This window comes from Spirosoma sp. KCTC 42546 (assembly GCF_006965485.1).
Taxonomy (GTDB): Bacteria; Bacteroidota; Bacteroidia; order Cytophagales; family Spirosomataceae; genus Spirosoma.
Window position 1 is genome coordinate 5,665,658 of record NZ_CP041360.1, and the last position, 230,686, is coordinate 5,896,343.

At 47.7% G+C, this 230,686-nt stretch carries 205 protein-coding genes (2 of these 205 cut by a window edge); 118 read left to right on the forward strand and 87 right to left on the reverse strand.

Annotation, left to right across the window (positions count from 1 at the left end):
* From EXU85_RS23350 to dnaE, 6 genes are all read left to right on the forward strand, one after another.
* Positions 1 to 241 carry the 3' portion of an FAD-binding oxidoreductase gene (locus tag EXU85_RS23350; protein WP_142774397.1) on the forward strand. The gene continues 1,052 nt to the left of window position 1, outside the view, so only the last 241 of its 1,293 coding nucleotides appear in the window; its start codon lies off the left edge, out of view; it ends in the stop codon at positions 239 to 241.
* Positions 242 to 335: 94 nt separating this feature from the next.
* Positions 336 to 773, forward strand: a complete 438-nt coding sequence (locus EXU85_RS23355; RefSeq protein WP_142774398.1) for a hypothetical protein — start codon at positions 336 to 338, stop codon at positions 771 to 773.
* 14 nt (positions 774 to 787) lie between these two features.
* Positions 788 to 1,636, forward strand: coding sequence for a uracil-DNA glycosylase family protein (locus EXU85_RS23360; RefSeq protein WP_142774399.1), 849 nt, complete (start codon positions 788 to 790; stop codon positions 1,634 to 1,636).
* Complete coding sequence (locus tag EXU85_RS35470) at positions 1,633 to 1,776, forward strand: hypothetical protein (protein ID WP_168207713.1); 144 nt, start codon at positions 1,633 to 1,635, stop codon at positions 1,774 to 1,776. Before EXU85_RS23360 ends, EXU85_RS35470 begins: the two co-directional genes overlap by 4 nt.
* Before the next feature lie 67 nt (positions 1,777 to 1,843).
* Positions 1,844 to 2,014 carry a hypothetical protein gene (locus EXU85_RS23365; protein WP_210422401.1) on the forward strand — a complete coding sequence of 57 codons (171 nt, stop codon included), beginning with the start codon at positions 1,844 to 1,846 and terminating at the stop codon, positions 2,012 to 2,014.
* A gap of 152 nt (positions 2,015 to 2,166) precedes the next feature.
* Positions 2,167 to 5,802, forward strand: coding sequence for a DNA polymerase III subunit alpha (gene dnaE, locus EXU85_RS23370; RefSeq protein ID WP_142774400.1), 3,636 nt, complete (start codon positions 2,167 to 2,169; stop codon positions 5,800 to 5,802).
* Between the two features lie 455 nt (positions 5,803 to 6,257).
* On the opposite strand, the gene EXU85_RS23375 is transcribed toward dnaE, so the two are convergent.
* Positions 6,258 to 7,985 (reverse strand): GMC oxidoreductase, encoded by a 1,728-nt coding sequence (locus EXU85_RS23375; protein ID WP_142774401.1) that lies wholly within the window; start codon positions 7,983 to 7,985, stop codon positions 6,258 to 6,260.
* A 162-nt stretch (positions 7,986 to 8,147) separates the two neighbouring features.
* Here EXU85_RS23375 and EXU85_RS36235 point away from each other — a divergent pair, with 162 nt between their 5' ends.
* Positions 8,148 to 8,387 carry an alkaline phosphatase family protein gene (locus EXU85_RS36235; protein WP_210422402.1) on the forward strand — a complete coding sequence of 80 codons (240 nt, stop codon included), beginning with the start codon at positions 8,148 to 8,150 and terminating at the stop codon, positions 8,385 to 8,387.
* 110 nt (positions 8,388 to 8,497) lie between these two features.
* Here the strand turns inward: EXU85_RS36235 and EXU85_RS23385 are convergent, their stop codons facing one another.
* From EXU85_RS23385 to EXU85_RS23405, 5 genes are all read right to left on the reverse strand, one after another.
* On the reverse strand, positions 8,498 to 9,421 hold the full coding sequence (locus EXU85_RS23385; RefSeq protein WP_142774402.1) for a DUF808 domain-containing protein: 924 nt from the start codon (positions 9,419 to 9,421) through the stop codon (positions 8,498 to 8,500).
* A 401-nt stretch (positions 9,422 to 9,822) separates the two neighbouring features.
* Positions 9,823 to 10,248 (reverse strand): response regulator, encoded by a 426-nt coding sequence (locus EXU85_RS23390; protein ID WP_142774403.1) that lies wholly within the window; start codon positions 10,246 to 10,248, stop codon positions 9,823 to 9,825.
* Between the two features lie 625 nt (positions 10,249 to 10,873).
* On the reverse strand, positions 10,874 to 11,722 hold the full coding sequence (locus EXU85_RS23395) for a hypothetical protein (RefSeq protein WP_142774404.1): 849 nt from the start codon (positions 11,720 to 11,722) through the stop codon (positions 10,874 to 10,876).
* A gap of 266 nt (positions 11,723 to 11,988) precedes the next feature.
* A complete protein-coding gene (locus EXU85_RS23400) occupies positions 11,989 to 12,525 on the reverse strand; it encodes a hypothetical protein (RefSeq protein WP_142774405.1) in 537 nt (178 codons plus the stop codon).
* A gap of 242 nt (positions 12,526 to 12,767) precedes the next feature.
* On the reverse strand, positions 12,768 to 13,325 hold the full coding sequence (locus tag EXU85_RS23405; RefSeq protein WP_142774406.1) for a hypothetical protein: 558 nt from the start codon (positions 13,323 to 13,325) through the stop codon (positions 12,768 to 12,770).
* A 402-nt stretch (positions 13,326 to 13,727) separates the two neighbouring features.
* Here EXU85_RS23405 and EXU85_RS23410 point away from each other — a divergent pair, with 402 nt between their 5' ends.
* Together EXU85_RS23410 and EXU85_RS23415 are read left to right on the forward strand one after the other, a co-directional pair.
* On the forward strand, positions 13,728 to 14,864 hold the full coding sequence (locus tag EXU85_RS23410; protein ID WP_142774407.1) for an alpha-amylase family glycosyl hydrolase: 1,137 nt from the start codon (positions 13,728 to 13,730) through the stop codon (positions 14,862 to 14,864).
* 77 nt (positions 14,865 to 14,941) lie between these two features.
* Positions 14,942 to 17,158, forward strand: a complete 2,217-nt coding sequence (locus EXU85_RS23415; protein ID WP_142774408.1) for a bifunctional alpha,alpha-trehalose-phosphate synthase (UDP-forming)/trehalose-phosphatase — start codon at positions 14,942 to 14,944, stop codon at positions 17,156 to 17,158.
* A gap of 9 nt (positions 17,159 to 17,167) precedes the next feature.
* Here EXU85_RS23415 and EXU85_RS23420 read toward each other — a convergent pair whose 3' ends face one another.
* A complete protein-coding gene (locus EXU85_RS23420) occupies positions 17,168 to 17,374 on the reverse strand; it encodes a hypothetical protein (protein WP_142774409.1) in 207 nt (68 codons plus the stop codon).
* A gap of 291 nt (positions 17,375 to 17,665) precedes the next feature.
* Between EXU85_RS23420 and EXU85_RS23425 the strand changes: the two genes are divergently transcribed.
* The 3 genes from EXU85_RS23425 (at position 17,666) to EXU85_RS23435 (ending at position 20,113) form a co-directional block, all read left to right on the forward strand.
* Complete coding sequence (locus tag EXU85_RS23425) at positions 17,666 to 18,343, forward strand: response regulator transcription factor (protein WP_111349117.1); 678 nt, start codon at positions 17,666 to 17,668, stop codon at positions 18,341 to 18,343.
* Positions 18,344 to 18,442: 99 nt separating this feature from the next.
* Positions 18,443 to 19,822 (forward strand): sensor histidine kinase KdpD, encoded by a 1,380-nt coding sequence (locus EXU85_RS23430; RefSeq protein WP_142774410.1) that lies wholly within the window; start codon positions 18,443 to 18,445, stop codon positions 19,820 to 19,822.
* Between the two features lie 81 nt (positions 19,823 to 19,903).
* Entirely contained in the window at positions 19,904 to 20,113 is a 210-nt protein-coding gene (locus tag EXU85_RS23435; protein WP_142774411.1) for a hypothetical protein, read from the forward strand.
* On the opposite strand, the gene EXU85_RS23440 is transcribed toward EXU85_RS23435, so the two are convergent.
* A complete protein-coding gene (locus EXU85_RS23440; RefSeq protein ID WP_142774412.1) occupies positions 20,099 to 21,493 on the reverse strand; it encodes a DUF389 domain-containing protein in 1,395 nt (464 codons plus the stop codon). The two genes, EXU85_RS23435 and EXU85_RS23440, sit on opposite strands and share 15 nt — an antisense overlap.
* Positions 21,494 to 21,587: 94 nt before the next feature.
* Between EXU85_RS23440 and EXU85_RS23445 the strand changes: the two genes are divergently transcribed.
* Positions 21,588 to 22,844, forward strand: a complete 1,257-nt coding sequence (locus EXU85_RS23445) for a sodium:proton antiporter (RefSeq protein ID WP_142774413.1) — start codon at positions 21,588 to 21,590, stop codon at positions 22,842 to 22,844.
* Positions 22,845 to 22,863: 19 nt separating this feature from the next.
* On the opposite strand, the gene EXU85_RS23450 is transcribed toward EXU85_RS23445, so the two are convergent.
* The gene (locus EXU85_RS23450; protein WP_142774414.1) at positions 22,864 to 24,264 is read right to left on the reverse strand and encodes a chloride channel protein; all 1,401 of its coding nucleotides are present in this window, start codon (positions 24,262 to 24,264) and stop codon (positions 22,864 to 22,866) included.
* Positions 24,265 to 24,428: 164 nt separating this feature from the next.
* Here EXU85_RS23450 and EXU85_RS23455 point away from each other — a divergent pair, with 164 nt between their 5' ends.
* The 6 genes from EXU85_RS23455 (at position 24,429) to EXU85_RS23480 (ending at position 33,889) form a co-directional block, all read left to right on the forward strand.
* Entirely contained in the window at positions 24,429 to 25,346 is a 918-nt protein-coding gene (locus tag EXU85_RS23455; RefSeq protein WP_142774415.1) for a hypothetical protein, read from the forward strand.
* Positions 25,347 to 25,368: 22 nt separating this feature from the next.
* Positions 25,369 to 27,078: a tetratricopeptide repeat protein gene (locus EXU85_RS23460; protein WP_142774416.1), complete on the forward strand. Its 1,710-nt coding sequence runs from the start codon at positions 25,369 to 25,371 to the stop codon at positions 27,076 to 27,078.
* A 201-nt stretch (positions 27,079 to 27,279) separates the two neighbouring features.
* Complete coding sequence (locus EXU85_RS23465) at positions 27,280 to 28,413, forward strand: efflux RND transporter periplasmic adaptor subunit (protein ID WP_142774417.1); 1,134 nt, start codon at positions 27,280 to 27,282, stop codon at positions 28,411 to 28,413.
* 135 nt (positions 28,414 to 28,548) lie between these two features.
* On the forward strand, positions 28,549 to 31,764 hold the full coding sequence (locus EXU85_RS23470) for an efflux RND transporter permease subunit (RefSeq protein ID WP_142774418.1): 3,216 nt from the start codon (positions 28,549 to 28,551) through the stop codon (positions 31,762 to 31,764).
* Positions 31,765 to 32,059: 295 nt separating this feature from the next.
* The gene (locus EXU85_RS23475; RefSeq protein WP_142774419.1) at positions 32,060 to 33,397 is read left to right on the forward strand and encodes a TolC family protein; all 1,338 of its coding nucleotides are present in this window, start codon (positions 32,060 to 32,062) and stop codon (positions 33,395 to 33,397) included.
* A gap of 60 nt (positions 33,398 to 33,457) precedes the next feature.
* Entirely contained in the window at positions 33,458 to 33,889 is a 432-nt protein-coding gene (locus EXU85_RS23480) for a DUF2147 domain-containing protein (RefSeq protein WP_246859211.1), read from the forward strand.
* A gap of 63 nt (positions 33,890 to 33,952) precedes the next feature.
* Here EXU85_RS23480 and EXU85_RS23485 read toward each other — a convergent pair whose 3' ends face one another.
* Positions 33,953 to 34,534: a TIGR04282 family arsenosugar biosynthesis glycosyltransferase gene (locus EXU85_RS23485; protein ID WP_142774420.1), complete on the reverse strand. Its 582-nt coding sequence runs from the start codon at positions 34,532 to 34,534 to the stop codon at positions 33,953 to 33,955.
* Between the two features lie 91 nt (positions 34,535 to 34,625).
* On the opposite strand from EXU85_RS23485, the gene EXU85_RS23490 reads away from it, so the two are divergent.
* The 3 genes from EXU85_RS23490 to EXU85_RS23500 all read left to right on the forward strand — a co-directional run bounded on the left by EXU85_RS23490 (position 34,626) and on the right by EXU85_RS23500 (position 37,679).
* On the forward strand, positions 34,626 to 35,447 hold the full coding sequence (locus EXU85_RS23490; RefSeq protein ID WP_142774421.1) for a purine-nucleoside phosphorylase: 822 nt from the start codon (positions 34,626 to 34,628) through the stop codon (positions 35,445 to 35,447).
* A 151-nt stretch (positions 35,448 to 35,598) separates the two neighbouring features.
* Entirely contained in the window at positions 35,599 to 36,936 is a 1,338-nt protein-coding gene (locus tag EXU85_RS23495; RefSeq protein ID WP_246859213.1) for a family 1 glycosylhydrolase, read from the forward strand.
* Between the two features lie 5 nt (positions 36,937 to 36,941).
* Positions 36,942 to 37,679, forward strand: coding sequence for an SDR family NAD(P)-dependent oxidoreductase (locus EXU85_RS23500; protein ID WP_142774422.1), 738 nt, complete (start codon positions 36,942 to 36,944; stop codon positions 37,677 to 37,679).
* Positions 37,680 to 37,726: 47 nt separating this feature from the next.
* On the opposite strand, the gene EXU85_RS23505 is transcribed toward EXU85_RS23500, so the two are convergent.
* A complete protein-coding gene (locus tag EXU85_RS23505) occupies positions 37,727 to 39,295 on the reverse strand; it encodes a hydroxymethylglutaryl-CoA reductase (RefSeq protein ID WP_142774423.1) in 1,569 nt (522 codons plus the stop codon).
* A gap of 79 nt (positions 39,296 to 39,374) precedes the next feature.
* Here EXU85_RS23505 and EXU85_RS23510 point away from each other — a divergent pair, with 79 nt between their 5' ends.
* Together EXU85_RS23510 and EXU85_RS23515 are read left to right on the forward strand one after the other, a co-directional pair.
* The gene (locus tag EXU85_RS23510; protein ID WP_142774424.1) at positions 39,375 to 40,142 is read left to right on the forward strand and encodes a TIGR04283 family arsenosugar biosynthesis glycosyltransferase; all 768 of its coding nucleotides are present in this window, start codon (positions 39,375 to 39,377) and stop codon (positions 40,140 to 40,142) included.
* Positions 40,143 to 40,214: 72 nt separating this feature from the next.
* Positions 40,215 to 41,105, forward strand: coding sequence for a sterol desaturase family protein (locus EXU85_RS23515; RefSeq protein ID WP_142774425.1), 891 nt, complete (start codon positions 40,215 to 40,217; stop codon positions 41,103 to 41,105).
* Here the strand turns inward: EXU85_RS23515 and EXU85_RS23520 are convergent.
* The 8 genes from EXU85_RS23520 to EXU85_RS23555 form a co-directional block, all read right to left on the reverse strand.
* The gene (locus tag EXU85_RS23520; protein ID WP_142774426.1) at positions 41,083 to 42,504 is read right to left on the reverse strand and encodes an NAD(P)/FAD-dependent oxidoreductase; all 1,422 of its coding nucleotides are present in this window, start codon (positions 42,502 to 42,504) and stop codon (positions 41,083 to 41,085) included. The two genes, EXU85_RS23515 and EXU85_RS23520, sit on opposite strands and share 23 nt — an antisense overlap.
* Before the next feature lie 7 nt (positions 42,505 to 42,511).
* Entirely contained in the window at positions 42,512 to 43,558 is a 1,047-nt protein-coding gene (gene arsS, locus EXU85_RS23525) for an arsenosugar biosynthesis radical SAM (seleno)protein ArsS (protein WP_142774427.1), read from the reverse strand.
* 104 nt (positions 43,559 to 43,662) lie between these two features.
* The gene (locus EXU85_RS23530; RefSeq protein ID WP_142774428.1) at positions 43,663 to 43,995 is read right to left on the reverse strand and encodes an arsenosugar biosynthesis-associated peroxidase-like protein; all 333 of its coding nucleotides are present in this window, start codon (positions 43,993 to 43,995) and stop codon (positions 43,663 to 43,665) included.
* Between the two features lie 411 nt (positions 43,996 to 44,406).
* Positions 44,407 to 46,155 carry a RagB/SusD family nutrient uptake outer membrane protein gene (locus tag EXU85_RS23535; protein ID WP_142774429.1) on the reverse strand — a complete coding sequence of 583 codons (1,749 nt, stop codon included), beginning with the start codon at positions 46,153 to 46,155 and terminating at the stop codon, positions 44,407 to 44,409.
* An 86-nt stretch (positions 46,156 to 46,241) separates the two neighbouring features.
* A complete protein-coding gene (locus tag EXU85_RS23540) occupies positions 46,242 to 49,532 on the reverse strand; it encodes a TonB-dependent receptor (protein WP_142774430.1) in 3,291 nt (1,096 codons plus the stop codon).
* A gap of 566 nt (positions 49,533 to 50,098) precedes the next feature.
* On the reverse strand, positions 50,099 to 50,350 hold the full coding sequence (locus EXU85_RS23545; protein ID WP_142774431.1) for a hypothetical protein: 252 nt from the start codon (positions 50,348 to 50,350) through the stop codon (positions 50,099 to 50,101).
* A 350-nt stretch (positions 50,351 to 50,700) separates the two neighbouring features.
* Complete coding sequence (locus EXU85_RS23550) at positions 50,701 to 51,471, reverse strand: LytTR family DNA-binding domain-containing protein (protein ID WP_142774432.1); 771 nt, start codon at positions 51,469 to 51,471, stop codon at positions 50,701 to 50,703.
* Complete coding sequence (locus EXU85_RS23555; protein WP_142774433.1) at positions 51,468 to 52,580, reverse strand: sensor histidine kinase; 1,113 nt, start codon at positions 52,578 to 52,580, stop codon at positions 51,468 to 51,470. Before EXU85_RS23555 ends, EXU85_RS23550 begins: the two co-directional genes overlap by 4 nt.
* 590 nt (positions 52,581 to 53,170) lie before the next feature.
* On the opposite strand from EXU85_RS23555, the gene EXU85_RS23560 reads away from it, so the two are divergent.
* Together EXU85_RS23560 and trxA are read left to right on the forward strand one after the other, a co-directional pair.
* Positions 53,171 to 54,685: a PKD domain-containing protein gene (locus tag EXU85_RS23560; protein WP_246859214.1), complete on the forward strand. Its 1,515-nt coding sequence runs from the start codon at positions 53,171 to 53,173 to the stop codon at positions 54,683 to 54,685.
* A 95-nt stretch (positions 54,686 to 54,780) separates the two neighbouring features.
* Positions 54,781 to 55,125 carry a thioredoxin gene (trxA, locus tag EXU85_RS23565; protein ID WP_142774434.1) on the forward strand — a complete coding sequence of 115 codons (345 nt, stop codon included), beginning with the start codon at positions 54,781 to 54,783 and terminating at the stop codon, positions 55,123 to 55,125.
* A gap of 94 nt (positions 55,126 to 55,219) precedes the next feature.
* On the opposite strand, the gene EXU85_RS23570 is transcribed toward trxA, so the two are convergent.
* The gene (locus EXU85_RS23570; RefSeq protein ID WP_142774435.1) at positions 55,220 to 56,938 is read right to left on the reverse strand and encodes a pyruvate dehydrogenase complex dihydrolipoamide acetyltransferase; all 1,719 of its coding nucleotides are present in this window, start codon (positions 56,936 to 56,938) and stop codon (positions 55,220 to 55,222) included.
* 282 nt (positions 56,939 to 57,220) lie between these two features.
* Positions 57,221 to 58,417 (reverse strand): class I SAM-dependent rRNA methyltransferase, encoded by a 1,197-nt coding sequence (locus tag EXU85_RS23575; RefSeq protein ID WP_142774436.1) that lies wholly within the window; start codon positions 58,415 to 58,417, stop codon positions 57,221 to 57,223.
* Positions 58,418 to 58,628: 211 nt separating this feature from the next.
* Here EXU85_RS23575 and EXU85_RS23580 point away from each other — a divergent pair, with 211 nt between their 5' ends.
* Positions 58,629 to 59,498, forward strand: a complete 870-nt coding sequence (locus EXU85_RS23580; RefSeq protein WP_142774437.1) for a sugar phosphate isomerase/epimerase — start codon at positions 58,629 to 58,631, stop codon at positions 59,496 to 59,498.
* Between the two features lie 100 nt (positions 59,499 to 59,598).
* On the opposite strand, the gene EXU85_RS23585 is transcribed toward EXU85_RS23580, so the two are convergent.
* Positions 59,599 to 60,657, reverse strand: a complete 1,059-nt coding sequence (locus EXU85_RS23585; RefSeq protein ID WP_371731936.1) for a zinc dependent phospholipase C family protein — start codon at positions 60,655 to 60,657, stop codon at positions 59,599 to 59,601.
* Between the two features lie 103 nt (positions 60,658 to 60,760).
* On the opposite strand from EXU85_RS23585, the gene EXU85_RS23590 reads away from it, so the two are divergent.
* From EXU85_RS23590 to radC, 3 genes are all read left to right on the forward strand, one after another.
* The gene (locus EXU85_RS23590; RefSeq protein WP_142774439.1) at positions 60,761 to 61,159 is read left to right on the forward strand and encodes a Dabb family protein; all 399 of its coding nucleotides are present in this window, start codon (positions 60,761 to 60,763) and stop codon (positions 61,157 to 61,159) included.
* Positions 61,160 to 61,262: 103 nt separating this feature from the next.
* Positions 61,263 to 61,529, forward strand: a complete 267-nt coding sequence (rpsT, locus tag EXU85_RS23595; protein ID WP_142774440.1) for a 30S ribosomal protein S20 — start codon at positions 61,263 to 61,265, stop codon at positions 61,527 to 61,529.
* A 174-nt stretch (positions 61,530 to 61,703) separates the two neighbouring features.
* Positions 61,704 to 62,399, forward strand: coding sequence for a DNA repair protein RadC (gene radC, locus EXU85_RS23600; RefSeq protein WP_142774441.1), 696 nt, complete (start codon positions 61,704 to 61,706; stop codon positions 62,397 to 62,399).
* A 16-nt stretch (positions 62,400 to 62,415) separates the two neighbouring features.
* Here the strand turns inward: radC and EXU85_RS23605 are convergent, their stop codons facing one another.
* From EXU85_RS23605 to EXU85_RS23615, 3 genes are all read right to left on the reverse strand, one after another.
* A complete protein-coding gene (locus EXU85_RS23605; RefSeq protein WP_142774442.1) occupies positions 62,416 to 63,012 on the reverse strand; it encodes a pseudouridine synthase in 597 nt (198 codons plus the stop codon).
* Between the two features lie 68 nt (positions 63,013 to 63,080).
* Positions 63,081 to 63,845: an exodeoxyribonuclease III gene (locus EXU85_RS23610; protein WP_142774443.1), complete on the reverse strand. Its 765-nt coding sequence runs from the start codon at positions 63,843 to 63,845 to the stop codon at positions 63,081 to 63,083.
* Between the two features lie 96 nt (positions 63,846 to 63,941).
* A complete protein-coding gene (locus EXU85_RS23615; protein ID WP_142774444.1) occupies positions 63,942 to 65,162 on the reverse strand; it encodes a nucleoside permease in 1,221 nt (406 codons plus the stop codon).
* A 201-nt stretch (positions 65,163 to 65,363) separates the two neighbouring features.
* Between EXU85_RS23615 and EXU85_RS23620 the strand changes: the two genes are divergently transcribed.
* The 3 genes from EXU85_RS23620 (at position 65,364) to EXU85_RS23630 (ending at position 69,986) form a co-directional block, all read left to right on the forward strand.
* On the forward strand, positions 65,364 to 66,083 hold the full coding sequence (locus tag EXU85_RS23620; RefSeq protein WP_142774445.1) for a DUF4292 domain-containing protein: 720 nt from the start codon (positions 65,364 to 65,366) through the stop codon (positions 66,081 to 66,083).
* Positions 66,084 to 66,214: 131 nt separating this feature from the next.
* On the forward strand, positions 66,215 to 68,404 hold the full coding sequence (locus EXU85_RS23625) for a M28 family peptidase (RefSeq protein WP_142774446.1): 2,190 nt from the start codon (positions 66,215 to 66,217) through the stop codon (positions 68,402 to 68,404).
* Positions 68,405 to 68,558: 154 nt separating this feature from the next.
* Entirely contained in the window at positions 68,559 to 69,986 is a 1,428-nt protein-coding gene (locus EXU85_RS23630) for a vanadium-dependent haloperoxidase (RefSeq protein ID WP_142774447.1), read from the forward strand.
* Between the two features lie 22 nt (positions 69,987 to 70,008).
* Here EXU85_RS23630 and EXU85_RS23635 read toward each other — a convergent pair whose 3' ends face one another.
* Entirely contained in the window at positions 70,009 to 70,512 is a 504-nt protein-coding gene (locus tag EXU85_RS23635) for a Rad52/Rad22 family DNA repair protein (RefSeq protein WP_142774448.1), read from the reverse strand.
* Positions 70,513 to 70,535: 23 nt separating this feature from the next.
* Positions 70,536 to 73,181, reverse strand: coding sequence for a DNA mismatch repair protein MutS (mutS, locus tag EXU85_RS23640; protein WP_142774449.1), 2,646 nt, complete (start codon positions 73,179 to 73,181; stop codon positions 70,536 to 70,538).
* Positions 73,182 to 73,286: 105 nt separating this feature from the next.
* Between mutS and EXU85_RS23645 the strand changes: the two genes are divergently transcribed.
* Positions 73,287 to 73,841 (forward strand): PH domain-containing protein, encoded by a 555-nt coding sequence (locus EXU85_RS23645; RefSeq protein WP_142774450.1) that lies wholly within the window; start codon positions 73,287 to 73,289, stop codon positions 73,839 to 73,841.
* Positions 73,842 to 73,899: 58 nt separating this feature from the next.
* Here the strand turns inward: EXU85_RS23645 and EXU85_RS23650 are convergent, their stop codons facing one another.
* The gene (locus EXU85_RS23650) at positions 73,900 to 74,313 is read right to left on the reverse strand and encodes a putative toxin-antitoxin system toxin component, PIN family (protein ID WP_142774451.1); all 414 of its coding nucleotides are present in this window, start codon (positions 74,311 to 74,313) and stop codon (positions 73,900 to 73,902) included.
* 4 nt (positions 74,314 to 74,317) lie between these two features.
* The gene (locus EXU85_RS23655) at positions 74,318 to 74,554 is read right to left on the reverse strand and encodes a hypothetical protein (protein WP_142774452.1); all 237 of its coding nucleotides are present in this window, start codon (positions 74,552 to 74,554) and stop codon (positions 74,318 to 74,320) included.
* Between the two features lie 92 nt (positions 74,555 to 74,646).
* Here EXU85_RS23655 and EXU85_RS23660 point away from each other — a divergent pair, with 92 nt between their 5' ends.
* The 3 genes from EXU85_RS23660 (at position 74,647) to EXU85_RS23670 (ending at position 76,803) form a co-directional block, all read left to right on the forward strand.
* Positions 74,647 to 75,177, forward strand: coding sequence for an RNA methyltransferase (locus tag EXU85_RS23660; protein ID WP_142774453.1), 531 nt, complete (start codon positions 74,647 to 74,649; stop codon positions 75,175 to 75,177).
* Positions 75,178 to 75,252: 75 nt separating this feature from the next.
* Positions 75,253 to 75,723, forward strand: a complete 471-nt coding sequence (locus EXU85_RS23665; RefSeq protein ID WP_142774454.1) for a hypothetical protein — start codon at positions 75,253 to 75,255, stop codon at positions 75,721 to 75,723.
* Between the two features lie 282 nt (positions 75,724 to 76,005).
* A complete protein-coding gene (locus EXU85_RS23670) occupies positions 76,006 to 76,803 on the forward strand; it encodes a sensor histidine kinase (protein ID WP_371731938.1) in 798 nt (265 codons plus the stop codon).
* Positions 76,804 to 76,930: 127 nt separating this feature from the next.
* Here the strand turns inward: EXU85_RS23670 and EXU85_RS23675 are convergent, their stop codons facing one another.
* From EXU85_RS23675 to EXU85_RS23685, 3 genes are all read right to left on the reverse strand, one after another.
* Entirely contained in the window at positions 76,931 to 80,725 is a 3,795-nt protein-coding gene (locus EXU85_RS23675; protein ID WP_142774456.1) for a PVC-type heme-binding CxxCH protein, read from the reverse strand.
* 107 nt (positions 80,726 to 80,832) lie between these two features.
* Complete coding sequence (locus tag EXU85_RS23680; protein WP_142774457.1) at positions 80,833 to 81,948, reverse strand: Gfo/Idh/MocA family protein; 1,116 nt, start codon at positions 81,946 to 81,948, stop codon at positions 80,833 to 80,835.
* Positions 81,949 to 81,988: 40 nt separating this feature from the next.
* Positions 81,989 to 82,888 carry a sugar phosphate isomerase/epimerase gene (locus EXU85_RS23685; protein WP_142774458.1) on the reverse strand — a complete coding sequence of 300 codons (900 nt, stop codon included), beginning with the start codon at positions 82,886 to 82,888 and terminating at the stop codon, positions 81,989 to 81,991.
* Between the two features lie 135 nt (positions 82,889 to 83,023).
* Between EXU85_RS23685 and EXU85_RS23690 the strand changes: the two genes are divergently transcribed.
* Positions 83,024 to 83,899, forward strand: a complete 876-nt coding sequence (locus EXU85_RS23690; RefSeq protein ID WP_142774459.1) for an AraC family transcriptional regulator — start codon at positions 83,024 to 83,026, stop codon at positions 83,897 to 83,899.
* Positions 83,900 to 84,027: 128 nt separating this feature from the next.
* On the opposite strand, the gene EXU85_RS23695 is transcribed toward EXU85_RS23690, so the two are convergent.
* Positions 84,028 to 84,906, reverse strand: coding sequence for an alpha/beta fold hydrolase (locus EXU85_RS23695; RefSeq protein WP_142774460.1), 879 nt, complete (start codon positions 84,904 to 84,906; stop codon positions 84,028 to 84,030).
* A 120-nt stretch (positions 84,907 to 85,026) separates the two neighbouring features.
* On the opposite strand from EXU85_RS23695, the gene EXU85_RS23700 reads away from it, so the two are divergent.
* Positions 85,027 to 85,512, forward strand: a complete 486-nt coding sequence (locus tag EXU85_RS23700; RefSeq protein WP_142774461.1) for a DinB family protein — start codon at positions 85,027 to 85,029, stop codon at positions 85,510 to 85,512.
* Between the two features lie 20 nt (positions 85,513 to 85,532).
* On the opposite strand, the gene EXU85_RS23705 is transcribed toward EXU85_RS23700, so the two are convergent.
* The 3 genes from EXU85_RS23705 to radA form a co-directional block, all read right to left on the reverse strand.
* Positions 85,533 to 85,823 carry a type II toxin-antitoxin system RelE/ParE family toxin gene (locus EXU85_RS23705; RefSeq protein WP_142774462.1) on the reverse strand — a complete coding sequence of 97 codons (291 nt, stop codon included), beginning with the start codon at positions 85,821 to 85,823 and terminating at the stop codon, positions 85,533 to 85,535.
* A gap of 116 nt (positions 85,824 to 85,939) precedes the next feature.
* Positions 85,940 to 86,107 carry a hypothetical protein gene (locus EXU85_RS23710; RefSeq protein ID WP_168207855.1) on the reverse strand — a complete coding sequence of 56 codons (168 nt, stop codon included), beginning with the start codon at positions 86,105 to 86,107 and terminating at the stop codon, positions 85,940 to 85,942.
* Positions 86,108 to 86,188: 81 nt separating this feature from the next.
* Positions 86,189 to 87,574, reverse strand: coding sequence for a DNA repair protein RadA (gene radA, locus EXU85_RS23715; RefSeq protein WP_142774464.1), 1,386 nt, complete (start codon positions 87,572 to 87,574; stop codon positions 86,189 to 86,191).
* A 239-nt stretch (positions 87,575 to 87,813) separates the two neighbouring features.
* On the opposite strand from radA, the gene EXU85_RS23720 reads away from it, so the two are divergent.
* Positions 87,814 to 88,485: a porin family protein gene (locus tag EXU85_RS23720; protein WP_142774465.1), complete on the forward strand. Its 672-nt coding sequence runs from the start codon at positions 87,814 to 87,816 to the stop codon at positions 88,483 to 88,485.
* 132 nt (positions 88,486 to 88,617) lie between these two features.
* Here the strand turns inward: EXU85_RS23720 and EXU85_RS23725 are convergent, their stop codons facing one another.
* On the reverse strand, positions 88,618 to 89,037 hold the full coding sequence (locus EXU85_RS23725) for a LytTR family DNA-binding domain-containing protein (protein WP_142774466.1): 420 nt from the start codon (positions 89,035 to 89,037) through the stop codon (positions 88,618 to 88,620).
* A gap of 253 nt (positions 89,038 to 89,290) precedes the next feature.
* On the reverse strand, positions 89,291 to 89,722 hold the full coding sequence (locus tag EXU85_RS23730) for a LytTR family DNA-binding domain-containing protein (protein WP_142774467.1): 432 nt from the start codon (positions 89,720 to 89,722) through the stop codon (positions 89,291 to 89,293).
* Positions 89,723 to 90,090: 368 nt separating this feature from the next.
* Between EXU85_RS23730 and pheS the strand changes: the two genes are divergently transcribed.
* The 7 genes from pheS to EXU85_RS23765 all read left to right on the forward strand — a co-directional run bounded on the left by pheS (position 90,091) and on the right by EXU85_RS23765 (position 96,914).
* Positions 90,091 to 91,134, forward strand: a complete 1,044-nt coding sequence (pheS, locus tag EXU85_RS23735) for a phenylalanine--tRNA ligase subunit alpha (RefSeq protein WP_142774468.1) — start codon at positions 90,091 to 90,093, stop codon at positions 91,132 to 91,134.
* Between the two features lie 100 nt (positions 91,135 to 91,234).
* Positions 91,235 to 92,434 carry an exodeoxyribonuclease VII large subunit gene (locus EXU85_RS23740; protein WP_142774469.1) on the forward strand — a complete coding sequence of 400 codons (1,200 nt, stop codon included), beginning with the start codon at positions 91,235 to 91,237 and terminating at the stop codon, positions 92,432 to 92,434.
* Positions 92,435 to 92,478: 44 nt separating this feature from the next.
* The gene (gene xseB / locus EXU85_RS23745; RefSeq protein WP_142774470.1) at positions 92,479 to 92,667 is read left to right on the forward strand and encodes an exodeoxyribonuclease VII small subunit; all 189 of its coding nucleotides are present in this window, start codon (positions 92,479 to 92,481) and stop codon (positions 92,665 to 92,667) included.
* 152 nt (positions 92,668 to 92,819) lie between these two features.
* Positions 92,820 to 94,151 (forward strand): OmpA family protein, encoded by a 1,332-nt coding sequence (locus EXU85_RS23750; RefSeq protein WP_142774471.1) that lies wholly within the window; start codon positions 92,820 to 92,822, stop codon positions 94,149 to 94,151.
* A gap of 181 nt (positions 94,152 to 94,332) precedes the next feature.
* Positions 94,333 to 95,415, forward strand: a complete 1,083-nt coding sequence (locus tag EXU85_RS23755; protein ID WP_142774472.1) for an SDR family oxidoreductase — start codon at positions 94,333 to 94,335, stop codon at positions 95,413 to 95,415.
* A gap of 93 nt (positions 95,416 to 95,508) precedes the next feature.
* Positions 95,509 to 96,459 (forward strand): tryptophan-rich sensory protein, encoded by a 951-nt coding sequence (locus EXU85_RS23760; protein WP_142774473.1) that lies wholly within the window; start codon positions 95,509 to 95,511, stop codon positions 96,457 to 96,459.
* A 122-nt stretch (positions 96,460 to 96,581) separates the two neighbouring features.
* On the forward strand, positions 96,582 to 96,914 hold the full coding sequence (locus EXU85_RS23765) for a transposase (RefSeq protein WP_371731939.1): 333 nt from the start codon (positions 96,582 to 96,584) through the stop codon (positions 96,912 to 96,914).
* 394 nt (positions 96,915 to 97,308) lie between these two features.
* Here EXU85_RS23765 and EXU85_RS23770 read toward each other — a convergent pair whose 3' ends face one another.
* Complete coding sequence (locus EXU85_RS23770) at positions 97,309 to 97,656, reverse strand: hypothetical protein (protein WP_142774474.1); 348 nt, start codon at positions 97,654 to 97,656, stop codon at positions 97,309 to 97,311.
* 192 nt (positions 97,657 to 97,848) lie between these two features.
* On the opposite strand from EXU85_RS23770, the gene clpB reads away from it, so the two are divergent.
* Positions 97,849 to 100,473, forward strand: coding sequence for an ATP-dependent chaperone ClpB (gene clpB, locus EXU85_RS23775; RefSeq protein WP_142774475.1), 2,625 nt, complete (start codon positions 97,849 to 97,851; stop codon positions 100,471 to 100,473).
* Between the two features lie 62 nt (positions 100,474 to 100,535).
* Positions 100,536 to 101,516: a DUF4238 domain-containing protein gene (locus EXU85_RS23780; RefSeq protein WP_142774476.1), complete on the forward strand. Its 981-nt coding sequence runs from the start codon at positions 100,536 to 100,538 to the stop codon at positions 101,514 to 101,516.
* A gap of 153 nt (positions 101,517 to 101,669) precedes the next feature.
* Here the strand turns inward: EXU85_RS23780 and EXU85_RS23785 are convergent, their stop codons facing one another.
* Positions 101,670 to 102,062 carry a hypothetical protein gene (locus tag EXU85_RS23785; RefSeq protein ID WP_168207856.1) on the reverse strand — a complete coding sequence of 131 codons (393 nt, stop codon included), beginning with the start codon at positions 102,060 to 102,062 and terminating at the stop codon, positions 101,670 to 101,672.
* Between the two features lie 133 nt (positions 102,063 to 102,195).
* Here EXU85_RS23785 and EXU85_RS35475 point away from each other — a divergent pair, with 133 nt between their 5' ends.
* The 3 genes from EXU85_RS35475 (at position 102,196) to EXU85_RS23795 (ending at position 103,339) form a co-directional block, all read left to right on the forward strand.
* On the forward strand, positions 102,196 to 102,354 hold the full coding sequence (locus EXU85_RS35475) for a hypothetical protein (RefSeq protein ID WP_168207857.1): 159 nt from the start codon (positions 102,196 to 102,198) through the stop codon (positions 102,352 to 102,354).
* Positions 102,355 to 102,454: 100 nt separating this feature from the next.
* Positions 102,455 to 102,898 carry a hypothetical protein gene (locus tag EXU85_RS23790; RefSeq protein WP_142774478.1) on the forward strand — a complete coding sequence of 148 codons (444 nt, stop codon included), beginning with the start codon at positions 102,455 to 102,457 and terminating at the stop codon, positions 102,896 to 102,898.
* Positions 102,899 to 103,114: 216 nt separating this feature from the next.
* A complete protein-coding gene (locus EXU85_RS23795; RefSeq protein ID WP_142774479.1) occupies positions 103,115 to 103,339 on the forward strand; it encodes a hypothetical protein in 225 nt (74 codons plus the stop codon).
* Between the two features lie 89 nt (positions 103,340 to 103,428).
* On the opposite strand, the gene EXU85_RS23800 is transcribed toward EXU85_RS23795, so the two are convergent.
* The 3 genes from EXU85_RS23800 to EXU85_RS23810 all read right to left on the reverse strand — a co-directional run bounded on the left by EXU85_RS23800 (position 103,429) and on the right by EXU85_RS23810 (position 107,073).
* The gene (locus tag EXU85_RS23800; RefSeq protein ID WP_142774480.1) at positions 103,429 to 104,148 is read right to left on the reverse strand and encodes a Bax inhibitor-1/YccA family protein; all 720 of its coding nucleotides are present in this window, start codon (positions 104,146 to 104,148) and stop codon (positions 103,429 to 103,431) included.
* A gap of 76 nt (positions 104,149 to 104,224) precedes the next feature.
* On the reverse strand, positions 104,225 to 106,204 hold the full coding sequence (locus EXU85_RS23805) for a hypothetical protein (protein WP_142774481.1): 1,980 nt from the start codon (positions 106,202 to 106,204) through the stop codon (positions 104,225 to 104,227).
* Positions 106,205 to 106,308: 104 nt separating this feature from the next.
* Positions 106,309 to 107,073: a M48 family metallopeptidase gene (locus EXU85_RS23810; RefSeq protein ID WP_142774482.1), complete on the reverse strand. Its 765-nt coding sequence runs from the start codon at positions 107,071 to 107,073 to the stop codon at positions 106,309 to 106,311.
* Positions 107,074 to 107,324: 251 nt separating this feature from the next.
* On the opposite strand from EXU85_RS23810, the gene EXU85_RS23815 reads away from it, so the two are divergent.
* Positions 107,325 to 107,726 carry a Dabb family protein gene (locus EXU85_RS23815; protein WP_142774483.1) on the forward strand — a complete coding sequence of 134 codons (402 nt, stop codon included), beginning with the start codon at positions 107,325 to 107,327 and terminating at the stop codon, positions 107,724 to 107,726.
* Positions 107,727 to 107,812: 86 nt separating this feature from the next.
* On the opposite strand, the gene EXU85_RS23820 is transcribed toward EXU85_RS23815, so the two are convergent.
* Positions 107,813 to 109,267 carry an MFS transporter gene (locus EXU85_RS23820; RefSeq protein WP_246859216.1) on the reverse strand — a complete coding sequence of 485 codons (1,455 nt, stop codon included), beginning with the start codon at positions 109,265 to 109,267 and terminating at the stop codon, positions 107,813 to 107,815.
* Positions 109,268 to 109,429: 162 nt separating this feature from the next.
* Between EXU85_RS23820 and EXU85_RS23825 the strand changes: the two genes are divergently transcribed.
* The 3 genes from EXU85_RS23825 (at position 109,430) to EXU85_RS23835 (ending at position 112,428) form a co-directional block, all read left to right on the forward strand.
* On the forward strand, positions 109,430 to 110,578 hold the full coding sequence (locus EXU85_RS23825) for an acetamidase/formamidase family protein (protein ID WP_142774484.1): 1,149 nt from the start codon (positions 109,430 to 109,432) through the stop codon (positions 110,576 to 110,578).
* Positions 110,579 to 110,640: 62 nt separating this feature from the next.
* Positions 110,641 to 110,979 (forward strand): YrdB family protein, encoded by a 339-nt coding sequence (locus EXU85_RS23830; RefSeq protein ID WP_142774485.1) that lies wholly within the window; start codon positions 110,641 to 110,643, stop codon positions 110,977 to 110,979.
* A gap of 18 nt (positions 110,980 to 110,997) precedes the next feature.
* On the forward strand, positions 110,998 to 112,428 hold the full coding sequence (locus tag EXU85_RS23835; protein WP_142774486.1) for an adenosine deaminase: 1,431 nt from the start codon (positions 110,998 to 111,000) through the stop codon (positions 112,426 to 112,428).
* Positions 112,429 to 112,440: 12 nt separating this feature from the next.
* On the opposite strand, the gene EXU85_RS23840 is transcribed toward EXU85_RS23835, so the two are convergent.
* From EXU85_RS23840 to EXU85_RS23855, 4 genes are all read right to left on the reverse strand, one after another.
* The gene (locus EXU85_RS23840; protein WP_246859219.1) at positions 112,441 to 112,881 is read right to left on the reverse strand and encodes a hypothetical protein; all 441 of its coding nucleotides are present in this window, start codon (positions 112,879 to 112,881) and stop codon (positions 112,441 to 112,443) included.
* 54 nt (positions 112,882 to 112,935) lie between these two features.
* Positions 112,936 to 113,385 (reverse strand): DUF1569 domain-containing protein, encoded by a 450-nt coding sequence (locus EXU85_RS23845; protein WP_142774487.1) that lies wholly within the window; start codon positions 113,383 to 113,385, stop codon positions 112,936 to 112,938.
* Positions 113,386 to 113,416: 31 nt separating this feature from the next.
* On the reverse strand, positions 113,417 to 113,710 hold the full coding sequence (locus EXU85_RS23850; protein ID WP_142774488.1) for a hypothetical protein: 294 nt from the start codon (positions 113,708 to 113,710) through the stop codon (positions 113,417 to 113,419).
* A gap of 181 nt (positions 113,711 to 113,891) precedes the next feature.
* On the reverse strand, positions 113,892 to 115,556 hold the full coding sequence (locus EXU85_RS23855) for a glycosyltransferase family 39 protein (protein WP_142774489.1): 1,665 nt from the start codon (positions 115,554 to 115,556) through the stop codon (positions 113,892 to 113,894).
* Between the two features lie 263 nt (positions 115,557 to 115,819).
* On the opposite strand from EXU85_RS23855, the gene pgi reads away from it, so the two are divergent.
* The 5 genes from pgi (at position 115,820) to EXU85_RS23880 (ending at position 120,776) form a co-directional block, all read left to right on the forward strand.
* Entirely contained in the window at positions 115,820 to 117,478 is a 1,659-nt protein-coding gene (gene pgi / locus EXU85_RS23860; RefSeq protein WP_142774490.1) for a glucose-6-phosphate isomerase, read from the forward strand.
* A gap of 183 nt (positions 117,479 to 117,661) precedes the next feature.
* Positions 117,662 to 118,525 (forward strand): outer membrane beta-barrel protein, encoded by an 864-nt coding sequence (locus EXU85_RS23865; protein WP_142774491.1) that lies wholly within the window; start codon positions 117,662 to 117,664, stop codon positions 118,523 to 118,525.
* A gap of 167 nt (positions 118,526 to 118,692) precedes the next feature.
* Complete coding sequence (locus EXU85_RS23870) at positions 118,693 to 119,583, forward strand: hypothetical protein (RefSeq protein WP_142774492.1); 891 nt, start codon at positions 118,693 to 118,695, stop codon at positions 119,581 to 119,583.
* Between the two features lie 59 nt (positions 119,584 to 119,642).
* The gene (locus tag EXU85_RS23875) at positions 119,643 to 120,209 is read left to right on the forward strand and encodes a bifunctional precorrin-2 dehydrogenase/sirohydrochlorin ferrochelatase (protein WP_142774493.1); all 567 of its coding nucleotides are present in this window, start codon (positions 119,643 to 119,645) and stop codon (positions 120,207 to 120,209) included.
* 18 nt (positions 120,210 to 120,227) lie between these two features.
* Positions 120,228 to 120,776: an NADPH-dependent FMN reductase gene (locus EXU85_RS23880; protein ID WP_142774494.1), complete on the forward strand. Its 549-nt coding sequence runs from the start codon at positions 120,228 to 120,230 to the stop codon at positions 120,774 to 120,776.
* 8 nt (positions 120,777 to 120,784) lie between these two features.
* Here the strand turns inward: EXU85_RS23880 and EXU85_RS23885 are convergent, their stop codons facing one another.
* From EXU85_RS23885 to dtd, 5 genes are all read right to left on the reverse strand, one after another.
* On the reverse strand, positions 120,785 to 121,120 hold the full coding sequence (locus EXU85_RS23885) for an MGMT family protein (RefSeq protein WP_142774495.1): 336 nt from the start codon (positions 121,118 to 121,120) through the stop codon (positions 120,785 to 120,787).
* A gap of 30 nt (positions 121,121 to 121,150) precedes the next feature.
* Positions 121,151 to 121,726, reverse strand: coding sequence for a DUF3109 family protein (locus EXU85_RS23890; RefSeq protein WP_142774496.1), 576 nt, complete (start codon positions 121,724 to 121,726; stop codon positions 121,151 to 121,153).
* Positions 121,727 to 121,817: 91 nt separating this feature from the next.
* Positions 121,818 to 124,175, reverse strand: coding sequence for a LysM peptidoglycan-binding domain-containing protein (locus EXU85_RS23895; RefSeq protein ID WP_371731940.1), 2,358 nt, complete (start codon positions 124,173 to 124,175; stop codon positions 121,818 to 121,820).
* 51 nt (positions 124,176 to 124,226) lie between these two features.
* Positions 124,227 to 124,868, reverse strand: a complete 642-nt coding sequence (locus tag EXU85_RS23900; RefSeq protein ID WP_142774498.1) for an O-methyltransferase — start codon at positions 124,866 to 124,868, stop codon at positions 124,227 to 124,229.
* A gap of 95 nt (positions 124,869 to 124,963) precedes the next feature.
* Positions 124,964 to 125,416 carry a D-aminoacyl-tRNA deacylase gene (gene dtd / locus EXU85_RS23905; protein WP_142774499.1) on the reverse strand — a complete coding sequence of 151 codons (453 nt, stop codon included), beginning with the start codon at positions 125,414 to 125,416 and terminating at the stop codon, positions 124,964 to 124,966.
* A gap of 994 nt (positions 125,417 to 126,410) precedes the next feature.
* Here dtd and EXU85_RS23910 point away from each other — a divergent pair.
* Positions 126,411 to 127,778 (forward strand): glycoside hydrolase family 105 protein, encoded by a 1,368-nt coding sequence (locus EXU85_RS23910; protein ID WP_142774500.1) that lies wholly within the window; start codon positions 126,411 to 126,413, stop codon positions 127,776 to 127,778.
* 235 nt (positions 127,779 to 128,013) lie between these two features.
* Here EXU85_RS23910 and EXU85_RS23915 read toward each other — a convergent pair whose 3' ends face one another.
* The 4 genes from EXU85_RS23915 to EXU85_RS23935 all read right to left on the reverse strand — a co-directional run bounded on the left by EXU85_RS23915 (position 128,014) and on the right by EXU85_RS23935 (position 134,217).
* Positions 128,014 to 128,451, reverse strand: a complete 438-nt coding sequence (locus tag EXU85_RS23915) for a nuclear transport factor 2 family protein (protein WP_142774501.1) — start codon at positions 128,449 to 128,451, stop codon at positions 128,014 to 128,016.
* Positions 128,452 to 128,607: 156 nt separating this feature from the next.
* Positions 128,608 to 131,058, reverse strand: a complete 2,451-nt coding sequence (locus EXU85_RS23920) for a TonB-dependent receptor domain-containing protein (protein ID WP_371731941.1) — start codon at positions 131,056 to 131,058, stop codon at positions 128,608 to 128,610.
* A gap of 116 nt (positions 131,059 to 131,174) precedes the next feature.
* Positions 131,175 to 132,395 carry an amidohydrolase gene (locus tag EXU85_RS23925; protein ID WP_246859220.1) on the reverse strand — a complete coding sequence of 407 codons (1,221 nt, stop codon included), beginning with the start codon at positions 132,393 to 132,395 and terminating at the stop codon, positions 131,175 to 131,177.
* 274 nt (positions 132,396 to 132,669) lie between these two features.
* Positions 132,670 to 134,217, reverse strand: coding sequence for a S10 family peptidase (locus tag EXU85_RS23935; RefSeq protein WP_142774503.1), 1,548 nt, complete (start codon positions 134,215 to 134,217; stop codon positions 132,670 to 132,672).
* 199 nt (positions 134,218 to 134,416) lie between these two features.
* On the opposite strand from EXU85_RS23935, the gene EXU85_RS23940 reads away from it, so the two are divergent.
* From EXU85_RS23940 to bla (EXU85_RS23955), 4 genes are all read left to right on the forward strand, one after another.
* On the forward strand, positions 134,417 to 135,691 hold the full coding sequence (locus EXU85_RS23940; RefSeq protein WP_142774504.1) for a M20/M25/M40 family metallo-hydrolase: 1,275 nt from the start codon (positions 134,417 to 134,419) through the stop codon (positions 135,689 to 135,691).
* A 66-nt stretch (positions 135,692 to 135,757) separates the two neighbouring features.
* Positions 135,758 to 136,243 carry a hypothetical protein gene (locus EXU85_RS23945; protein ID WP_246859221.1) on the forward strand — a complete coding sequence of 162 codons (486 nt, stop codon included), beginning with the start codon at positions 135,758 to 135,760 and terminating at the stop codon, positions 136,241 to 136,243.
* Positions 136,244 to 136,313: 70 nt separating this feature from the next.
* A complete protein-coding gene (locus EXU85_RS23950; RefSeq protein ID WP_142774505.1) occupies positions 136,314 to 136,769 on the forward strand; it encodes a RidA family protein in 456 nt (151 codons plus the stop codon).
* Positions 136,770 to 136,917: 148 nt separating this feature from the next.
* A complete protein-coding gene (gene bla, locus EXU85_RS23955; RefSeq protein WP_142774506.1) occupies positions 136,918 to 137,964 on the forward strand; it encodes a class A beta-lactamase in 1,047 nt (348 codons plus the stop codon).
* Between the two features lie 44 nt (positions 137,965 to 138,008).
* On the opposite strand, the gene EXU85_RS23960 is transcribed toward bla (EXU85_RS23955), so the two are convergent.
* From EXU85_RS23960 to EXU85_RS23970, 3 genes are all read right to left on the reverse strand, one after another.
* On the reverse strand, positions 138,009 to 138,419 hold the full coding sequence (locus EXU85_RS23960; RefSeq protein WP_142774507.1) for a type II toxin-antitoxin system VapC family toxin: 411 nt from the start codon (positions 138,417 to 138,419) through the stop codon (positions 138,009 to 138,011).
* Positions 138,416 to 138,655, reverse strand: a complete 240-nt coding sequence (locus tag EXU85_RS23965) for a hypothetical protein (protein ID WP_142774508.1) — start codon at positions 138,653 to 138,655, stop codon at positions 138,416 to 138,418. Before EXU85_RS23965 ends, EXU85_RS23960 begins: the two co-directional genes overlap by 4 nt.
* 373 nt (positions 138,656 to 139,028) lie before the next feature.
* On the reverse strand, positions 139,029 to 140,123 hold the full coding sequence (locus EXU85_RS23970; protein ID WP_142774509.1) for a GntR family transcriptional regulator: 1,095 nt from the start codon (positions 140,121 to 140,123) through the stop codon (positions 139,029 to 139,031).
* A 610-nt stretch (positions 140,124 to 140,733) separates the two neighbouring features.
* On the opposite strand from EXU85_RS23970, the gene EXU85_RS23975 reads away from it, so the two are divergent.
* The 7 genes from EXU85_RS23975 (at position 140,734) to EXU85_RS24005 (ending at position 146,884) form a co-directional block, all read left to right on the forward strand.
* The gene (locus tag EXU85_RS23975) at positions 140,734 to 141,468 is read left to right on the forward strand and encodes a (Fe-S)-binding protein (RefSeq protein ID WP_142774510.1); all 735 of its coding nucleotides are present in this window, start codon (positions 140,734 to 140,736) and stop codon (positions 141,466 to 141,468) included.
* A gap of 14 nt (positions 141,469 to 141,482) precedes the next feature.
* On the forward strand, positions 141,483 to 142,859 hold the full coding sequence (locus tag EXU85_RS23980; protein ID WP_142774511.1) for a lactate utilization protein B: 1,377 nt from the start codon (positions 141,483 to 141,485) through the stop codon (positions 142,857 to 142,859).
* The gene (locus EXU85_RS23985; RefSeq protein WP_142774512.1) at positions 142,856 to 143,440 is read left to right on the forward strand and encodes an LUD domain-containing protein; all 585 of its coding nucleotides are present in this window, start codon (positions 142,856 to 142,858) and stop codon (positions 143,438 to 143,440) included. The genes EXU85_RS23980 and EXU85_RS23985 overlap by 4 nt, the downstream gene beginning before the upstream one ends.
* 31 nt (positions 143,441 to 143,471) lie before the next feature.
* On the forward strand, positions 143,472 to 144,323 hold the full coding sequence (locus EXU85_RS23990; RefSeq protein WP_246859222.1) for a sigma factor-like helix-turn-helix DNA-binding protein: 852 nt from the start codon (positions 143,472 to 143,474) through the stop codon (positions 144,321 to 144,323).
* A 72-nt stretch (positions 144,324 to 144,395) separates the two neighbouring features.
* On the forward strand, positions 144,396 to 144,842 hold the full coding sequence (locus EXU85_RS23995; protein WP_142774513.1) for a hypothetical protein: 447 nt from the start codon (positions 144,396 to 144,398) through the stop codon (positions 144,840 to 144,842).
* Positions 144,835 to 145,635, forward strand: coding sequence for an SDR family oxidoreductase (locus EXU85_RS24000; protein WP_142774514.1), 801 nt, complete (start codon positions 144,835 to 144,837; stop codon positions 145,633 to 145,635). The genes EXU85_RS23995 and EXU85_RS24000 overlap by 8 nt, the downstream gene beginning before the upstream one ends.
* A 139-nt stretch (positions 145,636 to 145,774) precedes the next feature.
* Positions 145,775 to 146,884 (forward strand): serine hydrolase, encoded by a 1,110-nt coding sequence (locus EXU85_RS24005; protein ID WP_168207858.1) that lies wholly within the window; start codon positions 145,775 to 145,777, stop codon positions 146,882 to 146,884.
* A gap of 217 nt (positions 146,885 to 147,101) precedes the next feature.
* Here the strand turns inward: EXU85_RS24005 and EXU85_RS24010 are convergent, their stop codons facing one another.
* Positions 147,102 to 150,107 carry a DPP IV N-terminal domain-containing protein gene (locus EXU85_RS24010; RefSeq protein ID WP_142774516.1) on the reverse strand — a complete coding sequence of 1,002 codons (3,006 nt, stop codon included), beginning with the start codon at positions 150,105 to 150,107 and terminating at the stop codon, positions 147,102 to 147,104.
* 468 nt (positions 150,108 to 150,575) lie between these two features.
* Between EXU85_RS24010 and EXU85_RS24015 the strand changes: the two genes are divergently transcribed.
* The gene (locus tag EXU85_RS24015; RefSeq protein ID WP_168207859.1) at positions 150,576 to 153,092 is read left to right on the forward strand and encodes a carbohydrate-binding domain-containing protein; all 2,517 of its coding nucleotides are present in this window, start codon (positions 150,576 to 150,578) and stop codon (positions 153,090 to 153,092) included.
* 51 nt (positions 153,093 to 153,143) lie between these two features.
* Here the strand turns inward: EXU85_RS24015 and EXU85_RS24020 are convergent, their stop codons facing one another.
* A complete protein-coding gene (locus EXU85_RS24020) occupies positions 153,144 to 156,260 on the reverse strand; it encodes an AsmA family protein (protein WP_142774518.1) in 3,117 nt (1,038 codons plus the stop codon).
* 283 nt (positions 156,261 to 156,543) lie between these two features.
* Here EXU85_RS24020 and EXU85_RS24025 point away from each other — a divergent pair, with 283 nt between their 5' ends.
* The 3 genes from EXU85_RS24025 (at position 156,544) to bla (EXU85_RS24035) (ending at position 160,381) form a co-directional block, all read left to right on the forward strand.
* Positions 156,544 to 158,433, forward strand: a complete 1,890-nt coding sequence (locus EXU85_RS24025) for a CocE/NonD family hydrolase (RefSeq protein WP_246859223.1) — start codon at positions 156,544 to 156,546, stop codon at positions 158,431 to 158,433.
* A 94-nt stretch (positions 158,434 to 158,527) separates the two neighbouring features.
* Entirely contained in the window at positions 158,528 to 159,580 is a 1,053-nt protein-coding gene (locus EXU85_RS24030; RefSeq protein ID WP_142774520.1) for a purine nucleoside permease, read from the forward strand.
* Positions 159,581 to 159,631: 51 nt separating this feature from the next.
* On the forward strand, positions 159,632 to 160,381 hold the full coding sequence (bla, locus tag EXU85_RS24035) for a subclass B1 metallo-beta-lactamase (protein WP_142774521.1): 750 nt from the start codon (positions 159,632 to 159,634) through the stop codon (positions 160,379 to 160,381).
* 107 nt (positions 160,382 to 160,488) lie between these two features.
* Here bla (EXU85_RS24035) and EXU85_RS24040 read toward each other — a convergent pair whose 3' ends face one another.
* A complete protein-coding gene (locus EXU85_RS24040) occupies positions 160,489 to 161,316 on the reverse strand; it encodes an AraC family transcriptional regulator (RefSeq protein WP_142774522.1) in 828 nt (275 codons plus the stop codon).
* A gap of 68 nt (positions 161,317 to 161,384) precedes the next feature.
* On the opposite strand from EXU85_RS24040, the gene EXU85_RS24045 reads away from it, so the two are divergent.
* The 3 genes from EXU85_RS24045 to EXU85_RS24055 all read left to right on the forward strand — a co-directional run bounded on the left by EXU85_RS24045 (position 161,385) and on the right by EXU85_RS24055 (position 163,600).
* The gene (locus EXU85_RS24045; protein WP_142774523.1) at positions 161,385 to 161,963 is read left to right on the forward strand and encodes an O-methyltransferase; all 579 of its coding nucleotides are present in this window, start codon (positions 161,385 to 161,387) and stop codon (positions 161,961 to 161,963) included.
* Positions 161,964 to 162,109: 146 nt separating this feature from the next.
* Entirely contained in the window at positions 162,110 to 163,039 is a 930-nt protein-coding gene (locus EXU85_RS24050) for a nucleoside hydrolase (protein WP_142774524.1), read from the forward strand.
* 27 nt (positions 163,040 to 163,066) lie between these two features.
* Positions 163,067 to 163,600, forward strand: coding sequence for an RNA 2'-phosphotransferase (locus EXU85_RS24055; protein WP_142774525.1), 534 nt, complete (start codon positions 163,067 to 163,069; stop codon positions 163,598 to 163,600).
* Between the two features lie 82 nt (positions 163,601 to 163,682).
* On the opposite strand, the gene EXU85_RS24060 is transcribed toward EXU85_RS24055, so the two are convergent.
* Positions 163,683 to 163,916: a hypothetical protein gene (locus tag EXU85_RS24060; RefSeq protein WP_142774526.1), complete on the reverse strand. Its 234-nt coding sequence runs from the start codon at positions 163,914 to 163,916 to the stop codon at positions 163,683 to 163,685.
* Positions 163,917 to 164,151: 235 nt separating this feature from the next.
* Between EXU85_RS24060 and EXU85_RS24065 the strand changes: the two genes are divergently transcribed.
* Positions 164,152 to 165,957, forward strand: a complete 1,806-nt coding sequence (locus EXU85_RS24065; RefSeq protein WP_142774527.1) for a histidine kinase dimerization/phosphoacceptor domain -containing protein — start codon at positions 164,152 to 164,154, stop codon at positions 165,955 to 165,957.
* Positions 165,958 to 166,019: 62 nt separating this feature from the next.
* Positions 166,020 to 166,799 carry a response regulator gene (locus EXU85_RS24070; protein WP_142774528.1) on the forward strand — a complete coding sequence of 260 codons (780 nt, stop codon included), beginning with the start codon at positions 166,020 to 166,022 and terminating at the stop codon, positions 166,797 to 166,799.
* 122 nt (positions 166,800 to 166,921) lie between these two features.
* On the opposite strand, the gene EXU85_RS24075 is transcribed toward EXU85_RS24070, so the two are convergent.
* Positions 166,922 to 167,899 (reverse strand): GlxA family transcriptional regulator, encoded by a 978-nt coding sequence (locus EXU85_RS24075; RefSeq protein ID WP_142774529.1) that lies wholly within the window; start codon positions 167,897 to 167,899, stop codon positions 166,922 to 166,924.
* Between the two features lie 128 nt (positions 167,900 to 168,027).
* Here EXU85_RS24075 and EXU85_RS24080 point away from each other — a divergent pair, with 128 nt between their 5' ends.
* From EXU85_RS24080 to EXU85_RS24090, 4 genes are all read left to right on the forward strand, one after another.
* Positions 168,028 to 168,606 (forward strand): dihydrofolate reductase family protein, encoded by a 579-nt coding sequence (locus EXU85_RS24080; RefSeq protein WP_142774530.1) that lies wholly within the window; start codon positions 168,028 to 168,030, stop codon positions 168,604 to 168,606.
* A gap of 62 nt (positions 168,607 to 168,668) precedes the next feature.
* The gene (locus tag EXU85_RS35480) at positions 168,669 to 168,806 is read left to right on the forward strand and encodes a hypothetical protein (RefSeq protein WP_168207860.1); all 138 of its coding nucleotides are present in this window, start codon (positions 168,669 to 168,671) and stop codon (positions 168,804 to 168,806) included.
* A 34-nt stretch (positions 168,807 to 168,840) separates the two neighbouring features.
* Entirely contained in the window at positions 168,841 to 169,416 is a 576-nt protein-coding gene (locus EXU85_RS24085) for a dihydrofolate reductase family protein (RefSeq protein WP_142774531.1), read from the forward strand.
* Between the two features lie 6 nt (positions 169,417 to 169,422).
* Positions 169,423 to 169,821, forward strand: a complete 399-nt coding sequence (locus EXU85_RS24090; RefSeq protein ID WP_142774532.1) for an OsmC family protein — start codon at positions 169,423 to 169,425, stop codon at positions 169,819 to 169,821.
* A gap of 71 nt (positions 169,822 to 169,892) precedes the next feature.
* Here EXU85_RS24090 and EXU85_RS24095 read toward each other — a convergent pair whose 3' ends face one another.
* From EXU85_RS24095 to EXU85_RS24115, 5 genes are all read right to left on the reverse strand, one after another.
* A complete protein-coding gene (locus EXU85_RS24095; protein ID WP_142774533.1) occupies positions 169,893 to 170,972 on the reverse strand; it encodes a hypothetical protein in 1,080 nt (359 codons plus the stop codon).
* A gap of 132 nt (positions 170,973 to 171,104) precedes the next feature.
* Positions 171,105 to 174,008, reverse strand: coding sequence for a M14 family zinc carboxypeptidase (locus EXU85_RS24100; protein ID WP_142774534.1), 2,904 nt, complete (start codon positions 174,006 to 174,008; stop codon positions 171,105 to 171,107).
* 148 nt (positions 174,009 to 174,156) lie between these two features.
* The gene (locus tag EXU85_RS24105) at positions 174,157 to 176,286 is read right to left on the reverse strand and encodes a prolyl oligopeptidase family serine peptidase (RefSeq protein ID WP_142774535.1); all 2,130 of its coding nucleotides are present in this window, start codon (positions 176,284 to 176,286) and stop codon (positions 174,157 to 174,159) included.
* Between the two features lie 230 nt (positions 176,287 to 176,516).
* A complete protein-coding gene (locus EXU85_RS24110) occupies positions 176,517 to 176,840 on the reverse strand; it encodes a 2Fe-2S iron-sulfur cluster-binding protein (protein WP_142774536.1) in 324 nt (107 codons plus the stop codon).
* Positions 176,841 to 176,913: 73 nt separating this feature from the next.
* Positions 176,914 to 177,918 (reverse strand): NAD(P)/FAD-dependent oxidoreductase, encoded by a 1,005-nt coding sequence (locus EXU85_RS24115; RefSeq protein WP_142774537.1) that lies wholly within the window; start codon positions 177,916 to 177,918, stop codon positions 176,914 to 176,916.
* Between the two features lie 121 nt (positions 177,919 to 178,039).
* Between EXU85_RS24115 and EXU85_RS36020 the strand changes: the two genes are divergently transcribed.
* The 6 genes from EXU85_RS36020 to EXU85_RS24140 all read left to right on the forward strand — a co-directional run bounded on the left by EXU85_RS36020 (position 178,040) and on the right by EXU85_RS24140 (position 182,939).
* The gene (locus tag EXU85_RS36020) at positions 178,040 to 178,174 is read left to right on the forward strand and encodes a hypothetical protein (protein WP_256366000.1); all 135 of its coding nucleotides are present in this window, start codon (positions 178,040 to 178,042) and stop codon (positions 178,172 to 178,174) included.
* Positions 178,171 to 178,995, forward strand: a complete 825-nt coding sequence (locus tag EXU85_RS24120; protein ID WP_142774538.1) for a hypothetical protein — start codon at positions 178,171 to 178,173, stop codon at positions 178,993 to 178,995. The genes EXU85_RS36020 and EXU85_RS24120 overlap by 4 nt, the downstream gene beginning before the upstream one ends.
* 23 nt (positions 178,996 to 179,018) lie before the next feature.
* On the forward strand, positions 179,019 to 180,035 hold the full coding sequence (locus tag EXU85_RS24125; RefSeq protein ID WP_142774539.1) for a S41 family peptidase: 1,017 nt from the start codon (positions 179,019 to 179,021) through the stop codon (positions 180,033 to 180,035).
* Positions 180,032 to 181,108 (forward strand): sensor histidine kinase, encoded by a 1,077-nt coding sequence (locus EXU85_RS24130; RefSeq protein WP_246859224.1) that lies wholly within the window; start codon positions 180,032 to 180,034, stop codon positions 181,106 to 181,108. Before EXU85_RS24125 ends, EXU85_RS24130 begins: the two co-directional genes overlap by 4 nt.
* Positions 181,105 to 181,914, forward strand: a complete 810-nt coding sequence (locus tag EXU85_RS24135; protein ID WP_142774540.1) for a LytTR family DNA-binding domain-containing protein — start codon at positions 181,105 to 181,107, stop codon at positions 181,912 to 181,914. The genes EXU85_RS24130 and EXU85_RS24135 overlap by 4 nt, the downstream gene beginning before the upstream one ends.
* Positions 181,915 to 182,015: 101 nt before the next feature.
* Complete coding sequence (locus EXU85_RS24140) at positions 182,016 to 182,939, forward strand: PD40 domain-containing protein (protein ID WP_142774541.1); 924 nt, start codon at positions 182,016 to 182,018, stop codon at positions 182,937 to 182,939.
* 96 nt (positions 182,940 to 183,035) lie between these two features.
* On the opposite strand, the gene EXU85_RS24145 is transcribed toward EXU85_RS24140, so the two are convergent.
* Positions 183,036 to 183,512: a nuclear transport factor 2 family protein gene (locus tag EXU85_RS24145; RefSeq protein WP_210422403.1), complete on the reverse strand. Its 477-nt coding sequence runs from the start codon at positions 183,510 to 183,512 to the stop codon at positions 183,036 to 183,038.
* Positions 183,513 to 183,572: 60 nt separating this feature from the next.
* Between EXU85_RS24145 and EXU85_RS24150 the strand changes: the two genes are divergently transcribed.
* The 3 genes from EXU85_RS24150 to EXU85_RS24160 all read left to right on the forward strand — a co-directional run bounded on the left by EXU85_RS24150 (position 183,573) and on the right by EXU85_RS24160 (position 186,433).
* Complete coding sequence (locus EXU85_RS24150; RefSeq protein ID WP_246859226.1) at positions 183,573 to 184,538, forward strand: hypothetical protein; 966 nt, start codon at positions 183,573 to 183,575, stop codon at positions 184,536 to 184,538.
* 352 nt (positions 184,539 to 184,890) lie between these two features.
* Positions 184,891 to 185,886, forward strand: a complete 996-nt coding sequence (locus EXU85_RS24155) for a hypothetical protein (RefSeq protein ID WP_142774542.1) — start codon at positions 184,891 to 184,893, stop codon at positions 185,884 to 185,886.
* Positions 185,887 to 185,929: 43 nt separating this feature from the next.
* Positions 185,930 to 186,433 (forward strand): hypothetical protein, encoded by a 504-nt coding sequence (locus tag EXU85_RS24160; RefSeq protein ID WP_142774543.1) that lies wholly within the window; start codon positions 185,930 to 185,932, stop codon positions 186,431 to 186,433.
* A 183-nt stretch (positions 186,434 to 186,616) separates the two neighbouring features.
* Here the strand turns inward: EXU85_RS24160 and EXU85_RS24165 are convergent, their stop codons facing one another.
* Positions 186,617 to 187,237, reverse strand: coding sequence for a hypothetical protein (locus EXU85_RS24165; protein WP_168207861.1), 621 nt, complete (start codon positions 187,235 to 187,237; stop codon positions 186,617 to 186,619).
* A gap of 120 nt (positions 187,238 to 187,357) precedes the next feature.
* Here EXU85_RS24165 and EXU85_RS24170 point away from each other — a divergent pair, with 120 nt between their 5' ends.
* The gene (locus EXU85_RS24170) at positions 187,358 to 187,840 is read left to right on the forward strand and encodes a hypothetical protein (RefSeq protein WP_142774545.1); all 483 of its coding nucleotides are present in this window, start codon (positions 187,358 to 187,360) and stop codon (positions 187,838 to 187,840) included.
* 85 nt (positions 187,841 to 187,925) lie between these two features.
* On the opposite strand, the gene EXU85_RS24175 is transcribed toward EXU85_RS24170, so the two are convergent.
* Positions 187,926 to 188,567, reverse strand: coding sequence for an outer membrane beta-barrel protein (locus EXU85_RS24175; protein WP_142774546.1), 642 nt, complete (start codon positions 188,565 to 188,567; stop codon positions 187,926 to 187,928).
* A 233-nt stretch (positions 188,568 to 188,800) separates the two neighbouring features.
* Between EXU85_RS24175 and EXU85_RS24180 the strand changes: the two genes are divergently transcribed.
* Together EXU85_RS24180 and EXU85_RS24185 are read left to right on the forward strand one after the other, a co-directional pair.
* Entirely contained in the window at positions 188,801 to 189,232 is a 432-nt protein-coding gene (locus tag EXU85_RS24180) for an SRPBCC domain-containing protein (protein ID WP_142774547.1), read from the forward strand.
* A gap of 139 nt (positions 189,233 to 189,371) precedes the next feature.
* Positions 189,372 to 189,932 carry a cupin domain-containing protein gene (locus EXU85_RS24185; protein WP_142774548.1) on the forward strand — a complete coding sequence of 187 codons (561 nt, stop codon included), beginning with the start codon at positions 189,372 to 189,374 and terminating at the stop codon, positions 189,930 to 189,932.
* Positions 189,933 to 190,021: 89 nt separating this feature from the next.
* Here the strand turns inward: EXU85_RS24185 and EXU85_RS24190 are convergent, their stop codons facing one another.
* On the reverse strand, positions 190,022 to 191,941 hold the full coding sequence (locus EXU85_RS24190; protein WP_142774549.1) for a M14 family metallopeptidase: 1,920 nt from the start codon (positions 191,939 to 191,941) through the stop codon (positions 190,022 to 190,024).
* A 408-nt stretch (positions 191,942 to 192,349) separates the two neighbouring features.
* Here EXU85_RS24190 and EXU85_RS24195 point away from each other — a divergent pair, with 408 nt between their 5' ends.
* From EXU85_RS24195 to EXU85_RS24230, 8 genes are all read left to right on the forward strand, one after another.
* A complete protein-coding gene (locus EXU85_RS24195; RefSeq protein WP_142774550.1) occupies positions 192,350 to 193,264 on the forward strand; it encodes a hypothetical protein in 915 nt (304 codons plus the stop codon).
* Between the two features lie 63 nt (positions 193,265 to 193,327).
* Positions 193,328 to 194,536: a parallel beta-helix domain-containing protein gene (locus EXU85_RS24200; protein ID WP_142774551.1), complete on the forward strand. Its 1,209-nt coding sequence runs from the start codon at positions 193,328 to 193,330 to the stop codon at positions 194,534 to 194,536.
* Positions 194,537 to 194,541: 5 nt separating this feature from the next.
* Entirely contained in the window at positions 194,542 to 195,576 is a 1,035-nt protein-coding gene (locus EXU85_RS24205) for an SO2930 family diheme c-type cytochrome (protein ID WP_142774552.1), read from the forward strand.
* Between the two features lie 190 nt (positions 195,577 to 195,766).
* A complete protein-coding gene (locus tag EXU85_RS24210; RefSeq protein WP_142774553.1) occupies positions 195,767 to 197,590 on the forward strand; it encodes an alpha-amylase family glycosyl hydrolase in 1,824 nt (607 codons plus the stop codon).
* A gap of 156 nt (positions 197,591 to 197,746) precedes the next feature.
* Positions 197,747 to 199,318, forward strand: coding sequence for a serine hydrolase (locus EXU85_RS24215; RefSeq protein ID WP_142774554.1), 1,572 nt, complete (start codon positions 197,747 to 197,749; stop codon positions 199,316 to 199,318).
* An 81-nt stretch (positions 199,319 to 199,399) separates the two neighbouring features.
* Positions 199,400 to 199,915: a GNAT family N-acetyltransferase gene (locus tag EXU85_RS24220; RefSeq protein WP_142774555.1), complete on the forward strand. Its 516-nt coding sequence runs from the start codon at positions 199,400 to 199,402 to the stop codon at positions 199,913 to 199,915.
* Positions 199,916 to 200,104: 189 nt separating this feature from the next.
* Positions 200,105 to 200,485, forward strand: a complete 381-nt coding sequence (locus EXU85_RS24225) for a response regulator (RefSeq protein WP_046575488.1) — start codon at positions 200,105 to 200,107, stop codon at positions 200,483 to 200,485.
* A 92-nt stretch (positions 200,486 to 200,577) separates the two neighbouring features.
* Complete coding sequence (locus EXU85_RS24230; RefSeq protein WP_142774556.1) at positions 200,578 to 201,339, forward strand: MBL fold metallo-hydrolase; 762 nt, start codon at positions 200,578 to 200,580, stop codon at positions 201,337 to 201,339.
* Positions 201,340 to 201,449: 110 nt separating this feature from the next.
* Here the strand turns inward: EXU85_RS24230 and EXU85_RS24235 are convergent, their stop codons facing one another.
* From EXU85_RS24235 to EXU85_RS24280, 10 genes are all read right to left on the reverse strand, one after another.
* On the reverse strand, positions 201,450 to 202,550 hold the full coding sequence (locus EXU85_RS24235; RefSeq protein WP_142774557.1) for an ABC transporter ATP-binding protein: 1,101 nt from the start codon (positions 202,548 to 202,550) through the stop codon (positions 201,450 to 201,452).
* Between the two features lie 2 nt (positions 202,551 to 202,552).
* Positions 202,553 to 203,854, reverse strand: coding sequence for a hypothetical protein (locus tag EXU85_RS35675; protein ID WP_142774558.1), 1,302 nt, complete (start codon positions 203,852 to 203,854; stop codon positions 202,553 to 202,555).
* A gap of 120 nt (positions 203,855 to 203,974) precedes the next feature.
* Positions 203,975 to 204,781, reverse strand: a complete 807-nt coding sequence (locus tag EXU85_RS24245) for a carbohydrate ABC transporter permease (protein WP_142774559.1) — start codon at positions 204,779 to 204,781, stop codon at positions 203,975 to 203,977.
* A gap of 92 nt (positions 204,782 to 204,873) precedes the next feature.
* Complete coding sequence (locus EXU85_RS24250) at positions 204,874 to 205,725, reverse strand: carbohydrate ABC transporter permease (protein ID WP_142774560.1); 852 nt, start codon at positions 205,723 to 205,725, stop codon at positions 204,874 to 204,876.
* A gap of 63 nt (positions 205,726 to 205,788) precedes the next feature.
* Positions 205,789 to 207,084 (reverse strand): extracellular solute-binding protein, encoded by a 1,296-nt coding sequence (locus tag EXU85_RS24255; protein ID WP_142774561.1) that lies wholly within the window; start codon positions 207,082 to 207,084, stop codon positions 205,789 to 205,791.
* A 164-nt stretch (positions 207,085 to 207,248) separates the two neighbouring features.
* A complete protein-coding gene (locus EXU85_RS24260; protein ID WP_168207862.1) occupies positions 207,249 to 208,316 on the reverse strand; it encodes a LamG domain-containing protein in 1,068 nt (355 codons plus the stop codon).
* 43 nt (positions 208,317 to 208,359) lie between these two features.
* Positions 208,360 to 209,868, reverse strand: a complete 1,509-nt coding sequence (locus tag EXU85_RS24265) for a RagB/SusD family nutrient uptake outer membrane protein (protein ID WP_142774563.1) — start codon at positions 209,866 to 209,868, stop codon at positions 208,360 to 208,362.
* Positions 209,869 to 209,879: 11 nt separating this feature from the next.
* A complete protein-coding gene (locus tag EXU85_RS24270; protein ID WP_142774564.1) occupies positions 209,880 to 213,344 on the reverse strand; it encodes a TonB-dependent receptor in 3,465 nt (1,154 codons plus the stop codon).
* Positions 213,345 to 213,384: 40 nt separating this feature from the next.
* On the reverse strand, positions 213,385 to 214,518 hold the full coding sequence (locus EXU85_RS24275) for a FecR domain-containing protein (protein WP_142774565.1): 1,134 nt from the start codon (positions 214,516 to 214,518) through the stop codon (positions 213,385 to 213,387).
* Between the two features lie 444 nt (positions 214,519 to 214,962).
* Positions 214,963 to 215,562: an RNA polymerase sigma factor gene (locus tag EXU85_RS24280; protein WP_142774566.1), complete on the reverse strand. Its 600-nt coding sequence runs from the start codon at positions 215,560 to 215,562 to the stop codon at positions 214,963 to 214,965.
* Positions 215,563 to 215,730: 168 nt separating this feature from the next.
* On the opposite strand from EXU85_RS24280, the gene EXU85_RS24285 reads away from it, so the two are divergent.
* The 9 genes from EXU85_RS24285 to EXU85_RS24325 all read left to right on the forward strand — a co-directional run bounded on the left by EXU85_RS24285 (position 215,731) and on the right by EXU85_RS24325 (position 225,612).
* Positions 215,731 to 216,792 (forward strand): oxygenase MpaB family protein, encoded by a 1,062-nt coding sequence (locus EXU85_RS24285; protein ID WP_142774567.1) that lies wholly within the window; start codon positions 215,731 to 215,733, stop codon positions 216,790 to 216,792.
* Between the two features lie 158 nt (positions 216,793 to 216,950).
* On the forward strand, positions 216,951 to 218,342 hold the full coding sequence (gene mnmE / locus EXU85_RS24290) for a tRNA uridine-5-carboxymethylaminomethyl(34) synthesis GTPase MnmE (protein ID WP_142774568.1): 1,392 nt from the start codon (positions 216,951 to 216,953) through the stop codon (positions 218,340 to 218,342).
* A 243-nt stretch (positions 218,343 to 218,585) separates the two neighbouring features.
* A complete protein-coding gene (locus EXU85_RS24295; protein ID WP_142774569.1) occupies positions 218,586 to 219,152 on the forward strand; it encodes a helix-turn-helix domain-containing protein in 567 nt (188 codons plus the stop codon).
* Positions 219,149 to 220,261 (forward strand): site-specific integrase, encoded by a 1,113-nt coding sequence (locus EXU85_RS24300; protein ID WP_142774570.1) that lies wholly within the window; start codon positions 219,149 to 219,151, stop codon positions 220,259 to 220,261. Before EXU85_RS24295 ends, EXU85_RS24300 begins: the two co-directional genes overlap by 4 nt.
* Positions 220,258 to 221,430: a hypothetical protein gene (locus EXU85_RS24305; RefSeq protein ID WP_142774571.1), complete on the forward strand. Its 1,173-nt coding sequence runs from the start codon at positions 220,258 to 220,260 to the stop codon at positions 221,428 to 221,430. The genes EXU85_RS24300 and EXU85_RS24305 overlap by 4 nt, the downstream gene beginning before the upstream one ends.
* 123 nt (positions 221,431 to 221,553) lie before the next feature.
* Positions 221,554 to 221,946 (forward strand): helix-turn-helix domain-containing protein, encoded by a 393-nt coding sequence (locus EXU85_RS24310; RefSeq protein ID WP_142774572.1) that lies wholly within the window; start codon positions 221,554 to 221,556, stop codon positions 221,944 to 221,946.
* Entirely contained in the window at positions 221,943 to 222,194 is a 252-nt protein-coding gene (locus EXU85_RS24315) for a hypothetical protein (RefSeq protein ID WP_142774573.1), read from the forward strand. Before EXU85_RS24310 ends, EXU85_RS24315 begins: the two co-directional genes overlap by 4 nt.
* 36 nt (positions 222,195 to 222,230) lie before the next feature.
* The gene (locus tag EXU85_RS24320) at positions 222,231 to 224,237 is read left to right on the forward strand and encodes a DUF3987 domain-containing protein (protein WP_142774574.1); all 2,007 of its coding nucleotides are present in this window, start codon (positions 222,231 to 222,233) and stop codon (positions 224,235 to 224,237) included.
* A gap of 211 nt (positions 224,238 to 224,448) precedes the next feature.
* Positions 224,449 to 225,612, forward strand: coding sequence for a DUF6371 domain-containing protein (locus EXU85_RS24325; RefSeq protein ID WP_142774575.1), 1,164 nt, complete (start codon positions 224,449 to 224,451; stop codon positions 225,610 to 225,612).
* Between the two features lie 1,007 nt (positions 225,613 to 226,619).
* On the opposite strand, the gene EXU85_RS24330 is transcribed toward EXU85_RS24325, so the two are convergent.
* The 3 genes from EXU85_RS24330 to EXU85_RS24340 form a co-directional block, all read right to left on the reverse strand.
* Positions 226,620 to 226,952 (reverse strand): hypothetical protein, encoded by a 333-nt coding sequence (locus tag EXU85_RS24330; RefSeq protein ID WP_142774576.1) that lies wholly within the window; start codon positions 226,950 to 226,952, stop codon positions 226,620 to 226,622.
* A 294-nt stretch (positions 226,953 to 227,246) separates the two neighbouring features.
* Complete coding sequence (locus tag EXU85_RS24335) at positions 227,247 to 228,842, reverse strand: hypothetical protein (protein WP_142774577.1); 1,596 nt, start codon at positions 228,840 to 228,842, stop codon at positions 227,247 to 227,249.
* Between the two features lie 156 nt (positions 228,843 to 228,998).
* Complete coding sequence (locus EXU85_RS24340; protein WP_142774578.1) at positions 228,999 to 229,397, reverse strand: hypothetical protein; 399 nt, start codon at positions 229,395 to 229,397, stop codon at positions 228,999 to 229,001.
* Between the two features lie 89 nt (positions 229,398 to 229,486).
* Between EXU85_RS24340 and EXU85_RS24345 the strand changes: the two genes are divergently transcribed.
* The 3 genes from EXU85_RS24345 to EXU85_RS24355 all read left to right on the forward strand — a co-directional run.
* Entirely contained in the window at positions 229,487 to 229,711 is a 225-nt protein-coding gene (locus EXU85_RS24345; RefSeq protein ID WP_142774579.1) for a helix-turn-helix domain-containing protein, read from the forward strand.
* Between the two features lie 144 nt (positions 229,712 to 229,855).
* Positions 229,856 to 230,224 (forward strand): hypothetical protein, encoded by a 369-nt coding sequence (locus EXU85_RS24350; RefSeq protein ID WP_142774580.1) that lies wholly within the window; start codon positions 229,856 to 229,858, stop codon positions 230,222 to 230,224.
* 169 nt (positions 230,225 to 230,393) lie between these two features.
* Positions 230,394 to 230,686, forward strand: partial view of a phage integrase SAM-like domain-containing protein gene (locus tag EXU85_RS24355; RefSeq protein ID WP_142774581.1) — the 5' end (the start) only. Its footprint extends 1,045 nt past the window's final position; the window shows 293 of its 1,338 coding nt (coding positions 1-293); the start codon lies at positions 230,394 to 230,396; its stop codon lies off the right edge, out of view.

The following is a 230,686-nucleotide window of genomic DNA, read 5'->3' on the forward strand; positions in this document are numbered from 1 at the left end:
TCGGTTCCCTAAAATGGTGGGTCAGCCACTGATCGAACAGCGTGTTTGTCAGGTTACGATGACACCCGATTCTGATTTTATTCTGGACACCCATCCCGAAGCCGATAATCTTTGGGTCATGGGGGGCGATTCGGGTCATGGCTATAAACAAGGAGCCTCCTTTGGCGAGATAGCGGCCAACACAATAGCGGGTGAGCAGGATAAGATCAAACAGTTTGCACTCACACGCTTGCTTGGTTAATTTTAGTATTTTTTAGTGAAAAAATTTAACCATTTTAAACACATTTATACCTCCCCATAAGTTACTAAGAGAACGATCAATCCTCAACGCAACTATGGAAACGACCCGATTCACAGTCATTGTTCTCATCCTTCTTGTTCTGTTCGTTAGCTGCCAATCGAAAAACGACCCTCAACAAATCGGCTGTCAGCCACCGGCTACACTAATTGCCAAAGGTCCCTGCGAAAGCGGTTATCCGGGAGCGCAGCTTGTTGCGTCAAATTATTCAGGAGGTTCCGCTACGCAGTTCATTTACAGTATTTTTGTTCAGAAAGATACCCTTTCAAGCGACCTTGCCAAAAGCTCCTATGCCAATGCCTCGAACGAGCAAATCATCATCTCCGAAGCTATTCTGAAAGACGCTCCTAAGTTTGTGGTTCTGGTATCAATCAACTGTGGAACGGGTAAAGACTACTTCTCCAGGTATTTTTCATTTGTGAAACGGCCAACTGCCAATCCGGGTTGTTACGTGTGGGCCTTACAGAACCAATAGATTTAAAACTTCAGATGAATCAGGATTCATTGGTAAGGTTACGCAAACTAAATTTTGACGAGTTGATTCATATAGACACCGATGATGTCGCGAACTATACGTATGAGACCTATGCATCTAATCAGGAGCATAAGATTAAAGCCGATGGAATCGGTGGCTGCAACAAATGTGAAACCAGCAACTGTGTAACGAGTCAATCTCACTCGTTGAGGTTTATGTCACATGGGGCACATACTATCGATTATTTTAGTGGTAGCCAAACTGATTTTACTGGCTGGTCTGATGCGCCAATCCTTTTTATTTTAGAAAGCCCAGGGAGTGACGGTAAGATTTATGCTGATGCGAATAAGTTTTCTAAAATGCCAACAAAACAGTGGTACTGGGTGCACGATAATAAGCGCTTTATTGATGTAAGCTTGGAAATGAATACTAAACGTAAAAAATATGGTGAGTTCTTCGTCAGTATCATGAATCACTTCAAGCTAAGTAACGTCTACGTGACAAACCTTGTAAAATGTGGTTTGGCTGTTGGCAAAAAAAACGAATATAATATTTACAAGTATGATGAGTCTGTTGTTGCAAATTGTTTTAAAGAGTACCTAGACAAAGAATTAGAGATCATCAAGCCTCAAGCCGTCTTCGCTTTTGGAGGGCGAGTTTATAATGCTTTCAGAAATAAATATGGCAAAGACTACCCAGCAGACGAAAAGTTGTTTTGTATGCCCCATCCAAGCCCTCGTTTTATGTCTCAGGTGGGCTATCGAAAGCAAGCGCTGACGCATCTGCTCATTGGTCTATCCAAATCAGAAATTATTACTGATGTTGAAAAAGAAAATCATTTTCGACTATTGAATTTACAATGACCACCTCCCCAAACCTCTCCCCCACTGCCTTCTGGGACATAGACATGCAGTCGCTGGACTATGAAACCAACGCCCGATTCGTCATTGAAAAAGTAATGAACTATGGTTTGTGGGCTGATATACTGGAAATTTTGCGTTAGCGGTTGAGGAGCGAAGAAAGATTTTTGGGACATAGCTGAGTTACTAAACCATTTTTCACTTCGACAAATGCTCCGGTTCTTTACTACTAAATACAGCAATAGTGATCCCAGCTATGTAGGGCGCTCATTAACCTATTTTGACGATGCCGAATTACAAACGGACCCTGTAACGTTGAATTGTATTACCTGGCCCGACGTGAAACAGCGCGTTATAGAAGCTGTCAAGGAATTGGTATAACTAATCTGGCAGCCCTTTCATCCTCAGACAATTACCCAAAAGCTTTCAAAAAACCCCAGTTCTCCCCTATCAGTATCCCCCCTAATTTCCCTATTTTTACAGAGAATGAAATCCTGTAACTCAGTGAAATCATAAAAATCCCGGTTCAGACAATGCAATTCTCACACCTCCACTGCCACACACAATACTCGCTGCTCGATGGTCAGGCCGATATTAAGAAGCTGATTAAGAAGGCTAAAGCCGATAATATGCCCGCCGTTGCCATTACGGATCACGGCAATATGTTCGGCGTGTTTGAATTCGTGGCCGAAGCCAGCAAGCAAGGCATCAAACCCATTGTTGGTTGCGAGTTCTATGTAGTGGAAGATCATACCAAGAAACAATTCACCAAGGAGCAAAAGGACATTCGGTATCACCAGCTTTTATTAGCCAAGAATGCACAGGGCTACAAAAACCTGGCGAAACTGTGCTCACTGGGCTACATGGAGGGATTATACGGCAAGTACCCCCGTGTTACTAAAGAACTCATTGATAAATATAAAGAGGGCCTGATAGCCTCTACCTGCTGCATTGGCGCATCGGTTCCAAAAACCATTCTCAAAAAAGGCGAAGAAGCGGGTGAAATTGAATTCAAGTGGTGGCTCGACCGCTTCGGCGAGGATTACTACGTTGAGCTACAGCGCCATGAAATTCCCGATCAGATCAAAGCCAATGAGGTTTTAATCAAGTTTGCCCGAAAATATAACGTCAAGATCATTGCGTCCAACGATTCGCACTATGTCGATCAGGACGACTGGGTAGCGCACGATATCCTGCTGTGCGTGAACACCAACGAAAAGCAAAGTACGCCGTCGATGAAGGACTTTAGCGACGACGATGTGATGCCGAAAAACACCCGCTTTGCCTTCTTCAGCGACCAGTTCTATTTCAAGAACACGCAGGAGATGACGACGCTGTTCCACGACCTTCCTGAAGCCATCGACAATACCAATGAGATTGTGGGCAAGGTCGAGACCCTAAAGCTGAAGCGCGATATCATGCTGCCGAACTTCCCCATTCCTCAGGAATTCCAGCAGCATACCGATGACGTTCTGAATCAGTGGGAATACCTGCGTCACCTCACGTATACGGGGGCCAAAGAACGTTACGTAGATATTCTGCCGCACATTCAGGAGCGCCTTGATTTTGAACTGTTTACCATCAAAACGATGGGTTTTGCCGGGTACTTCCTGATCGTGGCCGACTTCATTAAAGCTGGGCGCGATCTGGGTGTGATGATCGGCCCCGGCCGTGGATCGGCAGCGGGTAGTGCAGTGGCCTATTGTACGGGCATCACCAATATTGATCCCATTAAGTACGACCTTCTGTTCGAGCGGTTCCTGAACCCCGACCGGAAGTCGATGCCCGATATCGATACGGACTTCGACGATGAAGGCCGTCAGAAGGTGATCGATTATGTGGTGCAGAAGTACGGGAAATCGCAGGTAGCGCAGATCGTGACCTACGGTACGATGGCCTCCAAATCGTCGATCAAAGATGTAGCGCGGGTGATGGATTTACCCCTTCAGGATGCCAACGCTGTTGTGAAACTCGTGCCCGACAAGCCGACGTACAATATGACGCTCAAGCGTATCTTCGAAGATCCACTCGACGGGCCAGGCGGTTTAGCGAGCGTTATCCAGCCCGAAGAACTGGATAATGTGAAGCGAATGCGGGCGCTTGAATCGGGCGATCGGAGTGCCGCGCAGGCCATGCGAATTGTCGATTACGAAAAGGTATCGGCCGTTCTTAAACAAGCGCGTAAACTGGAAGGTACGGTTCGTAATACAGGTTTGCACGCAGCGGGAATTATCATTGCTCCCAGCGATTTGTCGGACATTGTTCCGGTATCGACCTCAAAAGATACGAACCTGATTATCACCCAGTATGAAGGGAAAGTCATTGAGGATGCGGGTGTAATCAAAATGGACTTTTTGGGGTTGCGCAACCTGACCATCATCAAGGAATGTTTGCGGCTCATCCGGCAGAATCACGGCGGGTTTTTAATTGATGGCAAGGAAACTGACATTGATGATATTCCACTAGACGACGAGGAAACCTATAAACTCTTTCAACGGGGCGAAACCAATGCCGTGTTCCAGTTTGAATCGGACGGCATGAAAAAGCACATGAAAGATCTGAAGCCTGACCGCTTTGGTGACCTCATTGCCATGAACGCCCTCTATCGTCCGGGCCCAATTGCCTACATCCCAAACTACATCAACCGGAAACACGGCCGCGAAGAGGTTAAGTACGACATGCCAGAAATGGAAGAGTACTTGGCTGATACCTACGGCATTACGGTGTACCAGGAGCAGTTGATGCTGCTGTCGCAAAAGCTGGGTAACTTCACCAAAGGCGACGCCGACGTATTGCGGAAGGCGATGGGTAAGAAGGACAAAGCCACGCTGGATAAAATGAAGGGCAAATTTATGGATGGTTGTGCCTCTAATAATTTGCCCCTGAAAGTCTGCGAGAAAGTCTGGACCGACTGGGAAGCGTTTGCTTCCTACGCGTTTAACAAATCGCACTCCACCTGCTATGCGTTCGTAGCTTACCAAACAGCTTACCTCAAAGCCCATTATCGCTCTGAGTATATGGCGGCCGTTTTAACCAGCTGCCTCGGTACAATTGATAAGATTACGTTCTTCATGGAAGAATGTAAGAATATAAATATTCCGGTATTAGGCCCGGATGTAAACGAATCGGAACGCTTTTTCGGCGTTAACCAAAAAGGTGAAATCCGCTTTGGTCTGGGTGGTATCAAAGGTGCGGGCGATGCGGCCGTGGAAGCTATCATTGAAGAACGCAAAGCAGGCGGCCCTTTCAAAGACATATTTGATTTTGCCATTCGGGTCAACCTCCGGACGGTGAACAAGAAAACCTGGGAATCGCTGGCCTATGCTGGTGCGTTCGACAGCATCGACGAATACCATCGGGCGCAGTATTTTGAGATGGCCGAGGGCGATACATCGCCGTTTCTGGATAAGATTATCCGCTACGCCAACAACTACCACGCCGAGAAAGCAGCCGCCCAACAGTCATTGTTTGGGGGCATGATGAATGGGGAACCCATGATTGCCCGCCCCAAAGCGCCAACCGTGACAGAGTGGAACCAGATCGAAAAACTGAAATTCGAGAAAGATGTGGTTGGTTTTTACATTACCGGCCACCCGCTCGATGAATTCAAACTCGAAATGGACGGATTTTGTAACTGCACACTGGCCAATATCTTCGAGACAAAACAACCCGAAATTAAGGTTGGAGGCATCGTATCTGCCGTTCAAATGCGGGTAACAAAGAGTGGAAATCCGTTCTGCATCTTCAAAATCGAAGATTACAATAGCTCATTGGAAATGGCCCTTTTTGGGGATGACTATGTCCGGCTGGTGCAATATATTGAGGTGGGTCGTTTCCTACATATCACCGGAAAAACCCAGAACAAATGGGGCTCTGAGCAACTGGAGTTCAAACCAGTAAGTATTCGACTACTGAACGATATGCGCGAAAAATTCTGCAAAGAATTACGCGTATCCTTAACCATCGATATAGTAAATGCCCAACTTATTGCCAAACTAAACGAGCTGGCAACTGCACATCCAGGCACCTGTGCGCTTTCGTTCAACGTCGTCGATCCCATCGAGCGTATTGAGATAAGTTTGCAGGCCCGAACGTTAAAAGTATCGCCCGCGAACTCATTTTTGAAAGCACTGGAAGCGATGGACGGCGTGACGTGTAAGGTGGCGTAACGTCATTTGGGAATTCTAATTCCTTCTGCTAGAGAATTAACTCCATCTGCGGTATAGTATTCGGTATAGCGGATTGACTTCTCCGAAAAAATTACATTTTCCCAAGTGATTACTCGTGGTGGGCCATAGTTAAGTGTATAGCGAATTGACGTTTTATCTGAATTAATAAAATTCCAGGTCAATGCCACAGTAATAGCGCTATGGTCACGGTACTTCCCTGTATTGTCACTATAGAATTCGATGTATTCATCGGACAAGCTAGAGGCAGACACTCCTCTTTTATAATAGTATGCTATGTTATTCTGTAGATAACGCAATTCATCTATCTTCCAGGGATTACCAGTTAGTATCTGTTCAGGAGTTTTAGGGTCCACATTTTTTTGGCAGGCGAGCAGCGTTGAAATAAATAAAATGAATGTTATCCCAAGTGATACTTTACAAAATCTCATACGTGCTTATAAGTTCTTTCTTTTTAGCTCACTAACGGCAAAATCAGCAGCTCGGGCCGTTAGGGCCATAAACGTGAGCGAAGGGTTCTGACAGGCAACCGACGCAAAAGAAGCACCATCTGTAACGAATACGTTCTTTGCCGCCCAGAGTTGGTTATTGGCGTTGAGCATCGAGGTTTTCGGATCGCGCCCCATGCGCGCCCCACCCGTTTCGTGAACGGCCCCGCCCGGTATCGAGTGATTGTTATACGTACTGATGTTCTTCAGACCGGCGGCTTCAAGCATTTCGGCGGCATCGTTCATCATATCCTTTTGCATGAGATGCTCGTTTTCGCGAAACCGTACGTCGAAATTCAACGTCGGTAATCCCCATTTGTCGAGTCGATCCCGGTTGAGGGTAACCTGGTTATCTTCGTAGGGTAAACACTCCGCGAACCCCATAATGCCCATGTTCCATGGACCGGGCTGAGTGGCTTGTTCCTTTAAATCGGCGCCAAAGTTGGACGCGCCCCCGGCCGCTTCAGCAATGAGCCGTTGCCAGCCCGACCGGGATGCACCACCCTGATAACCAAAGCCACGCAGATACTCCCGCTTATCGGTGCCGATATTTCGATAACGGGGAATGTAAATGCCATTAGCCCGGCGACCATAGTAATATTTGTCGTCGAATCCCAGCCCATCGGCCTGTGCATTAGCCCCCGCCTGAAAATGGTGGTCCATGATGTATTTGCCCAATGTACCGCTATCGTTGCCAAATCCGTTTGGGAAACGACTGGACACGGAATTGAGCAAAATAAAATTCGTGGCCATCGCCGACGCATTCAGGAAGATAATCCGGGCGTAATACTCCGTCGTTTGATGCGTCCTGGCATCAATCACCCGAACGCCCAGGGCTCGTTGGCTCTTCTCATCGTACAAAACCTCCGAGACAATACTATCGGGCCGGACGGTGAGTCGGTTGGTTTGGCGCGCGGCTGGCAACGTAGCGGATAACGTACTGAAATAGCCGCCGTACGGACAGCCCTGGGCGCATTTATTTCGGTATTGACACGGGGCTCTCCCCACGGATGTATGCACCGGGTTAGCCTTCGACAGATTTGCCGTTCGGCCTATGGTGAGTACGCGGTTCATCTTGGTTTTCAATCGCTCGCGAACATGTTGCTCCACACAATTCAACTCCATGGGCGGTAGAAATTCACCGTCGGGTAACTGCGAAAGCCCTTCTTTATTGCCCGAAATTCCCGCAAAACGCTCCACGTAACTGTACCAGGGAGCCAGGTCTTTATAGCGTATCGGCCAGTCTGTGCCGAAGCCATCACGGGCGTTGGATTCAAAATCCATCTCGCTGAACCGGTAGCTCTGCCGCCCCCACATAATTGATTTACCGCCCAGAATGTCAGGGCGATACCAGGCAAACGGGTGAATTTCCTTGTAAGGCGCGTTCCGATCGTCGAATGAAAAATCGCCGTTTTGTTCGTTGTACGGGCGGACACGAAAATCAGGTTCCTGTTTGTCCGTAGGCAAAAGGTTACGTCCCCGATGAGCAAACTCCCAGGGGTCTTTCAAAGCAGTCGTGTAACCCGTTACGTGCTGAAGATCACGGCCCCGTTCGAGCATCAGCACGCGGAGCCCTTTTTGGGTGAGTTCTTTAGCCGCCCAGCCACCACTAACGCCCGACCCCACGACAATGGCATCGAATGTATTAGTCGCCTGTGCTTTTACATTTAGGTTCATAAGGGTAAGGGGCAGGGATTGCCGGTTTCAATCCGTCGAATGAGTAGTCAGTGAAGGCCGGTTCTTCAAGCCGACTCCACAAAAAAGGCTTAATAAAGTCGATTATACCTATCTGGAAAAGCAAGGAAAATTTGAACGTAGCACACGGGCGGAATCAGACGATTGGCCTACTCTCCAGAGCAGATTCCTGTACTCAACGGCCTTGCAAAAAACTATGCCATCTCTGATGACTGGTTTAGCTCCATGCCAAGTGGTACTACAGTGAACAGAGCTTTGGTCATGTCATCTTGGGGTTTCTTTTTTCACATGGTCGTATCTACGTCCCCCGTCATCGTTACGGACGGATCCGATTGCGGTCCCCTCGCTTTGGCAGATAGATACCCCCATAGACTAAATCCCTAGTAGTGGTAGCAAGGAGTCGGAGTAGCGACAAACTAAGAAGGTTTGTTGATCCACTGTTTAAAGATGAAAAAATAGGTACGTAAGGCGAAAAACGGGATGAGCTATTTACGCTACTTCTTGGCCGAGAAAAAGATTTTTTTCACCACAACCACAAGTTTCTCAATGATAAACCCTATTACAAGTCCGGCAGCTCCACAAGCCAGGGCCTTGGCAAACCAGGCTACTACCGGCATTGGAGACAAGCCCTGTTCTAAATCGTGCAGTACATGAGCGGTAAACGGTATGCCATGTGCAATGATTTCGGCCCCTACCCAAAGCATGGCTGCCGTACCGACATAACCCAGCCAACTCAAGAAATGAGGCATAAATTTTACAATACCTCGACCTATTTTTTGAGTAGCAGGAGGATATTTATTACCAGCCAAGTGTAGCCCCATATCATCGGCTTTAACGAGCAAGCCAACAAACCCATAGACGGCCACCGTAATAAAAACAGCCACCGCCAGCATTACTATAATCTGGTTTAGGATCGCCTGGTCGGTTACTTGGCTATAAGCAATGGCCATAATTTCGGCCGACAATATAATATCCGTGCGAACTGCACTACCAACTCGTTCCTTCTCTAATTCCTCAGGGGTAATCTTTTCTACCAGTTCTCGTTCAGTGTCCTTTTCGTGGTGGCTAAATAGAGAATGAACCTTTTCGTAGCCTTCATAACATAAATAAGCACCACCTACCATTAAAATAGGCGTAATAGCCCAAGGAGCAAAGTAGCCAAGCAACAAGGCTGCCGGACTTAATATCAGGAGTTTATTGATCAGCGATTTTTTGGCAATCTGGTAAATAATAGCCAGCTCCCGGGATGGATCGAGCCCTACCACATACTTGGGCGTAACGGCCGTATCATCAATGACAATGCCCGACACTTTTCCGGTCGTTTTAGCTACTTGAGCAGGCACATCATCTAAACTGGCGGCACTTGCTTTTACTAAGGCCGAGATATCATCTAATAAAGCAAAGAGTCCTGAAGGCATCGTCAAAAAGTTGGCTACTACTACGGGAGAGGGTACATTTATAAAAACCTACATTTTTCAGGGTCTCGCCCCTTAGATGATGCCGTTAGAGCAAGATCGGTTTGCCCTCCGATTGCTGGAGCGGTGCGATTATTTACATGAAAATTGCTGTGTCTACCCTTTATAGCAGTCTTTGAGATAGTTTAACTGACTTACTGGGTGAAAGTTGTGAACAAGCAGATAATTCAGGTCTGTTTCCTTGCAATTGTAAACTAGCCGCCTTAAGTAGAACCTTTTCGTGAATGATTACTGACTTACAAAATAAAGGACAGAGGCACCTGAATAACTGCAATAATAGTTTACTTGTCAACTCATTTAAGTGAACAATTTGTCAAGCTATTTCAGTGTAATACAGGTGCTCATTACCGGCTCAAGCGTTTGGGATGATGGCACTCTGTCCAGTAGGCAATAATGGACCCTAACTGAGCTTTCCAGTCAGCGTAGGAGGACTTCTTTTCAAATAATCCCTGAATGGTTAATTCATAGGCTTCTTCCACCAGTTGTTCTTCGACGGGATGGGTCATAAACACGAACGGAATACATTTTTTGCGCAGCCCCAGGTCCTGATCTATTTGTTGCCGAAGTTCCAGACCGCTCATCCCCGGCATACTAATTTCGGAAATAATCAAAAAGGGAATCTCCGGTGTCGTCTTCAGGTAGTCCAGGGCAGTTTGGCCATTGGAAAAAACGATGACAGGATGCGGAAGGGCCAATTCCGATAAGGCCTGTTTAAACATATCATGATCATCGTCATCGGCGTCAATAAAGATGATGGGGTGCTCGTTCATGGTTACCTAAGATACGTAGTAAGGGTAAAATGAAAGCTCGGTTCCATACCGAGCTTTCCAAGTTTTTCTGTTTTTTTCTAACGTTGAGTGAAACGATATCGATCTATGGTAGAGCTGCTCTAAGGGCAGCGAACAACTGAAGATAAAAACCCGTCCAACTTGTAGATATCTCAAATCATGCCAACTAAATGACAGAAATTCAACCAGTTGATAATCATTGACTTAACCAACAATATATGCACCCGTATTGATAAAAAGTGGTGATTTTCTTACCCAAATTTGTAGTTATAAACTCCCAACTTAGGCTTAGTTTATGACCCAGTTGTTCCATTGCCTCCCTTACCATGCTGGTCACCTTAACCTGAAATCAGTGGTTTGCTCACAGTGTGGACACATAGGTAGCCGTCTATCAATCAATTTGATCAAGCCACAACTACTACTGGCGTATTGTTCCTCCTGACTTAGCCAAATTAATTTGGGGAGTAGCGTTTACATAGAATGGCCCTGCCTGGGGTAATCTAGTTGGCCAAAAAGACACTACGTCCCTGATCGGGTTGACCGTTGAGGAGACAATCAGGTAGTGACTCCGTCTTGATAGCTTTAAGCTAGAGCAGAGCTTTTCTTGTCAGTTTGCGTACACAAAATCGACCACCGTTGTCCCTGATCGTTTACGAATGGGATACCCATCAGCCCGGTAATCGTAACTGTATTCAATCTCACTTAGTAGTTTACCGGCTTGATCTCGCTTCGTTTCCTTGATCACATTATTGGGAGAGGTAAAAGCAGGCAGGCCACCAAGTAAATAAAATGGGTTTGGCTTGTCATCATATTCATACTCCGTCGTATAGGCCTTTTCCAATGTGCTTCTTATTAGCCGTACATTATGATAGCTATCCCGGACTGCCCGGCTATAGCCCTTCACCTGGGTCGAAGAGTTCTGCTCTTTAAGTGCACCTGACCAGATTAAATATCCACTCTGGTCAAAACGGAGCAGGTAGGCAAACGTACCATCAAAATAACGATCAATTCGCCCCCCCTGGTTGGAGAAAAAAGTAGTCTGACGTGTGAGCCATAGCGGTGTTCCTGGATAAGACCCCCAATAAAATGAGACTTGCTGTAAGCCCTGTTTATCATATTGATAGACCTGCCGAGTACTGGCAATGTCAGTACCGGTATAATTAGCGTACCCTTCCACTAAACGCCCAAGCGAATCATAACGATAGGTAAGACCGTCTGCCTTAAGTAGACGAGGTCTTGTGGGTAGAGCTACTGGCGAGTAAGGGAGCTGCCGATCTATAGCTGAATCGTCGAACGTAGGGAGATCAAGTAGCCAGTTATCTTCAAGCTTTTTAGTTAAAGCAGCCTGTTCCTGCTCTTGCGTGGTTTGTGGATTAACCAGTTGAATGGCCGACTCCTTGGAATGGCAGGCTAAAACCAGGCAACTGATTGTTATAAGTTTAAGAAAAGTCCGCATGATTAGAATAGGCTACAATTCTTTATTCAATTTATGAAATTATCTATTAGCTAGAAGCGATATCAGAATTTTTCAAGTAATAGCATCCGTATCTTACTGACATAATGTTTTTCAGGTATAAGTCCCCCTGTAGAATGGCTGCTTCGCTGATACCATTTTTTAATTTAGGCTTACATAATGCCAGTTGTAGACCATAGCGTAGCAAAATACAAAGCGGCCTATCTACATAAACAGTTCCGTTTTGTATGTTACCATGATAGCTTGTCTTACTTCATTTTACCCACGTATAGCGATAGGTTCAACCCAACAAAAGATCGCTTGGCGTTCAGATTGCCAAAAGCCGTTAGACCAATTCCCACATCTTTTGTCGAAGTAATAAACCGAATCTCTGCGGGCAGACCTACGGTCGAGTATCGAACTGATTCGTACAAATGTTCGCCATAAAGGATTGGGTCACCGATTGCCGAGAGATATTTACCCCGGTTTATGCCCCAAACGTTGCTTATACCCGTTGAGAAGCGGAATTTACCCGTTTTAAGGCCATACATTAGCGCGATTTCTTGCGCCATAATGCCGGGAGCATTATTAGAAAACAGTTCCCGATTATCCGTATACCGGGTAATCAGTATAGTAGGCCTATTAATAAATTCGTACCCTAAGGCTATCATGCCACTATAGTACTGGCTTTTTCCTAAACCCACCCCGAGCCAGTAGTTGTTTTGGTTAGCCTTCTGTGAGTAACCAATTGTCGTTGTTAAGAAAAGGAGGGCCAAAGCCCAAAAGAAAGCGAAAGTTTTTGTCATAACGTGTTACCAAATGAATGCACCTGTAAAACTACAGATATAAGAAAAGAAATGATAAACCGTGAATGCAGGAGAGCGACTCCAATTTATTCGACTAATATTGTTAAAATACCAACTAGATATAATTTGTCAACTTACTGATATTGAAGTATTTTGAGACTCATTCTATAACTACGATTATGTTATGTGAATGAATTAATAATTGGCTTGATCTCTTCAAATTCTTCACTACTGAAACAATACTATTTTTTGATCAGATCGATCTGGTCAACCCCCCGGTTTAAACCATGCCAGGTCATGCTTCCAGAAGCCGTTTCCAAGGCAAAAGTTTCTAATAGTATGCCAATCTGTTCTAGAAAATAGGCTTCCCTTTCCGTAGTACCTGAATATCCAATTGGAAAGTTGTAATCAAGCAAGAAGTAAGCTTTGGGACCCTTTCTATTTAGGGAGCCAGCTAGCAAATCGAAACGTATCGGATAGGTCTTAGTACTATACTGAATAATACCCTCATATCGGTCACGGATAGGGTTATTTTGTATGGAAGCCCTTGCCAGCGTTAATGTAGCAAAATTGATTAGGGTAGTATCTTTTTTAATCTTAAGCCCAATTTGCTGGGGGCTATTTTGGTATTTGATCTGAAGCTGTTTCATTGCCCATGTACCTGTGAGCTGAGGCACTAGTTCCTTCATGAGCTGAATGCTAGCTTGTTCGTTATCAATTACAGGTTTCACCGATTTATCGGGTGAACATTGGATAAAAATAGAAAGAGTTACGAGAGTTAATAAGGGAGAGTTTTTCATATTCATTCCGTTGAAAAAGGTGCTATATAAGTGCGTATATGTTACCTAAAGTCTACAACGAACAAAATATAACCGAAGTGCGATTTCGCTCTTCGGGAAGTAAAGCAGGAAACGGCTCCCATTAAATGGGTTTAGCAAACAAAGCCGTTTCAGATGCCCCATCGAAGTAGCTCGGCAAAAACAGCCATTGGCCCAACGGCGTCTGATTACTACAGATTAAATTGGCTCCCTTCGGTAGCTGATAGCTTCATGCTCTAAGGACTTTCTAATAACTGCTTAAGCCCATTCTAAGCAGGTCCGGCGTACTTTGGTTTAGATCAGGTTAACCTGACTGACCAGTGTAGGCAGATAAATCGCCTTACAGAATTGCTCGGTAGCAGCATTTGTTTATCGCATCAACGTATGAAAAATCAACCCGATATAAAAAAACGAACGCTTGGCGTTACCTTTTCCACTGACCACCAGGCAGACGTCACGCTATGGAATCCGCTTGCCAAAAAGGTAGAACTCTCCATCAGAGGCCGATCTATATCCATCCCGTTAGTGAACGATCGTTCAGGATACTGGCATCTGGAAACCGATCAGCTTAAACCCGGTGACCTATACACCTTCACACTCGACGATGAGAAGATATGCGCTGATCCGGCATCGCTGGTCCAACCGCAGGGTGCGTATGGCCCTTCTCAGGCAGTAGATACAAACAAATTCTACTGGGAAGATTCCTGTTGGGTCAACCCGCCCCTGGATGAATACGTTATCTATGAACTCGATATGAGTACATTTAGCCCTGAAGGAACTTTTGACGCCGTTGTTAAAAAGCTGGGAGAACTGAAAAGTCTGGGCATCAATGCGTTACTTATAAAGTCCGTTTCATCCTTTCCAGGGTCGCCTAACGAGCTGTTTATCTATGCCGTACAAGCCAGTTACGGTAGTCCTTATCAATTACAACGGCTAATCAATGCCTGTCACTTTGAAGGAATGGCCGTTATTCTGGATGTAAACTATGCGAAGATCGGCAGACAGAATGACCAGCTAAAGGCTTTCCGCTCCGGCAAACAAAAGGCGGAACGAAATGGGTCAAACGGGACCAATGATGAGCATGGAGAAGCCGGGCGTCGATACCTTATCGAAAACGCGCTGATGTGGTTCCGGGATTTCCATATCGATGCACTCCGGCTAGAGGCAATTTATGCCCTACCCGATGCTGAAGAAATTTTAACGGATATCCGGACATATACGAATCAGTTAACAGCCCTGACCGGCAATCACCACTGCCTATTGGTCGAGCACGAACCGCAGAACGAGTCGGTTACCGAAAAAACGGCTACCCCAAATGCTGAGCGGGAAGGCCCATTCGAACCGGTATCAACTACCGAGCGATACGACAGTTACTGTTCTGATTACCAGCCTAGTAAACTGTCCATTAAAACGTATCGAGAGGATTATTTATACGACGATCACTTCTCGTCCGTATTGCGTGAGTTATTTGGACGACAGGCCGAACCCGACGAATCGCGGGGGCTTCTAAGGAGTTTCTAAGTATTGCTTAAGTCCCTTCTAAGTCGCTGGTACGTCCTTTGTTAACTACACTGGGCGTTCAGTAGCGCATCAACTCTATGAAGACTTCTAAAGCCTCATTTAAACGATTATTGATTGTTTCTTACCGGCTTCCGTTCACTATTCAGCAAACTAATAATGGTTCCGAACTCCAACAGAATTCAGGCGGGCTGGTTTCGGCAGTGCTGTCGATGGCGGAGCAGATGGGCCAGAATCAGGGGAGTTTACCCACAAAAATTCACTGGGTTGGGCATGGTGATCAGTCACTTCAACAACTCGACTCATCCGCCCTGGAAAATGATACATTTGTGGCCCATCCGGTTTTTATGGATGAGGCTGTTCATAAAGGGTTTTACGAAGGATTTAGCAATGATTTAATCTGGCCTTTATTTCACTACTTTCCGTCCTACGCATCGTTTAAAGAGCACGATTTCGACTGTTACAAGCAGGCCAATACCCGTTTTCTGGAGGAACTAACGGCTTTAATCGAACCTGGCGATTTAGTCTGGATTCACGATTTCCAGTTGATGCTGCTGCCCGATATGCTGCGCCAGGTCATGCCTGAGGCAACGATTGGCTACTTCTTTCATATTCCTTTCCCAACCTATGAGATCATAAAACTATTGCCCCGCACCTGGCGGCAAAGCCTCATCAATGGAATTCTAGGAGCCGATGTCGTAGGGTTTCACACGACCGATTACGTGCAGCATTTTATGCAGAGCGTTTCAGAGGTTCTGGATCTGCCGATTATTAATCAACGTATAATCCTGCCCGACCGGGCGGTGATTGTCAACGCCTTCCCGATTAGCATCGATTTTAATAAGTTCAACTCAAGTGGACAAGAGGCTGACGTTTTTGCCACCCAGCAATATTTCATGAATTTGCTACGGCACAACAAGATCATTTTTTCGGTTGATCGGCTCGATTACACCAAAGGAATTACCTCTCGATTGCTAGGGTATGAACGTTTTCTGATTCAGCATCCTGACTGGCATGATAAAGTAACCTTTGTGATGACGGTAGTGCCATCACGCGATAAAATCGCTCAATATCAGGAGTTAAAACGGGAGATCGAAGAAACCGTTGGCCGTATCAATGGCCTGTTTGGTACCATTGGCTGGCGGCCTATCGTGTATTCGTACCGATCGCTAACCTTTACCGAGCTAATGGCCTTGTATACGGCCTGCAATATTGCCCTCATTACACCTGTTCGCGATGGGATGAACTTGGTTTGCAAGGAGTTTGTGGCAAGCCGCCATGATCTCAAGGGCGTGCTGATTTTGAGTGAGTTAGCCGGAGCCGCTCAGGAGTTACGGGATGCCATCATTATTAATCCTACCGACACACAGGAAGTAGCTGATGCCATTGATCAGGCATTAGTCATGCCATTGGCCGAACAGGAACGACGCTTGCAGCACATGCGAAAGCATCTACAAAACCATAATGTTTTCCGATGGAGTCACGATTTTCTTTCCGCATTCAACGATATGATTATCAACCAGCCCAGTTTAGAAACCGACCTGCCGATTCAACCATTTATCAGCGCGTTTAGTGACGCCCATAAACGGCTGCTTTTAGTTGACTTCGACGGCACACTAGCCCCCCTAGTCAATGACCCGGCCGATGCCCGACCCTCTGAAACATTACAGACTATATTACGGAATCTGGCCGAGAGTAGCGATGTTGTGGTTATCAGTGGCCGAAACCGATCGTTTCTGGAGAAGACGTTTATGGGTATTCCCGTTTTCCTGGTCGCCGAGCATGGAGCTTTCCTGAAAAAACCGGAACAGCCCTGGCAGCAACTTGATCTATCGGCCGATGATTGGGTCGACCCGGTGCGCTCAACGATGAATTATTATGTTGATCGTTTTCCAGGTTCATTTATTGAAGGAAAAGAAACGGCCATTGCCTGGCACTATCGGAAAGTGGAAACTGATGATGTTGAAGGACAGGCTATTGACCTGGCGACCCAGTTACGGCGCGTTTCTTCCTCTATTCCACTCACGGTTATTCAGGGCAATAAAGTGGTGGAAGTAAAACCCGCCCAACACAGTAAGGGAACTGTAGCACTCGCTATTGCCGAACAAAAACCCTATGACTTTATTATTAGTATCGGCGACGATACGACCGATGAAGATATGTTCCGGCAGCTTCCGAACTGGGCGTACACCATGAAAGTGGGGTCAGGGATGTCATTTGCCCGGTATCGGCTGGCTCGTCAGCAGGACGTAGAAACGCTGCTGCAACGCATGAATGATGAATTGATCGAGGTCTGATTCTTCGGCTTATCGTTTCGTGACCACCTCATCTTTTAACACATTTTCTGGGCCTTCGCCCCGTTTTTCTTTTTCCTTTAAACGGCGGAGTAAGTGTTCGTAATGCGGGGGCAATTTGTCGGTATCAGAGACTTTAACGCCAAACCTGGCGCTGGTAAAATAACTGAGTACACCGAGTATACTAATTATGATTGCGATAATAAGAAACGTCATCATGCTCGTTCGGTTTTAGTAGAGCGCGAGAAATCGCTTATTCATGAGGGTTGACCCAACCCGATCAGTGAGAACGTAGGCGCACGGGTCAACCTCATGAATAAGCGCCTATGCACGCTTAATTCCCGAAAAGTATAGTTGAGTGATAAGGAGGAACTTAACGAAACCTTAGAATTTGATTAGAGCCCAAAACAATAGGCTCGCTAAGCGCTTAATTACCTGTGTACCCAGTTTACTCATCACCATAAGACGGGCAACTGGTTGCCGAACAAACTACCCGTTGCACCACCAACTATGAAACTCCTAATCGTTGAAGACGAACCCAAAACGTTGCAGGCAATCCAGCAGGGGCTGGAAGAAAGCCAGTTTGAGGTCGATATTGCCTACGATGGGCTCATTGCCAAACGACTGGCTCTGAAAAATAACTATGCCGCCATTATTACCGACCTGATCCTGCCGGGTTTGAATGGCTATGAACTCTGTCGGCAACTACGGGCCGAAGGGTTAACTACACCCATTCTGATGCTGACCGCCCTTGGCGAAACCGAGGATAAAATTTCGGGCTTCGATGCCGGTGCTGACCAATACCTGACCAAACCGTTTCAATTTTCTGAACTGCTGGCGCGCGTACGATCACTGACAAAGCGCGGCACGCAGGTCTCGCTAACGGCTCAAACCTTACGCTACGGCGGCATTGAGATGAATCTGGATGCCAAAACCGTTACCCGCGACGAACAACCGATTGAACTGACAGCCCGCGAGTTTGCGCTCCTGGAGTTTCTCATGCGCAACCAGGGACGGGTTCTGTCGAAACCATCCATTGCCGAACACGTCTGGGATTTGAATTTCGATACAGGCACCAACGTCGTAGAAGTGTACATCAATTACCTGCGCAAAAAGATCGACCGCGATTTCCCCAAAAAGCTGATTCACACCCACTTCGGCATGGGGTATATGTTTAAAGAAGAATAAAAAAGAGGAGGAAAGGGAAGAGAGGGAGGAAGGAGAAAAGGAGGAAATTACCGAACCCTTCCTCCCTCTCCTCCTTCCTCCCTTTCCTCCCTCCTTTCCATGACCATTCGCAAACGGCTAACGTTACGCTTCACGAGCCTGGTATCCAGTATTATCCTGCTGGCGTTTGTGAGTATCTATGCCTTTTGCTGGTTTTTCATTTCATCCGACTTTTACCGACGGCTCGACCGGAAAGCCAATACCACGGGCGATATGCTCATTCGGCATCGCCTGGATGCGCAACTGATTCGGCAATTGGGGCGAATCCGGAAAGATCAGTTACCCAATCAGAATATCATGGTGTTCGATAGCCGGGACTCGATCATTTTTATTACCAATGAACGGCTGCCGATCACCATACCCAAATCGGTGCTGGCCGATATCCGGCAGGATAAACAAAAGGATTTTCAACAGAAAGGGTACTATCTGTCGGGCACCCGGTTCATGACGGCTTCGGGCCAGTATGTGGTCATTGCCAGTGCGGTGAACGTTTATGGCGATGAGTTTCTACGGCGGCTTTTATGGGCCTTAGCGGTATTATTTTTCCTGATTGTGGGCATTACTGCCTTTTCGGGCTGGTTTTTCGCAGGAGATGCCCTGCGACCCATGCAGCAGATTGACCAGATTGTCAGTGATATATTTCCACGTAACCGGGATGAGCGCCTGCTCATCAATCAAGACGACGATGAGATCAGTCGACTATCATCAACTATCAATCGATTACTGGACCGGGTCACGGAGTCGTTTCGATTACAACGGATGTTTGTGGCCAACGTATCGCATGAGTTGAAAAATCCGCTCACACAAATCAGTTCGCAATTGGAAGTAAGCTTGTTAAAACACCGTGAACCAGAGGCTTATCAAAAAACGATTCGTTCGGTACTGGATGATGTGGGTGATCTGGCAACGCTTACCCATGAGTTATTGAAACTCTCTCAGGTGAATCAGGAAGATGCCATCGGGCTCTTAACCGATACCGTTCGACTGGACGAAATCGTTTGGGATATTCGGGATGAGGTAACAGCCATCAATCCTCGTTACCAAGTAACCATCGAATTCGGTGCGCTTCCCGATGACCCCGACCAGCTAGCGGTGCAGGGCAATAAAACCTTACTGGCAACGGCTTTAAAAAATCTGACGGAAAATGCCTGCAAATTTTCTGATGATGGGCAGGCGCTGATTCACGTTAGTTTTGATCCCAACTGGTTAACGATTAGCATTCAGAATAGGGGCCAATCCATCCCATCAGCCGACCTACCCTATATTTTCGAGCCCTTTTACCGCAGCCGCCAAACCGCCGATGTGCGCGGTTACGGCGTAGGTCTTTCGCTTGTGGAGCGTATCATTCGGCTGCATCAGGGCAAAATCCAGGTTACCTCAACGGCGGGCAAACCAACCATATTTAGCATCGAGTTATCCCGGCAGACGCGCCAATTCTAAGCAGTTTCTAAGCAGTTTATCAGTGAATCCTAAGTCGTGCTTAGCAACTTTGGCTATCCCTACGTATCTAACTATAACGCGATGATGACTGAAAAAACCGCAATTCAACCCTACTCCCCGTTCTTTCCCCCAGGTCCGGCAACCCCGTCGAAGACGCGCCCTAAATCAAAATACATGTACGAAGAAGACCCAAAAAAGCCAGACTGGTTACTCTTATTAATCAGTGCTTTGGTGCTCTTGACCCTGCTCATTGCCTGGTTTGTCGATATTCCTGCCTTATTCCACTACTAGTTTGATTCGCTTACTTTTTGTACGGCTCTGAAGCCACTTTTCAATGCGTTGCTTTTCAGCGTTCGTATGCTTTCGGGAGAACCGGGCATATACGAGCATGACGGTATCGGGCCGGGTGCTGTTTCCGCTCATTACCAGCGATTGGGCAGCGGTAAAGGTTTGTACATCGGGCATGAGCGTCTTAAGCTCATTTCGCAGATCGGCTACCGACAAATTCGCGGAATGAGTCAGATCGATATACCGGCGAAGGGAGTCAATGATATGGTCTTTGCGGGCAATAGACGACTGGCTGTATTTTATTACCTGATCGGTTACTGTATTCTTGAGCGCATCCACATCCACTTCCGTATCTTTAAAACTTCCCTGTTTCACCACAAGATTCACGTTACCCAGGCCATAGGCTGGCATCTTGGTACGTAGTAGGTTAATTGAGTCCTTTGGTAGCGGCTCTCCCACCAGCGAGAGTTCCAATGTACTCTGCCGACGATTAAAACGAGCTGCGTATTGGATGACTTGCCGGTACTGAAAATTACATTCAGTTGTTACAAATCGCTTTGCTGATTCCTCAAATATGGTTTTACGAACAATTTGATAGCCAAGATAGCTACTGGGTACCACCACAATGACTACAGCAAACCAGATCGTATGCCGAACCCGCTGTTCAACCTCAGGTGTAGGATATTGTCTCTGGTGGTAACCCAGAAATCGGACGATCAGAAAGGTGGCAATACTAATACATATAGCATTGATAAGAAACAGGTAAAATGCCCCGGCAAAGTAGTATAGATTACCGGTAGCTAATCCGTAACCGGCGGTACATAAGGGCGGCATCAGCGCGGTGGCTATTGCCACACCCGGAATCACATTGCTCACTTTCTCCCGGCGCGAACCGGCAACAATCCCAGCCAGACCTCCCAGAAAGGCCACCAACGCATCCCAGACCGTGGGGGATGTTCGAGCTACTAATTCAGATTGAGCCAAATGCAGCGGACTTACGAAAAAATAGAGCGTGGAGGTCAATAAACTAATGAATACAGCCAGGCCTAAGTTCTTCAACGCTCGCTGGATCATCGTCAGGTCGTTGATACCCACGCCTAGCCCAATACCCATAATAGGGCCCATTAATGGAGAGATAAGAAAAGCCCCGGTAATAACAGCCGGGGAGTTGATATTCAGACCAATAGAGGCAATAAATATGGCAAAAATCAGCGTCCACAAGTTAATGCCCCGAAACTCGATTCCCCGGCTAATGGCTTGTATCACATCCGTTTCGTCGTCTTTATCTTCTTCTAGACTAAACCGTTCGCGCAGAAACGCGCTGAATTGGGCTAAGGGTTCCGACTTTTTGATTTTGGGTTCATTTTGATCGTCTACAGTCATTTTTAAGGAATACGGTTACTAGTTATTAAGGCAAAACAAGATGCGGTTTTAATCGAAAGTTAATGTAAACTTGCTCAATTACGCCATTCACTTCATGGATCTATTCACGCTGATTACTCTACTTATTGTTATCTCGGCTCTCTTCGCTTATCTGAATACGCGCTGGCTTAAGCTACCGGATGCCATTGGCATTATGGTTTGCTCATTGAGCTTCTCTGTCCTCTTAATTGCCCTGAACTCAATCTATCCGGATCAGTTGGCCTCTGTTCGCCAGACTGTTGCCCAAATTGACTTTGGAAAAACGCTTTTCGATGTGATGTTAAGCTTCCTGCTTTTTGCGGGGGCCTTACATACCGATTCAGCCAAACTTAAGGTCGAACGGCGATCGGTTATGCTATTTGCGTTTGTCGGTGTCTTACTGAGCACGTTTTTGGTAGGTTCAGGTCTTTATTTACTAACCAGGCATCTCGACCTGAATTTATCGTTCCCGCTTTGCCTGCTCTTTGGCGCTTTAATTTCACCAACCGATCCGATTGCCGTGTTGGGAATCTTATCCAAGTTCAAACTACCCGACAACGTTAAACTCAACATTGTGGGCGAATCGCTCTTTAACGATGGCGTAGGGGTTGTTGTGTTTGCCTCTATTTACCGAATTGTCATCAATGGGGCCGACAGTGTTAGTACTGGAGAAATCGGCTTGTTATTTCTCGAAGAAGCCGGTGGCGGTATTTTATTTGGCATTGCTTTAGGGTATGGAATGTTCTGGGTGTTACGGTCGATCAACCACTATCAGACCGAAGTGATTATAACGGTAGCCGGTGTTATGGGTGGGTACTTATTAGCCCAAAAACTGCACATTTCCGGGCCACTGGCTATGGTGGTCACCGGCCTGTTGGTGGGTGGTCATCATAGCCGTCAGGATGCCATGAGCCAGCTCACCGAAGAGTATGTCGATAAATTCTGGGAGCTGGTTGATGGGATTCTGAATGCTTTACTTTTTGTCTTGATTGGCGTTGAGCTGCTCCTGATTGATTTTCAACTTACACAATGGTCAATTTATTTATTGGTTGTACTCCTGGTCCTGATAGCCCGATATGTAGCCATTCTGATCCCCTTTACCCTGGCTCGTCGCTGGCTTGATCTCGACCGGAATGCACCTATTATGCTGACCTGGGGCGGGCTACGGGGTGGCCTTTCCATTGCCATGGCGTTGTCCATTGATGGTTCGTTACCACAAAAAGAGTTTATTGTGACCATTACGTACGCAGTCGTTTTGTTTTCCGTCATTGTACAGGGCTTGACGATGGAACGGCTCATTCGGCGGCTATATCCACCTGATAAAGCGAGTTAACAACCCTCTTGGCGAGCCTTTAATCGGCCTCCGCTACGTTTCCCTTTGGCCCATAAACAGCGGGCTGCGCCATTGTTTCCTTGACAAACCCAGCTTTCAGGTGCTCATAAAACGAAACCGGATCAACCAGCGACGCGGCCCCCTGTGCCATTAGACCACCCAACAGTAATTGAAAAATTGCGGAGTGCCTGTCGGTCATTTCCAGCACCAGAATGGCCGCCGTAAATGGGGAGCGAACAACACCGGTCAGGAAACTCACCATACTCACCAGAATGACTAGATTCGTATCACTGGGCGTTACCCGGATCAGTCGCGCCAGTGCATCGCCCAGAATGGCTCCCGCACTCAGGGAAGTAGCGAACACACCGCCCGCAGCGCCACTGCTGTAACTGAGGGCCATACCCGAAAAACGAACCGGAAACAGATACCAGGGCGTCAGGTGATCGTTTTGAAACAGGAGCCGGTTAATGATGGGCTTTCCCGTACCAACCGCATCGGTACCAACCAGGTAAGCCAGCCCCGCCAGCACCAGCCCGCAGGCAGCTACCCATACAGCCTGCTCCCGACTGGTGCGGAAACGTCGTCGGTAGCCGTTGATCCACAATAACGCCTTGGCAAACACGGCCCCTGCGAAACCAGCAATCATGGCCACCAGCACAACAACACCCAAAAACCAACCAGTTGAGACCGTAACTTTGGGAAAACCCAGGTACAAATAAGGCCCCTGAATGGCCTGAGCGGTCATACCAGCAATGATTACGGCGGTAAACACAGCGGTACGAAAGCGGGTAATATGTGTTTGGGTCAGTTCTTCCACCACGAAGACAATGCCACCCAATGGCGTGTTAAAGGCAGCCGCCAAACCAGCCGCTCCACCCGTGACGAGCGCTATTTGCCGGGATAGTTGCGGCCAGCCAGCCGGTTGCAGCCGATTAATGGCCCGAAAAATGGCCGCTGAAATCTGAATGGTCGGTCCTTCTCGCCCAATAACGCCCCCCCCAATCAGCAGGACTACACTACTAAGAACTTTGACAATGGCCACCCGCATACTGAGCAAGTAAGCCGTACGTCCGTGGGTAGTTGGATTCGAGAGTTCAATACCGGCCATGACTTGGGGAATACCGCTACCCCGTGCCGCCGGAGCCAGTTTTGCTACGACCAGCCACGCTAGTAAAAAAGCAAGCGGAGTGGTAATAAATGTGAGCAGTGCATGGTCCTGAATCCAGGTAAAACTGGTTTTCTCCGCCCAGACAAACAGTTCTTCGTAGCCAACAGCCACCAGTCCGGTCAATAGGGAGGCTACCCAAAACGGCAGACTTTGAAGAATAACTCGGCGCACCCGCTCGGTGTATAACCGCTTGATAACGTGCTGATCGAGCCAGGCCAGCACCTGCGCATATCGGGAAGGTCTTTTCGCCATGCCGTAATGATGTGTATCCAGTTTGTAGTGATAACGCCATCGGGAAGCAGATGATTAGGCGAAACCCAAAGTCTAAGCAAATTCTAAGTAGTCTTTAATTCCTTTATAACCCGTGGAGGTCACCTTTGTCTCAGTCTCTCATACACCAACAACGCACGATCCGTATGAAAACAACTCCACGAACATCAACACCGCTGACCGCTATGCTGGCTATGCTACTCACCCTTGGCGTGGTTGGTGGCCTGTATCTGGATAAAACCCGAACCCTGGTTGACCGCTTTGATCAGGAAGAACGGCGGGCCGATTCGCTGCTGTCAGTCAAACTTCAGCTCGAAGGCGATGTCCGCAGCCTAACGAGTCAACTCGAAACGGCCACCGGTGAGAACGAATCGCTGGGCAAACGCATCAGTGACTTACATGGCCAATTGTACCAACGGGATGCGTCGGAGAAGCAGCTTCGTCAGCAAAATAGGTTGCGTACTGGTACCATTCGAGGTCTTACTCGAAATCTGGATTCTATGACAACCATTCGCGATAGTCTGGAAAACCAGCTAGCTGCCATGAACGATAAAATCAGCTGGCTGAGCGACTCGAATGGACTACTGCTCAAAGAGACGAAAGATCTGCAACAAAAAATAAATGAACTGAATACATCTTTACAAACAAAGGTGCCTCGCTCAGCCGTTACAGGCGATGAGTTTATGGTCGAAACGCGGAAGTCGAATCGAAAAGAAACCGCCAAAGCCAAAAAGGTGCATACATTGACTATTTCGCTCGATGTACCGCCGGAATTAGAGTTGGAGAACATTCAGGACGTATTAGTAAGCCTGACAGACCCTCAGCACAATCCAGCAATGCCACCCTTGAGAACCACAACGGTTGTCTTGTCAGATATCAATGAAGTCGTACCGGTTCATGCAATTCAACGGGTGATTTTTACCGGAAAGCCAAAACGAATTTCGATCAGCTTGACGCCTGACAAACCCCTGAAGCCGGGTACCTATCGCGCTTCGGTCTATACCAAAACCGCCTATCTAGGCTCCGTTGAGTTTCAACTCCGGGATAGTTTCTGGTTCTTTTAGTCAATGTAAAACCCTATGCAACATGAACACGCAACTAACCATTTTATTACTGTCGGGACTGGCTGGAACTGCCCTCGCGCAAACCCCTACACCCGATCCAAATACACTCATGAATCTGGGCCGCTTCGAGGAAGCCACTCAGCTTCTGAGTCGAAATGCGCAACAAAGTCCATCCGCCCAAACCATTTTCGATGCGGGCTACGGCTATCTCCGTGCTGGTAAGCCCGATTCGGCCCGGATCTGGTTCGAGAAAGGCATTGCGATGGATGAAAAACGGACACCGCTCAATGAAATGGGCGATGCCATCACCTATCTGGTCAAAAATGACCCGGCCAATGCCGAGCCCAAACTGGCCGAAGTCGTTAAAAAGAGTAAGGGTAAAAACGCCGACATCCTGTACCGAATTGGTGAGGCCTATACGGGCTATCTGACACCTGGAAATGGCTCCATCAAACCACTCTACGCAAAAGTGGTCAACGCTGCTACCGCCATTGATTATTTAAACCGGGCTACCGAACGCGATAAGAAGAACCCCGCCATTCAACTGGCGCTGGGCGATGCCTATTACCTGAATAAAGATGCGGGTACAGCCGTTACCCGCTACGAAAGTGCCCTCGAACTGGGCATGGACCCATCACGGGTGTATCAGCGAATCGGGGATATTTACTGGCAGGGCCGTAACCTGAATCTGGCTGTGGAGAACTACAAAAAAGCCATTGAGGCCAATGCGAGCTATGCTGCGGCCTACAACCAGTTAGCCGAGTTGTATTTCCTGGTTAATCGGTATAAAGAAGCCGCCACGTATATTGACCAGTACGTAAACGTATCGAAGGATAAACGGCAGGAGACCCTGTTGCGACAGGCTCAGTTTCATTTCCTGGCCAAAGACTACCAGCGAACGGTCAATCTGATCGACAGCAACCGCACAGCCTTAGCCCAGAACCCAATCGTGTATCGGATAGAAGGCTGGGCATACTCGTCTCTGAAAGAGCCCCAGAAAGCCATTCAGAACATCAGCACGTTCCTGGAAAAAGCGCCGGAAAAGGTGATGCCCGATGATTACAAATACCTCGGCCTGGCCTATATGGGTATCGAAAACCCCGGCAGTGATTCTCTAAAAGCAGTCAATGACTCCATTGGCGTGACTTACCTGGCCAAAGCTGCTCCCTTCGATACAACCGAGAATCTGTATAGCGACATGGCCAAGTATTATTACCGGGCCAAGAAACACCCCGAAGCAGTAGCCGCTCTGGATTCGGCCGCCAAGCACAACTTCAAAGCCGATGTGCAGGATTTATTCCGCTATGGCATGAGTAACTACACGCTGGGTTTCCAACGCGACAGTCTGGGGAAATTAGTACGGGATACGGTTCGGTTTGCGCAGGCTGATTCGGCGCTGGCTTTGGCTCAAAAAGCCTCGCCTGATTATGCTCCGACAGTCCTCTACCGGGCTAAGGCGAACTACTATGCCTATACCCCCGAAGAAGCCGTTCGGAATGGCAAAGCGAAGCCCTATTTCGAGCAGTTTATTGCGATGGTTTCGGATAAGGAAGACGAACGAAATCGCTACAAAAAAGATCTGTTGCTCGCCTTTAAGTACCTGATTTCGTATAATGAACTGGTAACCAAAGACGATACTGCCCGAACTGAATGGTTGACCAAAGCGAAGGCATTATTCCCGGACAATCAGGAGTTAGCCAAAATTGGGGCTCCAGTCGCTGGTGAACAATAACGGTTTCTTTTTTCATAGTTGAACATGCGAGTCCGACCGCTACGGGAGCCTGATCTCCGGTAGCGGTTTTGTGTTTTTACGGGGCACATCCTGCCGATTAGCGTATCTCTAAGGAAATTCTAATAATTTTCTAAGCTGGCCTTTACTTGCCGTATTGTATTTGCACAGGTAGCAAACAGGGCAATCAGCCCCAACTTCCTTATGCGATCTTATTCAGGCATACTTGCCCTACTTAGTACGATTATACTAGCCTCCTGCTCGGCTCACAACGAGAAAAAACAGGAGTCGGTGCCAACGCTTCCGGTGATTCAGTTGACTCCCCAGGATGCAACACTTGACCATGACTACGCCAGCAACCTGGAGGCCGTACAGAATGTGGAAGTCAGGGCCAGGGTAGCGGGGTATCTGGATAAAATTTTGGTGGACGAAGGCAAGCCGGTTCACAAAGGCCAGCTGCTGTTTCAGCTCAACCCAACTGAATATCAGGTTGAAGTAGACCGGGCGCAGTCCAGCCTGGAAAGTGCTGTGGCTGAGGAACAATCCACTGAAGTGGAACTGGGACGAGTGAAATTATTGGTCGATAAGAATGTCATCTCACCTTCGGAATTAAAATTGGCCAAATCGAAAATGGCTACGGCCCGCTCGGCTATCAACGGTGCCAAAGCGGCTTTGAACAAGGCCCGTTTTCATGTCTCGCTGACCAGCATCCGGGCTCCCTTCGATGGGGTTATCAACCGATTGCCGTTCAAACGGGGCAGCCTGATCGAAGAAGGCGCGCTGCTCACCACCATCTCCGACCTGCGGGAGATGTATGCCTATTTTAACGTATCGGAGAAAGAGTATCTGTCCTTCATCAAAAAACGGCTCGACCCCGAAAAAACGACCGTTCGGGAAGTAGACCTGTTGCTGGCCGATGATTCGCCTTACCCCTACAAAGGCAAAATCGAAACCACCGAAACGGTATTCGAAGGCAATTCCGGTACGATTGCGTTCCGGGCTACCTTCCCCAATCCCAAACGCCTGCTCCGACACGGGGCTACGGGCAAGATTCGCCTGACCACCGATGTAGACGATGCCGTTCTGGTTCCTCAGCGAGCCGTCTTTGAGGTACAGGACAAAAACTTCGTCTATGTCGTTGACGCCACGAATAAAGTTCGATCCCGAAGTTTTGTGCCCAGCAGCCGGGTCGATCAGTTCTACATCGTTCAATCGGGCCTTAAACCCGGCGATCGCATTGTCTATGAGGGGATTCAGAGCCTGAAAGATGGGATGCACATTACCCCGAAAGCACTTCCCGCCAAAAGCCTACAGGCGTTGTATGCCGCAGCGCGATAATAATTTTAGTCATTTGGTTGTCATTCGCTTCACGTCATTGGTGGTCATTATAGTACACTATTCATGGCAGCAGAATGACTATCAATGACGTGGAGCAAATGACAACCCAATGACTACCAATGACCTTTCATAACTATGTTTACAATCTTCGTTAAAAGACCCTTACTCTCCACCGCCATTTCGGTACTCATTGTACTGATGGGTGTGCTGGCCCTGACGGGTCTGCCCGTTACGCAGTTCCCCGACATTGTGCCCCCATCGGTCACCGTAACGACTAAATACACCGGAGCCAGCGCCGATGTCTGCGTCAAAGCCGTGGCTACCCCGCTCGAACGAGCCATCAATGGGGTGCCCAACATGACGTATATGACCTCGATTTCGGGCAATGATGGCACTACCCTGATTACCGTTTTCTTTAAAGTCGGTACGGACCCCGACCTGGCGGCCGTCAACGTGCAAAACCGCGTGACAACCGTCATGGACGAACTGCCCGAAGAAGTGATCAAGGCGGGGGTCGTCACCGAAAAAGAGGTGAACAGTATGTTGTTGTACCTCAATATTGTCAGCGACGATCCGAAAGTGGATGAAAAATTCATCTACAATTTCGCCGATATCAACGTACTAGCCGAACTGAAACGCATCGACGGGGTGGGTTTTGCCGCCATTATGGGTAGCCGGGATTACTCCATGCGGGTGTGGCTCAAACCCGACCGCATGACGGCCTATGATGTATCGCCCGACGAAGTGGTGGCCGGCATTCGCAAGCAGAATGTTGAAGCCGCACCCGGAAAAGCGGGCGAAAGTGCCGACCGAGACCCGCAGACGCTTCAGTACGTCCTCCGCTACACGGGTAAGTTTTTTGAACCGGCCCAGTACGAAAACCTCATCCTGCGTACCAACGCCGACGGCTCTCCCCTACGCCTGAAAGATGTGGCCGACGTTGAATTCGGCTCGCTGGATTATGGCGTACTTTCCAAAAACGACGGGCGGCCATCGGCGGCTATCATGCTCAAACAGCGGCCCGGTTCCAACGCCAGCGATGTGATTGCCAATGTAAAAACGCGAATGGCCGAACTGAAAGAAAGCTCGTTTCCATCGGGCATGACCTATAATTACGCTTATGATGTATCCCGATTCCTGGATGCTTCCATTCACGAGGTGGTTCGTACGCTGATCGAAGCGTTTGTGCTGGTATTCATCATCGTGTTCCTCTTTTTGCAGGACTGGCGGTCTACCCTGATTTGCGCCCTGGCCGTCCCGGTGGCTCTGATTGGTACCTTTGCATTTATGAGCCTGATTGGTTTCTCCATCAATCTGCTCACCCTGTTTGCGCTGGTACTAGCCATCGGGATTGTGGTCGATAACGCTATTGTGGTGGTCGAAGCGGTTCACGCCAAAATGGAAGAACTCCACTTGACGCCCCGAGCCGCTACGTTTTCGGCCATGAGCGATATTGCCGGGGCCATTGTGGCCATTACGCTGGTGATGTCGGCGGTGTTTGTACCAGTGGCCTTTATGACTGGACCGGTGGGCATTTTCTACCGGCAGTTCTCGCTCACCCTGGCCATTGCCATTGTCATTTCCGGCGTCAATGCCCTAACGCTGACCCCGGCCCTGTGTGCGATTCTGCTCCGGCCCGTTCATGGCCAACAGACCGGGTTTCTGGGCCGCTTCTTTACCCGATTCAACCGGGGTTACGAATCACTGGCGGGCAAGTATCAGGGCCTATTAAGCCGAATAGCGAATCGTAGCGTCGTAACCTGGGGGCTCCTGCTGCTGTTTATCGTGGCCACCTGGGGGATCAGCACCGTTCTGCCCGGTGGTTTTATCCCGACCGAAGATCAGGGCATGATTTACGTCAACGTAACTACCCCCGCCGGGGCTACCGTCGACCGAACCGAGAAAGTCATGGACGCCATCGAAGCGATTGCTGCGGAGCAGGAATCGGTCGAAAATGTCTCGACTCTGGCGGGCTATAGTCTGCTGACCGACGGCGCAGGCGCTTCTTATGGCATGGGCATGATTAACCTGAAGCCTTGGGAGGAGCGCCACGTATCGATGCAGGAACTGATTGCCACGCTGGAAGAAAAAACCAAAGGCATCACCGATGCGACGATTCAGTTTTTTCCGCCCCCAACTGTACCGGGATTCGGCAATTCAAGTGGTTTTGAGTTGCGGATGCTGGACCGGGGGCGTAGTGGCGATCTGACCCAAACGGCAAAAGTAGCACAGGACTTTATTGCGGCTTTGAAAAAACGGCCCGAGATCAGCGATGCCTTTACCAGCTTCGACCCCAATTTTCCTCAGTATTTATTGCATGTCGACCAGGAAAAAGCGTCGCAGAAAGGTGTCTCCATCGACAATGCCATGAGTACGCTGCAAACGATGATGGGCAGTTTTTACGCATCCAACTTCATTCGCTTCGGACAGATGTATAAGGTGATGGTGCAGGCCGCTCCCAGCTACCGAACCAAGCCCGAAGATGTACTAAACATGCGTGTTAAGAACGACCAGGGCGAAATGGTGCCCTATTCCAACTTCGTTACCCTGGAACGCGTCTATGGCCCCGAGCAGCTGACCCGCTATAACATGTACACCTCGGCCATGATCAATGGCGATGCCGCGCCGGGCTATAGTAGTGGCGACGCAATCCGGGCTGTTCAGGAAGTAGCGGCCCAGGTATTGCCCAAAGGCTATGCCTACGAATGGTCGGGCATGTCGCGGGAGGAGGTCGAGTCGGGGAATCAGGCCATCTACATTTTCGCGATCTGTTTAGTCTTTGTGTACATCCTGCTGATGGCGCAATATGAGAGTGTGTTCTTACCCCTCTCCGTTCTGTTGTCGCTACCCACGGGTATATTCGGTTCCTTTTTCTTTCTGTACCTGCTGGGTTTACAGAACAACATCTACGCGCAGGTAGCCCTGGTGATGCTCATTGGCTTGCTGGGTAAAAATGCGATTCTGATTGTCGAGTTTGCCAGTCAGCGGCAGAAGGAGGGCCTACCCATTCTGAAAGCAGCGGTGGAAGGGGCCGTTTCTCGTTTACGACCTATTCTGATGACCTCCTTTGCCTTTATCGCGGGGCTGATTCCGCTCTGCATGGCCTCGGGTGCTGGCGCGTTGGGCAACCGATCCATTGGAACGGCAGCGGCTGGTGGTATGCTCACCGGAACACTGTTCGGGCTGGTTATCGTACCCGGTCTGTATGTCTTCTTCGCCAAACTCGCCGAACGGTTTCAATCCAAACCGCCCGTCGATGACGAATCGCATGACCACTACACCCAGGAGACCGAAATCGACATCATGCATATATCCACCCAAACGCACGTAAATGGAAAAGTCATTCAATAAATCGGCTAAAAATAGCCTCAACATCTTGAATAGGAGAACTATTCCACGTTCTAATAAACCTTTTAGCCAGACAATACGTGCTATGAGCCTTGTCCGCTTATATACCCCTAAATCCCCTAAAGGGGACTTTGTCCAAAGACGAGTCAAGTCCCCTTTAGGGGATTTAGGGGTTGATCCTCGCAGAACGTTCATTAAGCCTTTGCTCCGGTTGTTAGTCTTGTGTAGTGTGGCCTGTTTACTCTTGCTGAGTAGTTGTCAGTTGCCCAATACCATACTTCAATCCGCAAACCGGCCTATGCCTGTTTCCTTTGCGGGCCATTCGGATTCGGTTGGGATTGCCAGCCAGAACTGGCGGACATTCTTTGCCGACCCGCAACTGACGCAACTGATCGACACTGCGCTATCCAGCAATCTGGATTTGCGAATTGCAACCCAACGGATCGAAATGGCCAGAGCTTCCTTTACCTACAGCCAGGGTTTTCTGGCTCCTCAGGTTAACGCCGTGGCCTCGGCGGGGGTGGATCGGTACGGTCAGTACACCATGAATGGGGTGGGTAATTACGACACGAACTTATCGGACAATATTCGGGGGAGTCAGCTGACGCCCAATCCCACGCCCGACTATTTTCTCGGCGCCCGCAGCACGTGGGAAATCGATATCTGGGGAAAACTGCACAACCGAAAAAAAGCGGCTTACCTGCGATTGCTGGCTTCCGAAAAGGGCCGCCATGCCGTGATAACCGCCTTAGTCGCTGAAATTGCCCGGCACTATTACGCGCTATTAGCCCTGGATGGCGAACTGGAAATCCTGCAAAAGAACATCGATTACCAACAAAACGCGCTGGCATTAGTTCGTATTCAGAAAGAAGCGGGCCGGGTAACCGAGCTAGCCGTTCAGCAATTCACGGCCCAACTGCTGAATACCCGAAGTCGGCAGGGGCAGGTTCAACAGCAGATTGTGGAGAACGAGAATCAGATGAATCGACTACTGGGTCGGTATCCCCAACCCATTGCCCGGGGCAAATCCCTTCAGGAGCGAGAGTTGCCCGGTCAGGTGCTGACGGGCATTCCGGCGCAAATGCTGGTTCGTCGGCCTGATATTCGTCAGGCGGAACTTGATCTTCAGGCGGCCAATATTGACATTGACGTAGCCCGCGCCGAATTTCTGCCCAGTCTGAACCTGACGGCTTATCTGGGACTGAACGCTTTCCGAACGGCAGTACTCTTCAACCCGGCGTCCATCGCTGCGGGTTTGCTGGGTGGTTTATCGGCCCCCATCTTGAACCGGCGTTCGGTGAAAGCCAACTACCAGCAGACGGTGGCCCAGAGTCGGGAGTCCCTGTATCGGTATCAGCAGGCTATTCTGACCGGTTTCAGCGAAGTGTCGACCCAATTGCGGGGCGTCGAGAATTTTCGTTCGGTCGCTGAGTTACAGGCGCAGGAGGTAGCCGTTTTAGAACAGGCCGTTTCGACCTCGAACGATCTGTTTCGGGGTGGGTATGCGTCGTATCTGGAAGTAATCACGGCTCAACGGAGCGTGCTGGAAGCCGAACTGGCCCTCATCACCACCAAACAGTCGCAGTTTCTGGCAATAACGGATCTGTATCGGGCGTTGGGGGGTGGTTGGGAATAGATCGAAAAACTCTCGAAAAAAAACTATAGTTTTACTTAGTATCAACAAATCTGGTTTATTGTGAACAATCCAAATGAGTCTAACGCTATATTCATCCATCAGCGTCTCCAATGGTTTATAGTACTGCTTTTCCTCCTGCTTGGCGCAAAAGCAGACCAATCTGCAGACCGAATCATAGGCCGGTGGCAATTTCCTTCCAAGGGATCTAGCGTTGATATTTACCGAAAAGGTAATCTCTATTTTGCCCGTGTAGCCGAGGTTGATCAGGCAGGCGAGCAAAACTTTGGCTTAATGAAAGATAGTCTTCTCATCCGTGATCTCCGTTTCGATGGAGAGGTTTGGTCTGGGGGACGCTTAATTCACCCAAAGACTGGGATGTCCTTAAACGCTGAAGTACAAATGTTCAGGCCGCAGGTCATAAACGTAACCATCTATAAAGGCATCAAACTACTTCACCGGAAATTCATAATGACTCGTCAGGAAAAGCAATAGCTTTTAGCCGCGTTCCTGATAATTCGCGTTTCAAATCTGTCAACTATTGCCCTTCGCAACGGATTATAGATACCGTTCATAGTCGGCCCATTCGTCAATATCAGTCAGTTCATCGAGTCGGGCGAAGGTCCGATTATGTTGTAGAATAGCCAGTTCCGTGAGTTGGCAAAGTTCCGGCTGGCTCCAGGGCATGTCCTGAAATAGAAAGGGCTGTAGCTGATTCATCCCCAGTAAATAATATCCTCCATCGGTAGCCGGACCAATCACTACTTCCGTCGTATCAAGTACATTAAGCGCCCGGCGAATATGGTCGGGGGTGATGGTCAGGCAATCGCTGCCAATGATCACGGCTTTATTGGCACCGGCGGCAAACTGTTCCCAAAAGGCATTCAACATGCGCTCACCCAGATCGACGCCGGTTTGCTGATGCTTTGGGTAACGGTTCCAGCCGTCATCCGGGTTGATAAAATCACCATAGTACACGACACACTCGTCGGCGAAATCTTTTACAAGTTGTTGGGTATAACCCAGCAGGTGCCGATACACGTCAACCGCTCTGGCATCCCCTACGGTACGGGCGATCCGGGTTTTTACCTGACCCGGAATTGGGTTTTTAACAAAAACAATCAGACGGTCGACGGTCATGGATACACGGGACAAATGCGTACAGAATAACTGGCAGCTATCCGCCAAACGGCTAACTTGCAGAAAAAGTTAGACAAACGATCCAGTTTATATGCTTGAACAGATTCAGCAGGCAACTCAGTATATTCAGTCAAAAACGCAGGTAACACCACGTATCGGGATTATTCTGGGCACCGGCCTGGGTGCGCTGGCCCAGGAACTGACCATTGAGACTACCTTACCCTACGAAACGATTCCACACTTCCCGCTATCGACCGTTGAGTTTCATTCGGGCAAGTTGCTATTGGGTACGCTGGAAGGCAAACCAGTCGTGGTGATGCAGGGGCGCTTCCATTTTTACGAAGGCTACACCATGCAGCAGGTCACCTTTCCGGTTCGGGTGATGCACGCACTGGGCGTTCGTACGTTGCTCGTGTCTAATGCCGCCGGGGGCCTGAATCCGGCTTTCCAAACGACTGATTTGATGGTCATCGAAGACCATATCAGCCTGTTACTCCCGCAAAATCCACTGGTAGGCCCCAATCCCCCTGCGTTCGGCGACCGCTTCCCGGACATGAGCGAACCCTACAGCAAATCCCTGATCGATCAGGCGTTTGCCCGAGCCGCAGATTTAGGCATTCCCCTCAAGCGGGGTGTGTATGTAAGTGTTACGGGACCTCAACTCGAAACGCGGGCCGAATACCGAATGCTGCGCCAATGGGGAGCCGACGCCGTAGGTATGTCGACCGTGCCCGAAGTGATTGTGGCCAGCCAAATGGGAATGGCTGTTTTTGGTGTGTCGGTCATTACGGACATGTGTTTACCCGACACGCTGGAAAAAGCCGACATCACGAAGATCATAGCAGCCGCCGGAACTGCCGAACCCAACCTGACCCGACTCATGAAAGCACTGGTTGGTCAGCTAAGTGACTGACCGTTCATCCTGGCTCTGGCTGACTGTTTGAGGAAGGTAGCTTTTCAGCCCTAATAGGAAATAGGCTTAATCTCCTCTTAATCCTCCTTGGTAAACACTCCCGGTACGTACAGGTTAATGGATTAAGCAGCGGCAATCAACATCATTGACTGTGCCCCTGTTTCTCCAGCGTATGGTCACACACTTTATGTTTGCCACGGGCATCGAAAATAGCAATCCAACAATTCAGGGTGGTACCTATCGTCAGGATGAATTAGCGAAATGCGGTCATTATCAGCACTGGCAAACGGATTTTGATTTGGTCGAGCAACTGGGCATTCACTTTCTGCGCTACGGCCCGCCCATCCATACTACCTTTCTGGGGGCCGGAAAATACGACTGGTCGTTTGTCGACCTGACGTTTGGCGAACTGCGCAAACGCGATATTGTGCCCATTGTAGACCTGTGTCATTTTGGCGTGCCCGATTGGATCGGCAATTTCCAGAATCCCGATTTTCCGGCGCTTTTTGCCGACTATGCCCACGCATTTGCCAGGCGGTTTCCCTGGGTTCAGCTTTATACCCCTGTCAATGAAATGTACGTCTGCGCCGAGTTTTCAGCGCTGTATGGCTGGTGGAATGAGCAACTTCGGACCGATACTGCTTTTGTGAACGCCTTGAAGCATATCGTCAAAGCGAACGTACTGGCCATGAGCGCCATTCTGGAAGTAAGACCCAATGCCCTGTTTATCCAGAGTGAATCGTCGGAGTATTTTCATGCCGAAAATCCGGCGGCTATCAAACCCGCCGAGATTCTGAATGCCAAACGCTTTCTGTCGCTCGATCTCAACTATGGTCGCCGGGTCGATTCGGAGATGTATGAGTACCTGATGGACAACGGCATGACCCGAGACGAGTATCACTTCTTTATGGGTCATAACCTGAAGCAGTATTGCATTATGGGAAATGACTATTACCAGACCAATGAGCATCGGGTATCGGCCGACGGAAGCACGCGGGCATCGGGCGAAGTATTTGGCTACCATGTCATTACCACACAGTACCACGATCGGTATCGACTACCGGTTATGCACACCGAAACCAATCTATGGCAGGGCCCAAACGGCGACGAAGCCGTAAACTGGCTCTGGAAAGAATGGGCTAACGTATTGCGGGTCCGGAATGACGGCGTGCCGATGGTGGGCTTTACCTGGTATTCGCTCATCGACCAGGTTGACTGGGATTCAGCTTTACGGGAAAACAACGGCACCGTCAACCCGCTCGGCTTGTGTGACCTCAATCGACAGATTCGTCCCGTTGGTCAGGCCTACAAACAGCTCATTGATGATTGGCGGCAAGTACTGCCGGCCCAGAGTGTTTGTCTGGAAGTGCCAATTGTCAGGCCCAGTGAGAGTGAGCAACCCTGGGCTTACCAGAAGCAGAAGGAGGCTAAAGTGGCTCGACAGAATGTAACCAATACCGTTTCCAAAACCAATCAGCCCGACGCGTAAAAACGATGCGATTTCAGGATAAAGTAGCGATTGTTACCGGTGGCGCCAGCGGCATTGGCCTGGCAGTAGCCAAACGGCTGGCTTCGGAGGGAGCTCGACTGGTGCTGGCCGATCTGCATGAAGACGCCCTCAATAAAGCGTTGCCCGACGTGAAAGCCGCCGGTGCGCCTGATGTGTGGGGTAGTGTTTGTGATGTCTCTGTTGAAGCCCAGGTAGAAGCCACCGTCCAAGGCGCGTTAACACGGTTTGGCAGGCTGGATGTGGTTGTCAATAATGCCGGGCTTATGCAATTCAAGGCGCTGGAAGAATTGACCGGTGATGACTGGCTTCGTATCCTGACTGTCGATTTGCTGGGTGCGTTTTACTTCACCAAACAGGCCTTTCTGCATATGAAACCCGGCGGCAGCGTAGTGAATGTGGCCAGTATCCACGCGATTGAAACCGAACCCCTGGTGGCTCCTTACGCAGCGGCCAAGGCTGCGGTACTATCGCTGACACGTTCGGCTGCCCTGGAGGGAAAACCCAAAAGCCTTCGAATCAATGCCGTTTTGCCCGGTGCCATCGACACGCCCATGTTGTGGAACAACCCAAATGTAAAATCTGGCGTAGAGAAAATTGATCGGTCCACTATTGGCAAACCGGAAGATGTAGCAGCTACCATTGCGTATCTGGCATCAGACGATGCAGCTTTTGTACAGGGAACTGAGGTCCGCGTAGACGGTGGTCGACTTGATCGGCTGTAGGGAACCGCTCTAGCGCAAAAGTTATAAGTAATTCAATCCAGAAGTAGCTAGCTTTTGGCCTGTCTGGCCGACTCATGGCTGGATACCCAGTCCAGCGAGGAGATGGCTGCGGCCAGCGACAGTTCACCAGCCGCTACGACACCCGCCACAATCTCGGCGAATTTATAGACCTGCCCAGTACCGGAACAACCCAATATGTTCAGGCATTCCTGCTGGGTGGGCAGGCCCGTGCCCCCACCCACGGTGCCGACAATGAGGGAAGGCAACGTAATGGAGCCGTATAAATCGCCGTTGGGCAACAGTTCAGAGGTGGTAATAGCGGCCGACGATTCCGCCAGACAGGCCACATCCTGCCCCGTAGCGATGAATAAAGCGGCAAGTCCATTGACCGAATGCAGGCCATTGTTGTTCGTTCCGGCCATAAACGCACCTACATTCCCGATGCGGGCGTGTCGGTCGAGTTGCTCCGGTTCGACCTGCAATTCGCGTAGGAGTAACTCTTTAGGGATAGTCACCTCGGCGGTTACGCGTTTGCCCCGTGTTTGCAGCGTGTTGACAAACGACGGCTTCTTATCGGTCGCCAGATTGGATTCCAGGTAAAAATGCTCCACATCCGCCACCTGTTGAAGCATGAAATTGCAGGCCGCCAGTGTGGCCTTACTAACCATATTCTGGCCCGCAGCATCGCCTGTTGTATAGCCAAACCGCAGAAAAAGCAGACGTCCCGCCTGATAGGGTGTTATATACTTGAGCTTAGCATACCGCGACGTTGCCTCCGCTTCCGAACGCAGTTCCGGTTCATGATCGGCCACCCAGCGAGCCAGATCACGGGCAGATCGGGCATCCTGCATGACAAAGACCGGTGCCCGCTGCATACCCTCGTCGATGACCGTGCAGGTCACACCACCGCATTGGTTAAGCAACTTAATACCCCGATTATAGGATGCCACCAATGTACCCTCGGTTGTGGCTAACGGAATCAGAAACTCCCCTTTGGCATGTTCGCCATTGATTAGCAGGGGGCCAACCAGTCCAACAGGCACTTGGGCAACCCCCACAAATTGCTCACAATTACCACGCACAAGCGCCGGATCAAACGCGACATTGGTGAGGTAATCGGGTGATGTTTGTGTATACTGACGAAGAAAATCCTGCCGCTCCCGGATGATTTCCGGCGACATATCATCAACCGGATGGCGCGGAATCGTAACATTACGTTGAGGTTCACCTCCCTGATGCTGGTCTGGTTGTAAGTCGTCCTCGATGGTAATCGTTAACGTACCAAACGGTTTAGACTGAAGAATCACCTCAATGGTGTGCCGACCGGGAGCCAGCGGTGCGGCAGTTGCCTGAACCACAACCTTCCGGCGCAGGGGGAACGCCAGTGGATTTGAATTAGATATGGCACTGACTCTGACGGCTTCGTTGCCATCCAGTTCAAGGGTAAAGGCTTCGGGTGGGTAGATTTGGCCATCAATACGAACCTGCGTCAGTCCCGTAAACTGGGCGTCGGCCAGGCGGTTCTTCAGCGAAAAGGTAAATCCAGTGGGTGTATTGTGTAAACTGCTGCGGGTATAGAGCTGCTTTAACAGCACATTGGGTATAAATCGAAACATAGTTGTTTTCTTCTACAGCAAAGGGTCCAGCACAAGGTAAACTCTCCGAACAAGAAAACAGTTATTTGGCAAACAGCTTGTGACAAGTATCTCCATCATTATCCCAACGGTCAATGAAGAACGGACACTGGCCCGAATGTTTCGGCAGCTTCGCCAATTATATCCCGCTCCCGACGAACTGATTGTGGTTGATGGGGGCAGTACCGACCAAACGCTTTCAATCATTCAGCAGCAGATTCAACTGCAAAAAGGCCTGACTGATCATCCCCCAATCCGGCTGATCCAAAGTCCGGTTGCCCGTCGTTCCTATCAAATGAATCTGGGGGTTCAGGCAGCTACGGGCGAGTATCTCTGTTTTTTGCACGCCGATACGGCCCTGCCCGATGATGCACTGCTGGTGATCCGTGACACGCTGGCCCAATCTACGGTAGCGGCAGGCGGGTTTATATCGCTGATGCGTGGCCCACTCAAAACCCGCTGGGTTACCTCGTTTCATAACTTCATCAAAACGTATTACGCTCCGCTTTTTTTTCGACCGTATTTGTTCTTCTTCAAGGGCGCGCGATTACTTTTCGGCGATCAGGTTATTTTTTGCCGACGGCAACAGTTTCTCGATTGCGGGGGGTACTCCGACGATTTACCCATCATGGAGGAAGCCGATATGCTGCTCCGTATAGTGCGTTTCGGACGAATCCGACAAGTCAACCGGGTGGTCGAATCATCGGACAGGCGATTAGTCAAGTGGGGATTCTGGCGGGCAAACGCCCTGTTTCTGTACGTAGGCGTTTTGTGGGGGGTAGGCTACTCTGCCGAGAAGCTGAAACAGTTATACGAGGATATACGGTAAGATAAAATACACCTTAACCACTATAGCTTTCCTGCTTAACTGCCCGGCCAATCATTGTAAAAACTGAACAGTATGTCCACCATCCCTTTCTTCGATTCTGTCGGCTCACCGCTACTGGTTCTGTTTTTTGCTCTGATGCTATTTCTGCAATGGCGTCGTCCGTTACGGTTGCTGCATTTTAAGCCGTTGCGCCGGGTGGTTCGAAACATTGGTTTTGCCTTACCGGCCTTTGTTATGCTCCGGCTGGCCTTATTGCCGATTCCGCTCCTGGCTGCCCGGTGGGCGCACGACCATCAGGTGGGATTTCTGAACTGGCTGCTCCCTTCAACTAGCATTGGTGTATGGGTAGGTGGCATACTGGGGTTTCTGGCCTTCGACTATGCCTATTACTGGTGGCATTACGCAACCCATAAAGTGCCGCTGCTCTGGCGTTTTCATACCGTACACCATACCGATCTGGACATGGATGTCTCAACGGCCGTTCGTTTTCATGTTGGCGAGTTACTGCTCAGTGTTGGCTTTCGGGTACTACTAATTCTGGTATTGGGAATTAGCTTCTGGTCGGCCATCCTCTACGAAATGTTTTTTGACACAGCCGCCCAGTTTCACCATGCCAACTGGCGGTTACCCAGAAAAGTAGAACAGCTAATCAATTTTCTCTTCGTAACCCCGCGTATGCACGGCATTCACCACTCAATTGTCCGCGATGAATTCAACTCCAATTGGGGAACACTTTTTTCGGTTTGGGACCGGCTCCACGGTACCCACCGCATGGACATTCCTCAGGAAGATGTTACGCTGGGAGTTCCGGCCTTTCGGGAGGAGAGCGAACTGACAATAGGCCACTTATTTCGTATGCCATTTGAGAAACAACGGGACTGGAAACTGCCCAACGGCGTCGAACCCGTTTCGCGGAGGCAATCTCCTACAGCTACGAGTGTCAATACAGCCACCGAAGAATAGTCTTCGCCCAAGCTGGAATATTTCCCTTCAATTGCTCCAAAAGAGCCGATTTGCTAACCCTCGACGCGACCGGATACGGATAGATTTTCTTCTGAATAGCGCCTGCTCCCAACCCAACCGTATTGGCCAGAATCAGATCCTGAATCATTTCGCCCGCCTGGGGGGCTACAATAGCCCCGCCCAGTACTTTACGTTTCCCGAACAGTTTATTTCCTTTAGCCAGATAGAGCCACTGTTTGCCATAGGTATAATTGTCGATAACCGCCCGGTCGTCCTCCGCAAACCCATACACGATCTTCTCAAAAGCAATCCCCTGCTGGCTAAGCTGTTTTTCCGAAAGGCCGAAAGTGGCCACTTCGGGGTCGGTGAAGGTTACCCACGAAAAATGGCTATAGGAAACTTTCTGCTTGAACGGCGACAGAAAATTATTGATGAGCAGGGGGGCCTGCATTTCGGGGGTGTGCGAGAAATAAAGCTGCCCCGTTACGTCGCCAATGGCATAAACGCATGGATTGGTGGTTCGCAGATACGCATCCAGTTTGAGCTTACCGGCCTCCGTTTCAATGCCCGAGGCTTCGGGCTGTAAGGCATCCACGTTGACCTGACGGCCAATGGCGACTAGCACCGCATCGAAGGTAAGTTGACGTTTTGTGCCCGTTTTATCTTCCAGGGTGGCGCTGGAAGCCGAGTCAAACGCCACAATCTTTGTTTGTAGCAGCACCTCAATACCCTCACGGGTTAGCCGATCCAGTAATAGTGCAGACACCTCCGGCAACTCTTTTTCCAGAATACGCTCACCCGACTGAACAACGGTCACCTGTGAACCAAGCCGATGCAGCGCCTGACCGAGTTCAATGGCAACCGGTCCACCCCCAACGACCAGCAGCCGATTCGGCAACGTATCAGCCGTAAAAATTGTCTGATTATCGTACTGGACAACCTGTTCTATTCCCGGAACCTGAAGTGGAACAGGTTGCGAGCCGGTGGCAATCACAATTCGCTTGGCGGTGAAGGTTTCCCCCCCAGCTTCCACCCTGTCTTTTCTGATAAAGCGAGCCGTACCAATCACTACATCAATACCCTGCTTCCGAAAGAAATCGGCATTTTCATGTTTACGAATCAGCTCTATTCGCTCCTGAATGTAGTGCTTGACCCGCTCAAAATCCGGTTTGCCGGTGCTTGTTAACCCAAATTCCTGGGCCGCTTTTGCCTGATGAATAAGCCGGGAAACGTGGATGAGTGCCTTGCTGGGCACGCAGCCCGTATTCAGGCATTCGCCCCCGATGTTCCGGGCATCTTTCTCGATGAACAGGACTTTAAAACCCAGTTCATGCATGGTCAGGCCAATGCTGAGACCGCCCGAGCCGGTGCCAATGACCAGCAGATCATATCGTTTCATAGACTTCTCAGGCGGTTGTGCCCCCGCAACTTGAACCCGCTCCGGCTGTGCAACCGTAGCAGTGCTGATTAACGACCACAGCCCGCTGACTCAACACATCGCCATCGAAATCCCGAACGTGCTGCACCGGGCTGGCAACTTTCAAATCCAGCATCTGGTTAAAATCACAATCGTAGATAAAGCCGTCCCAGCCAATGGAAAGCGTATTTCGACACATCACGCCCGAAGCCGCAACTGGATTAAAACTGTTGACCAGCTTCTCCATGTAGTTGTCGTAGTTACCCGACGAGATCAGGTAATCGAGATACCGGCTGATGGGAACATTGGTGATGGCATAGAGGTCGTTGAAAATCACCCCGAACTCATCCAGCAACGCTCGCTTGAACTGGCGTTTCAAACTTTCCTGCGAACCGGGCAAAAAAGCCCCGTTGGGATTATACACCAGGTTCAGCAACAGGCCCGAATCTGGTTGCCCATATCCAACAGCATTGAGCATTCGTAACGCCCGAATCGAACTATCAAAAACACCTTTACCCCGCTGCCGATCGGTTTTGTCGGCATTGTAAAAAGGCAGTGAGCTAACCACTTCAACCTGATGCTCCCGGAAAAACTCAGGCAAATCATTGTACTTCGGATTAGCGACGATGATGGTCAGATTACAACGCACCATCACCTTCCGACCCAGTTTGCGTATTTCTTCCACGAACCAGCGAAAGTCAGGATTCATTTCGGGCGCGCCACCCGTCAGATCGACCGTCGGGATGGTTGTCTTTGCCAGCGCATCGAGACACAGTTGCATCGTTTCGCGGGTCATGATTTCCTGACGATCAGGCCCGGCATCGACGTGGCAATGTTTACAGACCTGATTGCACATCTTGCCCACGTTGATCTGAAAAACCGCCGGTTCGAGTGGCTGTAACGGAAACAGCCCGGCACTAGCCAGTTTCTGATGAAAGGGCGGCAGTTGTAACGTATCGGCCAGTTCGCTCTGCAACGACTGCAACTGAACGGCTGAGTTTGCGAGAGGATGTCCGCTGGCTTTTAGGGATTTCATAAACAAAGGGAAGAAAGGGAGGAGAGGGAAGAAAGGAAGGAAAGGGACGAAGGGGACAACTCCTTCCTCCCCCTCGTCCCGCTCCTCCCTTTTCTCCCCTATTCTTACATGGATATTTCCTTGGCTTTGTTCATCATTTGAACGCCATGCACGAGGGATGCCCCGCCCCGAATAGCAGCCGCTACGTGAACCGCTTCCATCATTTCGGCTTCAGAGCAGCCTTTCTCCAGCGTATCGGTCGTGTAGGCATCAATACAGTAGGGACACTGGACCGTATGCGACACCGCGAGTGCGATGAGCGATTTTTCGCGGGCAGTCAACGCACCTTCGGCAAATACAGCACCGTAATACGAGAAAAACTTGTCGGCCAGTTCTTTTTGAAACTCACCGATTTGTCCAAATTTTTTGAGGTCTTCGGGATTATAATAGGTTTCCATGTGATTCGGTTAGTATTGATTAATATACGGGAAATAGCCTTACGACGATTTTTAACTAGACAGATAGAAACTTCATTGATTTTCAGGCGACAGTTGTTTAGACTACGCTACCGGTTTACAATGGTTAAAATTAGGGCAACTAGCTATTCGTTGAACCCATAAGTACCCTGTTAGTTTCCTGATGGGGCAAATTGGACGTTGCAATAGCATTGAGTAGCACCGTCTCATTTACATATTTATCAGGAATTTCAGTCAACAGTAACTTGAGTAGTTCTTAACTTACCAGCCAGCGCCACGTAAAAAAAGACTGAGTAAAGAAGAATATCTACTTATAAAAAAGCCCGTTCTAGTAAAAAAGCCCGTTCTAGATCTAGAACGGGCTTTTTTATATTGACTTGAAAAACTATTTAGTTAGTATCCAGGGTTTTGCTTAAATATACCCTGCTGAAGGTCCATTTGAACTTGAGGAATTGGAAGGTATTCGTCTTTCCCAGCGGTAAATTTAGCTCCTCCATACCCTAGCGTTAGCTTTTGGCTTTCATAGGCCAAATAAGCATTTAATACAGTAGAAGCCACGCCCCAACGAACAAGATCATAAAAGCGATGTCCCTCACCTGATAGCTCTAATTTGCGCTCAAACTGAACAGCAGTCCGAGCAGCGGCTTTATCGGCAAATGGAGTCGTGTAGTTGCTGATTACGTAGTTAGCGGCATTACTTCCGTTCGTGCCTTTAACCCAGAATGATGCGTTGGCAGCCCGAGTTCTAACTTGATTTATATACGTTCGAGCCGTTTCCAGACTACCAACCTCAATTTCCGCTTCAGCTGCCATTAATAAGACATCGGCAAAACGAATGATGTTATAATTGATAGCAGAGTAACCATCGGTCCAGGAACTACCATCGGTCAGTGTTTTATCCTGAGACCGATAATATACGAACTTCTTAGGCGAAAACGGACCTGCATAACTCTGGTCACGAATCCAGTCAAGACCTGGGTGCACCTGCCAATCAAGGTAGGGAATACCCCGGCGGCCTATCGACCAATCCAGACGTGGATCAACGGGACCAGCATCAGGCGTAAACGGAGCGCTTGAGGCAATACCCTGGTCATTTTTCAATTGATTGGCACCTGTATTATAAGAGCCATCTAATAAAGGAAGTCCAGTTGCACTAACGCGGAATGAGTTTGCTAATTCAAAACTTGGGGCGAAGAAGCCGCAGCAACCAGCAGGTCCATTTGAACCAGTATTATACGGAAAGTTCAAATCCAGTTCTTGTGCTGAATTGGCTACATCACCCGTGTTAACCGCAGCCTGGATAGCGAAAATAGATTCTTCGTTATTATCCTTCGTTGCATTGAAAACATCCGTATAGTTGGCTACAAGTGCGTACTTTTTACCATTTGTAGTCGTTCCATTGGCAATAACCAGATCGAATAGGGTTTTAGCTTCTGTATACTTCTTCTGGTACAAATACGTCTTGGCTAAATAAGTTGCAGCAGCCCATTTATTCGCCCGACCAGCCGATGACTGGGTTTCGGGCAGATTGTCTTGCGCAAATTTGAAATCAGCTTCAATCTTTGGCCAGATATCAGTGTCGTTTTTAACCAACTCAATACCGGAGCCATAATCGACTGTTTCATCTACATAAGGCACCATATTGAATGAGCGCTTTAACTCAAAATAATAATGAGCCCGTAAAAAGCGTGCTTCAGCACTTAATCGTTGTTTATCGGCGGCAGAAACGTCGCTACTGGCGGCAGGAAGCGCACGTAATACAGCATTAGCCCGGCTAATACCTTCGTACATACCTCTCCATTTGTCATTGACATCCCCGTTACTTGGGAGAATCTCAAAACGCTGGAAGGTATTGAAGTTTGTGTTACCGCCACCATCTCCCGAGTTAGACCCTTTGTTAGCGTCTCCCCCCGAAATACTACCACGTACCCAGTTGAACGAGCTAGTAGCTCTCGAGTAGCCCCGTCCATTTAACTGAGCATAGGAAGCCAGCAGCAAGCCTTCAAACCCAGCCTTACTCGTTATTTGGTTAAGGGCCAATTGGCCGGTAGCCGGTACATCCAGGAATTTATCCTTACAGGCGAATGTAACCAGCGAAATCATCGCCGTTACCAGTGCACCTTTTATAATGGTATTTTTCATAATATGATTTACCTGAAAAATTAGATAGTTAGTGTTTGACGTATCGAGTTCATGTCAGCATAAACTCGATACTAATTCGCCATCAGTTAGAAGCCGAAGCTCAAGCCAACGTTATACCCACGAGTAACTGGGTAGTTACCAATATCGATACCAAAATTCTGGTCAGCTGATCCACCAACGGCTGGGTCTAAGCCACTGTATTTTGTGATTGTGAACAAATTGGTAGCCGACAGAGACAACCGTAACCGGCTTAGATTCGCTTTGTCCAGAAGCTTAGCGGGGAAGGTGTATCCCAACGTCAGGTATTGCATCCGTCCATAAGAGCCATTTTCTACATAGTAGGAATTGGACTGTGTGTTCGTGCTAAAATTCGACGTGTTTTCGAAAATGGGGACAGAAGTATCCGTGTGTGTTGGTAACCAGGAGTCTTTCACACGGGCGCTGACAGCCGCTCCAGGGAAAGAGGGGTAGAAGTCAGTGTACCATTTCGAGTTATTAAAGATTTTATTGCCTAACGACGCATACAACTGGGTATTCAAATCAAAGCCCTTGTACTTCAGGGTTAGGGTTAAACTACCTGTAAATTTGGGAATTGGGCTTCCCAGAAAGGTTCGATCGTTATCATCGATCTTATTATCGCCATTGATATCCTGAAAGCGGAATCGGCCTGGAGCAGCTCCTGGCTGTGCTGGAGCGGCTGCCACTTCTTCTTTCGTGTTAAACAAGCCTAACACTTGATAGCCATAAAAAGACGACAGATCATGACCAGGTTGGTTACGAATAACAGGCGTACTTAACCGCTGGCCATTTGCCTGGAAATACGGCACGGATGGAGCAATGGCCGTGATTTTGTTATCCAGGATACTTCCCACAGCGGTAACTTCATACCCTAAGTCACTAACAATGTTGCCACGTGTCGTGATTAACAGGTCAATTCCCTTGTTACGCATACTGGCTACGTTAATATAGGGTGGGCTGGCACGATCACCAACCACGCCTGGTAGCGCCAGCGGATAAAGCAGATCCTTGGTGTCTTTCTGCCAGAAATCAAGTACCACTTCTACTTTATTATTAAAGAAGGCCCCATCAATACCGATGTTCGATGTGATACTAGTTTCCCATTTGGCAGTTGGGTTACCAAGTTGGCCGCGGAAGTAACCTGACTGTACCGATGTATTGGCACCCGTAATGTCATAGCTGTTAGCAGCGCCAGATGCATAAAGGGTAAACTGATTGGTGGCCGTTAAGTAGTTCGAATTACCCATTAGCCCATAACCACCCCGAAGTTTCAGGTCTGATACCCAGGGCAGGTTTTTCATAAACTCTTCTCCAGAAAGACGCCATGCTGCTGAAACAGCAGGGAATACACCATACCGATTTTCGGCACCAAACTGCGATGAGCCATCGCGACGAACAACACCGGTTAAAATATATTTGTCGTTATAGATGTACCGAGCCTGGCCAAACAAGGAATAGAAATTATTGCCTTTGCCATAATAGCTGTTTACACTACGCGTAGCACCTGGTGTTGTTGTGCCAATTGTGACATAATCAGGATCGGTTGTAAATGGATTCTGACCCGAACCACTGATACCACGACCGCTACCGGTATTAAGTGCTTCAATACCTGCTAAAACACTAATATCATGAAGGCCAAACTTTTGTTTGTACTGAGCCGTGTTGGTAAATGTCCACGCTAAACCAACGTTTGACCCTTCGTTATAAACATAGTTCGTATTGTTCTCCGAGTTTTCATACTGCGCCCGGTTATACGAATTATTGTAGTTGCTGAAATAGGTTCCGCCAAGACTGCTACGAAGTGTTAACGCTGGAATAACATCATACTCTAAGTAGGCATTACCAAACGCAATAAGATTATAGTTGAGATTATCTTTTGCCCCAATACGGTTAGCTACTGGATTCCGGGCATTATTGAAACCAGATGCCGCTGTACCTGCATAGCCACCGAATACATTGTATACTGGGATAATGGGTGCCTGCCGAAACGCCAGAAGAATGTCGTTCTCATCGGCAGCTACACTGGAGTTGTTGTTGGTACCATTACCGAGTGCGCTACCTGTACTTCCCTGAAGACCAGTGGTTGATACATAGGCCAATTGGATATTCTCACCGAATCGCAGTTTTTTCGTGATATCAAACTCTGTATTGACACGCAATGTGTAGCGCGAGAAATCATTGTAAGTGATGATACCAGCCTGTTTTTGCATGCCTAAACTGAGGTAGAATCGGCTTGATTCAGTACCACCCGAAAAGCCCAGTGTGTGGCGCATCAGCGGAGCAACGCGGGTAATGGCTTTGTACCAATCAGTACCTTGTTTATTGGCGGCAATAACGTTATAAATAGCACCATTGGCTGGATTAACGTTATACTTCGCGGCTTCGGCCGTTAAATCTACCTGTGATGCCGCTAAGCCAGTTTGACTACCGACCAACAGGTAGTCTGGTAAAACAGGAGTTTGTCCTGAACCATATTGACCATTCGCGATACCTGTAAAACTGTCGGGGCCTACCGTGCCGCCAGCCTGGTAAATATCATTTTTCCGGGCCTGCCAGGTCCAGTCGGCCTGCTCTTGTGGGTTTAGAATTTTCTGGCCATGGCCTGGATCTGTTACGCCATACAAACCATCGTAACTAATGCTCAATTTCTGAGCCCGACGCTGCCCCTTCTTTGTCGTTATGACGATGACACCAGAAGCCGCCCGCGCTCCATAAACCGATGCCGAAGCTGCATCTTTCAGGACAGTCGTGGTTTCAATGTCATCTGGAGCGATGTATTGAATCGATTGTGTAGGCACGCCGTCGACTACGTATAAAGGCTGGTTACCACCAAACGACCCAAAACCCCGTACCCGAACCTGACTGGTTGTTCCAGGCTGGCCATTTGTAATAACAGTTACCCCGGCAACCCGCCCCTGCAACTGCTGTTCTACGTTGGTAGAAGGGACTACTTTTAACTGGGCTGGCTTCACCGTAGAGACGGCCCCGGTCACATCCCGGCGATTTTCGGTCGAATACCCGGTTACAACGACTTCGCTTAAGGCTGTAGCATCATCCTGGAGCCGTATATCAATTGTAGATTGATTGCCGATCGAAACCTCCTGCGTTTTAAAGCCAATGGCTGATATAACCAGTACTGGGTTCTCTCCCCGGATACTCAGCGAGAAACTACCGTTTGCATCGGAGCTGGTACCGGTTTGAGTACCTTTCAGTACGACATTGGCACCAGGTACGGCACCTTCGGCACTCGTAATTTTACCCGTCAAACGACGGTCTTGGGCCATGGCAGTTAAGCCACAAAGCAGTAGAACTGCGCCCAGAAAAGCGGTCTGCAGAAACCTGTAGAGCGGTGCTTTCATGAAGATTAGGTTGGTTTTATATTGAGTTAAACGGCTCAATATTATATCACATAAATTATATTTCAAAAAGATATAAAAATAGTGCTAATGAATATTTTTTACCAAAAAAGTCAATCATTAGAATAGTTAAAAAAGAATATATAATATATACTGATTACTAGATAGTTAACCTACAAATTAGGTTATATAAATTATCTTTTTTCTGATAAATTAAATTTTAATCAACAAAAATACTTTTGTCCTATTTTTTCAATAAAATAGCCTGTTAAAATCAATATTTCCTCTAAAGAAATAATTGATTTTAACAGGCTATTTTATTGAAAAACTAAGATTCTTAAGTAGTAACTACGTGTTAATACTTAGGTAAATTACTCAGTACGTACTACAAAATAAGTACTATCTTACAGTAAAAAACGGGGTTTATGAATAAGTAATTTTAATACATTATTTTGACAATAATTTATTGCACAAAAGGAGTCTCTTTAGGGATAATGTCCCTATTATTTACTTAGTGATTTTTTACGAAAAATACTTACTTAATTGGGAAGAGTAATAGGAGCAAATTGCTATGCCTGAATCGACTCTTTTTCCACCGGCATGCAGCGCTGGCAATACACGGGTTCAACACCTAAGCCCTGCCCCATTCCCTGAGCAGCTTCCAGAGCCAGCTCAAAACTTGAATATCCACCTCGCCAACGGCCAGTCAGATAACCAAGTTTACTGGGTTGCATGCCCTTACCGTTGTTACAGAACCGGCAGCTTCCTACATGAAGCGTTACTTTTGGATTGCGGAAATAAGCATAAAAATAGTAATTCATAGCGCCTGTAATTCTACATCGTTGAGTAATACTGATGACAGATGCTATTCGTAATCCATCAACAGTCTTTTTTACTTTTTATCTGTTCTCCAGACAAATCAGCTGATAAGCGTTACAAATCTTATCAACCATTTATCGAAGACGAAAAAAAAAATGACTGATGACAGTTTTTTAGGGTTGAATTCGGGATTTAGAAGGTTGAAGCCGATACTACACGAGTGGAATTAGATTTGTATCGAAGCTCTATAATTTTATTAATCCTATATAAATAATTAAGGTAATCAAAAAAAGATAGCTCCGTTGCAACTTATAGAAACGTATTTTCCCGGAGTCGTTAAAAAATAATTAATTTATCGACCAAGCCAATCTTTAAATTCAGTAACTCGTTCAACGCTGACAAATACGTCCTGACGGGCTATTGGATGCAGCTCAACCTTGAGCTTACTACCTGAATAAGTATGTACTGACTGAATAGCAGAAATGGCCACCAAAAATGAGCGATTCACGCGAAAAAATTGACCCGGATCTACTAATTGCCCCAGCTTATCCAGACTATAATCAATCGACATTGGTGAACCTACCAGGGGCATCAGATAAGTTGCCTTGTTTTCAAAAAAGAAATAGGCTATTGCGTCGGTTCGAATGCTACGCAGTTTGGGTCCAATGCTGATCATAAAGCGGTCGCGGTAGGCAGGTGGTGTCCATTGCCGAATGAAGTGATCCGAAACCTGTTGTATTGGTGGCGATTCCGCAGGAAGTTGACGAACCAGTTTGAATTTATTCAACGCCATTGTCAGCTCATCAAGGTCAATGGGCTTGAGCAAATAATCAATACTATTTGCTTTAAAGGCCTGTAATGCATGGTTTTCATGAGCTGTAGTAAAAATGATCGGGATTGTTAGGTTCATCTGTTCAATCAGACTAAACCCTAGATCATCTTCCAGAAAAATATCCAGAAAAATCAAATCCGGCTGAATCGGCGGTGAGGATTTGAACCAGTTGATCGCCTTTGCTACCGATGGTAACTGGGCCAACACTCGAATAGTAGGGTCATATTCACGCAGTAAAGTTACCAGTCGTTGAGCAGTCCATGATTCGTCCTCAATGATTAGCACATTCATAAGAGCAATGGAATTTTAACCATAAACACACCATCCTGGTAACCAAACCAAACAGGACGTTTCGTAAGTAATCTGTAACGATCTGTAATATTTTTTAATCCTACCCCTGTCGAAACCTCTTTCTGGGGCCGAAGTCGTATCGGGTTCGTAACCAGCAGATAATCGCCTTCAGTTTGTATCCTCACCTGCAATGGCGCTTCGCTTGACATCTGATTGTGTTTTACCACATTCTCAATTAACAACTGTAAGGTTAGTGGAGCAATGCTGTATCTATTCGCCACTTTCGTAGACACATCGGTGACAATCTTCAGCTTTTCGCCAAACCGAATATGAAGTAGAAACGTATAAGCATTCGTAAATGTTAACTCATCCTGAATTTTAATGTAATTCGTGTCGCGTTGTTCCAATATGTAACGAAAGGCTTTGGCAAGTTGCCCAACAAATTGAATAGAAAGTTTAGGGTTAGGTTCAATCAATGAAGACAGGATACTCAGGCTATTGAAGAGGAAATGTGGGTTAACCTGATTTTTGAGCGCCATAAACTGAGCCTGCGTAGCTTCCTGTTTAAGCTGCTCGGCCTTGACGCGTATGTCTTCCAACCGTTTATAGCCTCGTCGGTTAGCCGCCAGATAAAAAGCCGACAACATGGCCATTACCGTCAGCCCATTATCAATTTTTCGACGTCTGTTACGCTCCTCAGGCCTAATAGAAAGGGATTGGACACGAACGGGTTGTGAAAACTGGAAGCGCTCCACGCCAGCCATTGTTACCCACAATCGATGAAAAGCCATATTGAATAAGATGGCTAATGCACCAGCCAATACCAGCGTGACCAGTTGAGCGGGTAGGTCGAACTCAATTAGAAACTCTTTATTCATTTGGCTAAAGAATCGCTCCTGAATCCAATCCGTTACCACAAGCCAAAGCCCAAAGAACAGAATCGTAATGATAATCTCCATGATCCAGAAGGGCCACACATGCTGAACCAGGGCAAGCGAGAGGTTATCAATATGAACATACAGTCGGATAGGCCAGTAAATAGCAAAAATAGTAGTAGCGAGCTGCCACTTTTGCTGATAGGTCAGCTGGCTCTCTGTCTTGGTTTTCATTATTGAGGAAGCTAAATCAGTATCTTCTTTCTGTAATTGAGTAGCAGTCTGGTATCACACTATGCTGAAACGGGAGTAACTACTAAATCGCCAACGGGAATAAGTACATAAACGATTGGTAGATCAATCGTCTTTCTTTACGCTTATACTAGTGTATGGTAGTCCTCAAAGGGTATATAGGATTGGAGATAGCTTAAGATCCTACTGATGGTAGTGAATGCTACTTCACTACGCTTGGTTTACTAGCCTATTACGCTGACAGTTATAACCGCGCAACTGTACAGGCAAGCTTCTAGGTTAAGCCTGGCCATCCTGAGAAGCCCTCAAATATATGGATTCATGCGTAACTGTTGGCCATACTTGCTCGATAAAGATAGATAGCCCCTTTTCCGCTCAGGACGCCGTGTTCTGAATTAACTCAGTTTACAATCAATTCTTCTGCTCAATTGATTCTCCCCCCGTGACAGTTCACACGGGGCTTTTTCCGTTTCAAGGCATTTGTGCCGGGGTTCGGCAAAGGCGACGCCTACTTTTGAACAGTTAAACAACATCTATCTAAAAACAGTCCGCTACAACGGATTCCTCTTTTTATGAAAACTATCATACTCTCTTACCCGAACCCTTCTGGTCAATCAGGCTTCGCTTTGAAAAAAGGGCTATTCGTACTCCTTGCTTTGATGGCTCTTTTGATGACCAGCTGTAAAAAAGAAACTGAAGTGAATCCAACAGGTACCTTAACGGCCAATGCCGGGGCCGATCAACAGGTCCAGGTTGGTCAGGTCGTTACCCTGGATGGTGGTGCCTCTCAGGATAGCCAGGGTAAACCCTTTACAATCCAATGGGCTTTGGTTCGCAAGCCAGCTAAAAGTACGATTACCCTGGTTAATGCTACCGCTGTCAAGCCAACGTTCACACCCGATGAAGTTGGTGAGTATGAACTACAACTGACCGTTTCGAATGAAAATGGTAAGAGTACCGACAACGTGGTAATTGCCGCTTCGGTAGCGCAGCCCGTCACTATCAACCAGAACATAACCGTTAAAACCGTACTGACCGACCGAATTGCCAATCCCGATCTGCCCGACTATATCGTGGCCAAATCAGTTAGTGTTCAATCTGAACTAACCATCAATCCAGGCGTCGTGATCGCTTTTGAACGCGATACCCGAATGGACATCAACGACAACGGTGGACTGATTATCGCGAAGGGTACGGCAAGCCAGAAGATTCGATTCGTGGGCGTTGAAAAAACGAAAGGGTTCTGGACTGGCCTGATGCTCTATTCAGGCAGCAACGCAAACGTATTTGAGTATGTAGAGTTACTTCATGCCGGTAGCCGCCCGCTTTATTCCCTGATAAAAGCAGGTATGTATGTTTCTGGAACGAAGGCGCAGATTGCCGTAAAAAACAGCCTGTTTGCCGAAACGACGGGGTACGGTTTATACATACAGGATGGCGGGATTATTCGCGAATTTGCTCAGAATACATTTGCGAACAACACGGAGTCAGGCCTGATGCTCAGTGCTGACAATGTGCCTCAGTTAGATGCAGCATCTATTTTTACAAGCGGAAACGGGCGGAATGTTGTAGAGGTAATGGCTTCCAGTGTTAAAGGGGCTGATGAAGTAGAGTGGACCCCATTTACGGATAAAACTCCCTACCGTATCAATGGCGAATTAACTGTAACCACGGGCTGGTGGCTGAACCCTGGGCTTACCCTCGAAATGGCTCGTGATGCCGTAATTCGGGTTAATACAGGCGGCTATATGAGCGCCAGAGGAACGGCTACAGCTAAAATCACCATTACAGGAGCTGAGCGCACCGCTGCCTTCTGGCGAGGAATTATCTGTTACTCAACTAGTGCTCAGAATATCCTCGAAAACGCGATTATCAGCAATGCCGGAAGTGTTGCCATTGTGTCGGGCAAAAAGACGAACATCGCTATTTACGGAACAGGTGCTACAATGGCCATCAAAAATACGCGCATCAGTGGTAGTGGTGGTTACGGGCTCTTTGTCAGCTACGGCTCATCGGTCAATGCTGACGTGATGACGGCCAATACGTTTGAATCAAACGCGCAAACAAACGTGCTGATTGAAAAGTAAACCGATGAGAGAGGTAGTATAAAAGTCGGAACTAATCGCTCTGAAAACGGTTTATGTCCATGAAACAAGTTCAACTTAATAAACTCATTTCAATCATGGCAGCAGGATCAAATGCCGTAGAAGCAACCGACGCAAATTTCAACGAACTTATAAATTCTGACAAACCCGTTTTAGTAGATTTCTGGGCAGAATGGTGTGGCCCCTGTCGGATGGTTGGCCCAATCGTCGAGCAACTTGCTGGCGAATACGAAGGTAAAGCCATTATCGCTAAAATGGACGTTGACCAGAACTCACAAACGCCCGCTAAATTTGGTATCCGCAGTATTCCTACGCTGATGGTGTTCAAAAATGGTCAGCTAGTCGATAAAGTGATTGGTGCTACGTCGAAAGGCGTATTAGAGCAAAAGCTGGTAGCCGCAATGGAGCCCGCTACGATCTAATCTTTAGAAGGAGGAAAAGGAGGAGGGGGAGAAAAGGGACGAAAGGGAAATATACAACATCCCTTTCGTCCCTTTTCTCCCCCTCCTCCTTTTTTTACACCAACATCCGCATTGGATCTTCGAGCAGTTGCTTAACCGTTTGCAGGAACGCCGAACCCGTAGCGCCATCCACCACGCGGTGGTCACAGGAGAGGGTCACTTTCATGACATTGGTCGGCTTCGCTACCTCATCTTCAAACTTAACCGTCTGCTTAATAGCACCAACGGCCAGAATGCATGAATCGGGTGGGTTGATGATGGCCGTGAATTCGTCAATGCCAAACATACCCAGATTCGAGATGGAGAACGTGCTTCCCTCCCAGTCTTTTGGCTGGAGTTTTTTGTCTTTCGCTTTACCGGCCAAATCCTTCACTTCGCCCGAAATGGTCGACAGTGTTTTCTGATCGGCATTCCGAACAACGGGTACCAGCAAGCCTTCATCAACGGCTACCGCCACACCGATGTTCACATACTTGTACTTACGAATTTTATCGCCAAGCCAGGATGAGTTAACATTCGGATGCTGTTTCAGCGCTAATGCTGCCGCTTTGATCACGAAATCGTTAAACGAAATTTTTACTGGGCTAAGGCCATTGACCGTACCACGCAGCGCCATAGCCTTGTCCATGTTGATTTCCATGGTCAGGTAGAAGTGCGGAGCCGTGAACAGGCTCTCGCTCAGTCGGCGGGCAATTGTTTTCCGCATCTGGCTAACCGGAACATCCTCATAGTCGCCAGTTGGCGTTGGTACTGGAGCCGGAGCAGCTGGTTGCGCAGCAGGTGTTGGCGCAGCGGCTGATTGAGCAACGGGGGCAGCAGGTTGAGCCGCTGGCGTTGCTTTACCCGGCACAAACGACTCAACGTCGCTTTTCACAATACGTCCTTCCGGACCGCTACCATGAACCTGAGCAAGGTTAATTCCTTTTTCTTCGGCAATCCGCTTTGCTAAGGGAGAGGCTTTTACTCGGCCATTCGATTCCGATACATCACCAGCGCCACCCGCATAGGATAAATCCGTATCGGCACTGGCAGGAACATCCGCCTGTGGGTTTTGTTCGGCAGTTGCGCTACCGCCTTCACTAGTGGCAGCCTGTTGGCCATTACCACCGTCGAGCAGAACTTTGAAGTTAGCCCCTTTTTCACCGACAACAGCAATGATGTCGTCAACGGCAACAGATGCGCCTTCTTTTACACCAACATAAAGCAGCGTACCTTCTTCATAGGCTTCGAGATCCATCGTGGCTTTGTCGGTTTCGACTTCGGCCAGTACATCCCCCGATTTTACAGTATCCCCTTCTTTTTTATGCCAGGCTACAATGGTGCCTTCGGTCATAGTGTCGCTCATTTTCGGCATCCGAATAACCGATGCGTTGACCTTCTCAGCCGGAGCCGCCGAAACAGCTTTCGGTTCGGGCAACTTTGTTGCGACTTGAGTACTTTCGCTCGCTGCTGGAGCCGGGGCTGGTTCTGGTTTGGGGGCAGGAGCTTCCTGGCTACCGCCACTCGATCCATTCAGCAACGCTTTGTAGTCTTCTCCATCAGCACCGATAATAGCCAGAACGCCATCTACCGGAACCGAAGCGCCTTTTTCAACACCGATATACAGGAGTGTACCTTCTTCGTAGGACTCCAGGTCCATCGTTGCTTTATCGGTTTCAACTTCGGCCAGTACGTCGCCGGATTTTACTTTATCGCCCACCTTTTTGTGCCACTCCGCAATGACGCCTTCGGTCATTGTGTCGCTCATCTTGGGCATTCGGATTAATTCAGCCATAATTAGCTATGTATGTAATCGGGTTATACAAAAAGATCGGCCGGGCCTACAACGGTGGACGACACCAGAACGTTGGGCCAACATGCCGCTGGACTGGCATTCCACTGGGCTGGCATTCCAGTTAAGAGTCAAAATTAGTGTAAAGCAAGTAAGATTGTATCTTTCTGAATAGGAAAAAGGAGGTGGTGGTGGAAGGAGAGGAAAGGGAAGCGGCAGAAAGTCTAAATTCTTACACTATTCAACCCATCCTCCCTCTCATCCCCTTCCTGGTTTCCTCCCTTTTTACTCCACCCAAAGCACCAATCCTTTCAGATAGCCGCCTTCGGGGTGAAACAAACTTACGGGGTGATCGGCAGGTTGGCTCAGGTGATGCAACACACGTACCTGACGACCGGCTTCAATGGCCGCAGCTACAATCGTATTATAAAACAACTCCCGATCTACTACCTGCGAACACGAAAACGTAAACAAAAGTCCCCCCTTGGCTACCCGACGGAACCCTTCTGCATTCAGGCGTTTATATCCCTGCACTGCCCGGTGTCGTGCCGACAGGCTTTTGGCAAAGGCAGGTGGGTCCAGCACAACCACATCGTATTTGTGGTCGTGAGCCTTTAAATAATGCATCACATCTTCGGCATACGCTTCATGCCGGGTATCATTCTCTCCAAAATTGGCCGTTACGTTCTGATTGGTCAGCTCAATCGCTTTCTGCGAAACATCGACCGAGTGCACCAACTTAGCGCCAGCCTTAAGCGCATACACCGAAAACCCACCTGAATAGCAAAATGCATTCAGGACATTCTTACCCTCAGCATATTGTGCCAGCAATGCCCGATTATCACGCTGATCGAGGAAAAAACCCGTTTTCTGCCCCGTAATCCAGTCAACCAGAAATGTATTGCCATTTTCCTGAACCGGGTGTGGCACGGGCGTTCGACCAAACAGGTACCCATTTGTAACGGTTGCGCCGTATTCTTCAGGCAGTGTGCCAGCACTTTTATCGTATACAGCCGTCAATTCATCACCAAAAACGGTTCTGAGCGCTTCGGCAATGATATCTCGTTCGCGGTGCATACCAATGGAGTGGGCCTGTACAACAGCCACACCATTGTACATATCTATAATCAATCCTGTACAACCATCGCCTTCGCCGTGTACCAGTCGATAGCAGTTTGTATCGCCTGTAACAATTACTTCCCGGATGCTGCGGATATGGGCCAGTTTCTTTGTCCAATAAGGCAGATCGGGCGTAACGGGGCCATCTGCCGTTGCGCCAAACGAGAAAATACGTACGGCAATGCTCCCATCGTGATAATGTCCTGTGGCTAGATACCGATTTTTATTATCAAAGACTTCGACAACATCGCCGTCGTTCAGGTTACCTTCATAGCGGCTAATGGCCCGCGAAAACACCCAGGGGTGGAAACGTCGAACCGCTTCGTCGCGTCCTGCCTGTAGATATAATTTGGAAAATGTCATTCGTATTGAGGAAAGACCGCAAAGATAGGGAGAAAAGGGAGGAGGGGGAGGAAAGGGAGGAAGCAGGAAAGGAAAAATCACAAACTGAGCACTATATTATTGTTCTTCCTTCTTCCCTTTTCTCCCCTTCCTCCTTTTCTCCTCTTTATTAACTTTTTTCCGCATATCCGAGCCATATTTGCGTTTTAAAGCCGCAAACTTTTTTCTACCTATGCAACGACGTAGTTTTCTTAAACAATCCGGGCTGCTTACAGCCGGAGCCTTCGCCCTAAGCCAGTCCGATTTACTAGCCAACGCTTTTGCAAAGCCCATCAACCCATTTGGTGCACAGCTATATAGCGTTCGCGATGCGATGCCCAAAGACCCGAAAGGCGTTATGACACAATTGGCTCAAATGGGCTATAAACAATTTGAGAGTTACGGTGGGCCACAGGGATTTTTGTGGGGCATGGAGCCGAAAGAAATCAAATCGTTTCTCGACGGACTAGGTGTAAAGATGGTGAGTACGCACTTCAATTATCGGGGCGAGGTTGATAAGCCAGACCAGCTCAAGAAAAGTATTGAAATGGCGCATGATGCCGGATTAACCTATCTGCTCTGCCCTTTCTACGGTCCACAGAAAACCTGGGATGAGTGGAAGAAAGTGGCCGACCAATTCAATACGGTTGGTGAAGAAGTTAAAAAAGCAGGACTGAAATTTGGTTATCACAACCACGATTACTCATTCCGGCCCCTCGACGGAAAGCTTCCACAGGAATTCCTGCTCGACAACACCGATCCTAAGAACGTTATGTTTGAGCTGGATCTGTGCTGGATTGATGTGGCAGGTGTGAATACCGAAGAACACCTCAAAAAGTACGGCAAACGCTACGAACTCTGCCATGTAAAAGACTATACCGTTAAGGATGGCAAACCCGTTCAGAACGACCTCGGCAAAGGCAATGTGGACTTCAAAAAGACCCTGCGTATAGCCAAAGACAGTGGCATCAAATACTTTTTGGTGGAGCAGGAACAATATCCTGAGTCGTCATTGATCAGCATGAAAAACGACGCTGAGTATATGAAGACGTTGTCGATCTAAACCAGGATTTTTATGATTTTATTGACTGACTATGATTTTTATAAAAGATTTCTTTGAAAGAAAAATCATAGTCAGTCAATAAAATCATAAAAATCCTGGTTCAATTTTCCTCCCTCGCCGAAAACAGCCTCTTCAACCAGCCCTTCTTTTCTTCGGCTTCCTCTTTTTGTTCGACTTCTGTAAGCTGATACTTTGCCAGTATCCGCAAATCGGGCTGGCCTGCGTCTACCCAGCAGGTGTACCAAAAATCGCCAACCATTTTGATCGACGTCCGCATCTGGCGCTCGACTTGTCCTTTCAATTGTTCGTGGTAGCGTTGTGAGAAATCTGCCGAATAAACTTTGGTGGTAATGCCATTTCGCTCTTCGAACCCGAATTTGCGCGCTTCACCCACCTCTACGGTCAGTTTCTGCTCAAAACGTAGTACTGAATCCAAGGCCGCATTCGCATTGAATACCGCCCGCCAGGCTGCTTTCTGGGGCGAATAAATATACTCGGCCTGCCCCGTCAGAAAATCATAATCTGTACTAAACAACTCCGGTAGCCGCGACTCCCAGAATCCGTGAATGCCTTGCTGGTTGGTTAACTGACCATTGTAGTTACGCGTGGTATGCAGTGGCACGTTGGCATCAGCAATATAATGCCCCAGATCGGCGGCTACACGTAGAATTCGCCGAACATCCTTCTGTTTGAAGGCTTCGGTCAGTTGATACTTTGTCAATTGAATTTGCCAGGGAACCAGCCCGTGTAATGCCAGCGTGTCGGTTCCATACTGATCTGTTGCTTCTTTATAATAGCGTGGAAGTGTAGCAGTTGATGTATCTGGGTATGCATCGAGGTCGATGAAATGACGGGGAGCTTCACCAACTACGGCATATCGGCGTTTGTCGGGATTTACGGCATTATCAGCTAAAAAATTAATGTGCTTTTTAAAAAATGGCATCATTTCGAGTGGCAGCGTAAAGACAGCCAGCCGGTTAATTTGCTGATGCGCATAAAACCCCCACAGTGGATGCTGCCAATTGGGTCGGTGTTTGACCGAATGACCCAAAACTGACCAGTTTCCGATTGGATTTTCGGCCCTAACGGCGTTGCCGCTTACTAAACTTCCAAAAAAAATAGTAGCCGAAACAGACAACCAAATAAAACAATTGTACATTTGACAAAACATGGTACTTTAAGTGGAAAATAATTAACTATTCAATTAAACGACCATGCAATTCAGAATAATATTTCGAAAAACAAATAAAACTCGAACAAACATGAATGCCAAGTCAAGAGGATATACCCTCATTATTGTGTTACTCTGCGCTTTTGCTTTAACAATCTACGGTGCCTATTCACCTGCCAGAAAAGCGCAGAAACAGCAAGTTGTGTGTGTTAAATTCAAAAAAGGGGTCGAAAGTGCAGCAGTTGAGCAGCATATGAACGGTTTTGCGTCCCTAAAGCATGAAATTCCACAGGTCGTTAATTACACGTCGGGCAAGACAATTTTGCCAAATCAGGCTGTTTCTGATTATGACGTAGTCCATTACCTGACGTTTCAGAGTGAAGCCGATATAAAAACTTTTGAGAACAGCGCAGCTTACAAACAATTCGTTGCGCAGAACCAGGGTATCTGGGAAAAAACCCTGATTGTCAATGCTGACATTCGCCCATAAGCGTGGGTATTAGAAAGAATTTCGGGTGGAACTATTGCTTGTTCCATCCGAAATTCTTATTTTTGCGCCCTCATATCGCGACAACGATCTCATTTATATACCAATGGCAAACCATAAGTCATCAAAAAAAGCAATCCGGTCGAGTGCCAAAAAGCGGCTGTTGAACCGTTACCAGCATGTTACGACTCGGAACATGGTGAAAAAACTACGTCTTACTACCGATCACGCAATGGCAGTTGAACTGTTCAAGTCGGTTTCGTCGGCGTTGGACAAACTCGCTAAGCGTAACATCATTCACAAGAATAAAGCATCCAATAACAAGTCGAAACTGGCTCGTTTGGTCAATGGCCTGAAAGTTGCCACTGCTTAAGTACTAGTTATTTGTTATTGGCTTATAAGTTATTGATGGTTATGCCGCGACGAATAACTTACTGATCAATAGCCGACTTTCGCTGATACTTCATCACAGAACCTTACCTTTTTGTAGGTAAGGTTTTTTTGTGCATTTTGTCATCGAAAATCATCCCGTAACTTACTTAATCCTATGTCGTATCAGACCTCTGGCACCATTCAGAGTTGGGCCGAAGAAGACCGCCCACGCGAGAAACTCATGCTAAAGGGCAAAGCGGCCCTGTCGGAAGCGGAACTGATTGCCATTCTGATTAACTCCGGTACGGTTGATCTGACCGCGGTTGATGTAGCCAAGATCATTCTCAAAAGTGTCAACAACAACCTCAACGACTTAGCGAAACTAAGTATCAAAGACCTCTCAAAATTCCGGGGTATTGGCGAAGCAAAAGCGATTAGCGTTATAGCGGCCCTTGAACTGGGTCGCCGACGGAAAGAGCAGGATCGTCCGCAACGCGCCAAAGTAACATGCTCGCGCGATGCCTACAACGAAATGATTCCGCACCTGATCGACAAGCCGCACGAAGAGTTCTGGATTTTACTGATGAATCGCGCCAACGAAATTTTGCGACCGGTTCAAATCAGTACGGGAGGGGTTTCGGGAACGGTAGCCGACCCCAAACTGATTTTCAAACAGGCCATCGAACATCTGGCCTCTTCGATGATCTTGTTCCATAATCATCCGTCAGGCAACCTCTTACCGTCGCAGGCCGATAAAGACCTTACAAAAAAACTCAGAGATGCCGGGCGGCTGCTGGATATCCCGGTGCTCGATCACCTGATTTTTACGGACAAATCCTACTATAGCTTTGCTGATGAGGGGATTTTGTAAACGTAGCCTGGCCGGGTTACTTTAATCTTAACCCACGCATTACTTCTGCCCGGCTTAGTTCACGAACCTGACCAGGTATCATGCCTTCGGCAGTGAGGTCTTCGATGGCCCAGCGTACCAACCGAAGTGTTGGAAAACCCACGGCGGCTGTCATTTTACGTACCTGCCGGTTTTTACCTTCATGTAATGAAATGGACAACCAGGATGTTGGTATAGTAGCCCGATACCGGATAGGTGGATTCCGCTCCGGCAAGCCGGGCTCAAGCATGATACGGGCATCGGCAGGTAATGTGTGGTAGGATTTTCCATCTACCGAAATGGTAACGCCCTGAGCAAGCTGCTGGCAAGCTGCTTCTGTTAACGCCCCATCGACCTGCACGTAATACGTTCGATTATGTCGAAACTTCGGGTTTAACAGCCTATGATTTAACTGCTTATCATTCGTTAGTAACAGCAATCCCTCGCTATCTGCATCAAGCCGCCCAACAGGATATACATCCGTCGGAAACTCAAAATCCAGGTCAGCGAGTGTTTGCTTATCGCCCTCCCGCGAAAACTGGGAGAGCATGAGGTAGGGCTTGTAGATGAGGAAGTATTCTGAACCGGGATTCATGTGATTTAAATGATTTCCTTGATTTTAAGATAACACACTCAACAAAATCATAGTCAGTCAGGCAAATCTCATAAATCCAGGTTCAGATATACCGGGCAGTGATCCGCATGAACGGCATCGGGAAGCATCTGGCAGTCGATGATTTGGTCGCGAAGGTTATCCGTAACGGAAGCGTAGTCGATACGCCAGCCTTTGTTATTGTTTCGCGCTCCGGCCCGGTAACTCCACCAGCTGTAGGCTACTTCATCAGGATGTTTGTACCGAAATGAATCGGTCATGCCGGAGCCGAACCACTGATCCATCCAGGCCCGTTCTTCGGGTAGGAAACCCGTTGAATTTTTGTTCCGTATGGGGTCGTGAATGTCAATAGCCGTATGAGCAATGTTATAATCGCCAACAACAATTAGTTTTGGACGGGTCTTCTTCAGGTTTTCAATGTAATCGTAGAAATCGTTTAGAAACTCCATCTTCACCCCTTGGCGCAACTCTCCGGATGTACCGGAAGGAAAGTAGCAGTTTAGTAATGTCAGGTCGTCGAAGTCGGTGCGAAGAATACGGCCTTCGCAATCATAAACTGGCAAACCACAGCCCAGCACGACGTTGGTAGGGGCGATTTTGGAGAACGTAGCCACACCCGAATACCCTTTCTTTTCAGCCGCGTGCCAGTGGTATTGATACCCCAGTTGTTCAAACAAAGTCAGATCTACCACATCGGTGGTTGCTTTGACCTCCTGAAAGCAAATAATATCGAAGCTATTTTGGGCAAGCCAGTCGATCAGGCCGTTACGGATAGCCGCTCGGATGCCGTTAATGTTGTAGGAAATGAGTTGCATAGTAGATTAACACAGAGAAAACAGAGGAACTACAGAGACCACAGAGATTTATTTTCAGTGACCTCCGTGATTCCTCTGTTTTCTCTGTGTTAAATTTTAAAGTGATCCCGGTACTAATTCATCGGTCTTTGCTGAAACCCGCTTATTATCAGTAAAGAGCAGTACAAACACCACCAATACCACGGCTGCAATACCTGCTGGAACGAGCCAGAAGCTAGTCCAGTTAACGGTGTCTCCCACTTTAAACATAGCTTTTACTACACCCGAGAGGTAAGAACCAATTCCCATACCGATACCGTAGGTAGCTAGCGAAATTAGTCCCTGAGCCGATGATTTAATCTTTTCGCCCGCTTTATTGTCCGTATAAATCTGGCCCGTTACAAAGAAGAAATCGTAGCAAACGCCGTGCAGAAGAATGGCAAGATATAACATCCACTCGCCTGACCCTCCATCACCATAACCAAAGCAAACAAATCGAACAATCCAGGCAATCAGGCCCACAATTAGCATTTTCTTAACACCCAACCGTGTGTATGCTAGTGGTATTAACAACATGAAAATTACTTCTGATGCCTGACCCAAGGACATTTTATTCTCAACATTCTGCATGCCTCCATCTGTGAGAGAGGAGTTGGCCATTGCGTAATAGAACGAAAGGGGTATGCAGATCAGCACCGACGACAGAAAGAAAATAGCGAACGAGCGATCTTTAAACAATTTAAAGGCGTCGAGCCCCAAAACCTGCGAGAACGATGTAGATGTAGTCGCCTTGGGCGGTGTATTAGGTAGAAAAAATGAGAAAACACCAAGCGCGATTGCCGAGTACATTGACAATTGAAAAATAGTCACTTTATCACCAAAACCATAATAGCCAACTATATTGTTGACGACAATCCATGAAACGGTGCCCAACACACGAATACCTGGAAATTCTTTTTCAGGGCTCGCCATCTGCTGCATTGCAATAGATGACGAGAGCGCCAGCGTCGGAGCAAACGTTAGGCAGTAAACCAAGAGTATCCAGAAGAATTGGTCTGGATCATTAATTTGGATGAGAAAATAGAGAATTACTGCACCTAGCAAATTCAGTATACCCAAAACTTTCTGAGCAGCAAAATAACGGTCGGCAATCATACCCACGAAAAAAGGAGCGACAAGCATTGCAATCGAAAACGTTGAAAAAGCAGCTCCCTGCTGTATAGGAGTAGCATGAAGTTCTGTTTCAAGATATTTTGTCACTTGGCCATACCAGGCCCCCCAAACAAAAAACTGGAGAAACATCATGACCGAGAGTTTAACGCGGGTTGTTGACAGCATTGTAGATTTAGCAGTTAAAGTTTAAGCCGATGAAGGTAGAAAACACTCGTCAGGCTTGCAAGCCGATTGCCCGCGAAAGTTGCCGATTATGCAGTAACCCATGTAAATCCGTCCGCTTATTCAGAATATTGTCTCGCCAGTTAGGCAGCAATAACCTATCCTATTTCTTATCTTTGACTTAGTTTCTTACTAAACTAGTACATGAAAAAACAACTGATTACCCTCGTTGCCCTTGTGGCAATTCCGGCTATCTCCTTTGCCCAAACAGCCGACGAAATCATTGACAAGAACATCGCAGCAATGGGCGGAGCCGATAAAATTGCGGCTGTTAAAACGCTGCAATTTGACCAGAGTATGAGTATTATGGGCATGGATATGACCGGCAAAACAACCGTTGTTGTGGGTCAGTCCCTTCGTAACGATATTTCGGTAATGGGCCAGCAGATCACGCAGGTTGTTGATGGCGACAAGGGTTGGGCCATCAATCCGATGCAGGGCGGGTCGGCTCCACAGGCGCTACCTGAAGATCAGGTAAAAATCCAGAAAGGGAATGCCTATATCGTTGGTGCAGACTTGGTGACTGCAAAAGCTCAAAAGTATCCGGTTGAGCTGGTTGGCAAGGAAAAACTGAACGAAAAAGACGTTTATAACATCAAAGTGACACGGCCAGAAGGCGTTGCCAACTATTATGTAGACGCAACAACTTACCAATTGAACGGCATGAAGGCAATCGTTAGCATGCAGGGCCAGTCGGGTGAGGTTAAATCACAGTACAGCAATTACAAAACGGTTGATGGACTAACCGTTCCTTCTACTATTGAGCTCAATAGCCCAGCCATGCCTGGTGCGATTACAATGACTATATCGAACATGGTATTTAACCCTAAAGTTGATCCATCCATCTTTGCCATGCCGAAATAATTAATTCTTAAGTCTAGTAGTAAAAGAGACGCACAAACCGCGTCTCTTTTTTTATGCCAAATATTCATCGGCGATGCACCTTCTTTACCACAGCAAATACCGATATTTGAGAATTATACAATCTGATTCTCATGAAACTTTCCTCTCTACTTAGCATTTCTGGTCGAACGCTGGCACTCGTCGTTGGTATTGCCACCGTACAAGCCCAGACACTCTCAGGCTTTGTTCCAGCCCGACAGGCCGCCCAGGTCAAACTCGAAACCGAGTTCAAAACCAAACAATCACCAGCAGCATTTAAAAATCACCTCGAAAAACTGAGCAGCGTTCCGCATATCACTGGCTCGAAAGAAAATGAACAGGTGCGCGATTACATTGCCGAAACCATGCGAAAAGCGGGTTGGCAGGTAGACATCTACCCGCACGACGTGCTGCTCCCTAAAGGTCCCGGCGACATTGCCGTTGAACTGGTCGAGCCCGTTCGTCAGCCACTGAATATCAAGGAGTTTTTGTTCAAAGAAGATAAATACAGCGGTGACCCGCGGCTAACGCCCGGTTATAATGTCTGGTCGGGCTCGGGCGATGTAACGGCCGAAGTCGTGTACGCTAATTACGGGCGCAAAGAAGACTTCGAGCAATTAAAGGCGATGGGTATATCCGTAAAAGGCAAAATCGTACTGGCTCGTTACGGTGGTAACTTCCGAGGCTACAAAGCCCAGTGGGCACAGGCGGCTGGAGCGGCTGGGGTTATTATTTTCACCGACCCCGCCGACTCTGGCTACATGGTTGGCTTAACCTTTCCCGCCGGTCCCTATTATAGCGAAAGTGTCATTCAGCGGGGTTCGTTACTAACAACGCCTTATACCGGTGACCCATTAACTCCTGGTGAAGCGGCTCTACCAATGGACGCCAAAAATACGCCCAAACGGCTCGCTATGGACGCTGTTGGATTACATAAAATTCCAGTGACACCCCTCCCGTATGGTTCGGCAACCGAGATTCTAAAACGTATGACGGGTGCCAAGGCGGTTCCGGCGGGCTGGCAGGGTGGCTTACCCTATACCTATCGGTTGGAAGGTGGCCAGGATCTAAAAGTCCGCCTGATGGTGAAACAGGAAAATACGATTCAACGCATTTATCAAGTGGTCGGCACACTGACCGGTGCCGAGTTTCCCGACGAATGGGTCATTGCGGGTTGCCACTACGATGCCTGGTCCTATGGCGCAACTGATCCCAACTCAGGTACAGCTATGCTGTTAAGTATGACTGAATCGATGGGTAAGCTGGCGAAAGCCGGACAACGGCCCCGACGTACGATTAAAGTATGCCATTGGGATGCCGAAGAACCGGGTGTAATTGGATCGGCGGAGTGGAGCGAGCAGTTTCGTGATGAGTTGACTCAGAAAGCTGTTGCCTATATGAACTATGATGCTGCGGTGTCGGGTCGAACGTTTGGTGCCAGTGCGTCGCCGTCGATGAAAAAGCTGATTATTGAAGCCACGCAAACGGTGCAGTATCCAGACTCCAACAAAACCGTTTACCAACACTGGATGGGGCATAAAGTTGGTGGTGGTACGAATCGTGTAACGGGTTCATCGGCCCCAGCAATGGTCGTAGGCGAACCAACGATTGGTAATCTTGGCGGAGGCTCCGATCATATTGCACCCTATATGCACATTGGCATTCCAGCCTTGAGCGCGGGCGTATCAGGGCCAACCCTCTATCACTCCCAGTATGACGACCTATATTTCTACGACAAATTTGCTGACCCTACCTATAAAATGGGGCCAATGATGGAACAGGTTGTAGGCACCATGACCCTCCGGCTCGCCAACGCGGATCTTGTCCCCTACGACATAGCCCGTTATCCAGCCGATCTGGAAGTCCATTTGAAAGCGGCCGAAAAAGCTATTCAGGCGTATGCGCCAACCTATTCAATTTCTCCCCTGCTCAGCGCCGTTGCCGACATGAAAAAGAACGCTGATGCCTGCGAACTGGCCCGGCAGAACTATTTAAAAACGGGCCGGACAGATAAACTGGTGGAGCTAAACAAAGAGCTGCGCTTGCTGGAACGGTCGTTCATTGATCCGAAAGGAAACGCTTTTGGCGCCTGGTACAAATCACTGTATGCCTCATCTGACCCGAACAGTGGCTACGCATCCTGGATGTTACCCGGCTTGCTTTACGAAGCCTCCCTGAAATCGACAGCGAATCTGCCTGACCTGGAAGTTCGCTACAAAAAAGCGATTCAGACATTGAGCGATAAATTGTTGGTACTCTCCCAGGGAATGGGTAGTCCATCTGCTGTGGGCGGAGGAAAATAAACTATAGTCGATTTAATGAGTAGCCCTATATCACAGTCTGGAACTGCGGTATGGGGCTACTTATTTTTTAGCTTTCTATACGCTTTATCATCTACGGCTATCCATTGGCAAACTTTTTGTTAATCAATGCCTGTATTCGATACCGTAGCGCAACATGGTAAAGCAGTTAGTCAAAATCAGTATATGTCAACTCTGGCTAGTCTGGGTTTGTGGATATACAGCACAGGCCCAACTAACAGCAACTCAATCACTCGTTGACCCGATTGCTACTTCCTGGGCCGATATAACTGTTCGGGTTATGACTAAAGCGCCTAAGAATACCCCTACCTACGGTTCCCGAGCCATTGGATACCTGGGCCTAACCATGTACGAAACCGTTGTGTATGCCTCCCCTAGACACCGGTCGGTTATTCGAAAATTGTCGGATACCCTTTCGTTACCCAAACCCGATCTCAGGAAAACTTATTGCTGGGAGCTAGCCTTAAATGCTGGCCAGGCCTATATGCACAGGGCCCTCTATGGATATACGCAAAAAATGCAGCCAATTGATTCGCTGGAGCAGGCTATCCATCAAGTGTATGCATCCCAGCTTAATCCTGAAGTTGTTGAGCGTTCTGAGCAATTTGGTAAAGCTATTGCCGCAAAAATCTACGAATGGTCGAAGAGTGATGGTGGACATGAAGGCTATGAGCGCAACTTCCCTAAAGAGTATAAAAGACCCGTAGGTGCTGGTTTGTGGGTACCTCCTGTGATCGGGCAATCGAATACAAAAATTCCAATGCATCCAACCTGGGGCCAGAATCGGACATTTTCTCATCGGAATAGTCAGTTGCCTTTACCCAAACCCCTGGCCTATTCAACTGATACAACCAGTCAATATTACCGATATTACAAAGAAGTATATGACCGAAAAATCTCGTTAACCGAAGCCGACCGGGCTATTGTTATGTGGTGGGGAGATGACCCAACGGAAACCTGCTCTCCCCCTGGCCACTCGTATAATCTGGCTACCATTGCCATCCGGAATAGTCATGTTGATTTGGTCAAAGCAGCCGAAACCTACGCTCGTGTAGGTATGGCAGTAGCTGATGCATTTACCTGCTGCTGGAAAGTAAAATTTACTTATATGGTAGAACGGCCTTCGTCGTTCATCAAGAAAAGCATCCTCCCGAATACCACTTGGTTTCCATGGCTTCCTTTCTTCCTAGAACCGCCTTTCCCTTCGTTTTATTCAGGCCACGCTGTGCAATCGGCAGCTACGGCTACCGTATTGACCGAACTGTATGGCACTAGTTTTTCATTTACAGATAATACCCACGCCAAACGGCCGAAAACAATCTATCAGGCGCAAAATCCATTACCCGTCAACCCAAATCCGTCTACTTATTCCGATTATTATCCGACTTATACAGACTACACGTTAACGTATGAAGCCCGGCATTATGCTTCGTTTTGGGATGCGGCTCAGGAATGCGCTAACTCACGCCTGATGGGTGGTATTCATACCCGCTATGATAATGAAGTGGGCTTGGCTGAAGGCACGAAGATTGGAAAGAATATAAACTCGCTTCGATGGCATTGAACAAACCATCGAAGCGAGTTCTTTAGACAGCTTTCGCTGTTGGTTTGGCATGTTCTGGCTTTAGAACAACCACATCCCGAACAATTCCGCCCGCATTGAGCTTTTCCACCATTTTATCCAACAAGGGAGTAGCCCAATTGGGAATGTACTTGTCGGTGGTTTCAATGAGCACTTTGGGAAAATCATATAAAGCACGGCCTAATCCGAATTGTACCGCACAGCGTTTCATAGCGTCACTGATTCCTCCTTTTACCGGCTCAACGCTGGTACGGCTGGCTCCGTCGGTTTTCCGAATCATTTCGCCACCGGGCAGAATAGCGGTGATTGTACACAGGAATCCGCCTTCGATTTCCTTGATTTCGTTCTGCCAGCCTGCCCAGCCAAACTGATCATCGAACCGCTGCATCACGCACCGATTGGTGATATAGGGCACCACAATGATTTTCTGACCATCCTTTGTCTGGCTTTGCACCCGCCACTCAATTTCTTGTACGGTGAGCGGGGCGGTTAATACGTTTAGATCCATTTTTTTTGTTGTTTACTTGTTAATTACTCCATCATTTTCAGCAGCTCATTCAGTTTCAGCAAGGCTTCAATGGGTGTTAGCCGGTTCACGTCGATGGTTCGTAACTTCTCCTTGATGGCTTCTGTTTTTGGGTCACTGGATTCGATGATCCGTAGGGCCAACTCACGCTCCTGTGGCACAGCCTGCCGAATGTTTTCTTTATTCCGCTCCCGATCGTGCGACGACTCCAGTTGTTTCAGTATCTCATTGGCTCGGTTCACGATCTGAGCGGGCATACCAGCCATTTGTGCTACGTGAATGCCGAAACTGTGCTCCGAGCCGCCCTCTTTCAGCTTCCGCAGAAAAATCACTTTGTTGCCCAGTTCCTTTACCGCTACGTTGTAATTTTTGATACGCGAGTTATCCGTAGCCAGATCATTCAGTTCATGGTAATGCGTAGCAAACAAAGTTTTGGGTCGACAGTCGGTTTTGTTGTGCAGGTATTCGGCAATGGCCCAAGCAATCGACACACCATCGTACGTACTGGTGCCGCGCCCGATTTCATCCATCAGTACCAGACTTCGTTCGCTGAGGTTATTCAGGATGCTGGCCGTTTCAGTCATTTCGACCATAAACGTGCTTTCGCCCCGCGAGAGGTTATCACTGGCCCCTACGCGTGTAAAAATCTTGTCCACAATTCCGATTTCGGCCGACGATGCGGGCACAAAACTCCCTGACTGTGCCATGAGCACAATCAGCGCTGTTTGTCGCAACAAAGCCGATTTACCTGCCATATTCGGGCCGGTAATGATAATGATTTGCTGTGTTTCGTCGTCCAGGTAAATATCATTGGGAATGTAATGTTCACCAGGAGGCAACTGTTGCTCAATCACCGCATGCCGACCATCCTTGATATTCAGAACTTTGCTTTCGTTGATCTGCGGACGAACGTATTTGTTCTTCACCGCGATACGCGCAAACGACGACAATACATCAAGCACCGATAACACGCGGGCATTCTGCTGAATGGCCCCTACGTATTCGCCAGCCGCCAGAACCAGGTCGTTGAACATCCGGGCTTCGATCTGAAAAATCTGCTCCTCGGCGTTCAGGATTTTGTCTTCGTATTCCTTCAGTTCAGGTGTGATATAGCGTTCGGCATTCACCAGGGTTTGCTTCCGAATCCAATCTTCGGGAACCCGGTTTTTATGAGCATGCGTAACTTCCAGATAATAGCCGAATACCTTGTTATAGGCTACTTTGAGCGAGGTGATGCCCGTCCGTTGTACTTCCCGCTCCTGTAGCTGCAACAGATAATCTTTACCCGTATAAGCAATGGTTGTCAGTTCATCTAACTCAGCGTTAATCCCCGGCTTAATCATACCACCCTGATTCGAAAGAGCCGGAGGATCTTCACGCAGTTCAGTTTCGATACGATCCAGCAAGAATGCGACCGAATTAAGCTGGTCAGCGTATTTTTTCAAGGACGGTGACTCATTCTGACTTAAGGCCGTAATTAGTAACTCCTTGATGGGCAAAACATGTTGTAATGACCGCTTCAGTTGTAGTAACTCTCGGGGTCCAATACGCCGAACCGCCACCTTCGAGACCAACCGTTCGAGATCGCCAATTTGACGCAGATGACCAAGCATGGCATCGGCCAGATCAATATCGCCAACCAGCAATTCTACCATGTTGAGCCGCTCATCGATCAGGACTTTCTCCTTAAGAGGCAGGCTCAGCCATTTGCGGAGTAGTCGTGCGCCCATCGGCGTAACGGTCTGATCCAGAATCTGTATCAGCGGCACGCCCCCCTCCTGCTGGGCGGCAGTTAATTCCAGGTTACGAATCGTGAACCGATCAAGCCAAACGTAGCGATCTTCTTCAAGCCGCGTAACACGGGTAATATGCTGAAGGTCTTTGTGTTCAGTTTCGTTGAGGTAATGCAGGATAACACCTGCGGCAATAATGCCGTCGGGCAATCCTTCAATACCAAATCCTTTCAGTGAGGTTGTCTGAAAATGCTGTTTCAGGAAGTTATAGCCAAAGTCGTAGGTAAAGGCCCAGTCTTCGAGCGTATACGTATGAAACTTATCGCCGAACAAAATCCCAAACTCCTGCCGATTGCGCTTGCAGTACAGTACCTCGGATGGATTGAAGCTTTGCAGCAGTTTATCGACATAAGCCGAATTGCCCTGCGAGGCCAGGAACTCGCCGGTCGAAATATCCAGAAATGATATACCAAAGGTGTCGTCTGTCTTACCGAAATGCACCGCTGCCAGGTAATTATTCCGCCGGGTATCGAGAACGTTATCATTGAATGAAACACCAGGCGTGACCAGCTCTGTAACACCCCGCCGGACAATCCCTTTAGCTAGTGCGGGGTCTTCCAACTGGTCGCAAATAGCGACGCGCTCACCCGCCCGAACCAGTTTGGGCAGGTGTGTATCGAGGGAATGGTGCGGGAAACCGGCCAGTTCTTCGTTGGCTCCGCCGTTGTTCCGTTTGGTCAGCGTAATACCCAGAATCTTGCTGGCCCGAACAGCATCTTCTCCGAAGGTTTCGTAGAAATCACCAACGCGGAAGAGCAGCAATGCACCGGGATATTTGGCTTTAATCTGGTTATATTGGCGATTGAGAGGAGTTTCGTTCTTCTTCGGTTGTGGCTTCGCTGCGGTGGCTGGTTTCACTGATTTTCGTTGGATTGTCGTAAACAAAAATAGTGATTTCCGGCGAGAAAATGGCTATTTTCCACCCTGCTTACAGATACCTCACCCCAAACAAATCAGCCTTATATGATAACTTCTGCTGAACCAACTCTCCCCCTGAAGGTTAGCTTCAACCCAATCATTCGAACCTATCTCTTATTGTATATAGCTTTCTTTCTGTGCATTTCAATCATTGGGATTGTACTGCTGCCAATCTGGTTTCTGGGCGTGGGCCAATGGTGGAGCCGTCACTATTTTCATAACCTGGAATGTGAGTTATCAGAGCGGTCACTACGCTTTAAAAAGGGCATTTTGGTACAGGTCGAAAAAACGATTCCGCTCGAAAACATTCAGGACGTTACGTTTGTAGCGGGTCCGCTACTCCGGTATTTTGATCTTTGTATTTTAAAATTTGAAACCGCCGGTCAAAGCCAGAACCAGGCGAATGACATGGAGCTGATCGGGATCATTGATGCCCAGAACTTCCGGACACACATTATTGAGCAACGGCAAAAACTGATCGCCACCCGAAGCGCTCAAGCTCCAGTAGATACAGACCAGTTACTACTCACCGAAATACGCGATACTCTGCGCGATATTCGGCAATTATTACAGGCTAATTTGAAACAAACTAATATGTAAACTCATGTTTGGATAGATTTACTTTCAATCCTTTACTCGCTTCTAAGCGCACTTATGCCTACAGGCGATCCCGTAACTCCTTCAAAAAATCCTCTAGACCAATAACCCTTAAAGAAGGAAAGTCAATTTCCTTAAAAATAGCGTAATCGGTATCATTAGTGACCAGATAATCGGCATTTACACTAATAGCCAAGTCGGCAAACTTATTATCATCTGGGTCATTTGGAATTAACTCCCATCGAAAGGCGGGTTCAGCAAAAACAGTGTTGTGTGCTATAGCCAATACGTGTAAAACAAGATGAGCGGTATGTTCTGAATAAGTCAGTCCAAGTATCTCCTCATACTCCAACAGGATTTCCGTGCTTACATACCAGGCGAATAGGCCTGCTTCAAAATAGCGATAGAGGTCGTAAAAGGGGCTTTTCGGAGGAATAGACGCCCGCAAACAATTAGTATCAATGACAACTCGCATCAATTTACTTGCGGATGGCTGGAAAATTGTCATCAACCAGCATCCGACGAAAGTCTTCCTCAGTATATCCTTTTTCTTCAACAACTCGGCTCACTTCATCTTTGAGTTGAGCTGAAAAATAATTCAGCAGCAGCCGTCGAACCTCCAGTGTCTGTTGCGAATCTAATCCTTGATCTAGTAAGCGCAGAAGGCTAATCTGTAAATCTGTCAACTTACCTGTATATTCATTTCCAGATACCATATTTCTGTTGATTATACGTCTAACATTATCAAAACTAACTATTTCAGACCTTATTCCGTTCTTTATGCCTTAAGCCCAATTTATTTTTACCTATGCCTCCTCGTAAACTCTCCCTTGACGAACTCAATCGACTCTCTGTCGACGAATTCAAAGACACGGAGAAATTCCCTTACTGCCTGATTTTAGATGATATACGAAGCTTAAACAATGTTGGCTCCGTATTCCGAACAGCCGATGCCTTTCGTGCATCCAAACTATACCTATGTGGCATTACAGGTCAGCCGCCACACCGCGATATTACCAAAACCGCCCTGGGTGCTACAGAGTCGGTTAGCTGGGAATACACTGCCGATGTAGCGGCTTTAGTAAAGCAACTACAGGCCGACGGCTGGGTAGTAGCCGCAGTTGAACAGGCTGAAGGTAGTACCTCGCTAAGTGATTTTTTACCAGAACCAAACAAACGCTACGCTTTTGTGTTGGGTAACGAAGTGACGGGTGTTCAAGATGAGATTGTACAACTGGCGGATCTGGTTCTGGAGGTTCCACAGTTTGGCACAAAGCACTCACTCAATATCGCGGTCACAACCGGAATTATATGCTGGGATTTCCTTCAAAAAAGATAGTTGAAAGCTTAACATTGGATTTTTGATTGTCCCACTTATTACGTATTTATTTGTAAATTTTTCCCATCGAATCACATGGCCAACAAAACCCTTAAAACCAAACAAAAGTCGCTGACATCCGAAATCGTCAGTTCTATTGAAACCAAACTTAGCGAAGCAGGCGCGGCTACAAAAAAAATGAAGAAATCCATCGAGAAATCGGCGGAGAATCTGGCTAAGAAATTGGCTAAACTGATGCATAAAGCGGAAAAGAAAGCTGCCAAACCAGCTAAAGCTTCCGAAAAGAAGGTGAAGAAAGAGGTTGCGAAAGCAAAGAAGAACGCAGATAAGGCTGCTAAAAATGCCAAACGGACAGCAAAAAAAGCAACAGCAGTTGTAGCAGAGGCAGTAGCTGCTCCGGCACCAGCCCCTAAAGCTACGCCTACCCAACGCAAACCCACCCCTGCTCCTAAACCGGCAGCCCCTAAGACTAGCCGTGCACCTCGAGCAAAAACCACAGCTTCACCCACACCAACTCCGGCCGAACCAACCTCTGAAAATGCCTAGGTTAGTGGGTTAATATCACCAATTTTGCAATAGCCCGTTTTTTAACGGGCTATTTTTTGTTGTCAGTTATTGCATTTTAGACTATTTTCTTGTGACATTTACGAATTCTGTTCGTGTATTCTATATGTAAGCTTTCAGTACCTTAACTAACTCATAAAAGACAGCGTTATGCTGGGGCGTTCTATCCTCTACCCGTTAGCTGCTTTTGCTCTTGTGTTACTTATTATCATAGGCGCAATATTTAATGGAAACATTACATCCTTTTCGGATACAGGATTTGCTATGTCGTCTTCGCTACGGTGGATGGGCCTAATTGGGCTCGTGTTGATAGCGCAGGCATTAATGGGTTATCTGATCTGGTGGTTATTACGCCGTCAACAGCGAACGGTGGTTCAAACAGAGGTACTCCATTCCATTGTGCATGAGTTCCAATCACCGATTACCGCCATACGAATGGCGGCCGATATTCTCGACTCGCCGATTGCCCGTAATCAGCCCGAACGGACAGAGAAATATGTACGTATCATTCGGGAAGAAACCGAGCGTCTTCAGCACCAGGTAGAAACTATGCTAACCCTGGCTCGGGCCGATCGAAACACGCTCATTTTAAATCCGGAACCCATCCAGATCCATCAACTCCTTCGTTCGGTAGCTGAGCGGCATGGCGATTACCTGACCTTAAATTTACCCAGCCATGATACGCATATCCTGGCCGACCGACTTCATTTGACTAACGTATTGTATAATTTATTAGATAATGCCGTAAAGTATAGCTCAGACGAGCCGCAGATCACGCTCCTTACAAAGACCAATACGGATGGCCTTACGATTACAATACGCGATCGGGGTGTAGGTATTCCCCCGAAATTAGTTGCCCAGATCTTTCAGCCTTTTTTCCGGGTGCATGATCGTAACCAGCCCAGCGTAAAGGGATTCGGCTTAGGGCTGAGCTATGTACAACGCATTATTCAATCCCACAACTGGACAATCTGGGTAAAAAGTGAAGTGGGACAAGGTAGTGAATTCATGATTCAGGTCCCCCCTTCTTCACTCCTATCGCCGAATGAAACGGCTAGTTAGGGGATAAATCAAATCAGAGGTGTTAGAAAGTTAAACGGTCATTGTCTGTTCATCTACTGATGATTGACAATGACCGTTTAACTTTCTAACCTATACGGTTTTAAAACCCTATAGGTTTACGAAATTCTTATTTGGCATTCATACTCTGCGCTGCCTTCGTTACCCGCATCACACCATTCATCATACGCCAGTGACCTGGGAATGTGCACACAAAAGGATAATCACCGGGCGTACTTGGAGCCGTGAATTTGAGCCGATACGTTTGGTCTGGATTGACTAAAGGTGTAGCGGCAATAACCTGAGCAATAGCAGGTACATAGTTTTTCTCAGCTCCGTCTTTTGCAGTGATCAGTTTGTCGGCAGCCGCCCCAATGATCTCCATGCTTTTGGGTTTACCAATAACCAGATTGTGCTGCATAGCGTCAGGGTTTTCCAGTACAATCTCAACCTGCTTACCGGCCGTTACGGTAAATTCTTTTTTGTCGTAGCGCATTTCTTCACGTACCGTTTTCATACGCACTACTTCCACATTAGGATCAACAGGAGCCTCTTTCGTTAGTCCCCAGGCATCGTAAAGGCGGCTTAAGCGTTCGCGATTTTCGGTTGAAACGGAGCTGGTTAAACTAGCTAAGAACGACTTGTCGACGTCCTGAACAGTCGCTTTTTGTTTCATATTCCATCCTTCCGATACACCTTTTACAATAGCTTCGCCCTGCGCTGCCGCTACCTTCTGGCTTTGCCGAAGTAACGCAATCACGGAATCTACAGGCGCAACCGATGCATAACTACGCGTGGCACGTTCGAGGGTGTAAGCGCTCAGGCTTTGCGGAGCCCGGTACGTCAGCGTTTGGGTAGCGTTGTTGTTTTGCTCGTTACCTTCAGCAATTTTATTCTCTCGGTCGAGCATGGCTGTAAGCGTATATTGCCCGGCACGCTCAAAGGTTACGCCCATATCGCCCACCCAGGGACCATTGTTCGATTTACTGATGGTAACAGTTTCTCCGGGTTTGATACCCTTGTCGTGTGTTACACTCACAAAATCAATCTTTGCCCCTTCAGCCGCCCCTTTCGGTCCTTCTACTCGTACCGACAGCGGAATGGGTGTTCCTTCGGGAATAGCCACGCCACCCACATTTGTCACATCAACAAACAGACGAACACCCTCACGAACAAAAGGTGACTCCGGCGTTGTACGAATGGCGGCAATAACAAGGTCAGGCAAGTTCGATGATGAATTAGCCTGTGTAGACGCAGCTGCCGTTACAGTAGCCGACGTTTTTTCCATGTCCGCATGATTATGAGCCGCCATGTCATGCGTTGCTTTTGCGGGCGCGTTCGTAGCGAGTTGCTTCAGGTAGGTTTTCAGCAATTGCCCATTCTGGCTTGTCAGAACAGCCGCAAACGCTTCGGGTAACCAGCGATCATTCACCTCAGTTCCCTTTTCAAGTCGGGCCAGGATGGCCTGTTGCGTGGCCTGACTCTGGGGAAGTTCAGATAACTTCAACAGAGCATTCAGTACCACTAATGGCTCCGTATCAGTCAGTGCCCCCAATAGCGCATCCGCTGCTTCTGGTTTAGGCGGCATCACCTGTATAGCCGTTTTACGAACCGCAGGTGCGGGGTGTTTTAGGGCATCTGCTAACGCAATAGAAACAATAGTCGAACCGTCCAGCATGTTCAATCCTTGCAAGGTCCACAACGCGTGAATAGCGGCCGGATTATTACCAATTTCATCCACCGACCGGTCATTTACCAAAGCGATCAGTTGTGGAAACACATCTTTATTATTCCGTTCGATGAGCAACCGTTGGGCCGTCATACGCCAGAACATATTCGTGTTTTTCAGGGCTGCCACCAACTCATCAGGGCGGTCTTTACTCAACGTCATCGGTCTATAGGCTGGCGCATTTTTGTAGCCAACGCGGTAAATCCGACCGTGGGTGAAATCACGGAGTGGTGTTTCGTAGGCGTTACCAGATCCATTGGTGGCTCCTTTGGGCGTAGGATTATGCTGAATGATGTAGCTATACCAATCAACTACCCAAACAGCCCCATCAGGTCCTACTTCAGCAAATACTGGCGCAAACCACTCATCGGCTCCCGCTATCAGGTTAAAGCCATCGGCATCTTCAAAATTGGTGCCGCTTTTCTGCATCATGTTCTGGTGCAGAATATGGCCCGTTGGTTCTGCCACAAAGGCAACCGTATTCCAATATTTTTTCGGGAAAGCGCGGGCAGTGTAAAAATTATGCCCGGCTGCTGCTGTAAACCCACCAAACACATCCACCTGCCGTACTTTTTCGGTGATGGGCTTCATGTCTTTGTGCGTATCGGTACTACGGCTGCCATTTTCGCGCAGATGTGGAGCACCGTGAAAATATTGATTTGGAATGGCCATGTACCAACCATGCGAGTTGTTTGCCGTAGACCCAAAAATATCGCCGGTTTCCTGAAAGCCTAATCCCCAGGTATTGTTCGAGGTGCTGGTCATGTATTCAAGCTTCGAACCATCCGGCTTAAACCGAAAGAATCCCTGACTAAACTTCACACTATCAGCACCAATTTTACCTTTAAAACCAGAGTATCCAACACTTCCCCAAATCCAGTTGTCGAACCCGTAATGCAGGTTGCTTGGCCCAGCGTGCGTATCGAACGTACCAAAACCGGTGAAAACAATTTTCTTCACATCGGCCTTGTCATCGCCGTTGGTATCCTGTAAAAACAGCATGTGCGGAGCCTGCGATACATACAACCCTCCATTACCAAACGCCATACCAGTTGGGATACTGAGTCCTTCAGCAAAGTTGGTAAACTTATCGGCCTTGCCATCTTTGTCAGTGTCTTCGCAGATAACGATGTAATCAGATCCACCTTCGGGCTTGCGTTCGTTGGGGTAATCTTTCGTAATGAGCGCATAGAGCCGTCCACGTTCATCCCAGGCCATTGCAATGGGGTGCATAACGTTGGGCTCATGAGCAAACAGATCGAGCGTAAAATCGACTGGTACCTGAATGTGCTTCATCGATTCTTCCGGCGAAAGGGGGTTCTGCTCTAATTGAGGTCCAGGGCGCTTTTCGTAGTTAGGGAGGTTGGCATCATGGTACGTAAATGCCTGTGGTTTTAAATCGTCGTGTAGTTTTTTAACGTCATCGCCTACAGCCCACAGAATACCCCGTTCGAGCAATTGCTGAAAACCAGGCTGGAGCCAGGTGCGCTCGTCATGACCATAGGCCGTATAGAAAACGCGTCCTTTACCATATTGCCTAGTCCAGGTGTACGGTTCTTCCGATACGCCTGGCCGGTTGGCCGCTGCCATGTCTTTTGCCTGATCAGCTTTAATTTCCCGAACAGCCAATACGTTGTTATCGGCTTGCAGATGGCTGTGTAAGTACGTTTCGTCGTACGCCTTAAAGGAAGGCAGACCAGCTACAATCGGGTTGCTTGGCTGGGTGAATCGCGTTTGAATGGTATCCATTCGATGCCGCCAGAATTGTCCACCTACCACTTTGTCAACGTACTCGGTTGAGTTGCGAAAACACCAGGACGCGCAATGCACTGGAATGATCCCTTTCCCGGATGCGACATAATCCAGCATTGCTTTTTCCTGCGGCTTTGGAATACTGTCCCAGTTGGCATAAATCAGCAAGCCATCATATTTATTCAGGTTTTCGGTATTCAGATCTTCCAGCTTATCGGTGTAGGTAAAGTTGATACCTTTATCGCCTAGAGCGGCCATAATTTCAGGCACCCGTTCGATTGGCTTGTGATGACCATTATCGCCCAGAAACAGAATTTCTATCCGGCGTGGTTTTGCCCCGCGTGAATTTGCAGACTCCTGACGAACACTTGTTTTGGGAGCCGACTGGCGGGCGCATTGGGCAAAGACGGTTGCGAGCCCAATAAGTATGAGTAGCTTTTTCATGGTTTTTTAAACGCAAAGGGCGCAAAGGATTCGCAGAGAGCGCAAAGGACTTGCTATATATTCTTCGCGTTCTCTGCGAATCCTTTGCGCCCTTTGCGTTTAAAAATTTATTCGTTAAAATCTGGTAATTGAATCAACTTCCCACCCTGCAACGCTGATTCATGCGCCAGGATACCCACGCTCGTCCAGTTAGCCGACTGAGCCGCATTCGGGAAGGGCTCACGGTCTTCGACAATAGCCGATAAAAACTCATTCACCATGTGCGGGTGCGAACCACCGTGGCCACCACCCTGCGTAAACGACAGGTGTTGCTGCTCATCAGCATCGTATACGCCTTTGGTTGTGAAGCGCTGAATGGGCTCCGGTAACAAATGCGCGTAGTCGGGTACGGTTACTTTCTCGGGGATTTCCGGCTCTGGCTTTTTAGCGGTATGAATCACCGGTTGCTCATCTTCAATGAGTTGCCACTCGAATGATTTTTTATCACCGTACACCTCAAAACTCTCGCGATACTGACGCGCTACGTCGAACAGTGACCGATAGACATAGGCCGACAAGTCGCTGTTCTTAAACTTAATATGGGCCGATTCAACCGCAAATGGCGAATTGTGAATCTTAGCCAGTTCCTCCCGAATTGTTCCCGAACCAAAGCAGGACACATAATCGGCTTCGAGCTTGAGTAATCCGGCCACCGGGCCAACGCAGTGCGTGGCATAGTGCATGGGCGGTAATCCAGGCCAATAGTCAGGCCATCCGTCCATGTCCTGTTGGTGACTGGCCTTCAGGAACTGTACTTTGCCTAACTGCCCTGTTTCGTATAACTCCTTGACAAACAGAAACTCGCGACTATACACCACGGTTTCCATCATCATGTATTTCTTACCGCTTTCCTTAGTCGCTTTCACGATTTCCAGACATTCCTCAACCGTAGTGGCCATCGGAACCGTACAGGCCACATGCTTACCAGCCCGCAGCGCTTTTAGGCTTTGCTCGGCATGATTCGGAATCGGTGAGTTAATATGAACCGCATCGACGTTCGGATCGGCGAGCAGTTCGTCGTAGTTACTGTAGCGCTTTTCAATGCCATACGCATCGCCGATTTCGTTTAGTTTTTCGACGTTACGCTGGCAAATGGCGTACATGTTTGCGTTTGGATGACGCTGATAAATCGGAATAAATTCGGCCCCAAAGCCCAGGCCAACAATAGCGATATTTAGTTTCATTGTAGTACCGACCGTCCCAGTCGGCTGGAAGGTTTATGATTTATAGTCTGTTACCCACTAAATGGTCTACGGCATCGGTAGTTGGCGTTAGTTGGCTTTTTATAAATGCCAGCCCATCTACCGCCAACTGCTCCGGCGACTCGAACATGGGCCTGAAAATATGCGTAGCGGCTGCAAGTTCAGGTGGATTTGGGCCAAAGGCTTCAATGGCAATCGGCCCATCGTAATCAACTTCCTGTAAAACACCAAATACCTCATCGAAATTGATATGACCCTTTCCAGGTGTGGAACGGTCATTTTCCGAAATCTGGACGTGAACCAGGTAAGGCGCTACTTTCCGTAAGGCATCACCGATGTTTTTCTCCTCCATATTTGCATGGAACGTGTCAAATGCAGCCTGGCAATTCGGGTGGGCAACGGCCTCAACGTAACGAACAAGATCATCTACGCAAGTGAGCAGGTAGGTTTCAAACCGATTGAGATACTCTATAGCCAATGTAACACCTTGCGCTTGGGCGTGTTCGGCTACCTCACGCATTCCGGTTACCGACCAGTTCCATTCCTCTTCCGTAGCTGGCTTACCCGTAAATGTTTTGAATCCTGCGTATAAAGGCCCCATCAGGATGGTAGACCCAACCGCTTTTGAGCAATCGACAATTTGTTTAAGGTAATCAACCGCGGCCCGACGTACAGATGCGTCTGGACTAATAAGGCTATGCTCGTGGCTGCATATTGTACAGGACTGAACGCCTAAGTCCAGCGCTTTTAATTGCTGACCTAAACGCTGCCACTTTTCCAGATTAGCAGGCGTACCGCCCGGCTCATTGATGGGGACTTCAACAAAATCAAAACCGCTCGTTTTCAGGAACGACAACGTATCGGACAAATTTTCGTCCATTGTCATCGTCCATACGAACATATTCATTCCTATCTTATTCATATTGCTTCTGTGGAAAATTACACAAATCTAATCAGTAGTAAAATTCAAGGTGTAGCTTTTATTGGCCAATACCGACTATATTTTTACACGAATCAGTGGGTTTAATCGTTATTTACGTTAAAAAGAAGTAATTGAATGAAACAGCCCCTTCGTAAAGATCTTGAACCTGTTGCGGCTTCATTCACAGTGAAAGAATTGGTGGAGCCTCACTTTGACCCAAACTGGCATTTTCACCCACATTATCAGTTATTTCTGGTGGAGGAAGGAACCGGTACGCGTTTTATTGGCGATTCTATAAAACCCTTTGGTCCAGGCGATCTGGTTTTTCTGGGCCCCAACCTGCCCCATCTCTGGCGAAGCGATCAGGCGTATTTCGACAGGCAGTCGAACCTCAAGACCAAAGGAATTGTGGTGTATTTCACGGGAGATTTCCTCGGAACTACTTTTTTTGAACAGCAGGAGATGGCTCCGTTGCGGCAGTTGCTTGGCCATGCCCGGCAGGGGTTAGAGTGGAATGGCCCCACCCGCAACCGGGCTGCGGCTGCTCTGCGCCATCTAACCCTACAGCCGATTACCTTTGGCCGTATTCTGAGTTTGCTAACGCTGCTGAATGATCTTTCGTACGCTACCGATTATCAGTATCTGACCAGTGCGGGCTACACAAATACGGTTAAGCCCACCGAAACCGACCGTATGCAGTTGGTCCATGATTATGTACTAGGGCACTTCCCTGACGATCTCAGTCTGGATCGGGTTGCGGATCTGGCCGGTATGACATCCCCTGCTTTTTGCCGCTACTTTAAAGCTCGTGCCAACAAAACCTTCTCCGAATTTGTCTCCGAAGTCCGAATTGGTCATGCCTGTAAGCTCTTGATGAGTGGTAAATTATCAATCACTCAAATCAGTTTTGAGAGCGGCTTTCGAACCTTATCGAACTTTAACCGGCAGTTCAAGGACATTACGGGTCAGACGCCGTCAACCTATGTAAAAACGTACCGGCAGTTCCAGTAGTTAATCAGAAAGGTGATATTCAAGTCAAGAATTGCCAACCTTGCTTATAGCCCTGGTTTTCTTATAATAAAGCGCCCCACTTTACTGAAAAGTGGGGCGCTTTATTATAAGAAAACCTCTAGATGAGGCTAGTATATGGTCGTTGTTCCAACTGGCTGCCGTACGGATACTCCTTCCAGAATAAATGAAAGTAAATCGTCATTCAGGCGGTCTTTCTGCGTTACAAACAGACCGTGCGGTTCCCCTTCATACACAATATATTGGGCAGTTGGCAATGCATTGGCTGTCCGTTCGCCCGATGCTTCAATGGGTACCGTCTTGTCTGAATCCCCGTGAATAATCAAAGCCGGAACCTGAATTTCTGCCAGATCATCACGAAAATCCGTAGTTGAGAATGAAGTAGCACAGTCGAGAGTAGCTTTATGCGATGCTACGTAGGCGCGGGCAAAATCACCATCTAGATGCGCCTGACTAACAGGTTGGCTCAAGAGGCTTACGCCATAAAACTGTTTGCCGAATGTTTGAAGGAAATCGGCGCGATCTTTCTTGATGTTGGTGGCGATTTCATCAAAAACCTCCTGATCAACGCCATCGGGGTTATCATCTGTTTTAAGCAGATAAGGTGTTACGGCACTGATGAACGCTACTTTCGAAACCCTAGCCCCGCCGTGGCGACTCATGTATCGAGCGACTTCGCCCCCGCCCATCGAAAATCCGACTAATGTCACATTTTGCAGGTCTAATTCATCGAGTACCGCTTTCAGATCGTCGGCCAGTGTATCATAATCATAGCCATCCCAGGGCTGAGACGATTTACCGAACCCCCGACGGTCGTAGGCAACCACACGAAGACCATGAGCAGGTAATTCGGCCAATTGATAATCCCACATTTCGTGGCTTAATGGCCAACCATGAATTAATACAACGGGTGTACCGGTACCCAGATCCTGATAGAAAAGCTTAATGTCGTTGCCGGATGCATCCGTGCCTGCTTTAATGTAGCTCATAACGCGTTAAATTTGTTTTGTTGAGTTATTCGATTCACTTAGTAGAACTATAGCTACGAAGAATGGTTTGTAATGGATTTCCCGTTTGCTAGTTTTTCATGATTAGTCTATCATTAAAGCATGAACCAATCGCTACTCTCCCGCTTAATCAATCAGCCGGATGCACTTAACCACCTGTTAGCTGGCCTTACTGAAAGTGAAATCCGTCAGCGGCCAGAACCTACTAAATGGTCTATTTATGAAAATTTGGCCCATTTGGGCCGTTATCAGGAAGTTTTTATCGAAAGAATAGAGATGATTATCACAGAAGAAGTCCCTTCTTTTAGTCGATACGTAGCCGATAGTGATCCTGGATTTGCCAGTTGGACACAGTTTTCGTTTCAGGAATTGCGGGGGCAAATGAAGGCGAAACGTACAGTGTTACGGGACTTTCTGGATAATTTGCGAGAAGATCAACTTACTCGTATTAGCCTACATCCGGCTTACGGGCCAATGACAATTGAAGGCTGGATAGAGTTTTTCGTGCTCCACGAAGCACACCACCTTTTTACGATTTTGAAGCTTGGTGGTGCGCTTCGGTCAAGTGAGCAGCCAATGGGGTTGTAGTGGAGACGAGTGAACTAGAGTTATTTCTTGGGAGGAAATTTCTTATAAATATCTTTTCGATTCAGAATTCTGGATAGGACAATCGTGTCGCCTTCTAAATAAAACCCAATCCGATAATCGCTATTTTCACTCAGGCGTAACCGAAATGCTTTCACTTTTCGGCTCCCTTCCATTTTCTTAATTGAGTAGACTACGTCATCCAGGGATTGAGCTTCTCCAAGTATCTGGTTGACTATTTTCAACTCATCAAGTACTGGCTCAGAGAGCTTCTTGGCATCACGAACGAACGAAGTATCGATTTCGATTTTCATGACACAAAGTAAAATCGAAATCGTCAGAAATATGACTTAATAACTAATTTTGGTCACTAGATATAAGTCTTCTTAGTTATAGTTTGTATTGGTTCGATTCAAAGCAATTGCCGTTTTCATCTATTATTTAACCAATTCAAAAAATCATCATGCTCTTTTTCATTCACTCGCCCTTGCTTTTTCCCTTCCTCAATTAGTTTCATTAGTGCCTTATCTTCCTCCGCTTCAGTCAGGTAATGCTCATCAACCTGCAATTTGGCTTTCGCAGCTTTTGCAGCTTCCATAAAAAGTTTCTTATACTGCTTATCTACGTCTATGACTAATCGCATATCCAGTTTCTATTTTCGTCAAATGTACTAAAAACCTCAAATCAAAACCCCCTGAAATACCTCATCTAGTCTCGATACAGGCCTGATATGAATTTTGTATCCCTTGGTATCCAGGCCCTTCATGTTGTATTTGGAAATAAACATCTGTTTAAAGCCCAGTTTTTCGGCTTCAGCAATGCGGGATTCTATCCTGCTCACTGCTCGCACTTCGCCCCCAAGACCAACTTCAGCCGCAAAGGCCACCGATGGCGGAATGGCAATGTCTTCGTAACTCGATACAATAGCCGCGCAAACGGCCAGATCAATGGCCGGGTCTTCCACACGTAAACCACCTGCTATGTTCAGGAAAACGTCCTGCTGACCAAGCCGAAACCCACCTCGTTTTTCCAGGACAGCCAGCAGCATATTCAAGCGTTTAGCATCAAAGCCTGTACTACTACGTTGCGGTGTGCCATAGTTGGCCACGCTTACAAGGGCCTGGGTTTCAATCATGAGAGGGCGATTCCCTTCCAGCATTGAGCCAATCGTGACGCCACTTAGTGCTTCATCACGTTGCGAAATCAGAATTTCGGATGGGTTAGTAACTTGGCGTAGGCCACTACCCAGCATTTCATAAATACCTAATTCGTCGGTGCTTCCAAAACGGTTTTTAGTGGTTCGTAGAATTCGGTATGTGGTGTGTCGGTCGCCCTCGAAAGTCAGTACAGTATCGACCATGTGTTCCAGCACTTTCGGGCCGGCCAGGGACCCCTCTTTGGTAATATGGCCAATCATGAACACCGGCACACCTGATTCTTTGGCATATTTCATAAACTCAGCCGTGCATTCACGAACCTGCGAGACACTGCCTGCCCCCGATTCCACCAATGACGATTGCATGGTCTGAATCGAGTCAATAATCAGGACTTCGGGCTCAAAATGCTCTACCACCCGAAAGATATTTTGGGTAGAGGTTTCCGTCATCACATGGCAATCGCTGGTAGGTGCATCCAGGCGTTCGGCCCGCATTTTTATCTGCTGCTCACTCTCCTCACCCGACACGTAAAGTACACGCATGCCCGCTAAGCTGAGCGCAATTTGAAGTAACAGTGTAGATTTCCCGATACCAGGTTCTCCACCAATGAGCACCAGTGAGCCTGCCACAATACCTCCACCGAGTACACGGTTCAGTTCAAGATCAGTCGTCCGAACACGCGGCTGTTCTTCATAATTAATGGCATGGATTGCTTTCGGCTTAGCTGCAATTTTAAGTCCGCCTGGGCCAGATGAGGGACTTCGCCAGCCGCCTTTCTCGGGTTCATCTTTCTGAACGAGCTCCTCCACAATTGTATTCCACTCACCACAGACTGGGCAGCGACCCATCCATTTAGCAGACTGATGCCCGCAACTCTGACAGAAATAAGTAGTCTTTAATTTAGCCATTTTATCAGTTAACAGAAAGCAAGAGAGCGCATTTCAGCAAACCGCATCAGCAATTCTACTTGTGACCGGTTAAACCTTTTTGCTAACCTTTTATCCAACCCGCATTAGGAAAAATACGGACACTTTTTTGCGGATAACTGCTCACTTTATCAACGCCGTTTGCTCGAAAATAGTTGGCTTTCTGTACCGTATTGGCCCAATTTCCGTTTAACAATCAATACTATAATTTACAACCATCTATGAAAAAAATCCTGCTTTTCGCTGCATTAACGTTTCTGCCTGCTTTGGTATTTGCCCAGGGCTTCCAGATTGGCATCAAAGGAGGGGTCAACCTCTCCAAGCTTACTTTTGGCGATTTCGTTTCAACAGGCACAAATACCAATGGATCACCCAATGTTAGCGTTGATGGTCAAACGTTTCGAAATAATTTACAGGCCAGTCTAGACAGCAAAATGGGTACATCTTTCGGGATATACATGCGTTTTGGCCGTAATTTATTCATACAACCCGAGCTTTTATACTCTACCCGGTCGGGTTCATTTAGTGTCATTCGAAATGGACAAACCGAAATATCGACGGTGAAAACAACCAGTTTCGATGTGCCTTTACTGCTGGGCATTAAAGGTGGTCCCATCCGAATTGTTGCTGGTCCGGTAGCTTCGTTTCGAATTAACGATAATCAGAAGTTAGGCGATGCGCTGAGTCAGTATACGAAGGGGTCATTGAATGACGCCTGGGCACAGGCTTATTATGGATATCAGGTAGGTGGTGGGCTGGACATCGGCTCGTTTGGGCTCGATGTTCGCTATCAGGGGAATATCTCAGATATTGCCGAAATTAAAGACAGTGGTGCCAAATTCAGTCAGGGTATGAAGTCGTGGCAAATTACACTTGCCTATCGGCTCTTTTAAAGTTAGTTCAGTAAGTAAAGAAGGTGTAGTAAGTGAAATAAGTCGATAAGCTAATGCGTAATCTCGCGTTATACTTACCAACTTATTTCACTTACTACACCTTCTTTACTTACTGAACTAATCGACTAACTCTTAATTATATAGCCGCTGCCAGTATTGGGCAAGTTGTACAGAAATATCTTTCATACGTCGACGCGAAATAGCCACCTCACGCCCATCAGCTAAGCGTACCTGACGATCCCGGTTGAAGATGCTCCGTTGTACATAAGCCAGATTGACGATATATGATTTGTGAATACGCAGGAACATGGCTCCGTCCAGCGTTTTTTCAAATTCTTTAAGCGTTTTCGATACTAAAAATCGTTTCCGATCACGGGTATGCAAAAATGTGTAGTTGCCCTCTCCCTGAAGACATAAAATATCGTCTACAGAAATAAAGATTGTCCGATTCAGGTAAGGCAATGCAATGCGCTGAGCACTACGTTGATAAGAAGATGGAAAATGAGGAACAACCGAAAGTGGCTGAGCGGGTGAGAAAATTTTGGCTTCCATGGTAAAGAGTAGTTTTGGTTCGGCTTTTTAGCTCCTGATTGATGAAACAAAACTACTTTACGCCCACTGGTTCAAAAAAAATAGCCTGATCAACAAGGGCCAACAAAAGCTGTCAACCAGTTGCTAATCAGACCATTACGAAGATAATTCGTATACTCTTTGAGTGAATTTACCCACCCTATTGCGTAAAACTACGTACTTGGCACGTGTGTGATTTTGCGCGACAATTTTCGGAAAAACCCCACCACTTCAATTAAACCAACGCTACGGGCTGAAAACTCCGGATTCGATCGATGAACATCTGTGCCCGCCGACGAGAAATTTTCACTTGCTGACCATCAGTCAATTCAAGTTCCCCTTCTTTCTTCACAAAAAACTTACGGACAAAACCAAGGTTTACAATGCATGATTTATGTACCCGAACAAATGCCTGACCATCTAATAAGGTTTCATATTCTTTAAGCGTGCGCGAGACCAGCATTTTTGTACCATCTTTCAGAAAAAATTTGGTATAGTTACCACACCCTTCCAATCGCACAATTTCATCAACAGATACTGTGCGTTTACGATCATAAAATGGGATGAGCAATTTCTGTAAACAGGCTGAATCGGCAATTTTTTCCACACTATTGTGGAAAGGCATAGACAGTGTATCAAAAATGGAGTCGTTAGCGAATGCGTTCATAATCGTTTGGTTATGTGATTGATTAGTAGTAGTTATGGGTTGATATTCAGTTATTTACTCTACCGATCCACATACCGGATTTACTGATTATCATGTATTCCCCATGGAATCAATCTACAAGAATCAGTCCTACTTAGTTAACTGTATCCATATAAATCGCTCCAGTATTATAACTGATTAATATTCAGTATAATTTTACCGTTTACTCAACAAATATAAAATAAATTCGTTACTCTATTTCCAAATTATAACCAGTCAGGGTTTGAGGTATCCGCTGGCTATACAAATCAGAGTCTTACCCAACAGATTCGTATGCTCTTCTCAGTTTTGCCTACCTTTGTGCCAGCGAATAGGGAAACGAGTTGCGTATGCTGGATAAAGTAAAAGATCTCCACCTCGAGATTGACCAATACAACATTACGTCGCCGGAACAATTAGAACAGTTCCGAATGCGATTTATCAGCCGTAAGGGTGTTATTACGGAGTTGTTTGAACAACTCAAAAGTGTTCCACAAGCAGACCGGCGAACTGTTGGTCAGGAATTGAATGGCCTGAAAAACCTGGCTCAGGAGCGATTTGACGCTTTTAGCCAGCTAATTGATGAGCAGCGAACAGCCGCCAACAGTGCTCCACCTGTTGATCTGACGCTACCAACCATTCCTAATCTGACCGGTACACAGCATCCACTCAGCCTGGTTCGGCAGCGGATAATTCAGATTTTTGAACGGATTGGTTTCAACGTTGCCGACGGCCCCGAGATCGAATCGGACTGGTACAACTTTGGCGCACTTAACTTCCCTGACAATCACCCGGCCCGCGATATGCAGGATACGTTCTTTGTCGAGAAAGCAACTTCTGGCGAAACCTCGGCCGATATGCTCCTACGAACGCATACCTCCAACGTACAGATTCGGCTGATGGAGCGACAGAAACCTCCCATCCGATCTATTATGCCGGGGCGCGTTTATCGGAACGAAACCATTTCGGCACGGGCCCACTGCATGTTCCATCAGGTGGAAGGTATCTACATTGATCGCAACGTCGGTTTTAAAGACTTGAAAGATACCCTCTATCATTTTGTAAAGGAGCTATTCGAGCCCGGAACGCAGATTCGTTTCCGTCCGTCGTACTTCCCATTTACGGAGCCCAGTGCAGAAATTGACATTTCGTGTCAGATTTGCGGGGGCAAAGGGTGTAACATCTGTAAGCACTCGGGCTGGGTCGAAATTGCCGGATCGGGTATGGTTGATCCACAGGTAATTGCCAATTGTGGAATTGACCCCGAAGAATATACCGGCTTCGCTTTCGGAATGGGTATCGAGCGTATTACGCAATTGAAATACGTTGTGAATGACCTACGACTTTATACCGAAAACGACGTACGGTTCCTGCGCCAGTTTGAAGGACTTTAACTGAAGGAGGAAAGGGAGGTGGGGGAAGAAGGGGAGAAAAGGAATATAACATTCACCCATTCCTCCCTTTCTTCCCCTTCCTCCCTTTCCTCCCCCTTTTATGTCTCCCATCCGCCTTTCTGATTTAGCGTTTACACTCGAAGCCGTTATAGACGAAGCGTTCGGGCAGAAAGCCGTTTGGGTGGTAGCCGAAACGAGTGACATCAAGAATTACCCCGACCGGGGCTACTGTTTTCTGACACTGGTAGAGCGGGAATCGGCCGGACGCGAGACGCTGGCTAAACTCGATGCCTGTATCTGGCGTAGAAACTACCACACCATCGGTGCTTTTGAGCAGGCAACGGGCGTGGCTTTCGCCCGTAATATTCAGCTCTTATTGCTGGTATCGGTGAGTTTTAGTCCGGTGTATGGGTTGCGGCTGGAGATTCTAAAAATTGATCCATCTTATACGCTCGGGAATCTTGAACGTGAACGACAGGCTGTTCTTGACTCGCTGGTACAGAATCATCCCGAACTTATCTGGATCGAAGCCGGTCACTATATAACCGCTAATCAGTTGGTAGCGCGGCCGATTGTCATGCAACGACTCGCCTTGATTACCGCTCCCAATTCGGATGGATGGCGTGATTTTAGGCACGAGTTGGCGCAGAACCCATTTGGCTATGATTTTGTCGTTGATGAGTTTCTGACGCAAGTGCAGGGGCAAGGAGCCGAACGTGCTATTTGCGGACAATTGGAGCGCATTCGCAGCAGTGGTATCGCCTACGATGCGGTTGTGATTGTGCGAGGTGGCGGTTCTCAATTGGATTTCGGTTCCTTCGATACATACCTGATGGGCGAAACAGTAGCTGGTTTCCCCATTCCCATTCTAGCCGGGATTGGCCATGAACGCAACGTCAGCATTACGGATTTGCTTTGCCATCAAAGTGTAAAAACGCCTACGAAAGCAGCCGCGTTTCTTATTGAACATAACCGACAATTTGAAGCAACCTGCCTGCAACTGCACGAACGATTAAGGGTAGTTGCCCGCGAAGCCATGCAAACGGCTCGGGAAAATTTAGATCGTGAAACGGAACGACTTCGCTTTGCCGGTCATACATATTTCCGGGAACGCCACACAGATTTGACTGAGAAAGCCGTTACCCTACGACACCTCGACCCGTCTAATGTTCTTCGTCGTGGCTATGCGCTTTTGCTCCGGAACGGTCGGATACTGACACAAACCTCTGGTATTCAATCCAACGAAACCCTGCAGGTGCAACTACATGACGGAAGTATTCAGGTAGTAGTGAGCGGATAGTAGCCACTTTCATCTAACTACTCTTGATTAACGACTGACTACTTATGACTTACCAGGAAGCTTACGACCAACTAACTACGCTGGTTGATGAAATAGAAAATGATGAAGTGCCACTCGATGAGCTACCAGGTAAAATCAGACTGGCCGCCGAGTTGATTGCGTTCTGTCAGGAGCGGTTGCGTGCCGTCGAGACGGAGTATCAGGAAGTTATAGAACGGTTACCCAAGCGATAAATCGGGATTTTATTATTCGGCCATGTGCGAGCTTTGCTAATCCTTGCCTAATTTTATCCCCTGTGTGAATCCCACTGGTACTACTATGCCCGGGTAAGGTTGTGATGTAAGAATTAGTACCCATTTACTGCCTGATTGAGTCTGTTGATTATATGAATTTATTTGCCAATCTAACGAATGTATTAAACTCGGACGTTCTGTCGCGTATTGCTACGTATATTGACGAACCCGCCGAAAAAACCAGTAAAGCCATTAATGGGCTCGTCTACACCATTGTGGGTGGACTGATGAAACGCACAACCAGCGAAATTGGCGTTAATCAGCTCTATAATCATATCCAAAAAGGACGATACGACGGTACTCTGACAGAGAATTTAACAACTGTATTACGCGATCCGGCCCTGACCAATACGCTTATTACGCAAGGTAACGACGTGATCAGCCACTTACTGCCTGCCATGAAAAGCTCAATTGGCAGTATGATCTCAGGCTATGCTGGTATTCGTAACTCGTCGGCCATTGCCCTATTGGGCTTAACGACTACCATTGTGCTCCATGTGCTGGGCAAGCAGGTAAAAGACCAAAAATTAGATGCCGATGGGCTAGCTACTTCGCTGTTTAGCGAACGGGATGCATTTGTCAATGCAGTGCCCGACGATTTTATGCCCCAGTTGGTTGAGAAAGTAGGGCTCCATCAGGTTGTTGCTGGGCTGGCTATGCCTGCACGACGATCAACCACTGAATCATCAGGCCGCTCAACCACTACTGCGACCCGTCCAGTCATTAGTTACGAAGCACCCGATGATTCTGACTCTGAAAATGAAACACTAACGAAATGGGGTGTAGGTGCATTAATAGCCGTAGCACTGGCTGTTGGTGGTTATTATCTGTATCAGAATACCCAAAAATATTCGGACGGACAGGAGGAAGCCCGTGATGTTACCACCGTTACGACCGATACCATTCAGGCAGATACTGTTGCACGATCACTGGCAGTTCCTAAAGAACCAACCGTCAAAACGGCCCCCAAGTCAACTTCTGCCACCGCTACAACCAGCCTGGCAGGTGTTACACCCGTTATGTCTACCAGCGCTTTAACGCAACAAATGGCACCTTATCTGGGCAATGCGGCACTACCTAAAGGTCGTGTATTTCCACTCACAGGCATAACATTCCAGCCCGGTTCGTTATCAATGACGGCCAGTGGGCAGGCAACGGTTGGGGAATTAGCCACTATTCTGAAAACATACCCCCGTTTGCAGGTACAACTTGTAGGCTATGCCAATGATGCGAAAGGTGATTTAACTAATAAGAGCCTGTCGTTCAAGCGAGTCAATCAGATCAAGCAGCAATTAATGTCGTCGGGCATTGATTTTGTTCGCATTGATGCCATTGGCCGCGGAACGGGCGTAGCTAAAAACGATACATCAGGTATTGCGAAGCCAACGCTACGAAAAATTGACCTGAAAGTGGTGGTTAAATAATACTGCATTCCAATCGTCGACATAAACATAAAAAAGCCTTTCCAGTAGTCCTGGAAAGGCTTTTTTATGCCCTGTAATTTTTCAGCTTATGACCCAGATCGTTCAGAAATCTGCACATTTTCTCTAAACAACTTCTGATAGTGACAGTTCATACCCTTTAGTAACGAACCAACTACGTGTTATGAACACAGGAACAGGAAAAACCGCTCTGATTACAGGTGCCTCTAGTGGTATCGGTCAGGAACTCGCCAAACTGTTTGCACAGGACGGCTATAATTTAGTACTCGTATCTCGCAGCGACGACAAGCTGGATCGCCTTGCCGAAGTCTTCAAAAGTAATTACGGTACGCAGCAGATCACGGTCATCGGTAAAGACCTGGCTACGGAAGATGCCGCTCAGGATGTTTACAATCAGGTTAAGGCAAAAGACATTACGGTCGATGTGTTGGTCAACGATGCCGGGGTTGGGCTGTATGGTCTCTTTGCCACCGACACCGACTGGGAACGAGAGAAGGCAATGATTCACCTCAACGTGCTGACATTGACTCAGATGACGAAGCTGTTTTTATACGATATGCTCGCGCGAAACGAAGGTAAGATTCTGAATCTGGCCTCCTTACTCTCCATTACGCCTACCCCACTCATGGCCGTTTATGCGGGAACCAAAGCCTACGTCTACAACTTTACGCAGTCACTTATTAATGAGGTGAAAGACACTAACGTGACGATTACGGCCTTATTGCCTAACGCTACGGACACCGACTTCTTCCATAAGGCTGGCGCTGAAAATACCAAAGTAACGGATGAAGTTCAGGACCCCGTTATGGTAGCTAAAGCAGGCTATGATGCACTCATGGCGGGTAAATCTAAAGCCATTCCAGGGGGCCTGAAGAATAAGTCGTATGAAGTAATGTCTTACGTTGCTCCACAAGAAGCTCTGGCGGCTGTTATGCGTGGTAAGATGGCGCAAAAGCCTGAACCAGAAGAAAAAGAACCCACCATTTCCCTGGCCTGGGGCATTGGATTTGGTATAGCCGTAGTGGCAGGCATTGCCCTGACCATCGGTTATAAAAACACCAGCGATTTTCAGAAAGCCCGTTATCGGTACAAAGCTAAATCGGCAGGGAACGCAATATCCGATACGCTGTCGTCTGTTTTGGATACAGTTGTTGAAACTGTTGCTGATGCGTACCAGAACACGAAGGCTAAGGCGGAAAAGATTGTTGCAAAAACGGAGGATGTTGAAGAGGAAGTAGCTGCCTAATTTTTTTGACAGGGTTTAGGGGATGAGCAGGATTGAATTCTAGAGAAAAATTCTGTTTTATCCCCTAAATCCTGTCGTGAAAACAATTCTGTCATGAAAAACTCATCATTTTGGCGAATTGCCACTGCTGCCCTTGCCGTTGGCAGTATCATCTACACGACCGTATCGAGCAATCGGTCACGGCAGGAAAGTAAAGAACGCAAAGAATCTGAACAGGGTGGTCTAGCCTATGAGTATGATGTTCCGGAAGAATACGAACGCGTTTTCGAGAAAAACATGATCGTTCCGGACGGCTGGACTTTTGGTGTTGTCTGGTCAACGATCTATTCTGGCCTGACCGCAATGATGGTTCACCAAGCCCTTCCTTCGCAGGAGCACAACCCACGTTACCAGAAAGCTTTGCCCTGGTGGTGGACCAGTTGGGCGCTCAACGCTATTTTTGGCCGGTTCTTTTCTCAGAATGACCCACGAAGCATTGTTATTTCCGACCTCACAACGAAGTTTAACTTACCAGCGGCTTTAGCCTTACACCAAAGCCTGGAAATCGGTAAAACGGACGTTCCCTCGCCCGAAAAATACCTTCGTATTCCGGTAAGTCTATATGCGGGCTGGCTCACAGCCGCCACAGTAGTTGGTACGCCTAATACCATATTAACGTTGAACGCCTGGAAGCCTGACGAAGAACGCGACGAACCGGTAGCAGCGGGTATCCTGGCCGCTACCGCGGGGGCGGGTTACCTCATTGCCCGGCGACTTAACGATCCCTGGTATATGGTACCGTTCGTAGCTGGTTTTACTGGTATTGCCACCCGCGATTGGCAGAAACAACCTGTTGTAGGCTGGACAGCCGCTATTTTGGCCGCAGCCTATGCTGGTTTGCTGACCTACTGGCTTCCACAAGGCAAGTTTCATGAGTATGACAACGGTGTCATCTACGATGCAGAAGCCGAAGTACTGGCAGGGCCCGTTGAAACGAAAGAACCTTATCAAGCCCAAATTGCCCGAGAGCGCATGAAGCCAATCGAAGCTGAAGGGCTGGATTAAGTAGAAAAGCCGCCTTGTAATCACAGGGCGGCTTTTTTGTTAAACGTTGCTAATGGAGCCATGCCATATGATGCTTTTTTCTAGCAGACTCGCCTAATCAATCCAACATAACAGATTGATAAATGGCAAATACGTACACACAATTATACGCTCAACTTATCTTCGCAATAAAAGGCCGCCAAAACCTGATTGCTTGCGCACACAAAGCGGAACTACATCAATACATAACCGGCATCGTACAAAAACGAGAGCAAAAACTACTGGCTATTAATGCGATGCCGGATCACATTCATTGCTTCATTGGTTTTGCACCTTCACTTACGCTTTCAGATTTGGTTCGCGATATAAAATCGTCATCATCAGGTTTTATCAAAGAGAAAGGGTGGTGTAAGCAATCGCTTGGCAAGAAGGTTATGGTGCATTTACCTATGGACAATCACAGGTTCACGATGTGATTCAATATGGGTTAAATCAGGAAGAACACCACCGAAAACGTACCTTTCAAGATGAATATCTGGCATTTTGAAAGCGTTTCGAGGTGCAGTATGATCTGAAATATGTATTCGACTTTTACGCTCAGTCGGATAATATCAAGCCCAAAGAGTGATTCAACTGATCACACTAGAGCCCTACGATGGTTACCTATCAATAATAGAATTCTTATTATAAAGCCCTGTTAGGGGCGACCTATCAATAGCAACGCCCTTAACCATACATTTTCAAAGCCCTGTAGGGGCGGCCTAACTAGTTTCGCATTTTTAGGTCGCCCCTACAGGGCTTTACTGGATTTAACGTCTTGGTGTGCTATTGACAGGCCGCCCCTAACAGGGCTTTGCTTTGATCAACATTTTACTCGAGGTATCTATATAAACCATATCCAACCAAAGCCAATCCTAATAAAACGGTAAGAATTGCATTAAAACCAGTACTAGTTCTATCATTAAAAACAATAGTTACTGGGTCTTCGGGATCATACCAGATTGAAATTTTATCTCCTTTCTTTAAGTTAGTTAGCCCTCCTTTCAATTTCCCTGCGACCCATTGATCTTTCTCGTTTTGATAACAAACTGTCGTTACTGTCTGAGAATGAATAGAAATTGGCCCAATCCAAAATCGAAAATCAGGTTTCTCAACAGAAAAGACATCAGCTTCTACTACTTTGCCAAATCTCTTTAAACGAGTTATTGCTTGATACATCCGACCACCAGTGTATAATGCAATTAGGCCGATAATGGTACACCAAAACATATTCAGTACTATTTACGACATTCTGACACAATGAAAAGCAGAAATCACGCAATTTCCGCCAAAATGTCCGAAAAACCACCTCGGCCCGTGATTTGTTATTAAGTAGTCATCCAGTAAAACACCCTAATCCTCTCAACAGTCATGGACTTTAAAAATTACACCATAAAAGCACAGGAGGTCGTACAGAAGGCGTCGGAGATTGCCCTCGGTAACGGCCAGCAAGGTATCGAAACGGGACATCTGCTTCAGGCTATTCTGTCGGAAGACGAAAACGTAGTTGGTTTCATTGCGAAAAAGACTGGGATCAATCTACAAAATACAAATGCGGCTCTACAAGCTATTCTGACCACCTATCCCAAAGTTTCGGGAGGCAACGGCAGCGTGTACCTGAGCAACGATACGGCCGCGGCCCTGGCCAAAGCCAGCAGCTATACCAAAGAATTTGGCGACGAGTTTGTGAGCGTCGAACTGATGCTGTTAGGACTAATGGGCGGCAAAGATCAAATTGCAACCTTATTAAAAGATGCCGGTTTCAACGAAAAACAAACGAAAGCGGCTATCAACGAACTTAGAAAAGGAAACTCGGTGAAAGACCAAAACGCAGAAGCGAAGTATCAATCTCTGGAACGTTTCAGTATCAACCTGAACGAACGTGCCCGCACGGGTAAAATTGACCCGGTGATTGGCCGTGACGAAGAAATCCGGCGGGTGCTGCAAATCCTGAGCCGCCGAACCAAGAATAACCCAATTCTGCTCGGCGAACCGGGCGTTGGTAAAACCGCCATTGTGGAAGGACTTGCCCAACGGATCGTATCGGGCGACGTTCCTGAAAACCTGAAAACTAAAACCATCGTCTCGCTCGACATGGGCTTGCTAATTGCGGGTGCCAAGTATAAAGGCGAGTTTGAAGAACGTTTGAAAGCCGTTATCAAAGAAGTAACGGATTCGGATGGACAAATTATTCTGTTCATCGATGAAATTCACACACTCATTGGCGCGGGTGCCGGTGGCGAAGGAGCCATGGATGCGGCAAACCTGCTCAAACCTGCTCTGTCTCGCGGGGAACTGCATACGATTGGTGCGACTACGCTGAAAGAGTATCAGAAATACATTGAGAAAGATAAAGCGCTGGAACGTCGGTTTCAGGCTGTTATGGTCGATGAGCCCGACATGCCTGATGCTATTTCGATCCTGCGAGGTATCAAAGAGAAATACGAATTGCACCACGGGGTCCGAATCAAAGACGATGCCGTAATTGCCGCTGTTGAACTTTCGACGCGCTACATCACGGACCGTTTTCTACCGGACAAAGCTATTGACCTGATGGACGAGGCAGCTGCCAAACTCCGCCTGGAGATGGACTCCGTACCCGAAGAACTCGATGAACTGAACCGACGCATCATGCAGTTGGAAATTGAGCGGGAAGCTATCCGTCGCGAGAACGACAAGGAAAAGGAAACCGTACTCAACAAACAGATCGAAGATCTTAGTGAACAACGAAATAGTCTGAAAGCCAAATGGGAAACCGAAAAAGCATCGGTCAACGAAGGAAGAACGCTGAAAGAAGAGCTTGACAAACTGAAGCTGGAAGCTGACCAGGCCGAACGCTCGGGCGATTATGGCAAAGTAGCCGAAATTCGCTACGGCCGTATTCCCGAAATTGAGAATAAGCTAAATTCCCTGGCTAAAGAAGGTTCTGATAAAGACTCATCGGATCGGATGATGCAGGAAGAAGTGACTGCCGATGATATCGCCGAAGTAGTGGCAAAATGGACCGGCATTCCGGTTTCTAAAATGCTGCAAAGCGACCGGGAGAAGTTGCTCAACCTGGAAAAAGAACTTGGCAAACGCGTAGCCGGACAAGCTGAAGCGATTGAAGTCGTGGCCGATGCGGTTCGTCGGAGCCGGGCTGGCATGCAGGACCCGAAACGACCTATTGGTTCGTTTATCTTCCTCGGTACTACAGGCGTTGGTAAAACCGAAGTGGCCCGGACGCTGGCCGAGTACTTGTTCAACGATGAGAACGCCCTTGTGCGGATTGATATGTCGGAATACCAGGAACGCCACGCCGTTAGCCGACTGATTGGTGCTCCTCCGGGATACGTGGGCTACGACGAAGGGGGGCAGTTGACTGAAGCTGTTCGTCGGAAACCCTACTCGGTAGTGTTGCTTGACGAAATTGAAAAAGCCCACCCCGACGTTTGGAACATCCTGTTGCAAGTGCTCGACGAAGGCCGCCTGACCGACAACAAAGGCCGTGTAGCGAACTTCAAGAACACGATCATCATCATGACCTCCAATATCGGTAGTCACCTGATTCAGGAGAAGTTTGCCGAGGACGAAGGCTGGAACCACTCGCTGGTGTTGGAAGAAGCGAAATCGGCCGTGCTGGAGTTGCTTCGGCAGACCATTCGCCCCGAGTTCCTGAACCGGATTGATGAAATCGTAATGTTTGAGCCGCTGACGAAAGCCAACATCCGCAAGATTGTGGACATTCAGTTCCGGGGCATTAAGCAACGACTCGCCGAAAACGGCATCCAGCTCGACGCTACCGACGAAGCGCTGACCAAGATTGGCGAAGAAGGTTTCGACCCACAATTTGGTGCCCGTCCGCTGAAACGCGTGTTACAACGCCGGGTGCTCAACGAACTCTCGAAGAGCATACTGTCGGGCGAAGTCAAGAAAGATTCCGTTGTATTGATGGAGTTGAACAACGACGGCGAGATTGCCTTTACGAACCTTGACGCGCACATTGAGAATTTATAATTGATTGATTTTCAGAAGCCCGGTTACTGCGAAGTGGCCGGGCTTTTTTTGTATATTTGAGTATGGCAAAGAAAAAAGGGCAGAGTCAGCATATTGTCCCAAAAGTATATTTAGAAGGCTTCACAAAACAAAATGGCAAATTTTTCAAATTGAGGATTGATTTAGATAAACGACCTAACCCAAGAGAATTCCACCCTTCTCAAGTTTGCTACCGGCCAGACTATTATAAATTTGAGAACAATTCTTTTCTTACCAAATACAAGATTAACGATTTGAATATTCTCGAAAATTACGGATTTCTCTACGAAAATACACTGGGGAATATCATAGAAAAAATTAGCAGTGCTCCTTGCTTGTCATTTGAAGATGTCTCTATTTTATCCGAAGCTTTATTAGACATTAAGTTAAGGAATGATTATTTCAGAAAATCAATTTATAATACTGAGCATGTTGGACAAGTATTTGATAAAGTAGTTGAAGAGCTTATAATTGCAGAAGATAAAATAAATCCATTACTTCAAGCAGGCAATATTACTTTTGATCGCTTTATTGAAATCAAGGAAAAAATCAAAGAAAATATAGTACCAAATGCGTCTTATCAAAAAGACCTACATAACAGTTCTATATTACAAAACAAAATAGCCCATAACTCTGTAAGACAAGACATTATAAATAAAATAACCAGAGCAAACTGGATTGTATTAGAAACAACTATGAACCATCAATTCATAACATCTGATAATCCAGGTTTTTGTATGGATAGCTCTAGTCATATTCATAACACAAAATTTGGAGAAGATTTCGCCTTCTTTTTCCCATTAAATCCATATAAAACTTTACTAATATCATCATTCGTAAAAGAAGAAAATTCATCCCACACATCTAGCGTAAAAAATTTAAAATACATTTTAGTCAACCAAGATTGGGTAAAGGGTATAAACCAAGGTATTATGCATATGGCTGTTAGAGAAATTTACGCAGCTCACGAACAATCACTATTAACAACATGGTACTCGATAAATAAACCTTTTTTATCAATATAGCATTTTCTAATTTTATATGTAAAGTATTATGGTTGTAGAGATAAGGGCAAAGGGAGGCATTTTTAAGCTATTCATAGCCAACTTGATAAAATGACACTAAGTTATCAACAAGCAACTAAATCGTATGATGGTTTTTACAACAATATCACTCATCTAGCCTGTGGAATCTAAACGTTTCCTTTCTGTCCAGAAACAGGTTTGAATTCGTTCAGTTCTCACGTTGTTACCTAAATGACGGATGCTCTGCAATTGCCCATTAAGGAATAAAGCCTCAAACTCGAAATACGCATAGGTCTCGTCACGAACAGAAGTATAAAAGTTAATAGTACCATTCGCGTCGGAAATACGGAAGCGCTCGTCAAGGGGATTTATGATCCAATCTTCGTCTGAGAAATCAGGGCCCGGTGTCATTTCTAGATAACCATCTTCGGTTATGTAATAATCGGTCAAATCACGGTTTAGTGATTTAGTCTGAAAGCCTTCATTACCAATCAGCCGATTTCGCTCCTCTTCTGCCAAAGGGAGCAGCGTCAAATTGACGTGCATATAATCGAACATGCCCATACTTTGTCACCTTTTTTCGTAATTTAGAAAAAATAGCAAGATGAGTCGCTCTAAACGCAAAGCCTCTATTCTAGGGATCACTATCGACAGGACAAACAATCTACAAACCGACGTTATGAAACAGATAGTAGCCGATCAAGAAAAATACGAAATCGAGAAGTCGACCAAGGCAAGATTACTTACTGAATTAAAAGAAGCTGTTCAAGAACTAAAAGCCGTTGAGCAAGGAACTAAACAAGCTCGGCCTTTAGCTGATCTGCTCAATGAGTTATAAAATCCTAATATAGAAAAAAGAACAAGAGAGATACAATAATCTGAAATATATTGACTTAACATCCCATTTGAGGTATATTGCGGGACTTACAACACCGTATATGAATCTGCCGCGTTATGAAGTCAGGGCCTCAACTGACCGTTTAAATTACATGTTTGTAAGTGAAGGGCCTAAAGGTCGCATTCTGAAAGTTATTTCTTATTCATATTTGGAAGACCTTGAGGTTTGGAATTTGGGCTTTGGCGACTACAACATATTAACCGACGAGATTGATGATCAAATTGTTTCTAACAATGGAGACGGGCGTAAAATACTAACTACTGTTGCCTTCACATTGAATGAGTTTTTTGCTACTCAACCAAGCGCAGTTGTCTTTTTTACAGGTAGCACAAGTAGACGAACGAAAGTTTATGGGCGAGCTATTAGTAGCTATTGGAAAGACATTTCGGATCAGTTTCTTGTTGAAGGAGTAAATTCATACGGAGTATCCGAGCCATTTCAACAAGATAAATTGTACGCCGGTTTTCAAATACGTCAGCGATAGTGTATTTTTATTAAAAAGCAAAATAGATCATGCGAAACTCACCTAAGCCGCTTGAAGTCAAACCAAGTACAGTCTTACTAATAGACGAAACATTAGATGTCCGCTTTGGCAATCGTATTCTATTCCCCAAAAAGATAAAAAAAGCACGCCAAATTCTCGGCCAGAAAAAACAAGTACCCAGAGATGAATAGCTCTTACTAATCAACTTGTTCTCACATGAGTCGTTCACTTCGCAAAACACCTATTCTGGGAATCACTACCGCGAGCACTGAAAAGCAAGACAAACGGTGGGCAAACCGACGGTTACGACGCATAAACCGTGTTCGTATTCGGAAAGCTGATGAACCTGCCCGGCTACGTGAAGTCAGTAATGTTTGGGATTTCAAAAAAGACGGAAAAATGTATTATTTGAGTCCATTAGCGGCTTGGTTACGCAATTGAAGAAGATTTTTTTCTCAGATCTCCCAAACCCCATCAAACAAAAAAGCACTCCTCCCGAAGTGCTTTTTTCATTTACCAAAAACTCCACTCTACCGTCGGCGCCCGAACAGGCGTAGCATGTAGAGAAACATATTGATGAAATCCAGGTAGAGCCGTAGCGCCCCCATGATGGCTCCTTTACGCTCTTCGTCGGTACCAGCATTGCCGATAACATTCATTTCCTTGATCTTCTGGGTGTCGTAGGCGGTCAAGCCAACAAAGATCAGTACACCGGCATAGGTCGCGATCCAATACAGCGTTTCGTTCTGCCAGAAAATATTTACGACCGAGGCAATGATCAGTCCAATGAGGGCCATCATTAGAAAACCACCCATTGAGGTCAGATCACGTTTGGTGAAATAACCAAAGGCACTCATGGATCCAAATGTCCCGGCTGTGACAAAGAACGTCGAGGCTATTGACCCACCGGTATAGAGCATAAAAATCGACGCCAGCGTCAGTCCATTCATAACGGCGTAACCCAGAAACATGGCCGTTGCGGTTCGTGCCGATACCCGTTGCACTGCCGCCGATAGCGAGATAACCAATAACACTTCGCCAATGAGCAAGGCATAAAAAACCAGCCGATTGCCAAAAATGAGCTCCAGTACGGCGGGGGTGCTGGCTACCCAAACAGAGACTGAAGCTGTAACAAGCAGGGCAACGGTCATCCAACCGTAAACTTGTGTCATGAAAGCAGCCTGCTCTCGTTTCACTTGATCGGCTGTCAGAAAAGGGTGCTGGCGTTCAGGGTAGGATTGTGATTCCATTAGAGTAAATAGTTTTGACGTCCGAAAGAAAGCTAATGAACAGATCAGATGCAACTAAGTGACTAAGAGGGCCTATTTACAACCCGTTAATAATCCGGGCATACACATTATTGGCAGTATTACCATCATATCCTTTTGTTGCATCATCACTGATGTTCACCGTAATAGTGGATGTACTACCCGAGTTCGCACTCGTACGGGTGACGCTAAAGCCCAATGCAACCTTGCCCCCTGCTCCAATAAACTGATTGGCCTTCATGACTAAAGAGAGTTGCCGGTTTGCCAGCGAACTCGTCACTGACCAGTTTGAATTATCGATCGCTACCGGATTCTCTGTCCCACCCAACACATTGATACGGGTACTGGACGGGTCAAAGGAGATCGTATAGCCAGCGGGAGCGGTGATGGTTATGGCTACATTGCTCATGGTTGTTGGCAATCCGGCTACCTCAAAGAGGTTGACGACCAGATTGGCTACACTACCTGTTGCCGCAAAATTAGCCTGCGGCAAAACCAGTGTAGGCGTTAAATCTGTACCGGCCAGGGCTAAACTAGCTGTATTGGAACAACCAGTACTGCTCGTAACCGTTACCGAATAAATACCCGATGCGTTGACAATAGCCGTACCAGACGTAGGATTCTGGCTCACCAAACCAGGGCCTCCAAACGCATAGGACGTGCCGCCCCCTGCCGTCAGTGTAACACTCGTTAAGGTACCACTCAGCGGGCCATTGTCTTTCAAGGTGGCTGTAGGTAACGCGTTGAGCGCAATCACGATCCCATCGCTTTTAACCGATGGTTTATTACTCACCACCCGGACTAAATACCCAAATTTTGTTGAATAATATCCGGTCGGTATTTTTCCGGTTATGGTAGTTCCATTGGTGCCATTACCGCTTGCCAGCGTTGTGGCCATGCCGAAGCTATCGACAAGTTGTAGGCTGAACGTATTATCTGGCTCAAAGTTGCCACTTACGGTAAACGACGCATCAATTGTATTTCCAGGACAAACACTAGTAGTACTCACACTATTTAACGTGATAACAGGGGTACTTGCTGGAAACTGAATCTCCGCATTATACACCGAATTTGCCCCGTTGCGAAAATACGCATTCTGAACATCATACAGTGGCATCCACTTATAGACGACAACCGAGTTGTACGTAGCTTTAACCAGAAAATTGCAATATTCTATATTCCAGGGGAATCCACTGGATAGTGGATAATAGGGATTTCTTGAGAATGAATAAATCCCGTTTGGGTTAGTTATGACTGTATAAATTGCGTTCCCAGTAACGGCATTAGAATACCAATTGACAGTATATATATCCAGTTGTACATTTCTTAGCGGTTTTCCCTGCGAGTCAATAGCCTTTATACCAATTGAGTTAGGGAATGCATCTGTTATCCAGGTATCTCCAACAATAGGATCTCCTCCCGTAGCGTTCAATAAATTTGTCGTATGCTCATCCCAGACAACATTGCCATAGGGATAATTCATGATCGAGTTTACGGCCGCAAATGAAGTGCCATTCACCGGATTCTTTTGAGCGTCTACCTGTAACGCATAGATATCAATTGCCCCGCGGGCGTGCCCAAATTCATGCGTTAAACCATCAGTAGCTGTCTGCGCAAAAGGCCCATCGAAATAATCCCATTTCCAGTTGTGGTAGATAGTCTGACTACTACCATACCACCCTCCTCCTGAGGTAATATCCGAAAACCCATTAATCACAATGCCGTACATATATCTGGGGTGCGGCCTGGCAATTTCGTCACCTACTGCACCGTCAAACACATATACAGAATCGACCCGAAAGTTATAGATACCGTTGAAGTTAGGCGAGCTGTTAAAATTGGCGTTGATGGTAGCCAACTGCTCGTTTACAATCTGGGTGATCGTCTTCGAATACGCAAGTTGATATAAATCGGCAGTACGTTTCTCTACAGCTACTACCACACTAAACGTCCAGGTTGGTTTGGCAAAGAGCGGGTTGCCACCCTGTATGGCAACCCCAAACATAGTTAAGAGCAGGTAACGTAGAAAAAGAGCCATAAGTGGAGTATGTATATAAACGAGCTGTTAAAATAGCTCCGTAAACTACCCTCCATTTATAGGATTTACGTATGACTTACCTCAACGAAGTGGCTGATCTTTCTCTACCGGGCCAGTCCATCCCGACGGGCCCGGTCACGCACGCGTTGCGCTCTGGCCTGACTGTCGGGGTGTGATGACAGGAATGTTGGCCCTCCCTGCCCGCCACTCAGTTTGGCTAATTTCTCAAAGGATGTCGCCAGGGCCAAAACGTTATAGCCATAGCGTTTCAGAAACCCATAGCTGTAATCATCGGCTTCGGTTTCCTGCTGGCGACTAAACTTGGCACCCAGCAGACCGTCAGCAATATCGCCTAATTGTGATCGGGATAGCTCCCCTAATTTACCCGATGTTGAACCCACGGCATCCCGTACGGCGGAGCGCCGGAGGGCACTTTTCATACCATCGCGCGTATCATGGTTGACAACATGGCCGATTTCATGTCCCATGACAGCCAGTAACTCATTATCGGTCATGATGTCCATCAGGCCCTTAAAAACACGCACACTGCCGTCGGCTGTTGCAAACGCATTAACATCAGCCACTTTATAGACTTTATAATTGACGGGAATTCCACTAATCGTATGATGGCGGCTAACAATTTTATTTAGTCGTACTGTATAGGGATCATTGGCAGCGGCTACTGGATTTTTAGCATCCATTTCGACAATCGCCTGCCGCGAAAGTTCAGCAACCTGGGCATCAGACAGGGTAGCCGAACCAATAGCTTCCATAAGTGCCTGCATCAATCCCTGATTGGCATTCGTTTGAGCCTGGCTTACTCCAGCAAGCCCAACTACCAAAAATAGTGTGATGATAATACGTTTCATAAGTTGAGTTATTTAGTGAATGCATGTAAATAGTATGCAAAAGGATTTAACTATTGACTCTTTTCTAGACAAAAAGTTTATCAAATGATTAATTTCACCTATCCGATTCGCTCAATTGACTGAAAATAGACAGGCATCCAGCTTCTGAACACCCTGATTTTTCTTCAGATTTGTCTAAAGACAATTCGTTTGGCAATTTTACTTCCCAAAGGAGCCTCGTTCCTTATCCATCCAATAGTCAGGCATACAACATGAAAGAGCAATCACGAAGAAGTTTTGTTAAAAATAGCGTTGCAGCCGGACTAGGTGCCGGATTGCCAGTCATCGACTCAGCCCCTAAAGAAATGTTTGTTCACCACGTATTTTTCTACCTTAAAAACGCTGGCAGTGAAGCGGATAAAGCCAAATTGCTGGAAGGTTTAAACAAACTGGCCAAATGCCCCACCATCAAAATGGTGCATATTGGTACACCCGCTGGCACAACCCGAGCTGTTATTGAGCGGACATACACCTACTCCTGGCTATGCTTTTTCGATAGTCCTGAAGATGAAGAAGCCTATCAGAAACACCCTATCCACGACGACTTCCGGAACAACTATTCCACACTATGGGAGAAAGTAGTCATCTTCGATTCGGTTGGACCAAAGCGGTAAATTGTAGCGTGGACGTCTCGTCCGTATAGCCGAAGGCTATAGTTAGCCACAACTTAGCCTTCGGCTACGCGGACGAGACGTCCACGCTACATTTCCGGTACAGCAACCGGCGATGAAGGTTGTGGCGTTTTCCCTCGGGTGAACGAAATAAGGGCTCCGGTTAGCACCAAACCAGCCATGATCAGGTAAGCGTAGTGCATGCCAAGTAGCTGAGCAACGGTTGTTTCTGGCATTACATCATGCGCCAACGCGTAGCGGTTGCGGGTACTGTACCACACGGCGGCTGCTAAGGCAATGCCAACCACGAAGCCCAGATTGCGCATGAAGGCAATCATACTGCTCGCAATTCCCCGTTGCTCAAGGGGTGCCGCATTAAGGGCACTACTACTATTGGGTGACTGAAACAAGCCAAAACCCAGACTAACCATCGAGCTCCGCCAGATTACGTCTTTCCAATCCCAACTGACATCCAGGAACGAAAAGGCGAAATACCCACAGGCAGCAATCAACAAACCTGCGCTGGATAACCAGCGGGTGCTAACCCGACTAGACAAATAACCACCCAAGGGGGCCACAACACTGAGGGTTAAAGGTCCTGCCAACAAGACCAATCCCGCTTGCCCCGGATTCAGGCCTAACAACTGTTGCAAAAAGAACGGAATAACAAACAGATTACCACCAGAGGCCACAAACCCAAAAAAGGCAGCCAGAATAGCGGATGTATAGGGCCGGATACGGAACAGGCTTAGTCGTAACATCGGTTCGCTAACGCGCATTTCCCAAAAAAGAAAAAGCATCAACAGAACCGCCCCAACGGAAAGCAATCCAACAACAAGTGAGTGATTCCATCCGTATTGGGGTTCAGGGCCAAAATCCAGACCCGTCAGCAAAGTGGTTACACCGATCAGGAATAACCCCGCTCCTACCAGATCGAAACGTTGATTGACTACCTTCGGACTTTCCGGGAGGATGGTCCAGGCCCGCCAGATCGCGATCAACCCAATGGGTACGTTCACAAAAAAGATGCTCGACCAGCCGAATTTACCCAGTAAAAGTCCGCCAATCACCGGCCCTGCACTGGAACCCGCAGCTACTACCGAGCCCATAAGACCCAAGGCCTGTCCTCGCTCCTTCGGCGAAAATGCATCGCCGATGATGGCTGGACCGATAGCGTAAATCATAGAAGCACCCAGTCCCTGTAACACCCGAAACCCCACCAGCGACCAAAGATTCCAGGCCAGACCGCAAAGTAACGAGCCTAGTACAAAGACGCAGAAACCAGTAATGTATAGTTGTCGGCGACCCACCCAGTCAGATAATTTACCCATAATGAGCAACGTACTGGTGGTTGTCAGGAGGTAGCATAACACGATCCATTCCACACTGTCTCCCGCATGCAATTCCCGGCGGATGGTCGGTAACGCAATATTGACAATACTACTATCGAGCGTTGACATGAACGTGCCGAACATAATCGTACCCAGAATAATCCATTTATTGGGTGAAGATGTAGTGGCCGCTGAGACTGGCGATACTGACACGGGCAAATCAAGTTAATTCGGAAACCTAACAGGCAGAACAGGCCGGTTGTTCACACGAATCTCAGCTATAGTTAGCCATTAGGACGGTATAACGTGATCAAATAACTCCTGATTTAGTATCTTACTACGCTTATTCTCTGAGCAACTCAATCATACAACCTGATGAAAACTTCACGACGAACTTTTTTACACAAAACCACCCGAAACGGGCTGGCCCTTCTCTCAACAGGTGGCTTAACTGCCAACACACTTACCAAACTAACTTCCGGCACGGACCATACCGAAAAGCCTGCGAGTACGTCATCCGCTATCAAACCCGATCATGTAGTTCGCTCATTACCCGAAAATATGGTCTGGGGATATTTTGGAGCCGATGTGCCGCCCGTCTATAAAGTGAAAGATGGAGATGTGGTTGAAATTCAGACGGTCAACCCATCGGGTGTGAGCCGGACTAATCCCGAAGAATTTTATACCAAAAATAACCTGCCGCTCGACCAACACGCCCAGGAGGTCATTGCGATTCTGAAGAACGTAAAACCCGAGCCGTCGGGCATTCGGGGACACATGCTCACTGGTCCCGTTTACATCGATGGTGCACAACCCGGCGACAGCCTTGAAATTCGTATCCTCGACCTGACGTTTCCGGCTGGCTTCGGCGTAAATAGTGTGTGGCCTGGAGGGGGCGGCATTCCCGATGACGTTAAGACCCGCGAAACGTTTGTGTATCGCTACGATGCAAAGCGAAAAATGGCCCTGCTTAAAGAAGGCGTCGAAATTCCGCTCAAGCCGTTTATGGGTGTTATGGCCTTATCACCCCCTGCCGACTTGGGCCGACAAAGCTCTATTCCCCCTAATTTTTTCGGTGGCAATCTGGATATTAAGCACTTAATAAAAGGCACAACGCTACACCTTCCGGTTTCTGTACCGGGTGGGCTATTCACGACGGGCGATGGCCATGGTGCACAGGGTAATGGTGAAGTGAGTGGTGTAGCTATCGAAACGGCCATTAACCTTACGGTTAAATTCATTGTCCATAAAGGCAAAACGCTGAAACAACCCCGTGCCGAAACGCCAACCCATTTCATTGCTGTTGGCCTGGATAAAGACCTGAACAAGGCTATGAAAAACGCTCTTTCCGAAGCCTGTGCGTTCATTAAAGATGAACTTGGCTTTACCTTCAACGAAGCGTTATCCATCGCCAGCACGGGTGTCGATTTTGAAGTGAGTCAGGTAGTGGACCAGACACTGGGCGTTCACGCCATGATCCCCAAGTCGATTTTCACGAAGAAGAAATTCGATTATTGGTCGTAATTTTTCTCAAGTGAGCTTCTGCAGGGGTGGTTCGGCCAATGCGGAAGCTCAACATCAATCCTATGCAACTACTCAAAGGACTTAACCAGATCGTCTACTTTTTGATTGAACTCAGCATGTTAGGGGCCTTTGGCTATGTTGGTTTTCATAGTAGCCAGCATCCTTATGGAAAGTACGTATTGGCTATTGGACTTCCGATAGCCGCGGCTACCTTGTGGGGAATTTTTGCAGCCCCTCGCTCTGCTTACCGGCTGGAGTTTCCGTATCGCACGCTATTTGCGTTAACACTTTTTGGCCTTGCTTTTCTTTTGTTATACCGAACGGGGTATCCACGTCTGGCAATCACATTAGCAGTTGTTGCGCTAACCAGTGAATTAATTGCTCTTTCATTAAAACAGTAAGCAGAAAATTTATCCTTTATGGTTTCAAGAATTCTTATTTGTTTGGGGTTATTTTTTTACAATACAGCCGCTTTTTCACAGCCTGTAAATGACTATTTTGAGAAGATACGCAACAACCATGCTTTATTAACAGCTTTCTTTTCGCAAATGCCCAAAGGTGGCGATTTACATCACCATTATAATGGATCAATCTATGCCGAAACATTTATTGACTATGCCATAAAAAACGATTTATTTATCAACAAGAAAACACTTAAAGTTTCTGACAAACAACCAGTAGATGGTGATTGGGTTAATTTTTCTACCCTAAAGAAAGAAGGCACCTTACCTGACTATAAACAGAAACTATTTCAGAAATGGTCAGTAAAGGATTATAACTATGTGGATTACCCGTCTGACAAATTATTTTTCGAAACATTTTCAAACTTCGGACTTATCAGCCGAGCCGAAGTCGATAAAGGGCTGCTGGAACTTAAAAATCGGGCAAAGAAAGAAAACGTTAGCTACATAGAAACCATTTTTGTTGGTGTTCCCTGTGCGCTATCAGTAAATGATCTGGTGGGCTCAGTAAGAATATTACGGGATCAGCAGGCAAGGCAGGATACAACTGCCTGTTTGAAGTTATTAGATTCTCTTTATACAACAATTAAGGGAAGAGGTGTGCGTGAGTGCGCCCTAACCTTTAACAATGAAGTACTTAAGCCCTTACACACGAGCTTAAGGATCGATGACGCAAAATTTACGATGCGCTATCAAAGCTACGTTATACGCACCATCGAACCTGTCGACTTATTTAAAAGCATGATTGCCGCCTTTGAATCCGCTGCCACTAGTCCGCTGGTAGTTGGCGTAAATATTGCCGCTCCAGAAGATAATGACGTAGCCCTAAACGACTATTGGTTACACATGGTTATGTTTAACTATTGCCACGCTAAATACCCTAACGTAAAAATCACATTACATGCAGGCGAGTTGACGTTGGGCTTAGTAAAACCGGAAGAATTAACCTGGCATATCAATTCGGCAGTTTATTTAGCTGGGGCGAATCGAATTGGTCACGGTGTCGATATAGCCTACGAAGCCAATTGCTATGACCTGCTTCGGTATATGAATCAACATAAAATAGCCGTAGAAATTAATTTATTTAGTAATGAATTTATTCTGAAAGTAAAAGAGGATAAACATCCAATTACATTATACAACGAGTTTGGAGTTCCTATCGTTATTTGCACGGATGATGCGGGTATTTTGAGAACAAATCTTACGGATCAATTCGTACTTTTAGCGAAACGATACAAACAAATTTCCTACGCCGATATTAAAAAATTTGTATTTAATAGCATTGACTATAGTTTTATCAAAGAGGAAACAGTACGAAAAGCATTACGGGCAGATTTGACGCAACGATTTAGCAAATTCGAGAAATCCATACCCACTGCCAAGCGGTAGAAATTCCATCCACTACTTCGCAATCACCTGCACAACATAGGTCCGAATCGTTAGCCCGTTGCCTGTTTGATTTAAGAGTTTTGTGGCAAAAACAACGTTGGCGGTACCGGCCGTTATGCCTTTGATCTGAAAAATTGTTGGCCTGGCATTATCACGTGTAAGCGTGTCAACCGCTGGAGCCAGTTGTTGCCGGGAAACCTCTACAACTTCCTGGTTATCGGATGTACCAATCAGCTCCGACGTACCATCTCCACGACCTGGCAATGAAATCTCTTTGATTTCTCCAACAGAAATCCGCAGCTTTTTCTGAGAACCTGAGTTCGACGGGTTAGCTGAACTACAGGCAAACAGACCAGCTGCCAGCCAGAAAAGCGTCAACTGTTTTGGGATTTTCTTGAACAGAAGGTAGCAGCTTCTGGTAGTCCGGATTGCGGGGGTTGTATACGTAGCCATAGTTGCTATAACCTTCGGGCTATAGCAACAGTTTTAAATCTGTTTGCAAAGGGCCTAAACGCCAAATTGCCTTAAGTGGTGGTCAAGATGTTTATACATGCCAACGCTCCATTGATTGGGTGTTAGTTCACCAAAAAACGAGTGAGGGTGGGTCGTACACGCAGTTGGGCCACCCACTGAAAATAGTTTAATACCTTCCACCAACTTATCTTTTTCGCTTGTAAACTCGCGTTGATCGGCAACAATAAAGCTCTTATCAGTCGGACCATTTTTGTTAAATGGTTTCTCGTTATAAAAATTTGGTTTTATCAGAGGCCCTAGAATCCGGCCTATGAACATTCTTGGTGGAGACGTTCGCCCGAGTGCTACATCTAAAGCAGCCGTACAATGGGCCAGCATTTGGGCAACGTCCATTTTGCCCCACTGCCGTTTTGATGTCGGCTGCAGCTTATCGATCCGGCTCAGCACCTCGGCTAAGGCATCTGGTGTGTATAGGCTTTTCATCGTATCTGTTACGGTGATTCAGGTGTGGTTACTAGTCCTTTTTCTTACCTAACTTAAGCGATGTTTTTCCACCTGTGATTCGCCCGTTTTCATATTGGTAGCTCGAATTAACCCGCTTCTCCTCTATTTTCTTGACCAGATCAGGGTTAGGCTGTCCGCTCTGGATTTGATTGGGAGCCGGGGCGGGTTGTATACCATATTGACTCGGCTGCTGGTACTTCGACAACGTATTTGCTTTGGGAGCTTTTGCCTTCGTGCTATCAATTGACTGAGCAGTAGCCACTACTGACACACAGGAGATCAGGATTAAAAGTATATATTTCATTGCCGTACGATTTAGTAGCAATAAAAATAAGGTAAATTAATAGGATAGCCTACGGATTTTGTACGGGTTCGCCCCCCTTTAGGGTCGCCTGTTTATAGCAAAGAAGAGCGCCTATAAACAGGCGACCCTAAAGGGGTGAACGGTATCATTTACATAGCTTTTAACCTATGCTCAATGCATTCTATTTCGCCTTTCTACGGTAAAAAACAAAGCCGTTTTCTTCGCCTGTTTTCTTCACATCAGGTAGCGAATCGAGCAGGGTTGGCTGCTCGGAAGAATGGCGAATGAAGAGCACATCTTTGTCGATCCGTCCCCGCAAAAGCCACTCATCATTGTAGTAATTGGGGTTGGTAACAGGAGGTTTGAGCGTGTAGAAATAAGGCCCGTAGCTATGGTAACCATAGGTTTTTACGTATACATTTTGCCCCTGCGCCCGTTCAAAAAAGCGCATGGCTGCATCCTGCGAAATTCCTTCAATCCGGCCAATGAAAAACCAGAGTGTCAGGGTTATGAACACCGCCATACCAATGAACAGCATCAGCGAAGCACGTGCCATTTCCCGGTTGTTATACCAGATTAAGGCCAACGCCAGAACAATAATCAACCATACGCCCGGCAACGCTTCCCAACCCGTCCAGTCAATTTTGGCATCCAGATTACCCTGTGTAAACGCATCCTGATCGGCCGCTGCCTTTACGATATCCATCCGGTGTGCCAGATAAGGTATGCCAACAATAACGGCCACGTAAATGCCGCCAATCACCAGCAAACCAGCTCGCATCCAGTTGTTAAACTGAATTTTCCGATCCTCCAGTTGCAGAAGCGTGAGCGCGGCAAAGTACGTTAGGGGGAAATAGCACAGCGAAGAGTAATGCACAATTTTCGACTGCACAATGCTGAACAGAACCAACACGACCCAGAACAGAATTAGCATCCACCGGCGAAACTCGCGCTGATAATTACGCTCGATAAACAGCGTTCCAAACGCCCGGATAGCGAATATCGATGCGGGGAAACAACCTACCAGTAAAATAATAATATGATAGCCCGGAAAACCAACATGGCCTGCATCGGGAGTACTGAACAACCGGATGCTATACGCCACAAATTCGCGTACCAGTGTTGGACCGTGCAGGTAAATATCGAGTCCATACCACAATAGTGACCCTGCCGAAGCGGCTGCCGTAAATGCCAGAAATTGCAGCGGTGTAATGAACCACCGGAAACGGTTCAGCATCCAATACGTAAGAAGCACTAGGCCTACGATAAGATAAGCAACCGGCCCTTTAGTTAGGATAGCCAGACCGAGTACTGTGCCCCCCAGAAGAATATATGTCCAGTCGCTTTTGGGTACGGTCATAGCACCGCCCAGGCGTTCGCGTTTCCAGGACGCAAAAATTACGTTGACCAGGCTGATGAAAATGAATAGATTGAAAAAAGGGTCGATTATGCCCGATCGGAAATAAAGATGAGGAAGTACAGATCCCAGATACGCCAGCGACCATAGCAGCCCGAAACGATGCCCATGCAGTTTCTTTCCGATATGATAGAGATACACCAGCGTAATGATACCACAAATGGCATTCGGCAAGCGGGCCGAAAACTCATTGATGCCGAAGAGGTTCATCATCATAGACTGGAGCCAGAAAAACAAGGGTGGCTTCTCGTAAAACGGCTTAAAATCAATATGAACATGCAAGTAGTCGCCCATCGCAATCATCTCGCGGGCACATTCGGCGAAATTGATCTCGTCCCAGTCAAATAATCGAACACCCCCCAAAAACGGGATGAAGAATAAGATCCCCAAACCAGTCAGTACCAGCGAATAGAAAAGTTTTTGATTCATTAATGAACGTATTGATGTCAAAAAACAACGATCCCGAAAGGAAAAGGCGCGTAAAAATAGCCGAAAAAAGATTGCCGGGATTGACGATATTCGCGCCGACAAGTTAAAATAGGTAGTCAAGTTGTGGTTTTCGGTTTACGGTATTCAGTTTATGCGATGACTCGTGTGTCCACAGGGACGTCAAGACAAGGGCCATACTGTAACCCGAATGCCATATCTCGAAAACAGACTACCATAATCCGACTACTGTAAACCTGAAACGTATGCTCGCCAACCACCGATTTACCGACTTACCGGCTTATGCCCACCTGCAAGCTCACTACGATGGCCTGAAAGATCGCCATCTGCGCGACCTGTTTGCCGAAGATCCGGAGCGGTTTACAACCTTCACGCGCCAGTTTGAGGAAATTCTGCTCGATTTTTCAAAAAACCGCATTACTGCCGAAACACTTAGTCTGCTTGTTCAACTAGCGGAACAGGCTGAGCTAAAAAAAGCCATCGGCAAGATGTTTTCGGGCGACAAAATCAATCGGACAGAAGACCGGGCCGTGCTTCACATTGCTCTGCGCAATCGCTCCAATACACCGATTCTGGTAGATGGTCAGGATGTTATGCCTGATGTAAACGCGGTACTGGATCACATGAAATCATTCACCGAGCGGATACGGTCGGGCGAGTGGAAAGGCTACACCGGCGAAGCCATTACCGACGTCGTGAACATCGGCATTGGTGGCTCCGATCTGGGCCCCGTTATGGTAACCGAAGCCCTGAAGCCTTACGCCGATGATAAAAAATTACGGGTGCATTTCGTGTCGAACGTAGATGGTGTTCATATTTACGAAACCCTGCAAACCGTCCGGCCCGAAACGACGCTGTTCCTGATTGCATCGAAAACCTTCACCACGCAGGAAACCATGACCAACGCCCAAACGGCACGGCAGTGGTTTCTGGATGCCGCAAAAGACGAAGTCGCCATCGCGAAACACTTCGCAGCGCTTTCCACCAACCAGAAAGACGTTGAGAAATTCGGCATTGATCCCGATAATATGTTCGGCTTCTGGGATTGGGTTGGTGGCCGGTATTCGCTCTGGTCGGCCATTGGGCTCTCCATTGCGCTCTATATTGGCTTCGATAAATTTGAAGAATTGCTGGAGGGTGCCCATGCCATGGACCTCCATTTCCATGATACGCCACTTGATCAGAACCTTCCCGTGATTCTCGGTCTGGTGGGTATCTGGTACAATAACTTCTTTGGGGCGCAAACCGAGGCTATCCTTCCCTACGACCAATACATGCATCGCTTTGCTGCGTACTTCCAACAGGGCGATATGGAAAGTAACGGCAAATCGGTTGATCGGGCGGGCCATCCCATCGACTACCAAACCGGCCCGATTATCTGGGGCGAACCCGGCACCAATGGTCAGCATGCGTTTTACCAGCTAATTCATCAGGGCACCAAATTGATTCCCTGCGATTTTCTGGCTCCTGCCATTAGCCAGCGGCCTATCGGCGAACACCACAAAATTTTAATGGCTAATTATTTCGCACAAACGGAAGCATTGATGAACGGCAAAACAGAAATTGAAGCGGCCGAGGAATTACGCAAAACAGGCAAGACCGAAGACGAGATTAAAGCCCTGACCCCCTTCAAGATGTTTTCAGGAAATCGTCCTACGAATTCCATCCTGTTTAAGAAGCTGACACCTCGCACGCTCGGTAGCCTGATTGCCATGTACGAGCACAAAATCTTCACTCAGGGCGTAATCTGGGACATTTTCAGCTTCGATCAATGGGGTGTTGAACTGGGTAAACAATTAGCTAGCCGCATTCTGCCCGAGTTGCAGGATGATGCCCCCGTTAGCACGCACGACAGCTCGACAAACGGACTTATGAATGCATTCAAAACTATGCGAACGCAGTAGCTTACTGAATACAGAGCCAAAGAGAACACAGAGCTATTGAAGCCTATTTTTTCTATGTTCTCGGCGACGCTCTATTCATTAAAATAAAAATAATTAAAAACATTGGCTGGCAACGGCCTGTTAATGGGGTGTAATCTAGATTACGCCCTATTTTCATTTATACACTCAACGAGAGAACAAGTTATGAAAAAGCAATTCTCACTTCTGGCAGCTTGCCTATGTGGTATTGGCCTTGCGAATGCCCAGACCACAACTCCTACGTATTCGACAACGAGTACACCAACGAATTCATCCTACTCGTCATCAATGACAACGGACAGCACGGGCTCGATGAATAACAGCAATTCAATGAATAGCAATTCCTCAACAACCAACGGAACCTATTCAACGAACACCATGGCTACTGATGGTACCACAACCACTACATCAACCGAAACGTACTCAACTGACCGTCCGGCTCGTACCAAGGCAGGCGATTACAAAAACTTTGTGTTCGGTATCTATGCGGGCTTAAACAGCACCAAATTCAAAGGTGAAAGCGTTAATACCGGTGGCGATATTTCAGGACGGATAGGCTATCAGGCTGGTTTTTTCGTGCGCGGTGGTGGCCGGTTGTTTGGCCAAATTGGCGGTGAATATTTTGCGTCGAGCTCAAACTACTTTACAAGAGGAGACGGTCAGTCGGCAGCTAGTATTCAGGACCAGATCAACATTCAGTACGTTCAAATCCCTCTGTATATTGGCTACAAGTTACTACAATCGGATCGGGGATTATCTGCCATTCGGTTGCAGGCTGGCTTGGAGTATGCCAATCGTATCAGCTCCAGCAGCGGTAAGTTTAACCTGACTAATGCTGAGATTAAAAGTGGTACATTCAATGCATTGGCTCAGTTAGGATTTGATATTGGTCCACTGCTCATTGACCTGACTTACCACCATGGTCTCAGCGATTCTATTAAGAATCCAACTAACGGAAGCACGACAACAACGGGCTTTGCAGGTTCGCAACGACGGATTCTGAGCGCCAGTGTTGGTTTTAAATTCTAACACTGTTTTGTCACGCTATTTGGGAAGCCGCTCTTTCAACAGGGGCGGCTTTTCTTATGATTATTGCCTTTTAAGGTGACTTATTAAACATGATTACCCAAACATTCCTTTGCATAGAACGGTTTTAAGACTGAATCTATGCATTCATTTACTCAACTCAACAGGTTATGAAAACATTAACTAAAACAGCTCTGCTCCTAGCAGGGGTTTGCAGTACAGGTATCGTATTAGGGCAACAGAATTCGTACAATGACCGGTACGATTACAACCGAAACGATAACCGCGATCAACGACGTTACGAACGGCAGGATGAACGACGATTCAATAACACGATTGACGAACGGCGCGAATACAATCGCCGAAATGAAGAATACCCCCGCTATGACAATCGCTACCAAGGACGTATTGGCGATAATCGCCAGTTCGATGAGCGGGATCTAAGCAAGGCGTATGATGAAGGGTTTGAAGATGGACAGCGGAGCCAGGAGGTATCTGAGCGGCAGGAGCATCGCGAAAATTATAAGCACTTTACATTTGGCATTTATGGAGGTGCTAACTCAACCCGATTTGAGGGTGAAACCGTAGACGGCCAAAACTTGACCGGCCGATTAGGTTATCAGTTAGGCTTCCTGGTACGAGGTGGTGGCCGAATTTACGGTCAGGTTGGCGCGGAATATCTGGCATCCAGTTCGCAATTCTTTAAACCAGGCGATGGTCAGGTAAATGGTGTTAGTGATATTACGGCTAACATTGACCAGCGGTATTTGCACATTCCAGCTTATGTTGGTGTAAAACTGGCCCAGTCTGACCGGGGTGTGTCGGCAGTTCGGCTGGCGCTTGGTGCTGAATACGCTACACCGTTGGGTACGGATAAAAATGATTTTAACTTAGGCAACGCCGATTTTCAGGCGGCAACCATCAATGGTCTGGTCAACCTTGGCTTTGATGCGGGCCCAATTATGCTGGATTTTGTGTACCACTATGGTTTTGCCGATGTGCTGGCTAGTGGTAATAGCAAACGCCGGATTCTGGGCGTGAACCTAGGGTTTAAGTTTTAAGTTAGTTGGTAAGTCGATAAGTCAGTAAGTAGCTGACTTATCGACTTACCAACTAACCTATGAATACCCTCTTCCCTATTTTCGTTAAAGCCGAAAACCTGCATATGCTTATTGTGGGTGGTGGTTATGTTGGCCTGGAAAAACTCACGGCGCTGCTGGGTAATTCGCCAGAGACGCGGGTTACGCTTGTAGCCCCTGAGATACGGGACGAAATTTGGGAGATGGCTCGCCAGAGTCCAAAAGTGCAACTGATCCAGGAGCCCTACCACGAGATCTATTTATCAGACATTGATTTAGTCATTGCCGGAACTAACGACAAAGCAGTTAATAAGCAGGTACAGGCTGATTGCAAAATCCGGCGAATTCTGGTCAATGTAGCCGACACGCCCGATTTATGCGATTTCTACCTAAGTTCAGTTGTCAAAAAAGGCGACTTAAAAATTGCCATTTCAACCAACGGCAAATCGCCGACCTTCGCCAAACGATTCCGCGAGGTTCTGGAAGAGATTCTACCCGATAGCTTACAGGAAACACTAGATAACCTGACAGCCATCCGCAACCAGCTCAAAGGTGATTTTGTCCAGAAAATGGAGAAACTAAACGAGATCACCAGGGTGTTGCGCTAAGTACGAACCTCAACACATATGCATATTCTCGCGATCTCCGGTAGCCTTCGGGCAGCCTCTACCAATACATCGATTTTACGGGCTGTTGCCGAACTAGCTCCCCCAACCGTAACCGTCACTTTGTACAACGGGCTCGATAATCTCCCCCATTTCAGCCCTGAGCGCGACATTGATCCGGCACCTGAAGCGGTAGCGACTCTACGCAACCAACTTCGGGAAGCCGATGCCGTGATTATCTGCACACCCGAATACATACACGGTATGCCCGGTGTTCTGAAAAACATGCTCGACTGGATTGCCTCGTCGGGTGAGTTTGTGTACAAACCCGTTGGTGTAATTAGTGCTGGCCCATCAGACACAGGTGGCTCTCGGGCACACATAGCACTCGTTCACACAATGGACGTGTTAACCGCGAACTTACCCGAAAAAGCATCACTCAGCATACCGTTTGTACGGACGAAGTTAGATGTAACTGGGCAGGTAACAGACTCGATTCTGACTCAGGAATTGCGCGATGTGATTGATACATTGATTGAAGCAGTCCAAAACCGAAGTACGATCGCCTAAAAACACGCCTACAAAGCCAGCTCAACGGAGGGGTCCCAAAAAAGCGTTTTAAAGTCAACGACCTTATCATTCTCCACCCGAACCCCCTCCACTTCCAGTAATTGCTGCATACCATTCGGTTCTCCAAAAAAATGTTTGCCGGATAACACGCCAACGCTGTTGACCACCCGATGAGCGGGAACGTCGGGCCTGTTATGACACCCGTTCATAGCCCACCCCACCATCCGGGCACCCGCACGCAGGCTTAGGTAACGGGCAATTGTGCCATAGTTTGTCACTCGTCCTTTTGGTATTAAGCGGACAACGTCATAGACCTCCTCAAAATAATCGCGCTGTTCAGGCATTGCGGTGAACGAATAGAATCAAGAACTAGCTTATTTAGCTTCGTTTTTCTCGTCAATTGCCTGCGACAATCGGTCATACCACTCTTCCCCGTAGGCCCGAATGAGAGCTTCCCGGACAAATTTATAGATGGGCACGTTCAATTGTTCACCGAAACTACAGGCAGGGCTACAGATAGGCCAACGGTCGTAATTCAATGCATGGAATGATTCGTATTTAGTAACCCGAATGGGGTACAAATGGCAGGAGATGGGTTTTTTCCAATCAACTTTACCATCGTTATAGGCTTCTTCAATACCGCATTTTAGAATGCCCTTGTCGTTCCAGGTTGCATAAACACACTCCCGCCCACCAACAGTGTTTGTAACAAAGCCACCATGTTCATCGGGCTCGTAGCCGCCTTTCTGCTCGATGACCCGAATACCTTCGGGTGAGAGGTAGGGCTTTATATCGTCGTAAATCCGGTCAAGAATGGCGGGTTCATCACCTTCCAGCGGGGCCCCCATGTCGCCCTCAACACAACAGGCTCCTTTGCATTTATCAAGGTTGCAGACGAAGAACTTTTCAGCAACGTCGTCGCTGATGCAGGTAGTATCAATCAGAATCATAGCATGTAAATGTAAAATGGAGAATGTAAGATGAATAACGTAAGACCCATTTCCGGCGGGCGGTTTTACACTTTACATTTTCCATTTTACATTATTCATTAGTTTTTTTTAGAATCTTAATTTTCTGCCCCACTTTAACGCCCACATCCGATAGGTTATTCCAGGCCTGGATCTGCTCGATGGTTACGCCATAGATTTGGGTAATCCGAAACATTGTTTCGCCCTTTGCCACGGTATGATAGGTTACCGCCGACGGGGAAGTCGATGCAGGTACTGCTTTAATCGAAGGTGATGGCTGAACAACCCGGCCTCCGGGGGTGAGTTTTACGGCAAGTTGCTGGCCAACTTCAAGCTTATCATTCGACGTCAGGTTGTTGAGCGATAATAACTCATCAACACTTAATCCATATAGTTTTGAGATGCTGTAATACGTTTGCCCGGCTTCTACGGTATGTGTTGTGGCGGAACGGTTCGCGACCGACGTAATTGGAGAAACAGGCTTGGGTTCCGACGTTGTCGTAGCGGGTGCCGTTGGCCGGGAATCTACCTTAGCAGCCGGGCGAGGGGGTGCTTTCGTTGGTGGAACTGCGCCCGGAACGGTCAATGAACCATCAGCCTGTTGCTCACGTGGCCCCTCGTACTTGCCCGTTTCAGGTCGTCCCATATCAATATCGGTAGCGGGAGTCGGTTTAGGGCGTTGGGTAGTAGCATAGGTGTCGGGTGCATTTGTTTTTGGTGAAGTCGAACCAGCGGTTCTATCCGGTTCAGGCATGGTAGCCACCGGTACTGTTTTCGTTGGTTGCGAGCCATCCGGCGTACGTACGATCACGACGCGCTGCGACCCATCATTAGTACCTGTAGGCGTACTGGCAGCCGGTACTGACCGACTGTTTGTGGGCTGGCTATTCGTTGGCTGCGAAACCGGACGCGCTGGTGGAGCCGTTGCGGGTTCAGACGTGCCATCGTTCGGGGTTACACCACCACCTACCAGCTTCGGCTGGTACAGTTTCCGTTCTGATGGGTTACGGGGTACACCATCGCTGCCGTTTACCGGGCGAGGGACTCCACCGGTTGAAGATGGCGTATTCGCGGCCACATCCGCCCGGCTAGGTGTTGGTGTCTGATCGTAAACAGGCGGAGTTGGCGCATTTATGATTTCGACCGGTTTATTACTGGGTCGGCGTTCGCGCAGCCACATTACCCGGCCCGTGGCCAATTTCTGGACTCGATCCAGGCGGTTATAGCGCATCAATTTCTTCAGCCGGATGCCGTAGCGCTGCGATATACTCCGGGCCGTTTCATCGTCACGAACGGTGTGAAAAGGTACCAGCGCTTTTTTGCGTTTCTTGGCCAGATAATACACATCATTGACAATTACCACATCCCGATCGCTCATATCATTGTAGCGCAAAAAACTAGACAGGCTGATCTTTGCTTTTCGGGAGAGCGATGCTGCATTATCGCCAGCCTGCGCCTGAATACCCGGCAAGCCATTGATCTCGAACAAGATGGGATCGTTTTTGCTACTCAAGCCCGTTGTAACTCGTCGTAAAACCGGAAAACCCACGTCGTTCTGAACAAAATCGGGGGTCTTTTTAGCACCAACATTCACGATTTTCTGGCGCACATCGTTGATTTGGTTGCTCACGACTGGAACTGCCATTACATAAGCTTTGTCGGTTGGTACAGCATCGCCGAGTACCCAGCGGTTGTACTTCCGAAGCTCAAACTCATCGACGCTTAACTCGTCGGCAATGGCCTTCATGGTTTTGCCTCCCCCATTTGGATACTCGATCAACGCAAATCGATTGCTGGTCTGGTGGGTTTGTAAGGCATTTTCGATCGCAATCTTATGGGCAAAGAACCGCAGAATATAGCGATCTGTCCGACCATCCAGGGCAACTTCACGAGCATACGACCAATCGGGCGGAATTAATTTAGCAATACCCCCTGCGCCCAGGTAATAGGAATAGAGGGAGGCTACCCAGTTATTAAATTGTGAGTTACTTCGTTTCAGGTATTTAGCTGCGCCATGGGTAGAACCTGTAATACTCTTCCGCTCGTCTACTGTGTCATCTACCCGCATGCCATTATCCATGGCCGTCTCGCGTTTGAACTGCCAGTATCCCACAGCCGTCGACGACGATACTGCATCGGGTGTCAGTGAGCTTTCCTGAACGGCGAGGTATTTAAAATCGGTGGGTACATCTTCATCGATCAGGATGGCTTCGATCATCGGAAAATAGAGGACCACCCGATCAAGTTTGGCCGTCCAGTATTGCCGGTTTGCCATCAGTGCATTCACATCCTGCTGCACAATACGTCGGGCATCGGGGTCCAACTGCACCGAAATATCAGCAAACGTTAGTTGTTCCGGCACCGTTGGTACGCTTACTTGCGCCGATGCCATGAAGCCTGTCAACAGGAAAAGTAGGGATAGGACACGCATTCGTTTTTTCATAAATTATACCGCTACGGCGGCTCATTTTGTCAATCGCACTTATCGTTTTCGTATCATCATAATCCCGTCTCGTACGGGTAACAGCACATTTTCCACGCGCGAATCGTTCTGAACTTTCTCATTAAAAGCCAGCACCGACTGAGTGTCAAGATCCGATGGTTTTACCAACTCAACAACCTTGCCACTCCATAATACATTATCGGCCAGCATGAACCCGCCAGGTCTCACCTTGTCGAAAATCAGATCGAAATAGGCCGAATTATTACGCTTATCGGCATCGATAAACACCAAATCAAACGTTTCGTTGAGCGTTGGAATTATATCCATTGCCGAACCGAGCCGAAAATCAATTTTATCATTCAGGGGTGATTTTTGCCAGTAAGATCGGGCAAAATCTTCGAGTTCCTCGTTATGATCGATTGTTATCAACAGGCCGTCATCCACTAATCCTTCGGCTAAACAAAGGGCTGAATAGCCAGTATACGTACCAATCTCGAGAATTCGACGCGGGCGTATCATCCACGAAATCATCGATAAAAAGCGGCCTTGCATATGCCCCGACAGCATTCGGGGAGCCATAATCTGAGCGCGGGTATTTCGGTTAAGCTGATACAACAACTCGCTTTCGGACGAGGTCGACGCTTCCGCATACGCATTTATGTTGGCGGGCAAAAAATCCATTCGGCTATTTACCTATAACTCCATTTGGGAGACAGGCAAGGGCTGGTTTCAGTAAAAGTAACGTATAGCTAGCATAAATCGGTAATCTAACTAGACTAAATCCGGTTTTTCGAGTCTATTAAAATAGTAACCGGTCCATCATTGAGTAAGGAGACCTTCATATCAGCCCCGAATGATCCGGTTTGGATTGGTTTGCCCAGATCAGCCTCTAATTGTGTAATCATCGCTTCATACAGGGGTATGGCTACGTCTGGGCGTGCGGCTTCAATAAAACTAGGGCGATTCCCTTTTTTGGTGCTGGCATGAAGCGTAAACTGGCTGATGAGTAAGATATCTCCATTAACAGCGGCTAAATCAAGATTCATTTTATCATCGGCATCATTGAAAATTCGCATACCAATTACTTTCCGGCTAAGCCACTCTACATCGTCGCGCGTATCGGCATGGGTAATACCCAGTAAAATTAAAAAGCCGGTTTCGATTTGGCCTTTAAGCTGATTATCAATACTAACCGAAGCGTGTGAAACGCGTTGAATAACTGCAATCATCGTAAAAAATAAGGCTGGTTCATGAGAACCGTTTACTAAAACAATATTTCCCTTTTACTGATACTCACTAGTTTTCGAGTACAGCGACTAAAACTGGTTAAACTTATTGAGAACGCCATGGAATCGGATAGTATAGAAAGCTTGAAAGGGTAAATACCTTCAATTAAAGTTATGTAGAGTTATTTAGTAACTAACTTTACAAACTAATTCATTAAAAACTCTCTAACTTGCGCGCTCTAATCAAAATAGAGGATTTTTAATTTTCGTTTTATCTACTCGTTTTACGTGATTAACTAAATTTTTAAAATCCTCTTTAAACTTTACACTAAAGTAGATGTCATAGCTGGGTTATGTACGATCAACTCGCTTCGACAGACAAAAAAATGAGCAGAAAATTACTGATATTGCTAGTTATACTAGGAGCTTTTACTCTATTTATTGGGTGTTCCTTAGCCCTTATTCAGTGGATACAGAGCTATATGAATGGTGTATATAGCCACACCACCACCGAAGCTTTATTGGGAACAACAGCCTTAGTAATTTATATTTATTTTGGTATTCGATTTTTCAATCGGCACTTTAGCTCTTTACGATAAACTTAGCACATAACCACTTATTTTTAGTCCATATCCTGTTCTTATAGGCTCTGATTTATAGCAAATTGCCAGTAGTTCAACACATGGTTTGTATTTACTCTAAACTAGCTTTTTTAGGCAAATTCTTACTGTAAATACATGAATAGTGAGAGCCCCAGCTCGTTATCTATAATCACGGCAATAGCTTATTGCTCAGCCACAGGATTACATTAGCTCGGCTCCATCAGTCAACCCTTTATTGGTTCATCCCCATTCAACATTGATAAGAAAGTTAACCTGACAATGAGCTGGCGCTACATGTGCTGGTTCAAACTATACCCACACAGGAGAGTGCATGATAGAAGACCAAAAGAGTTTTGTAATATTTGTTAACTCTATATTCTTTTACCAACTTATTTATGCTTACCTCCTCCCCCCGTACACTACTACTTCTGGTATTGTTAGGTAGTAGTCTTACCCTTCAGGCCCAGCCTGGCGCGCCAAAAGCTAATGACTCCACCACACCGCTACACTTGCTGCAACCTGATTACCCGGTGCCGTATGGCCAGCCTAAAATCGAAGACGTGACTGGCGTAATTCGCCGGATCTATACTTATCTAGATGCCAATACGCCTACGCAGCTCATTGACAGGGAGACGAAGAAAGACATCCCTTCAGGGGGTGTATTCAACCCGAATGCCATTTTTAAACCCGGCGATTTTCGGCTCATCAGCTATGAATGGGGGGTTACCTATGCCGGTATGCTGCTGGCCAGCGAGGCTACCGGCGACGCCCGCTATGCCGACTATACCAATAAACGGCTCCAGTTTATTTCGGACCAACTTCCGTACTTCCGGGCGCAGGTTCTGGCTGATCCTAAGGCGAATACACCCATGCGCTCGGTACTGGCACCGCACGCGCTCGATGATGCCGGAGCCATGTGTGCCGCTATGATCAAAGCGAGCCGGGCAGGAGGCATAAAAGCGGATCTGCGGCCCATGATCGATAACTACATAAACTACATCCAGACGAAAGAATTTCGCTTAGCCGATGGCACCCTAGCCCGTAATCGTCCGCAACCGAATACGCTCTGGCTCGACGATTTGTTTATGAGCGTTCCGGCGCTGGCGCAGATGGGCAAACTCACTGGCGACAACAAGTACTACGATGAGGCCGTTAAACAGGTTACCCAATTTGCCAAACGGATGTTTAATACCCAAAAAGGGCTGTATATGCATGGATGGGTTGAGGGGATGACGGTACATCCAGAGTTTCACTGGGGCCGTGCCAATGGCTGGGGGATTCTGACTGCGGTTGAATTGCTGGACGTGTTGCCGGAAAACCACCCCGGCCGACCTGCTATTCTAGAGTTGCTCCGAGCTCATGCTAGAGGCTTAGCCGCCCAACAGTCTGGTTCGGGTTTCTGGCACCAGCTACTCGATCGCAACGATTCGTATCTGGAAACGTCCGCTACAGCCATTTATGTGTATTCATTCGCACGAGCTATTAATAAAGGCTGGCTCGATCCGCTAGCCTACGCACCAGCTACTTTATTGGGCTGGAATGCCGTAGCGACCAAGGTTACTCAGGCAGGGCAGGTTGAAGGCGTTTGTGTAGGTACGGGTATGGGTTTCGATCCGGCGTTTTACTACCACCGGCCTATTAATCCATATGCAGCACACGGGTATGGACCAGCACTGTTAGCGGGTGCTGAGGTAATTAACCTGCTGAAGAAATATCCGTTTGAAATCAATGACAGTTCACTGCAATTGACGCAAAAGAAATAAGTACAACCTAATCAGTTCGTGCGAAACAGCTCAGCAGCAGCCTAATGCACTAAACAGGACCTGGCTACTCCTGAATATACCTGACAATAGTTATTTGGAAATCAAGCAGGTGAGTTCAGGAGAGTTAGCCAAAAAAAACGGGCGTATATTTGTACAATACGTTTTATCATAGGTTTGTTATAGGATAAGCCCACCAGATATCTGATGGGCTTATTTAGTGTACCAGGCTAACTAATTAGATTTTTACAGCTTGCCGGGCGAGTAGCTTCCAGTTTCCTTTCTGCTTGATCCACACCTGTAGCACGCTTAGTTTCACTTGACCTGGCTTACCATTATCAAGTGTTTCTCCCATCAATTTATGACGTACCAGCGCCGTGTTATCCGTGACCGAAATCGTTTGATCAACTAGCTCGATACTAACAAAGTCGGATGTACCACTTGTAAGGGCTTCTACAAAAGCCGCTTTATCCTCTATTTTTCCACTTGAGTGCCCATAACTTAATTCATCGGCGGCAAGGGCTTCTAATTTGGCTTTGTCGGGCGAAATCATCAGCAAACGTAGTTGCTCAACAGCCTGGCCAACAGCTGTCTGATCTTTTGTTTGATTAAAACTACCTGTGAATGAGAGACTACAAAAAGCAATAAGTGTAAGCGCAACAATTTTTGTGTACATGATTAGAACGTATTTCTTGGTTTCGTTAGAATTGCCTTACCTAGGCAACCATACTTTGAAAACGCAAAAATCGAAATTTTTTACCGTAGTGTTAACTGAAAGTTATTTTGTAGTACATAGAAGTTGACTACAGGCCTGCTAACAGCATATTATAACCTAAAACTCTCCTTCTCCCGGCTCTTTCATTTTCTTTTTAGCCTGGTGAAGTCGGTAATTGAACGTTAGGTTAATCTGACGTAACCGTCCCTGCGAGCTGCTTTCTGTATAAAAATTAGCGCCTTCAGTAATGGATCGGTACCGCCGGGAATTAAATACATCGAGTACATTAAGTACCAGCGTGCCGTTGTTGTTGAGAATATCCTTACTGACAGATAAGTCTAACGTAGCGATGGCCTGCCGGGTCCCCTGGGGTGTTTTCTGCGGAGCCTCGTAGTTGCTCCTCATCTGAAAATCGGTGTTTTTCCAGAGGGTAAACCGAGATGTCATCCGGGTGAACCAACTGTACGTATCGCTTTGATAGCTTGCATCCAAATTGCCGCCATTCGTGATAGCCCGAAAGAAATTGACACTGCCGTCAAGTTTCCACCATTTGTAGAGCGCATACGAACCAGCAAACTCGGCCCCGTAGGAGTCTTCGGTAGCTAAGTTTTCGGGGCGGGTCGTTGAAAATCCCTGATCATTTACCCGCCGAATCCGGATAATTTTCCCAGTGGTGTAACGATAATAAATCGACGAGCTAATCGATCCTTTTTCAACGTATTTAATATGGCCGAGTTCAAAGGCATCTGTAAATTCAGGATTCAGATCAGGATTTCCACTGAAGAAATTCCGGCTATCGCTAAAGGTCATGAACGGGCTCAAATCATTGTACTGCGGCCGTCGGACCCGGCGGCTATAGCTAATTTGTAAGGCGTGCTGGCTAGGCAGATCGTAGGTGGCATGGATACTCGGAAACAGATTGGCATAACTTCGGGGATTCACATCGTTGGTTTGTTTCAGGGTGGTCGTCACGGCCGTCCACTCGGCCCGAACCCCCAACTGATAGGAAAACTTACGAATCTTGTTCCCTACAATTCCGTAAAGCGCATTGATCTTTTCTTCGTACAAAAAATTATTGGTCAGGTTCGGCAATTGAAACCAGCTTCCATCGGCATTTTGCTGAATAACGGTGTAATCGTTGGTCATATTCCGCGTGCTGCTGCGGAGTCCACCTTCCAGCTTCCCGTCTTTTTTAAAAGGCCGAACGTAATCCACCTGCACTAAAAGCTGCTTCTCGGTTTCATCATTGATAGCCCGTTGCAGCGTGTTAGGAATTCCGGAAACAGCGCCCGTTGGCAACAGCGTTTGCTGAGCAAAATACTGGTCCGACTTTTCCCAGTTATCCAGATACCGAACGTCGGCGGTAAGCTCGTGACCTTCGCGGGCAAAGGTTTTTTTATAACTCACAACATACTCCGAATTGGGTTCAGTTTCGGTCTCGTCCTGGGTTCGATTTGTAATCGTTTGTAATACACTTGTGTTGGGCCGGTAATCCAGGTACTGGATGTCGGAAAAGCGTTTACCCTTGCTCAATCGCCAGGTGTACGAGGCCGTCAGAATACTTTTGGGGTTAAAGAAATAGTCGATACCGGCCCGGGCATTATTATTTTGCCCTTTTAACTGGCTGGTCGAGCTTTGCCGGTACGCAAAGGTTGTATCGTTACTATACACTTCCTGATAGAGTGAACTTCTGCCGGGGGTATTGCGGTACGATGCGGTATAATTGATGAAGAAATTCAGGTTTTTGCGTCGATAGTTGACGTTGGCGGCTGCTCCGAAATTAGCCGGATTCCCCGTGATAATATCGAATGAGCCATTGAAGCCTTCTTTACGCTCTTTTTTCAGGACAATATTGATAATACCACCCATGCCTTCGGCTTCGTACCGGGCCGATGGGTTCGTAATTACCTCAACCCGCTCAACCATACTTCCCTGTAATTGTTGAAGCCCACTCCCACCCTTCAGGCTCACCAGTCCAGAAGGCTTACCGTCAATCAGTATACGGACACTGTTACTTCCGCGCAAACTAACATTACCATCCCCATCAACCGCCACCGACGGAATGTTTTTCAGGATATCGGAGGCCGTACCTCCCGCGTTCGCCAGGTCTTTGCCTACATTGAAAATTCGCTTGTCCAGCGATAACTCCATCTGGCTTTTTTCACCTTTTACGGTTACTTCATCCAGTTTTTTTGCGCTGGATTTAAGCACGGGGGTGCCAATTTGTATATCCTGATTAGCGGCCTTAATATCAGGAATTGTCTTATCCTGATAGGATAATGCCGTCACTTTCAGATAATAACTGCCGGGTTTGGTCTGAAGGGCAAATTTTCCGGCTTCATCTGACACGACACCAGTTACCAGAACCGACCCAGCGGCCTGGTACAACGCAACCGAAGCAAAGGGAATTGGCTTATTAGTCTCATCGACAAAGGCGCCCCGAATCCAAATCTGCTGCTCTGATTTACTAGGCTGGGCGAAGGCCAGTGCGGGAACGACAAAAAGAAGAAGTACGAACAATCGTATACGAACCTGATACATAGTTGAGTAAACCAGCCTGACAAGCATAGTTAAATCAGGCTGGTAGAGGAAGATTAAAACCGTAACGACTACATAAAGAGGCCAACGCCTGTCATCTACCAGTTCTTTTCTGTTTTTTCTGGCTGATACGAATTATGTAGTGGTTATGAATGGCCAATTTTAATGAGCTCTAAAAATAGGTGAGCAGCCGGCTCAATCAGGTTATCGTTGAAATCGTAATTGTCGTTGTGAAGGGCGGGCGAATCTTCTCCGTTACCAATACCAAACATAGCACCGGGATACTGTTGGGTAAACAACCCGAAATCTTCACCCCATTTAAAAGGTTCCTGTTTTTCGATAAATGGATAGCCGAGTTTTTGCGCACTTTCCTTGATTTGACTGAACGCCTGAGGATCATTTTCGTTGGCGAAAAACGCTTCTGTATAGGCGATTTCAACGTTGATGCCACTTCCGGTAGAGAGCTCCGCCAGTAAGTCCAGAAGCTGAGTTTTCAGCGTTTCCATCCGTTTCGCATTCCGGGTTCTGAGCGTTAGATGCACCTCGCCGTAACCTGCCGATATGCCATAGGACTTCTCACCCATAGTAATGTAAATTGGAGTTATCAGCGCAAACGCTTCGGATTGAGGCTCTGGATTCTGTATCTGTTTCGTTTGCAGCATAAAATCCGCCAGTACATAGGCTGGATTGAGACCCTTCTCGGGTTCTGCAGAATGCGACACCTTTCCGGTAAACGAGACAATCATGCTGAGAACGGATGAGGTAAACGACCCTGGTTTACACACAATCGTACCTTCCTGATAACCGGGCAAATTATGCAGCGCAAAGACCCGGTCGGGGCGAAGTGCCGCAAAGGCAGGGTCGTTCAGAACCGCTTCGGCTCCTTTTCCCGTTTCTTCGGCGGGTTGAAAAAGCAAATACACCCTGCCGGTTGAAACAGGCTTTTCGGCTAATAAAGAAGCTAATCGGGCGAGGATGGCAGCATGACCATCATGTCCACACTTGTGCGAAACGCCCTTGTTCTGTGATTTGTGGTCAACTAGGTTAACCTCCTGAATAGGTAACGCATCAATATCGGCCCGGATTAACGTAACCGGGCCGGTAGTACCCTGACCATATTGCAGCAACAAACCCGTTCCGCCCACTTCGCGGATAGAAACCGGATTGAACTGGCTAACAAAGGCTTTTATCCGTTTCTGGGTCTCAACTTCGTGGCCAGAAATTTCAGGAAACCGGTGAAGCTCGTGCCTGAATTGTGTGAATATGTTGGAAATAGGTGAAGACATATTGCTAAGATTCGCCTGGCGCGGGTATTCATCCGTGCCAATTAATAAACGCGAGTGTATACTCGCTTCATTGAAAGGCACGGGTGAATACCCGCGCCAGCCCCTTACATCTTAAGCCATTCCCGAAAACTAGCTGGTTGGCGATCTATACAGCTATAATAGGCAGCCAAAACACTGTTGATAAGGAGGCAAATTAGTACCGTTACTACCTGGCCTTTTCCACTTTTCATAGGAATAACCATGGCAAACATCACCCCCCAAACAATCATCATGAGGATGCAGACTATTACTTTCTTGAATTTCGCCATAGTGATTATTTGTTGCTGGCGCAGGTAAATACCTACGCCAGATTCCATTATCTACTGCCTGAATACTTAGCGGGTTCGCTGTTCTTGGGTGTGCTTTTCTGGATGAATTTCCGAAGCCGCTCGTTGCTCGTAGCCAGGTCTTCTTTGCGGAGGTACATCATGTGGCCACTCCGGTAGCCTTCCCACTCCATCCGGTCTTTTAACTTGCCGCCAGCATCCAGTTGCCACAGGTTGTATTTGGCATTGAAATAGTCGCAGGCACCATCGTAATAGCCCGATTGCACCAGCAAGTGCAAATAGGGGTTCTGGGCCATAGCCTGTCGAAGATTTTCACCGGTATGGTTGTTCGTATTGTCCCAGGGGAATGTAGGGCCGAACATGTAGTATTTCAGATCGGTTTTGTAATTGAGTTCTTCACGCATGAACAGGTTGATGGCGGGCGTAAACGAGTGCAACCAAGACGTCAGTTCCGCGTTGTATTCAGGGCCAATACCGGCATCTTTACTGTCGATACCCAAGTAGCGTGAATCCAGGCGACCAACTGTCTGGCCTTTACTCCGAAGCAGTTCTTTCCAGAAAAAGTTAGTAGGTATATCCAGATTCTGTTGTAGCACCGCCGTTTCCGACAAGCCCGAATACCGCGCTACTTTGGCTGCTATCTCCTTCCGTTTTTGGTCACTTAGTGAACCCCCTAACGCGAGGGCTGGCAGGTATTCCTGAATGGCAAAGGCTTCGACCTCGGGCAGAAAATCCGTCAAATCCTTCTTTTGTAAATCAGCCGATAGCGCCTTATGATACCAGGCTGTAGCGGCAAAATAAGGCAATTTCAATACGCCCTGGGCCGGACCATCCCGCTCGATGCCCAAGCCCGTTGGCGACACTAAAATGACCCCGTTCAGGTACATCCAGTGAGCGTTCTGTAACTCCAGCGCTAGCCCCGACACTCGAGCCGTGCCGTAGCTTTCACCAATCAGGTATTTGGGTGACGACCACCGGTTGTACCGACTCACAAATGTATTGATCCAGTCGGCCAGATACTTGATATCGGCATTGACGCCAAAGAACAATTTCGCCGATGGAACATCTTTATTGACAGGGCGCGAAAATCCGGTGTTGACCGGATCAACATACACAATATCGGCCACGTCCAATATTGAGTGAGGGTTGTCTTTGATGCCATAGGGCTGAACGGGGTAGCCTTCATCATCAACTTTCAGAATACGCGGGCCCGTATAGCCAATCATCATCCAGACCGATGCGGTACCGGGGCCGCCGTTGAACGAAATGACGAGTGGACGGGTAGCTCGGTCAGCCACATCGGAGCGCTCGAAGTAGGTAAAAAAGACGCCCGCAACCGGTTTGCCTTCTTCATCCCAAACCGGAATGGTACCGGCCGTTGCTTTATAGGGAACCCGCTGCCCTTTAATTGTGACCTGTCCGTTGGTAACAACCTGCGAGTCAATGTTTAAGGTACGGGATAAAGAAGACGGCTTTTCGTCTTTGGGAGGTTGCTTTTCGGCAGTAACTGGTTTCTGTGCGAATGAGCTGGTAATAAAGAGGTAACAGGTAAGCCAAACTAAGGAAACTTGTTTCATGGATATGACGTGATTGACGAGTGTACGGGTAAAAGACAAACAGACAAAATGCCCTTTTTGATCGAAGATAAGGAGAATAGAAGAAAAGTTTTTCAAGCGAGTAGACCTGAACAAAGTAAAAGTTGTACTTAACCGAATTGATGCACTATTGGCCTGTAACTTTCCGTATTTTAGCCCATTAGCCTACTCAAACTACTTCATGAAACAAATCTTCCTGCTTCTGCTGATGGCCAGTTATGGTGTTTCGGCTCAGTCGCTGTCGAAACCCGAAACGGCTGTTATTGCCACCGTAAAAAAGCAACTACCCGAAACCGAAGCCTTTCTGGAAAAAGTCGTCAATATCAACAGCGGCACCCTCAATAAAGAAGGTGTTCGGCAGGTTGGGAAATTAATGTCCGATGAATTCGACAAACTGGGCTTCAAAACCGAATGGGTCACGTTGCCTGACTCGCTCAACCGGGCAGGGCATCTGGTTGCCACCCGGCAGGGAAAGAAAGGAAAAAAGCTCTTCCTGATTGGCCACCTGGACACGGTGTTTGAAAAGAGCTTACCCATGGAACCCTTCACCCGAATCAACGACTCCACCGCATCCGGGCAAGGTGTTGCCGATATGAAAGGGGGCGACGTGGTGGTCATTGCCGCTCTCAAAGCCTTACACGCCCAAAAACTGCTCGACAATACGTCCATCACCATTTACTTTACAGGTGACGAAGAGAGTTCGGGCGGCTCAGAAAGTCGGCGAGATTTCATTGAACGGGCGAGAAAATGTGATATAGCCCTGGCTTTTGAAACGGCACAAGGACTGAGTAGTGTTACCACAGGTCGGCGGGGTTCGAGCGGCTGGACGCTGAATGTAAAAGCCCGCACAGGCCACTCATCCCGAATTTTTAGTGACCTGGGCTATGGAGCTATTTATGAAGCGGTTCGGATTCTGAATGAGTTCCGGCGGACGCTGGGACAGGAGCAATACTTAACGTTCAACCCTGGCCTGATTGTGGGTGGTTCGGAGGTACATTACGATGAAAAAACAGCCAAAGCCGAAACGATTGGCAAAACGAATATTGTGGCGGGCACGGCATTGGTTAAAGGTGATCTGCGTTTCCTAACCGAAACCCAGAAAGAAAACGCCCGGGCCAAAATGCGCGAAATCGTTGATAAAAGCCTGCCACTTACCAAAGCCACCATTTCGTTTACCGATGGCATTCCGGGTATGGAGCCTTCCGCTGCCAATGATGACTTACGAAAGCAAGTAGACAAACTCAGTAAGGATATGGGTCTTGGCCCCGTAAGCGCCTTTGATCCGGGTGCACGGGGCGCTGGCGATGTATCGTTTGTGGCCCAATATATGCCGTGTCTGGATGGTTTAGGTGCATCGGGAAAGGGAACACACAGCATCGAAGAAACGATGAATACCAAAGAGTTTCCGCTATTGATTCAGCGAGCAGCTTTGTTCATTTATCGGCTGACGAGGTAGGAGTTTGCCCGCGGCAGATACAACGATTGTCGTGGGCAGTTCGCTGGGGGGTACCTAACGCAGTACGTGCTGGCTACCTATCCACAACGGGTTAACAAGGCCGTTCTGGGTAATACGTTTCCGAAGAACGATATCTACGAAGAAACGAATAAAACGAAGGTTGCCGTTGCGTTCTGGTTATCGGAATGGCTCGTGATGACGAGCTTACGACGAAACTTGATTGACGTTGCTATTCCCACATCTGAAAACAACCCAGTAGCCAAAGCGCAACTGCTCGAAAATACCTACGGACGTATGTCGAAGTTCCAGTTTTTAGCTCGTTATCACTGCGTGATTGATAAATTTCAGCCCATCGACGGGAAGCAAACGTCGATTTCCTTACTGATCCTGGAGTCAGACAATGACCCACTGGTTTCGGTTGATTTACGCACGAATTTGAAACAGTATTATACGTCGGCACAGGTGCCTACTTTTCATAACAAAGGGCATTTCCCCTGCCTGAATGTTAAGGATGACTACAACACCGTGTTGAGGGAATTTTGGTCAAACTAGTTTTAACCACAGAGCAGTTAAAACTAGTTTGTTATAGTCTCATTATCAATTAATTTAACTTACATTTCTCATGAAGTATCTTCTCCTTTTTCTGCTTGTTTTCAGTGTCAGCCTTTCGGTATCAGGGCAGCACAAACAGATTGTGAAGCCCCGAAAAGCACCCGCTATGCCGTACCCGTTCAGTATGGGGGTTATCAGCAACGGCCTTTTATTTGTATCGGGTCAGGTGGGCACCGACCCGCAAACCAGCAAAGTAGTTTCGGGTGGCGTTGAGGCCGAAACGGCGCAAACCATCCAGAATATAAAAAGCATTCTGGAAGATGCTGGCGCTTCGCTCGATGACGTAGTGAGCGTAACGGTCTATTTGAGCAATATGGACGACTTCGCCAAGATGAACACCGTGTATAAGCAATTCTTCAAGGAAGGGGCCTATCCCGCCCGAACAACTATAGGCGTGGCCAAACTGGTATTCGGAGCCAGTGTTGAAATGACCATGACTGCTGCCATGCCTCAAGGGAAGAAATAAGGAATTAAGTGAGGTTGAGAGGATTTGTAATCTATACATAAAACTCAAGAGTAGTTTTTTGTCATCTCGACGTAAGGAGAGATCTCAACTTCACTTACTTGAGATCTCTCCTTACGTCGAGATGACAAAAAACTAAACGATTTCCTCAATGAACTTCTCCACCAAACTACTTACAACTGGTTTTATTTTCTGTACTGTGCTGGCGATCGCTCAGAAACCTAAAGCAAACAAAACAGCTACCCCAACTCCTGCCCCAGCATTCACCGTTCCGGTTCGCATAGAGCAGGAACTGCTGCGCTTGTCAAATCTGTCTGCTGGCAAAGTGGGCATTTGTGCGGTGCATCTGGAAAGTGGGAAAACCATCACGCAAAATGGGAAAGATCACTTTCCGATGGCCAGTTCGTATAAAGTGGCCATTGCTACTCAATTGCTGACTCGCGTTGATAGTGGTAGCTTAAGTCTTGCCCAACTGGTACCAATTGTCAAAACGGATTTTCATCCGGGTAGCGGGATGCTGTCGGATCGGTTCAACTGGCCTAATTCGCCAAATTCCGACCTGTCACTATCGGTTAGAAGCTTGCTCGAATTGATGCTGTTGATCAGCGACAACAGCGCAACGGATCTTTGCCTGCGTCTGGCCGGTGGCCCCGCTGCGGTGAACGCCTGCCTGAAGCGACTGGGAATCGAAGGTTTACGGGTAGATCGGCCAACGGCCTGGCTCATCGCCGACTGCGTAGGTATACCGATGGATATGAGTAAGGCCTGGTCGCCCACCCGTTATGACTCGTTAGCGAAATTTAGTACGCCCTCAACGCGGGAAGCCAGTTATGTTGCTTTCGAGAATGACCTTCGGGATACATCGACCCCCGAAGCCATGACGCTGCTCTTAACCAAACTCTATACGCAGCCAGTTCTTAAACCCAATAGCAAAGCCTTGCTACTTGACATCATGAAGCGTTGCGAAACGGGACTGGCCCGCTTGAAAGGAGCCCTGCCACCCGACACCGAAGTGCTGCACAAAACGGGAACTATTGGCCTCACAGCCAGCGATGTGGGCATTATCACGCTTCCCGGTGATGCGGGCCATGTTGCGATTTCGGTCTTTGTAAAATCATCCAAAAAAGAAGGTAGCGTGCGTGAACGAACCATCGCCGAAGTCACCCGAACGATTTACGACTACTTTCTTTTTCAATGAGTTGTCCTGATACGGACTGGTGGATTTCCAGCGAGTTTCTGTTACTAGTCTATCCAATTTTCGAGCTGAATTCCGCTCATATTGGCAAAATGTCGGGTGTTCCGTGTTACGAGCGTTAGGTCATGAACAATGGCGGTTGCACCAATAAGCAAGTCAAAATCATCTACCGTCTGTCCTGCCCGCCTGAGTGCTGTTTTTTGACGAGCATATTCATGTAAAACCCTACCAATCGAGAGAATGCGTCCACCAAAAATAGCCTGAAACTCGTCAAAATTTTCTCGGTTCCGCTGTCGTCGTTCCGGTGCACTGTTTTCGATGCCGAATAGCAATTCGGCAACATTGATTTCCGAGAGAAAACAGGATCGCGTGCCGACATCGGCAATCTTCTGTTTGACTCCGAATTCGTTTTTTAGCGCATGCACGCAGATATTGGTATCAAGTAAATACCGGTTCATAATTGTATGTCGCGCGTGCCGAAGTGCCGGGTGCTCTGAATCATCGCATTCAATTCATCACCCGTTTCATCACCTTGCCAACTGACCCGCTCCAATAACCGTAGCTCCTCAGCTTCGCTCAGGCTGGTTTCTTCCACGTGAGTCTCCTGGGATCGTAACCCCAAGCGGTCAGCCAAGAGCTTAAAAACGAGCAGATCGTTTTCGCTTTGGGTTTCAATCGTGATTGTGTGCGTCATTGGATTAGCCTAAATTACCACTCAGTAAACCGAATTTCTTTTTAACCTGTTCCCGGCTCAATGTAAAGTGATTGACTATCCTGCCGGTGGAGCACGGCAACATCAATTAGTTGCTGGAGTATTTAACTAATTCACCAATACAGTCGTTTTTTTATAGTTAATATCCCTTGACTGCCTGCTTGGTGGCCCTTGTCCTGTGCTACCTGCCGGGATTATTCATTACCGCCGAAATGAGAAACAGACAGTTTGGCTAAACGTAATCCTGTTTTTGCTCTGCGGATTTGTGGTATACGGACGGGGACTCTAAAAAGCAGTAGGGCAATTCTCAGAACTGCCCCACTGCTTTTATAAACTTCTCATTACAGTCTATTAATCACAACGATCCGCGCCGAATCATATAAAATGGATTCTTGACTTTTATACGCTTATGGTCAAGTAACAGCGAAGCTGCCGTAAAGCCCATCGCTTCAAAGTCGGTCGTGATCACCGTGATGTTCAGTAGCTCCTTTAGCGTCGTTTCATTGAACGAAATAATCCCGATCTCATGCCCTAGCTCATAGTTTGCCTGACGTACCTTTTTCACTACTTCCGACAGATCCGTTTCCTCGATAACAACATAAGCCGTTCCTGCCTGAAGACTCTCATTTGTTGCATTCTCTTTAATGCAGAAGTCCTTTCGGTAATTGACGCAGAACGACCGAAATCCATGGGCAATTTCGGTTGGGTAGTTGCCATCGCTGGGTAGGATGAGCACCATCCGGCTGTATTTCATCAACAGGTCCTGGGCATTTTCCAGGGCTTCGCAAATATCTTTGTCAAAGTTTTGATAAACGCTCAGCGCCGAACCGGCCAGGCCCGATACGTCTTTATCGAGCAGCACCAACTCGTTAGTCGGGATCGAGTCAAGTACCTTCATGTAATCGGCTTTGTCCAGATCCTGAGTAAAATGGGGCATCACAACGTAGTAATTGTATTTGCCCAGATTCTTCTCAATGATTTCCTGAAAATGGCAGGCACTGTAATGATGAATCTGAAGATCGACGGTTGCCTTATCGCCGAGGGCTTTCAGGAATGAGTAATAAATGATTTTCTTGTACGAACTGAGTTTGTTAAAAATCAGCAGAATCTTCAGCTTAGGGGCGGCATTGGCCTGTACATAATAGCCCTTCCCCTGCACCGATGTAATGTATCCGTGCTCCCGAAGCTCTCGATACGCCTTCTCAACGGTATCACGCGCCAGGTAATACTCAACACTTAATTCGCTGATGGAGGGGAGTTGCTCATTATTTTTCAGTACACCCCGCTCAATGTCGGTAATTACCGACTGAACAATCTGCTTATACTTAGGCGTCTTATCTTTCGGGTTAAACTGAAGTTTATAAAGCGGAACCGACGGGCTGCAATTCACGTCAGCGAATCCGTATGTCTGCCGACGTCCCTGAACCGAAGAAGAAAGTTTCGCTATCATAATTAGTAGTGATTTCTGTATTATTTTGTGATGACCTCATCATTATTGAGGGTATCCTAGTACTAATGACCTTTATAAGTTTCTAAAAAATACTAGACATAAAGAAGAAAATATCCGATTATTTTTATGCAAACGTTACCGGTAACGTTGCCGAGACATAGGTCAATCTAGTTTTGTCACAAAAAATGGAGCCAAAAACGAAAGTAAAGGCGGATTGACAGGTAAATCGGGTAAGCGTAGATGTTTTTATTTTTTGTATTTATCAAAGTAATAAGCGCTAATCAAACAGTCTGGATAGAGCTCATTATCGCCGTAAAACTAATCAATTTACGGGCTATGACGCTTGTATCAGGTATAGGATAAGTTTAAGTTGACTTACTAGCGGCACAGATTGTGTCTCTTTTTTAGAGAGAATTAACAGGACTGATTTAACTAAAAATCTTGTTAATCCTGCAATCCTGTTTAAAAAATAAGCTTGTTCTACACTCTTTTAGTCGTTTATTAATCAGGCAATAGGAGAGTACAGGAAAGATTAGGAATAAGAAAGAACCTACTTTTGTAAGACGATCTGGTACGAACTCAGCAAGGCACATAGTTAGCCTGAATCTATATGAAAGTTGGTTTATTTATTCCCTGTTACATTGACCAGTTTTACCCGCAGGTAGCTATTGCTACGCTGAAATTGTTGGAAAAAGTAGGGTGCGACGTAGAATACCCGCTCCAACAAACTTGCTGCGGCCAGCCGATGGCTAACTCAGGCTATGCACATCTCACAGGCGGTTGTAATGATAATTTCGTGAGCAACTTTGCCGGATACGACTACATTGTTTCGCCATCGGGAAGCTGTACGCTGCACATCAAACACCATCTGCATGCAACCAACGAAACGGCAGCAACGCAAATCCGATCACGGATTTACGAGCTTACCGAGTTCCTGACCGATGTGGTGAAGGTATCGACTCTGGAAGCTACATTTCCTTATCGTGTTGGTTTGCACCAGAGCTGCCACGGGCAACGGGGATTGCATCTGGCGCAGATGTCAGAGCTTGTGGCTCCGCCATTTTCCAAGCCGGTGCAATTACTCAATCTGGTGAAGGACCTGGAGTTGATCCAGCTTGACCGGCGTGACGAGTGCTGCGGATTCGGCGGTACGTTCTGCGTGACCGAAGAAGCGGTATCGGCCAAAATGGGGAAAGATCGTGTAGCCGATCATCTTCGGCATGGTGTTCATTACATTACCGGCGTAGATGTGTCCTGCCTGATGCATATGGAAGGCATCCTGAAACGGGCAAACTCCAACGTTCAGGTCAAACACATTGCTGAAATTCTAACCGCTACCTTGTAAACGAGCTTAACTCCATGAGTCAACTTACTCTAGATCACGCCAGTGCTTCCGTTGAGTTCAACAAAAACGAACCCCGGGTCGATTGGCACGATGAAACGCTTTGGTTTGTTCGTACCAAACGCGACCGTGCTGTAGCGCAGATACCCGAGTGGGAGCAGTTGCGTGAAGCAGCCTCGCAGATTAAAAATCACGTGCTGTCAAACATGCACGATTTACTGGTTCAGTTTGAAGAGAATGCCAAACAAAACGGTATTACGGTGCACTGGGCGGCTGATGGAGCCGAACACAATGCCATCATTCACGGCCTGATCCAGAAAGCAGGGGCCACCCGAATGGTCAAATCGAAGTCGATGCTGACCGAAGAGTGTCACCTCAACGACTACCTGACCCAGCACGGCATTGAGGTAATCGACAGCGATTTAGGCGAACGGATTGTGCAGATGCGCAAGGAGCCGCCTTCGCATATTGTGCTGCCCGCCATCCACCTCACGAAGGCCGATGTAGGCGAAACCTTTCATGAACATCTGGGCACAGAAAAAGGAGCTACCGACCCCCAATACCTTACCGAAGCCGCTCGCCAACACCTGCGCGAGACGTTCCTGACCCGAAAAGTAGCCCTGACTGGGGTTAACTTCGCTATTGCCGAAACGGGTGGATTTGTGGTCTGCACCAACGAAGGAAACGCGGATATGGGTGCGCACCTGGCCGATGTACACATTGCGGCCATGGGTTTTGAAAAAATCATACCGCGCGCGGAGCATCTGGGTGTCTACCTTCGTTTGCTGGCTCGCTCTGCAACGGGTCAGCCCATTACGACTTTTTCCAGCCATTTTCATCGCCCGCGTCCGGGTCAGGAAATGCACATTGTGATTGTTGACAATGGCCGTAGTCGCCAGTTGGGCAGACCCGATTTTCGGAACTCGCTCAAGTGTATCCGGTGCGCGGCCTGCATGAACACCTGCCCCGTTTACCGGCGGTCGGGTGGGCACAGCTACCACAGCGCCGTTGCGGGACCCATTGGTTCCATTCTGGCCCCCAACCTGGACATGAAACAGAACGCCGATCTACCTTTTGCTTCGACGCTTTGTGGATCGTGTTCTAATGTGTGTCCGGTGAAGATTGATATTCACGACCAATTGTACAAATGGCGGCAGGTGCTGATGCAGGAAGGTTACGGGCCAACGGCAAAAACGGTATCGATGAAGGCAATGGCTACCGTGCTGGAATCGCCCCGCTTGTACCGGATGGCAGGTAAAATTGGGCGGGGTGTCCTGCGTTTTGCCCCCGTTACGGTCGAAAATCGCTTTAATCCGTGGTACAATCAACGTGAAATGCCCGAACCGCCAGCCGAAAGTTTCCGCGACTGGTACGTTAATCATAAAAAGTCATGACCACCCGCGAACGCATCTTAAACAGCATTCAGGCAAATCAGCCCTCGCTCCTACCTTTACCCGAGCAGTTTACCTTTACGTCCTCGTTCCCGGATCTGACGAAGCAATTCAGTGATTCATTGGCTTTTGTTGGCGGTATGGCGGTGGTTGTACCCGATCACAAAACCATTGAAGCTCATTTGAAGGAGCATTACCCAGGTATGACCAGTGTAGCGTCAACCTGCCCTGAACTGGCGCATCTGGCCGATAGAGGTCTGGATGTTGCCGATCCACATGAGCTGGCCAGCCTGAACCTGACGATTATTGAAGGCCCGCTGGCCGTTGCCGAAAATGCTGCCATCTGGGTGGACGAACGGCAGTTGCCCCACCGAGTTGTACCAATGATTACCCAGTACTTAGCCATTATCATCCGGCAATCGACCATTGTACCAAACATGCACGATGCATATAAGAAGCTCAAAGTCAATGAGACGGGATTCGGTACGTTTATCAGTGGCCCTTCCAAAACCGCCGATATTGAGCAAAGCCTGGTAATTGGAGCCCACGGCGCCCGATCGCTGATTGTGTATGTTCTACCCTGATAGCTAGTATAGTACAACATTCACGTTAGCCTTGACTTCCTCCGACGCTATTTCTACCTACCAGCCCACGTTATTTTCGATTGCCTATCGAATGACCGGGGAAGTAATGGTTAGTGAAGATATTGTTCAGGATGTCTTCATAAAGTGGATGAGTCGGCCGTTGGAGGCTATTCAGGATGACAAAGCCTATCTGGCCAAGAGTGTCATAAACGCGTCGCTTAATCACCTGGCGCAGGTAAAACGGCATCGGGAAGCGTATAAAGGTGTTTGGCTACCAGAACCCGTTTTGGCCGACAGTCATGTTAGTGACGCCAAACTGGACATTTCGTACGGATTCATGCTCCTGCTGGAAAAACTGTCGCCCCTGGAGCGAGCCGTTTTCGTGCTCAAGGAAAGCTTCGATTTTGGGTATCCCGAATTAGCCCAGTTGTTCGATACAACGGACGTTAATTGTCGGCAACTTTACCGACGGGCGAACGAAAAAATCGCGGGAGCTAACCGCCGTTTTGTTATCGATCCAACTCAGCAACAGGCACTTCTGGATGCCTTTTCCAAAGCCAGCGAAACGGGTAATATCGACCTATTGATCCAATTACTCAAAGCAGATGTAGCCGTTTACTCGGATGGAGGTGGCAAGATTTCGGCCGCCCTCAAACCACTGGTCGGTTCAGCTATCGTTGAACAGTTTCTGCGATCACTCACCACTAAGCAACGGGATAAATTGCTTGTCCGGCCAACCCTGGTCAATGGTGAGCTGGGTTTAGTATTCAGCCAAAAGGATACCCAACTGCTTGATACGGTTATGGTTATCGAATCTGACCCGACCGGTATCAGTCGGCTTTATTTCATTCGTAACCCGGATAAATTAGCCCATCTCCATTAATTTTCAGGGCGCCTGTCACAAACTACGGCCCTGGTTTGTCTTGTGTGAGATTTCATCAAAAATGTTATTCTTATGCAAGTCAAGCAAGTCCGCTGGGTACCAATCACCCTTCTTTATTTAGCCATAACCAATGCGTTTCCGGGTGTGTGGGCCCTGTTCATGCCCCGTAGTTTTTATTCGTCCTTCCCTGGCTTTGGCCGGGTTTGGGTGGCCGTTGATGGTCCTTATAACGAACACCTGATCCGGGATGTAGGTGGCTTCTTTCTATCTCTTTCGGTGCTTACTTTTCTGGCCTTACTGGCTCCTCGTCTGGTAGCTGTTCGGGCCACAGCTATCTGCCTGCTGACGTTTACTACGCCCCATCTGCTGTATCATCTGATGCACTTACACATGCTTCCGCTTATTGATCAGGTCGGGAACGTAGTGGCACTATCCGCCGGAGTATTACTTCCCATTCTGCTGTTGCTCCACAAACCTGTCCAATCTGCCCTACCCTACTCAGAATCTTCTCATGAATAAGAGCTTAGTCATCGGCGGATCGGGTGTATTGGGCTCGGCAGTTGTACATGAACTACAGAAAAGCCAGATCAACTTCCAGATCGGAAGCCGTAACCCCATCAAAACAGATTCGTATAGTACCGTCAATCAGGCATCTGTGCCCTGGACGCACACCAACCTGGCCACGGGAGACGGCCTCTCAGAAGCACTTGCCGGAGTCGATACGGTTTTTCATTTGGCTACAGGGCAGGGAAAAATTGGGCGTGAGTCAGACGAAGTTGTGTTTACCCGTAACCTGCTGAATGCAGTGAAGCAGTCAAACGTGAAGCACTTGATTTACAGTTCCATTGTGGGTGTCGACAAAATTCCCTACAGCTATTACCAGGCTAAACTCAACGCCGAAAAATTGATTCAGGCGAGCCAGGTGCCTTACACAATTTTACGCGCGACTCAATTCCACGATTTCGTCGACTTTGTACTGGGGAAACTACTGAACTTACCTATTGGGTTTGTCCCAAAAAAGCTATTGATTCAGCCCATTGATGTTGTAGTCGTGGCGCAGGAATTGTGTCGACTGGCTCAGGCTGGTAGCCAGCAGACTACTTTACAGTTAGGAGGACCGAAGGTGTATGATGCAGGAACACTAGCGAAACGCTGGATGCAACACCGGAAGGTTTCAAAACCAATCATCCCGATTCCTGCCATTGGGGCAATTATGAAGCCTATTGCAGCGGGTCGTGCGACCTGCCCGGAAGCGGCCATCGGCACAAAAACCTGGAAAGCGTATCTGACGGAACGGTATGGCGAGTTTTAGAAGACTATCTGAAAACGGAGGCTGAAAACGAAAAAGCAATCAGAGGGATGATTAACTAGATAAGCTGGCTGTTTTTCACCCACTTGTGCGCTAACTTTACAGAGCTGCTTCATCTTTCATGACTCCTTCCTCAAACTATATGACTTCGTTATCGATACCGAAACTCCGCACGATTCCGGTTTTACTTCTCGCGATTCTCTTCTGTCTGGATCTGGGATGGGCGCAACCGATCAACCAGATTTCTGCGGACAGTGTGGATGCAATTGTCCGTACCCACATGACCAATAAACACATTCAGGGTGTTTCGATCGCCATTGTCCGTCAGGGAAAGGTGATACTGGCCAAAGGGTATGGGCTGGCCAACGTCGAACTGAATGTTCCTGCGACTCCACAAAGCGTGTATGCGATTGCTTCTGTCAGCAAACAATTTCTTGCAACCGGTATTCTGATGCTGGCGCAGGAAGGTAAGCTGAAACTCGACGATGATATTCACAAATACTACCCGCAGGCTCCTCAAACCTGGCAGGGCATTACGTTACGACATTTATTGTCGCACACATCAGGAATCGTCCGGGAAGCACCCGCGTTTGACCCGGCCAAAATTCAGCCCGACTCGGTTGTGGTTCAGTCGGCGTTTCCGTTGCCTTTAGAGTTTCCGATTGGCACAAAGTGGCAATATTGTAACGTAGGTTATTTTGCGTTGGCCGATGTTATCAGTAAAGTATCAGGACAACCCTGGGCTACCTTTCTGAAACAACGGGTTTTCAGTCCATTAGGCATGACCGCCACCCGGACCACGACCCTCAGTGAAATTGTACCGAACCGGGTCGATGGCTATGAATGGGACAAAGATCATCTTCATCGGGCCATCCCTTACCGGGCATTGCGTCCCAGCGGAGCCTTTCTGTCGACGGTTCTGGATTTAGCGAAATGGGATGCTGCGTTGTACACCTCCAACTATCTGACCGAAGCCAGTCAGAAGCAGATGCTGACACCCTTTGTGCTTAAAGACGGCACGCCCTACCCCTATGGACTAGGCTGGCGGGTTGATACGTTTCAGGGCACGCAATGGGTTCACCACGGCGGCTCGTTACCCGGATTTCGGACGGAGTACGCCCGTTTCCCACAGAAGGGCCTATCCATTATTATCCTGACAAATGGCGAAGAAGCCAGTCCCGAAACCATAGCGAAGGAAATTGCTACCCTTTTTTTGCGATCGGGAGCAGGTAAAGTGGCTAGTGGGAAGTAAAAATTAACCGCAATGGCGCAAGGGGTGTGATGTCAGATTCTTAAATCAGACGTTTTAGGTTTCTCAAAACCTATTTTCTCTCAATAGGTTTTGAGAAACCTAAAACGTCGGTTATTAGTAACCGACACCACATTAACCACAGCAAAAGGTCGCAAAGAATAGAACCTTTGCGACCTTTGCGTTAACCCTTGCGCCTTTGCGTTAAAACCCTTAAATCCTATTTCAACAACTCAGCCAGTGGCCAGACGTTCCCGTTTTTAATTGTATAGCGAACATTCATAGAATCCCGAATTTTGGTCAGCGGGTCGCCATCAACGGCAATTAAATCAGCTATTTTACCCGCTTCAATACTGCCCAGATCATTACCCACACCAGCCGCTTCGGCGGACCATAGTGTAGCGCCCCGTAATGTCTCGAAAGGCGTTACGCCCCCTTCTACCCAGTTCTGCAATTCTACCTGTAAGCTTAGTCCGTAAGGAATCAGCGGTGAGTCGGTTCCCGGTGTCATGCGTCCGCCCGCGTCGATGAATTTCTTCACATTGCTGGCCAGCGTTTTAAAATTCTCGACCGCCCCCGGCATGATCCGACGCATGGTTTGCTGCTGCGCCATCAGGTTGTTCCGGTACACCTCATTGTAAAAATGAACGTACGGCGGGTAGCTCAATAAGCTAGTATCCTTTCGGGTCTGGAACGAAAAACCGCCCTGTAAGCTCGTGGTAGGCGTCATATTCATACCCGACTTCGCGATCAGGTTCAGCACATCGGCATAGATATGGTTCGTTGAGGTCAGCTTCATCGAGAAACCCCGGCGGCTGGTGGCCGACGAATGTTCAACGCCATCGATATTGTACTTCACGGCCGGATACAGTTCGTGCGAGGTGACGGGAATCCCAATCTGATGCGCCAGATCGGCAGCAAGTTGCTGCAAGCGGTCGGGTAAGCGGACGTAGCATTTCAGCAGATCGTAGTCCAGTCGTTTGGCCCGGTCGAGTTCCATGCGCAGTTGGGCTTCACTTCGGATACTGGTAGCCAGCCCATAATACAGTCGATAGCCTTCGTTCAGGGTTCCAGTGAAAAACGAGCGTGGGCCCGGCCGGATACCCGCATCCCAGGACTCCCTTCGTTCAAGCGCATCGTAGGGATCGGCACCCGTTTCGCGAATACTGGTAATGCCGTGGCTCAGCCAGATACGCCCCTGTTTTTCGCCGGACAAAATGGTCTGGTGGGTGTGCATCTCCCAAAGGCCAGGCATAACGGTGAGTTTAGAGGCATCCACGAGTTTGCCCTTGCGTCCGGCTTTATGTGGCTCAATAGCCTGAATTCGGCTGCCTGCCAGAATAATGTCGACGTTCTCGCGGTACTTATTTGTTTTACCGTCGAAGAGTTTACCCGCGTGAATAATCGTGGGTTCTACAGGCAATTTCGGCTGGTAGGTCAACGTCAACGGAATAATCGAAACCTTACCCGTTGTTATGTCCATCTGCTTGAGCGAATCAATGGCCATATAGACCAGCGTCTTCGAATCGGCGGTCCAGGTCATGTTGTCGGCCAGTGCCTTCGTACGTTGAACGGCTGGCCCCGTCTGCTTCCCTTCCGGTGTAACGGGCAACGTCCAGAGTACGCCATCGAGCACGTACGCCATCCACTTGCCATCCGGCGACCAGCTTGGGCCACTCCGTCCCCGGAAACTGATGGTCTGATTCGCCGAATCGGGTTTCATTTCCGACGCACTCCCTCCACCCTGACTGGGGATGATCAGAAACTGGTTCAGCCCTTCCCGAAACCGGCTGGAATAGATATCCAGCGCCGAGACCGCAATCTGCTTGCCATCCGGCGACCAGCTCGGTACACCGGGTCCAAAGAGTGGATCATATACTTTTTGAGGTATGGCAAAGGGTTGATCTTCTGATGTTGGGAAAGTGATGGTGTGCAACACGCTACGGCCAAAAGCGGCCCGGTCGAGCATGAAGAATGCAATCCGTTTGCCATCGGGCGCAAAAATCGGGGTATTGATTTCCTCCGTTCCATTCGTCAACTGGCGGTCCTGGCCCGTTTTCAAATCTCTGGCCCATAAATTAATCCCCCCTGATCGATCCGAGGTAAAGATCAGGAATCGACCATCAGGTGAAAAACAAGGATCGGCCTCAATAAACGCATCGTTAGTTAACTTCTGTGGAACGGCTACACCAATATCCAGCCAGTATAGGTCACCAAGGGCCGAGAAAACAACGGCTTTCCCATCTGGCGAAACAACCGGTGCCCGGATACCTTTAACGGGTCGGGGCTTAGGATTATCGAGCAGGTATTTTTTGCGCGTATAGGGCTTACGGTTCAGGGCAAAAGTAGCCTGCCAGGCCAGTTTTTCGGTCTTAGCGAAATCGGCAGCCATATGCTTTATCGCGCCATCGGCGGTATACCAGATAGAACCATCGGCAGCTATGGATGGCCGAAACGGGAATACATCTTCGCGGGTTGCCGATAGTACTTTAAGGTCAGCACTGGATTTGATCTCTTTCACCACCAGCGACGTTGCGCCATCGGCTACTGCCTGTAAAATCAGCGAGCTACCATCTTTTGTCCAGGCCGGTGCCCCAAGCGTGGCGGTCGTTTTCCAGATCAATGTCTCTTTGCCCCCTTCCCAAACGTACAAGCCAGAAGCATCTGACCGGGTAGCAATATACGCAATGCGATTTCCATCGGGCGAGTAGGTTGGGGAATACTCGTTCCCTCCATTTTCTGTCAATTGGTTCAGTTCGTTCGTTTTCAGCGTAAGCACCCACAGGTTGTAACTCCCGCCCTTGTCCGATGAGAAAATCAGTTTACTTCCATCAGGAGAATAACCTGGCTCCCGATAGTCAAACTCGCCAGTGGTGTGTTTTTGTAAGTCGGAGCCATCGGGTTTTATACTATAAATGTGGAAGGTGCCGTCGCGGAAGGAGGAGTAGGTAATCCGTTTCCCGTCCGGCGACCAGGCCGGTTGGTGCGCATCGTCACGAAAGTCCGTTAAGGCTTTCGCAACGCCACCTTTAGCCGACAATAGCCAGATGGTTCCCTGCATGTCCATCACAATCGACTGACCATCGGGTGAGAGCGCGGCTGCCATATTGGTCCCTTCCGAAACCGTGATGCGTAAGGAATCAGATTGGGCCTTCGACCGGACAACGCAAATTCCTAACAGGAGTAAAAGCCAGATAGACCGACTTAGTACAGAATGGATCGTCATAGACTAGGTTAGTTAGTGGTAAAAAAGAGAGAAAAAGGGGCAACTGATTTCAAAAAAATAACGGGTAGTCATTGATCTGGAATCACCTGATCACACAGAATAAGCCTATTCTATATTCGTAAAATCAATAGAAATCCTGCACGATCAAAATCGTGTAATTTTTCCATTAAAATTCATTAAAATACCTATCAATCAGTTGATTAACAGGCGAATACAAATCAACAATAGGCAATATACCGAATGGGTTTTTAAATCCAAACAGGGCTTTGTAAACCTTGGAATTTTATAGGAAGGGGAATATCAATTCAGCTATATTTCTTTTCATGTGCCACATTCTATTTACTCCACTCGTATACACTAGTAAGTAAATACGCTCTGGTAACCCATAAAATGAATAGACGAATTATTTCCGCAATAGGCATAGTACTATCATTTACTTTAATCTCCCTATCGTGTAAGACGAACGAGGTGGCAACCAATACACCGACTATTACTACGCTCAGTTGTTCAAGTGCCACATTTTCGGCGTCTGCCACCAGTGGAGCCTCGTATACTGCCAAGGCCAGTGTACCCTATATAGGCGGAAATGGCATTGCCTATGCCGAAGGAACTGGGGTTACTTCAACGGGCGTAACAGGCTTAACAGCAACCTTATCAGCAGGGACTTTGTCCAGCGGAAGCGGTACGGCCAGTTTCGCTATTACAGGTACGCCCGCAACGGCTGGAACAGCCAGCTTTTCAATTATTTTAGGTGGACAATCCTGTGTATTGGACCTGCCCGTAGCTGTTTCTAAAGCCAGTGTTTCCAGCCTGACATGCACGGCTGCTCCCGTAAACGGAACAAACGGTATAGCGTATTCAGGTAACGCTACAGTGACCTATACCGGTGGGAATGGCGGTATGTATGACGTGTCAACAGCTACGTCAACAGGGGTTGAAGGGTTGACCGCAACCCTTGCCGCAGGAACATTGGCTAACGGTTCGGGAACGTTAGTTTATACTATTTCGGGTACACCAACCTCATCGGGTACGGCTACATTCAATCTAAGCTTAGGAGGACAAAGCTGCACAGTTACGGTAACAGTAGCTGCGTCGGGAACGGCCACGGCGGCCACCGATACCGTTGTGATTGTGTATGCCGGTACAACGGCCAGCGTCAGTAATGCGTTTCAGGATGCAGGTGTAAGTGTGGCGGTAAGTGGTGCTGATATAACGGTAACGTCGACCAATACGACCAAAGAAATTGTGTATGCCTTATCGGGCACAGCCACAAAAGGAAGCTTCAAGATTTATAGTCCCTATAAGTTCAATATCACAATGAAAGGCCTGAGCCTGACGAATAGCACGGGGCCAGCCATCAACAGTCAGTCAAGTAAGAAGGCCACCATTCATGTGGTGAGCGGCACAACCAATACATTAGTCGATGGGGCTACCTACACAACGAGCACAGAAGATCAAAAGGGTACTTTTTTTAGCGAAGGTCAGCTCAGCTTTATGGGTGCCGGAACGCTGAACGTAACCGGAGCGAATAAGCATGGTATTGTATCCGACGATTATATCTATGTGAGTGAAACAACGATCAATGTAAAGTCGGCAGCAAAAGACGGTATCCATGCGAATGATTATTTTGCGATGGATAACGGAACCGTCACAATTACAGCATCTGGTGACGGGATTGAGGCCGAGGAAGGGTATATCGCCATTAACGGAGGTACACTAACGGTAGCTAGTGTTGGTGATGGCATAAAGACATCATATGAAGGAACAGACGCTACCATTACGCCCTATATTTCAATCAAAGGGGGAATCCTGAACGTATCAACTACGGGCGATAAAGGGAATGGCATCAAGAGCGAAGGCTATACAACCATAGCCACGAATAACCCGATTACGTTAGCCGTCAGTGGCAGAGGGTCAAAAGGAATCAAAACATCCGGCGACTTCACCTTAACCGCCGGAACGATCAAGATCACAGTTTCAGGTGCTGCCTATTATGTGACGGCCGATGCAGATATTGCGGCTCCGGCGGGCATCAATTGTGATAAAAATCTAGCCATTAATGGGGGGAACTTAACCATCACCAACACCGGAACCGGTGGGAAAGGCATCACCGTTGATGGGACGGCTACAATTAGTGGAGGCACAACCACGATTACGGCTTCCGGGGCAAATTACACGTACAGTAGTACGCTAACCAGTGAAGCAAAAGGCTTTAAAAGCGACGGTGCCTTCATCATGAACAATGGTGAACTCAACATAGCAGCAACTGATGATGGGCTGAAGTCCGGCACGTCGATCACCGTAAATGACGGCACCATCAATGTCACGAAATCGTATGAAGGTATGGAATCCATCTTCATTACCATTAATGGTGGTATATCGAACCTAACGGCTTCAAACGATGGTGTCAATACCTCTTATGGCACGGTTTCTGGCGGCACTGAATCAAACGACAATAGTGCGTTGACGGTAAGCGGAGGAATATTAATTGCTACCGGTTCTGATGCGATAGACAGTAATGGTAATTTCACCATAAAAGGGGGAACTGTCATTGCAAACGGCAATGAAGACATTGATGTTAACGGTAATTTCCTGATTACTGGCGGGGTTTTACTCGGGGCAGAGCCCAGTAATAATATGACCAAAGCAATGGGCACAGCGTCAACGCAGGTTGGTATGTTTATCAAATCGAGTACGCAGGTGGCACCCACTTCGGTTATTCATATCGAAGATGCTTCCGGAAAGGATTTGGTGACGTTTAAGCCTAAAACGGCTTCTGCCTACTTTCATTTCTCGAATCCGGCGTTAGCAAAAGGGGCAGCTTATAAACTATACATTGGTGGAAGTTATAGCGGTGGAAGTTTCGTAGGCAATACTACCGGCTGGGGAATATACACAGGTGGTACGTATTCAAATTCAGGCGCAACCTTAAAAGCGACGTCGACAACATCGACGACAAGCACAGTCAATACGATATCGTTCTAAGCTAATTGTGCCTAATCCCGAATTCACGTTACACTACTATCATCTCACCCGCTACTGCTCTGTCTCGTCCTTGTCTTCTTTGTTCTTCCCAAGTTTAACCTTCGGATTGGTTTGCGTACCTGTAATGGTCATAGGAATACCCAGAATGCCCAGGGGTGGGAGCCCCAGCCGGAAGTTCAGGTTTAAGCGTCCATCCAAGCCTACCTTGCCTTCCAGTCGGGGACGGAATCCGGCCACGCGTAGTTTGGTACGGGCAAGAGTCATGGTGTTGCGGGCAATCGTGGTTTTAATGGCTACTTCCGATATATCGGGATTGCTGATGTCGTGACCGGTTTTCTTGCTCACCGCGCCAAACAAGCGAAACCCGTTCATTTTCACCTTCCGAACCGACAACACCCCACCACCCACCAGCGACGGCATAATTGGCTGCATATCCGCATTCAGGTTTCCTTTCAGTTGGTAATCCAATGACACCAGTCCCTCGGCTTTCGCGGCAGACGTCGCTAAGGCCCGGAACAAGGCAATTTCGCGATAAGCGCGTTTAATATCGAAATCAACGGCGTTGATGTGGTAGTCAAAAGCGGCCCGCTTGGGGGATAAGCTCTGATAGGTAGCATCCATCGTAACGGGCGTACCAATTACGGTAAAGCCCGTTTGCCGGAGTGTAATTCGGCCACTATCAATCCGCATCTGTCCCTGTGCATTCTGAAGTTTCAGCCCGTTATAACTCACCCCTTTGGCCGTTGCCTTTACGTCGATGGCTAAATTCGAGGGCACGATCACCACGCCTGACGGTTGAGTCGATTTGGCCGATGAGGCTGTGGAGTTGCTGGCAAAGGCCATAAATTCATCGACGTTTATCGCGTTGCTGGTTAGTGTAAACCTCCCTCGCAGGGGCGACAGAGGTTTGGTTAAATAATCGACCAGGTTGGTTAAGTAGCCGTTCATAGCCACCGACGATGAGCCATAGGTAGCTTTAAACCGGTCGAACCACACTTTATCCTGATCGAAACGGAACAGGCCCGTTTTAATCAGGAAGGGCAACGGAAATAAATCCGACGAAAGCAGCAGGTCCTTTACCTGTACAGTTCCCTTATTAAACAGTTTATCATACCGGCCAGCCGTAGCATCGTCCTGGTTACCACGCAAAGAAAAGTCCGTTTTGATAAGACCCTTCACATTGTATCCCTGTTGCGCCACAACCTGATAGAGCTTACCCACATCAACAGTGCCTTGTGAGGTAATGGCATAGGTTAGATTGTCGAAATTTTTAAGATCAGCCTGCACCTTGAAGGGCTCTCCCTCAAACCAGAATGAAATTGGACTGAGGCCAACCTTGAGGGTATTCAGTGACAATGATGTGTTTAGAATATTGGCGTTGACATGAATGCGCTCAATAGGACGTGGATAGTACTTCGTTTGAACAGTGCCATTGGTTAATTGAACAATTGCTTTAGTGATTGGGAACTGTCGTTTTTCGGGAACGTACTGGCCTTCTGTCTCGGCTTCAATCGTCAGTTTGCCAGCTAGTTTCAGACTGTCATTGAGCGGGTAAAACGAGTTTAGTTCGTCTAAATGAAGAAGGCCATCGAGTCGGCCCGTAATGAACAAATCCTTGGCATTCTTAAGTTGAACAAACCCACTCACTACATTTTGTAACGCCTTCAGGTGGAGATTTTTCAATGCCACCTGCGCATGCCGATAATCCTGATCAGGGCAGGAAGCATCCAGATTAAACCGTATATCACGAACGGGCTGCGGTAATGAATCATATTTGATGTAGCCATTCTCCAGTGAGGACGTGACGGTAAACTGTGGGATACTCGTAATGGTCTGCTCCGTTTTGCTCGAACTGATCCGCTTTTGGGCAACGATATAATCACCATCTGCCTGCATATCCAGCCGATATCGGCCTTTAACATCGATCAATGGAATGCCAAACGCTTTATCCCATTTCTCCAGATCAATATCAGTATGCACAATCGCATGAATAGTTGGCTTGCTCAATCCGTTTACATGTAAACGGGAACCAAAAAAGTCTTTATTGATCGTAAAATAGAGTGAATCCATGGCCAGTTCCAGTTCTTCGGGATTCAGGTTGGGCAGTTTGACCGCTAAATCGAGCCGTAGATTCTTGACGGGATCGGGTGCTTTTTCATAGGCAACAGAGCCATCCCGCAACGTAGCATTGATGGTCAGCGTAGGCTTGGTATGGTTAACGACGCTATACTCTCCCGACAGCGATACCCCAAAAGCGCCGAACCCGTTGATGTCGGTTTTAGCCGCCCAACGTACCAGATCGGGAGGTAGGGCGGTAATGATATTATGCAGGTCGGTTTCTACCGATGCCGCCTTGAAATCCATCGTATAGCCGTCGCGCAGAAACGCGAATTTACCCTTAAACTGAACCGGTAGCTTATTGATTTTCAGGTCGTTTTTGGTGAATACAAACGCCAGTGAAGTCGTATTCACCTGCGTAATCAGATCCGCATTCACCTGTTTCCCAAGGGCGTAGGGTTGATTATCGTAATACAGATCAACCGAGTCGATGTGGGTGTGCGTGTAGAGGTCGAAGACGGACTTACTCAAATCGCCCTTGCCTTCGTAGAGTACACCCTTGGCCCGGATAAGCATCGGAATCGACAGGTCATTATAGATGATATTGGTCCGTTCGATTTGAATTTTCTCAATTGTCAACGCGGTGCTATTCGTGTCGGTTGGCGTAGCCGATGAATCTGCCGGGGCTGCATATACGTTATAATTGGCGTGCCCCTGTTTGTCAACCTGAACATTGATACGCCCATCGGCCAGAAATATCTTGTCGATTTTAATCCGTTTTTCAAACAAACTGGCCAGATCGACGCCGAGACTGATTTCCCGGGCGGCTACCAGCGTGTCCTGTTCAAACGGTGCTGACCCTTTTAAATTAACATCATGAAGGGTCAGCGTCAGATTCGGAAAATGAGCAAAAATGGAGGGTGTTGCCTTGGAAAACGTCAGCTTCCCGCTGAGGTGACTGTCCGTCCACTCCTTGAGTTTTTCGCCAATAAGATCAGGGAATAAATAAGGCAGCAGGCTGATAAACAGGCCGCATACTAGAACGATACCGCCTATGCCAAGGCCCAACCAGTTGAGCCCTGTAGTTACAGATTTCGAAGTAAATTTCATGTCGGTGGGTTGGTGGCGAACGAGAGGAAACCGTTCTTTCCAAACAACTAGTTTTGGTTGCCAGCCAACCACAAAGTTAGTATAGGGTTTCAATAATCAACCTGTTGTACCCTACTGGTCACAGGTGCAAACCCGAATTACTTGCTGACTGACTGTCCGTATATACGTAAGGCAAGAATCCTGCCACTCGTGTTTGTCGATGAGAATTTACGACTACATTAGGTCAGCCTGTTCAATTAGCTGTTATTTTGTAGTCAAAACCAACTTCACTCCAACATACCCATTGAAAACATTCTTTGCCCTTCTGCTGCTGATTCCCGCCATTGCCGTTGCTCAGACAACGGCACCGGCCAATTCATACCCGTTTACGCCCGTTCAGGACTCGGCGTACGTGCGCGAGAACTACCAGAAATTTGAATTTATGGTGCCCATGCGCGATGGCACGAAACTGTTCACGCAGGTGTATGCGCCAAAAGACCAGACGGTAAAGCATCCGATCATTATGCAGCGGACGCCCTACAGTTGCCAGCCGTACGGAACCGACCGCTTTCGTCGGCGGGTTGGGCCAAATCCGTTTATGCTTCGCGACAACTACATTGTTGTTTATCAGGACGTTCGGGGCCGGTGGGCCTCAGAGGGTACGTTTGTTGAAATGACGCCCCATGTTGATGTCAAGAAAGGAAGTGCCGACCATGATGAAGCGACTGATACCTACGATACCATCGACTGGCTTCTGAAAAATATACCCGCCAACAACGGAAATGTAGGACAATGGGGCATTAGCTATCCGGGGTTCTTCACCTCTGCGGGCTCAGTTTCAGGGCATCCAGCCTTAAAAGCGTCGTCGCCACAAGCGCCCATGGCAGATCTCTGGCGCGACGATGCCTTTCATAATGGCGCGTTCATGTTAGCCGCCAACTTCAGCTTTTACCCTTTTTTTCTGGAGCATAAACAGCCAACGAAGCAAAATCCGCCTGCTTTGTTTGAGATCGACGATCCCGACGGTTATCATTTTTACCTGAATATGGGGCCAACCGCTAACTCCGAAAGTCAGTTTTTTAAAGGGCGTAATAAATATTTCTATGAGAATTTCCAGCATCCCGATTACGACGAGCACTGGAAAAAGCGCAACATTCTCCCGCACCTCAAAGGCATTAAACATGCCGTAATGGTAGTCGGTGGCTGGTATGATGAGCAGGATTTGTATGGAACCTTCAACACCTACAAAGCCATCGAAAAGCAGAATCCGGGTATCCAAAACGTATTTGTGGTAGGTCCCTGGATACACGGCGGCTGGGCGGGTCCATCCGGTCAAACCCTGGCCGATCAGGATTTCGGCTCCAAAACATCGCCCTATTATCAGGAGACGATCGAAGCTAAATTTTTCAAGCATTACCTTTTTAACGAAACAACGCCTTCTCCTCTACCCGAAGCTACGCTGTTCGAAACCGGCACCAACCGCTGGCGCACGTTCGATACCTATCCGCCCAAAGAAACGGTACAAAAACAGTTGTACTTGGGGGGTAATGGTAAACTGAGTTTCTCTGCCCCAACATCGGGAGCGGCTTTCTCTGAATTCCCGTCCGATCCGGCACACCCGGTACCGTTTTCCAGCAAGATCAATGATGGTTTTTCGGCCGATTATATGGTCGAAGATCAACGGTTTGCCTCCTCCCGGCCCGATGTATTGACTTTCCAAACCGACGCCCTGATCGAAGACCTGACTCTGGCGGGCCCGATTATGGCCCAGCTTACCGTCTCGACCACCGGCACCGATGCCGATTGGGTGGTGAAGGTGATCGACGTGTACCCGCCCGATGCGCCACAGAATCCTCAAAAGAAAGACGTTGTCTATGGCGATTATCAGCAATTGATTCGCAGCGACATTATCCGGGGACGCTACCGAAACAATATCAGCAAGCCTGAAGCCTTCAAGCCCAATCAACCCACGCAGGTTCCGCTGGAGTTGCAGGATGTGTTGCATACATTCAAAAAAGGCCATCGGCTGATGGTGCAGATTCAAAGCTCATGTTTCCCCTGGGCCGACCGAAATCCACAAACCTTCGTACCGACTTTCTCCGCTAAAGAATCTGATTATCAGAAAGCAACGCACCGGGTGTACCATGGCAAATCCGGCGCAAGCTTCCTGAAAGTTGGCGTGTTGAGTAAGTAGTCATGTATAGTCAAGCATTGTCAGGAGTAGTTAAGAATTGTCAAATACTCGACTGTGCCTGACAGTTACTTAAATCGGCAAATTTACTTCATTAATGAAACTCCTCTCTTTCCTGCTACTTGCCAGCCTGTATACCTACGGCCAGCCAACAACACCCATACCCGTAAAGGTGGTGGTCGTAACCATGTTCGAAATTGGCGCTGATACGGGCGACCGACCCGGCGAATTTCAATATTGGGTTGAACGAGTCCCGCTGTCGCAAACGATTCCCTTTCCACAGGGCTACCGGAATCTTCGGTACAATGCTGAAAAACAGGTGCTGGGTATTTGCACAGGCATGGGAACCGCCCGCTCTACCGCTTCGATCATGGCCCTGGGTATGGACCCTCGCTTCGATCTGTCCCACGCCTACTGGCTGGTGGCAGGCATTGCCGGAATCGACCCCGAAGATGGCAGTGCTGGTTCGGCCGTTTGGGCTGAATGGCTCGTAGATGGTGACCTCGCTCACGAAATCGACCCACGCGAAATTCCAAAGGAGTGGCCTACGGGTTATCTGCCTTTACGCCGGGCCAAGCCCTATGAAGAGCCCGCTCAGGACAACGACTTTATGGTTTCGATCCACCTAAATCCTGACCTGGCCAAGTGGGCATATGGCCTAACCAAAGACGTCAAACTGGCCGATAGTGAAACACTTCAGAAAATGCGGGCTCGCTATCAGGGATTTCCTGAAGCCCAAAAACCACCCCGAGTCATGATGGGCGACCACATTGCCGCCATGACCTTCTGGCACGGCAAATACCTGAACGAGTGGGCTAACAAATGGGTCAGCTACTGGACAGGCGGGAAGGGGAATTTTGTAACATCGGCAATGGAAGATACGGGTACCGGGCAATCCTTACAATGGCTCACGAATGCGGGTAAGGCAGATATTAACCGGTATCTGGTGTTACGAACGGCTAGCAACTACACCATGCAACCACCGGGCGTTACGGCTGCCGATAATCTGACTAATGGCGGCAAAGAAGTCGGCGAACGCTATACCGCTTACGTGCCTGCTCTGGAAGCCGCCTACCAAACGGGTATTGTAGTAGTAGACAAGTTGATTGCCAACTGGACCATTTATAAAGACAAGGCTCCAGGGAAATGATAAATTTTCAAAGGGCTGTCTTTACCGTTTTTTACTGATTCAAGCTGACCAATGCGCACTTTAGTCACCTTTTTGTCATTGCTATTTCTTGCGAGCGTTGCACAGGCTCAGCAAATTCAAAGGCCTAAGCTGACGGTTACACCGCTCAATGATCGAGTGTACGTTCATACAACTTACGGCATTTACCGCAACACAGCTGTCCCTTCTAATGGATTGATTATTAATACCAAAAACGGAGTTGTGCTGGTTGATACCGGTTGGGATACCGACACAAACACCGACAATACACGGGATTTGCTTCAATGGGTTGCTACTAACCTGCACCAGCCCGTTCGGTTATGCATTGTCACTCATGCACACGAAGACCGCGTTGGGGGCATTAGTGAACTCCGTAAAGCGGGTATCCGGGCAATTAGTACGCCATTGACTGCCCAGAAATCCGTTAACCTCGGCTACGAATCGCCAGACGGTATTTTGCCCAATGATACAACCTTCACCATTGGTCAGGAGCCGATTCGCTGTTACTTCCCGGGCCAGGGGCATACCATCGACAACATTGTTGTCTGGTTGCCCAATCAGAGGATTTTGCACGGAGGTTGTCTGATAAAAAGTGTAGCGGCCTTCGGGATGGGGAACCTCGCCGATGCAAACCTGAATGCGTGGGCAGGCTCCGTTCAACATGTGATCAAGCAATTTGGGACTGCTAAAATTGTAGTACCCGGCCACGATGAATGGGGCGACACCAAGGCGCTGGAGCACACATTGGCATTGCTAAAAAAGCATGCAGAAGGCAAAAAGTGACTGGTTTATTGAGTCACAGATACGCCATATCTCTCAGATATGGCGTATCTGTGACTCAATAAACCAGTCATAATTTCTCTTAAAATCAGCCCCCAGAGCGGTTCTATTCACCGTTGGCCTCTTTTTTGATTAATAAAGTAAATCGGTCGATTCCCGCAGATTTCAAGAAAGTTGTTGCTGAACGTTGCCAGGCTTTCGTAGCCAACTGCGCTGGCTATTTCCGAAACGTTGTTATTTTCAGTTTCCATCAATTCCAGAGCCTTCATGATCCGGGCCAGTTTGCAGTAGCTGGAAAAGGAAACCCCTAACTCTTGCGTAAACAAACGGCTCAATGTGCGAACCGAGAATCCGAACTGGTGAGCCAGACGTTCGATACTGATTTTTTCGTGTAGGTGCTGTTGTATATAGTCCAGCAACTGGCCCAGTTTCACATGACTCGTAGAAGGGAGGCAAACCTGTATGGATTTCGTCATCTCTTCTGGCAGGAGATTTTGTAAAGCGCTCAGAAACGTTGTCTCCCGGAAATCAGCCTGATCTACCCGATTCCATTTCTCCGTATACCGCATCATCTCCTTCAGCAAAGGCGAAACCGGAAATACGGCCAACTCATGACGTATGCTCGTTTCATCTGTTGAAAAACAGATTGCCCGCATATGCAGAGCAGGGCTGTCAGACCAGATTTCATGAAGCGTATCAGGAGGAATCCAGGCACCGTACCAACTGGGCAATACCATCTTTTTACCCGCCACATGAAGGTGAACAAACCCATTTTCGGCGTAGATAAACTCGCTCCAGGGGTGCTGATGCCAATCGGAATGAAACCGACCTAACTCCTCGTGATACACAAAAGACGGTTTCTGGGCTGTGATCGAAGCACAGCTTACGGGTTTTCGCCCCGTGGCCGATACAAACAAAACATTGTCCTTTTCTGACATGTGGGCCAAGTTAGCTAAATCTACTTTTGCAAACACCTATTAGAAATTGATAATCAAACAGGAACTATATGACTCAAGGAAACGAAAATGTATGGCCAGCTCCATATAAAGCCATTTTAAAAGCAACGCAGGAAGCGGGATTTTCCATGGCATCTGACCCACTCACCTGCGCCTTACTCAGCACGCTCGCAGCTAGCAAACCCTCCGGAAAGTTCCTGGAATTAGGTACGGGCACAGGGTTGGCAACCGCCTGGATTCTGGCTGGAATGGATCAACAATCAACCTTACTCTCAGTTGATAATGATTCAGCTTGTCTGGACATTGCCCGACATTATCTGAGCGAAGACGCCCGTCTACAGCTTATTGATGCAGATGGAGGAGAATGGCTTAAAGCTGCTGGTGATCAGGCATTTGATTATATTTTTGCCGACACCTGGCCAGGTAAATACCTGCTTTTAGACGAAACACTGGCCTTGTTAAAACCAGGTGGCTTCTACCTGATTGACGACATGCTCCCTCAGCCAAACTGGCCCGTCGGCCATGAGCAGAAAGCAACTGATTTGTTGGCGCATCTGGAAGCGAGAAACGATCTGCGAATCAGCCAGTTAAACTGGGCAACGGGTATAGTTGTCGCCGTCAAATTGTAAACCCGCTTGCTTCTGCAAAAATGAGCACGTATACTGCCATTAAAATAAGCGACCTGCGAGAATACAGATCGAGGAAACAGAGGCAGGAAATCATAATCGCATCGGCGGCCCATTAATCTTAAAAATCATAATAATCCGCGTTCTATATGCCTAAACTCGTTCTGATGGATCATGACGGTGCAATTGACGACTTACTGTCTCAGTTGCTGGTACTCACCATGCCCGACACTAAATTGATCGGCGTTACGGTCACGCCCGCCGATTGTTACATTGAACCCGCCCTTGAATCGACTTATAAACTCCTCCAGATAATGGGGCAGGAACAGGTGGCGTTAGGGCGTGGTGATTACTATGGCATCAATGCGTTTCCGAGCGAATGGCGGGCACGCCCCGAAATCATCAATGCTTTACCCCTGCTGATTAACCTGCCGAAATCACCCGACCCGTATGCTTACCCGAGTGCGCCTGAGTTACTCATCAACAAACTATCATCGGCTACTCAAAAAGTAACGATTCTGATGACCGGCCCCTGCTCCAATCTGGTACTGGCTCTCGAAAAGGCGCCCGAATTAAAAGCAAAAATCGAAGAGATTGTCTGGATGGCGGGCGCCTTTCGAACCACCGGAAACGTGCAGACGTTTCAACACGATGGTAGTGCCGAATGGAATGTGTTCTGGGACCCGATCAGCTCACAGAAACTGGTTTCCTATGAACTGCCCTTAACCTTGATTCCCCTGGACGTGACGAATCATGTGCCTGTCACGAAGAAGTTCCTGTCTACGCTGGCCACGCAGATCGATTATACGCTATCCAACCTGACGGGTCAACTCTGGGCACTTACGCTCGATACGATTCCGAGTTACCACTACACCTATTTCATGTGGGACATTCTGGCAACCAGCTACTTAGCCATGCCCGAGCAATTCACCACCGAAACGGTGAAAGCAAACGTAAGTACCCGACCCCCTAACGCCGGACAAACGTATCTGGATGAAAGCGGCTACGAACTAAAAATCGCGACGGACGTGAATGTGGCGTATTTTTACGAATATATTCTGACGCAGTTTAAGCGATAAGGCTTCAGTTTAAACGTGCTTACGGCTATGATAAGCGAAAAAGAAAATACCCGAATCAGTAAACTATTAAGCTTAGTGCTCAGGCACCGCCCCACCTTACTTGGAATCGAATTGGATACCAATGGCTGGACAGATGTTGAGACACTCCTGAGCAAAGCACAGATTGACAGACCTACCTTAGATCATGTTGTAGACACGAATAATAAGAAGCGATTTTCCTTTAATGATGATAAAACCAGAATTCGAGCCAATCAAGGTCATTCTGTTGAAGTAGAACTGGGCTACAAGGCCGAATTGCCGCCCAAATTACTATATCATGGAACCGGTAGCACTTCTGTTACCTCCATTCTTCGAATGGGGTTGGAGAAGCGAAAAAGACACCACGTTCATTTGAGCAGCGATAGTGAAACAGCCTATAAAGTTGGCCAAAGACATGGGGTACCTGTTGTTTTAGAAATCGACGCAGAACAGATGAGTAAGGACAATATAGAATTCTACCTATCGGCCAATGGGGTTTGGCTAACCGAACAGGTACCCCCAAAGTACATCAAACGCCCTTGACTTATAGGATCAATACAGACTTAAGATCTGTTTCCACTTCACTTTTTCCAGTAGTCCCTTCTTCCTTTAACCGCAAGCCTTTTCACTGGCCATGGAAAGCCAGGAAAAACCAATCGCCTACTCCTCGGAGCATCACTTTCCGCGAAGGCATAACGTAGTTAAAGGCAAACCACCGCATTAACAAGGCCACCAACCCTGTAAGCTGGAAGCCATATACTTCTGCAATCCCCCCCGCCCAACACCAAAAACTGGCAAACTGCCCCAATCCACTGGAAGAGAAGGGCTTTAAGGATTGTCCCTTGAGTGCCCGGGCCATATTTTGCTTCAAGTAATCGCCGTGTTTGATAGCCCATAAGGCATTTGCCGGACAGGCAGCTCCGGTGTTTATGGGTTTAACATGACAGCCATCACCCCCGCCCCAAATAATTATATAACCCGGAATCTGCTGGGTAACGATATGAACTAAATAAATAGCATAAATAAATATATACCGAATGTTACTTAACAGGCATATGGTTTAAATTAGTGCTCTGATTAGCCTTCCTAGCCCTATGAATTATTTAGTCAAGCTTTTACTTAGCGTCACGTTTTGTGTGATACTGTATACAGTAAAGGCCCAGAATGAATTACCACCAACCTTGTTGAACGCCCCTGATTCAACCAAACTGCGCGTACTTTGGCATACAGGTGATTCTCTGATCAATGCCAGTCAGTTTATTCCCGCGAAAAAACTATATGAACAAGCCCTGACGATTGCCCAGTCAGGTGATGATAGTAAGTCGACCGGGATGAGTTACCGTAAAATGGGTTTATGGTATGAATCAACCGGCGATTTTGGCCCGGCCATTGAAGCGTACCAAAAAGCGCAGACTGCTTTTAAAGCAGCTGGCGATCATCGTCTTTATACCCGAACGTTTCACTTTATCGGCTTTTGCTATAATCGGCTTAATAATATTAAAGAGGCTCGTCATTACATTCAGCAAGGTCTGGCCACTGCTCAACAATTCGGTCTGGAGCAGCTTTTACCTGAGTTTTATAGCGAATTGGTCAACATTGATAGTCAAAGCAAGCAGTACGCATCAGCCTATGCCAATACAGAGAAAGTATTAGCCTATTATAAAGCCAAAAAAGAGTGGCAAACGTATTATGGCAACCTGTTCAACGCGGGGTTACTGTATAAAAACATGGGGCAGTATGCCCGCGCCGAGCAGGCATTCCGGCAGGTGATGGCCTATGCCAAAACCGAAAACGATGAGCTATTACAAGGCTATGTAGACGCCAGTATTCCCTACGCACTAATTCCGCAGAACAAATTAGACGAAGCCGAGCAAGCCTGTTATCGGGCACTGGCATGGTCGGAAAAAACCGGGACAGAAAAGTATGCCATGCAGGAAGACATAAACAGCCACTTAAGCCGAATTTGGGAAAAACGAGGTGACTTCCAGAAGGCACTTACCTTCTATAAACGGCAGATGGCCAGCCACGACAGTGTATTTAACGCAACGAAAAACCGACAGGTTGCGGAACTGGAAACGCGCTACCAGACCCGCGAAAAAGAAGAAAATATCCGGCAGCTAGCTGCTACAAATGCCCGGCAAACCCGCCAGCTTTGGGCAGGCGCAGGTGGCTTAGTAATCCTGACTATTCTGCTGGGAACACTGTACTGGTTATACGAACGGGTCCGGCAAAGTCGGCAGAAAATTACCCAGCAGTCTGTTCAGTTAACCCTGATGATGAAAGAGTTACACCATCGGGTCAAAAATAACCTGGCCATTGTGTCCAGCCTGCTGAAGCTGCAATCGAACCGGATGGACGACGAAAAGGCCATTCAGGCCGTGCGGGTAGGCCAGCAGCGGGTAGAAGCCATGTCGCTTATCCATCAGCGGCTTTATCAGACTGACGAAGTAACAACGGTGAACATGCGCGATTACCTGACTGATTTGTCGGAAAGCCTGATGCGGGCCTATGATTACCCTGCCGACGAGTTCGATCTGCAACTCAATATTGAGCTACAGGAACTGGATGTGGATATGGCCATGCCATTAGGGCTGATCGTTAATGAACTGGTTACCAACGCATTTAAATATGCCTACAGCAAGACCAATGGGAAACGCCCACTACTACGCATCGACTTACGACGACAATCGGATTCGGCGCATCCGGGTATTACATTAGAAGTGCAGGATAACGGACCGGGTATTGAGGTGGCCGACTGGCAGCAACAAGGCAATCGGTCTTCCTTTGGCAAACGCCTGATTGCGTCACTTAGTGAACAACTCGAAGGGCATTTTGAGTTACTCAAACAGAATGGAACCTTGTTCCGGTTACACATGCCTACCATTCGCCCACAAGTATAAGCGTACTTCAGTAACCTTTATTTTACAGAATGGCAGGTCTGAATCCTGTTAATTAGCTCGTTATGAACCCGGATGAACGCGTAAAAATCCTGATTGTTGAAGATGAACCCATCCTCGCGATGGAATTGAGTGATAGCCTGGAGGATGAAGGATACGACGTAGTTGGCACTGCTAATAATGGCCGTAAAGCTCTGGATCTATTCAAACGGCAACCCGTTGATCTACTGCTGTGTGATATCACGATCAAGGGCGATTGGGATGGCATTCAAACGGTTCAACACCTGGTGGCCGAGCGACCTGTACCTGTCATTTACCTAACCGCCCTGACTGATCGGGAAACCCTGGATCGGGCCAAGCAAACCTACCCGGCGGCTTATGTCAATAAACCGTATCAATTGCATAGTCTTCGAACCGCCATTGAACTGGCTATCCACAACTTTACAGCCCGTGCTACGCCCACTCCAGCCAACCAACCCGTAATCACGCCATCAGAACGTGATGTACTGGGACGGGAAGCCATACTGCAAATCAATGACTATCTGTTTATCAAGCAGAACTATCAGTTCGTTAAAGTCAACCTCAGCGACCTACTGTATTTAGAGGCTGATAATATCTATACGACCTTATACACCACGGGCCGTAAGTACGTGCTTCGACTTACCTTGAGTGGTATTCTGGAACGAATCAATCAGCCCGAGCTGGTTCGTATTCATCGTTCCTATGCTGTCAATATCCACAAAGTAGATTCGTTTAATGAAGCGGAGGTAAGCATTGGCCCACAGTTAATTCCCCTAAGCCGAAGTTATAAGGATGACTTTTTGCGACACTTCCTGCATCGGTAAGAACCCATTTTATTTATTAAACACAGAGCCACAAAGAGCACAGAGATGTCATTCATGAGAACTAGCTTTCTCTGTGATTTCTGTGACTCTGTGTTTAATAAATTAACGCGGTTATCTGACTACTACGCTATCATTTCTCTATTGTATTTATTACGATAATCAATGGGGGCTAATCCTGTTATTTTTTTAAATATGGTTCTGAATGCTTTAGTGTCAGAATAGCCAACATCATACATAATTTCATTGACTGTTTTCCTTCCCGTTTCCAGACTTTTTTTAGCAGCTTCCATCTTAACCCGTTGCATATATTCAGCAACCGTATTGGAAGTCGCTTTTTTAAATCGTCGTTCTAGATTTCGTCTTCCCAAAGCAAATTTAGATGCCAGATCCTCTACCGATATTTTATCCTGGAAATTCTGCTCAATAAACTCCTGCGCTTTTTTTATCGGCTCATCCTCATGCTCTTTCTGGCCCTGAAAAATGGTAAAGGACGATTGATTATCCCGTTCTATTTCTATAGCAAATACCTTGGCAGCCAGAATAGCGATATCCCGTCCGGCATATTTCTCAATTAAGTATAAAATAAGGTTCAGGTAGGAAAAAGCTCCTCCACTCGAATAAATGCCATATTCATCGGTAATAATTTTCTCCGTCACTAAATCTACATCCGGGAAAAATTGCCTGAACTGATTTTCCGCCAGCCAGTGTGTCGCGCATTTTCGACCTTTAAGTAAGCCTGTTGAAGCCAGTAAAAAAGCGCCTACACAAAGGCTGGCTATCTCTGCGCCATTTTCATATTGGTTGACAATCCAGGGAATAAACTCCCGGTTGTTTTCTATTGCAATTTTCAGATCACCATCGAGCGCCGGAATAACAATTAAATCTGCTTTTTCTACTTCATTTAACAGTAAATCTGCATGGACAGTAAATAAGCCTCCGCTTATAGGAGTTTCTTTAGAAAGGCCTACTAATTGCACATTGAATAAGGGATTTTCACCCCTCATTCTAAAAAAATTATTTACTTCCGAAAACAATTGGCGAGTGCCTTCTAGACTACCTAAAATAGCACCTTTTGGGATTAGGATCGATATCTGTTTCATAGACCAAAAATAGCGAAAAATGGTGTCGGAATCAACCCTTAAATTGACGTATTTACCCCCTCTCTTCATCGACAAATACCAGTACATTTGCCTATATCAAACCAGAAATCAAGTCAACTAAAAGTAGTATGAGAAAAGTGATTTTATTCATGCACGTATCGCTCGATGGCTTCGTGTGTGGCCCCAATGGTGAGCAGGATTGGATGACCCGAAACGATGATGACATGGGCAAATACCTGGAATCCGACTTCCTGAGTACGGTAGATACCATGTTGGTTGGCAGGGTACTGTACGAGGGGTTTGCGGGCTTCTGGCCGTCTGTTCCCGAGAATCCAGACCTCCCGGACGAGCTGGTTGACTTTGGCAACTGGATGAACAATACGCCCAAAGTAGTCTTTTCGAAATCACTAAAAACGGTTGGCTGGACGAATTGTCGGTTGGCAGAACGGGAGCTTACCGATGAGATTGCGTACTTAAAAGAACAGCCCGGTGGGGATATGATCACCTTTGGTGGGGCAGCCTTTGCTGCTGCTTTAACGGAGTTGAATCTGGTTGACGAATACCGCATTAAACTGGAACCCATTGTTTTAGGTACTGGGAAACCCTTGTTTAAAAACGGCATTGATCCAATAAAGCTGACACTCATCAAGTCCAAAGCGTTTAACTCCGGGGTTGTAGGGCTCTACTACCAGGTCAACAGAAACTAACCAACCCAATCACGACACAACTTAATGCGTATCTGAATGTCAACGGCAGCTGCCGTGAGGTTATGACCTTTTACCAGACGTGTCTAGGTGGTGAATTAAGTGTCCAAACGATTGCCGATGCGCCATTTGCCAGTCAGATGCCTGCCGAAGCTCAGCAGAACAGTTTACACGCCACCTTAACCAAAGGAAGTCTGGTGTAAAATCTAATTGTAATTACTATCAGCCCTATACCCCATGAGAAAGTTAATTTTTTTTATGCACACCTCCCTCGACGGTTTTGTGGCAGGCCCAAACGGAGAAATGGATTGGATAAATCTGGACGATGTGCTGTTTGACTTTGTAGGCACCATGACTGAGCAGGCAGATACAGCGCTCTATGGTCGGGTAACCTATGAGATGATGCAGGCATACTGGCCCACAGCCGCCGATCAACCCAATGCGAGCAGGCACGACATTGAACACAGCAGTTGGTACAACAAAGTACCCAAGGTTGTGCTGTCGAAAACAATGAGCGAAACGGGTTTAACCAACACCACCGTTATTAGCGATCACCTTTCTGACCATATACACAAATTAAAGCAGCAGGAAGGACGAAACATTTTAATTTTCGGAAGTCCGGGGGCTTCTCAATCATTATTAAATCAGGGGCTAATTGACGAGTTCTGGTTATTTGTCAATCCAGTTATTCTGGGGCAAGGTATGCCTCTATTTAAAAACATAACGGGCAGGACCAGGCTAAAACTTGTTGAAACCAAACCGTTTGATTGTGGTGTTCTGGCCCTTCATTATGAACAGTTAAGAGAATCCTGAACGAGTATGAAACTAGCTGCCACAGTCAAAAACACGTTTCACCATCATGAAGCAGTAGTGCAAACAAACGATGATTCCAAAGTCGTTGAAATCCCAGCGAAATCCTCAGGCTACGGGTCTTCTGTGAATGGCGGTGAACTTCTCCTGCTCGCTCTTGCCACCTGCTTTTGTAACGACATCTACCGGGAAGCGGCTAAACGAGAGATAAGCGTATCGGAAGTGGAAGTTGTGTGTACAGGCGAGTTTGGCGCAGAAGGTGAACCCGGAACAAACTTCCATTACAAAGCCAATGTGGTTGCCAACGCACCTGCTGAAGAGATCGATGCATTAATCAGACACACTGACAAAGTCGCGGAGATTCAGAATACGCTTCGGAAGGGATTGAACATTACGTTGAGTGATTGATGTCTGGCTGTCAGTTAAGTTCGGCGGAGTCTCCAGACTCCGCCGAACTTCAGACTTTCTCAAAAATAACGTCAAATTAGTTTCCTCAGCTTCAGCGTTAATGAATCCTGCTTATAACGCCCCTGCATCGTTAGCGTGCTGTCGTTCAGTAAGGTATAGTTCACTCGAAGTGAATCGCCCGGCTCACCGTTTGTTTTTGGAAAATCGACGCTGAGCGTTTTCAGTTTCTCATCCAGTTTATACATGCCGTGCAGATCCTGCTTCTGAAACCGATCTGGATTGTATTTGAATAAACAACCATAACGCCACTCAAAATAAATCTTCGACCAGGCCGAATCTTGAGGTGTTGCGGCTGACACAACCTTGTGGTTTCGAGCCATGGTTTCCACTTGCCAGACGCCGTTGAGTTTCGTCTTCGGTTCAAAGGAATCCCGCAGGCTGGCGATCCGCCAGAACGATAACCCGATCACCAACACCCGAACGATATTAAGGAGGATTGTCTTCCCGTTCAGGCTAACGTTTTCCTGATACGACAGAAACGCAGCCTTCAATTTATCATAATCCAAGGCCAGCAGGAAAAACAGCAGGAACGTGTAATGCAGCGCGTTATAGTAGGCCAGCGGAGAGATTTCGTAGAAGTGATCGATCAGGTCGATGTTGACCATAACGGGCAGCAATACAAAAACACCAATCAGCCGGGTACGTCGAAACAGGAGCAGAATACACCCTATAATTTGGGTCCAGCCCAGAATATAGGCCATTGTCTGCGAATAGCCGTAATAGGTCCAGGTTAACCAAAACCCGCTCAGGTCTTTGATAGGCGTTTCGAGGACATAATTGGGCGGCTGAAACTGCGTTTTCAGAATTTTGGCTGCCCCATAGCCTGTAACCGAATAGGCGACGTAAAACGCTATGATGGTTTGAAACAGAACATGAAGCTGTTCGCCTTTCCCGCTACGCTCCCAGCCGTAGGCTATCCCGAAGCTAACCACCAGCATACCGGCCAGCATTGGCAATGATTTGGCCCAGTCGTTCACCGTTTCAAATTGCCAGCGCGACAGCGATTCAACGGTTTGCATTAACCCGATCAGCACAACAATCAGGCACAGCACTTCGAAAAATTTAAGCCAGAAACTACGAGTCGTTAGCATATGATGAAAGTCAAAATAGACCACAGATTCTTATGATTCTTATGGTTTTGGTATGATTTCAAGTATTCGAAAAAATCATGACTGATCAGAAAAATCATAAAAATCTGCGGTCTATTGTATTGCCAGCTTTAGTTAATTTCCACCACTCGATTTCGTTGCCGGAGTCGCTTTAATTTCAGCCGTAGCTGCGGGAGCGGGCGTATCGAGGTGGTTCCAGTTGATCAGCACATTCCAGAGCAACGGCGCATCGTGGTGGTTCAGGTAACGGTGCAGCGGATCGAACGTGAACGCAATGACGCGCCCCGTTCCCACGGGCACATTAAAAATACCGCCATGTCCGATAATCGTTTGCTCATTCCGAACCATACCCGAGAGCACATAGGGATCTTCCTTTTTCGGGGCAGCGGTTTTCGGAGCTTCTTTAGCCGCCTTTTTATCCGGCATACCCATAATCAAGCCCTTGTATTCTTCCTCGTCCTTGAGTGGCTTGGTACCGTACTGCATCAGCATCATGTCGCGGTTGTAGCGCTTCGTTTGCAGCAGGGGCGCAATACCCCGGAAAATCGGGAAGGTTTCGGGAAAACCGTACATAACCGGGCTATCGGGGCGACGATTCTTCACCGTTACAATCGAGCCGGGATGGAATAAGGTTGGGGCACTTACTTCGTCCAGATCGCGGGTAATGCCGGTTTCGGCAATCATCAGCGAGGAGTTATCCAGCGTAACCAGCACACCACCCGACTCCACAAACTGCTTCAGGTTTTCAACGCCTTCGAAACCAGGACCGCCCGTAATATCGGTGGTGGCATCGGGGAAACCATGCGATGGAAAATCGGGCGTTTTGGTGTATGGAAGTGGGCCAAACCGCTTATCAATTTCGTGGATGAAATTGGTCGATGAACCGCGCATCCGAGGAATCAGAATGACATCGAATTTCTTCCGAAGCTCACCCGCTTTTAGCTGATCTTTGTTAATCGACGTGTACGGAATGCCGCGTTGCTCGAACGTATAGCGCGCCCAGCCTTCATCCTGGGTGTTGTACCAACTGTGGTAAATGGCTACGCGGGGCAGGCTTACGTCGTGCTGACGCAAGGGCGCGCCGAGTCCGGTTGGCTCTCCTTTTGCCGCCTGTAAATCAAGGCCATATTGGGTTGCCAGCTTTTTAGACTGATCGGCAGTTAAGCCTTTGAACACCACAGCTCCGGCTGCCAGTGTGTCCTTGATTCCCGCAATCGTTGTTTTGGTATCCAGCACCACCGCTTTGGCCGTTTTGCTCCCCTGCGATTTCATCCAGAGAAGTGCGGGCAGCAGGTTGTTCTGGCCTTTGTAATTCAGCACATAGCTCGTTCCGTCACCCTCAATCGTACCTGCATACTTCACATCGTCGCTAATCATTTTCAGATCAGCCGTTGCATACTTGACGCTGTCTTCGGCTTTCACATCTACGCCATAGAGGTAGCCCAGTGTCCAGGCAATGTCATCGTAAGGCGGAAACTTTGCTTCTTTCGGATAGTTCTGTTTGGTTAACAACGACATCGCCAGATTGCGATAGGGTTGATTGAGCAACACCACATAATCGCCCTGATTTTTACCCGATTCGGCCTTGTGTACCTCAATGGCCTGCGCCCGAAGCTGGTTCACCAGGTAAGCCGCCATAGCGGGGTCCCGCTGATCTTTCGGAATGACAAACGCGCGGGGTTTTTCTTCGGTACCTTTTCGGATGTTATTCAGGCCTTTCTGATAGAAATTCTTCAACATCATCCGGCTATTCGTGGCCCCGTACGACAGGGACGCCAACACCCCGGCCTCCATGTAGTTGATGCCATTTCGATACGACCAGTACACTTTTTCGGTAGCCGGATCAGGACGGTACCACTCTTTGGAGGTAACTTCATCGCCCGCGTATTTCTGATTAGCCAGATCCCGCAGGTAGGTATTGGCACCCGCATTACCAAAGGTTTCGTAAAAACGGCCAACGGCATTGTGGTTGTTGGAAATCCAGAGCGCATAGCCGGGATACCAGCCATCGTAAAACGCCCAGGTAAATACGCCGGGAATACCCTGCGCAGCCAGCGCCGTAATGTCGTGGTGGGCCATGATCTGCCATTCGCCAATGGTGATCGGGTCGATGGTTTCGTTGTAAGGGCCGGTTCCGGTCGAGATGTATAGCAGCGGCACCGACTCGTGTAAATCGAGACTAGCCGTTGGGTGCCACTCGTAAAAGATTTTGTACATCGCTTTGGTCAGCGACTGCGAAATCTGTAACCCATCGCGGTTGTTATCGTGGTAGACATACTTGCCCCAATACGGTGGTGATTTTGGGAAACCATCATCGAAGTCTTTACGCACTTTGGAGTAGCGATTATACCAATCCACCTGCTTATCCCAGCCGTCGGGTTCCGATACGGGATTGATGATGACGATGATGTTGTCCCGAATGGTTTTAATATCGGGCGACTGGCTGGTAACCAGCCGATACGCCAGTTCCATCAGCATTTCCGGCGAACCCATTTCTGGCGAGTGAAGCCCCCCGTTCAGGTAGTACACCAGCTTGGTATCGCCCAGCACTTTCTCGATGTCCTGATTGCCCATTTTGCGGGGATCGGCCAGTAGCGCGAGTTGCTTTTTGTAATGGTCCAGCCGTTTCATGGCCTCCTCGTTGCCGATCACCACCAACTGAATCGGACGGCCTTCCTCGGTCGTGCTCACCTGCTGCATGGTGATATTGGGCGAGGTCTCCGCCAGTTTTTTGTAGTAGCCATAAATCTCGGGCGTGCGGTGAATGATGCCCGGTGTCCCGATAATCTGGCCAAAATGCTTGAGCGGAGACGGCACTTTCGGATCATCGGGAAGGTTCAGGACAGACGCCGGCAGAAACCGCTTATCCGTCGTGTATTCCCTGATTTTCTGATTATAGGTGTCGTCACGGTCCGGCGTTCCGGGCTGTTGTGCCCGAAGCGATGAGCTACCGAGCATAAGCCCGGCTATCGCCAATGAGCCTATTCGACCAAGTCGTTTGTTCGTAAAGAGTTGCATGAAGTTAGTTGATTGGGTAGTTAAGAAAGGTATTTATGGTTTATGGTTTTCAGTATACGGTTTACTGACCGCACCAGCAGGCTGGCGTCAGCAGTTTGTTTATGCGTCAGCCAACTGAAAACCGTATACTGAATACCGTAAACCGAAACTATTGCTTCAGCTTCATCAGCTTCCGCTTAAAATACTCGGCGGTGGCGTTCCCCATTTTCAGCGCGTTGGTGTGCTTCATCCAGTGGTGGGTATCGTCAACAATGACGAGGGTTTCCATGGGTACGCCCTGCTTGTCGAGCCGCCGAACGAGGTCGGTACTCTGGTTGAAACGTACGTTTCGGTCGTCGTCACCATGAATGATCAGCACGGGCGACGTCCAGTTACTGATCGACGAAATGGGCGAGGATTGGTACACGATTTTATTGGCCGTCTCCAGATCAGGGATTTTTTCAAACCGGCCGGTCGAGGCTTCTCCGCCGGCTCCCCGTTGCTGGCTCCAGTCGTGCACACCGTGGATATCGACGCCCGCTGCGAAGAGTTTAGAATCGCGGGCGAGTGCCAGAGCCGTTAGGTAACCGCCGTATGACCCGCCGTAAATACCAATTTTAGCGGGATCGACCTGCGGTTGTTCTGAGAGCCAGACAGCAGCCGCCCGAACGTCCTGGTATTCTGACGCCCCCAACGCGCCACCGTCGGCAGGCTGATGAAAGCCGTAGCCATACCCAATGCCCAGCCGATAATTAACCGATAAGACCACAAAGCCCTGACTGGCCAGGTATTGATTAAGCGCGTATGAGTTGGCATAATAATCCGAATAATTCCAGCCCAGCAGCATCTGCCGTGGTGGGCCACCATGCACATAAATGAGCGTGGGTTTCTTACCAGATCCACCAACGGGTTCAAAAAGCTGGCCATGTACCGTCATCCCATCTGGTGCTTTAAAAACAACTTGCTTCGGGGTTACTAACTGGTTTTGCGGAAAACTGGCAGGCACCAGATTCTGAGCAAGAATTTTGGGCGTACCTTTCGTAAACGCCATGACCGTTGGCAAGGGAGGGCGTTGCGCGGTAGCACTAATCATGGCAATAGTGGCACCATCGCCCGTTACAACCGGCATCCATTCCAGCCCAGCGCCGGGCGTAACGACTTCCATAGCGGCTTTATCGACGGGAACCCGTACAACGTGTCGTCGGTCGATGTCTAATTTATCCGGGCCCGTATTACCACTGAATACCAGCCATTTTCCATCATGACTCAAGGTAATATGCTCGGCCATAAACGGAGCGGGGGTTAATAACAAGGGTGCGCCACCGGTCGATGCAATCGAATACAGATGCGGCCAGCCGTCTTCATAAGACAAATAGACGATTCGATCACCAGCCGCCCAGTGGAGATTAAAGCCCCCATGCGTACTGGGTACCGAACCGGCCAGCGTTTTAGGGGCCTGCCAGAGTGGTGACGCGATTCCTGAGGCTACGTCGGCGGTCCAGATAGACCAGGGGCGATGTCTACGAACAAGAATAGAATCGGGAGCACCACCCGTGCCGGACGTACGAACAAATACAAGCCGTTTTCCATCTGGCGACCAACGTGGCGAATCATCTTTTGAGAACGACGGTGCAATCCAGCTAATCGGTGTTTTTTCATCGGTAAACACGCCTACAAACGCATGGTCTTTTCGATCACAGACAAAGGCCAGTTTCGCCCCGTCGGGCGACCATTCGATGGAGCTATTCGTACCGCGTGCGTTGAAGAGTGCTTTTGCTGCCGACGAAGCATCCATCGGCGAAACCCAAACCTGACCACCTTTTATAAATGCAATCCGATCACTTTTCGGCGAGATAACGGGCGCATCACCCTCGGCAATGGCTTTCGGCTCACCACCCGCAAAGGGCACACTCCAGATCTGCACTTTAGGCGAAACGGGGGAGGACATGGTATTTACCGGCAGTTCATCGTCCCAGTTGGAACCATGATCGCCACCGCGGACATAAACGACCCATTTTCCATCACTGGAGATGGACAGACTAGTGATTTCCTGTCCATCATCGTCCGTATAATTGGTGAGTTTTCGGGGCGTAAAGTCTGGCCCTTCGGCCACATACACATTGCGTTTGCCCTGCTCTGCAAACGCCCACGCAATGCGCGACCCCGTTGCCGAACTCGTCAATTCAGTTGGAAACGGATAGCTTTTTACGGCTTCCAGCGAGAAGGATTGGGCTTGTAAACGAGTTGTTTGAGTAAGAAAAAAGCCTAGCGTTAGGCAGAAGAAGGTAAGCGTTTTCATGGGCTGCTGAATGAAGAAGACTATGCTTGAATGAGCCAATTAGCTGAACGACTCAAACTAAGCATATTATTTCCTATTCTGCTCGATCGGAGAAATAAAATTCTACAAATCAGCCCTATTGTGCTATAAGTTGAACTAGTCTTTAGTTTAAAGTTTGAGGTTTGTAGTTTGAGGTTGGCTGACGCACACTATTCTCGCGTCAGCCAACCTCAAACTTTAAACTGATCCACCTACACGGGTTCGTCGCTCTTGATTCTAAAAATTGCGCCCTCCACTGATTCATCAATTCGAATCTGACAAGCCAGTCGACTATCGGATTCAGCGTCGGGTAAGGTGTCGAGCATATCTAGCTCGGCATCCTGCGGAGCGGATAGGGCATCCAGCCCATTCAACACCTGGACGTGGCAGGTGGCACAGAGCGCCATACCCCCACAGGTGGCCAGGATGTTGTAGTCCGACGCTTTCAGTACTTCCATCAAACTCAGGTTAATGCCCTCAGGAATTTCGATCGGCTGTCGGTCGCCGGTACGGTCTTGTATAGTAAATTGGATCATTTGGTGGAGTGAGTGAAGTAAGTGGAGTGGATGGGGCTGGTGGCAGTACTTATTCCACCTATTCCACTCACTACTAAAACGTAGGAACGCCGTTAACGGTTGTGTATTTAAAACTCAGTTTCTGATCGGGGTGAACGTATCGGAAGGCGCTTTGGCACATGAGTGCGGCTTCGTGGAAACCGCACAGAATCAGCTTTAACTTACCTGGGTAGGTGTTTATATCGCCGATGGCGTAAATGCGTTCAACATTCGTGGAGTAATCCGTCGTATCGACATGGATAGCCGATTTATCAATCGTAAGGCCCCAATCGGCGATGGGCCCGAGTTTGGGCGTCAGGCCGAAGAGCGGAATCAGGTGATCGGCAGGCAGCGTGGTTACGGTTTTGTCTTTGGCCGTAATGCTCACCTCCTGCAAATGCCCATTGCCATTGATGCTCGTGATAGTCGATTGCAGCACCAGATTGATTCGTCCCTGACTGGCCAGATTGAACACTTTTTCGGCCGAGTCAGGAGCGCCCCGGAACGTATCGCTCCGATGCACCAGCGTGACTTCGCTGGCAACATCGGCCAGAAAAACTGCCCAGTCGAGAGCCGAGTCGCCCCCACCGGCCAACACCACCCGACGATCCCGTAACTGTTCCGGATTCTTGACCATATAGGCAACACCCTTACCTTCAAACCGCTCCAGATTAGTAATTTCAGGTTTACGCGGTTCAAAACAACCCAGTCCCCCCGCAATAACGACCACCTGACAATGGACAGCGGTTCCCTCATTGGTTGTTACGATGTACGAACCGTCACTTTGCCGATCAAGTCCTTCAACGCGTTCGCCCAGTGTGAAGCCGGGGTTGAAGGAGGCAATTTGCTCCATCAGGTTATCGACCAGCACCTGGGCATTAATGGCCGGATAACCGGGAATATCATAGATTGGCTTCTGCGGATAAATCTCTGAAAGCTGCCCACCGACCTGGGGTAAGGCGTCAATCAAGTGGCAGCGCATTTTCAATAAACCGGCTTCAAAAACGGCGAACAGGCCCACCGGACCCGCGCCTATTATGCAAATATCTGTCGTTATCATTTGATTGGTGGATTGGCCGCTAAGTCTGGCATGACTATATCCAATCCGCTCTCAGTACGCCGTAAATGTAGGGGCGTATTCGTATCAGAGGGCATTATAAATCGGAATGATGGATAAGCAAATGGAATACTTCCTCACAGTCCGGCACGCATCTTTCCGGGTTCGTGAGCGACTTTCCCCGGTTCGTCGGCAGCGTATTCCGGTTCAGTCTGGCGGGTATCAACTTTGTTGCATCAATCAAACAATAAAGCGATGAATCTCTTTATCAGACTACTTTTTAGTGTATCATTTGTCCTTAGCTTCTGCCTGTTAGCCAAGGCACAAACGTATAAAAACACCATCGGCCTATCGTTGGGTACATTCCGGCTTCGGTCGCTCGATCAACAGGCATCGGTGCTTGAGTATGCAGGACAGGCCTTGCCCCTCTTCGGGCTTACCTATCGACATCAGTCGGAAAATTCGCGGTTTAACCTCCGGCTCTCGGGCGGAGCGGGGCAGATGAATCCCACCCGATTCGGCCCCCGCACCTACACCACGCCCATAGGCGATGGTAAGGAGTTCACGTATCAGATTTCGTCGACCATGTATGCGTTTACACTGGAGGCCGATTACCTCCGGCGCATCGGTGCTACCGAACCGGGTAAATTCAACACATGGGTGGGCGGTTCGATTCAGGAATCTGCCTGGTATGCCGATGAGGTCGGTAACTTTCCCTGGCTTGTCAATACGGCAACATTCTCGCCGGTAGTGCAAACAGACTATGCATTTCAGCCAAATCACAGTCTGTCCCTGCGAGTTGACATGGCTGTTGTGGGGCTAATTACCCGTGCTATCTGGTCTAATTTCCCGAAGTCGACGACGGATAATAATGTGGAGGCTTACTTCAAACAAGGAACGCGAGCTGCGACTGTGAGCAAATTGGGAAATGTTAACGTACAGTTTGGCTATAGCTATCGGCTGAGTTCACGCATGAGTGTGGGCGCTACGTATAGGGCCCGCTACCTGTCCTATCCCGACCCACGGCCGATCCAGGCAATCAGTAGTTCGATCTCGCTGGACGGAGAAATTCATTTTTAACTCACGCTCATTCCATCTTACAAATGAAAAACATACCTCTCTTTATGCTATTGCTGCTCACCACAGCCTGTACATCACAGCTCATCGGGCCACAAACCCCCAATTCACCTGTTACGAATTTTGATTATTTATGGCAGGAATACGACCGCCTGTATGGCACGTTTGAGCCGAAGAAAATCGACTGGGATACGGCCTACAAAACGTACCGACCGCAGATAACTGAACAAACGACCGATGCCGACCTGTATCGGGTCATGACCAAAATGCTGGACATCCTGGACGATAACCACGTCTATCTCCGTCCGACAGCCGATACAAAACTACCCTGGTATTCGGGTGGAATTCTGGGACGAACACAGGTGGAAGACTACAACGGCGACGTAGTGAAAACGTACCTGACCAGCACAAAGCAAATTACGCACGAATTTGTATGCAGCAAAATCAAACAAAATGTTGGCTATATCCTGCTAAAAGGATTCGAGAACGACTTCTCGACCTACGAAAAAACGATGGATTCGGTGCTGACATACCTTGCCGACACAAAGGGAATCATCATTGACTTGCGCGATAATGGCGGTGGCGAAGACCGGGTGGCGCAGTACATCGCGAATCGCTTTGCCACAGAACGGCACCTGTCGTTTACGTCCAGGATGCGTACTGGCCCCAAACACGCCGATTTTGCGCCAGAGCTGAAGTTTTACACGGAGCCAGCCGGTCGTTTTCAGTACACCAAACCAGTTGTTGTAGTGACCAATTTATCGGCGTACAGTTCGGCGGAGACGTTCATGCTGGCTATGTTGCAGAACAAGCAGGTTACACAAATTGGCGAGGTAACGGGGGGCGCTTTCTCCGATGCACTCCCGCGTGATTTGCCCAACGGCTGGAGTTTCCGCGTGCCCATTGCCGACGTTCGTGATGCTAGTGGGCAGAGTCTGGAAGGTATTGGCATCATGCCGAAAATACGCATAAAAAATACACCGGAGGAATTAAAAGCAGGTCACGACCGGGCATTGGAGCGAGCTATCGAGTTGTTAGAATGAACACACGCGTTTATTTTGCATCCTTCAGGCAACGGCGGATGATACGGTTAAACGACAAATGGTTTCGGCTGGTGGGCATTCCAGCGATGGCGTTGCTGGCCAACTGGATTTTTTACGACGAAATCAATCGGCAGCACAACCAGAAATTCTGGATCGACTGGGTTTTCAGCCTGCTGGAAGTGTCATTGCTCTGGACGTTCAGTCGGTATGGCATCCTGAGGTCGCGACGACGCTACCCGGATCTAAGCCAGACCCGCCAACGTATTCTGTTCCAGATACTTTGGTTCTTGTGCATAACCGCTTCATTTCGGTTGTTGACGACATTCCTGTACGACGTAACGATGTTCTGGGGCTATCATTATACACCTATTCGTTACATTTATAATGTGGCGGTAGGTCTCTTCGGCATCGTGCCCGTAGCCGCTATTTACGAAGGCATGTATCTGTATCGGCAATGGACTGTTACCTATTACGAAGCGCAGGAACTAAAAAAAATCAATCTGCAAACGCAGTTGGAATCGCTGAAGGAGCAGGTAAAACCACACTTTCTGTTCAATAGCCTGAACACCTTGCAGGGGTTGGTGATGGAGGACGATAAAGAGCAGGCCGTGGCCTTTATCATCAACCTGTCGCAGGTATACCGTTATCTATTGCAGAGTAACGAGCAGGTGCTGATTCCGCTAGCGAAAGAGTTGGAATTCAATCAAGCTTATGTCGATTTGCTCAAAACGCGCTACGAACGGGGTCTGGTAATGGAGGTGAACGTTGCGCCCGATGTGCTTACTTATATGCTCCCTCCGCTCACGCTTCAGATGCTGGTGGAGAATGCTGTGAAACACAACCGTATCTCGACCGGTCACCCGCTCACGATTCGTATTCATAGCGATGCCGCACACAACTTACTGGTGGTCAATAATTTACAGCGAAAGCAAACGGTCGTTCCATCGAACCAGATGGGTCTGGCTACTATTTCGGCGAAGTATCGTCTGCTCAATCAGCCCGATATTGTTATTCATCAGACCGATACCATTTTTCAGGTATCGGTTCCTTTGCTCCAGAATCCTACCTCATGAACGTATTGATTATCGAAGATGAAGCGGTGGCGGCCCGACAACTCAAAGCAATGGTGGAGCGGGCAGGTGATGACATTACGGTATTGGCCGTACTTGACAGTATCGAACGGTCGGTGGCGTATTTGCAGCAAAGCAGCACTCAATCGGGCGATCCAAATTCCCCAATTCATCCTGACCTGATTCTGCTTGACATTGAACTATCTGATGGACAGAGCTTTGCTATTTTCAATCAGGTATCGGTAACCAGTCCCATTATTTTCACTACGGCCTACGATGAATTTGCCTTGCGGGCTTTTGAGGTTAATAGCGTGGATTATCTGCTGAAACCCATTCAGGAAACCGCGCTGCGCAAAGCCCTGCAAAAATTCCGACAACTTCAGCAAACCTACGGGGGCGTCACTACCGTAACGCTTCCCATCGATGACCTAATTCGGCAGCTTAGCGAACGGCAATCGCCAGTTGCTTCCTTCCGCGACCGATTTCTGGTGCATGTTGGTCAGCGGTTGTTACCCATCGATAGCTCGGAAGTAGCGTACTTCTATTCAATGAACAAACTGACGTTTTTGAAAACGCACACGGATAATCAGTACATACTCAACTATTCGCTTGATGAGCTGGAAAAATCGCTTGATCCCCGGCAGTTTTACCGGGCTAATCGTCAGTTTATTGTGGGCCATAAGGCCGTGCAGAAACTCCATTTGTATTTCAACAGCAAATTGAAAGTAGATCTTCGGCCAACTACGGAAGAAGACGTGTTGATCAGCCGCGAAAAAGCGATGGCATTTCGGCAGTGGCTGGGAGAGTGAGCGCAAATGGAGCTTGGCAGGCGGAATACACAGAAAAAATGACGAGCTTACGAACAAACGCTCGTTTGCGTTTCAACTACATCAACCTGAAAAGACAAACTATGCTATTCCTCAACCACTCAATCGACACGATTGTGAGCCAATCATCTGTTTCCCATTGGCTTGCCCTGCTTCTTCTGTTACTCAATTCAAACGCAACCTTTGGCCAGGGCCCTCCCGATGCCGATATTTTTCTGGTTGATCTGACACCTAAAAACCGGCCTACGCTGGTAAGCAAAGCGGTAAACATGACCCAGCGTAAGGGCTACGACAATCAGCCTTCGTTTACGCCAGATGGGAAGAGTGTGCTGTTCACCTCCATGCACGACGACGGACAAACCGACATCTACCGCTACGATCTTCAATCAAAGGCAACTACGCAACTCACTAAAACACCCGAAGGCGAATATTCACCCACCGTTACGCCCGATAAAGCTTACTTCTCAGTCATTCGGATGGAGATGGACAAAACGCAACGCTTGTGGAAATTCCCGATCTCAGGCACCGGAGAACCAACGCTGATTCTCACAAACGTGAAACCCGTGGGCTATCATTGCTGGCTCACACCCGACTGGCTGGCTCTGTTCATTCTGGGTAAACCGAATTCACTCCAACTGGCCCACGTCAGTACCGGCGATACCACCCGAATTGAAGGTAACATTGGCCGCTCGCTCCATAGAGTTCCGGGTAAAAATGCGTTGAGTTTTGTTCATAAACGGACCTCCACCGAGTGGGAAATCAAGCAACTCGATCTAAAAACGAGCCAGATCACAACCATTGCCCCAACCCTACCTGGCAGTGAAGATTTCGTCTGGACGCCGGATGGTACGATACTGATGGGTCAGGGGGCAATCCTGTATCAACTCAATCCGAAAAGTGGTCAGAGCTGGACACAACTAGCCGACTTTAGCTCAATCGGCATTAAGCAGTTGACCCGACTGGCCATTGATGCTGACGGTAAAAAACTAGCCTTGGTTGGACAATGATTCAAGTAGATTTATTGAACACAGAGGCACGGAGAACACGGAGTTTAAAAAATATAATTTCTGTGTTCTCCGTGCCTCTGTGTTCAATAAATCTATCTAAAGAAAAGGCCGGGGATCGAACAGGACTTTGAGTGAGTCTATTTTCCCGTCCGAAACATGGTACCAACCACAACCGAATATCGTTTTACCCGACATGGTGAGATCATAGAGCAGACAGACATCATCGCCATCGGCAAATGCCTTCTGGATGGCATACGTTAACTTCATCTTTTCCATGTCCTGGATATAAGCGTCACCGCCCTCCCGCGACCCAAGGACACCTTTAAACGTCATCGCATCGCTCGCCAAACGTCTGGCGGCCTTAAAATCTTCGTCATTGATCGCTTGTACGAAGGCCAGCACGGTTTCCTTGCTATCGGTTGCTACCGATCCCGTTTGATTGTCTTGTGCCATTTCCTGCCTGATTTGTTGTCGATTACTGGTAGAGCGCTTGGTTGTTATTGCTCTGGTCTCCCTATAAAACAGGTAATAAACCTCGCCCCAGACCCAAAGGTTTTCTCCTGATAGCTCCATATATGTTGGCAATGAGCCTGCCAGATGGCATATTTGTGCTAGTTGATAAATGGAAATAGTATGGCGACTGTGGGTTCAAAACTAAGCGTATGGCTTATCCGGTTTGCCGGGTTTATTGGCGTTCTTGCGTGCTTTACATCCTGTAGGTCTCTGAAACAAAATCAGAAAGAAGTGACCGCCCAGAATACCTATTGCCACCCAACAGTCGACTACAAATACGATTCAACCTATTTACCAGAGGCCAATATTGACGCCATTTTGAAAGCCGATACGGCGCTCACCAGACGGTATTCTCACCATGATTTGGTTATGGCCAACGCCATTGGTGTCATCCCATTGCTACGAGAACTTAGCTCGTTAGAAACAAGTCCCAAAGCCGATGCCCGCCTGGAAAGCGTTGTCAAGCATCAACAAATTCTCAACCGACTTTTAGTGGCTTCCACGCAAATTTCCAGCGTAGCCGCCGAACTCGACTGCGAAGGCGAACGGGCCAACCGATTAGGCACCTACTTAGATCAGTACGATAGCCAGCGCATCCGACGGCTAACACTCCTATCAATTATTGTGGGGGCCGCTACAACAGTTGCCACAACACTCATTCAATCCGACAATGCCAGCAAAGTAGTCGGCATAGGCGGGGGAATTATTGGCGCAGGTTTTGGTGGGTTGGCCGCTTTCTCGTCGAATCGGACGATTCACCTGAGTCATGAACGCAACTTATTGACTGACGTCTGGCAACAAAATCAGCAGTCGTCCATTTATCCACCTTTTGTGTGGTATGTACTGAATGAGAAGGTGTTCAGCAATAGCAACCAATATTCGGTGAGCCACAACATTCGCCAACGGTGGCAGAATTATGTTCTCAACGACAGTTCTCCAGACGAACAGGCACTTTATTTTGGCAAGGGTGGCGATTACAAAGCGGATGATTTCCATGCGCGGGCCAACATGCTCAATCAACTTCAGTCATCGGTACGCTCCATCAACCAGGAGTTACACAGTTTAGCACTGGCGCTGGCGCGTTAAGGTTTATTAATCAACAGGGGGTAAATCTAAAATTCGTTACTTAATGGAATGGGGAATTAGTAGCCTTTCCTGAGCAGCAAAAAAGCTACTGATTTCTATAGGTATTGAACTCTACTAAATTGATCCATTTATTTGGCCAATATTTATATTATTCTCATAGAAGTCCTGTAAGAGCTCTTATATTAATGAACTATTCTAAGATCAACCAACCCGTACAAGCCCTAAAAACAACCCCGATTGCACGTTGGAAAGGGTAGAAAGAAAGTCTCTATTATGTTAAGGGAGTATCTGTAGATCGAGCGTGTCGATTCTTAAAAAGAGGCTTCACTAAGACTTTAGAATTATTTTCAACATGCCCCAAGATCAGCTTAAGTTCAGATTGGTACAGTTATATGCCATTTGCACCGCTGGTCTATTTTTTCTTCTCTTAGTTGGTATCTTACAACTATTTTTTGACCGATCTCCTTTAGAAAACGTGGAAGAAGCCAATATTTACCCTATCATTTCCCAATCTCAGAAACCACATATTCTTCAGTGGATCGGGTTAATAGTTTTTACGCTTTTCTTTTTAAGTTTTTTAGGACTGTCGATTGCAGATGCAAGTTGGGCTTCATTTGCTATAACCATCGTAGTCTATATGATTATTTTGATTAGAATGCTAATTTCTATGTTTTTAAAAAAAATATACTACTTAAGCTCTGATAAAATAATTGTTGCCGACCAAAAAAATGAATACATCACTGAGTTACCAATTAATGAAATAGAAAAATGGAACTATTATTCCGACAAAAAAGAAGATTGTTTAGTTGTTTCAGGTCGATATTCTAGTATCATAATTGAAAAAGATAGTTATGATAATTTTGAAGAAATATTAACTTTTTTTACAAATGCTGGTTTAGTAAAAGATAACAATTTAAAAAGTTCTGGAGTTAAAAATGAAGTAATACAAGATGTTTACACATACGAGTTTATTTATTTATTTTTATCTATTGCTTTTATATTAAATTTCCTATTCTGGATCATTACTCATTCGAAGAGTGCTTCAACAGAAATACAATATTTTCAAGGGCATATCCAGACGATAGAGTCTTTCCAAAAAAGCAATACTGTCAGAGTTGCTCTAGAAGAGTATAATAAGTTCACTTTCAAGTTTAATGGAGAAGATGGAAGAAAGTATAGTTTAGCTAATAAAGCCGATTTAATAGGAAAGAAAGTTAAGATTGGAATCTTTAAAAGTGATTATGAGTGGAAGATAAAAAATAAAACTATCAGAATGCTTGACTTGAACTCTATTCCTTACCTAAATGCAGTAAGTTTAGAGCAAACGGGTCAACTACAAGTAAAGTGAGTAATTACAAATTTAATGCTCTTAGGTTAACATAGTGCCACTTATGCAACAGATGAGATATGCAAAATGGTTAGTTTTAATCGTGTCTCTAACCGGATGTGATATACTTAGTGCGGGTACATTAGGAGCCTTTCAGCAATGGAATTTTTCTGCTACTGAAAAACGTCTTGACAAAGAAATGGCAGTTCTTTACAAGAATAATCCTGAGTATGTGATTCCTGAAAAATGGAAATACTTAGATAGCTGGCAAGAAAGTGGATATGGCTCTTTGAACGGTAAAATTATTTACTTTTCAAATAGACCAGAGGAGATGTATTATATTTCTTATTTTGAAATAGAGGCTAATTCACCTGGTAATGATAGTGATTCCACTATAACAACTATAGCCGTTCGAGCAGTGAATAATGGCAATAGTAGTTGGGATACGGCTGAAGAATTTGAGAAAAATAAGGCAGAAGAAAAAAAGATTAACAGTCGTTTTTATAATGAAATAATTTCTAAATTGGAAATACAAATAGGTCAAACAGCAAAAAAAGAAAAGGCCTAGTAAATTGTATTTTATCTAGCCCCTACCGCCTGTTATAGAAATTAGTTTTCAGGAAAATTCTCTTTACATATTCCTAGCTATAAACCTGCCTTAAGAATAGTGCAATAACTTGTTCATCGGAAATCTTATCTTGTAGTAGACTATTTTTATAAACAGCTCACTACAGCATGAAATAGGCTACCTCTATTTCCGAGGGCGGACATCATTATATCTTGTCAAAATGAGTTGACTTCTACGATCAACTATTTTGTAGTAATAAGTAAAAGCAGGTTTTAAGGTGTCTTCCGCCGATTCCACAAGAAACAAATACCGTGTTCCCTGAATATCGTTATGGTTATCTAATTGGTAAGGATACCACCAAGACTCTGTCGATGTATCATGAACAATCCCCCCAATCCGATTGCGATTCAAAAATTTTATCACTCCTAGCAACCGAGCAACCCTGGCTTTCGGCAGACTAACAAATCCCGGATTGCGTAGGGATACCGTGTCGATTCTGCCTATATTGTAGTGAGAGCCAAGCATAGTAGCTTTATCAACCTTAAAATGAAAAACGCTATCCTGGCGGACATAGCAGCTTAGAAATATAGTTGGATTGATCGCTTCACACAAGTGACGTAGTACGCGCATTGAGTCCTGAACGGATTGGACCGGATCTTTCAGCACGATCTGGGATTGATAAACCGCCGGGTTTGGTCTGAAAGCAAAGTAATGGACCAACCCAGCCATACATATTGGAGCAATAATAAATTTCATGTAGGGTACTTCTAAAAAGCTGTCATATAGGTGCAGTGGCTGTTGCAAAAGTAGATCATAAGTTTTTGATTCTATTTGGTGAACACTTTTTGACCTCGACTTTTGCAAAACTTATAGAGATTATACAACAAAAATGATTCAGACGTTATGGGAATAAACCACTTGTAAGTGAAAACGACGCTACTTCGCTGGCTACTTTTTATGGGTCTGACTGGCTGCAAGGAAGAACTCTTTCCCTTAACGCCACCGGATTATTCTATATCAATCCCTGGCTGTCATCCACCCGCTATAGATCAAAATATCGTTGGTACATGGCATTTTGAATCTAATCTTGCCAACAATGGGGCCGGTAGAGTTAGCACAAAAGGTACGGTGACCTTCGACCAAAAAGGCAATATAATTGACCCTGATACTCTATTTTCCAATGATTTGGGGAGTGGTCAAATTCGAACCAAAACGTACAATCCAGCTGTAAATAGCCCCTTTTCGGACTACCCCCAACAGTTATTCGTGGTGTACCGAACATTTAAGGATGTTACAAATACCAGTTCTAGTGCCGAGTATTTTTATGTGGTCAGCAATGAATGTGATCGCATTCATATCAGCTCGTTGCATACCAATAATGAGATAGGATTTGTGCTGACAAAGTAACTTGTTCTATACGTTAAATGCATTGGTTTTGGCAAAAGTCAGCAATCTACTTTTCCCGCAACCACTGTATTTAAGTTAGTTAAACTTAGCGTGGACTTAACTGATAAGTTAGTCCTACCTGCCAGTTTTGGTTTGTAAATGAGTAAGTACCCGTACTCGTTAGGTCGTAAAAAGTTATTGCTCTAAAATAACCCCCTGTTATACCGATGCGACTAAACTGGTAACGGCCACGGCCGGTTAAACCTATTTCAATAGGTTTGCTGTTAGACCAACTGGTTGATTTACTGATTAGTAGATTTACTTCAGGGCCAATCAAAAAGCTTAACTTCTTCACTGGTTTAACACCAATGGTAGGGTTAATACCTATATAAGTGTAACGGACTGGTACGAGCCGTTGCTCAACCGAACTCTCGTATCGATGTCCTTTCTGTTGAAGATTTAGCTCTAGCTGGGTAGTAAACAGCCCTGATAGTTGATGCTCATAGGCTAAACTTACATAAAACCCAGGCTTAGGTTTGATTGGAGCGATTCCAATCAACAAAGTATTCTCTATGGCAATGATTGTATTGGAATAGGAGTAACCAGCACCAATATTGAATCGATTCTTCGACTGAGCAGACGATTGGTAGCTGTTACCTAATACAATTGTTAGTAAAAAAAGAAGGTATCTCATACTTTGAGCGATTTGTTTGCATAACGCGTAGTCTTTTTTCTGTTGTATAATCAAACGTTGTAGTAACCTACGAAAAAATCAACACAGCCTTATTTTAGTTAACACGCAATTTTACACTTACGAAAAGTGGGCCTTGTCTCCGTGTGACGAATATGGCCCTTTTTTCAGATTTAGCCACAGGATAAAATAGTTACCGGAAATGTACCCATGAGCTTCAGCCCGTGTTCTGTACCTATACTGGCTGAGGCCGAACGCGGCCTGGCTTGTGGGTACATAGCTAAACGACCATGGACGAATTTGTTGTGCGGAAACAAATCAGCCTCAAAGCGGAGCCTTCTGAGGTCTGGAATGCTTTGACCAATCCCGAAAAAACGAAACAGTACTTTTTCAACTGCGAGGTCTATTCGGATTGGGAGGTGGGAAGTACGATCCTGTTTACAGGCAAACTATTCCTGATCAAAAAGATTGAGATGAAAGGGCAAATCGTAAAAATAGAGCCGAATAAGCTGTTGCAATACACGCTGGCCAACGAAGACGACAAAGACCCTGACAATTTTTCGACTGTGACGGATGAGTTGACCTACGAAAATGGCGAAACGATCTTATCCATTTCGGATGATGTGGGTCAGGGCAAGGGCGCTCAGGAACGCTACGAACGCTCAGAGAAAGGCTGGGATAGTATACTGAAAGGTTTAAAAGAACTAGTGGAAGGCACCTGACAGCTTTGTAGGATTCCACACGATAGCATTATTATACCGCTTACTAAGAGCAGCGACGCAGTTAAGGGTCTTTGGAGTAGCTTAGGTAGTCAGTCAAGAAACTGGCTATCAACACGATCCAAACTAAACTTGACTGATTATGATGCGTCGAAAATTTCTTCAAACAACCCTGGCCGCTGCGCCGTTAGCGGCCACTACTGCACGTTCATCCACTATTGATCGCCCAACAAAAGGTTTCAAAGTGAATGCTGGTGAGGGTCGATTTCATGGGCATATTCAGTTGAAGGGAGTCAACTCAAACATTCTCGATGTGAAAGTATCGGGGAAAGATACCAATGGAGATCTGGCGGTGTTTGAGCAGACATCTTTATCGCCTAAACGAGGCACTCCCTCCCATGTTCACCTCAATCAGGATGAGATGTTTCATGTTCAGGATGGGGAATATCAATTTCTGGTCGGTCAGGATACATTCCACCTCAAAACGGGCGACAGCATTTTCTTGCCCCGAAAAGTGCCCCACGCCTGGACGCAAGTCAGTGAACGGGGCAGAATGACCGTCATTTTCCAGCCAGCCGGTAAAATGGAGGAGTTTTTCGTAACGATGGCCGCTTTAGAGAAAGAGCCCTCAAAAGAAGAAATCGCCAAAATCTTTGCCGACCACGATATGCAGGTAGTAGGCCCCCCGCTGAAAGTCGACTAAACAAAAATTGTTTAAACACAGAGCCACAGAGGGCACAGAGTTAAAATAAATCATAATCTCTGTGTTCTCTGTGACTCTGTGTTTAAAACTTATTTCCCGATCGTAATCTCTTTCTCTTTATAGCCCCCACGGGTGGAAAGCAGTTTGAGTTTCGCTTTCACGGAACCCGGCTGGTTGAGTTTGACATGGAATATAGCTTCTTTTTTTTCACCAACGTTCGTGTAACCCGCATAGATCGTCTTGTCGAACAGCGTCGGCTGGGTGATCACGACTTTAGCATCAGCATCACCTTTCAATAACGCCTTATCGAAGTCGAGCGTTACCCGATCTTCCTGCACCATCTTCACGCGTTTCGCCTGCTCTAACGCAACCGGCAACTGGCCCGAATTTGTCCAGGTCGCTTTAACTTCATACTCGTTGTTAGCCAGCGCTTTCACGGTCACATCGGTCAGTTCAATTTGCGGAAGTTCTTTGGCCATCGCCAGGTTAAACTTCGACTGTTTCGAAATCCAGTTGTCCAACTGCCAGGCCGGACCATTCTGTGAGAAAAACTTAGGATTGAAGCCCCCAATTTCCACTTCGCCCAACTGCGGGTGGGTCATTTTTGTCCAGACCTTAAACCCGCGTTTGCCGTTGGCTTCATCATCCCACATCAGGGCATCGTAGTCGTCATAATCGCCATCTTTATCATAATCCTTCATGGCTCCGTTGTTCCAAAGCTCATCGCCATACCACACCGCACCATACTGGAAATAGCCAAAATCAGGGCCGTGACCAAATAAGGGCGTTGGTTTGGTGGGGTCACCCGTTAAGCGATTGAACTTGTTGCGCGTGTTATAGGTCTCATACACATCGCCCGCCCAGGGGTAGCCCGTAAACGAAAGCCCCAGACTATCCATGTGTTTGTAGATGGCCAGATCGGGCGGGAACATGCTTTCAACACTGCTCGATGTGGAGGGCGGACGTAAATGCATCGGTACGCTCGTATCCATCGAGTTCACGACCGTAATGTTCGGATGACCCATGAGCCAAAGGTAGGTAGCTCGGGTTTCGGGTTCGCTCAATGGATATTGGCTGGCTCCACCCTGTGTATAACCCCGGCCTGTAAAATCACCATCCGTATCAGGACGCCAGTTTTCGGGATAGTTGCGGTGGTTATCCAAACCGCCAATTCCATCTTCATTATATTTCCCATCGCCGTCATTATCAATACCTTCCGAGTAAACAAGGTACGTACCCTTTCCGGCCTGAACCCGCTTCATCAACCGACCCGCTTTGTCTTTGGGATCAATGACGTAATCGGCTTTTTCCAGCTCTTCTTTGGTAACGGCCTTTTTCCGAAGCTGATAAATGACGCCATCGCCATCGAGGTCATCTTCAGAATCTTCGTCGAACAAACCGTCGCGGTCGTTATCGTAGGGACGCATGGAACTCCGGTTCCGCTGAGCTGTATACAGATACATCGTCGCACCATCCGGGTTGTTTTCCGGACGTAGGTAAATCGCCTTGGTATCCAGCAGTTTCGTGATGGCGGGGTCTTTCCCGTAATTGTCCAGCAGGTGCTTGGTCAGCCAGAGAACGGCTTCGCTACTGGTCACCTCACCACTGTGCCGACCGCCTTCAAAATAGGCAGCGGGCTTATCGGTATGCTTGCCCGTTTTCTTATTCGTAAGCGTCATTTGCAGAATCGGCCGACCTTCGTAGCTCTTGGCTACTTCGTACAACTCAACCAGATTCGGGTATTGTTCGGCCCATTTCCGGCACCAGCTATACATCACATCGGGCGTATGGTAGGTGTCGAACGCAAGCGTTGGTCCCGGCTGATACTGAACATCTTTGAACTTATGTTTTTTGAAGTAACTAATGCCGTGCCGTTCCCCTTTTACGGTGTATACTTTACGGGCGGTGTCCTGCTCCGGCCATTTTTCTTCGGTGCCGTAGTAAGATTTTTGGGCGAAGATGGTTGATGAACAGACAAGACAGATCAATAACGTACTGATGTATTTCATAGATTATTGGTTAGAAAGAGACAGGTGAGCTTTACCCCAAAGGATGATTACAGGCGGGCAATTTATCAATGATTTTGCATACAGCGAAGAGTAACGAAGAATCTATCCAAAAATACCATAAACACCAATTTTTGTGTGGATTTGGCAGGATTTTGTTGTCATTTTTCAGGAGTGTATTATCGTGGTGTCAGGTTCTTTCGTGTGTTGTCAGGTTCTTCAACCTGACAAGCGAGGTTTCTCAAAACCTTGCCAAAGGATAACACTAGGTTTTAAGAAACCTCACTATGTCGGGTTGAAGAACCCGACAACACGACCACAGCATCACCAAATCAGCTAGTTACAGAAGCGATTTCAAACATAATTCCGTACTTGCATTTACCTTAACCATTTACTCAGTCCCTATCCTTTATGAAACTCCGTTTACTGATTGCCTTCCTTCCGTTCCTTTTCTGGTACTGCTCCCAAAAGCCAGAGCAACGTACAACTAAAAACTCTAACAATCAGCCAATTACCTACGCCGACTCAGGCATATCATCGTTCCGCTTTACAAAGAAAGATACAATCCATGGGCAGTATTTTAGAATGGCTGAAACCACCTATAAGGTTGTCAATGCCGATTTATCCGATAAAGATTCCCAGCATTATCTGGTTAAATTCCATACAATAACTGATGCAGGCACGGGCATGGAAGGTCAAAATCGAACGATTCAATTTTTCCTGAGTCCATTGGAAAACCCATCGAATACAATCCTGACCGCAAAGCATGAATGCGACGAACTAACCTTCGACTGGCATCACTATCAAACCATAAAATATGGCTGCTGCGGGAGTTTTAATCAGCTAAAATTTTATGATTATCACGCCAAACTGCTCGTTGAAGGCTATGATGAAATTATAACAGCCTCCGTCCCGAACAAGAATTTCAGGTTTTATATGGCTTTTCAGCCTGAAGAAGGTAAGGATACAACGACGCTCGGTACCCTCCAGTTGAGTTATAGTAGCAGCGAAATCTATCGCATAAAAATAAAATCTTTACAACCATCCTCGAATGACTATTATCCTATGGGCGTATTACCAACGTTAACCCTTCGGTCGTCCAGCCATAAAGACACCTACGATAAAGATCAAAAGGAGTATAGTTTATGGTCGTTGGAGCACAGTACGTTGCCCTGGCCTCAGCAGGTTAATGGTTTTACAATACGAGCCAATTTTGACCTTGATCCAAAACTTGGCCTCATTGACATTCCTATCATTAATGGTCGTCCTTTTGGCAAAGAAGATAAGAATCAGGTGTATTGGCTGAAGGGAAAAAGTAGACAATAAATCTCAGTTTCATAACTTTATCTTTGCATACAAACCTTACCCCTACCCTAGCTCCCCAAACTGATGAAACCCTATCTTCTATTCATTACCACCTGCCTATGTACCCAACTGGTCTACGCCCAGGCCGATGTTCAGAAACGCTACCAGACCAAATTGATCATGGCCGATAACGGGAGCACCGTCGACCTAGATGACGGGACATTTACGTTCACGGGTACGCTCTCGCTTGAAGACAAAAAACGCATTGTCATCCGAGGGAAAGGCATCGACAAAACCATCCTGAGTTTCAAAGGCCAGACCGACGGAGCCGAGGGTCTGCGCGTTTCCAATGCGGAAGAGATTGTCATCGAGAACCTGACCGTTCAGGACTCAAAAGGCGATGGCATTAAAACCATGAACGTGAAAGGCATTACGTTCCGAAACGTGAAGGTTGAATGGACAGGCCCACCCAAAGCTGAAAACGGCGGCTACGGCCTTTATCCAGTCCAATGCGACAACGTCGTGATCGATGGCTGCACGGCCATCGGTGCTTCCGACGCGGGCATCTACGTTGGGCAGTCGCGCGGGATTGTTGTGAAGAACAGCAAAGCCTACCATAACGTAGCAGGTATCGAGATTGAGAATTCGCGCAACGCCGATGTGTTTGACAATGAAGCCTACGACAATACCGGTGGCATATTGATATTCGACTTGCCCGATCTGGTGCAGAAACAGGGCGGAAATGTACGGGTGTTCAACAACTACGTGCACGATAATAACCTGCCCAATTTTGCTCCCGCTGGCAACATCGTGGCAGGCGTATCGGACGGAACGGGTCTGATGATTCTGGCGGCCAATGGCGTGGAAGTCTTCAATAACCGCTTTATCCGAAACCAAACCCTGGGAACGGGCATCATCAGCTACCTGCTTACCGAGCGCCCCATTACCGATAAAGCCTATTATCCCTTTTCAACGGCGGTTTCCATCCATGATAATGTCTACGAGCGAAATCCAGGCCCAGCCAGTTCGCGCGGTCGTTACAACCAGATTTTCGATAAGATTCTCAAATCAGGTCAGGCCGTACCAAACATCATATACGATGGTATCGCTGATCCTGCTACCTTCGATAAAGACGGAAAGCCGCTGGCTGACAAGCGTATCTGTATTCGAAACAACAAAAACCAGAGCGTTGTCAACCTCGATGCCGGACGGCAATTCCAAAACGTTTCGTTTAGCGCGACTCCCTTCGATTGCCAGTTGGAGCCACTGAAAACAATGACGAGCGCCCGCTAAGAACGATGCGTACTTACCTGTTTTGGTCTCTGTTTCTGGGCATTTCCTGGCTGACCTTAGTCAGTTGGCGAACAGTTGCCATACCTGAAAAGCTATCGGAATACAACTTCTTCAAGGGAAACCCAGCCAGTCAACAACCGGCAGCTGGCGTTGTGCCCTATGCCCTTAACACGCCTTTATTTTCGGATTATGCCGAGAAGTTACGGTTTGTAAAGCTACCTGCTGGTCAGGCGGTTGCGTATAACGATACGGCTGTTCTCAACTTCCCCGTCGGTACCACACTGATCAAAACATTCTACTACCCGAACGATTTCCGCGACCCTACCAAAGGGCGTCGATTGATGGAAACGCGCCTACTTATTCGCCAGTCCGAAGGCTGGAAAGCATTCGATTATGTGTGGAATGACGAACAAACCGACGCCCTGCTGGAGGTGGCGGGTGATACCAAAAGCATCAGTTATGTCGATGCGAAAGGTGCGACTCGCCAGCATAACTACACCATTCCGAATCTGAACCAGTGCAAAGGATGCCACAATCGGAACGAGGTGATGACGCCCATTGGCCCATCGGTGCGGCAACTCAATGGTGAACTGGCTTACGGAGCAACGAACGAAAATCAGCTGGCACATTGGAAACAGGCCGGTATGCTCACAGGCTTGCCCGCCTTAGCCAACTGCCCCAAAACACCCGTTTGGAACAAGCCCGAAACCGGTTCGCTCAACGACCGGGCGCGCGCCTGGCTCGACATCAATTGTGCCCATTGCCACAACCCCAAAGGCCCAGCCATGACATCGGGCCTGAACCTGAGCATTTCAGAAACAGACCCAACAGCCCTGGGTATCTTAAAAACGCCCGTTGCCGCTGGTCGCGGATCGGGTGGACACCCATTCGATATTGTACCGGGCAAACCCTATGAATCCATCCTGATGTATCGACTCAACTCAACCGACCCCGGCGCCATGATGCCCGAACTGGGCCGAAAAACGGTTCATGCCGAAAGTGTAGAATTGATTCGGGACTGGATAAAAGCAATGAAGTAGATTAGTTTTGACAGGATTTATGGAGTTGACCGTGCTGTCGGTTAGTAGTAACCGACATACGAGGTTTCTCAAAACCTATTGTAATTGGTTCGGTTTTGAGAAACCTCCCGTGCCAGATGTAAGCATCTGACACCACTAATAAAAATCCTGTTCATCCTGTAAATCCTGTCAAAATCTTTATCTCAACTCTATGACACAAAACGCGTCCAATTCGTCTACCCTCTCCCGTCGGGGATTTACAGCCGGGATAATTTCAACTGCTGTACTGAGTAACACCTTCGCAGAAGCCGCCGATAACCTCCTGAATCCTGCCGTTTCACGGACCGACAAACTCGTTATTTACCAGATTTTTACCCGCCTGTTTGGGAATCAGAAAACAACCAACAAGCCCTGGGGCACCCGCAATGAAAATGGCGTTGGGAAGTTTAACGATATTACAGACAAGGCGTTGCAGGAACTGAAGACGTTCGGTATTTCGCACGTTTGGTATACGGGCGTTATCGAACACGCGCTCATCACCGATTATTCGTCAAGTGGTATTCCGAAAGATAACCCCCAGATTGTCAAGGGCCGCGCGGGATCGCCTTACGCCATCAAGGACTATTACGATGTCGATCCTGATCTGGCGGTGGATGTTAGAAATCGAATGCAGGAATTTGAGGCTCTGATCAAGCGATCGCATGCAAATGGGTTGAAGGTAATTATTGATTTTGTCCCGAATCACCTGGCTCGTCAATACCATTCAGATGCGAAGCCATCAGGAGTTGAGGACATGGGACAAACCGACGACAAGACGAAAGCGTTTGATCCAAAAAACAATTTTTATTACCTGCCCAAGGAATTGTTTCATGTACCCGACGGTGTCCATGTACCAGAAGGCCTGTCATCCGGCCCGTATATCGAACTGCCTGCCAAAGCAACAGGAAACGATGTTTTCAAGGCCAAACCCAACCTCGATGATTGGTACGAAACCATCAAGCTAAACTACGGCGTCGACTACCAGAATAACCGCCAGACCCATTTCAACCCTATCCCGTCGACCTGGTTCAAGATGCGGGATATTCTGCTGTTCTGGGCCCAAAAAGGCGTTGATGGATTCCGTTGCGATATGGCCGAAATGGTTCCTGTTGAATTCTGGGGCTGGGCCATCCCGCAGGTAAAAGCGTTCAGGTCCAGTCTGGTGTTTATTGCCGAAATCTATAATCCGAGCGAATACAAAAACTACATTCAGACCGGCAAATTCGACTACCTCTACGACAAGGTCGGCCTTTATGATTCTTTACGGCGACTGATGGAGGGCAAAGGAACGGTGGAGGATATTACAAAAGTCTGGCAAACCGAATCCGGGGATATTTCGGAACATATGGTCCGCTTCCTGGAAAACCACGACGAACAGCGCATTGCGTCTAGCTTTTTCGCAGGCGATCCATGGACGGCTGTTCCGGCCATGACCCTTTCGGCAACGCTGCACACGGGTCCGGTCATGCTTTATTTTGGGCAGGAACTGGGTGTAAATCCGACAAAAGCCGAAGGTTTTCAGGGCGATGACGGGCGCACCACTATTTTCGATTATTGGGGAATTCCAGAATATCAGGCCTGGACGAATGGCAGGAAATTCGATGGCGGAAAATTAACCGCTAATCAGAAAAAACTACGGCAATTTTACCAGCAACTCAACCAGTTGGTCAACACCAGCGACGCCATCCGAACGGGTAGTTTCTACGATTTACAGGCCAGCAATCGTCAAAATGCCGACTATGACCAGAAGCGGCTGTACAGTTACCTGCGGTATTCCGGCAAACAAAAGCTACTGATTATCTGCAACTTCGACAAAACGAAGTCAGCTTCTACCCTGGTCAATATTCCAGATGATGCCTGGCAGAAGATGAAACTAAAAAGTGCTGACATCCATTCGTTTCGGGATATTTTTCGAACCAAAACGAACCTTCAAGCCCCAAACAGTGTGCCTATTGACCTGCCTCCGCTGGGAGTGTTGGTGCTAGAAATTGTGTAGTTATTTTCGACAGGATGAACAGGATTTACGCGATTGAAATCCTGTTCATCCCGTAAATCCTGTCGAAAAAATCAAGTTTGTCTTGCCGAGCCGACAAGCACTATAAATCCAGATGCGATTATTTGGTAAGTTAGCCGACTTGAACACAACCTCTCTATGAAACAGCTTCTCCCGGCTCTCTTCCTGATGGCTTCTTCCGCTTTTGCCCAGACGGGTGCAACGCGTACAATGGCCCATGTAACAACCTACCAGCCCCCCGTCTTCACTGACGCCGACCGGCTAAAACGGCTGGAAGCGGCCTTCCCTGTTGTCGAAAAAATATATAAGGACGCGGCCGAGAAACGTCATCTGCCGGGCATCGCGTTCGGCATTGTGCTGGATGGCAAACTCGTGTATTCGGGAGGAGTTGGCTACACGGATGTCGCCAAGAAAATACCCGCAACGGCCAAATCATTGTTTCGAATTGCATCGATGACCAAGAGCCTGACATCGATGGCGATCCTGAAACTCCGCGATGAAGGCAAACTACAACTCGATGATCCGGCCGAAAACTATATCCCGGAACTAAAATTGCACAAATACCTGACGGCCGACGCGCCCAAAATTACGGTTCGTAACCTGATGACCCACTCGGCCGGTTTTCCCGAAGACAATCCCTGGGGCGACCGGCAACTGGATGATTCAGATGCCGATTTGCTCAAGCTGATCAAAGACGGCATCTCGAATTCAAACGTACCGAACGTTACCTACGAATACAGTAATCTTGGTTTCGCCATGCTGGGCCACATCATTACGGTTGTATCGAAAAAGCCGTATCAGCAGTATATCACCGAAACGATCCTGAAGCCACTGGGCATGAACGATACGCAGTGGGAATACACCAAAGTGCCCGCCGAGAAACTAGCCCTGGGTTACCGCTGGCAGGACGACAAGTGGCTCGAAGAACCACTCCTGCACGATGGTTCCTACGGGGCAATGGGTGGCCTCATTACCTCTATCGATGATTTCAGTAAATATGTTGCTCTCCACCAAAGTGCCTGGCCACCAAGTAATGCCCCTGATACTGGTCAGAATGCCGCATCACCCATCAAACGGAGTTCGCTGCGGGAGATGCAGAAACCCTGGACATTATCAGGGCTGAATGCGCAGGCAAAAAATTCGGCGGGCCAGCTATGCCCTGAAGTAACGGGCTACGGCTACGGACTACGATGGGGCCAGAACTGCAAAGGGCAGGTAGGCATAGGGCATACGGGCGGACTTCCGGGCTTCGGCAGTCAGTGGCGCATCCTGACCGATTATGGCGTTGGCATCATTTCCTACGCCAACCTGACCTATGCCGGGATGGGCACCGTAAATGCAGTTGTACTCGATACACTGGTGGGTATTGGAAAATTGCCCCCACGCCAGCTACCCGTATCGCCCATCCTCGCCCAACGCAAAGCTGAACTACTAAAACTCCTCCCCGACTGGTCAAATGCGGAAAGAAGCGGCATTTTTGCCGAAAACTTCTTCCCGGACAAGTCCGTGGCCATACGTCGGAAAGTAGTGCAGGATTTATACGCTAAAGTGGGTAAAATTGAGCGAGTCGGCGACCTCATTCCCGAAAATCAGTTGCGCGGCCACTTCCTGCTGGAAGGCGAGAAAGCTAACATCGACGTATTTTTCACGTTAACCCCGGAGAATCCGGCGCTGATTCAGCAACTGGATTTTAGAGAAGTGCCTAAATAGTTCGAAGTTTACGGTTTGGAGTTCGAAGTTTACGTAGCAAAAACGTCAGACTTCGAACTCCAAACCTCAAACCCTGTGACAATGAACGAACAAATTTCCCCGGCCACTGAGCAGGATATTCCAGCATTAGATAAGCTCGTGAATAGTGCCTATCGGGGCGAAAGCTCAAAAAAAGGCTGGACAACCGAAGCTAATTTAATCGATGGTATCCGAACAAATGAAGAAGGCTTGCGTACGATGCTCCAGACGCCGGATGCCACTATCATAAAATATGAAGAGGCTGGCCAACTCCTTGGGTGCGTCTATCTGGAAAAGAAAGGTCCTGATTTATACCTGGGGATGCTCACCGTTTCGCCCGAAGCGCAGACGGGTGGCATTGGTAAACAATTGATGGCCGCTGCCGAGCAAACCGCTATAGTCCAGCATTGTCGGGCCATTACGATGACGGTTATTACGGTTCGTCATGAACTGATTGCCTGGTATGAACGACGTGGCTATCAGTCAACAGACGAACGGATACCTTTTCCCAACAACCCGAATTTAGGGATACTCAAACAGCCCCTGGAATTCATGGTCATGGAAAAAGTGTTGACATAATCAGGAGAAACTAGCCCTACCAGATCCGATTTGCGCGCCAATTACCGGGGTGCCTCTTTTCTCGATTAGATACACAACAAAGAAAAAAAAGAGACGCGAAAGCCTTTTGGGACAAAAGTACCTTTGCGTTTGCCGATTTAACTCTATAATTTCACCACATTAAACCGAAACAACGATACCACAAGCCTTATGTCAGCTTCCAAACGCGTCCTGATTGCCGAAGATAGCTCCGTTATCCAGAATCTGGCCCGCAAAATACTTGAGTTTCAGAATTATGACATCACCGCCGTTAAAAACGGAGAACAAGTGTTGCAGATTCTGGAGAAAGAAGACTTCAGTATTCTCCTGTTAGACATCAATATGCCGTTGATGGATGGTATGGAATGCGTTCGGCGGGTTCGGGCGTTACCTGAAAAAGAAAAAGCCAGCGTACCCATTGTTGCCATCACGGGTAATGCTAAAAACTACACCGAGGAAGAATTTAAGACCGCCGGTTTCAACGATGTTCTTGTAAAACCCCTCAACTTCGACCGTCTGGTAGAAGTCGTTAATCAGCTTACAGACAAATAAAAAGGGAGGAAAGGAGGATGGAGGAAAGGGAGTAAAGGGTTTATACTACCAAATCCCTCTCCTCCCTTTTCTCCATCCTCCCTTTCCTCCTTATGATTATCACATTGCTGGGTACAGGAACATCGTCGGGCGTGCCACTCATTGGCTGCCAGTGTGATGTTTGCCGGTCAGTCGATTTTCGGGATAAGCGGCTTCGTACCTCAGCCCATATTTCGGTGAATGGGCGCAGTTTTGTGATCGATACGGGTCCTGACTTTCGCCAACAGGTACTTCGACTGAATTTGCTGCAACTCGATGCCGTTCTGTTCACCCATGAACATAAAGATCACACGGCGGGCTTAGATGAGGTGAGAGCCTATAATTTCCGGTCCGGGCAGGATATGCCTGTGTATGGTCGCCCAACTGTACTGGCGCAGTTACAGCGCGAATTTGCCTACATTTTTGCCGAGCATAAGTATCCCGGCACGCCCCACGTTCTGTTGAACGAAATCCGTAACGAGCCCTTTGAGGTTTTGGGCATCCCGATTATCCCAATCGAGGTCATGCACCACAAACTTCCCGTATTTGGCTACCGAATCGGCGATTTCAGCTACCTCACCGATCTTAATTACATTGCTGACGAGGAGTTGGAAAAAGTAAAAGGCTCTAAAGTACTAGTAGTCGATGCACTTCAGCGTCAGGCCCATATTTCGCACTTCACGCTCGATCAAGCCATTGCCCTGGCGCAACGCGTCAATGCCGACCGCACCTATTTCGTGCACATCAGCCACAAACTTGGTCTGCATAACGAGGTCGAGAAAGAGCTTCCGGCTGGCATTCGCCTTGGCTATGATGGTTTGCAAATTCGGTTGTAGGAGTTACAACTAATAGTTTTCTTTTATCAACTACAGCAGTAAGGGCAGCTACGGCAAACCAAATCCCGTAGGGATAGCTCATGTTGTAGCCGTGGGTTCTAACCTACAGGCTAAATCGCCAGACCCGTTTCGGCATCAAAAAAGTGGCATTGATCAAGATTCCAGAACAGATTGACAGGTTGTCCGAACGGGGCAACATAGCCCGCCGATAAACGGGCAATTAGCCGTCCCTCATCAATCGGGCAGTAGACCAGCGTTTCGTTGCCCATGTTCTCAATAGCCTCAATCGTTACGGGTTGTACATGAACGGCCTGCGCTACCGGTGGCTGCTCACTGAGGTGTTCGGCCCGGATACCAAGCGTAATGGGCTTACCCGCATACAGCCGTAATCGGCTGGCCCAGGGCAATGTTGACAGATCAATCAGTACTTGATTACCCGCACTAATAAAGCGTAATGAGGTATCATCCACAAGACGACCCGGCACGAAATTCATAGGTGGTGTGCCAATAAATCCGGCCACGAACTGCGTTGCGGGATGGTTGTATAAGTTAATCGGCGTATCCTGTTGCACCACATCACCATCGCGCAGCACCACGATCCGGTCGCCGAGGGTCATGGCTTCCACCTGATCGTGAGTGACGTAAATAATCGTCGCGTTCAGTTCCCGGTGAAGTTTCTGCAATTCGATCCGCGTTTGCACCCGCAGTTTCGCGTCCAGGTTACTCAGGGGCTCGTCAAATAAAAACACCTTGGGGTTGCGCACAATGGCCCGCCCAATGGCCACCCGCTGCCGTTGTCCCCCCGACATATCCTTAGGCTTTCGATCCAGTAATGCTTCTATTTCGAGCATAGTAGCCGCCCGATTGACCCGCTGTTTGATATCCTCTTTCGGTAAACCCGCCAGCTTTAACCCAAAAGCCATATTATCAAACACAGTCATGTGCGGATAGAGGGCATAGTTCTGAAACACCATGGCAATGTCGCGGTCTTTGGGGGGTACGTCATTAACGCGTTTCCCGTCGATCAGCAGCTCGCCCTCGGTGATTTCTTCCAGACCTGCAATCATGCGCAGCAACGTCGATTTGCCACAACCCGACGGCCCAACGAGCACCAGAAATTCCCGGTCGTTGACGGTTATGTTGACGTCCCGAATAACGCGTGGGCCTTTCTCGTAGGCTTTGGCAATATGCACCAGTTTAACTTCTGCCATAATTAAGGGTATTTGTTTGCCTGGGTTACGGCATCGGGGTAATTCTCCAGTCGCTGAAAAGCCAGCAACGCTTCAATGGTGGACTCAGCACCCGAGTTTTTATTGATCTGAGTATCCGACGTAATCCCATCGAAGCCCAGACCAGTTGTTTTATCATACATAGTTGCTTTCGCGGGGTTATTGCCTAAAAACCAGCCCGCCAGTTGCCCCGCCAGCGTAACGTATTGGGCATCTTTTGTCTGGTCATACAGTTCGAGTGCCGCCCACACCATTGGCCGCACGCCATAGGCAATCTGCGAAAAACGCGATTTTTTACCGAAGGTAAGCACTGTGCCCTGCTGACTCACATCAAACGATTCCAGAAAACCCTCTTTGAGCAAATACGGATAAAAGTTATCAATTTCCCGTTTGGCAACGGCAATCCAGTCGGCGCGGTTCAGGGCTTTACCCACCCGTAAAAGTGCATAGGACTGATCACTCCCATAGGCATGCCAGCCATTGTCGAAACTTAAAATCGCCCCATACGGCACCTGATCAGGTCCGCCGAACTGCATCTGAACAATCCCATCGCCCAGCGTACCAATCAGCTTAAGAACCTGACTATCGGGAGTTTGTTGCTGGTAGTTGAGCAGCCCGAGCATCATGATAGCTGCCTGATCGGAGCCGGAACCGTAGGGCAACCAGGTTGGAATTTTCAGCCCCTTCACAAAATTGTAGGCCTGGGCTTTACTACCAAAATCCCGAACCATATTCGTTACGAGCCGCTGACTGGCCGTTTGCAGGCGCGTGGCTAGCGCAGGATCGGCCGTTTTGTAATACGTATACGCTTCGGTCAGGCTCCAGAGCGCCCGCCACGACCACCAGTTAGGCTGGTTGATGCTGGTACTCCCCGACTTGTTGATCGACAGGTTGCCAAAGATGAAATTATAGAAGTAGCCGTTATCCGACTGCATCTGTAACACGAATTCCGTCAGCTTACGCAGCTTATCCTGCTTGGCAGTATTGGTCGTCAAATCGGGTTCGTTTACCAGAAACAGAACCGTTCGGGCTATATCATCGACGCAGGCCGCTCCTTCGTCGTCGTCGGCAACCCACTTATAATCAGGATACTCGCTATAGATATTAATCAACCCCACATCAGCACCATTCAGTTTGACAGCCTGGTACAACTGATCGAGGTGAATGGTATTAACCAGTCGGGCACTCACTGGCGTGGGTTGAACCGGCTGGTTCTTGTTACAGGAAACCGATAACAGCGGAAGCTGAAACAGGAAAAGCCAGAGGAAACGATAATGGGTTTTCATAGCGATAGAGTAGTTGGTTAATGGATAATGGTTAATGCACAATGAATAATTTATAATGCATAATGACCTAACTATCAACTAAATAACATTATTCATTATTCATTATTCATTATTCATCAGTTAATCTTTCAACCCCGACGAGGCCATACTGCGGATAAAATGTTTTTGAAAAAACAGGTATACAATCAGAATTGGCAGGGCCAGCATGACGGCTGCGGCAATCTTCACACCTAATTGCGCATCGGCCCGGCCACCTACCGAAAATAGCGTCACCATCTGGGGCATGGTCATAGTCGATTCATTACGAATTACGATCAGTGGCCAGAGGGCTTCGTTCCACAAACCCATGAATGTCAGAATGGTAATGGTCAGAACGGTTGGAATAATGTTGGGTAGCAGAATCTGAAAAATGATGCGCAACTCCCCACAACCATCAATTCGGGCGGCATCGATCAAGGCCTGGGGTAATCCGGCAAACGCCTGCCGAAACAGCAGCACCGCCAACGAGTTCATCACAAACGGAACAATCAGCGCAAAATACGAATCCACCCAACCCAGCTTCACCATCGTGATGTAGTTGGGAATCAGCGTGATCTGAAAAGGCAGCGTCATTGTAAAAATGATGAGGTAGAAAATCAGGTTACGCCCTCGGAACCGCAGTCGCGCGAGTGCATAGCCGACCATAGCTCCCAAAACCAGCACTAACCCTGTCGTGACGAGTGCCACCAGCAAGCTATTGATGAAGGCCCGACCGAGTGGTATCCGCTCAAAAACGGTGGTATAGTTTCGGATCGTCAGGTCAATAGGCAATAGCGTCAGCGAGCCAATCCCCTGCTCCGACGACAACGACGCGCTCACCATCCAGACAAACGGATAAATGAACGACAGAGCCGCCAGGATTAGAAATGTATATCGGAGTAGTTTCATACCATAAAGAGTGAATGGGTGAAAGAGTGAATGAGTGACGAGGCATCTTGAGGTTGATGAAGCGCTCTTTCACTCATTCGCTCTTTCGCTCTTTAAATTTCCTGTTCGACGTATCGTTTTTGAATCGCTACCACACCTAAAATCAAGAGTGCAAAAAAGAACCCCAACGTGGCCGAATAGCCCATGTGGTAGTACTGAAAGGCCTGTTTGTAAATGTACATGACCGCCGAAAGCGTACTGTTGAGCGGCCCACCCTCCGTCATAATGTAGGGCTCGATGAAAAGAGAAAAACCGCCAATGGTAGACAGCACGACAACCATAAAAATAGTGGGATTGATCATGGGCAGGGTGATGTAGCGAAACTTCTGCCAGTGCGTTGCGCCTTCCATATCGGCAGCTTCGTAATACTGAACCGGTACCGTTTGGAGTCCCACCAGAAACAGGATCACGTAAAGGCCTACATTTTTCCAGGTTGCCATCAGCGCAATGGCATACATGGCAATGCCGGGGTCCTCCAACCAGGGCACTTTCGGCAGCGACAACGCCGACAATCCCCGATTCAGAATACCCGCATTAAAGCCTAAAAGCTGCTGCCACAGAATCGTAACCACCACCCCCGACACGATGACCGGCAGGAAAAAAGCGGCCCGAAAAAACGACTTGCCCCGAATACTCTGGTTGAGAAATTCCGCCAATGCCAGCGCCACGACGATCTGCAGCGGGATATGCACGACCAGAAACCGTAGCGTATTGTAAATCGCCTGCCAGAACAGCCGATCCTGAAACAACCGTCGGTAGTTGTCCAGCCCAATAAACTTCATGGGCGAAATAATATTCCAGCTATGAAACGTCAGCACAATGGAGAATACCACCGGAAACGCCACAAACACGCAGAAGTACAGGATATACGGCGAAACCAGCCAATAAGGAATGAGTTTCTTCATAGGGTTAACGAGTGAAAGAATGAATGAGTGAAAGAGTGATGATCAAGCTGGGACAGCACTCATTCACTCATTCGCTCTTTCACTCAGTAATAACACATCAACCGCTTTGGCCGCGTCGCGGATGGCTTCTTCGGGCGTTTTTCGGTCGTACACGACGCAGGCTTCGTACTCCTGCGAAATGATATCGAACACTTCGACAATCACCTCGCTATTGTCGACGCCCTTGATGTAGCGCGACTGTCGGGCGAAGGGCAGCAGCTTCGGATTCTTTTGCAGAAACGCGCTGAAATACGGGTCGGTATCAACAGCCCGCCGGTGCGGAAACTGGCCCGTCAACTCCATCAGCCGTAAATCGCCGGGTTTGTCGACCAGCGTTTTAATGAACTCCCAGGCCGCTTTCGGATCGGGGCAGGTATTGAAAATAACAATGTTTTTCGGGTCGCCGTAGGTGTAGGCCGGACCGGTGTGGTTATCGGGTACGGGCATTGGCCAGGTATCGTAGTGCAGGCTGGGGTCCTTGTATTTTTCCAGAAAACCCACCTGCCAGGGCCCCGTAAAGGAGGTTGCAATGTGTTGATCCAGAAATGGGTCACGGGTAGCGGAGAGCCGCTCTTTCGAGAAGTAGCCATCCCGGTACAGTTGCTGCAAAAACCGAAACACCTCCACCGCGTACTTGTTGTTGAAGGCCGCCCGGTTGTTTTTCACCAGCGGAGCCCCGTTAGACGCAGCCAGATACAGTGGATAAAAGTTAAAAAATCGCTGGTACCAGATCACTTTCACCTCAGTGTACCCCAGCCATTGGTCCGTATAACCGTCGTGATTCAGGTCCTGCTTCAACCGTTTCCCGGCTTCCATATAGCTGGAATAGGTGTAAGGCGGTCGTTTCAGACCCGGCTCGTTCACCTGCCCGGTATTGCAGAGCGTCATGATCGGGTTCACTTTCCAGGGAACCTGATAAATATGTCCGTCCGACGAAGTAACTTCCTGGATAACAAGGCTATCGCAGCGTGCACGCAGAAACTCCAGGAACCCACTAATCGTATCGAGGGGTACCAGCACGCCCGCTTTGGCGTACATCTCAACACTCCCCTGCCACATATTGGCGTAGATATCGGGCGTGGTTTTGCCGACTACGGATGCCAGAATGATCTCCTCACTCGATTGTCCTTCGGGAATGGGTTGATAGTGCAGGGGCTTCTCGGGATGCTCGCGTTGCCAGCGGTCGGTAAACTCCCGGGCGAACGTGATCTCCCCGGCATTGTTGGAGCACCAGAATAGCAACGGTCGCTCCGTTTGCGTCTGCCGACAGCCTCCCAGCACCAGCCACCCGATAAAAACAACCCACCCGATTTTCTGCATACACGAAACTTAAGACAAAATGCTTGATTTTAAACACAGAGACACAAAGAACACAGGGTATTTAATAGAAACTAAAACGGAATCAATTATTACCCAATTGACTAAAATCCCGCATTCGCTTTAATTACTCTGTGACCGCTGTGTCTCTGTGTTTATTTCTTGTATTACTGACTCTTCTCCGCGTTGTATAACGACGTAATCTGCGTACTGGTTAGCACCACATTGTAGATACGAACGTCGTCCATGGAGCCGGTGTAGTAGCCACCCCAGGGGCCATTGAAGTTGTTGCCATCAGCATCGTCTTTCTCATTGGCGGTGTACAAACTCGTTGGCAAATCCTGTCCGATCGTCATGTTGATCGTGCTTTTTACCGGTGCCAGATCGCCCGTTACGTCGGTCCAGCTTTTCACCAGCGTTCCATCGATGTAGAAGTTCATTTCTCCCGATTTATAACTCACGGCGATATGATACCACTTGTTGTTGGCCAATGTCACCGACTCATCGTCTTTGTCCTTCGCACCAGCGGTTGTTTTCACCGTAAAGAATACTTTATTAGCCTCCTGCAACTGGACTTTATAGCCATTCCAGCGGTTCAGTGCCAACAGGTAATTACTGGCCCGGGTTGTATCCCGTTTGATCCACATGCTGATCGTGATTTCTTTGGATGGGTTCAGTACCGAATTATACGGAATCTCGATGTTACCCCCTTTATCGAAATGATACGCTTTGTTGGCCACCCCAAATCGGTCGGCGGTGAGTGTGGGCGTACCGGCACCCCATAAGGCGCTACCCGCTTTCAGGGTTCCGTTGAAGCCTTTCCCTGATACATCGGTCGCATCGCCATTGAAGAGCATATGCAGAATGAGTTTATCGGGGGCAATTTCGGCAACCTGCTTGCTCTTGAAGGTCGCTATGGCCTGCCCGAGGTTCACATTAGCATTGTTGACAGCCGTTTGCGTGGCGGCATTGTCGCTGTTAACGGTCGTAGCTGCATCGATCGCGGTTTTGAAAGTCGCTTTCGAGCCCGTTTCATACCGGCCGATAGCCGTTCCTTCTACGGCTGCCGTGTATAAAGCATTGGCACTGTCGAGTCGGGCTTTGAGGGCGGTTTTGTCGATGGGCGTAACCGGGGTATCATCATTCTTTTTGCAGGCCTGAAGCACAACCAGCAATAAGCATAGAGCCATCAGACTCCGTAGTAAGGCAGTAACCGAAACAGGTAAGTTTTTCATGAGCGTACTGGGTTTTGACAAATTGATTAGTGAACAAACTGAATTAAAAAACAAGGCCTTTGTTGGTATCCCGTTCGCTCTGCGGAATCGGGAAATAGCGGTTGGTTTCGTACTTGAATGACGGTTTATCGCGCAGGGCATTCTGGGCGTAGTCTTTGCCGTAGCGCATGATGTCGAAGTATCGGTGAAATTCAAAGCCCAATTCCACCCGACGCTCGTGCCGGATGATATCGCGCAGGCTCGACTGACTCGTATTCGTTACATCGGGCAATAGACCTGCCGGAACCACTGGCGTTGGCGTGGCCATGCTTAAGCTGATGTCGTAGAGGTAACTCTCGCGCGCCCGCTTCCGAACCAGATTCAGGGGCACCAGCGCATCGGCTGAGCGCCCCAGTTCATTGAGTGCTTCGGCCTGAATCAGCAGCACTTCGGCGTAGCGGATGGTTACGTAGTTCAGGTTCCCATCGCCCTTCGTGCTTTTGGGAACTTCTGTGATGGGCTGAACGTGCTTTTTGTTCAGGTAACCCGTTGGCGACCAGAGTGGATCGTAGGTTGTCCCGTCGATCCAGGGATGGCCCGCCCGCGCTACAGTATAATCCAGACGCGGATCAACAACGCCCGCGCTCGTCTTCTCAAAGGCATCGACAAAATTCTGCGTTGGCACATTGAAGAAATAGCCGTTTTCGGGGTTTCGCGGAGCAAACCACTGATTCAGCCGATTCCCCGTAAATGGCACTTGCCCCGTCAGGTGCTGCACCGCAAAGACCGTCTCGCTGCTGTTTTTGAAGGCCTGGTTGAAGTTTTGCGAATACACGGGCAGCAACGAATAAACTCCGCTGCTAATGACCTGACCGGCGGCATCGGCGGCCAGTTGCCATTTCCCTTCGTACAGATACGCCTTCGCCAGCAATGCCTGAGCCGCCCCTTTGGTGGCCCGGCCTACATCGGCACCCGTATACGTGGCGGGTAGACTTTTAATCGCTTCCTGCAAATCAGCCTCAATGGCGTTGGTATACACATCCGCTACCGGCGACTGCGGAATTTGTAGCTGATCGGCATTTTTGGGCTCCAGCAGCACGGGCACCGGGCCGTAAATATTAACCAGGTAGAAATAATTCAACGCCCGCAGAAATCGCGCTTCGCCCAGAATCCGCGCTTTCAGATCGGCGGCTATTGCAATAGTTGGCACCTGCTGAATAACCCGATTGCAACGACTGATGCCTTCGTACAGCAACCCCCACTCCGATTCGACCGGCCCGTTGTTAGGGTATACCGTGAAGTCGTCAATCAGACCAATATCGGCCTGATCGCCGGGGTCCCCTCCCTTGGCGGCATCGTCCGATGCCACATCACCGAACACCCACAAGCGGTTATTATCCGATGAAAACGACAGGGTCTGGTAGGCAGCATTCAGGGCCTGCAACGCCTGCGCCTGGGTCTTGTAAAACGTGTCTTCCGAATAAGCCGCCCGTACCTCTTCGTTCAGAAAATTAGAGCAGCTACTGACCGAAATCAGCAGCGTGGAGAGTATGAATGTGTATGTCTTTTTCATAACGGATTGCGCTAAAAGCTTACATTTAATCCAACCGTATAGGTTTTGGCGCTTGGATACGTGCCCCAGTCGATGCCCACGGCCACATCGCCCTTGAACTGCTCGTTGTTCACGTTGTCGCTGCTTTGCTGTTCGGGGTCCAGGCCGGGGTACTTGGTGAACGTGAGCAGGTTTTGCCCACTCACATACACCCGGATGGTGGAGGAACCCAGTTTTTTGGTGAGGGTGCTGGGCAGCGTGTAGCCGAGCTGGAGATTTTTCAGGCGGGTGTAAGCCCCATCTTCCAGAAAACGGGTCGATGGTTGCTTGTTATTGGCCGATCCACTCCACGATACCCGAGGTTGTGTATTGCTGGTTCCTTCGCCATGCCAATGGTCGTCGACCACCCGTTGGGTTACGTTGAACGCCCGGTAAAATCCTTCAATATCCGTGGCAACCTGGTAATAGATCTTGTTGCCCGAAACACCCTGAAAGAAGGCCGACAGGTCGAAGTTTTTCCATTGCAGGTTGGCCGTCAGGCCGTAGGTCAGCGTGGGAATCGGGCTCCCCACGTGCGACCGATCCAACTGGTTAATGAGCCCATCGCCGTTCATGTCTTTGAAGCGGACGTCGCCGGGTTTGATGTTATTACCCTGAAAGGCACTGGTAAAAATCTGGCCTTCGTTCTGAAAAATTCCGTCCTGCTGAAGCAGGTAGAACGAGCCAATGGGATAACCCGGCTCGGTCAGTGTACCGAAGACGCCGTTGTCGATCCGCCCGCCGGGAATGGGCCGACCTTCGCTGAGCGACAGGACTTTGTTGTGAATGAAGGAGGCATTGGCGCTAATGTCGTACGAAAAAGCGCCCTTTTTATAGCGAAAAATCAGGTCCAACTCCAGGCCACGGTTCTCCACCTGACCCGCATTGACATAGGGAGCAGCCGCACTACCGCCCGATTTGGGAACCGGGATTGGAACCAGAATATCGGAGGTTCGTTTGATGAAATAGTCGGCGGTGATCTGGAGTTTATTCTGAAGAAACCCCATTTCCAGGCCCACGTCGGTTTGGGTCGACGACTCCCATTTTACGTTGGAGTTTCCCCGCGTCACAACGGCATAACCCGCTACAGTTTGTGGACTGGCCCCGAATACATAGTTGTATCCACTACCTACCAGCGAAGCGTAGGGATAGTTACCGATATCCTGATTCCCCAGTTGACCGATGCTCGCCCGTAGTTTCAACAGGGAAATCGTGCGGGACAGGGGCTGAAAAAACTCCTCCCGGTCGATGTTCCAGCCTGCCGAACCCGAGAAGAAATTGGCGTATCGGTTCGTAGGCGAGAAGCGCGACGATCCATCGCGACGAACGTTGACCGATGCCAGGTATTTATCCCGAAACGCGTAGTTGACGCGTCCAAACAGCGAGAACAGCGACCAGCGGGAATCGCTTTCGAACGACTGCCGCCCGGTAATGTCGGCCCCCTGACCGAGGTAACGCAGGTTGCTCACCTGATCAATGAAATTCCGGTCGGAACCGCCCACATCGCGACTGACGCTGTGAATGGCTTCGGTACCCGCCAGCGCCGTTATCTGGTGGTTTTCACCGATCGTGATATCATAATTCAGGGTGTTGTTCCAGGTAATCGTACTAGCCGGACTAAACCGGTTGACGAGTGTGGAGGGGCTATTGATCCGATTGTTGGTGCCCCAGTTTTCGTTATAGGTTTTCCGGTTGACGATGTTCAGGTCGAGCCCGGCATCGGTCCGAAACCGTAGCCCTTTCAGGATTTGCCACTCCCCAAAAATATCCCCGAACACCCGATACTGTTGTTCTTTATTATCCTGTTTCTGCGCCAGCCCAACCGGGTTGTAGCCGTCGCCAAAGAAGGCCGGGAACTGGGGCAGATCGGCATAGTCGCCGTTTTGATCGTACACCGGAATGGCGGGCGTCCGGAACAGCGCATACCGAACAATGCTGCCGCCGTTGCCCCCGTACCCATCGCCCGAACTCCCCACAATACTGCGCTGCGAATAGGTGATATTCAGGTTGGTTCCAATTTTAACCTTTCGGGCAATCTCCGTATCGATGCTGGCCCGGAGTGCGTAGCGTTTGTAGCTCGAATTGAGAATGATACCCTGCTGATCGAAGTAATTGGCCGACAGGAGGTAATGCGACTTGTCGGTGCCTCCACTAACCGACAGTTGATAGTTCTGAATGGGAGCCGTACGAAAAATGGCTTTCTGCCAATCGGTATCGGCCACCTGAAGCGTACTCGGAATCAACTGGCGTTGCAGGCTCGGATTGGTAATTGACGCGTTGTCGTTGGTAGCCGCTTCGTTGTAGATGTTGATGTACTCCTGGGAGTTGGCCATCGGAATCAACCGACCGTGTTGCTGAATACCGGTATACGCATTAAACGTTACCCGAGGGGCACCACTTTTGCCGCGTTTGGTCGTCACCACAATCACGCCGTTGGCCGCACGTGCGCCATAAATAGCCGCCGAAGAGGCATCTTTCAGCACCGACATGCTTTCAATATCGGCAGGGTTTAGTACGCTGAAGGCATCTTTGGTTGGTACACCGTCAATGATAAACAGCGGGCTATTATCGTTGATCGTTCCCACCCCGCGAATCCGGACAGCAACCCCTTCGCCCGGAGCACCCGTTGACTGGGTCACGCGAACGCCCGATGATTTTCCCTGTAATGCCTGATCGATACCCGCCACAGGCAGGCGACTGATGTCTTTAGCCGTAATCGTCGAAACCGCCCCCGTCAGATCCGATTTTTTTTGCGATCCGTAGCCCACCACCACCACTTCCGACAGCGATTTATTATCGTCCTGCAAAGTGACAGTCAGGGTTGTTCGATTACCCACTGCCACCTCCTGCCCCAGATACCCGACGGAAGAGAACAGGATAACGGCCTGATCGTCGGCCACCGTAATCCGAAAATTACCCTGGGCATCGGTGGTGGTACCGGTCTGGGTTCCTTTCACCACCAGGTTGACACCCGGAATGGGCTGACTTTTCTCATCCAAAACGGTTCCCGTAACCACCTTATCGACACTCGCTGGGGTTTCGGGGGCCAGGGAGGCCCGGAAGTCGGACGAGGGTGGCAGCACGGCCTCACCGGATCTGGGTTTCAGCAGGATCAGTCGTGGACCGGTTACGGAGTAGTCGATCTGGAGAGGTGTTAGTAACTCGTTCAGCACCTTTTCCAGACGCTCATTTTTGACCGTCAGGCTGGCCTTCCGATCCGCTTTAATAAGCTCGAAGCTGTAGGCAAACTGCACATCGGCAATCTTCTCCAGCCGTTCCAGAATCGTTTCGACCGACTGGTTTGCTATTGACAGGCTTACGGTTCGTTTCAGTGGATTTTGGCCATGAACGGGTCGGGCAATCAGGCTGCCCATGACGCTGATGAGCAACAGGAACGGGATAAAAGTTAGTCGCATAAACCAGCGGAGGTACGAACGATGGGGTAGCGTTTTCATCATGATTGTGTTGAGTAAAGGGTACGTTTTCGGGTGGGGCTAACTAGCGACAACCCGATGAATGAATAACCAGTTGGCCATTTTGCAATTCGTAGGTTGAGCCGGTAATGGCAGCAATCACATCAAGTCGGGCAAAGAGCGACGGATCATCCAGATGCGCGGTGAGTGTGCAGCCCGATAACGCATCGCGATCAAACTGAATGTCGATCCCGTACGCCTTTTCGAGGGCATCCAGCACCTGCGGTAAGGGCGTCCGTCGGAACGAAAAGGACTGCGTGGTGGCGGGTAATACCGTAGCTTCGGCTCGGCTGACCTCGCTTTTAACCAGACGGGCATCTTCCTTCGAAAACGTAGCCTGCTGATTGGGCAAGAGCACAACGGCCATTGGCTGAGACAGGCCAGCTTTCGATTGATCACTACCTTTCGGATTGGTCGACACGGCGACTTTCCCCGTTTTGACCACTACGTTTACCTTGCCGCCCGTTTCGGGGGCATTGATCAGGAAGCTGGTTCCCAACACCTCGGTCGTTACGTCGCCGGTAAACACCCGGAACGGCTTCGCTGGATTCCGGACAACTTCAAAGAAGGCTTTCCCCGTTAAGAATACATCCCGTTTAGCGCCAGCAAATTGCTTTGGAAAACGGATTCGGGCATTTTGTTGCAATACAACCAGGCTCCCATCGGCCAACCGAACCAACCGGGGAGCGGTTTTCAGATTAGCCACCTCGAGCAGCGCTGCGGGTGATGTTGCCGCTTGTTCTTTAGTCGCAACGACTGGCCCGCGTCGGTTTTGCTGCCAATAGCGCCAGCCAAACCAGCTCGTCAACAGCAACAGGGCAACGGAAGCCGCCACCCGAAGCGGTTGCCAGTACGACCAGTCCGACAGCGAACGAACCAGGCCACGGCGTTCATCCGGAACCGCCAACAAAATACGCTCGACAGCCTCACCGATTTGCTGATCGGGTAGTTCGGGCAGTTCACCTTTTGCGGTGAGCAGGAAAGTTCGGGCCAGCTCAACACTTTCCCGATCGTCGGGATACTGAGTCAGGTAATTTTCCCAATAAGCCACCTCAATCGGTGTGCTGGCAAATACCCAGCGCCGAAACGATTCATTCTCAATAAATTGCTGCGGTGTCAAGGCGCGTCGTCTGTTCTGCGCAAGCGGCTTCGATGCCACTTGTAAGACGAGGAGTGGCGAGGGTCAAAAAAGTAACCGTCGACTATGAAAATTCTTTTAAAAAATAAAACTTAAGTGGGCAGGCAAGGCGGAGATTCTAGTGACTCTTTGGATTCCTCTGTTCTCGCTTGGCTTCGCCGAGTGAGGGGTATATTTTTAACGGCCTCTGGCCGGTCAATGCAATTGCACTAAAACGGGCCAGAGGCCCTTGAACGAATAAACCTCACTCGGCGTAGCCAAGCGAGAACGGGGGATTCTTTTTGGTGTTGTTCTGGTGATGTCAGTTTCTTAAAACTGACATGTGAGGTTTCTCAAAACCTATCGAGTCAGATTGGCACTAATCGAGGTTTTAAGAAACCTCCCCGTTCCCCCGTTCTCACTCGGCGAAGCCAAGTGAGAACGGGGAATCGCTAGAATCTAATCCAACTCGATTCTGTAGATCACTCAATAAAAAAACGTAATGAAGAATAAAAAATGGGACAGATCCTGCCAGTGATCGCGGAGGTTGTGCAGGGCATGCTGTAGGTAGTTCGCCACGACCTGTCGATTTACGCCCATCGCCGTAGCAATCTCTTCATAGCTGAGATTTTCGTAGTATTTGAGGTAGATGGCTTCCCGTTGCCGCTTGGGTAAGCGTTCGAGTGCCTGTTTCAGATACGCCTGCTTGTTCTGTTCGTTTTCGGCCTGTACATAGAGCGATTCGGGGTCGCTTAGCCAATCGGTTAGTACCTCCGACTGATCGACATCATCATGCTGACTATCCTGTTTTACCTGACGGAGTATATTGTTGCGTAAGGCAACGAAGAGGTATCCTTTTATCGACTGTAAAACCTGAATCGACTGTCGTTTCTCCCAGACAGTCAGGAACAAATCCTGAATACAATCCTGAATACAGGCATGATTCGTCGTCAGTTTCGTACCATAATGAAATAAGGAGCGATAATACCGTTCTGCCAATGAACCCAACGCTTGTTTATCGCCCGCTTGTAGCTTAAGCCACAGTGTATCATCCGTTAAACTAATGTCAGTCGGTAAAGCAGACATAAATAGGTACCTCTCTTACTAATAGATCATAATATTACAATTAATTAACGGGAAAGTTTCAGACTACGCTATACAACTGCCGGAAAATCCGACGCATTGGTGGCGATCACAAAAACCAATTGGTTATACCCAACGTTACCCAGATGCGTATACGTACTCCCCACTCCGATGCCAGTTCTGATTAAGCCGACCCGTTTATTTTCTGATGAGTTATTGCAACACTACCGGCAACAGGGCGACGCACCCGCCGACGACGTCATTGCAGCTATCATTGCCGCAGATGGCCCCGCCGGACTACGGGCGTTGATGCGCTGGCTGGCCGATACAGCTGATTTTTCGCTGGTGGAACAACATCCCGCGGTTCAGGTATTTTTTAGCGAATACGCAAGTCTGCCCAGTTGGGCTAAACCAGATGCGATGCAGCGGGGCATGAACTTTTTCCAGAAAAACGCCCAACAGATTGGCCTCGTCTTGGGCTTCTTTTCACTCCCTTACTCCTACCTGGGCGCCCACGGAGCGCAGGTTTTGTGGTTAACCGAGCGCATTAAAAACGACACCGCCCGCCGATTGCAGGAAACCGGCGAATGGGTGTTTGCGGTCAACAATCCCAAAGAGTGGAAAACCGGCAACGCCATTGCCAGAATCCTGAAAATTCGCCTGATTCATGCCGGAGCCCGCTGGTTCTCGCTGCATTCGGGCCGATGGACGATGGACTGGGGCTATCCGGTTAATCAGGAAGATATGGCCGGAACGAATATTGCCTTCTCCTACATTGTGATACTCGGCCTTCGCAAGCTGGCTGGACGGTCTATGTTCAATGCGGCAACGGAACAGGAAGAAGAAGATTACCTCCACCATATCAGCGTAGTCAACTACCTGAATGGCGTTGTAGATGCGTTGCTTCCTCAAAACCTTCGGGAAGCGTTTATGCTTCATCAGGTCATTTCCCGGCGACAATTTGCCCCTTCCGAAGCAGGTGTAGGCCTTACCCGCTCGTTGCTGAATGCGATGGCCGACGTAGCAAATAACCCCCAGTTAACTAAACAAGAGTCAGCCAAAACCAAACGGAGCAACATCGGAACGGATAGTATGCGGAACCTCGCAGCCGGTGAAATGCGTTTCTTCCTAGGCGATGACTATGCCGACTGGCTTGGGATTCCAACCGTATCCGTTGAGAAACGCCTGATTGGGTTGCTAAATAAGCTCCCCATTTTCCCGAATAAAGTGTAAGAAGCCGTCTAAAAACCCCTAAATCCCCTGAAGGGGACTTTATCTAAGAGTGAGCAAAGTCCCCTTCAGGGGATTTAGGGGTTTTAGCCTGATTAGGAATTAATTTTCAGACAGTTTCTAATGTTTATAGTATAAGCTACAAACTACAAACTACAAACTTGTTTCAGTTAGAACCCATTGCCGCCCTTGCCACCGCGCCGGGCATTGGTGCCATTGCCGTTATCCGCGTATCGGGCGAGGGTGCCATTGAGATCACCAACCGTATTTTCCGGGGTAAAGACCTCACCCAACAGGCTAGCCATACTGCCCATTTCGGCACCTTGAGGAATCGACCTGACGCGTCGGGTACCGAAAGCATCATCGACGAAGTGCTGGTAACGGTTTTCCGGGCACCTAAGTCCTTCACCAAAGAAGATGTGGTCGAGATTTCGTGTCATGGGTCGGAGTTTATCAGTCAGCAGATTCTGCGTCGGCTTACGCAGGAAGGGGCCCGACTGGCTAAACCAGGCGAGTTCACCCAGCGCGCTTTCCTGAACGGCCAGTTCGATCTGGTTCAGGCCGAAGCCGTAGCCGACCTCATTGCGTCGGACTCCGATGCCAGTCACCGGGCCGCCCTGAACCAGTTGCGGGGGGGATTCTCGAAGCGGTTGAAAGAACTGCGTCAGCAACTCATTGATTTTGTGGCTTTAGTAGAACTGGAACTGGATTTCGGCGAAGAAGACGTAGAGTTTGCCCACCGCGACCGGCTCCGGCAATTGATGCTCGATATCCGGCGGGTGCTCCATCCGCTGATCGACTCCTTCTCAACCGGAAACGCCATTAAAAACGGCGTACCTACGGTAATTGTCGGCAAACCCAATGCGGGCAAATCGACCCTACTGAATGCGCTGTTGAACGAAGAGAAAGCCATCGTTTCTGATATTCCCGGCACTACCCGGGATGTTATTGAAGACGAATTATTCATCAACGGCATCCGCTTCCGGCTGATCGACACAGCCGGTTTACGCCAGGCCACCGACAGGATCGAAGCTATCGGTATTGAGCGAACTCAACAGAAAATGCGCGATGCGGCTCTGGTCGTTTATTTGTTCGATGGCAAGAATATTGAACCTAATGAACTACAGCTAGCCGTTACGGAAGTACGCGAATCGGGTAAGCCTTACCTGCTCGTCGGAAATAAACTGGATGCGATTACGGATCAGAAACGCCTGGCCTTAGAAGATATACTGGGAGAAACGGTCGTCTGGATTTCGGCTGCGAAACAAACGCATTTAGAGGAACTGAAATCTGCCCTTTCGGCCCGTGTACTGACCGATGCCGCCGTCCAAACGGGCAGTGCCGTCGTGACCAACGCCCGCCACTACGAACACCTCACCGCCACCGATGAGGCCCTCGCCCGTGCCATTGCCGGGCTGGATTCGAACGTAACCCCCGATTGGTTAGCCATGGATCTACGCGTTGCATTACAACATCTGGGTGAGATAACCGGCGAAATTACAACAGACGATTTATTAGAGTCGATTTTTAGTAAGTTCTGTATTGGAAAGTAACCACACTGAACAACCTTTTTGCATCATACCACTAAACAGTACCTAAAGCCCTGAAAATGGGCTTTTTCTATGCCTAATACTACTGATTTAGTGAGTGATAGTGCTAGTTTGTTAAGTAAATATTTGTACCTTCGTTGTACCTCATTAGCGGGTTTCCTATAGAATCCCGTTTTTTAGGCGAGATAATGGCACAAACTGACACACTAGCACACATTGAGTCATTGAGTTAACACGGCCTGACATATGAGTTCAAACATACGCATCATCCGTATCTGTCAGCAATGCGGCAACGAGTTTGAAGCACGTAAGACAACGTCTAAAACGTGTAGCGATAACTGCGCCAAGAAAGCTTATAAAGCACGTCAGAGGTCAACAAATGTCCAGACGAGTGCTGAGCAGACGTTGCAGATAAAACTGAAACCTATCGAAGACATAAAGGCGCAGGAGTTTCTGACAGTTAATGAATCGGCAATGCTTATTCGTATCAGTCGGCGTAGTCTGTACCGGCTCAATGAACGGGGTGAACTACCCTTTGTCAAACTCAACCGCCGTACCGTTATCCGCCGTTCGGACATTGACCGTCTGTTTGATCGTCCAGCCGAGCTAATGGAGAAAAGCCGTCCGGAACCGGTTGCATTGGCAGACTGCTACACCATGAAGGAAATACGAGAGAAATACGATATATCTGAAAAAGCACTCTACGAGCTTATTCATCGGCATGAGATTCCTAAGCAGTATAGCAGTATCTATGCATATGTGCCTAAATACAGAATCGACCAGTTGCTATCTAATCCTTCAAACCTATCATGATTAAGGTCAAAGTACGAAAGAAGCCAATCAGTAACGGGCGAACCAGTCTGTATTTAGATTACTATCCGGCTATCCCCCACCCTGACACAGGTAAACCTACCCGGCGAGAATTCTTGGGCGTTTATCTTTTTAACCGGCCAAAAACGCCAGCCGATAAGGAACAGAATGCTGAATCGCTGGCACTAGCTGAAAACATCCGGGCTAAGCGGCAGATCGAGGTTCAAAGTGGAGCCTATGGGTTTCTATCCAAAAAGAACCTCAATATCTGCTTTGTGGCTTATTGTGAAGGGCTGGCAGCATCACGAACTGGCAGTAATAAAGACGGTTGGGATAGTGCCTTGAATTACCTACGCGATTTTACAGGCGGAACACTCAAACTATCCGACTTAACCCAGAAGAAATGCCGGGACTACCGAGCGTATTTAATGGAAGCTCCAAGCCAGCGAAACGGCGAACCATTAGCCATAAATTCAACGGTTGGGTATTTTAACAAATTTAAAGCGGCTTTGAAACAGGCGTTCAAGGACGGATTAATCAGCACCGATTTGAACGCTAAAGTGGAGAGCATCAAGCCTGAAGAAACCCGGCGCGAATACCTGACTTTAGCTGAATTACAAACCCTTGCCAAAACAGACTTACAGTCGATGCCTGTACTCAAACAAGCGGCATTGTTTTCGGCTCTGACTGGCTTACGTTACTCTGACATTGAAGCCCTGACCTGGGATCAGATCCGGTATGATCCTGCAAACGGTTATACAATTGATTTCCGACAGGAGAAAACAGATGGAGTCGAGTATATGCCCGTTTCCGAACTGGCTGTTTCGTTATTAGGCGAACGATTAGAAGCTAGTCATCCTGTATTACCTGGCTTATCTTATTCGGCTCATTGGAACAAGATCTTAAAACAGTGGGTGAAAGATGCTGGAATCACCAAGCCAATTACGTTTCACAGTTTTCGCCATACTTTCGCTACACTTCAATTATCACTTGGTACGGATATATATACCATATCGAAAATGCTTGGACACCGCGACCTAAAGACTACGCAGGTATATGCAAAAATTGTAGATCAGTCAAAACGGGATGCTGCCGACCGCATAAAGTTATGATGCATTTCAACAAGTTCTACGAAGAATTACGAACCATTGATTACGGATTATTATGCGTTGACCTTTACCATCTAGCTGAACTCCCCCTGATATCTAAACCTCCTCAAGCCGCAGAGTCTAATAAGTGGGCTAGTGGATATAAGGAGGGAAGTTTAGAAGATCAGAATTGGGCTATTGATAAACTAAGAGAAATTAGCCAACAGAGCCCTCACCAATTTCAATGGGGTTCATTGGAATTTGACAAATCGAATTTAGAAGAAGTAACCGAGGACTGGTGGAATGCGGTATGGATAAAGTATTTTGATATGAATTTTGATTTAGCATATTTCCACACTGCGTTTGACAATAAATGGATAGATAGGACACCAGGCCTAATGCAGATTGAAGAACCGATGTCTGATCTTTTACCCTTACAGTCGGACAAAATTCAAGTTTACTTAAATCGGCTCGTCAATTTGGCTAGTAAATTAGCTGATAGTTCATCGGCACTTTGGTCTAATTTAAGAGAAATTCCCTACTTCCCAGGAGAACCCCTTTGGATATCACTCCGTCATTTCGAGCTATTCCATCGTTATATATCGAAGAATTTTAACACAATTAACTATCCACCTTTCGGCAAAATAAACAAATTGTATTTTGGCCGAGATTTTCTGGATAGGTACGATATACTGATATTCAGAAAGGTTGAATTGATTTACTTTTTCATTTCAGAAATAAATACACTAACGGGCGTTTTACCAAGGATTGAAAATAGTGCAAAGGACAGTTCAGAGGAAAAGACTGACAATAAATTTAATGATATGCCTCTATCAGAGGTCAAACAGTGGTTTATGCAGTTGGCAACGAGGACAAATAAGGATGGTCAACACTTTTTGACAGAAGACCAGGTTTGGCAATTTATCAACCGGGCTTTTTTGAAAAATAAGCCTGATTCCAAAAAATTAAAGGTAAATTATGGGCGAGACGGCAAATGGAATTTTGTCAGATTATTCTTTGACTACTATTGGCATTGCACTACTACTAGAAGAGATAATTTGAATCCATTAGACGAAAGACCCAACATACGTAACGAGTACATAAAACTACTTACGGATAATTTTGAGGGTTTCAATTTTGATGAAGTGAAGAAAAATTTCAGTAAGAAAATTGGGCCAGCATGGATAATATAACCTAACTCTTACTTCATTTCTTACTTACGTTACTTCATTTCTTACTTGACTTACTTGCCCAAAATATCATACTCAATAAACCAGTAATGTTGTTCAACGCTTCAAAAACGCGTGTTGAGCAATATGCAAAGTACTCCTATTACCTTCGATCAACTTCCCACAGCGGTCTATGAGTTAGGACGCAAAGTTGACGACTTGACTGGCTTATTGAAAGCAATGACCAGCCAGCAAATCCCTTCCCCTGACCGCTGGTTCGCTATTGAGGAACTTAGTGAGTATTTACCGGGGCGCCCAGCCGTAACAACTCTGTACGGAAAAGTTCAACGGCGAGAAATTCCATTTTCACGAAATGGTAAACGATTAGTATTTCGGCAATCCGAAATTGATGCTTGGCTACAAAAGGATCGCGTCAAAACAGCTACTGAACTAGATTCATTGGCAGAGCAACACTTACTCAAAAAATCTTCTTCGCACAAACTCAACAAGCAGGATCAGAAAGGAGGGCAGCTATTATGACCCTCTTCGATATAGCCTCTACTATCCGGAAGTTCGGCGGTGAAGTCTGGTTTGTTCAACATGGCCCATCCGGGATTATCCTTCGTTCTTCACTTGCAGGTCGACAACTGCGCATCGGCGTTCCACGACCTGGAGATACACCTGCTCCTTTTCCTGAGGAGAAGAATTCAGAACTGCTAACACCCAAAGATTTATCAGTCCTGACGCAATGGCTCACCGGATTCATTCAGTCACAAAAAAAAGGGTAGCCCCTCGACCGGCTACCCTCTCTTAATCATGCGTTTATGCTACTCAAAGATACAACAGTTCTGGAAAATCAGGAGCAAATTTTTGAATTGTTTCCATGCATCAAAGCTCCTCAGTCAGAGGGAGGTGTAATGCTAAGTCAGCTTCTACAGCGTATAGATAAGGGCGAGTACAAGGAGAAACACATTGCTTATAGGCTAACGCCTGATGACCAAAAGCTAGCTTACAGAAATAATTCTCTACCCTGCTTTAGGGTGGGCGGGCTTAACAGCCCTCAAGCAAAGATATCATTGACCCTTCAACATTATAATAAAGTAATAGCGTTCAAGTTGACAGGTATCATTGGAGAGCCTCTGGAAAGTTTGCATCATGACAAGCACACGTTTGCACTGATTCATACCCTCTCTATAAATGAGTTTGTATTATTGGTTCTAACGGGTATAAACGATCCTAGCGATCAGGCTCAAAGAGATCAATATGCAATGAAACTCACCTTATATCTACAAGAATACCACGGTTTATTGCCCGAAGCGATTAAACCGTTAAGTCCATCATCCTTTTGCTGGCCAGGCGAGAAGCAACACTTTATGAACCCTGCAGCACAGCCCTGGTTTATAGATGGCACTCCGGTGCAGACTGATAAAGCATTTAGCCAGACGGCTACACTCCGAGATAAAATCGATCGATTGCTGATTCAACAGGTGGAGACTGAAATGGAACACCTGAGTGAACAGAAACTGGAATTCGTCCCGACTATTCAAGGACAACAAGTCGGTCCCTTTCCCATTGAAGCATTTCCGGATCTCTTTCAACCAATTATCCAGCAGACTAGCTTACATATGAATTTTAGACCTGACTGGATAGGATCAGCTATTCTGTATGCAGCGAGTGTGGCTGTTGGTAACTGCTACGCGACTCGTTATAAGGATTACTCCCAAAAAGCGCTGCTGTATTTGGCTATTGTTGGCATGCCTGGAACAAATAAAAGTGGTCCCCTCGAGTATGCAATTAAGCCGTTACGGCATGTCGATAAAATTGCTTATCGTAAATATATCCAGCAGAAAGCCGAAAAATTAGCGGCTAATCTACCTTCTCCTATTTACCAGACGACTTTAGTTTCCGACGTAACACAGGAGTTTTTAGTACAAACAATGGAGAATAACCCTATAGGGCTGGGTCTGTTAATGGATGAGCTAGCCGGTTGGTTTAAAAACTTTACGCGCTATAATAAAGGGAGTGAAGAACAATTTTGGCTATCCGTTTGGTCTTTTTCACCTGTTAAATCTGGGCGAAAAGCGTCAGGAGTTCAGCATATAGATAACCCTTATTTATCGGTGGCCGGAACTATTCAGCCTGGCGTATTAAGCGAATTAGCCAAAGATGGACGTAGTCAGAATGGATTTATTGACCGAATCTTATTTGCCTACCCTGATGATCAGCAGAAAAACAAAGACTCGGATACGGAGCTGGATCCTTCTATTACCAAAGAGTATTATAGATTGATTGATAAGCTTTTAACGCTCCGACAGGGCGCTGTCATTGATGAATATGGATCAGTCGAAACCAATTGGATACCTTTTGCCCCTGATGCTTTTGATCGAATGCGCCAATGGCGTGACGATAACACGGACCGATCCAACCAGACTCCAACTCAAGCCCTTAAAGGAATCTACGCTAAATTCGATGCGTATTGTATTCGATTTGCTTTGCTGATCGAATTAATGAAATGGGCCTGTGATCAATCTGATCTGACCCGAATCCGTCTTGACAGCGTTGAACGCGCTATTGTATTGGCTGATTACTTTCGGCAAAACGCGGAGAAAGTTTATAATGAGCTTCGCCAACAGTCTCCTATTGGTCCATTATCTCCTGATCGACAACGCTTATTCAACGCCCTTTCCAATCAGATTACAACGGCGGAGGCCATCGATATCGGGAAGGATCTTACTCCACCTGTCTCCGAGTCGACTGTGAAACGGCTTCTTTCCGAGGACAAATTTTTTAAACAAGTCAAACATGGCGTCTATTCTAAATTGGCTTTCTGACACATTGACATTTTGACATTTTAGATGTGCCCTGTTTACTGTTCTCTCCTTAAGTAGAACCTGAAGGTGTAGAGGATGATCATTCGTATAAGTCAAAATACATTCAAATAGGATTGATATTCTGACACCTTGACATTTTGGGAAGGCTCAACAGTGAAAGAAGCCAATTTGTAAAGTATCAAAATATCAAAAGTTCATAGGTATAATTTTTATGAGCGATTTATCAGATCAACTAGAAATTGAATTTGGTGCCGAAATTTTATCTGAGTTAACAGGGTGCCGCCTTACGCGGAACCAACAGAATGTACGGTTATTCGATCAAACCAGGCACACGGCCGAGTGCTATTACAGAGCTGATGAAAAAGGGAAACCTTACATTCAGGATCATGCCATAAATAAGCGCTACTATCCTGTTACAGCTTACTGCCAGTTTCATGAGATTGAATTCCTAACAGCCATAGATGAATTGTCTCGGAAATACGGCCTGGCTAGTTCATATTCTACAAAAAAAGACCTGAAGCTACCCATTCGATCTAGGCCAAATCAACAACGTCTAGTTACTGAAATACCGATTGATTATCTATCCATGGAGATATATCGGCGCAGTCAAAGTCATTTTGAGCGAAATGGATTCTATCAGTACTTAAGCCGCTTTTTTAATAAGCCAACTGCCGATTTACTCTTTGCTGAGTACCAGTTAGGAACTTCCCGTCGGTGGACATTTGAAAATACCCTTGCAACCTGTCTGCCTCAAATCGATCACATTGGGAACCTACGGCAAGTGAAAGTAATCCCTTTTCACCCCATGACAGGTCACCGGGCCCAAGATCATCAGAATGCTCGTCGATTAAACACGAATACAGGTCAATACGAGACAGATATGAATGGGAAGGTCTGGTTCGCTGGTAAGACCCTAGCGGGTAATTATACAATCAATTTGAAACAGTGTTTTTTTGGAGAGCATTTACTAGCTCTGTATCCTGACAAACCTGCTGCCTTGGTTGAGGGGGAATCTACGGCTATGGTATGCTCGATCTATTTACCTAACCGCATCTGGTTAGCAACGGGTGGGAGTAATGGGTGTAGGTGGTACGATCCAGAAGTATTTGACGTGTTTAAAAAGCGCAAAGTCATATTATATCCCGATACGGGAAAGTATGAAGACTGGTGCAATCGAGCTTCTCTTTTGCAGCGGTTGGGCTATAAATTAGAAGTTAGTTCGTTCGTTCAGAAAAAGACGCCAGCTGGAGTTACTAATGCTGATTTACGCGATTTATTCACCGGACCACGTTGGCTCCAGAAGGAAAACAACATTATCTTCGGAGAAAAACTAAAAGTCGATCCATGCGACATTTATCCACCTAGTTGGGATTAGTAGTCAGCATTGATTCCGCTGCTAAAAGTGATTCATCTAGCCTAAAGCAGGCCATCAAATACCTTTACCATGTCCAATGCACGTATATACATAACCGTATGTGCATGGTTGCTAGAGCCTAAAGGAAAAATTCAGCTATAATTCTTGGAATGAATAAGAAATCAGAACGGGAGGTAGATGCCAATGCGGTATTTATATCACCTCAACGGTTGCAGGCGTAGTCTTGTCGGTTCTACTTCTAAATTTTACTAAGTGAACTTTTGACACGTTGACATTTTCAAGATGACCTTAATTATAGGAACTCTTGACATTTTGACACTTTAGGCAATTCCTAGTATTTACCGATCCAGACGAAAATGTCAAAATATCAACGGTCAATTCACTCTAAATTAAAAATTCGTAAAACGGTCCCTGCCTGATATGAACACGCAAAACGGAATAAGATAAGCGATACGTACGACTATCGATTAAAAGCATTAGAGTATAGTTTGGGATTTTAAATTATCACCGGGCTACATCAATCTATTGCCAAGGCTCATCCAGTCATATTTTAGGGTGAACTTTTGACACGATGACACTTTTAAACATCCTTATCATCCTAAAATCAACATTATCTGAATGAACTCTTGACACGTTGACATTTTTGGATTCCTTAGTCAACCCCAGCCCCAATAGAACACTAATGACATTTTGATATTTTGACATTTTTGCCCAGTATCAATGCTCAATAGATTTTTCCTAAAGTGTCAAAAGGTCAAAATATCAATAGATTAAATTTTATCCTCTCTTGAAAGCCAGATCTTAATACCCATTTGGAAGCATGAAGAAATATTAGTAGACCCGAGCGATGAATAGGACTACTGCTTTAAAGAGGCCGGGGGTAACCATGCGTTTAGAAGTACCCCCCGCTCCAAATAGATTTCCGGCCGAATGGGTCCCATATCATCGCGTTAATACGAGACATTTTGAGATTTTGACATTTCACGCTTCTCAACTGGTAAACCGGCCTAGCTTATCTGTATTGATATGGGCTTAGCGACCCCTGGATTTAGCCAAAAGACCGATCGGGTTCGATAAGCCATCAGCTTAAAATGGACGAGCTCACGGATGCCTTTTCCAATATAGCTACTATCCGTCATGAACTTTGACGCCATTTTGACTGGGGATAACTCCACCGAACCGTCGGCTTCCAAATGGGCTAGCGCGTAGAACAGCACACGTAACGAGATAGGTCGTAAGGTGACCATTATCAGATTGAGCTTATAGTCTTCAGGCTGAAAAAATGTTCCTTGCACCAGATCATCGTGCCGAGGATAGGGATTAACTTTTTGATAACTCATGGTCAGAAATTTAAATGAAGGGAATCGTTTACGAATAGGTAAAAGAAGATAAAACTAACCGCTGCTTGCCACATGCCTAAACGGATTCAGACGCGAGCGATGTGTGGGACTACCGGTTAAAGCCCCCCCGGGGTCCGGCTCGTTTTTAAACCGGCCCCCGCCCAACTAAGACCTATCCTGCCAAGGGGACCCAGTGATTTATTGGCCAATTAAAAGCTTAGGCTTAAAAATTCTGCTCACAACAGGCTCAATCATTCCAGAAGTCAGGACCTGGTTGTGGTTACTGGAGTGAAGCTAGTCGTCATCATCCAGACCAAGTGCGTACGGGTTCGCATACTCGTTGGTCACTTTCTGGCCGGCATCCTGATTGGAGAAGTACCGGTTCAAGGCTGCATTCTTATACAGCGCACCAACCGGAGCATACAGCGTGATTTCACGCGTATCCTTGTTGTAGGTTCCTGCCCCAATCCGCGTCGACGAATTGAACATACCTTCCAGCAAGCCCGCTTGCTTGGCATCGCTGTTGGAATCCATGCGCAGGGTAACTTTCACAAATCCCATGGGTCCATTAGGACTCAGGGGCTGACCCGACTGCCCGAACTCACGGGGGTTGGTGTAGATTTTATTGTCGATATGCACGATCTGGTGAGATGTCCCCGACAGATCAATCGCATTAAACCCATTTTGGGGAACAATACCTTCCAGAATCTTACCACCCCGCCAGCCGGTTGGATTCTCTTTTGAAACCGGCACTTTCTCCGCTCCTACCAGACTTCCCAGCGCCCCCGCCGATTCCTTGTCATAAACATCAAGTGCCTTAAAACCAACTTTACCCGTACTACCACCCCCAAAACTGCCCAGATCATAACCCGAATGCCGCAACACCTTATGACCTTTCAACTCATCATCCTGCACGTACGCCACGCCAGGCTGATCTGTCGACTGGGGGATCATGTGACGCAGATACGCTCCCGGATCAGTACCGTCGGCTCCTGCATTTTGCAGGCCTGCCAACTTGGTTTGTTTGATCTGATTGCTTAACTGTAATCCCTGAGCCCGCAGGTTATCGAGTGCCCCTTTCCGGTTATGGTCGGCAACTTTCATCTGATGATCCTGCTGCTTTAGTTTGAAGTCAACAAGCTCATCGAGTGGTTTAGTCTTGTAATAGATCTGCGCACCCCGATATTTTCGATGGTATTTATCCTCTGCCACTTCGCGGGGATTAGCGGCTAATAGATATTCCTGGATAGCCTTATCATCGACTGCTGTTTGCTCGTAGGGAAGTTTGTTAGGAGCGTACTGTTCGCTAAAATGCTTGAGTAAATTATCATCGTCTTTATAGCTCCCTTGAAAATCAAACTTGGGTAGCTTTCCGGCATAGTAGTCAGCTATGCGTTTATCCGCCGATATATACTGCTTGGTACCATTGACATCCCGAACCTCACCAATCAGGTTTTCGCCTTTCCGCATAGCTTCCTTAGCCAGCGTGATCTGCTCCAGATTGTGGAGTCCTGTTTGATACTCATTACTTTGCTCCAGCGCTCCCAGTGTGTGATCCATCCAGGCTGCTCCCTCAACTGCCATGAATTTTTTTAAACTTCCTTGATACGAGTTCTCCAGCCGATCAGCAATGGATTTCTCTTGTCCCAGTAGCCATTTGGACACCCGCACTTTATCCGGCCGCTCTAGCGGTAAAGTGCGAATCTTTTGTTGAAAATTGGCGATCTGAGCCGCGGCTTGCTGTTCCTGCAATAACTCCTGCTCGGACTGTTGGGTAAGATAAGTTTGCTGCTGTAACTGGTTGTCTTTGGCAGCCATCACTTGCCCCCAGTTCGTAGTGGGAGCCATTAGCCCGGCGATCAGGGCATCTGAACCAATTGGACGGGTCATATATGAACGATGTTATATGTTCATATAAATATAGTAAATGTTTTTGAATTTGAACGATAGTGTATATACGCATATTGGCCTATTAGGAATTATGCCAGTTGCTAATAGGCTTGAAAGGCCAGAATTAACAATACTGATTAGCCCCCGCAGTTAGTTTTATTGACAAGAATCAGGGCTAATTATCATTTTTGAGCGACGTTTTCTCCTAGGATAGCTCGATTGTTTAGGTAATTTCACTCCAACTATATTATACTCGTCAACAAAGATCATTAAACTGCTAGCCGAAAAAAGTACCCGACTGGTGAACCGGGTTCCTGTTAGCTTACCTGAGGCTTCATAGCGTTCTACCTGCTTGGTTGAACAATGCAGCATATTGGCCACTTGCTCTTTATTGTAAAAAATAAGACCTGCTTTCAGCGCTATATTTTCACGGTTGATCGTTTCGGCTAATTCAAGTATTCGCCTTTCACGTGTGATTGCATCTTGTCGATCCGTCATCATCGCTTGAAATTGTTCTTCAGTTAAGACTCTAAGTTCCATGGCCGGTGTTTTCATTTTATAAAAGTTGTTTGTCTTGTGCTATATTGATCCTTGTTCAACTATGTTAAAAACTTTAAAATTACAGTGTAACTATTTATATACACATGAGTGCAAAAAGCATGAATACGCCTAAAGAATTAGGAAAAATGATTCGAATCCTGCGCAAGAAGCAAGGAATTACTCAAGAGGAACTAGCGAAGCGATTAGGCCTTGCCAGGGCAACTATTGGCTATTACGAAGTAGGTAGAAATAACTTTACTGTTGAGACACTCGAACGGGTTATCGACGCACTTGGCCACAAACTCAACATACAAATTGAAGTAAAATAGTAGGTAAAAAAACACAATAATTTGCGCTATATATAGCACAAGGCGTTATATTTACTACTAGTTTTTAATTCAAAGAAAACCCCGTCGCTTAAGTTTCTGAGGCCTCGGCGCGGGGTAAGTGTCAACATTTAAACCTTCATTCAAATGAACACGGAGCAAAATTACTCCCCACGGAATCCCCATGCAAACACGACTGAGCAAACGGTCAACTCAGATCAAAATGCAACAAGTGCTGGTAGCCAGTCAGAATCCATTAATGCAGATTGGTTTGTAGAAACCGATTCAATGTATCGAACCGTATCCGCTCAGGCCAGCACTACCATCATCCAAGAAGTAGCGGGATTATTCGAAAAATTCAGCTCAAAGCAAATTACGGCTACTCTCCAGGAGGTGATTGTATTCTATCAAGAAAACCGTGAATTAGAGCCGGATGAATTCAGCGCACTAGTAGCGCTACTGCAGACTATCCCTCAACTTGAGTTGCCTCTTCTGCTCGGTCGAAAGCAAAACTGAATATCTTATTAGGAAGTGGTTCTGATTTCGTAAAAGGTGAGTTTACATTCGTAGCGGTTTCTGGCCATCGAATGTAAACTCACCTTTTCTTGATTCATTAGGTGGCTGTCTATTCTGTTTTGATAAATAGGGGTCTAAATTTTGTTCGTAAAAAACGGTAGCAAATCTGATGACTACAATAGCGATAGTAAAAGGAAAAGCGGCTCGTAAGGATGGCAAATATCCAGTGATGATTCGAGTCGGTAAGAACCGCAAGTATGCTTATGAAACACTTTTCCACATCAAGGAAAACCATTGGAATGACTCGGCTAAACAAGTTCTGGCCTATGACTCCCAGAGCAAGCAGTTAAATGCTATTCTGCGAGAACGGTATAAGCAAGTCTTTGAGCTTGTTGACTTTTATGATCAGAAAAGCTGGCCCTACACCACTCAGGATATTCTACGGATAGATTATCCGACCTG

Coding starts and splice junctions, on each gene's coding strand:
- EXU85_RS23665 (WP_142774454.1), top strand. CDS start 75,253: ATGGCCAACAAAACCCTTAAAACCAAACAAAAGTCGCTGACATCCGAA.
- EXU85_RS24180 (WP_142774547.1), top strand. CDS start 188,801: ATGGACGAATTTGTTGTGCGGAAACAAATCAGCCTCAAAGCGGAGCCT.
- EXU85_RS23730 (WP_142774467.1), bottom strand. CDS start 89,722: ATGAACGCATTCGCTAACGACTCCATTTTTGATACACTGTCTATGCCT.
- EXU85_RS23830 (WP_142774485.1), top strand. CDS start 110,641: ATGCAACTACTCAAAGGACTTAACCAGATCGTCTACTTTTTGATTGAA.
- EXU85_RS24230 (WP_142774556.1), top strand. CDS start 200,578: ATGATTATCACATTGCTGGGTACAGGAACATCGTCGGGCGTGCCACTC.
- EXU85_RS24110 (WP_142774536.1), bottom strand. CDS start 176,840: ATGATCCAATTTACTATACAAGACCGTACCGGCGACCGACAGCCGATC.
- EXU85_RS24040 (WP_142774522.1), bottom strand. CDS start 161,316: ATGTCAGAAAAGGACAATGTTTTGTTTGTATCGGCCACGGGGCGAAAA.
- EXU85_RS24150 (WP_246859226.1), top strand. CDS start 183,573: ATGGCGACTGTGGGTTCAAAACTAAGCGTATGGCTTATCCGGTTTGCC.
- EXU85_RS23540 (WP_142774430.1), bottom strand. CDS start 49,532: ATGAAAGCACCGCTCTACAGGTTTCTGCAGACCGCTTTTCTGGGCGCA.
- EXU85_RS23365 (WP_210422401.1), top strand. CDS start 1,844: ATGCTCCGGTTCTTTACTACTAAATACAGCAATAGTGATCCCAGCTAT.
- EXU85_RS23885 (WP_142774495.1), bottom strand. CDS start 121,120: ATGCCTGAACAGCGCGATTATTTTGAGGAGGTCTATGACGTTGTCCGC.
- EXU85_RS23490 (WP_142774421.1), top strand. CDS start 34,626: ATGCTTGAACAGATTCAGCAGGCAACTCAGTATATTCAGTCAAAAACG.
- EXU85_RS23460 (WP_142774416.1), top strand. CDS start 25,369: ATGAACACGCAACTAACCATTTTATTACTGTCGGGACTGGCTGGAACT.
- EXU85_RS23810 (WP_142774482.1), bottom strand. CDS start 107,073: ATGAAACGTATTATCATCACACTATTTTTGGTAGTTGGGCTTGCTGGA.
- EXU85_RS24260 (WP_168207862.1), bottom strand. CDS start 208,316: ATGAAAAACTTACCTGTTTCGGTTACTGCCTTACTACGGAGTCTGATG.
- EXU85_RS23750 (WP_142774471.1), top strand. CDS start 92,820: ATGAATTTATTTGCCAATCTAACGAATGTATTAAACTCGGACGTTCTG.
- EXU85_RS23915 (WP_142774501.1), bottom strand. CDS start 128,451: ATGTACACAAAAATTGTTGCGCTTACACTTATTGCTTTTTGTAGTCTC.
- EXU85_RS23700 (WP_142774461.1), top strand. CDS start 85,027: ATGAACCAATCGCTACTCTCCCGCTTAATCAATCAGCCGGATGCACTT.
- EXU85_RS24285 (WP_142774567.1), top strand. CDS start 215,731: ATGCCAGTTCTGATTAAGCCGACCCGTTTATTTTCTGATGAGTTATTG.
- EXU85_RS23395 (WP_142774404.1), bottom strand. CDS start 11,722: ATGCGGACTTTTCTTAAACTTATAACAATCAGTTGCCTGGTTTTAGCC.
- EXU85_RS24055 (WP_142774525.1), top strand. CDS start 163,067: ATGATAAGCGAAAAAGAAAATACCCGAATCAGTAAACTATTAAGCTTA.
- EXU85_RS24245 (WP_142774559.1), bottom strand. CDS start 204,781: ATGAAACTACTCCGATATACATTTCTAATCCTGGCGGCTCTGTCGTTC.
- EXU85_RS23825 (WP_142774484.1), top strand. CDS start 109,430: ATGAAAACTTCACGACGAACTTTTTTACACAAAACCACCCGAAACGGG.
- EXU85_RS23890 (WP_142774496.1), bottom strand. CDS start 121,726: ATGATTCTGATTGATACTACCTGCATCAGCGACGACGTTGCTGAAAAG.
- EXU85_RS24090 (WP_142774532.1), top strand. CDS start 169,423: ATGAAACTAGCTGCCACAGTCAAAAACACGTTTCACCATCATGAAGCA.
- EXU85_RS24220 (WP_142774555.1), top strand. CDS start 199,400: ATGAACGAACAAATTTCCCCGGCCACTGAGCAGGATATTCCAGCATTA.
- EXU85_RS23630 (WP_142774447.1), top strand. CDS start 68,559: ATGGTAAAGCAGTTAGTCAAAATCAGTATATGTCAACTCTGGCTAGTC.
- EXU85_RS23880 (WP_142774494.1), top strand. CDS start 120,228: ATGCATATTCTCGCGATCTCCGGTAGCCTTCGGGCAGCCTCTACCAAT.
- bla (WP_142774506.1), top strand. CDS start 136,918: ATGAACTTCTCCACCAAACTACTTACAACTGGTTTTATTTTCTGTACT.
- EXU85_RS24120 (WP_142774538.1), top strand. CDS start 178,171: ATGAATCTCTTTATCAGACTACTTTTTAGTGTATCATTTGTCCTTAGC.
- EXU85_RS23585 (WP_371731936.1), bottom strand. CDS start 60,657: ATGTACAATTGTTTTATTTGGTTGTCTGTTTCGGCTACTATTTTTTTT.
- EXU85_RS24330 (WP_142774576.1), bottom strand. CDS start 226,952: ATGAGTTATCAAAAAGTTAATCCCTATCCTCGGCACGATGATCTGGTG.
- dnaE (WP_142774400.1), top strand. CDS start 2,167: ATGCAATTCTCACACCTCCACTGCCACACACAATACTCGCTGCTCGAT.
- EXU85_RS24075 (WP_142774529.1), bottom strand. CDS start 167,899: ATGAAACAGATATCGATCCTAATCCCAAAAGGTGCTATTTTAGGTAGT.
- EXU85_RS24295 (WP_142774569.1), top strand. CDS start 218,586: ATGAGTTCAAACATACGCATCATCCGTATCTGTCAGCAATGCGGCAAC.
- EXU85_RS24115 (WP_142774537.1), bottom strand. CDS start 177,918: ATGATAACGACAGATATTTGCATAATAGGCGCGGGTCCGGTGGGCCTG.
- trxA (WP_142774434.1), top strand. CDS start 54,781: ATGGCAGCAGGATCAAATGCCGTAGAAGCAACCGACGCAAATTTCAAC.
- EXU85_RS24335 (WP_142774577.1), bottom strand. CDS start 228,842: ATGACCCGTCCAATTGGTTCAGATGCCCTGATCGCCGGGCTAATGGCT.
- EXU85_RS23690 (WP_142774459.1), top strand. CDS start 83,024: ATGAAACAGCCCCTTCGTAAAGATCTTGAACCTGTTGCGGCTTCATTC.
- EXU85_RS23855 (WP_142774489.1), bottom strand. CDS start 115,556: ATGAATCAAAAACTTTTCTATTCGCTGGTACTGACTGGTTTGGGGATC.
- EXU85_RS23770 (WP_142774474.1), bottom strand. CDS start 97,656: ATGTATCAAGCAATAACTCGTTTAAAGAGATTTGGCAAAGTAGTAGAA.
- EXU85_RS24085 (WP_142774531.1), top strand. CDS start 168,841: ATGAGAAAGTTAATTTTTTTTATGCACACCTCCCTCGACGGTTTTGTG.
- EXU85_RS24045 (WP_142774523.1), top strand. CDS start 161,385: ATGACTCAAGGAAACGAAAATGTATGGCCAGCTCCATATAAAGCCATT.
- EXU85_RS23865 (WP_142774491.1), top strand. CDS start 117,662: ATGAAAAAGCAATTCTCACTTCTGGCAGCTTGCCTATGTGGTATTGGC.
- EXU85_RS23515 (WP_142774425.1), top strand. CDS start 40,215: ATGTCCACCATCCCTTTCTTCGATTCTGTCGGCTCACCGCTACTGGTT.
- EXU85_RS24200 (WP_142774551.1), top strand. CDS start 193,328: ATGAAACCCTATCTTCTATTCATTACCACCTGCCTATGTACCCAACTG.
- EXU85_RS23935 (WP_142774503.1), bottom strand. CDS start 134,217: ATGAAACAAGTTTCCTTAGTTTGGCTTACCTGTTACCTCTTTATTACC.
- EXU85_RS24225 (WP_046575488.1), top strand. CDS start 200,105: ATGTCAGCTTCCAAACGCGTCCTGATTGCCGAAGATAGCTCCGTTATC.
- EXU85_RS23430 (WP_142774410.1), top strand. CDS start 18,443: ATGACCATTCGCAAACGGCTAACGTTACGCTTCACGAGCCTGGTATCC.
- EXU85_RS24315 (WP_142774573.1), top strand. CDS start 221,943: ATGACCCTCTTCGATATAGCCTCTACTATCCGGAAGTTCGGCGGTGAA.
- EXU85_RS24155 (WP_142774542.1), top strand. CDS start 184,891: ATGCCCCAAGATCAGCTTAAGTTCAGATTGGTACAGTTATATGCCATT.
- EXU85_RS23625 (WP_142774446.1), top strand. CDS start 66,215: ATGAAACTTTCCTCTCTACTTAGCATTTCTGGTCGAACGCTGGCACTC.
- EXU85_RS23740 (WP_142774469.1), top strand. CDS start 91,235: ATGTCTCCCATCCGCCTTTCTGATTTAGCGTTTACACTCGAAGCCGTT.
- EXU85_RS23645 (WP_142774450.1), top strand. CDS start 73,287: ATGATAACTTCTGCTGAACCAACTCTCCCCCTGAAGGTTAGCTTCAAC.
- EXU85_RS23685 (WP_142774458.1), bottom strand. CDS start 82,888: ATGAATAAGATAGGAATGAATATGTTCGTATGGACGATGACAATGGAC.
- EXU85_RS23420 (WP_142774409.1), bottom strand. CDS start 17,374: ATGATGACGTTTCTTATTATCGCAATCATAATTAGTATACTCGGTGTA.
- EXU85_RS23920 (WP_371731941.1), bottom strand. CDS start 131,058: ATGCTTGTCAGGCTGGTTTACTCAACTATGTATCAGGTTCGTATACGA.
- EXU85_RS24010 (WP_142774516.1), bottom strand. CDS start 150,107: ATGACGATCCATTCTGTACTAAGTCGGTCTATCTGGCTTTTACTCCTG.
- EXU85_RS23870 (WP_142774492.1), top strand. CDS start 118,693: ATGAAAACATTAACTAAAACAGCTCTGCTCCTAGCAGGGGTTTGCAGT.
- EXU85_RS24325 (WP_142774575.1), top strand. CDS start 224,449: ATGAGCGATTTATCAGATCAACTAGAAATTGAATTTGGTGCCGAAATT.
- EXU85_RS23950 (WP_142774505.1), top strand. CDS start 136,314: ATGAAGTATCTTCTCCTTTTTCTGCTTGTTTTCAGTGTCAGCCTTTCG.
- EXU85_RS23660 (WP_142774453.1), top strand. CDS start 74,647: ATGCCTCCTCGTAAACTCTCCCTTGACGAACTCAATCGACTCTCTGTC.
- EXU85_RS23505 (WP_142774423.1), bottom strand. CDS start 39,295: ATGTTTCGATTTATACCCAATGTGCTGTTAAAGCAGCTCTATACCCGC.
- EXU85_RS24145 (WP_210422403.1), bottom strand. CDS start 183,512: ATGGAGCTATCAGGAGAAAACCTTTGGGTCTGGGGCGAGGTTTATTAC.
- EXU85_RS24185 (WP_142774548.1), top strand. CDS start 189,372: ATGATGCGTCGAAAATTTCTTCAAACAACCCTGGCCGCTGCGCCGTTA.
- radC (WP_142774441.1), top strand. CDS start 61,704: ATGTCGTATCAGACCTCTGGCACCATTCAGAGTTGGGCCGAAGAAGAC.
- EXU85_RS23570 (WP_142774435.1), bottom strand. CDS start 56,938: ATGGCTGAATTAATCCGAATGCCCAAGATGAGCGACACAATGACCGAA.
- EXU85_RS23520 (WP_142774426.1), bottom strand. CDS start 42,504: ATGAAACGATATGATCTGCTGGTCATTGGCACCGGCTCGGGCGGTCTC.
- EXU85_RS23605 (WP_142774442.1), bottom strand. CDS start 63,012: ATGAATCCCGGTTCAGAATACTTCCTCATCTACAAGCCCTACCTCATG.
- EXU85_RS23975 (WP_142774510.1), top strand. CDS start 140,734: ATGAAAGTTGGTTTATTTATTCCCTGTTACATTGACCAGTTTTACCCG.
- EXU85_RS23725 (WP_142774466.1), bottom strand. CDS start 89,037: ATGGAAGCCAAAATTTTCTCACCCGCTCAGCCACTTTCGGTTGTTCCT.
- EXU85_RS24005 (WP_168207858.1), top strand. CDS start 145,775: ATGACTTCGTTATCGATACCGAAACTCCGCACGATTCCGGTTTTACTT.
- EXU85_RS23390 (WP_142774403.1), bottom strand. CDS start 10,248: ATGAACGAGCACCCCATCATCTTTATTGACGCCGATGACGATGATCAT.
- EXU85_RS23970 (WP_142774509.1), bottom strand. CDS start 140,123: ATGATAGCGAAACTTTCTTCTTCGGTTCAGGGACGTCGGCAGACATAC.
- EXU85_RS24135 (WP_142774540.1), top strand. CDS start 181,105: ATGAACGTATTGATTATCGAAGATGAAGCGGTGGCGGCCCGACAACTC.
- rpsT (WP_142774440.1), top strand. CDS start 61,263: ATGGCAAACCATAAGTCATCAAAAAAAGCAATCCGGTCGAGTGCCAAA.
- EXU85_RS23875 (WP_142774493.1), top strand. CDS start 119,643: ATGAATACCCTCTTCCCTATTTTCGTTAAAGCCGAAAACCTGCATATG.
- EXU85_RS24140 (WP_142774541.1), top strand. CDS start 182,016: ATGCTATTCCTCAACCACTCAATCGACACGATTGTGAGCCAATCATCT.
- dtd (WP_142774499.1), bottom strand. CDS start 125,416: ATGATTGCAGTTATTCAACGCGTTTCACACGCTTCGGTTAGTATTGAT.
- EXU85_RS23805 (WP_142774481.1), bottom strand. CDS start 106,204: ATGGCTCTTTTTCTACGTTACCTGCTCTTAACTATGTTTGGGGTTGCC.
- EXU85_RS23760 (WP_142774473.1), top strand. CDS start 95,509: ATGAAAAACTCATCATTTTGGCGAATTGCCACTGCTGCCCTTGCCGTT.
- EXU85_RS24215 (WP_142774554.1), top strand. CDS start 197,747: ATGAAACAGCTTCTCCCGGCTCTCTTCCTGATGGCTTCTTCCGCTTTT.
- EXU85_RS23440 (WP_142774412.1), bottom strand. CDS start 21,493: ATGACTGTAGACGATCAAAATGAACCCAAAATCAAAAAGTCGGAACCC.
- EXU85_RS24205 (WP_142774552.1), top strand. CDS start 194,542: ATGCGTACTTACCTGTTTTGGTCTCTGTTTCTGGGCATTTCCTGGCTG.
- EXU85_RS23850 (WP_142774488.1), bottom strand. CDS start 113,710: ATGAAATATATACTTTTAATCCTGATCTCCTGTGTGTCAGTAGTGGCT.
- EXU85_RS23500 (WP_142774422.1), top strand. CDS start 36,942: ATGCGATTTCAGGATAAAGTAGCGATTGTTACCGGTGGCGCCAGCGGC.
- EXU85_RS24270 (WP_142774564.1), bottom strand. CDS start 213,344: ATGATGAAAACGCTACCCCATCGTTCGTACCTCCGCTGGTTTATGCGA.
- EXU85_RS24065 (WP_142774527.1), top strand. CDS start 164,152: ATGAATTATTTAGTCAAGCTTTTACTTAGCGTCACGTTTTGTGTGATA.
- EXU85_RS24320 (WP_142774574.1), top strand. CDS start 222,231: ATGCTACTCAAAGATACAACAGTTCTGGAAAATCAGGAGCAAATTTTT.
- EXU85_RS24070 (WP_142774528.1), top strand. CDS start 166,020: ATGAACCCGGATGAACGCGTAAAAATCCTGATTGTTGAAGATGAACCC.
- EXU85_RS23475 (WP_142774419.1), top strand. CDS start 32,060: ATGCCTGTTTCCTTTGCGGGCCATTCGGATTCGGTTGGGATTGCCAGC.
- EXU85_RS35675 (WP_142774558.1), bottom strand. CDS start 203,854: ATGAAAACCCATTATCGTTTCCTCTGGCTTTTCCTGTTTCAGCTTCCG.
- EXU85_RS23360 (WP_142774399.1), top strand. CDS start 788: ATGAATCAGGATTCATTGGTAAGGTTACGCAAACTAAATTTTGACGAG.
- EXU85_RS23985 (WP_142774512.1), top strand. CDS start 142,856: ATGACCACCCGCGAACGCATCTTAAACAGCATTCAGGCAAATCAGCCC.
- EXU85_RS36020 (WP_256366000.1), top strand. CDS start 178,040: ATGGAATACTTCCTCACAGTCCGGCACGCATCTTTCCGGGTTCGTGAG.
- EXU85_RS23405 (WP_142774406.1), bottom strand. CDS start 13,325: ATGAAAAACTCTCCCTTATTAACTCTCGTAACTCTTTCTATTTTTATC.
- EXU85_RS24190 (WP_142774549.1), bottom strand. CDS start 191,941: ATGAAATACATCAGTACGTTATTGATCTGTCTTGTCTGTTCATCAACC.
- EXU85_RS23385 (WP_142774402.1), bottom strand. CDS start 9,421: ATGCCTTCAGGACTCTTTGCTTTATTAGATGATATCTCGGCCTTAGTA.
- EXU85_RS23710 (WP_168207855.1), bottom strand. CDS start 86,107: ATGGAAGCTGCAAAAGCTGCGAAAGCCAAATTGCAGGTTGATGAGCAT.
- EXU85_RS23620 (WP_142774445.1), top strand. CDS start 65,364: ATGAAAAAACAACTGATTACCCTCGTTGCCCTTGTGGCAATTCCGGCT.
- EXU85_RS24280 (WP_142774566.1), bottom strand. CDS start 215,562: ATGTCTGCTTTACCGACTGACATTAGTTTAACGGATGATACACTGTGG.
- pheS (WP_142774468.1), top strand. CDS start 90,091: ATGCTGGATAAAGTAAAAGATCTCCACCTCGAGATTGACCAATACAAC.
- EXU85_RS24310 (WP_142774572.1), top strand. CDS start 221,554: ATGCAAAGTACTCCTATTACCTTCGATCAACTTCCCACAGCGGTCTAT.
- xseB (WP_142774470.1), top strand. CDS start 92,479: ATGACTTACCAGGAAGCTTACGACCAACTAACTACGCTGGTTGATGAA.
- radA (WP_142774464.1), bottom strand. CDS start 87,574: ATGGCTAAATTAAAGACTACTTATTTCTGTCAGAGTTGCGGGCATCAG.
- EXU85_RS23675 (WP_142774456.1), bottom strand. CDS start 80,725: ATGAAAAAGCTACTCATACTTATTGGGCTCGCAACCGTCTTTGCCCAA.
- EXU85_RS24250 (WP_142774560.1), bottom strand. CDS start 205,725: ATGAAGAAACTCATTCCTTATTGGCTGGTTTCGCCGTATATCCTGTAC.
- EXU85_RS24300 (WP_142774570.1), top strand. CDS start 219,149: ATGATTAAGGTCAAAGTACGAAAGAAGCCAATCAGTAACGGGCGAACC.
- EXU85_RS23795 (WP_142774479.1), top strand. CDS start 103,115: ATGAGTCGTTCACTTCGCAAAACACCTATTCTGGGAATCACTACCGCG.
- EXU85_RS24080 (WP_142774530.1), top strand. CDS start 168,028: ATGAGAAAAGTGATTTTATTCATGCACGTATCGCTCGATGGCTTCGTG.
- EXU85_RS24125 (WP_142774539.1), top strand. CDS start 179,019: ATGAAAAACATACCTCTCTTTATGCTATTGCTGCTCACCACAGCCTGT.
- EXU85_RS23815 (WP_142774483.1), top strand. CDS start 107,325: ATGAAAGAGCAATCACGAAGAAGTTTTGTTAAAAATAGCGTTGCAGCC.
- EXU85_RS23670 (WP_371731938.1), top strand. CDS start 76,006: ATGTCGTCTTCGCTACGGTGGATGGGCCTAATTGGGCTCGTGTTGATA.
- EXU85_RS24060 (WP_142774526.1), bottom strand. CDS start 163,916: ATGGCCCGGGCACTCAAGGGACAATCCTTAAAGCCCTTCTCTTCCAGT.
- EXU85_RS23615 (WP_142774444.1), bottom strand. CDS start 65,162: ATGCTGTCAACAACCCGCGTTAAACTCTCGGTCATGATGTTTCTCCAG.
- bla (WP_142774521.1), top strand. CDS start 159,632: ATGCGCACTTTAGTCACCTTTTTGTCATTGCTATTTCTTGCGAGCGTT.
- arsS (WP_142774427.1), bottom strand. CDS start 43,558: ATGAAATCCCTAAAAGCCAGCGGACATCCTCTCGCAAACTCAGCCGTT.
- clpB (WP_142774475.1), top strand. CDS start 97,849: ATGGACTTTAAAAATTACACCATAAAAGCACAGGAGGTCGTACAGAAG.
- EXU85_RS23835 (WP_142774486.1), top strand. CDS start 110,998: ATGGTTTCAAGAATTCTTATTTGTTTGGGGTTATTTTTTTACAATACA.
- EXU85_RS23785 (WP_168207856.1), bottom strand. CDS start 102,062: ATGCACGTCAATTTGACGCTGCTCCCTTTGGCAGAAGAGGAGCGAAAT.
- EXU85_RS24050 (WP_142774524.1), top strand. CDS start 162,110: ATGCCTAAACTCGTTCTGATGGATCATGACGGTGCAATTGACGACTTA.
- EXU85_RS23580 (WP_142774437.1), top strand. CDS start 58,629: ATGCAACGACGTAGTTTTCTTAAACAATCCGGGCTGCTTACAGCCGGA.
- EXU85_RS23560 (WP_246859214.1), top strand. CDS start 53,171: ATGAAAACTATCATACTCTCTTACCCGAACCCTTCTGGTCAATCAGGC.
- EXU85_RS23400 (WP_142774405.1), bottom strand. CDS start 12,525: ATGACAAAAACTTTCGCTTTCTTTTGGGCTTTGGCCCTCCTTTTCTTA.
- EXU85_RS24255 (WP_142774561.1), bottom strand. CDS start 207,084: ATGCAGAAAATCGGGTGGGTTGTTTTTATCGGGTGGCTGGTGCTGGGA.
- EXU85_RS23575 (WP_142774436.1), bottom strand. CDS start 58,417: ATGACATTTTCCAAATTATATCTACAGGCAGGACGCGACGAAGCGGTT.
- EXU85_RS23650 (WP_142774451.1), bottom strand. CDS start 74,313: ATGCGAGTTGTCATTGATACTAATTGTTTGCGGGCGTCTATTCCTCCG.
- EXU85_RS24020 (WP_142774518.1), bottom strand. CDS start 156,260: ATGAAATTTACTTCGAAATCTGTAACTACAGGGCTCAACTGGTTGGGC.
- EXU85_RS23790 (WP_142774478.1), top strand. CDS start 102,455: ATGAATCTGCCGCGTTATGAAGTCAGGGCCTCAACTGACCGTTTAAAT.
- EXU85_RS23355 (WP_142774398.1), top strand. CDS start 336: ATGGAAACGACCCGATTCACAGTCATTGTTCTCATCCTTCTTGTTCTG.
- EXU85_RS23720 (WP_142774465.1), top strand. CDS start 87,814: ATGAAAAAAATCCTGCTTTTCGCTGCATTAACGTTTCTGCCTGCTTTG.
- EXU85_RS23450 (WP_142774414.1), bottom strand. CDS start 24,264: ATGGCGAAAAGACCTTCCCGATATGCGCAGGTGCTGGCCTGGCTCGAT.
- EXU85_RS23415 (WP_142774408.1), top strand. CDS start 14,942: ATGAAGACTTCTAAAGCCTCATTTAAACGATTATTGATTGTTTCTTAC.
- EXU85_RS23635 (WP_142774448.1), bottom strand. CDS start 70,512: ATGGATCTAAACGTATTAACCGCCCCGCTCACCGTACAAGAAATTGAG.
- EXU85_RS24210 (WP_142774553.1), top strand. CDS start 195,767: ATGACACAAAACGCGTCCAATTCGTCTACCCTCTCCCGTCGGGGATTT.
- EXU85_RS23555 (WP_142774433.1), bottom strand. CDS start 52,580: ATGAAAACCAAGACAGAGAGCCAGCTGACCTATCAGCAAAAGTGGCAG.
- EXU85_RS23545 (WP_142774431.1), bottom strand. CDS start 50,350: ATGAATTACTATTTTTATGCTTATTTCCGCAATCCAAAAGTAACGCTT.
- EXU85_RS23455 (WP_142774415.1), top strand. CDS start 24,429: ATGAAAACAACTCCACGAACATCAACACCGCTGACCGCTATGCTGGCT.
- EXU85_RS35480 (WP_168207860.1), top strand. CDS start 168,669: ATGACCTTTTACCAGACGTGTCTAGGTGGTGAATTAAGTGTCCAAACG.
- EXU85_RS23610 (WP_142774443.1), bottom strand. CDS start 63,845: ATGCAACTCATTTCCTACAACATTAACGGCATCCGAGCGGCTATCCGT.
- EXU85_RS23695 (WP_142774460.1), bottom strand. CDS start 84,906: ATGAGCTACATTAAAGCAGGCACGGATGCATCCGGCAACGACATTAAG.
- EXU85_RS24345 (WP_142774579.1), top strand. CDS start 229,487: ATGAGTGCAAAAAGCATGAATACGCCTAAAGAATTAGGAAAAATGATT.
- EXU85_RS23470 (WP_142774418.1), top strand. CDS start 28,549: ATGTTTACAATCTTCGTTAAAAGACCCTTACTCTCCACCGCCATTTCG.
- EXU85_RS24305 (WP_142774571.1), top strand. CDS start 220,258: ATGATGCATTTCAACAAGTTCTACGAAGAATTACGAACCATTGATTAC.
- EXU85_RS23435 (WP_142774411.1), top strand. CDS start 19,904: ATGATGACTGAAAAAACCGCAATTCAACCCTACTCCCCGTTCTTTCCC.
- EXU85_RS24030 (WP_142774520.1), top strand. CDS start 158,528: ATGAAACTCCTCTCTTTCCTGCTACTTGCCAGCCTGTATACCTACGGC.
- EXU85_RS24095 (WP_142774533.1), bottom strand. CDS start 170,972: ATGCTAACGACTCGTAGTTTCTGGCTTAAATTTTTCGAAGTGCTGTGC.
- EXU85_RS23965 (WP_142774508.1), bottom strand. CDS start 138,655: ATGACGCACACAATCACGATTGAAACCCAAAGCGAAAACGATCTGCTC.
- EXU85_RS23590 (WP_142774439.1), top strand. CDS start 60,761: ATGAATGCCAAGTCAAGAGGATATACCCTCATTATTGTGTTACTCTGC.
- EXU85_RS23995 (WP_142774513.1), top strand. CDS start 144,396: ATGCAAGTCAAGCAAGTCCGCTGGGTACCAATCACCCTTCTTTATTTA.
- EXU85_RS24130 (WP_246859224.1), top strand. CDS start 180,032: ATGAACACACGCGTTTATTTTGCATCCTTCAGGCAACGGCGGATGATA.
- EXU85_RS23485 (WP_142774420.1), bottom strand. CDS start 34,534: ATGACCGTCGACCGTCTGATTGTTTTTGTTAAAAACCCAATTCCGGGT.
- EXU85_RS23705 (WP_142774462.1), bottom strand. CDS start 85,823: ATGAAAATCGAAATCGATACTTCGTTCGTTCGTGATGCCAAGAAGCTC.
- EXU85_RS24350 (WP_142774580.1), top strand. CDS start 229,856: ATGAACACGGAGCAAAATTACTCCCCACGGAATCCCCATGCAAACACG.
- EXU85_RS23900 (WP_142774498.1), bottom strand. CDS start 124,868: ATGGATTTTTTGCCCGCCAACATAAATGCGTATGCGGAAGCGTCGACC.
- EXU85_RS24265 (WP_142774563.1), bottom strand. CDS start 209,868: ATGAAAAAGACATACACATTCATACTCTCCACGCTGCTGATTTCGGTC.
- EXU85_RS23425 (WP_111349117.1), top strand. CDS start 17,666: ATGAAACTCCTAATCGTTGAAGACGAACCCAAAACGTTGCAGGCAATC.
- pgi (WP_142774490.1), top strand. CDS start 115,820: ATGCTCGCCAACCACCGATTTACCGACTTACCGGCTTATGCCCACCTG.
- EXU85_RS23910 (WP_142774500.1), top strand. CDS start 126,411: ATGCTTACCTCCTCCCCCCGTACACTACTACTTCTGGTATTGTTAGGT.
- EXU85_RS23980 (WP_142774511.1), top strand. CDS start 141,483: ATGAGTCAACTTACTCTAGATCACGCCAGTGCTTCCGTTGAGTTCAAC.
- EXU85_RS24195 (WP_142774550.1), top strand. CDS start 192,350: ATGAAACTCCGTTTACTGATTGCCTTCCTTCCGTTCCTTTTCTGGTAC.
- EXU85_RS24160 (WP_142774543.1), top strand. CDS start 185,930: ATGCAACAGATGAGATATGCAAAATGGTTAGTTTTAATCGTGTCTCTA.
- EXU85_RS23445 (WP_142774413.1), top strand. CDS start 21,588: ATGGATCTATTCACGCTGATTACTCTACTTATTGTTATCTCGGCTCTC.
- EXU85_RS35470 (WP_168207713.1), top strand. CDS start 1,633: ATGACCACCTCCCCAAACCTCTCCCCCACTGCCTTCTGGGACATAGAC.
- EXU85_RS23940 (WP_142774504.1), top strand. CDS start 134,417: ATGAAACAAATCTTCCTGCTTCTGCTGATGGCCAGTTATGGTGTTTCG.
- EXU85_RS23800 (WP_142774480.1), bottom strand. CDS start 104,148: ATGGAATCACAATCCTACCCTGAACGCCAGCACCCTTTTCTGACAGCC.
- EXU85_RS23755 (WP_142774472.1), top strand. CDS start 94,333: ATGAACACAGGAACAGGAAAAACCGCTCTGATTACAGGTGCCTCTAGT.
- EXU85_RS23895 (WP_371731940.1), bottom strand. CDS start 124,175: ATGCGTGTCCTATCCCTACTTTTCCTGTTGACAGGCTTCATGGCATCG.
- EXU85_RS23530 (WP_142774428.1), bottom strand. CDS start 43,995: ATGGAAACCTATTATAATCCCGAAGACCTCAAAAAATTTGGACAAATC.
- EXU85_RS24000 (WP_142774514.1), top strand. CDS start 144,835: ATGAATAAGAGCTTAGTCATCGGCGGATCGGGTGTATTGGGCTCGGCA.
- EXU85_RS24105 (WP_142774535.1), bottom strand. CDS start 176,286: ATGAAAACGCTTACCTTCTTCTGCCTAACGCTAGGCTTTTTTCTTACT.
- EXU85_RS23655 (WP_142774452.1), bottom strand. CDS start 74,554: ATGGTATCTGGAAATGAATATACAGGTAAGTTGACAGATTTACAGATT.
- EXU85_RS23845 (WP_142774487.1), bottom strand. CDS start 113,385: ATGAAAAGCCTATACACACCAGATGCCTTAGCCGAGGTGCTGAGCCGG.
- EXU85_RS23410 (WP_142774407.1), top strand. CDS start 13,728: ATGAAAAATCAACCCGATATAAAAAAACGAACGCTTGGCGTTACCTTT.
- EXU85_RS23960 (WP_142774507.1), bottom strand. CDS start 138,419: ATGAACCGGTATTTACTTGATACCAATATCTGCGTGCATGCGCTAAAA.
- EXU85_RS23375 (WP_142774401.1), bottom strand. CDS start 7,985: ATGAACCTAAATGTAAAAGCACAGGCGACTAATACATTCGATGCCATT.
- EXU85_RS23780 (WP_142774476.1), top strand. CDS start 100,536: ATGGCAAAGAAAAAAGGGCAGAGTCAGCATATTGTCCCAAAAGTATAT.
- EXU85_RS24100 (WP_142774534.1), bottom strand. CDS start 174,008: ATGCAACTCTTTACGAACAAACGACTTGGTCGAATAGGCTCATTGGCG.
- EXU85_RS23550 (WP_142774432.1), bottom strand. CDS start 51,471: ATGAATGTGCTAATCATTGAGGACGAATCATGGACTGCTCAACGACTG.
- EXU85_RS23465 (WP_142774417.1), top strand. CDS start 27,280: ATGCGATCTTATTCAGGCATACTTGCCCTACTTAGTACGATTATACTA.
- EXU85_RS24235 (WP_142774557.1), bottom strand. CDS start 202,550: ATGGCAGAAGTTAAACTGGTGCATATTGCCAAAGCCTACGAGAAAGGC.
- EXU85_RS23535 (WP_142774429.1), bottom strand. CDS start 46,155: ATGAAAAATACCATTATAAAAGGTGCACTGGTAACGGCGATGATTTCG.
- EXU85_RS35475 (WP_168207857.1), top strand. CDS start 102,196: ATGAAACAGATAGTAGCCGATCAAGAAAAATACGAAATCGAGAAGTCG.
- EXU85_RS23765 (WP_371731939.1), top strand. CDS start 96,582: ATGGCAAATACGTACACACAATTATACGCTCAACTTATCTTCGCAATA.
- EXU85_RS24340 (WP_142774578.1), bottom strand. CDS start 229,397: ATGAAAACACCGGCCATGGAACTTAGAGTCTTAACTGAAGAACAATTT.
- EXU85_RS23680 (WP_142774457.1), bottom strand. CDS start 81,948: ATGAAACTAAATATCGCTATTGTTGGCCTGGGCTTTGGGGCCGAATTT.
- EXU85_RS23840 (WP_246859219.1), bottom strand. CDS start 112,881: ATGGCTACGTATACAACCCCCGCAATCCGGACTACCAGAAGCTGCTAC.